This window comes from Agrobacterium cavarae (genome assembly GCF_004310285.1).
GTDB lineage: Bacteria > Pseudomonadota > Alphaproteobacteria > Rhizobiales > Rhizobiaceae > Agrobacterium > Agrobacterium cavarae.
On sequence record NZ_SISF01000023.1, the window covers coordinates 168,563 to 399,248 of the forward strand.

The following is a 230,686-nucleotide window of genomic DNA, read 5'->3' on the forward strand; positions in this document are numbered from 1 at the left end:
CGCAAGCCACGAAATGAAACTGCGCGCGACCTTCCACCTCTCCAAAGGAAAACCCGAAGGGAGCAGAGGCTTCGATGCGGCGATAATCGAGGCCCACAAGCCGCATGCCCATCAACAACTCGCTGATGAGATCGGGTAAGGGGTGATTTCCGGACGTATGATCAAGCATGGCGGATTTTGTGGCATGGATCGTCCGGAAAGTCGAGTCTATGCTTCTGCCATCCTCTCCTCCCAAAGGACATACAGATGAACCCGACACCTAACTCCCTTCCCGCTGCGGATGGCCCAGAGGCGCCCGCCTGGGGCGCCGTCATATCCATGGCGCTTGGCGTCTTCGGGCTGGTCACCGCAGAGTTTCTGCCAGCAAGCCTCCTCACACCCATTGCCGCAGACCTCGGCATCACCGAGGGTGCTGCCGGTCAGGCGGTGACTGTCACCGCCGTTGTCGGCATGGTGGCGAGCCTGTTGATCACTTCCCTTGCGCGCAATATCGATCGCCGCCACCTGATGATGATCTTCTCAGGCCTCCTCGTTATCTCCAACCTGATGGTTGCCACGGCTCCAGGCCTGACCGTACTCCTGATCGGACGCTTGCTGCTTGGCGTGGCGCTCGGTGGTTTCTGGGCCATGTCCACCGCAATCGTCATCCGGCTCGTCCCTGCGGCCAGCGTGCCACGCGCGCTTTCGATGATCTTCAGCGGCGTGTCCGGTGCAACCATCGTCGCGGCACCCGTTGGCAGCTATGTGGGGGAACTCGCGGGATGGCGCTTCGTCTTCGTACTGACGGCACTGCTCGGCGTGGCAGCTTTGTTCGCGCAGTTCTTCACCCTGCCGAAGCTTGCGCCGTCAGGTACCAGCAGCATCAAGACCCTTGGCACTGTGCTGAAGAGACCTGGTATTGCGCTCGGTCTTGTTGCGGCAACACTGGTTTTCGGCGGCCATTTTGCCTTCTTCACCTATCTGCGCCCCTATCTGGAAGCGGATATCGGTGCGGGCATCGGCATGGTTTCCGCCCTGCTGCTGGGCTTTGGATTGGCCAACTTCGTCGGCACCCTTGTTGCCGGATCGCTGATCAGCCGCAGCCTTAAAATGTCGCTGGCAGCACTTCCCCTTTTCATGGCGTTGATTGCAGTGCTCCTGGTAACGACGGCGCCGCCTCTTCCACTTGCCGCAGTGCTCGTCGCCTTCTGGGGCTTCCTCTTCGGCGCCGTACCGGTCGCCTGGTCCACTTGGCTGGCGCGCACCATCCCGGATGAAGCGGAAAGCGCTGGCGGCCTCCTCGTCGCCTCCATCCAGTTTGCGATTGCCATGGGTGCGGCAGTTGGCGGCATCATCTTCGATCTCAGCGGCGCAATCAGCGTCTTCGGCACCAGCGGACTCATTCTCGCTCTTGCCGCCATCGGCATCATGGTCGGCGTGAGGTCGCGGCCTGAAGCCAGCATGGCGTAAGGAAAGCCAAAACTGACATCGCAAGTCGGGGGGATCTTCCCCGGCTTGTGCCATTGGCCAGCGTGTTCACTATGGGCGATGCCCGGCTACGACCCGAATTCGATGGCGCGCGAACCTCGCCGGAGAACCGAGGTCATTACTGCGTGTCGGATGCCCCCAAAAATCTCGCAGTCGATTTTCGCGGGATTAGGGTTGGGGCGGATACCAAAATGCGGTTTTCGCGCGGGGCTGTGGTTTGAGTGAGCAATTCCAAAGCGTGCGACGCAATCTGGTCGAAGGGAACGCGCAATGTCGTTAGAGGCGTCGAAAGATGGCTAACGATGGGGATGTCATTGTAGCCGATGAGCGAAATGTCGTCGGGGACGGATAGACCCATCTTGTTCAACGCAGAGAGCGCGCCGATCGCCGTATTGTCATTGACGGCAAAAATCGCCGTGGGTCGACAGTCGAGCGCCATGAGTGTCTGCACCGCTTCGGCGCCTGACTGGATGCCGAATGTCGACGGGACAATGAGTGCGGGATCGACCGAAATGGATGCCTCGGCAAGCGCCTGTTTATATCCTTCGACACGTCCGGTGGCGCTGGAGGCGTGACCCGGTCCGGCAATCACGCCGATCCGTTGATGTCCGAGATCAAGCAAATGGCGTGTCGCCAGATATCCACCCAGGCGATCATCGCCAACGGCTGAGAGGCTATGATGATCCGTTCGCAAAGCCAGCACATAGGGGACGCCACGCTCGTTCAGTTCATCCGGGAAGGTGTCGTCGTCCCGTGCCGTTGAAAGAATGAGCCCGTCGACACCGCGGTTGAGCAGCGATTCCGCGGCCACGCGATCCGCCTCCGGATTATCTTCCGTCGTCGCCACGATGGCGAAACGACCGGTGCGGGCACAGGCTTTGACGATTGCCTCATAAAGCATCGCCATCACCGTATCGGTGAGCCGAGGTACGATGACGCCGATCGTCATCGTATTGCCGCGCCGCAGACTGGCAGCGGAGACATCCCTCACGTAGCCCAGTTCCGCGGCAATTTTCCGTACGCGCCGTGCCGTCTCGCTGTCGGACCGCGGAAGGCGTTCGTCCAGAATGCGCGATACGGTCGATTTCGATACGCCTGCAGCAGCCGCCACGCTGTGAACCGTGACTCGCGGCTGACGCGAACGCTCTCTTGATTCCATGTGTGTTTTTCCATTCCAGCTCTGGTGCTGAGCACTCAAACATCACATTGCACGAAAAACGCCGTTGACTCCAGAACAATAAAGATCGATAACGGGAACGTTCCCATTAACGATCCCAACTGCTGATCGATAGAGGACAGCAGCTGATAAGGAGGAGAAATCAGATGCAACCCATGGATCTTCGTGGCCTGAGCCCGGCACCCGTCACCGCTTTCACCCGTGATGGCGAAGTGGACTACGCAGCCAATGCAAAAATCGCCAAGTGGTTGGCCTCGATGGACGGCGTAAAGAGCCTCGTCATTCTCGGTCATGCCGGCGAGGGCACTTTCCTGACGGAAGACGAACGTCTCGAACTCATCCGTGTTTATGTCGACGCTGTTGATGGGGAAATCCCGATCATCGCGGGTATCACCGGTGAGGGCACACGTGTTGCCGCAGCAGAAGCCAAAAAGTGCAAGGCTGCCGGTGCTACCGGCGCACTCGTCTATCCTAATCACGGTTGGCTGCGGTTTGGTTTCCAGAAGGGTGCTCCGCAGGATCGCTACAAGGCGATCTGGGAGGAATCCGGTCTTCAGGAAATCCTCTTCCAATATCCAGATGTGACGAAAGCCTCTTACGATCTCGATACGCAGCTGGCCATTGCCACCCAGCCGGGCGTTGTCGCCACGAAGAACGGCGTGCGCAATATGAAGCGCTGGTATGTCGAAATTCCTGAACTCAAGAAGGCCAACCCGAACTTGCAGGTTTTGAGCTGCCATGACGAATGGCTGCTTCCGACCATGTTCGATGTCGACGGTCTTCTCGTCGGTTATGGCAACATAGCGCCGGAACTCCTGGTCGATCTGATCAAGGCTGGTAAAGCACAGGATTATCCGAAGGCCCGCCAGATTTTCGAGCGGCTGCTACCGGTAACGCGCGCTGTCTACCACCGCGGTTCTCATATGGAAGGTACGGTCGCCTTGAAGCTCGGTCTCGTGCATCGCGGCATTCTGGATCACGCGACGATCCGCGAGCCGCTGAAGAACCTTGGTGAGAAGGCCGAGCAGGAGATTTTCGCCGCTTTTGAAGCCGCTGGTATTGGTCGCGTCGAGCAGCTTCTTGCTGCCGAATGATCGTCACGCCGTCTCGGCATTGGTTGGGACGGCAAACACTTGGAGCCGGATCGGCAGTCCAGCCGATTTGGCTCCCCTAATTGATGTCTGACAGCAACGTCTTAGAAAGAAGCAGAAGACCAGAAACAAGGTCGCCGTCGGGAGAGAGCGGCGAGGGTGAGGAGGAACTCATGAACATCATGCAGCCCGTAAAGGGCAACACGAAGGCCCTTGCGGATCCGCAGGCCGATATCAGCGCCAGGTTGGAACGTCTTCCGATTACCAGAGAAGTCTTCTGGGCGCGCAACATCGTCGGAGCGGCAACGTTTTTCGACGGCTACACGGTTATCGCAATCGCCTATGCCATGCCCGTTCTCGTGCGCGAATGGGGGCTTACCCCTGCCCAGACGGGCATGATCCTGTCGATGGGATACCTCGGTCAGCTGATCGGCGCGATCTTGTTTGGCTGGCTTGCTGAAAAGGTCGGGCGCCTGAAAGTGCTGCTCTTCACCATCCTTCTCTTTGTCAGCATGGATGTGGCCTGCCTCTTTGCCGCTGGTGCCGGAATGATAATGGCCTTCCGCTTCGTGCAGGGGATTGGAACCGGCGGCGAAGTGCCGGTTGCCAGCGCCTACATCAACGAGTTGATTGGCTCGAAAGGACGTGGCCGTTTCTTCCTGCTCTACGAAGTGATGTTCCTGCTCGGCCTCGTCGGCGCCGGTTTGATCGGTTACTTCATGGTGCCGGTCTATGGTTGGAAAGCCATGTTTATCGTCGGTCTGGTCCCTGCTATCCTGATGATCCCGCTGCGTTGGTTCTTGAAGGAATCGCCTCGCTGGCTTGCCGCCAATGGCCGCTATGACGAGGCCGACGCCATCGTCTCTCGCATGGAGGAAAGTGTACGCGCATCCGGCAAAGAGCTTCCCGAGCCGCGCATCGTGGCAACGCCTGTGAGACGCAAGTCCGACTGGAAAGAACTGTTCCAGGGCATCTATCTGAAGCGGACGCTCTCGATCTGGGCGATGTGGTTCTGCGCCTATATGGTGGCAAATGGAACAATCACGTGGTTGCCGACGCTGTATCGCCAGACCTTCAACCTGCCTCTCGAAACCAGCATCCTCTATGGCTTTATGACCTCTGCTGCTGGCGTCGTTGCAGCTGTCATATGCGCCCTGCTGATCGACAAGGTCGGCCGCAAACGGTGGTATGCTGGCGCCTTGCTTCTTGCACCCGTTCCGCTCGTCATTCTCGCATGGCTTGGCGCGACCTCGCCATTGCAGGTGCTGATCCTGGCGGGTCTCGCCTACGCCATCGTCCAGACGGTCACTTTCTCGCTTTACCTCTATTCGGCGGAAATCTATCCGACCCGTATGCGTGCAATCGGTACCGGCACGGGTAGCGCTTGGCTGCGGCTAGGTTCCTCCGCTGGCCCGATGCTCGTCGGCTTCGTCATGTCGTCCTTTGGTATCCAATATGTCTTTGTCACATTCGCCGTCATTCTGGTCATCGGCGCCATCGTGACGATGCTGTTTGCGGTGGAAACCAAGGGCAAGGTTCTTGAGGAACTGTCGCCGTAAAACGGTTCCTCAGCCTGACGACGCAAAAAAAAGCCGGGATCGACGTCCCGGCTTTCTTAGCGCTCGATCACGCTCTTTAAGCGGAGGCCAGTCCGGCTAGCGCTTTGACCAACCCTTGGGTCGAGCTGTCGTGATCGGCCGCACTTTCCTTGCCTTCCACCACGGGCAGCAGGCCGGTTGCCAGTTCCTTGCCGAGCTCCACGCCCCACTGGTCGAAGGAATTGATGCGGAAGAGCACGCCTTCGACGAAGACGCGGTGCTCGTAGAGCGCAATCAGGCGTCCGAGTGCGAAGGGTGTCAGCTTGTCGTAAACGAAGGTGATCGATGGGCGGTTGCCCGTGAAGACGCGGTGCGGCGCGATGAAGTCGGCCTTCTTGTCTTCCATGCCCTTGGATGTCAGCTGTGCTTTGGCTTCCGCCAGCGTGCGGCCCTTCATCAGCGCTTCGGACTGGGCAAGGCAATTGGCGATCAGCAGCTGATGCTGATGGCGCAGTTCCTTCTCGAAGCCGTTGGCGGCGATCATGAACTCGGCGGGAATGATGCTCGTACCCTGATGGATCAGCTGGTAGAAGGCATGCTGGCCATTGGTGCCGGGTTCGCCCCAGACGACCGGGCCGGATTGGCCGTCTACCGGTGTGCCGTCAATGGTCACACCCTTGCCGTTCGATTCCATGTCGAGCTGCTGCAGATAGGCAGGGAAGCGCGACAGCCGCTGGTCATAAGGCAGGATTGCACGCGTCGGGTAGTTCAACACGTTGCGATGATAAAAGCCGATCAGGCCAAGCAGCATCGGCAGGTTCTGGCGGAACGGCGCCTCGCGGAAATGCTTGTCCATCGCATGCGCGCCGTCGAGGAACTCGCCGAACTTTTCCGGACCGATGGCGATCATCAGCGGCAGGCCGATGGCGGACCAGATGGAGTAACGTCCGCCAACCCAGTCCCAGAAACCAAAAATCCGGTCGCTGTCGATGCCGAAGGCGGCGACCTTGTCGAGTGCGGTGGACACTGCGCAGAAGTGATGCTTGACGGCCTCTTCACCCAGCGCATCGGCAATGAACTTGCGAGCAGTTGCCGCATTCGTCATCGTCTCGATGGTGGTGAAGGTCTTGGAGGCGACGATGAAGAGTGACGTTTCCGGGTTAATCAGCTTCAGCGTGTCGGCAATGTGAGCGCCATCGATGTTGGAGACGAAATGCGAGCGGGGACCGTCATGGAAAGGCGCAAGAGCAAGCGTCGCCATGACCGGGCCAAGATCCGAGCCACCAATGCCAATATTGATGACGTCGGTGATCTTCTTGCCGGTTGCGCCCTTGAGCGAGCCGGAACGGATCGCATCGGCAAACTTGCCCATGGCGGAAAGAACGTCGTTCACATCCGGCATCACGTCCTTGCCGTCGACGAGTACGGGCGTGTTCGAACGGTTGCGAAGAGCGGTATGGAGAACGGCGCGCCCTTCGGTAAAATTGATCTCCTTGCCGGAGAACATCTCTTCGCGCTTTTGCGCCACGCCGCCTTCGGCTGCGAGCTTTTCGAGCAGCGCCAGAATGTCGTCATTCACGGCGCATTTGGAGTAATCCATCAAAAGGTCGTCGAAGCGGGCGCTGAAGCGTTCGAAGCGCTCACCATCTGCGGCAAAGGCGCCTCGAATGTCCGTCGCGTTGGTGCTGGCGGCTGTGGATTTCAGGGTCTCGACGATGGCCTGCATGGAAAGCTCCTCATGCTCCGTGGAAGGATGAGGAAACTATTCTTTTTCATCGGGCCAAATCAAGGCGTGTTCGGCTGAATTATTCCAAACGAGGCCAATCAGTTAGCCAGCTTTCTCAGTTCACGGCGCAGGATCTTGCCGACATTGGTCTTCGGCATTTCTGCGATGAACTCGATATGCTTGGGCCGCTTGTAGTTGGTCAGGCCCTCGGCGCAGAAAGCTTTCAATTCCGCCGCGGTCAAAGACTGGTCTTTCTTGACCACATAGAGCTTCACCGCTTCGCCGGAATGCTCGTCCGGCACGCCGACAGCCGCACATTCCTGCACACCCGGATGGGCGGCCGCCACTTCTTCGATCTCATTCGGATAGACATTGAAGCCGGAGACGAGGATCATGTCCTTCTTGCGGTCGACGATCTTGGTGAAGCCGCGTTCATCCATAACACCCATGTCGCCGGAGCGGAAGAAACCATCCGGTGTCATGACCTTGGCGGTTTCGTCCGGACGCTGCCAGTAACCCGCCATCACTTGCGGACCGCGAATGCAGATTTCGCCGACTTCGCGAATCGGAAGGCTGTTGCCGTCATCGTCGCGAATATCGATATCGGTGGACGGAACGGGAAGACCAATCGTGCCGCTAAAACCGTTTTGATCGAGGCAGTTCACCGTGGCGACCGGCGAGGTCTCCGAAAGGCCGTAACCTTCGCTGATCGCTGTGCCAGTAATCGAGAACCAGCGTTCGGCCACCGGGCGCTGCACGGCCATACCGCCGCCCAGAACCAGCACCAGTGAGGAAAAGTCCAGCTTGCGGAAATCCTCATTGTTCATCAGCGCGTTGAACAGCGTATTGATGCCCGGAAAGACATGCGCCTTGTAGCCCGACAATTCCTTGACGAAGCCGGGAATATCGCGCGGATTGGCAATCAGCAGGTTGTGTCCGCCAAGCGCAATGCCCATCAGCGAATTCACCGTCAGCGCGAAGATATGATAGAGCGGCAGGGCGCAGACGAAGTTCAGCACCTCGGGCCGGTTCTTTCGGGCAAAGACCGGCTCCATCCACAGCGCGATCTGCGCCTTGTTGGCCAGAAGGTTGGCATGGGTGAGAATCGCGCCCTTGGAAATGCCCGTCGTGCCGCCGGTATATTGCAGAAAGGCGACATCGCTGCGGTCCAGCTTGACGGATTTCAGCGTCGTGTTGCGCGCCTGTTTCAGCACGCTCTTGTAGCTGATCGCCTGTGGAAGCGCATAAGGAGGAACGAGCTTCTTGACCTTGCGCACCACGAGATTGACGATGTGACCCTTGAAGCCCAGAAGATCGCCCATGGTCGCGACGACCACATGCTTCACATCGGTTTTCGGCAGCGCCTGTTGCACCACATGGGCGAAGTTTTCCAGAACGAACAGCGCTTTCGCACCGGAATCCTTCAGCTGGTGTTCGAGTTCACGTGGGGTATAGAGAGGATTGACATTCACGACGGTCAGGCCAGCGCGCAGGATCGCGTAGGTCGCAACCGGGTTCTGCAAAATATTCGGCATCATCACCGCGACGCGGTCACCCTTCTGCAGACCGATGCTTTGCAGCCAGCCGCCAATGGCGCGCGTCTGTTCTTCAAGTTCGCGATAGGTGATGGACTTTCCCATGCTGGAAAAAGCCTTGCGATCGGCAAACTGCTTGCAGCTTCGTTCCAGGAGTTCGGCAAGCGATGTGTAGCCGAGATCCGGCAATTCCACCGGTATGCCTTGCGGATAAGATGCAAGCCATGGCCGCTGCACGGCACGAGGCTCCTGACGAATCGCACTTGTATCGCTCATTGCTTTCCTCCCACGCTGCTCCTCGCAACCGTCCTCGGCATCCTTATCCATCTGAAGGGTCCTCATCCATCAGATTGTCTGCCGTCCTCGGCCACGAGGGTAGATGATGCTCCCGAAGTCATCCACTCACTTCAGCGTAATTAACTCTAACGTAAACGTCAACTCTTCCGCGTCACCAGCCGCATGCTCTTGGAAATTTGCGTTTTGACTTTAATCCTGAATTGCGCAATCAACAAACCGACGTCGATGATGGATGTTTTTGATGACAGAGGTTGCAGCGCTACAACTGAATGGAATCGGCAAGGTCTTTGCCGGCTTGCCCGTTTTGAAAGATATAGATCTTTCGGTATCGAAGGGTGAGATCATTTGCCTGGTCGGCCGCTCCGGCTGCGGCAAGTCCACGCTGCTGCGCATCATCGCCGGTGTCGAAACGCCGGACGCGGGCAGCGTGAGTATGAATGGCATCGAGATTGCTGGCCCTTCCCGGTTCGTCGAACCGGAAAAGCGCCGCATCGGCTTCGTCTTTCAGGATTATGCGCTGTTTCCCCATCTGACCGTCGAGCAGAATGTCGCCTTCGGGCTGAAAGGAATGCCACGAAAAGAGGCGCGCGCGCGCACCGCAGAGATGCTGGAGCATGTTCGCCTGTCGGATCTTGCCAAACGATATCCGCACACGCTTTCCGGCGGCGAGCAGCAGCGCGTGGCACTCGCCCGCGCCTTGGCCCCGAAGCCTGAAATTCTGCTGATGGATGAGCCATTCTCGAACCTTGACCGCGGCCTGCGCGACAGCGTGCGCGAAGAAACGATAGGCCTGCTGCGCGCGCTTCAGACGACCGCGATCATGGTGACGCACGATCCAGAAGAAGCGCTTTCAGCGGGCGACCGCGTCGTTCTCATGCAGTCCGGCCATATCGTCCAGTCGGGAACAGGCTATGACCTGCACGACCGACCCGTCAGCCGCTATGCAGCCGATTTCTTCTGTGCCTTCAACAAGGTGGAAGGAACGGTCAGAAATGGACATGTGGAAACGCCCATTGGCCGGTTCTCCCATGGCGGCGACTTGAAGGAAGGGGCGCCTGCTCTCGTCTATATCCGTCCCGCTGAGATCGAGGTGCAGGGCGACAGCACGTCTCACGCCAATCTTCTCTCAGGCCAGGTGTCGGGCCGGATGTTCATGGGCGAGATCGAGCAACTGTCGATCAGCGTTCCGGGTTTGCAGCGGGATCTGCGCGTGCGCAGCATGAAGCGCACACCGATCGATGTTACGGACGTTCGTCTTGCGGTCGATCCTCGGCAGGTGCTGATATTTACCCAGGATTGAAATCCGAAAAATCGCTTCGGAAAATCCGATAATTTTCAACTCAAAGTGAACATTTCGGCTGATCGCCCATCAGATTAAACTTGATTTGCATTATCATGTATGGTCAGTGCCTTCGACATCATTCAAGTCCGAAGGGGAGAGAGATGGGTTTTTTCAATACCAAAAATATTGCACTTCTAGCAGGCGTCACCGGAGCGGTTTTTGCAGGCGCGGCCAATGCTGCGGAAGTCAACATCTACACCACGCGTGAGCCGGCTCTCGTTCAGCCACTGCTGGATGCCTTCAGCAAGGAAAGCGGCGTCAAGGTCAACACCGTCTTCATGAAGGATGGTCTTGCAGAGCGCGTGCTGAGCGAAGGCGCAAGCTCCCCAGCTGATATTCTGATGACGGTGGATGCCGGCAATCTCGTCGACCTCGTCGAAAAGGGTGTAACCCAGCCAGTCGAGTCCAAGGTTCTGACCGAGTCCGTTCCCGCAGAACTGCGGGACGCAAAGGGCAACTGGTTCGCGCTCTCCATGCGTGCCCGCGTTCTTTATGCTGCCAAGGATCTCGACCTGACGACCTTCAACTATGAAGATCTGGCCGATCCGAAGTGGAAGGGCAAGGTTTGCATTCGCTCTGGCCAGCACCCCTACAACACCGCACTCTTTGCCGATTACATCGCCCATTACGGCGCTGAGAAGACCGAAGCCTGGCTGAAAGGCGTCAAGGACAACCTGGCCCGCAAGGCCGGCGGTGGCGACCGTGACGTTGCCAAGGACATCCTCGGCGGCATTTGCGATATCGGTCTGGCAAACTCCTACTATGTCGGCCTGATGCGCTCCGGCAAGGGCGGCGAAGAGCAGGTCAAGTGGGGCGAAGCGATCAAGGTCATTCTCCCGACCTTCAAGGACGGCGGCACCCAGGTGAACATCTCCGGTGCAGCAGTTGCCAAGAACGCGCCGAACAAGGCCGATGCAGTGAAGCTTCTCGAATACCTCGTCTCCGACGAAGCGCAGAAGATCTATGCTGAAGCCAATTTCGAATATCCGGTGAAGCCAGGCGCAGCACTGAACGACGTCGTTGCATCCTTCGGCACGCTGAAGATCGATCCGAAGCCGTTGACGGAGATCGTCTCCCACCGCAAGCAGGCGAGCCAACTGGCTGACAAGGTCGGCTTCGACAACTAAGGCTTTGGCCTCGGATCAGCGATCCGGCATATGCATGACAAGGCGCCCGTTTCCCGCGGGCGCCTTCACCTTTTTCAGTATATCGATATTTCATGCACGATAAGGCTTGATTACCCGCATGGTTTCAGACACCGCCAGTCCCACAACGATGAAGGCCAGACCGAGATTCCATGCGAATGTCTGGTGGCTGGTAGCATCGGCGGTGATTGCGGGGCTTGCCCTTCTGCCCGTGGCGGCATTGGTGACGGAAGCCATGCAGGGCTCGACGGGGCTGTGGGCACACCTTCGCGATACGGTGCTGGCAACTGCCCTGCCGGACACGCTGATTCTGCTTCTCGGCGTCGGGATTCTTGCAGGTATTCTGGGTACGGCGTCGGCCTGGCTCGTCGCAGCGCATGATTTTCCAGGGCGCGGCATTCTCGAATGGGCGCTGCTCCTGCCGCTCGCCATGCCCACCTACATCATGGCTTACGCCTATCTCGATATTCTCCACCCGCTCGGTCCCGTCCAGGGGGCAGTGCGCTGGCTGCTTGGCTATTCCAGCCCGCGCGAGTTTCGCCTTCCCGATATTCGCTCCATGACCGGATGCATCCTGCTGCTCGGCTTCGTGCTCTATCCGTATGTCTATATTCCCGTGCGAGCCATGTTCCTGACCCAGGCCGGCAATCTGCTCGAGGCTGCGCGGCTTTTGGGTACGTCTCGCAGATCGCTTTTCCTGCGGGTCGCCGTTCCCTTGGCGCGTCCAGCCATCGCCGTGGGCATCAGCCTGACCTTGATGGAAGCCCTGAACGATATCGGCGCATCGGAATTTCTTGGCGTCCGCACCCTGACGGTGTCGATCTACACCACCTGGGTGACGAAGTCGGACCTGCCGGGAGCAGCGCAGATTGCCCTTTGCATGCTGGTGCTGGTGGTGGGCCTTGTGGCGCTGGAGCGCTGGGCGCGGCGCAGGCAGCGCTACGCCCTCTCCGCCCAGAAAAGCAGGACGCTCGAACCGCTGCGGATCGAAGGCGCCTGGGGTTGGCTTGCTTTTGCGCTCGGCGGCCTGCCGATCCTGATCGGCTTTGCCGGACCCGCCCTCTATCTCATGACGCAGGCCTGGACGCGCTATCAGTTCAGCGGTGTTTCCGCGCGCTTCCAATCCGAGGCCGTGAACACAATCGTTTTTGCCGGACTTGCCACCCTCGTCACATTGTTTCTGGGACTCGTGGTTGCTTATGCCATGCGCATCGTGCCGGGCAGGGGGTCCCTATGGTGCTTCCGGCTGGCGACGGTCGGCTATGCTGCGCCCGGAACCGTGATCGCCATCGGCGTGCTGATCGCTCTTGGCGGATTCGACAGGTTTGTCGATCAAACCATGCAGAACTGGTTCGGCATCTCCACCGGGCTTCTGCTGATCGGCAGCGGGGCCGCCTTGATCTTTGCCTATACAGCGCGGTTCCTGACGATCGCCGCAGGCGGGATCGACGCTGGCTTGAGCCGCATTCCTCTCTCCTTCGATCACGCATCGCGCACCTTGGGGCGTGCGCCCGGCGCAACCTTCCGCCATGTGCATCTGCCGCTATCCAAGGCGGCCATGGCGGCCGCAGGACTGCTGGTCTTCGTCGATTGCGTCAAGGAGCTACCCGCAACACTGCTTCTGCGACCATTGAACTTCGAGACTTTCTCGACGCAGCTTTATGGCGAGGCGGCGAGGGGGACCTATGAGGAAGCTTCGATTGCCGCCCTCGCTATCGTGCTGATCGGTATTCTCCCCGTTATCCTGCTCGCGCGTGTCGGCAAGCCAAAGGCGGCGTCACACGCGATCTGACATCACCATCTCACGCAAATGCGAGCACGCATCCCCGCGCGATCTGGGAACGATTTTTCCGTGATTGGGTTAATTCTCCATCAACGCACTGAAAAGAGGAGATGCAACCATGCTTCACCATGAACCCCGTGCCGGCCAGGACCCATACGTTCAGGATACTCCAAGCTTCATCGCCAGCGATAAGGTCGAAGGTACGAACGTCTATGGCGCGGACGGCAAGAAGATCGGCTCGATCGAACGTATCATTCTCGAAAAGCGCGGCGGCCGCGTTGCCTACGCCGTCTTGAGCTTCGGTGGCTTCCTCGGCATCGGCGACGAATACTATCCGCTGCCCTGGGAAAAGCTCCACTATGATGAAGAGCTTGATGGCTACCGCGTCGATCTGACGAAGGAACAGATCGAAAATGCGCCGCGCTTCGCCGAGCGCGAAGACGACAGCTGGTATGGCCGCGAGGACCGCAAGGTCTACGATTACTACGGCGTTCCGCCATATTGGATGTAAAACATCACACGCCAAACGGCTCCGAAAGGGGCCGTTTTTCTGTGCGGGCTAAGCGTAAAGAGGCAGCTGCCGTCGAATGGCTTAGGTGTGGTCACCAAAGTCCCTATTTCCAGAAAGGGACGCCCTTGAGCCCTGAGTCTTAGCCGTAATACGCCTTGTCCTCGGGCTGAGCCCGGGGACGGCAGAAGGGGGATGACGGGATCTCCGACAGCATAAAGGCCGCTCAGTGCGGCCTTCGTGTGGTTGCTTCCGAGACTGCGTCTTCAAAGCAGCGACGTGCTTCTTCAGGCGTCTTGCGTCCGTCCAGTGCTGCGCGGCATGCGCTGCGTGCTCGGACAAAATTCAGCCCACGGGCGTGCGGCCAGTTTTCGGTAAGTAGCGTCAGCGCATCGAAGGGGCCGGAGATCACGTTCCGGCTATTCTTGTCAAAGATGACTTCGACAGGTTCTGTCCATATGGTCTGCTTCATTGAACACCTCCCTAACAACCCAAGCTAACGCGTCATGCATTGGCTCGGTTCCCGTTAGGGAGACTATTCCGATGCGCCCGATTTTACAACCGGGAGCTTAGCGTCAACGGAAGCCAAAGAAAGACAGGATCGCAAGAACGATAACGACCAGGCCGACGATATAGATGATCTGATTCATGGGTTGCCTCCGCTGGGAGCCGGCTGTGCCGGCGCTTCAAATCTGTCACCATAACGTGAAGAAAGGCCGCAAGTTCCCGAGGAAGGCGTATTTTCGGTTGTGGGCGAGAAAATCGCGTGCGTTGTTTTACGTCCCCAGGGTGAACTGAACAACGTCGATCCGGCCGCCTCTGAAGCCCGCCGCGCAATAATGAAGATAATATTGCCACATGCGGCGGAAGCGCTCGTCGAAGCCCATCGGCTGGATTCGTTCCCAGTTTGCAATGAAAGCACGATCCCAAAGCATCAGCGTCCGGTCGTAGTCCTGGCCGAAGCGCAGCTCGTCGGTGACTGAAACGCCCTCGCGTGCTGCCGCCTGGCGGAACGCGGTGATGGAGGGAAGCATTCCACCGGGGAAGATATAGGTCTGGATGAAATCGGCGTTGCGGCGGTACTGGTCGAAGAACGGCTCGTCGATGGTGATGACCTGTACGACGGCCTTGCCACCAGGCGCCAGCAGTTCCCGCACCCGCTTGAAGTACACCGGCCAGTTCTCCTCGCCGACGGCTTCGAACATCTCGATGGAGACGATCTTGGAGTAGGTGCCTTGGCAATCGCGGTAATCCTCCAGCCGGATGTCGCTGCGCTCTGACAAGCCTGCCTTGGCAAGCCGGTTGCGCGCATAGGCGGCCTGCTCCTGAGAGAGCGTCAGACCGGTGACACGGCAGCCTGTCTTTGCCATGGCATATTCGGCAAAGCCGCCCCAACCGCAGCCGATCTCCAGCACGTGGTCGTCGGGCCCGATCTGCAGTTCTTCAACGATGCGGTCGTATTTGGCGTTCTGCGCTTCAGCCAGCGTCTGGCCGGGTTGTGTAAAGAGCGCGGAAGAATAGGTCATGGTCTCATCGAGCCATGCGCCGTAGAAGCGATTGCCAAGATCGTAGTGGAACGCGATGTTTCGGCGGCTTCCAGACTTGGAGTTGCGGCGCAGACGATGGCGCAGATAGTCGATGGTTGCCGTCAAACGTGACGGCTGCGAAAGCGACAGCCAGCTTTTTTCGTTGGCAACAGCGAGTTCCAGCAGTGAGGAGATATCCGGGCTGTCCCAGTCACCGTCCATGTAGGCGCGTGCAAAACCCATATCGCCACCAGTTACCAGGCGACGAACCAACCGACCTCGGTTCAGGCAAATGACCCCATGCGGTCCGGACTCCTTGCCTTGCAACACATATTCCTGCCCGCCGGGGAAAACGAGCGTCAGACGTCCATGCGTCAATCCGCTCAGTCTCCGGCAGATCATCCTTTGCCAGAAAGGGGCTGCGTGAAGGAGAAGCGGGCGCGTTTCCTGTTCAGCGTGGCTCATTTTTCATGCCTCCCATGATTGCGGCGTTTTGGCGGGGACGGAGCTCGCAATGCGGCTCTCAGCGGCCTTGTGACGATAAAGTGGATTGCCCTTGGCCCAGAGGAGAAGGGCTTCCCAGTGGATGGCGCCCATGATCTTGAGCGTCATCAGCGGATGGGACAGAAAACATCTGGCGAGCGCGCCATCCGTCAAAGGACGGCGCTTGCCGGTGAAGGAGGCGAACAGCAACTCGCCCTCGGCATCGCGCTCGTTGATGGCAACGCGCACCATCGCTTCCGGCGGATCGATGCGGAAATCATAGGTGCACTCCATCGGCACGAAGGGCGACACATACATTTCCTTGTCGCAGGCATGCCGGACGGTGCCGCCAGCGCCTTGCGGAGTGGGAATGATATAGGTGTGGCGCTCGTGGAAGGTGTTGCAGACCTCATAGAGAATGGCGACCAGCCGGTCATTCTCACGACGGTCACGGCAGAAATAGACCGTCAGCGGATTGAAGACATAGCCGAAGATGCGCGGGTAGCAGAGCATCTCGACACGTAGCTCTTCAAGCGGCACATCGATATCGGCCTCGCCAAGCCTCGTCCGGCACCAGTCCTTCAGCGCGCCCTTTTCACCGATGCCGTGGTCCTTGTCGTGAAAGCTGAAAATCGAAAAGCGATTATGGGCAAAGAGCAGCATCGTCTGATCGACCAGCGGCAATTCATCCAGGTCGAGAAGCATCGAAAAAACGCGGTAACGCAGCTTGTGCGGGCGCGGACGATGGCGCGCATGCACAACGTTGCCGGCGTAGATCGCGGAGCGCAACGTCATCAGACGCGCTCCTCTACGGGCGACATGAAGATGCGACCGGATTCGTTTTCCACCGTCCAAGGTCGTTTGACGCCGCCCAACGCTTCTGCGACCGCAAGGCCGGACTGAATGCCATCCTCATGGAAGCCGCTGCCGAAATGCGCGCCGCAGAACCAGGTGTTGCGACGGCCCTGCAGCGACCACAGGCTCTTCTGTGCTGCCATCGCCTTGGTATCGAAAAGTGGGTGGGTGTAATCGAAGCTCTGGATCACCTTGGCCGGATCGACGGCGCGAGAGGGGTTGAGCGTGACGAAGAGCGGCGTTGCAGGATCGATAGGCTGGAGCTTGTTCATCCAGTAGGTGACGCAAAGCGCCTCCGTACCGCGCGATCCCGGCTCGCTGAGATAATTCCAGCTGGACCAGACGGCTTTGCGCTTCGGCATCAGGCGCTCATCGCTGTGAAGCACGGCCGTGTTGTTCGTATATTCGAATGCGCCGAGAAGGGCCTGCTCATGATCGTCAGCGTCGGCAAGAAGCGACAAGGCATCATCCGCGTGCGTGGCGATCACCACATCATCGAAAACCGAGACATCGCCCGCGCGGTCGACGACCGTCACGCCCTCGGGCGTACGACGGATGGCGGCCACCGGGCTTGAAAGGCGCACCGTTCCGCGAAACTCGGCAAGCACGCGCGACACATATTCCCGGCTTCCGCCTTTGACCGTCCGCCACTGAGGGCGGCCGGAAAGCTGGACGAGGCCATGATTGACAAAAAAGCGAATGAAGGCGTGCAGCGGATAATCGCGCATGTCGTTGGCGGTCATCGACCAGATCGCAGCACCCATCGGCAGCAGATGATCGTCGATGAAGCCCGCTGAATAGTTGTTTCGATCGAGATAGGCGCCGAGACTGACGCCGCGCAGGCTCTCGTCTTTCAGAAGATCCGGCGCGACCTTGTAGAAGCGCATGATGTCCCGCACCATTTTCCAGAAGCGCGGGCGAAAGAGATTGGACTTCTGGCCAATCAGCCCGGCAAAGTCGGAGCCTGAATATTCAAGCGCTCCACCGCCAAGCGATGCTGCAAAGGACATGTCGGAGGCAGCCGTCTGCACGCCGAGATGCGCAAACAGAGCCACAAGATTGGGGTAGTTCTTCTCGTTGTAGACGATAAATCCCGTATCGACGGCAATGGGAGCCTTGCCCGCAGGTTCGACATCGACCGTATTGGCATGGCCGCCAGGTCGATGGTTGCTCTCGTAGAGCGTGACGTCGCAGGACTTGTCCAGGAGCCACGCAGCCGAGAGGCCAGAGATACCGGAACCGATAACGGCAACCTTGCGCTGTGCCTGTCCGTCTCTTGACCGCGACGATATATTCATGACTTCCAGGTCCATCTTCTTCATGTCGAACGTTACGCATGGCGATGCCCAATGGATTTCCGAAACGTTAAATTTTGTCTTCAGCCCTACCTCGAGTGATCCACTGAAATAGACGTGCCGTAGTCGCCATCATGACGATAAATGTTTCCATAGCGTCGGCGCCGTGCCACTATATGAGCAACAATAGGAAGAGGCCTGTTGCTCAGAAAACGCGTGGGAGCGAGGTAAAGCCTATTCGCATGGGTGAAACGGTCCAGAACAATATCGAGGACGAGCTTCCCGGACTGCTGAGAGCGATTGCATCGGAACGCAGTGTGGAGGCCTTCGAAGCCGTATTCCGGTATTTCGGGCCACGCGTGCGGATCTATATGTTACGGCAGGTGCGTGACGCGCAGGCCGCCGAGGAACTAATGCAGGAAACAATGATGACGGTCTGGAACAAGGCCGCCCTCTTCGATCCGGCAAGAGGCAACGTCTCCGCCTGGATATTCAGAATTGCCCGAAATCTCAGAATCGATGCGCACCGCCGCGATCGCCGTCCCGAATTCGATTTGAACGATCCGGCCTTCGTCGCCGATGATGCGCCGGCCGCCGATACCCAGATGGAAGAGTTGCAGGATGCAGAGCGTCTGCATCGGGCGCTGGCCGACCTGCCGCAGGAACAGCGTGATCTTCTGAAGCGTTCCTTCTTCGAGGAAATGTCCCATAGCGTCATCGCCCAACAGCTTGGCCTGCCGATCGGAACCGTCAAGTCGCGCATCCGGCTCGCCTTTGCCAAACTGAGAACAGAACTGGAGTCGCGCACATGAGTGTTCGGCACCACATCAGCGACGAATTGCTTCTGGATTATGCGTCGGGCAGTCTGGCGGAAAGCTGGAGCCTTGCGGTCGCCACTCATCTTGCGCTGTGTCCCGAATGCCGCAAGCGGTTGCACGCCATGGAAATGACGGCGGGTGCCCTTCTGCGTGACGTTGAACCTGCCCAGGGAATTTCCGAGGGTCAATGGAGCGCCATGAAGGCCCGCCTGCGCGCCGAGGCGCCTGCAACGCGACCTTCTGCAACAGCCTCAGCCGCGACCAAGGCGTCGGTCTTGCCAGAACCTCTGCGCTCCTATGCCGGCGGAGATATCGACAGGCTGAAGTGGAAGCCGCTTGGCCCAGGTGCGTATCATTTCCCCATCCCCACGCGTGATGGTGAAGCCCAGGTCCGCTTGCTGAGGATCCCGGCTGGAAAGCCTGTTCCCGAACACACCCATGGCGGGCGCGAGTTGACGGTGGTTCTCGCCGGATGCTTTCGCGATGGCGACGACGTTTTCCATCGCGGCGATTTCGAAGAGGCGGATGAGGATCTTACCCACCAGCCGATAGCCGGCGAGGGGGAGGATTGTATTTGCCTTGCCGTCACCGATGCGCCGCTGAAGTTCAAAAGCTGGATCGTCAGGCTGGTTCAGCCGGTTTTGGGAATTTGACGCCAGCTCATAAAAGGAAGTTTGCCGTATGCAACTGATCATCGCCTATGTCGCAACGGCTATCGTCTTCTTCGGGCTGGATTTCGTCTGGCTCTCAAAGCTCGCCGTCGGCTTTTATAAGCGGGAAATCGGGCAACTGATGCTGCCCAAACCCAATTTCGTAGCAGCAGGCGTCTTCTATCTCTTCTACATCGCAGGCATCGTCTACTTCGCCGTCGCGCCGTCCTTCACAGGCGGCTCTATCGGTGAAGCGCTACTCTCCGGTGCCATCTTCGGCTTCCTGGCCTATGGCACCTACGACATGACGAACCTGTCCACCCTCAAGGGCTGGACATGGCGTCTGTGTGTGGTGGATATCATTTGGGGAACACTGCTCACCGGCCTCGCCGCCGCAGCGGGAGCTTGGGCAACGCAGGCTTTCGCGTGAGTTCGTCTATATGAACAGCGCCCGCGCCGCCTACCGCAAGTGGATATTGATCACTTACGCAGGATGACCCAGATCGCATGGATGATGCCGGGTAGATAGCCGCACAGTGTGAGCAGGATGTTCAGCCAGAACTGAAGGCCGAGACCCACCTGCAGGAAAACGCCGACGGGCGGCAGGATGATGGCGAGCAAAATGCGAATGACGTCCACGATCTAAAATCCCATGTCCATTGTTATCTGGCCAGTAACGTGATTTGACACCAATTGGTTCAACGCCAGTTTCCACCGAGCGCATACAGTCCGTCCATTCGTTACGGACGCGCTTGCCGCCACAAGGCACTTCTGCAGGGTCGCGCCCTAAAATAGTTTTGCAATAAAACGGCTATGGTATTGTCTCTTTACGGTTTGGTAACCAAATATGTCGGACGGTAAGAAAGGGTGTTCATCGCCTCACCATATCCACATTAGCGCCTATGGTAGGATCCATGAAAAAGCCGATAGACAAAGCCGGACTGATCTTCGTCGCTCTCCTTTGCGTCCTGATCGGTCTTGTCCTCAGCATCGCCCTTTTTCGCGGCAACGTCCACATTGCCCCGCAGGGTATCGCTCCACAGGGCCAGGATGGGTCTCTAATTCCCCGCACAGCACCACATCAACAGACCAATTGAACTCGGTCAGAAGCCAATCTGACCGCTTGGCTCGCGTTAAAGCATGACTGGACGCAAAGCCTCCTTGTGGCCATGGGTCTGCATCGACGAAGATCAAATTCCGCTGAGCGCAACGTCGCGAGAGGCGTGATCAATGCGCTCCTGCAGCGCCACGGTGACGGCCTGTAGAAATTCCTGACGCCGCGGCTCGTCGTCTGCTGCCGGTGAGGACTTCAATCGCACGAGAATTTTGTTCATGAACCCCACATGGTTGAAGCTATCGGCTGCGATATTGACCTCAACCTCCTCCATGTAATGGGCGAGGTGAGGATCCAACTCGAGGTTCTCATCCATCTGGTACCGATTGGCCATCTGCTCTCCAAGCGTCGCCATCTGCGCGTACGGGCCAAATTCGTCGATCATTCAATCTCCTCTTGTGTTGAGAGACTAAGATAGGCGAGGCGATGAAGAAGCACGAGAGGCAGAAAATCCACATCGCGAAAACGTGAGATTGTGTTGAAAGGGATGCGGTGGAGAGGTTCGAGCGCTCTTTCGTGCCTCGGTTATTGCAACAGCCTCAATCGACGGGAATATGCCGGCGTCAATTTAACGACCGACGCCTAAAACGTTCCAATATGCGTTTGCACTCACCATTGAAGCCCTTGTGAGCGTCGGCTGTCGCTGATGCTTGCCCTTAGAGTTCAAAGGGATCGTCGGATGTCTTCACAGACGGCGAAGCGGTGAATGGGTCTTCGTCTTTCGGCGCGGGCTGTTGGGCATTCGCCAGCTTGTCAGTTGCCTGCTGACACGCAAGCATCTCATCAATCGCCTTTGAGGAACCCCTAAGTCGCAGAGATACAATTTGCTTGTCTGCGTAGAACGCTCTGAGCCCCAACTTCTTGCTGAACTCGCTGACAAAATCTGCGTCGCGCGTGTTGACTTTGAGATGAATGAACGAGTCCACCTTAATTGCCGACGCCTTCGCATTCCAAGGCGTTTCGCTATCAAATTGAATCCGGACAGGATATTCTTTACCGTCCTCTAGAGATTTCCACCTGGTGTTACCCAACGAAAAATACAGCAGACGGTCGTTGTCTGAAAATTCAAACCCAAGCCAGAGTACCGTTCCGTCCTCATAAGACGTTGTAACGTAGCAGGCGTTGCCCATAGAAGGGTCGGCACCATCCAGCCCGCGACCTCCTTCCACGGAATCGTCTCCGAATGGGCGATGAGCGGACTTGAGACGGCGAACAATGCTGTGCACAGTATTGCTTTCATGGCTCTACCATAGAGAGGGGATGAAGGTGCCTTATTTGCTCATGAGTTGAGATCACTGTCGAGTCGAATGGCTCGTAGAGCGAATAACGAGTCTCTGCTTGCGGCTATAGATGGAGCGCGCATCTGGAGCGAGGTCGGTCTCGGCTTTACAGGAATGTACGGCACAAGGTCGACTTCGGGTTGGCTTTGAACGCTTCGTGGAAAGTGGTGCAAGCAACGCGCACGCGCGAAGGAACAAGCACACCGACGGTGCACAAACATTAAACTGTACGACATCCCCGAACACCTCGACCAAGTGTGTAGGAGCGCGATAGCAGCCAAAAGTAGATTTGTCGCGGTGCCAGGAGTGCCAAAGCGAAGAGTGCGATTGGAGCAGCGCTGAGCTTTCGGAAGTCCCAAAAAGATTAGCCCTATTCGGTGTCGGGCGGGTAAGTCTTCAGTCCCAACGATGAAAGCACATACCTCTTGATCTTCCGCCGAGCCTTTCGGAGTGGCGAGATATATGGCGGCATTGCCATTGGGAAAGGGTGTGGCCATTTAGGTTCGATAGACGTGTAGGCCGTTCCCATTGCAGAATTGAGCGCGGCAACAACAGGCTGCGATTTCCGGCTGTCAATGTGCATTAAGCCATCGGACATTTCGGGTTGTAGGCCGCCGCGATCCGAGCGGAAGCTGTCTCGAAAATCGATCAACGGGGCAATACCCGATAATCGATCATTCATGACGTCCCGAATTGCAATTGCATCTTCAAAGCATTCGTCAGCGCTTCGGTAGTATTCCGTCAGAAGCACCTCCTTCGACGGAGGGATGACACACGAGATTGCCAAGCGTGCAGGGTACTTTTTTGCGAATTGAACGAATGCCTTTTCGAAACGGTCGCAAAGAGCCAAAGTTTCGGCTCTAGTGCTGGTCTGCCTGCCGCTGGCAATCTTTGGAATGTGAGCCCTGCAATCAATCTCACCAAATGACAGCACTACAACGTCATCTCTCGAAGGTTTAAAATTTCCCGGCACGATCGAGCTTATGCCATCCCTGGCAACCCGGTGCATCGTGACAGGCCCACGCTAATAGATTCGAGCGTCCGCTACGCCAGCATAGCAAAAAAGAGCGTGGCTGTCTCCCAACGTGAGCAGTGGCATGGACAATACCCGTCAAAAGATCTGGAAAGGCTTCGGCCATTCCATTACTTGTTCGGAGTATATCAGGAAATACTAAAATTATAGCGCTAGAGCGGCGATTCCTAAGCCAGGTGATCACAACTTTAGAGCAACCTGCTATAGATGCGCAGAAAGTGTATAGAGAATTGTTCTAACAGGCTAACATCTTAACAATACGACGTTTTCATTGGAAAATGGTGCCGCTTACGTGACTCGAACACGTGACCCCGTCATTACGAATGACGTGCTCTACCGACTGAGCTAAAGCGGCCTGCGCAAGCGCCGAAGATCTCTCGGCGCGGCGTATGGCGGGCTGATACAGCCATTAGGGCAGGATTTCAAGCGCTGAATGTCAGCTTGTTGAAAATTTCCCGCTGGCGACGAGCTTGTTCGCCTATGACGCGCAGACGCGCTGCTTCGCTGCAGCGTACTCCTGCGCGAGCCGGTCGACGAGTGCGGAGACGGGTTCGATGGCCTTCACCGCACCCACACCTTGCCCTGCGCCCCAGATGTCCTTCCAGGCTTTGGCGCCGGTAGAGGCGGCGGCGAAATCCATTTTCGAGGGATCGGCAACGGGCAGATTGTCGGGATCGAGACCAGACGCGACGATCGAGGCTTTAAGATAGTTGCCATGCACGCCGGTGAAGTAGTTGGAATAGACGATGTCATTGGCGTGCGCCTCGACGATCGCCTGCTTGTAGGCTTCCGTTGCGCGCGCTTCGCGGGTGGCGATGAAGGGTGAGCCGATGTATGCCATGTCCGCCCCCATGGCCTGGGCCGCCAGAATGGAGCCGCCATTGGCGATGGCGCCGGCTAGAAGCAGAGGGCCATCGAACCATTCGCGGATTTCCTGAACCAGCGCGAAGGGGGACAGGGTACCCGCATGGCCACCGGCACCAGTGGCAACTGCAATCAGGCCATCCGCACCCTTTCGGATCGCCGAGTTGGCGTGGCGATTGTTGATCACGTCATGCAGCACGATCCCGCCATAGGAGTGGATCGCGGCGTTGACCTCCGGGACAGCGCCCAAGGACGAGATGACGATCGGGACCTTATATTTCACGCAAAGCCCAAGATCATGTTCCAGCCGTTTGTTGGACATATGCACGATCTGGTTGACGGCAAAAGGCGCGGCAGGGCGGTCCGGGTTGGCGGCGTTGTGCGCGGCAAGCTCTTCCGTCATCATCGCCAGCCATTCTTCCAACTGGCTCTCTGGGCGTGCGTTCAAAGCGGGGAATGCCCCCACCACGCCTGCCTTGCATTGTGCCAGCGTCAATTCCGGATGCGAAATGATGAAAAGCGGCGAGGCAATCACCGGCAGTCGGAGATTGTCCTTGAGAATGGACGGTAGCATGGTTCCTCCCACGGAATGATACTTGGCGATTTACGTTTACGCGCACGTAAGATTTAGCCGAGGTGAGCACCGTTGAAAAGCGAAAAGCGCAGACAGTCAGTAAGGCGGTCAGGACGTGCAGTGAGGATTGGTGTCGGCGATTGCCGGTAACCTTATGGCCCAACTGCCATAGTGGCGACGTTTTCCCCAAGCCAATCTCCGCTTTGCGGGTGAGGTGGCTTGCGGTTGGGGACGCGAGTCGTTACCGAATCGTAAACGTGGTGCCGAAGCGTTGATCTTTCGCGTATGGCGAGGAAGAAGGACCGAGAGTGAGCGGACTGGAAACGGCAATCAGAAATGCCCTGGAAAAATCGGATCGGTCGAATGCCGAAGTGCGCGCGCGCATCTACCAATCGTCGCGCCAGGCCTTGGAAGCCGGTCTGCGTAAGCAGGGCATAGATGACCAGACTGTCGTGGCGCAGCAGCGTCAGCGTCTGGAAAATCTCATTCACGCCATCGAGACGGAAGAGCGCAACCGCCTGCTGGATGTGGTCGAGGATCATGTGCGCCGGGAAACGCAACGTGCCGCGCCGCCTGTTGTCGAGCCTCCTGCCGTCGCGCAGTCTGCTCCCGCTGTCGCGGCACCGTCCGTTGCGCCCGCGTGGCGGCATGAAGACGAGGATGAGGGTGCCGCGATGCCTGTCGAGGCGCCTGTGCGCGCTGAACCGCGCAGCGAGCCCGCATCTGAGCCGCCGGAGATGGGCGATTTTCGCGCCGAGCGCTCCGACGAGGACTTGGGCCGCATGACCTCTGCGGCCGGTCCGTCCTTCGAGGCCTCTTCGCTTGCCTTCAAGCCGGAGCGTGCGGCCAAGGGCCGTCGCAAGAAGGGCATCATCACACGCCTTTTCATCTGGTTTACGTTTTTAACCTTCATCGGCCTTGGTGGCTGGTGGGTCTACAGTTCCGGCTTACTGCTGAGCCCGGCCCAGCGGGACACCAGCGTGCCAAACCCGCCGCCTTCGGTGGAATCGGAAGATTTCGACGGTCAGCAGAGCACCCAGGAACCGACGCTTGCCGCCGGCCGCGGTTTCTCTGACGCCTGGCAGGAGGTTTTCAACGCGGATCGCGGAAATGCGGGGCTCCAGCCCGGTTCGCTTTCGAAGGTGGAAAACGTGGCAACCGGCGGCGGAAAGGCCGTTCGCGTCACATCTCAGTCGGCGGATGCCGCAGGCAACATTGCAATCACCGTTCCGGCCGAGGTGCTGCGTGAGATGGCGGGCAAGTCCTCGACGATTTCCATCACGCTGCAATCTGGCAGCAATGGTCAGAGTCAGGTGTCGGTCTCCTGCGACTTTGGCACACTTGGAGATTGCTCGCGCCACCGCTTCACTGCCACGCAGGAGCGGGCGGATATGCTGATCAATGTGAGTTTCGATCGAACCATGGCGCCGAATGCGCCTGGCCGTATCTTCATCAACAGCGATATCGATGGCACCGCCCGCCCGATCAACCTCTATTCGGTTCGCATCCTGCCAGGTCAGTGAAACCAGAAATGAAAAGAGGCAGGCCTCTGTGGGTCTGCCTCTTCTCCTTGGGTGTGCTAATCACCTCGGCTTGAAAGCGGAGCGACGACGATCGTCGCTCAAGCTATTTTAAAAACTTCGGTCCGCTTCCCAAAATCTTCTCATCGATCTTGCCGATCGCCCTCTCATCCTTGCCGTCATAATTGAGCGACGTGAGAATATGGCGGATCAGGTTGAGCCTCAGCCTGCGCTTGTCATTGGCGCGGATCACCGTCCACGGCGCGTCGTCTATATGGGTCTTGTCCAGCATCTCGTCGCGCGCTGCGGTGTAGTCGTCCCACTTGGTCAGGGCGGCGATATCCATGTCGGAAAGCTTCCAGGATTTCAGCGGGCTGTGGCGCCGATCATGGAAGCGCTCTAGCTGGGTCTCGCGTCCGATATCCAGATAGAACTTGAAAAGGTTCACGCCCTCATGCACCAGCATTTTTTCCAAACGCGGTACTTCTTTCAGGAAGCGTTTGTGCTCTTCCGGCGTGCAGAAGCCCATGACCGGTTCGACACCGGCGCGGTTATACCATGAGCGGTCGAACAGCACGAACTCTCCCGCTGTCGGGAAATGGGCGATGTAGCGCTGGAAATACCATTGGCCGCGTTCGGTTTCTGTCGGCTTCGTCAGCGCCACCACGCGTGCATAGCGCGGGTTGAGATACTCGCGAACGGCGGCAATCGAGCCGCCCTTTCCGGCAGCGTCACGGCCCTCGAACAGCGCCATGATGCGTTGGCCCGTGGTTTGCTGCCAGAACTGCACCTTCACCAGTTCGATCTGGAGCGCTTCAATCTCCGCCTCGTATTCTTCCCGGCCGAGCTTCTTGTCATAGGGAAAATCCCCGGATGTCAGCTTCTTGTCCTCGACCCAGTCGGGCAGCACCGGAGCGTCGATATTGAAGACCCGCTCCTTGCCGTCAATTGTCAATGTCACGGATCTGTCCTTGACGGTTTCGCTCATGCTCACTCCCTTTTCAGCCTATGGCATTTTGTCTTCTTAAGGTCAGCCTGACACTCAACGAATTCAAGAGCAAAGAGATTCCGGCATCGAAGCCCATCCACATAAATTTTGCCGGCTAAGGCTTGTAAAAGGACAGGGCGAAGAATCTCTGTCATGAAAGGCGATTATGACGGTCGGATCGGGAGCGAGACGAATGGACAAGATTCGCGATGGCAATGGCAGCGATGGACGGGGAGGGTGCGTTGTTTAAACAGATGCGCCGCATGCGGAGAAACTGGCTTGCGCTTTTCGTCGTCACGATGCTGGCAGGCTTGGCGCTTGTCGAATGGCGTTCACCTTACGTCGTCGTCGCATTGTGGCTTGCCGCCGTCCTTGCCATCCTCTTCGTCGCGCCATCCAATGTCATCAAGAAGGACGAGAAGAAACCCAAGGTGGAAGCGCAGCCTCTGGGCGCGGTTGATCAAGGGTTGATCGCAGGCGTGCGAGCCGGCATTGCCGTTCTCGATACGCCCGTTTTCATCCTTGACCAGGACGCCGGTGTGCTCTTCGAAAACGCCGCCGCCGAACGCGCCTTCGGTACTCTCCCGGTTGGTTCCCATATCTCCGGGAGGCTGCGCTCGCCGGGCCTGCTCGACGTTATTCGCGAAACCATCGCCACCGGTCAGCCGAACCAGGTGGAGCATTCCGAGCGGTTGCCATCCGAACGCGTCTTCATTGTCCGTATTGCACCTGCCGACATGCCGCAGACGTCGGGCGCGCCCTTTTACATCTTGTCCTTCCGCGACATCTCCGATCTGCGTCGGATCGACCGCATGCGCAGCGATTTCGTCGCCAATGCCAGCCACGAGCTGAGAACGCCGCTCGCCTCCCTGCGCGGCTTCATCGAAACCATGCAGGGACCGGCACGCAACGACCCGAAGGCGCAAGAGCGCTTTCTCGGCATCATGCTCGATCAGGCAACCCGAATGAGCCGCCTGGTCGATGACCTGATGTCGCTGTCGAGGCTTGAGCTCCGTGCCAATATCGCGCCGGATCAGACAGTCGATCTCGTGCCGCTTCTTGGCCATGTGCGGGATTCACTGCTGCCGCTGGCTGGCGATCTGGATGTCGAGATCAAGCTGCACATGCCGGAAAGACCCGTAGAGGTGAATGGTGACCGGGACGAGTTGGTGCAGGTGTTCCAGAACCTTGTCGAAAACGCCTGCAAATATGGTCAGGATGGCAGGGCCGTCGATGTGTTTTTGCGTGCGGACGCAGGCAAGCCCGTCGAAGTCAGTGTCGTGGACAAGGGTCCGGGTATTCCTGCCGAGCACGTTCCACGCCTCACCGAGCGGTTCTACCGCGTCAGTGTCGCAGACAGCCGCTCAAAAAAAGGCACCGGTCTTGGCCTTGCCATCGTTAAGCATATTCTGACCCGCCACCGCGCCCGGCTCATTATCCGCTCCGAAATTGGAGTCGGAACGGACTTTACTGTGAGGTTTTGACACAGAAGCGAGGTCGTTTTCGCCTGCCTTTTAAAATGTCATATTAAATCAATAATTTAACGTGTCACAAATCTTTCACCGAAGTGACATAAAAGGGTGTGGCAAGACTGGTTATGAAGAGGCCGCCGGGACAGCCCAGACGGGCTTAAGGATCAAGCCTCTTGCCGGCACAGTTCACGAAAGCCCGAAAAAGGGCCCCACGACGGGAGAGTCATAATGAACTTCTTTAAATTGTCTGCAGCAGCTCTGGTGGCGTCCGTTGCCTTCGCGGGTGCCGCTTCTGCTCGCGACCAGATCCAGGTTGCTGGTTCCTCCACGGTTCTGCCTTACGCAAAGATCGTTGCTGAAAGCTTCGCCGAAGCTTTCCCGAACTTCAAGGCACCGGTTGTTGAGTCCGGCGGCACGGGCGGTGGTCTGAAGGCATTCTGCTCCGGCGTGGGCGAAGGCACGATCGACATTGCCAATGCATCGCGCAAGATCAAGGCTGACGAGCTGGCAGCCTGCAAGTCCGCTGGCGTTGCTGACGTTCAGGAAGTGAAGATCGGTTACGACGGTATCGTCTTCGCCATGGACAAGTCCAACAAGGACGTCAAGTTCGAGCCGAAGGATCTGTACCTCGCTCTCGCCGCTGAAGTCGTCAAGGATGGCAAGCTGGTTGCCAACCCCTACACCAAGTGGTCCGAAATCAACAAGGAACTGCCTGACGTAGAGATCGCTGCCTACATCCCTGGCTCCAAGCACGGCACGCGCGAAGTCTTCGAAGAGAAGATCATGGCTGACGGCTGCAAGGAAGCCGGCGCGACGGACGTGATCAAGGGTCTGGTTTCCGACGCCAAGCAGGCTGCTGCCAAGTGTGTTGCCATCCGTAAGGACGGCAAGGCTGTCGATATCGACGGCGACTACACCGAGACGCTCGCTCGTATCGATGCCAACAAGTCCGGCGTCGGCGTCTTCGGCCTCGCTTTCTACGACAACAACAAGGACAAGCTGAAGGTTGCGACCGTCGGTGGCGTTGTTCCGTCCACGGAAACCGTTGCTTCCGGCAAGTACCCTGTCTCGCGTCCGCTGTTCTTCTACGTCAAGAAGGCTCACCTCGGCGTGATCCCTGGCCTGAAGGAATATGTCGAGTTCTTCACCTCTGACGAGATGATCGGCCCTGACTCTCCGCTCGCCAACTACGGTCTGGTTGCTGCCCCAGAAGCAGAGCGCAAGGAAATCCGCGCTCAGTTCGAATCCGGCAAGACCATGTAATAAAGCTCGAGAAAGCGCAGCGCTGAAACGCTGCGCTTTCTCAACCCTTCCTGTTGGCAAAGTCGGTTTGTCGGGCCTTGCGACATCTCGAAGGGTTGACAGTTCCTATTTATCGTAAGACGACCCCGCCGATAAATATGATGTATCAACCCGGAATGCGTGAACTGAATACAGATCCGGTATCGTGCGGTGATCAGCCGTCGGTGCTGCGCTCTTGGTGAAATGATGCCGCATCGTGCCGCGTGGCGCGCCGAGGAAACTCTCCATGAACATATCCATCCTTCTGCTGATATTGGCGCTGATCGGCGTCTCCAGCTACGTGCTTGGCAAACGTCGGGCCATGGCGCTTGCGGGCGGACGCCCCTCCAGCATGCATTCCCGTTCGGGCTATCACGGTTCCTACGTCCTCATCTGGGCACTTATTCCTTCCGCGCTGATCCTGGCGGCGTGGCTGATCATCAGCCCGATCATCGTCAACTCCGCGGTGCATGAAAGCTTCCCGGATGACATCAAGGCACAGCCGGAAGCCCAGCAGAGCCTCACCTATGGCATGGTCGTTTCCATTGCCCGCGGCCTTACCCAGGTTTCGCCGCAGGAATATGACGCGCTGAAAGCCGATCCCGCGACGGCACGCGCGGTCCTCGCCTCTAAAGGTGTGGCCATCGCCGGCGATCCGCAGCCCTTCATGATCGAGTCCGCAGAAAAGCTCAATAACATGTCGGCAGTCAGCCGTATCGCCATGGTATTCGTAGTGCTTGCCACGGCCATCGCTGGGGCCTTCCGGGCGCTCCGCGGCCTGGCACCGCGCTTTCGTGCCCGTAATAAGGTGGAAAAGGTCATCCTCGGCGCGCTCGTTCTTGCATCGTCGATCGCGATCTTGACCACGATCGGCATCGTTATGTCGATGCTGACGGAAGCCACGCAATTTTTCCGGATGGTTCCGGCGCATCAGTTCTTCTTCGGCACGGTGTGGGATCCGCGTTTTGCTGCGGCTGGTTCGACAGACAGCTCCGGTCAGTTCGGCCTCATTCCGCTCTTGGCGGGTACGCTCTATATTGGCTTCGTCGCCATGCTGGTCGCGGTACCGGTCGGTCTGTTCTCGGCGATCTATATGGCCGAATATGCAAGCCCCCGTTTGCGCTCGATTGCCAAACCGCTGCTGGAAGTGCTCGCCGGTATCCCGACCATCGTCTACGGCTTCTTTGCGCTGACGACGGTGGGTCCGTTCCTGCGCGACATCTCTGCCCAGATCAATGGTCTGGCAACGGGCGACTATGCCAGCTTCATCCAGGCGCAGAGCGTCATCACCGCCGGCTTCGTCATGGGCATCATGCTGATCCCATACGTCTCCTCGCTGTCGGATGACATTATCACCGCGGTGCCGCGCTCGCTTCGCGACGGGTCGCTTGGTCTTGGCGCGACGCGCTCCGAAACGGTCAAGAAGGTCATCCTTCCGGCCGCGCTTCCGGGCATTGTTGGCGCGATCCTGATGACTGCTTCACGCGCCATCGGTGAAACCATGATCGTGGTTCTGGCCGCCGGTGTTGCAGCGCGCCTGCAGCTCAACCCCTTCGAGCCGATGACGACGGTGACCGTCAAGATCGTCAGCCAGCTGACCGGTGACCTTGAGTTTACCTCGCCGCAGACGCTTGTTGCCTTCGCGCTTGGCATCACGCTCTTTGCCATCACGCTTTGCCTCAATATCTACGCGCTCTACATCGTGCGCAAATACCGGGAGCAGTATGAATGACCGACGTCGTTACTCCGGGCATCTCCGCCCCTGCCGCAACGAAGAAGGTCCGTCGCGATATCGGCATCAAACGCCGTTACGCTGCAGAGCGCCGCTTCCGCGCCTATGGTGTCGCCGCGATCTCCTTCGGCCTGCTGTTTCTCTTCCTGCTTCTCTGGTCCGTCATCGGCAAGGGCTATACGGCCTTTCAGCAGACGATGATCACGATCCCGGTCGAGTTTTCGCAGCAGATCATCGATCCGGACAATGTGCGCGCACAGAACCCGTCTAAGCTGATGACGGCCAACTACCCGGTCGTCGCCCGCAACTCGCTTGCCAAGGTGCTCGGCGTTTCGCTGGAGGATCGCACGGCGCTGCGCGCCGTCAACGCGCTGATTTCTGACAGTGTCCGCACACAGCTTCGCGACATCGTCACCTCTGATCCAAACGTCATCGGCACGACGCGGACCGTGTCGCTCCTGGCATCCGGCGATGTCGATAGCGCCTTCAAGGGCCAGGTCGATATGTCGGGCGAGGAGCAGAACCGCCGCATCTCCGACCAGCAGGTTGGCTGGATGAATGAACTGGTTGGCAAGGGTGCGCTGGAAAAGAAGTTCAACACCGGCATCTTCTTCAATGGGGCATCCAGCCGTCCTGAGGCCTCCGGTGTCGGCGTTGCACTGATTGGCTCCTTTTACATGATGCTGATCGTGCTCGTGCTGTCGCTGCCGATCGGGGTTGCCGCCTCCATCTACCTGGAAGAGTTCGCACCGAAGAATCGCCTGACGGACCTCATCGAGGTGAACATCAACAACCTGGCAGCGGTGCCATCCATCGTCTACGGTTTGCTTGGTCTCTCGGTCTTCATCAACTTCATGGGCCTTCCGCGCTCGGCCTCGCTGGTCGGTGGTCTGGTGCTGACGCTGATGACGCTGCCGACCATCATCATCGCAACGCGCGCTGCCTTGAAAGCAGTGCCGCCTTCGATCCGCGCCGCAGCGCTCGGTCTCGGTGCCTCGAAGATGCAGACCATCTTCCATCACGTGCTGCCGCTTGCCATGCCCGGCATCCTGACCGGCACCATCATCGGCCTTGCACACGCGCTTGGCGAAACCGCGCCGCTCCTTCTCATCGGCATGGTGGCCTTCGTGGCGAATTACCCGACGACCCCACTTGATCCCGCAACGGCCCTGCCGGTTCAGATCTACATGTGGGCGAACGAAGCCGAACGCGCCTTTGTCGAAAGAACATCTGGCGCTATCATCATCCTGCTTATGTTCCTCCTGGTGATGAATGTGGGCGCAATCCTGCTGCGTCGCCGCTTCGAACGGCGCTGGTAAAGCATTTCGAGGAAATGTGGATACCGGTTTTCTGCTCGGAAATGCGATAGGAAGCAAGGGAGAACGGAACAATGAACATGTTGTCGGAAGCAGCAGTTGAAAAGGCGCTGGACAAGAAAATGAATGAAGTTTCCTATAAGATGATCGGCAAGGACGTCTCCGTATATTACGGCGAGAAGCGCGCCCTTTACGATGTGAAGCTCAACGTTCGCGAAAACACGGTGACGGCTCTCATCGGCCCCTCGGGCTGTGGCAAATCCACCTTTCTGCGCACGCTGAACCGCATGAACGACACGATCGATGGCTGCCGCGTGACCGGCGAGATTACGCTCGACGGTGAGGATATCTACGATTCCGCCATCGATGTCGTCGAGCTTCGCGCTCGCGTCGGCATGGTGTTTCAGAAGCCGAACCCATTCCCGAAGTCGATCTACGAGAACATCGCCTACGGCCCGCGCATCCACGGTCTTGCTCGCAACAAGGCGGATATGGACCAGATCGTCGAGTCCGCCCTGCAGAAGGCAGGACTCTGGAACGAAGCAAAGGACCGCCTGCAAGAATCCGGCACGGGTCTTTCCGGCGGCCAGCAGCAGCGCCTGTGCATCGCACGTGCCATCGCCGTTTCGCCGGAAGTCATTCTCATGGACGAGCCATGCTCGGCGCTTGACCCGATTGCGACCGCCAAGGTGGAAGAGTTGATCCACGAGCTTCGTGCCAACTACACCATCGTCATCGTGACGCACTCGATGCAGCAGGCCGCTCGCGTTTCGCAGCGTACCGCCATGTTCCACCTCGGCCACTTGGTTGAGGAGAACGATACGGACAAGATGTTCACCAACCCGGATGACCAGCGTACCCAGGACTATATCATGGGTCGTTTCGGCTGATCCTGCTCTTGCTTGCGCATCCCACCGCGCCTGTCGCTTGAGCCACTAAAAAGGCTTGCGACAGGGCGTTTCGAAACTGGAGACTACGAACATGTCGACACATTCCCACATCATGTCCGCCTATGATGAGGAGCTGAAGTTCCTCAGCCGCCGGATCGCCGAAATGGGCGGCCTGGCCGAGCAGATGTGCGCCGATGCCGTGCGCGCGCTCGTCAATTCTGATGCGGTCCTGGCACAAAAGGTCATCTCGGACGATACGATCCTCGATCACGCTGAGCGCGAGATCGGCGACAAGGCGATCGTCACCATTGCCAAGCGCCAGCCGATGGCAGCAGACCTTCGCGAAATCATCGGTTCGCTGCGCATTGCCGCAGACCTGGAGCGCGTCGGCGATCTGGGCAAGAACACCGCCAAGCGCGTCATCGCTGTTGCCGGCACCGGCGTTCCGCGCAAACTGGCGCGTGGCCTTGAGCATCTGTCGGAACTGGCCCTGGTGCAGTTGAAGGAAGTGCTGGACGTCTACTCCACGCGGTCAGCGGAAAAGGCCCAGGCCATCCGCGAGCGCGACGAGGAAATCGACGCCATGTACACCTCGCTCTTCCGCGAGCTTTTGACCTACATGATGGAAGATCCGCGCAACATCACCACCTGCACGCATCTTCTGTTCTGTGCCAAGAACATCGAGCGCGTTGGTGACCACGCCACCAACATCGCCGAGACCATCTACTACATGACCACTGGCAGCCAGCCGGAAGGTGAGCGTCCGAAGGACGATAGTTCCAACACGCTCGGCGCTGTGACCGAGTAAGCGACAGATAGGATCTGGAGCCATGGTGCCAAAAATCGCCGTTGTCGAAGATGAGGAGGCGCTGAGCGTCCTCCTCCGTTACAATCTCGAATCCGAAGGCTATGACGTGGACACCATTCCGCGTGGCGACGAGGCGGAGATTCGCCTACAGGAGCGCACGCCGGATCTTTTGATCCTCGACTGGATGTTGCCGGGCGTCTCCGGCATCGAGCTTTGCCGTCGCCTGCGCATGCGTCCGGAAACCGAACGTCTGCCGATCATCATGCTGACGGCGCGCGGCGAGGAAAGCGAACGGGTTCGCGGCCTGGCGACGGGTGCGGACGACTATGTCGTGAAGCCCTTCTCCACGCCGGAACTGATGGCGCGAGTCAAGGCGATGCTGCGCCGCGCCAAGCCGGAGGTTCTGTCCTCGGTGCTGAAATGCGGCGATATCGAGCTCGACCGTGAGACGCACCGCGTCCATCGCAAGAGCCGCGAAGTCCGTCTCGGGCCGACCGAATTCCGCCTGCTGGAATTCCTCATGACCTCGCCCGGTCGTGTGTTTTCCCGTTCCCAGCTTCTCGATGGTGTCTGGGGTCATGATATCTATGTGGATGAGCGCACGGTGGACGTCCATGTCGGTCGCCTGCGTAAGGCACTGAATTTCTCGAGCATGCAGGATGTCATTCGCACCGTTCGCGGCGCTGGCTATTCCATGGAAGCCTGATCGGCTTCGGGAGCGCTTTGCTTGAAGGTACAAGCGCTCCTATTCTCGTTGCGTCAGAGAGGGTGGCCCGTGGCTTCCCGGCGTCAGATCAATGTTGATGGAATGGGATATCGCGCAGCGTCTATCTCGTCCTTCGACAACGGGCTGCGCGTCAGCACGTCGGCATAATTGGCTCTGGTTCGAGCGCCATAGCTCTCCTTGATCGCGCTCATCAGTTCGATCTCCTGGTACATCCAGTTCCAGCGCGAATAGTCGCCCAGGCCGGTCGACTGGCGGCTCGCTTTTTCCCGAACCGCAAGCTCGCGATCGCGCACCACTTCTCCCGTCACGATCGACATCAACTGGAAGGCGGCATCGTCCATGTCCGTGGCTTCCCGACGCCAATATTCCTCTCCGCGCTCTTCGCAGATCAGCCAGTAGCTGCCGCGTCGCCATTCGACGTAAACGGTTCCGTCGCCACGGGTGCTGCGCGGGATTGGCGGGAAGGGCGTGTCGACGGCCCTAGCCGATAGCGCCGAGATATAGTCGTGCAGTGTGTCGATCGCGTCCATGATGATAGTCTGGGCGCGATTATTGCTGCAGGCAAGTTTGGATTATTTGGGAAAGAGGGAAGCCAGCCAATAAAAAAAGCGGACCGAAGCCCGCTTTCTGAATTGGTTCTGAGACAGACCCTTACGCCTTGCGGCGTTCGCTGACCGGCTGGTAGGCCATCTTCGCGTGGAACTTGCAGTAGGGCGAGGCTTCAGACGCTTCGCAGCCGCAGAAATGGAAGTCGTCCTTGAGCGGGTCGCCAACCGGCCACTTGCAGGTACGCTCGGTCAGTTCCGTCAGCGTCAGGCGACGCGAGATCGGGATAACAACATTGTTGGAAGAGCGGACATATTCCATGGGCTCGACCGTGTCGATGTCCATGTCTTCCTTGAAGGCGAGGGCACCAGAGCTACGGGCCGGTGCTGGACGGCTGGTCGCAGCGCGGGCTGGAGCCGCATAGCTTGCCGGACGCGGCGCTGCTGCGGGACGCTTGGGCGCAGGACGCGATGTGGCGACGGTACCGCCGGCCTTCGCGCGACCTGGCAGGTTGAGGCGGTGAACCTTGCCGATGACGGCATTGCGGCTCACACCGCCTAGTTGTGCTGCGATCTGGCTTGCGCTAAGCCCTTCGGACCATAATCTCTTGAGCTTTTCTACTCGTTCGTCCGTCCAGTTCATGCCGCTTCTCCGCTCGTCGCGTTGTTTTCGGGCAGAATCCACCTACTATGCCATGGAGTGAACCACGCGCAGGCCATTCGCCAGATTGTAGGTGACTAGTTCCGCCGCATTGCAGTCTAGTAATTGACGGTTAACCTAATCGTCGGTTGACTCCGTGACAAGAGTCGCGGGAATCATCTGGAATCGATTTTCCGGTTTTCCCCAACTTGCTTCCCCTGTGAGTCAGAAAGGCAACACCTCGGGCCTGCGCGGCAAGCACCTACCAAGGCTTGTAACTGCCCGGAAGTGCCGAGATTTGTTGACATTAGGCGGGGAAGTGACAATAGTGCTCTCGCAATGAAGACAGCATGCAGGCCGCCGCGAGGCGGCATTTTTGATTTTCAGGGCAGGGATAACCCGCGAGCCCTATTGACAGTCGTCTGTCCCGACTTGACGTAAGGAGTGATGTCGCCATGGCCGAAACTGCCCCCAAATCCGGGCCGTTGTTCGATACGTTTTCCAGAGCCCCCCTGCGCTTCGAACGAGGCGAGGGCGTTTGGCTGATCACGGAAAGCGGCGAGCGATATCTCGATTTCGGTGCGGGCGTCGCGGTGACCTCGGTCGGCCATAGCCATCCCCATATGGTTGAATCCCTCAAGGCACAGGTCGAGAAGGTCTGGCACCTGTCCAACCTCTATGAGGTCGCCGGTCAGGAAGTGCTGGCAAAGCGGCTGACGGATGCAACATTCGCCGACAAAGTGTTCTTCACCAACTCCGGTGCGGAGGCGCTGGAATGCGCCATCAAGACGGCACGCCGTTATCAGTACACGCACGGCCATCCGGAAAAATTCCGCATCATCACCTTCGAAGGTGCATTCCATGGCCGCACACTCGCCACCATCGCGGCTGGCGGCCAGGCCAAATATCTCGAGGGCTTCGGCCCCAAGGTGGAAGGCTTCGACCAAGTGCCATTCGGCGATCTCGAAGCGCTGAAGGCGGCGATCGTTCCGGAAACGGCTGCCCTTCTGATCGAGCCGATCCAGGGCGAAGGCGGTATCCGTGTCGTTCAGCCCGAGTTCCTGCGCACGCTTAGGGCGCTCTGCGAAGAGCACGGCCTGCTTTTGATCTTCGACGAAGTACAGACCGGCGTTGGCCGTACCGGCAAGTTCTTCGCCCATGAGCGCTCGGGCGTCACGCCCGACATCATGGCCGTTGCCAAGGGCATTGGCGGTGGCTTCCCCTTTGGGGCATGCCTTGCAACGGCAGAAGCCGCTTCCGGCATGACGGCAGGCTCGCACGGCACGACCTATGGCGGCAATCCGCTGGCCATGGCGGCTGGCAACGCCGTGCTGGATATCATTCTGGCCGATGGCTTTATCGAGCATGTACGCGATGTCGCGCTGATCTTCCGCCAGGGACTGGCGTCGCTGAAGGACCGTTATCCGGACGTGATCGAGGAAATCCGTGGCGAAGGTTTGCTGCTCGGCATCAAGGCGCGGGTTCCATCCGGCGATCTGCTCCAGGCCATGCGGGCGGAGCATCTTCTTGGCGTTCCGGCAGGCGATAACGTGATCCGCCTGCTGCCGCCGCTCGTGGTTACGGCAGAAGAAGCGCGTGATGGGCTTGCGCGCATCGAGAAGGCTGCCGAAGCACTCACCACCAAACTGGCAAAGAGCGCCTGACGAGGCGTATCAGGGCCGGCGTAAAGGGTGGCCCGCATTGATGGGACTGAATTAAAATGGCAAAGCATTTCCTCGATCTTTCGGCCGTCGGCTCGGAAGACCTGCGGCTCATTCTGGAAGACGCCAAGAGCCGAAAGATCGCAACGAAGAACGGAACGGCGGAAAAGCCGCTTGCTGGCAAGATGCTGGCGATGATCTTCGAAAAGCCGTCGACGCGCACACGCGTGTCCTTCGATGTCGGCATGCGCCAGCTTGGCGGTGAAACGCTGTTTCTCTCCGGCACCGAAATGCAGCTCGGCCGCGCTGAAACCATTGGCGATACCGCCAAGGTCCTGTCGCGCTACGTTGACGCCATCATGATCCGCACCACCGATCATTCTCGCCTGCTGGAACTTGCCGAGCACGCCACTGTTCCGGTCATCAACGGCCTGACGGACGAGACGCACCCGTGCCAGATCATGGCCGATATCATGACCTTCGAAGAGCATCGCGGCCCGGTGAAGGGCAAGACCATCGCCTGGACGGGTGACGGCAACAATGTGCTGCATTCGCTGGTCGAGGGCTCCGCCCGCTTCGGCTACAAGATGAACATGGCCGTGCCCATGGGTTCGGAGCCGCTCGACAAGTACCTCAACTGGGCCCGCAACAATGGCGGCGAGATCATGCTCTGCCATGATGCCGAACGTGCTGTCGCCGGTTCGGACTGCATCGTCACCGACACCTGGGTTTCCATGAACCAGGAGCACAAGGCGCGCGGCCACAATATCTTCCAGCCCTATCAGGTGAATGAAGCGCTGATGAAGAAGGCCAACAACGAGGCGCTCTTCATGCATTGCCTGCCCGCGCATCGCGGCGAGGAAGTCACCGATGCGGTGATCGACGGTCCGCAGTCGGTGGTCTTCGATGAGGCGGAAAACCGCCTGCACGCGCAAAAGGCCGTGATCGCCTGGTGCATGGGCGTTATCTGACAGCAGGGCCGAGCTGAGGATGGGGACTATGCCGGGAACTTGAATTTTAAGCGCGGCGCCCCATCTTTACGCCAACCAATGCTGCCGGTTCACGGCGGCGTTTCATCAATCGTTTATCGCGACATTTGGGCCGGGGATGGTTTCGTTTTGCCATTCTCCGCTCTATCTTTGCGAAAACCGGACAAGAGACCTGCTGGTCGCGGCCGAAAGAGTGGCGATCATTTCCAAATTCCGGAAGGCGGGTTCGAAGGAGCAGAATCATGGCGGACGTAACCGTAGAACTGGACGATATGAACTTTGCCGGCGACGACAAGGTCGTCCCCTTTCAGGTGGAAGGGCTCGACGTTCGCGGACGCGCCGTGCAGGTCGGTCCGTTGCTGAATGCCATTTTGCAGCGCCATGATTATCCGCCCGTTGTCGCCCGGCTTCTGGCGGAAGCTTTGGTGCTGACGGCACTGATCGGCACGTCGCTTAAATTCTCCGGCAAGCTCACGGTACAGACCAAGGGCGATGGTCCGGTTGATCTCCTGGTGGCGGATTTTACGGCACCTGAGAACATGCGCGCCTATGCCCGCTTCGACGATGAGCGTCTGGCGCAAGCAACGGCGGCTGGGCAGACCTCGCCCGAAGAGCTTCTCGGCACCGGCATCCTCGCCTTCACCATCGATCAGGGTGTGGGCATGCAGCCCTATCAGGGCATCGTGCCGTTGGATGGCTCTTCGCTGGAGGAGATCGCCAGCGTGTACTTCCGCCAGTCTGAGCAGTTGCCGACGCGGGTGCGCCTCGGTGTGGCAGAGTTTTTTGACCGCGACAGTGAAGGCAAGCCACGTCGTGGCTGGCGTGCGGGCGGCATTATTGCGCAGTTTCTGCCGCAGGCGCCGGAGCGTCTGCGCACCCGTGACCTTCATGGCGGCGATGGCGATGAAAGCTCGTTCGGTGAAGCCGAAGACGATGCCTGGACGGAAGCGGTGGCGTTGATCGACACGGTGGATACGGATGAACTGACCGATCCCCAGGTTCCGGTGGAGCGTTTGCTGTTCCGGCTTTTCCATGAGCAGGGCGTACGCGTTTACGAGCCTCAGTCGATCATCGACAAATGCAGCTGCTCGCGGGAGAAGATCAAGGGCGTGCTGTCCGGATTTTCGGCAGAGGAGATCGAGGACAGCCAGGAGGACGGCGTGGTGTCGGTGAGCTGCGAGTTCTGCTCGACGACCTACCGTTACCCGGTCGAAGAACTGTCGGCATAAAGATCAGGAGCGGGGCGAGAGCCCCGCTCAGTTCAGCACGCGGGCAAGCCCAGGGCTGTCCAGCGAGAAGGCGGGAATGTCTACCGTGAAGACCTCGCCCGTGTCCGTTTCCATTTCGTAATGGCCGAACATCATGCCTGACGGGGTGTCCAGCGGGCATCCGGAAGAGTATTCGTAGCTGTCGCCTGGTCGCAGATGCGGTTGCTCACCAACGACGCCCGGGCCCGAAACCTCGTCCACCACGCCATTCTGATCGGTGATGTGCCAGTAGCGATTGACCAGCGTAACGGCCTGCTTGGAGTTGTTCGTGATCACGACCGTATAGCCCCAGACATAACGGCTATCGTCCGGGTCCGATTGCTCATCGAGATAATATGGGTCGACGGTGACCTCTATCTCTTTTGTCGATGCACGATACATGTTCGCGACCTTGGCTGTCTCTGCCTCTAGCATTTTATTCTACTACACCGAATGAAGGACGGGAATGTCCGTTGATTGGAGTTGAGGTGTTTGAATGCGTTACGAGGCTAAAGCGTTGCGTATCAGGTTTGTTTCTCCATTCAATACGCACAAAATCGTGAAGAGACAGTGGATAAATCGCGGTTTGTCTAAAATAATGTAGAATGGGCGCTCTACGCGTGTCGCGAGCAGAAGATCTGGAAATCAAGAAAGAAATTGCCCGGTGATCGCTCACCGGGCATTCGATATCAGGCAGAAACTTTCGAAAGCGCTTCGGCGAAATCTTCCAGCAGATCGTCGGTGTCTTCAATGCCGCAGGACAGACGAAGCGTCCCGCCGGAGATGCCGAGTTCGGCACGCGCCTCATCGGTCAGGTTCTTGTGGGTCGTGGTAGCGGGGTGGGTGATCAGGCTTTTGGCATCACCGAGATTGTTGGAAATCTTGACGACGTCCAGCGCATTCTGCAGCTTGAACGCCGCTTCCTTGCCGCCCTTCAACTCGAAGCAGACGAGCGTCGAACCGCCCGACATCTGCCGCGCGATGATGTCGGCCTGCGGATGGTCGGCGCGACCCGGATAGATGACCTTCGCGACCTTGCTTTGGTTCGCCAGGAAATCGGCGATCTTGCCGGCATTCGCCGTCTGTTGCTTGACGCGGAGAGGCATCGTTTCAATGCCCTTCAGCAGTGTCCATGCGTTGAAGGGAGACAGTGCGGGGCCGGTGTGGCGGAAGTAATCCTGAAGCTCTTCCTCGATCCACTTCTTGTCCGACAGCACCACGCCGCCAAGGCAGCGCCCCTGACCATCGATATGCTTGGTGGCGGAGTAGACGACGATATGCGCACCAAGTTCCAGAGGCTTCTGGAAGAGCGGCGTCGCAAACACGTTGTCGACAACGACCTTCGCGCCAATCTGGTTGGCAAGCTTGGCAACGCCTGCAATATCAACCACTTCCAGTGTCGGATTGGTCGGGCTTTCCAAGAAGAACAGCTTGGTGTTCGGCTTGATCGCCTTTTCCCAATTGACAAGATCGCGGCCATCGACCAGCGTGCATTCGATGCCGTATTTCGGCGCCAGCGTCTCGACCACCCAGCGGCAGGAACCGAAAAGCGCGCGGGCCGCAACGATATGATCGCCGGCCTTCAGCTGGCAGAGAATGGCAGCGCTGACAGCGGCCATGCCGGATGCCGTGGCGCGCGCATCCTCGGCACCTTCCAGCAGGCACATGCGCTTTTCGAACATGTCATTGGTAGGGCTCGCATAGCGCGCATAGATGAAACCGTCGGTCTCTCCCTTGAAGCGCGCTTCTGCCGCTTCCGAGCTTTCATAGACAAAGCCCTGGGTCAGGTAGAGTGCTTCGGACGTTTCACCGTAAGGGGAGCGCAGTGTGCCGCCATGTACGAGTTGAGTTGCCGGGCGCCATTTCTTGCTCATTTGATCACCTTCAAACAAAAAAACCGGTCGCAAAAGCAGACCGGTTCCAAGCACCCGGTCTTTTTAGCCACTTGTTTAACGTGGCTGCAAGCCGACCGGCCAAATCACCACGGGATAAGATTGCCTTACTGCCGTTAACAACTTGCGTCAATGGCCTGCTTTTGATTTTGTCGGCGCGGAACAGGGGCACTGACGATGATGAGAACCACGGGTATTCTGGCCGATGGCGCGATACGGGCGCTGTTTTCTTCCGGCCACCTGAAGAGCGAACGTCCGCTGGATGGAGACCAGGTGCAGCCGGCAAGCCTCGACCTGCGTCTCGGGGCCAAGGCCTACCGCGTGCGCGCAAGCTTCATGCCTGGCCCGGGCACCAAGGTCATCGAAAAGCTGGACCGCCTCCGTCTGCATGAGATTGATCTCAGCGAAGGCGCCGTGCTGGAAACCGGCTGCGTCTATATAGTGCCGCTGATGGAAACGCTGGCGCTGCCCGCCGACATGTCCGCCTCGGCCAACCCGAAGAGCTCGACCGGCCGTCTCGATATCTTCACCCGCGTCATCACCGACCACGCGCAGGAGTTCGACAAGATCCCCGCAGGCTATCAGGGGCCGCTTTATCTGGAAGTCAGCCCGCGTACCTTCCCGATCGTCGTGCGCCAGGGCTCGCGCCTGTCGCAGATCCGCTTCCGTATCGGTCATTCACTGTTGAACGAAAGCGAGTTGCAGGCGCTTCACGAGAGCGAAATCCTCGTTGCAAGTGACACGCCCAACGTGTCCGGCGGCGGTATTGCGCTCTCCATCGACCTCAAAGGCTTCGGTGACAGCGGCCTTATCGGTTATCGCGGCAAGCACCACACGGCGGTTGTCGATGTGGACCAGAAGGCAGCCCACGACGTTCTCGATTTCTGGGAGCCGCTCTACGCGCGCGGCCGCGCCGAACTGATCCTCGATCCGGATGAATTCTACATCCTCGTCTCGCGAGAAGCCGTGCATGTGCCGCCGCTCTACGCTGCCGAGATGACACCGTTCGATCCTCTGGTCGGCGAGTTCCGCGTCCATTATGCCGGTTTCTTCGATCCCGGCTTCGGCCACGCCAGCGCCGGCGGCACCGGCAGCCGCGCCGTCCTGGAAGTCAGAAGCCACGAGGTACCCTTCATTCTGGAGCACGGCCAGATCGTCGGCCGCCTTGTCTATGAACATATGCTGGCCAAACCCGAAGGCCTCTACGGCACGGGCCTCGGCTCCAACTATCAGGCCCAGGGCCTGAAGCTCTCCAAGCATTTCCGCGCCGAGTGATCGGCCAGACGCCGCGGTGCGATAGCGGAATGCCTTGCGGCGCGGCTTGACAGCCGCATCGTTCTATCGGAAGTTTTTAAGCGCGCGGGTGTAGCTCAATGGTAGAGCAGCAGCTTCCCAAGCTGAATACGAGGGTTCGATTCCCTTCACCCGCTCCAGCTGCCTTGGAAATCGTTATTTTTACCGCGTTTTGTTATCGCGCATGACGTCGAGCATTCAGGTGAAAACACCGAATGAGCGCATCACTCAGGCACGATCGTACGTAAACGATGTCAGCAAAGACGTGACGAAGTTGCTGGCTTTTTCCTTGACGAGGACTTCCGTCCATTCGTCCGTTCCGCGAAACCTGAGATCCGTCTGGATACTGTCGACCGCTGCCATTTCGATGCGCTCGATATGTTGTTTGAAATGCGCTTCGCCCTTGGCCTGGTAAAGATCGCGGATGACCACCCGGAGGATTTCCTGCATCGCGATCTGCCAGGCAGTGTTGGTCGCATTGAGTTCGTTGGTTGTCGTTGACATGCATCCCACCTGTGTTGCTGGATTTCTTGGCTCTCACCGGCGATGTCGCGCAAAAGCGCAATGCGGCTTTGCGAAAGCAACATGCGATTAAACAAAGGCGTGAAGCGCAAGGAGCGAGTCTGAACGATCGCGACGCGATTTTAAAGCATGGTCCGCGCAAAATTGTGCAGCGGTTCTGCGATAACGACATGCGAGAACAAGGACTTAAAGCGTGTGAGCGAATCTAGAAGACCGCAACACGCTTTAAGACGTCGGACAAGCCGACGGCGTCTTCTTGGTGCGTTTGGTCACCAGAGCGGCCACTGCGGATTTGCGATCGGCCAGTTCTTTTGCAAGGCGGGCCGCCTTTAGTCTGGCTGTTTTCGCGTCCCGCGCATCGACGGCAGCTTGCAGTTCATCGACAGCGTGATTTTTTGCGAAGAATGGCGTCTGAAGCTTGCCGAAGGCAAGCTCCGCCTGCTGGCGGGATTTGCTGTGTGTTTGTGTCATGGGGTATTTGCCTCTCCGGCCATATGCCGAAACGAAAAAGGCCAGGCGCAATGCCTGGCCTCGAATGAAATTGCTCCCGGCAGTGCCAGTACATCCGTGGTCAAAGGGAAGCGGATCTCAATTATGCGGACTGCAGATTGGTCGCAGACATCTTGCCCGACTTGTTGTCGCGCTCGAGTTCGAAGCCAATCTTTTGGCCTTCGACGAGTTCGCGCATTCCTGCACGCTCGACAGCCGAAATGTGAACGAATGCGTCAGCGCCGCCATTGTCAGGCTGAATGAAGCCGAAGCCTTTTGTGGAATTAAACCATTTAACTGTGCCAGTGGTCATAATGAACCCTTTCAAAGCATAGAGTGAAGGACCGCGTAACGGATGCCACGCGGATAAAAACCGACTATTTTTGAAAGAGAAGTTCGCTTAGAGCGCGGTGCCAATCGCGCGGTAGACAAAGCTCGGCAAGCAAAAGATCGATGACCTATCTATAGGGCAGTTCATCACCGTAGTCAACGAAAAGTTTTCACTTTTATCGATGTTCGTCTTTTGGTTGTGCTTTCGGGGGATTGCGTCACTTTTCTTTCCCACGGATCGATCGGCCTTGGCGCGGGGTCCTTTTCCGATACGCAGCGCCGTTTCACGTTCATTGATGGGAGGGGAGTTGTCGCGTTCAAATGCTTGCAACTCTTCGCCAACCATGTGCCTCATGACGCGAAACCAGCAAACGTTTCGACTGGGAGATTGGCGATGAACGTTTACGGAGCACTAGAACCTGGCTCCCAGGTCTTTCGCGCTTGATATAATCGCAGCCGCCTGGGCCTCGCCTTCCAGCGATCCATATAAAAGCTCGACGCTGCCTTCTTTGACACTGCAATAATCAAGGGTCCCCACCTTCAGCTGTGTACGAAAGGAGATGTCATATCCGCGCTTGCGGTAGTCATCCTCCGTCGCACCGGCGATGCCGACCATCAACACCTTGGCATGCGGATAGGTTTTGCTTCCGAAGGCCCAGTTCTGAGCCCACACGCGGTCGATCCATCCTTTCAGGATCGCTGGCATGGACCACCACCACACGGGAAAGAAGAGCACAGTGGCATCGTTGCGTTCCACGCGCTCCATCTCTCTCCGAACATCTTCAGCGAAGTCGATATCTCGCCCGCTCCAATCCGGCTCGTCTTCGGCTTTGAGCACCGGGTCGAAATTCTCCGCCACCAGATCGGCGAACTCGACCTCGTGGCCGTTGGCTCGCGCTGCTTCGGCAAAAGCGCGCCCCGCTTGATGTGTCAGTGAGTTCTGACGTGGATGGGCGATGACCACCAAAATCTGCATAAGGCGATGTCCTTCATAGTGACCAGACGACCGCAGGCGGCGCGGCAGCGTTCAAGGACCGTGCCGGTTATGGCGCCGTCCAGGCGGTCTAGGTATGAAGGGAGGACCGGCACTTCAATCCTGTCACGACATCGTGCCTCAGCAGAGATCGTTGGAGCAGAGGGGCCAGCCGATGCGGCCTCTCTGCTGAATTGATTGGCCGTTACCGCTTGTTCACCGCATCAGCCAGCTTCAAGGCCCGCTCCAGGCAGGCGGGCTGCTGGTCGGCAAAGCGTTCTGCGCCGATTTCCATGATGAGGGTGGTGTCGGGCAGGAAGGTGAGTTCGGAGAAAATGTCCTCCCAGTCAATATCGCCCCAGCCGATCGGCAGGTGAAGGTCGCCGATGCCGAGTGCGGTGGCTTCTGCGGGGTGGTAGAACTTCTTCATCGTGTAGGGCAGGCCGAAGCTATCATGCACATGCAGATGGCCGGTAACAGGCGCCATGGCGCGCAGTTCTTCGCGGAAATCCAGACCCTTGAAGGTGGATTCGATATAGGCGTGGCTGAAATCGATCAGGGCGGCGAGATTGTCGTGGCCGACAGCCTTCACGGTTTCTGCCACTTGCGATGGCGTCTGGCGGTACTGGCCGTCTTCCGTGGTGAAGATGTTTTCCAGAACGATGCGCACGCCATAGGTCTTGGCAATCTCGGCCATTTCGAAAAGAGCCTCACGCTCCATCTGGTCGAGATCGCTGCCACTCATGCCATCGGAGAGGATCGCATTGCCGCTGTGGTGCACGAGCACGCCAGCGCCCAGCCGGTCACAGAGTTCGAGCATGGCACGCACGACCTTCTTCTGCAGATGCAGGTGCTCGCGATCCATGAAGTTGGAGACAATCTGGCCATGCAGGGAGAGTTTCTTGAACGCATACTGCTTGACGATATCGCGGACGCGCTGTGCGCGGTCCTCGATGATGCGACCGCCGGAGATGATCTCCTCGCCATAGATGCCGATTTCACAGGCGCTTGCGCCGGTATCGGCAATGATCTTCAGGGACGAGTCCAGGGTGGAAAGATCGCCGCGCCCGGTGGCATTGCAAAAGCCGACGGCGGAAATGATGGAGGTCATGTGCGTTTCCTTGATGCAGTCAATGAATGCGGGAGATCTTCAGGCACTATGGGCCAGAACATCCAGGTTGGTGAAGCCGGCTTGATCGGCTGACGCGAGGCTTGAGTCGATCCGCCGTTCCGTTATGGGATCGAAAAAGTGCAGATGCGCTGCGGGGAACTGCAGCATGACCCTGTCGCCGGGGCGGACGGTGAGATCCTCACCAATCGCGGCTGCAAAGATCTGGCCGCGAATGTCCGCATAGACGATGCGACCGGAGCCGAGTTCCTCGACAAAATCCACTACGGCGGAAATGCCGTCGCCCTGACGGGAGACGACACACTGCTCTGGCCGGATGCCGGCAATCACGTCTTCACCCGATAGGGCGCGCGCGATCTCTGCTGGCATTGGGCTGGACCAGTTGCCGAAGCTGACGGCAGCGCTCTCACGGTCCACCTTGGCATTGAAGAGGTTCATCGCGGGAGAGCCGATGAAGGATGCGACAAAAGTGCTGGCCGGTCGGTTATAGATGTCGAGCGGCTGCCCCACCTGTTCGACATTGCCCTTGTTCATGATCACCAGCCGATCCGCCAGCGTCATGGCCTCCACCTGATCATGGGTGACGAAGACCGATGTCGCGGACAGGCGTTGATGCAGCCTGCGGATTTCCGCACGCATGGTGACGCGGAGCTTGGCATCGAGGTTGGAGAGCGGCTCGTCGAAGAGAAAGACATCCGGCTCGCGAATGATGGCGCGCGCCATGGCAACGCGCTGGCGCTGGCCACCGGACAGCGCCGCAGGCTTGCGCTCTAGATAGTCCGAAAGGCCGACAATCTTCGCCGTTTCCTCGATCCTGCGGCGGCGCTCTGCCTTGGCCACGCCGGCGACCTTCAGCGCATAGCCGATATTGTCGGCAACCGTCATATGCGGATAGAGCGCATAGTTCTGGAACACCATGGCGCAACCGCGCTCACGCGGTTCCAGGCGGTTCACCACCTTGCCGGCAATGGCGATTTCGCCGGCGGTGATGTCTTCAAGCCCGGCAATCATGCGCAGTAGGGTGGATTTGCCGCAACCGGAAGGGCCGAGGATCACGACGAATTCTCCGGACGGAAAGATGAGGTCGACACCATGCAGCATCTTGGTCTTGCCGTAGGATTTATGCACCTGACGAATGTCGATCTGCGCCATGGTTTGGCACTCCTGTTCTATGAACTGTCATTTCTCGGTGGAGACGAGGCCACGCACGAACCAGCGCTGCAAAAGCCCGACGACGAGAAGCGGCGGCAACATGATGATGAGGGAACCGGCGAGCGTGACATTCCAGTCAGGCGTGCCGTTTTCGGATGGGAGGAGGCTGGAGAGCGACATCATCACCGTCTTGTAGGACGGGTCGGTCACCATCAGAAGCGGCCAGAGATACTGGTTCCAGCCATAGACGAACATGATCGTCGTCAGCGCCAGCATGTTGGTGCGTGACAGCGGCAGGATCATATCGACGAAGAAGCGCATGGGTCCGGAGCCATCCATGCGCGCCGCCTCGGCCAGCTCGTCGGGCAACGTCATGAAGAACTGACGGTAGAGAAATGTGCCGGTGGCCGTGGCAATCAGCGGCAAGGTCAGGCCCGCATAGGAGTTCAACAGGTTCCATTCGATCTTGATGTCGATGCCCGAGACGGCGTTGATCAGGAGCGCGAAGGGATGGAACATGTCGGCAGCCACCGCATAGGTCGGCACCACGCGTACTTCCAGCGGCAGCATCAGCGTAATGAACACCGTCCAGAAGAACAGGTGCCGCAGCGGCGAGCGGAAGAAGACGATGGCAAAGGCCGTGCAGGCCGACAGCGCCACCTTCCCGACGGTAACAAGCGAGGCCATGATGAAGCTGTTGAGCATGGCATTGCCAAGATTGGCGCGGTTCCAGGCTGCGTGCATGTTCTCGAACAGGCGATCGCTTGGCATGAAGCTGAAGGGCACGCTGTTGATCTGCTGCAGCGATTGGCTGGCACCGGAAATGATGACAATGAAGGGGCCGATCAGCAGCAGGAAGCCGATGATCATCAGGACGTAGGTAAAGGCGTCTGCGTAAGGGGTGCGCTGGATCATCGCCGTCTCACTTGTAATGCACGCGCCGCTCGATGAAGCGGAACTGGATGAAGGTGAAGACCATGATCAGGCCGATCAGAATGATGCTCTGCGCCGAGGCGCCGGAATAGTTGAGCCCCTGGAACGCTTCCTGCACGATGCGGAACACCATGACTTCGGTCGCATGGTTCGGGCCGCCGCCGGTCGTGTGGTGGACGATGCCGAAGGTATCGGAGCCGACAAAGCCTTCGGTCATCATGGTCACGGTCAGGAAGAACAGCGTGGGCGCAAGCAGCGGCACCTGAATATCGATTGCGCGGCGGATCGGACCGGATCCATCCATCGCAGCCGCTTCCGTCAGGCTGCGCGGTACCGATTGCAGTCCGGCCAGCAGGAAGATGAAGGTGTAGCCCGCCCATTTCCAGATGAAGATGATGATGACCAGCGCCAGCGCATGGCTGCCGAATTTGGCCGGATTCCAGATATCGGGATAAATCGCGTTCAGCGAGGCGGCGAGGCCGCGTTCGGGCGAGAGGATGAAGCGAAACGCCATGCCCGCTGCCGGACCGGCAATGGCAAAGGGCAGGATGTAGAGGACGCGGAAGAAACCGGAGCCCGGCAGTTGCCGATCGACCGCCAGCGCGAGCGTGAGGCCGATGAGAATGGCAAAGAACGGGCCGACGATTGCAAAGATCAGGCTGACGGTCACCGAGTTCCAGTAAAGCGGATCGGCGAAGGTCTCGTAGAAATTGGCAAGTCCGACAAATTCCGCGGCCCCGCCGAACGGCGGCTCCAGCGTGAATGCCCAGTTCACCACCGCCACGGCAGGCCAATAGAAGAACAGGGCAATGAGAGCGAGCTGCGGCAGGGCAAAAAGCAGGGGTAGCCAGGTGCTCTTGAAGACGGAGCGCTTTTCCATGGAAATTCCAATAGACAGTCTGGATGATCGTGCCACCCGTGTTCACGGGTGGCACTGTATGAGCGCTTAGTTGATGGAGACGCCCGAGAAGGTCTTTTCGAAGCGGCGCAGGCCGACATTGGAGCGCTCGACGGCCTTGTCGAGTTCCTGCTGAACGTCGCCGTTCTGCATGTAGATCGCCTCAAGCGCCGTGGAGAGTTCCTTGCGGATCTGCGTGAAATTGCCGAGGCGAATGCCGCGTGTGGTATCGGTCGGCTCGGTCAGCGTCAGGCTTTCGATGGCGACTTCACGGCCCTTGTAGGGTGCCTTGTCGTAGAAGCCGTTCTTCTTCATGCTCTCGAAGCCGGTCTTGGTGACGGGGATGTAGCCGGTTACGGTGGACCACCATTCGACCATGTCCGGCTGGGCGATGAAGTTGAGGAACGCCGCAGCGCCCTTGTATTCAGCGTCTGGACGGCCAGCCATGACCCACAGCGAAGCGCCGCCAACCAGCGACTTCTTGCGCTCGGTGCCCTTGAAGACTGGCAGCATGGCAACATCCCACTTCACGCCCTCAGGCAGCGTCTTGCCGACGGTGCCGTGGTCGGCAATCGAGCTCATTGCCATCTGGCAGGTCTGCGAGGTGAAGGAGGGAACCGTGTCCATGCCGAGCGTCTTGGTCTTGACGACGAAGAGCTTCTCGTCCTGCATCTTCTTGAAGAACTTCAATTCGTCGACGACCTTGGTCTTGTTGACGACGAGTTCCGCATTCAGGCCCTTATAGCCATTGCCTTCCGTGGCAATTGGCTGGTCGTGGATAGCGGAGAACTGTTCGATCAGCGGCCAGGTATCGAAGTTGAATGCCAGCGGGCATTCGTAACCGGCAGCCTTCAGCTTCTTGGCGGCCTCGGCCACATCTTCCCAGGTTTCCGGCTTGCTGGTCACGCCAGCCTTTTCGAAGGCGCTGACATTGTAATAGAAAACCGCGGTAGAGGAGTTGAACGGGAAGGAGTTCAGCTCACCAGCGGCCGTTGCGTAGTAGTTGGCAATGCCGGGGAAATAGTTGCTCCAGTCGATCTTGTAGCCATTGTCGGCCATCAGCTGCTTGGCCGGAACGAAGGCCTTGGACAACATCATGTCCAGCGTGCCTGCATCATAAATCTGCGCGATGGCGGGGTGCTTCTTGGCGCGGTAGGCGGCAATCGTGTTCTGCAGCGTTGCGTCATAGCTGTTTTGCGAGGTGCAGACGATTTCATAATCCGGCTGCGACGCGTTGAACTTCTTGCAGGCGTCCTGCACACGCTCGCCGAGATCGCCGGAGAGGCCGTACCAGAACTCGAATTTTGTCTTTTCAGCATGAGCGGCCGTGGTGCCGAGCGCGGCGACGACAGCAAGCGATGCCACGAAGGAAGAAAGGGTCGACGTTTTCATGAGGGGAGCCTCGTTGGAAAGAAACGATGGCCTGGTCGCGGAATTTTTCGGCCCGGCGAGCAAAACCGGCGCCGTCCTAACAATGCCGTATGACAGGTCGCGGACGTTTTCTTGAATATTGGATGACGGGTCTTTGTGGTCTGACCGTCATCGACCATCGAAGGGATCATCACCGAGCTGTTACGAGAGGCGCGTCGAAGCTCTGCAATTTCTTGCCCCAACGGCATGGCTTTGCGCGAATCTTATGTATAATCACACGGGTAAGCACTGACCTGCACCATCGTGCCAGCCCTTGAGCGATGGCGTTTTTCATTTCATACCGGGCCGGATCATCTGAATGCGCTCTTTGATGGCACGATTGAAAAATCTCGGTCTTCGAACTTCCATTGTGTGCATGACAGCACTTGCGTTAGGTGGCGTCGCGCGTGCCGAAAGCGGGAACCTGCCGGTGCTCTTCGACAAGCAGGAACGTCTGCCAGGGGCAGATCTCTCGTCCATTCCCCGCGTCCGGTTCCTGATGTCGGTCGATTTCCCGCCCTTCAATTTTACCGATCAGGACGGCAGGCTGGTGGGCTTCCATGTCGATCTCGCCCGCGAGATCTGCGCCCAGCTGAAGATCGAAAGCAAATGCCAGGTCCAAGCGCTCCCCTTCGATGAGTTGGAGGCCGCACTGGAGCTCGGCGAGGGAGAGGCCGTGGTGTCGGGCGTTGCCTCGACGTCTGATCTGCGCAAGAGCTTCAGCTTCACGCGGCCTTATTTGCTGCTGCCAGCGCGTTTCGCTGTGTCGAAAGCTGCCAAGCTGGAAGGACAATCGGCGGCCACTGCTCTGACCGGCAAGAAGGTCGGCGTCGTCAGCAATTCGCGCCATGAAGCAATGCTGAAATCCTTCTTCCCAAACGTCGTTCCTACCGGTTTTGCCGGCTACGAGCCGATGTATGAAGCGCTGAAAACCGGCAAGGTCGATGCGGTCTTTGCCGACAGTTTGCGTCTGCCCTTCTGGGTCGCCGGCACGGCGTCGGAAAATTGCTGCGCCATGTTCGATGGTCCCTACATGTCCGACAAGTTTCTGGGCGAGGGGCTCTCGATCATGACGGTCGATCCTGAAAACAAGCTCGTACCTGCCTTCGATCAGGCGCTCGCAGCCCTTTCGCGCAACGGGCGCCTCGAGGAAATCTACCGCCGTTATTTTCCCTACGGGCTTTTCTGACGTTAGGCAGTCAATTAGGCGGTGTCAGCCTGTTACGCTACGAGAGCAGGTTGGTTCAGCTTGGATAGTTGAATCACTGCCTGCGTCCGACTATCGACATTGAGCTTCAGCAGAATGGCTGAGACATGCGCCTTGATCGTCGCTTCGGAGACGTTGAGTTCGTAGGCGATCTGCTTGTTCAGCAAGCCTTCCCCAAGCATGCCGAGCACACGGCTTTGCTGCGGCGTCAGCGTTCTCAGTCTGTTGATCAGGTCCGCCATATCGGCATCCTGATCGCGGTTGGACTGACAGGAGGCGGGGATCCAGACGTCGCCTTCCAGCACGGTGCGGATGGCTGTGCGGATATCATCGATGCCGGACGACTTGGAAATGAAGCCGGACGCGCCAAGCTCGATCGCACGGCGCATGGTGGCAGGGTCGTCGGTGGCCGACACGATGATGATCGGCAGGCTAGAAAATTCCGCCCGCAGTGCCATCAGGCCGGAAAAGCCGCTGACACCCGGCATGGCAAGATCGAGCAGCATGAGATCGGCGTCCGGCTGCTCTTCCGCGCAGCGTCTCGCATCGTCGAAATCGCCCGCTTCGATGAAACTATTGTTGCCTTCGAGACCACCCACTGCCTGACGCAGAGCGCCGCGAAATAGCGGATGGTCATCCGCAATGATAATCGTGAGTTCTGCCATGCCGCGCCCCCTCCCAAGAGCATTTCATGCGACTCTTCCTCCTGCAGGCCGACAGGCGACTGCGCCGTTAAGATTGCGCCAAATCGTGAGCAACACAAGTCTTCAATTGCAGCCAAGCCTCACTACCTCTCGGTCGAGGATAAAAATCTGTGTGAATCGATGGACAACGGGGACCATTTGCGGCAAACCGCCCTGACGTGAAGGAGATGCCCGATGAGCAAGACACCCCCTGTCATCTACAAGATCGTGCCGGATGCCCTGTGGCAGAAAGCAAAGCACGAGGGTGTTTTCAAAGGGGCGGCAATCGATCTGACCGATGGCTACATCCATTTCTCCACGGCCGATCAGGTGAAGGAAACGGCAGCCCGCCACTTCGCCGATCAGCAGGATTTGCTTCTCATCGCGGTTGATGGTGGCGCTCTCGGCGACAAGCTGGTCTTCGAGCCCTCCCGTGGCGGCGATCTCTTTCCGCATCTCTATGGCGAGCTTCCGCTCAATGCCGTGCTATGGGAAACGCCTTTGACGCTGGGCGACGATGGCGCCCACCAGTTTCCGGAGGTTTGAGCATGAGCGGATTGTTTTCCTCCCTTGGACGCAAGGGCCTCTTCCTGCTCGATCCCGAAGTCGCGCATGGCATGTCGATTACAGCTTTGCGCAGCGGTTTCATCCCCACCTGCCACGTGCCGCATGATCCGCGCCTGCAGCAGACGGTGGCGGGACTGGTCTTCCCCAATCCGCTCGGCATGGCCGCGGGCTATGACAAGAATGCCGAAGTTCCAGGCCCACTCCTCAAGCTCGGCTTCGGATTTACCGAGATCGGCACGGTGACGCCGCGCGCGCAGGCGGGCAACCCAAAGCCGCGCATCTTCCGACTGGTGGAAAACGAGGCCGTCATCAACCGCCTTGGCTTCAACAATGAAGGGCATGCGGCGGCACTTTCGCGCCTGATTGCCGCCGGCCTGCGCGGCATCGTCGGTGTGAACATCGGCGCCAACAAGGATAGCGACGATCGTATTGCCGATTACGTGAAGGGCATCGAAACCTTCTCTTCCGTTGCCTCCTATTTCACGGCCAACATCTCTTCTCCCAACACGCCAGGCCTTCGCGATCTTCAGGCGCGTGAAAGCCTTTCGGCACTTCTTTCCGCGGTGCTGGCGCAGCGCGATCGCGAGGCGGAAAAGCTGTCGCGCCACGTCCCCGTCTTCCTCAAGATCGCCCCTGATCTGACCGAGGAAGGGCTCGACGACATCGCCGCCGAGGTCCTGTCGCACCGGCTGGACGGCCTGATTGTCTCCAACACCACGCTTTCCCGCGACGGACTGGTGCCGGGCAGCAACAACCAGGAAGCCGGCGGCCTCTCCGGCAAGCCGCTCTTCGAACGCTCCACCACGGTGCTGGCAAAGATGCGCAAACGTGTCGGACCGGACCTGCCGATCATCGGCGTTGGCGGTGTGTCGTCGGCAGAGACTGCACTGGAAAAAATCAGGGCAGGGGCCGACCTGGTCCAGCTCTATTCCTGCATGGTCTACGAAGGGCCGGGCCTGCCCGGCACGATTATACGCGGCCTGTCGGAGAGACTGCAGCGGGACGGGATCAGGAATATCCGGGATTTGCGCGACAGTTCAGTGGAGAGCTGGGCGGCGCGGTCGATTTAAACGGCCCGCTCCCTTTCACTGTCGTCATCCTCGCATCAAGGGCAAGGATCACGACAGAGACTGTGATGAATGTCAGCTCGCATAGGGCGCGAGCACGCCTTTATCAGGCGCAAAGCACCATCGCCCAATAGGGCCGGTTCTTCGCCGCGCTGTCATAGGCGACAGCGACGCCAAGCCCGCCATAATTGCCGAGCATGTTTTCCAGATGATGCGGTGAGCCGATCCAGGCTTTGACCACCCGCTCGACCGTGTCTTGACCTGCGGCGACATTTTCTGCAGCGGGGAGCGGCACGTTGCCGTTCTTCATGCGGATCAGAAAGCTGTCGGTGATGCCGATGAGATGCGCCATCTTCTGCGCCTTCACCATGCGGTTGGCCTGATAAATGGCCGCCTGCTGTGCCGCCGGGTTGGCAGAAAGCGTCGGGAGACCTTTCGAGCGGCGAAGCTCGTTGACCATGGGCAACGCCGCCGCCGTCTCGTCGCGGGTGCCGGACGGCAGGCCCTTGTTGGTGGGAACGGAAATGCACGCCGATAGAACGGAGCCAGCGGACAGCAGCACGAAGCCGCGCCGGGAAAAATTCGTCAGGGAATGGTCGGTCATATCAACGCAAGCTTAGGAGTCTGAGGACGATGAAGACGGGGATGACGATGACAGCGCCCGCCAGAAGATAGTCGCCGATGCTGCCAAGCGCGTGGAAGCCCGAATACCAGATGTTCAGAACGAAGTCGCGCACACCATAGATGATGCTCCACGGCGTCAGCCCGAAGACGGCCATCAAAAATCCGACGATCAGCGATATCACCAGCAGCTTGACGATCGTGCGCCCAACGCTGTCACCCAGCACCTTGTTGACCTCACCGGCCATCAGCAAATCTCCTAAAGCCTGTCACCGAACAACCCCGCATCCGCAGGATGACGACAAACACCTTCAAACCTTGATCAAGACATATGAAGCGCGGCGCTTCGATGCAAGCATCGCAGTGTTTACACCGTCGATCCGGGCTTTGCGATGAAATAGGACTTGAGTTTTTTTATGGCTTGATGAAAGAGAGCCCACCTCTTTCAGGAAAAATCCGTGAATGGCCCAGAACCAGCATTCCTCCGGCGACGTCATTGCTGATCGTCGTGCCGATTACGCCCGCATGCTGGCAGAAAGCGGCGACCACCAGGCTGCCGCGGAATTGATCGAACAGGCGCTGGAACTGGCCCCACTTTGGGCAGCAGGCTGGTTTCGCCTGGGCGAGTACAGCGAAAAGGCGGGCCAGCAGGACAATGCGGTGAAGGCCTACGAAAAGGTCGCCGAGCTTGACGAGGAGGGGATATTCGCAGCGCCCCTCAAGCTTGCCGTGCTGGGGGCAGCCGAAACGCCGGAGCAGCCACCAAGCCGCTATGTGGAGGGCCTTTTCGACGACTATGCTGATCGGTTCGAAACCTCGCTGGTGAAGAAGCTCGATTACAGCGTGCCGGAGAAGTTGGCAGCTCTCATCGAAACGGCGCGCCCAAGTGGCGAGCGCTTTCGCTGCATGGTCGATATCGGCTGTGGCACAGGATTGCTGGGTGTTGAAATCCGCGACTGGACCGAACGGCTGGAAGGATTCGACATTTCCACCAACATGTTGGCAAAGGCGGAAGAGAAGGGCATCTACCACCATCTCTCGCAGGCCGATCTTTCTCTTGATGAGGAGACATCCGGCCTCTTTGCCGATGGGCTTCAAAAAGGCCGGGCCGATCTCGTCGCCGCTGCCGACGTGATGATGTATCTCGGTAGTCTCGAAACGGTCATGCCACTGGTTCTGTCCCTGCTTGAGCGGGGAGGCTTCTTCGCCTTTTCGGTCGAAGATGCGGGCGAGGAGGAGGGTTTCGTCCTTCAGCCGTCGCTCCGCTACGCGCACTCGCAAACCTATGTGAGCAATCTTCTTGCCACCTCCGGCATGGAGATCCTGCAAATCCGAAAAACAACCATTCGCAAGGATGCCGGAAAACCACTTTCCGGCATTCTGTTTCTTGCCGCAAAACCCGCCTAAGCTTTTCGTTTCTTGCCATTTTGTCGATTGGTCAGGAAGGCTGACATATAGCGGTTGTCGAGCGCCATTTTGCAGTGCAAAATAACCGCATCTCCGCCGCCAATACCCTATGATGACGACACGGAGACCATCAACAAAATCAGGTCCTGTCGAGGGGATTTCGCATGGCATTCACCAGAAGCGTCTATGGCATGTGGAGTGTGGACCCGGCCAAGCATTCACCGATCGAGGACGTTCAGGGTATCGTCACCGGGAGCATTGTCTCGGCGCTCGGCTTTTACATCCTGAACAAGGTTGGTCTCCTGACCGGTGGCACAGCAGGTGTCGCGTTTCTTATCCATTACGCCTTTGGCATCAGCTTTGGCCTTTTGTTCTTCCTCGTCAATCTGCCGTTCTACTACCTCTCGTTCCGTCGCCTCGGCCTTGCCTTTTCGGTGAAAACGTTCATCTCGATCGGGCTGGTATCGGTCCTGACGGAACTGGAATCGCGCTGGATGGTGATCGACAGCGTCAATCCGCTTTGGGCTGCCATTCTCGGTGGGCTTCTCCTCGGTTACGGTCTGCTTGCGCTATACCGCCACCGCGCCAGCCTGGGGGGAATCGGCATTCTGGCCATCTATATGCAGGATCGTTTCGGCATCCGTGCCGGCCTGATCCAGCTTGCCTTCGACACCTGCGTGATGATCGCCGCCTTTGCCGTCATCGAGCCGAAGACGGTGCTCTACTCCATCGTCGGCGCCTTCTTCCTCAACATGTTCCTGGCCATCAATCACCGGTCCGACCGCTACATCGTGGTGCGCTGACGCTTGAAATCTGGCCCGGCGTGGCGCAAGGAAAGCTGTCGAAATCGTGGGGATGGCAATGCGCGATATGATCTGGAAAAACCGTGCAAGGCTTTGGGCCACGACACCCGACCGGCATTCTCTGCTGGAAGATGTTCAGGGCGTTCTTGCCGGAGCCATGTTGGCGTCTCTCGGCGTCACCCTGTTTTCCGCCGCCGGTCTGTTGACAGGCGGAACCGTCGGCCTCGCGTTCCTCGTCCACTATGCAACGGACATGCGTTTCGGTCTTGTCTTCTTCCTGGTCAACCTGCCCTTCTATTATCTTGCCTTTCGTCGCCTTGGGCCTGCATTCACGGTCAAGACCTTTAGCGCCATCGCCTTGACGGCGGTGCTGTCCGACATGATGCCGCGACTCTTCGCCTTCCAATCGATCAATCCCATCGCCGCTGCGCTATTCGGCGGATTGACGGTCGCAGCAGGAATGCTGGCGCTCTTCCGCCACCGCGCCAGCCTCGGCGGCTTCGGTATTCTGGCGCTCTATCTGCAGGATCGTTTCGGTTGGCGGGCAGGCTTCATCCAACTGGCCTTCGATGGTATGGTGCTGCTGGCCTCCTTCTTCATCGCCACGCCCTTCGTCATTCTTTGCTCGGTTCTTGGCGCGTTGGTGATGAACCTGGTCATCGCCATCAACCACAGAAACGACCGCTACATCGCCATGTAACGGTCGCTTCGTTCGAGAGCGTCAGGCGGCTTTGGCGGCGGCATCGACCGGATGCTGCATCCTGAAGCCGACGGCAATGCGGTTCCAGGTGTTGATCGTACCGATGGCAAGCGTGATCTTGACGATCTCCTCTTCGCTGAAATGCGCTTTCAACGCGTCGAAATCACCATCTGGCGCGCCGGTCTCGGCAATCTTCGTCACCGCATCCACCCAGCCGAGCAGGGCTCTTTCCTGCGCGGTGTAGACGGTCGATTCCCGCCATACGCTCATCAGGTTGATCCACTGCTCCGAAAGCCCGTCCCTGCGGCTTTCCTTCACATGCATGTCCACGCAATAGGCGCAGCCATTGATGATGGATGCGCGCAGTTTGATAAGGTGGATGAAGCGGCGCTCCAGCCCGGAATTTTGCACGAATGTTTCGAGCGCCAGAAGAGCCTTGTAGGATTCGGGCGATGCCTTGGTGTGGTTTAGTCTCATTTCCATAGTCGCTTCTCCTTAGTTGCTGTTGGTCATGCGTCATCGTTCGGACAGGCGGCGGCCTGTCCGTCATGGAATTGAAAGAAGTGCTTGTCTCAGCGCGTCGTCTTGCGCTCGTTCAGCTCCAGAAAGGCGCAGCCGCGTGCGGCAATGCCGCCATCGTCTGCGCGGGCGAGATCAGTACGAATATCCGCGACGGTGGTCTTGGCAAGCTCTGCCCGGTAGGCTCTCTCCGCTTTCAGCATGGCGGCATTGATGCCGCAGGGCTTGCTGAAGTAGCGGTCAGGCAACGGGTTCGGCCCTCGTTGCCGGATTTCGGCGCAGCGAAAAGCCGGTGCCGGGCCTTCGACCGCAAGCACGATATCAAGCAGCGTGATCCCCTCGGGCTCTTTTGCCAGCCTGTAGCCGCCTTTCGGCCCGGGCACTGTCGAAAGAATACCAGCGCCTGATAGCGACTGAAGGTGCTTCAGCAGATAGCTGGTCGAAACGCCATGAAACTCCGCCAATGCCGCCGCTGACAGCACGCCGTCGGGCGAAAGCGAGGCGAGCATTGCAACGCTGTGGATGGCCTGTTCCACGCCATCGCTCATCTTCATCGGGTCACCTCCATAATCATGGATATTATTTATCCGCGATTATGCGGCTCTGTCAAGCGGCGTCTAAAGCCTCTTCTTTTTTGGAAGAGTTTCACTACTTTAGAGGGGTGAAACACATCGATCCGCCAATCTTAGCGAAAAGCGCCGGAACACTGCCTTTGCCCTTCCAGAAATGGTTTGCGGAGAAGGGCTGGAGCCCGCGTGCGCATCAGCTGGAATTGTCCGCCCGGGCACGGGGCGGGGAAAACATGCTGTTGATTGCGCCGACCGGTGCCGGCAAGACGCTTGGCGGTTTCATGGCATCGCTGACCGATCTGGCCGAGCGTGGCAAGGTGGCCCCGGGGTCCGCCTTTGTCGGCGTTCACACGCTCTATATCTCGCCACTGAAAGCGCTCGCCGTCGATATCGAGCGCAACTTGATGAAGCCGGTCTCGGAAATGGGCCTGCCGATTACGGTAGAAACCCGCACCGGCGACACGCCGCAGGGCAAGCGACAGCGGCAGAAGCTCAAACCCCCGGATATTCTTCTAACCACGCCCGAACAGGTCTCGCTGCTGCTCGCCAACAAAGAGGCAGAGCGCTTCTTCAAGGATCTGAAATATGTGGTGCTGGACGAGTTGCACTCGCTCGTCACCTCCAAGCGCGGCCATCTCTTGTCGCTGGCGCTCGCCCGCATCCGCCGCCACGCGCCTGCCATGCGCACCATCGGTCTTTCGGCAACGGTAGCAGATCCGATGGATCTCCAGCGTTATCTCGCACCACAGGTGGAAGGCGAACCACCGGCAGGGCTAATCACCGTCGAGGGCGGCGCGAAGCCAAATATTGCGATCTTGCAGACGGAGGAGCGAATTCCATGGTCGGGCCATTCGGCCCGCTACGCCATGCAGGATTTGTATCCTGAGATCAAAGACCATCAGACGACGCTGATCTTCGTCAATACCCGCTCGCAGGCCGAGCGAATCTTCCAGGAACTCTGGACGATCAACGACGACAACCTGCCGATTGCGCTCCATCACGGCTCGCTGGATGCCGGGCAGCGGCGCAAGGTGGAACAGGCGATGGCCGAAAACAAGCTGCGCGCCGTCGTCGCAACCTCCACGCTCGATCTTGGCATCGACTGGGGCGATGTCGATCTCGTCGTGCATGTGGGCGCCCCGAAGGGAGCAAGCCGCCTTGCACAGCGTATCGGCCGCGCCAACCACCGCATGGATGAGCCCTCCAAGGCGATCCTCGTTCCCGCCAATCGCTTCGAAGTGATGGAATGTCGTGCGGCGCTCGATGCGAATTACATCGGCGCTCAGGATACGCCCCCGATTGCCGAAGGCGCGCTGGATGTGCTGGCACAGCACGTGCTCGGCATGGCCTGCGCCGAGCCTTTCGATGCGGATGAGCTTTATCGCGAGGTCACCAGCGCCTCGCCCTACGCCGATCTGTCACGCGAGATGTTCGACCGCGTGGTCGACTTTACCGCAACCGGCGGCTATGCGCTGCGCACCTATGAACGCTACGCCCGCATTCGCCAGATGAAGGACGGGCGCTGGCGCGTTTCCAATCCGCAGGTAGCGCAACAATATCGACTGAACCTCGGTACCATCGTCGAGGCGGCGGAGCTGAATGTGCGGATGGTCAAGCGCAATGCCAAGGGCACGGTTGGCCGTGGCGGCATGTCGCTGGGCAAGGTGGAAGAGCATTTCCTCGAGCAACTGGTCCAGGGCGACACGTTCCTGTTCGCCGGCAAGGTGCTGCGCTTTGAAGGCATCCGAGAGAATGAGTGCCTTGTCAGCCAGGCCTTCTCCATGGACCCGAAGATCCCCTCCTATGCCGGGGGCAAGTTTCCGCTCTCCACCTATCTGGCAGATCAGGTGCGCTCCATGCTCGCCGACCCCTCGCGTTGGCATACGCTGCCCGATCAGGTGCGCGACTGGCTGGCGATCCAGAAAGAGAAGTCGATCATCCCGAAGCGGGACGAGTTGCTGGTCGAGACATTTCCGTTTCGCAAGCGCTTCTTCATGGTCATGTATCCCTTCGAGGGGCGGCTTGCGCATCAAACGCTTGGCATGCTTCTGACCCGCCGGCTGGAGCGGGCCGGGGCGAAGCCCATGGGATTTGTGGCGACCGACTATTCACTCGCCGTCTGGGCGATGGAGGATATGGGCAAACGCCTGCAATCGCGCCGGCTGTCCCTTGCCGACCTTCTGGATGAGGACATGCTGGGCGACGACCTCGAAGCCTGGCTGGACGAATCCTACCTTTTGAAACGCACCTTTCGTAATTGTGCGGTCATCGCAGGGCTGATCGAACGCCGTCATCCCGGCCAGGAAAAGACTGGGCGGCAGGTCACGGTCTCGGCCGATCTTATTTATGACGTTCTTCGCAGCCATGAGCCGGATCATATCCTGCTCGAAGCCACGCGACGCGATGCGTCGGCGGGACTTTTGGACATTGCCCGACTTGGCGATATGCTAAGGCGAATCAAGGGCCATACGCATCACCGCGCGCTGGACCATGTCTCCCCGCTTGCCGTTCCCGTTATGCTGGAAATCGGCCGCGAAACGGTTGTGGGACAGGCGCAAGACGATGTGCTGGCCGAAGCCGCCGACGAGCTGATTGCCGAGGCGATGGCGTAGGCTTGTTTCGAAGGCCGCGCCGGAAGATACGTGGAAACAAAAGAGAGGGCAGCGAGATTGCTCTTAGGGAATTCGAGACGCCGTGCTGAGCCGCCTTGCCTTGAGTGAAAGATTGTCCACCGGCTTTGAATGCTTCGGAGCCGAAACCGCCATCAATGGCGTTGCGGCCCTCTGCGATCCGCTGGGCGGCCTTTACATGCCGGATCTGTCGCTGCTCGTCGTCTCCGACCTTCATCTGGAAAAGGGTGCGGCCTTCGCGCGGCGCGGCATGATGCTGCCGCCCTATGATACGATCGCGACATTGAAGATCCTCGCCTCGCTGATTGCCCGCTACGATCCGAAGATTGTCGTCAGCCTCGGCGACAATTTCCATGATCGCAAGGGATCGGAACATCTGCCGCTGCCGCTGCGCGAGATTATCAAGGAGATGGCAAGAGGCCGCGAATGGATCTGGATCAACGGCAACCATGATCCGGATGGAACGGTGGATCTGCCGGGCTCTTCGGTCGATGAGATGTTCTACGCCAACCTCGTCTTCCGCCATGAGCCCAAGCTGAAGGGTGTGGACACGAAAGGCGAAATCGCCGGCCACCTCCATCCATCTGCCACCGTGCGCCGCCGCGACAAGACGGTACGCCGCCCATGCTTCGCCACCGATGGCGCACGCTTGCTGATGCCCGCCTTCGGCGTCATGAGCGGTGGGCTTGACCTGCGCCACAAGGCCATGCGCGGCCTGTTCGACCATGCGGATCTCATCGCGCATCTGATGGGACGCGACCGGATTTATTCGGTTCGCTTCGGAAGCCTGCTGGGATAGGTGGCAATCAGTCCCTGCGGAACAACAGGCTCGCGCCCCAGCCAGTGATCACAGCCGTCAGCACACAGAGAATACCGTAAACGACCGGCGTCTGGTGCGCGGCATTCGTGATCGCTTGCTCCATGCCGGTTTTCACCACGCGCAACTTGAGTTCGCGCTGGGCGACAGGCATGCCGCTCTTGAAGAGGTAGGCTCTGGCGGTATGGACGCCATTCGGCACGTTGGCAGGCAGGCGGAGCGTTGCCCAGAAGAGGCCGGTTCGCTCCAGCCGCACCCCGGTCGTGTCGTTGCGATAGATGCCGCTGGCAAGTTTCAGGCGGCGATAGGCCTCCTGAAAATCATAGACATTGTCCGGCACGCCGGAAAATACCGCGCTGTTCAGTGGCAGATGCTCGACGCCGAGGCCCATCGCCTTCAACGTGCCAGGCGAGGCAATGTCGTTGATGTTGCGGGTGCTGGCCATGGAATAGGATTCCGGCAGCGGCGCGAAGGTGATGGCGCTGGTATTGATCCAGATTCCGGCCACCCGGCTCTTTTTACGCACGGTCGTATATTCGTTCGGGCCCTCCAGCGTGACGACGATGTCGTATTGCCCGATGGCAAGCAGCAACTGGTCGGCATTGTTGAGGGCGCCGAACATGGTGAAATCCGCACCGCGAAAATCTGACGCGATCGAGATTTCATTCGTCGATGCACCGATCTCGATGTTCTCTTGAAGCGTCCGCGGCTTGCCCTGAGCGTCTGGAGAGACCGCGAGCGGGGGCGTTTGCGCCAGAGCTGCACCGGCGCAGAAAACCACCAACGATGCCAGGAGGGCAGCGCGCATCAATAGCCAAGCCCTCCGACCGCAACGGAAAAGAGATCTTCCGGTCGCACCACAAGCCCGATGGCAAGGCGGATACCAACGGCCAGAACCAGAAGCGCCAAAAGCGCGCGCAGTTGCTCGCCGCGCAGCTTCTGCCCGACACGCACGCCATATTGGGCGCCGATGACACCCGCCAGCATAAGAATGAAGGCCAGTACGATATCGACGGAATAGTTCGTCGCCGCCTGCACGATGGTCGTATAGGCGGTGACGAAAATGATCTGGAACAGCGATGTCCCGACGACCACATTGGTCGGAATACGCAGGAGATAGATCATCGCCGGCACCATGATGAAGCCGCCGCCGACACCCATCACCGATGTTAGGATACCGATGGCAAAGCCGAGTGCGATGATCGGGATGACGCTGAGATAGAGCTTCGACTTCTTGAAGCGCATCTTCAAGGGAAGGCGATGCACCCAGTTATGGTGGCCGGGACGGCGCAGCGGAATGGTTTCATTGCGCGCCGTGCGGCGGATGGCAGAGATGCTTTCCTTCAGCATCAGCCCGCCGACGGTCGACAGCAGAATGACGTAGAGAAGCGAAATGATCAGATCGAGCTGGCCGATACTGCGCAACAGGGTGAACAGCCACACACCGACAGTCGCCCCGCAAAGGCCGCCGATCAGCAACATGGAGCCGAGCTTCACATCCAGCGTGCCGCGGCGAAAATGGGTAATGGAGCCGGAAACCGAAGAGGCGACGACCTGGTTTGCACCCGTGGCAACGGCCACGACCGGAGGAATATTATAGAAGATCAGAAGCGGGGTGATGAGGAACCCACCGCCCACCCCGAACATGCCGGAGAGAAACCCCACAGCCGCGCCCATGCCGAGGATGATGAAGACATTCACCGACAATTCCGCGATGGGCAGATAGACAGTCACAATCGGACCTCGGGCAATGGTTCCGGGCGTCCCGGTCGGCTCAAAGCCACCTGTCCGCCAATTCAAATCTCTGTCTGAAAGAAGGCTTTAAGGGCCTTCGTTGGTCATGCCCGGCAGGCCACGACCTGTCAATCATTCAACGGCAAATACGTTGATAATTTGAAAAGAAGAAGGGCCGGAGCGACATTGTTGTCCCGGCCCCTCCTACAGGTCAGTTTTTCGTCCGATTACTTGTTACGAGCGAGCAGCGCCGTCACCAGTTCGTCGGTAATGCGACCGTCCGGAGTCTGGCCGACGGATTTCTGGAATTCCCGAATGGCCGCGACCGTGGTCTTGCCAAGCTTTCCGTCCGGCACACCGGCCTTGAAGCCGTTATTGTTGAGGATGGCCTGAATGTTGCGGATCGCCTTCTGCATGTCGACCGAAGAGGTCTTCACGCCGCCGGCATTGGTCCACTCATCGGGAAGGTTCACCGAATTGGCATCTTCATTGAGCGGCGTCACTTTCCAGGCGTCGACCTTGGCCTTGGCGCTGGCAAGCTGTTCCGGCTTCATTGCCTTGGCCACATCGTCGCGCTTCTGGGCTGCATCGGCATCACCATCGCGGGCAGCAATGGCGAACCACTTGTAGGACTCTTCCAGGCTCTGCTGAACACCGCTGCCGCGCGCGTAAAGGATGGCAAGGTTGAACTGGCTGTCGCGAACGCCGAGATCGGACGCTTTGATGAACCAGTCTGCAGCGGCCTTGTAGTCGGGCTGGCCTGCCGCGTCGGATGTCAGCAGGACGGCGAGATTGTGCATGGCGCCGGCATTGCCCTGGCTGGCGGCCATCTCATAATAGCGCTTCGCTTCCGGCAGATTGCGTTCGACGCCATTTGCCTTCTCATACATGTTGCCGAGACGATATTGCGCCGGTGCGAAACCACGGTCCGCCGCAAGTTTATACCACTTGGCCGCCTCTGCGCGATCCGCCTGAACGCCGACGCCATCAGTGTAGCGTACTGCGATTTCGAAGAGCGCCAGCGCATCGCCTTTGCCCGCCGCCTCTGCCAGAGAGGCCGGCGTGATGGCGGACGGGACGGCAATCGCGGTTTCAACCTGTGGTGCTAAGGTACCGGGCTCGCTGGTGTTGGCACCGGCTGTATCGGTCTGCGGTGTGCCGCTCGGCTGGAGCTGCTCGGCCGCGGCCATCTCGGTGCGGGGTGCTGCGACATTGATGGCAGGCGCCTCTTGCGGCAGAGGTGCGCCGCCAATCGGCCGCGTGTCGATCAAATGACCCTGTCTGTCGGCATCGCTCTGCATCCGGTCGGCTGCCGCCTGAGCGGTTTCGTCAACCGGGGCGGTGGAGGGCTCTGTAACGGCCTGATTGGTAACGTCCGGAATTGCGGACGATACAACGCCGGGCTCAGCGTCGATCGTGCTCGTCGTCACCCGTTGAGCAGGCGGTGTGTCGGAACCGACAAGCGATTTGACCATGGGCATGGCCATCATCGCCAGAAGAATGGCGCCAATCCCAAGCAGAAGTGGGCGACGATAGCGCGCCAGCATGGACGCGCCCTTGGGGCTGCGGCTACTTTTTGCCGACCCGGAGTTAGTCGCCCTTTCTGGCATGGTTTCAAGTGCGGCGGCCTGGGCCGCACGACGTGCAGCTGCGATGAAATCAGCGCGGTTGTCGCCGTCCTTGTCGCCGGCACGCTGAGCATTCTGGCTGGCACGAACCCGCTCCAGAATCTTCTTCACATCCGGGGCACCGGTGCCAGGCTCCAGAAGCTCATTTTCATCGTCGGACGAGAGAAAATCGATCGGATCGAGAGCCGGCGCCGGGTTGACGTTGGTGCGCCCGTTTGCAGGGGCAGACGCGTCACCCTCGGATCTGGCTGCGCCCGATTTGAAACGGCGGGTCAGGCTGGCAAGGAGGCCCTGCTTTTCTTCGGCGACAGGTTTGGCCGCTGCGGGAGGCGCAAAGGCGGTAGCCGTATCCGTATCGAAGGAAGATGTGGCGGTCGCAGCTGCCAGCGAGGAAAGACTTTCCTCCGAGAAGCTGGCGAAGGGCATCGGAGAATTGGAGGCCGAATGCTCTTGCTCATAGGCAGGCGCAGGCGCGCGGCGATCATCCAGCGCATCCAGACGGCTTGCGATCTGCAACAGGGTTTCGTGTAGCGCCTCGAAGGTGCGGTGGGTGCGTTCATCGGTGTTGCGGCTCAGGCCCTCGAGTTTGCGAAGGTCGTTCGCCAGTTCCGAAAGCACCACCATGTCCGCGGGGCTCGCGGTCTGCGCCAGGTTGTTGCGCGTGTGCGCTTCCAGCACCGCTTCGGCTGCCTGTCGTGCCGCCTCGATGATATATTCGTCATTGGACGCCATATAGTCTTCGATTGCGCTCATCCGCGCATCAAGCTCAGGCGGCATGCCCGTGGGCTGGGCGTGGCTCTGCTCGTTCAGCATCGAGGACAGATTGGCGATGTGGCTCTCGAGGCTCGCAAGCGCGCCGGGATCGGTATTGCTGGAGCGGGTTGTTTCGTCGAGCTTGGCGGCGATCTTGCCGAGACGGTCTTCAAGGCGAAGGAAGGCAGAATCATAGGCCGCGTTTTTGCCGGACACTGGACGCGTATCGATATCGTCAATACGCCGAGCAATCTTGTCCAGCCGTTCGGCCAGCTTGTCATTCACCGCACCATTGCCGAGCAGGTCGATCTTCTTGGAAATATCGGTGAGGAACGACGTCAGTTCAGGCTGCGCCGGCGTGCGCTTGGATTGCTCCAGATAGGCGGAGAGTTGGTCGAGTTGCTCGGTGAGCTTCGAGATGTGGCGATCTGATGACAGCTCCTCGATGCGGTTTGCCAGCGCGTCGAGACGCCCCGTCAGTGCGTCGGACGGCTTGTCCTTCTCAGCACTCATGTCCTTCAGCTGGTCAAGCTGGCCCGAAAGACCGTTGAGGCGGTTCTCAAGCCGTTCCATCAACGCGGCATCTGGCGAATGGTGAGCACGATTGGAGGTCGCGGCGATCGCGCGGCTGATTTCGTCCAGACGCTGATCGACACCGGAAAAATGCTCGGTGAGAACATTCTCGTTCGGCTGAATGCGGCGGCCCAGCTGCTCGACGAAGCCCGCCATGGTGATGAGCTTGTCTTCCAGCGCGCGGATGGCCGGGCTGTTATTGGCATTGCCAAGGTCGCTCTTGATGTCGTCAAGACGATAGGCGAGCGCGACGATCTCTTCCTTCAGCGCGGTCTGGTCGAAACCGCGTAGCGTGTCTTCGACCTCGTCCCAACGACGCTCCATCTTGTGCATGCTGTCCTGGCGAGCCATCTGCTCGACCAGCGAGCGCAGTTCCTCGACCTCGGAGCGCAGCGCCTGGGAATCCGGTCCAGATGTCGTGCTGAGGCGGTCGATGCTCGCGGCAAGACGGGCAACGTCTTCGCGAATATCCTCGGCGAAATCCTGGTTTTCGGCAAAGGAGCGGATGTTGCGCAACTCGCTGCGCACACCCTGCATCTCGCGCGCAACGCCTTCGGAGAGTTCGTTCTTCAATTCCTGTCGCAGGTTGACGAGTGCTTCGGCCACTTCGCGCAACGCCGCATCGCCCTGCGAGGCCGGTGCTGGGGCGGCTGGTGCGCGTGAGGGGCGGCTGCGCTCGACATGCGGCGCTTCTACCGGGGCTGCCGGTCGCGCGCGATAGGCCGGAATGGCGGTGGAAGCACGGTAATCCTGATCGTCATAACGACGCTGTTCCTGCTGCATCGCGCTGCGGGCAGGCTGCGGCGCTTCATAGGCGTCGCGGCTCCAGTGGTCATCGAGCGCTTGCTGACGGCGGCGAATTTCATCGACGGGATCGAATCGGCGAGAGCTTGGTTCGCGCTGGGCACGAGACGGTGCGGGCGCGCGCTCCGGCGGGCGTTCGGCAGGTGGTTCGCGACGGCTTCTTTCCATCGGGCCGCCCAGCAGGTCTTCAAGCCGTGCTTCCAGACCTTCGATGGTGCGATTGAGCGCGTCCAGCGACGATCTGTCACTCTGTCCTCGGGAATTCGATCGCAATCCGCTCATCTTGCTGCTCGCTTCGTCTTTGCCGTTTGACCCTTCCACCGACTGGAAAGGGGTATGCCGTTCTTCTCCTCTGGAACTGCGTCGTTTCCGAAGCACTTCCTTAAAACAGGACAATTGCCTATCTATGGTTAATTAAGAGTTAATTAGAATTTACTGCTTTAATACTTTCTTCATGATTATCCTTGCGCGAAACTTAATGCGGGATACACGATATTGTTGCAAATGGTGATGAGGGGAAAATTCTCGCCAAAGACATTTGACGTTTACGCGCACGTCAAATATTGTGAGCTCATCTTGAGGCCGGATAAGGTCCGGCGAGCGATGCGGAGGAACATCGGTAATGCCTGTGTACAAGGCCCCTGTTAAGGACACTCTTTTCATTCTCAACGACGTTCTGGGTCTGGAGCGCTACAACAACCTGCCCGGTTTCGAAGACGCAACGCCCGATATGATCGAGGCGATTACCGGCGAGGCTGCAAAGCTTGCCGAAGAGCAACTCTTCCCGCTCAACCTTTCCGGCGACCAGCAAGGCTGCAAGCGCGCCGAAGATGGCACGGTCTCCGTGCCGGACGGTTTCAAGCAGGCCTATGACGCTTACTGTGAAGGCGGCTGGAGCGGTCTGGCCGTGCCTGCCGAGTATGGCGGGCAGGGGCTTCCCTACACGCTGCACGCCGCCGTCGGCGAATTCATGTCGTCTGCCAACCTGTCGCTGATGATGTATCCCGGCCTGACGCAGGGCGCGATCGCCGCGATCCTCGTTCACGGCACGGATGAACAGAAGCAGACCTATCTGCCCAACATGGTGGCTGGCACATGGTCCGGCACGATGAACCTGACCGAGCCGCATTGCGGCACCGATCTCGGCCTGCTGCGCACCAAGGCCGTGCCGCAGGGTGACGGCACCTACAAGATCTCCGGCCAGAAGATCTTCATCTCCGCCGGCGAACATTCGATGACGGACAATATCGTCCATCTGGTGCTCGCCCGTATCGAGGGCGCACCGGAAGGCACCAAGGGCATCTCGCTCTTCATCGTGCCGAAGTTCCTGGTCAATGCCGATGGCTCGCTTGGCGAGCGCAATGGCGCGGTCTGTGGTGCGATCGAGCACAAGATGGGCATCCACGGCAACGCCACCTGCGTCATGAACTATGACGACGCGACCGGCTACCTGATCGGCGCGGAGAACAAGGGCCTTTCGGCCATGTTCGTGATGATGAACGAGGCGCGCCTCGGCGTCGGTCTGCAGGGTCTTTCGATCGGCGAGATCGCCTACCAGAACGCTGCAAACTACGCCCGCGATCGTATTCAGGGCCGTTCGCTCTCCGGTGCCAAGCATCCGGACAAGAAGGCGGACCCGATCATCGTTCACCCCGATATCCGTCGTTCGCTGTTGACGATCCGCGCCTATAACGAAGCCGGCCGCGCCTTCCTGCTGTGGACGGCGCTGCAATCGGACATTGCACATCGTTCGACCGACGAGGCGGCACGCCAGGCGGCAGACGACCTGCTCGGCCTCGTTACCCCAATCGTCAAGGGTGTGTTGACCGACAAGGGCTTCGACCACGCAGTTGCCGCTCAACAGGTCTATGGCGGTCACGGCTATATCGAAGAATGGGGCATGAGCCAATATGTGCGCGACGCCCGCATCACCATGATTTACGAGGGTGCCAACGGCATCCAGGCGCTCGATCTTGTTGGTCGCAAGCTTGGTCTCAATGGTGGCCGTGCCGTCATGGCGCTCTTCAAGGAAATCGGCGATTTCTGCGAAGAAAACCGCGCGGACGAAAATCTGGTCGTCTACACAAAGGGCCTGAAGAAGGGCTTGAACGATCTGCAGGCTGCAACCATGTGGTTCATGCAGAACGCCATGGCAAAGCCGGACAATGCCGGCGCTGGCTCCACAGACTATATGCATCTCTTCGGTCTGGTGGTCCTCGGTTACATGCACGCCCGTATGGCGAAGGCGGCCCAGGCTTCGCTGGCCTCCGGTTCTTCCGACGAAGAATTCCTGAAGGCCAAGCTCGTCACGGCCCGCTTCTTCATGGAACGCCTGATGCCGGAAACGGCGCTGCGCAAGACCCGCATCGAAGCTGGCAGCGATACGATGATGGAGCTCGCTGCCGAAGCGTTCTGACACGGATGAGGAGGCCGCATGCGGCCTCCAACAATTTTCAGGCAGTCACCTGCCACAGGGAGATGAGACATGACCGACGTTTTTATTTATGACCACGTCCGCACCCCGCGCGGACGCGGCAAGAAAGATGGCAGCCTGCACGAGGTGCCGTCCGTTCGCCTTGCCGCCAAGACGCTTGAAGCGATCCGCGACCGCAACGGACTCGATACGGCGACCGTCGATGACATCATCATGGGCTGTGTCGATCCGGTCATGGATGCCGGTGCGGTGATCCCGAAGGCGGCAGCGTTTGAGGCGGGATACTCGACCAAGGCGCCGGGCATGCAGATCTCGCGCTTCTGTGCGTCGGGACTCGACGCCGTCAACTTCGCCGCCGGCAAGGTTGCCGCAGGATCGGACGAAATCGTCATTGCAGGCGGCGTGGAAAGCATGTCGCGCGTCGGCATGGGCATGTCGGGCGGTGCCTGGTACATGGACCCTTCGGTCAACTTCCCGGCCTATTTCATGCCGCAGGGTGTCTCGGCCGATCTGATTGCCACGAAGTACAGCTTCTCGCGTGACGACGTGGATGCCTATGCGGTGGAGAGCCAGAAGCGTGCCGCGCACGCCTGGGAGAACGGCTACTTCAAGAATTCCGTCATTCCCGTAAAGGATCAGAACGGCATCACTATTCTTGACCGTGACGAGCACATGCGCCCCGGCACAGATATGCAGGCGCTCGCCTCGCTCAACGCCTCCTTCCAGATGCCGGGTGAAATGGGCGGCTTCGAAGCCGTCGGCATTATGGCGCATCCGGAAGTAGAGCGGATCACCTACGTCCATCACGCCGGCAACTCGTCAGGCATCGTCGATGGTGCGGCCGCTGTTCTGGTCGGTTCGAAGGCCGGTGGCGAAAGCATGGGTCTGAAGCCCCGCGCGCGCATCCGGCACTTCGCCAATATCGGGTCCGATCCGGCCCTGATGCTGACCGGTCCCGTGGACGTGACGGAAAAGCTTTTGAAGAAGACGGGCATGTCGATTGCCGACATCGACCTCTTCGAACTCAACGAAGCCTTTGCCGCCGTCGTTCTGCGCTACATGCAGGCCTTCGACATCAGCCACGACAAGATGAACGTCAATGGCGGCGCCATTGCCATGGGTCATCCGCTCGGTGCCACGGGCGCCATGATCCTCGGCACGGTTCTCGACGAGCTGGAACGCCGCGATCTCAACACCGCGCTGGTCACGCTCTGCATCGGTGCAGGCATGGGCACCGCGACGGTGATCGAGCGGGTTTGAGTGACTGGCCATGCGGCGGGAGGTTTACGAACGACCCAAGAACGAGGTTGAGCAGCAACAGCTTTTGCACAATCTCGGCAAGGACATGGCGCAGGATTACGATCAATCCACCCGCGTCCTGACCAAGGAAGACATGAAGACCAGTCGTGCCGAAAGCAGAGGTCTGATCGTCTTTCTCGTTCTTGTGTTTGTCTGCTTGGGCCTCGCCGTCTGGCTGTACTGACCGAAAAGAGAATTCAGGGAAGAGGAATCCCACAATGAGCACTTACACCAATTTCAAAATCGAAACCGATGCAGACGGCATTGCCCTTGTGACCTGGGACATGCCTGAAAAATCCATGAATGTTTTCACCGCCGAGGTGATGGAAGAGCTGAACGCCATCGTCGATGCAACGGTTGCGGACGCAGCCGTCAAGGGCGTAGTCTTTACCTCCGGCAAGAGCACTTTCTCCGGCGGCGCCGATCTTTCGATGATCAAGTCGATGTTCTCCTTCTACCATGAAGAGAAGACGAAGAACCCGGATGAAGCAGCCCAGAAGCTCTTCAATCTCGTCGGCAAGATGAATGGTCTCTTCCGCAAGATCGAAACCAACGGCAAGCCCTGGGTCTCCGCCATCAACGGCACCTGCATGGGCGGCGCCTTCGAACTGTCGCTCGCCTGCCATGGCCGCGTGGCTTCGAGCGCGAAAAGCGTCAAGATCGCGCTTCCGGAAGTCAAGGTCGGCATCTTCCCCGGCGCCGGTGGCACGCAGCGCGTTTCGCGCCTGACCGATGCGCAGTCGGCGTTGCAGATGATGACGACCGGCCAGTCTCTGACTGCCCAGCGCGCCAAGGCGATGAACCTGGTGCATCAGGTCGTGGAGCCGGATCAGTTGATTGCCGCTGCCAAGCAGATGATCAAGGACGGTTTGAAACCCATCGCCCCATGGGACGAAAGAGGCTTCAAGGCACCCGGCGGCGGCATCTGGACGCCAGCGGCCGCACAGCTCTGGCCAGCCGCACCGGCGATCCTGCGCCGTGAAAGCGCCGGCAACTATCCGGCCGCGCTCGCCATCCTGAAATGCGTCTATGAGGGCCTGCAGCTGCCCTTCGACACCGCACTGAAGGTCGAGCAGCGCTACTTCACCGAGATCCTTCGCTCGAAGGAAGCCTTCGCGATGATCCGCTCGCTGTTCATTTCCATGCAGGAACTGGGCAAGGGCGCACGCCGCCCTGCCGGTCAGCCGAAGAGCGACTTGAAGCATGTCGGTGTTGTCGGCGCCGGCTTCATGGGCGCCTCCATTGCCTATGTCACGGCTGTCGCAGGCCTCTACGTCACGCTGATCGACCGCGATGAGGAAGCCGCAGCCAAGGGCAAGACCACCTGTGAAGGTCTGGTCAAGGGTTCCGTCGACAAGGGCCGGATGACGCCGGAGGAGGGTGCCGCCATTCTCGCGCGCATCACCCCAACGTCGGATTACAACGCGCTGAAGACGGCAAACCTGGTCATCGAGGCCGTCTTCGAAGACCGCGACGTGAAGAAGGCCGTCATCGAACAGGTGGAAGCGGTTCTGCCGGAAGGCGCGATCTTTGCCTCCAACACCTCGACGCTGCCGATCACCGGCCTTGCGAAGAACTCCAAGCGCCCGGTGGATTTCATCGGCATTCACTTCTTCTCGCCCGTCGAGAAGATGATGCTGACCGAAGTGATCCTCGGCAAGGAGACCGGCGACAAGGCGCTCGCCGTCGCGCTGGATTACGTCGCCAAAATCAAGAAGACCCCGATTGTCGTCAACGACACGCGCGGCTTCTTCGTCAATCGTTGCGTGCTGCGCTACATGGCAGAAAGCTATGAAATGCTGATCGAAGGCGTGCCGCCGACGATGATCGAAAACGCCGCAAAATTCGCCGGCATGCCGGTCGGCCCGCTGGCGCTGAACGATGAGGTGGCGATCGATCTGTCCTACAAGATCCTGAAAGCCACGGCTGCGGATCTCGGAGACAAGGCCGTCGATCCACGCCACATGGAGTTGGTCAAGAAGCTGGTGGAAGACGAAGGCCGTTTCGGCCGCAAGAACTCCAAGGGCTTCTACGACTACCCGCCGAAGCCCGCCAAGAAATCCCTCTGGCCCGGCCTGAAGGACCTCTACGCGCAGAAGAAGCCAGAGGACGTTGACATGGACGTGCTGAAGCAGCGCTTCCTCGTCACCGTAGCACTGGAAGCGGCCCGCACGGTGGAAGAGGGCATTGTGACCGATCCGCGTGAGGCCGATGTCGGCTCTATCCTCGGCTTCGGCTTCGCGCCCTATACCGGTGGCGCTCTGTCCTACATCGACGGTATGGGTGTTGCGAACTTCGTGGCACTGGCAGAAAAGCTCGAAGCTGAATACGGCCCGCGCTTTGCCCCGACGCCACTCTTGAAGGATCTGGCTGCCAAGGGCGAGACCTTCTACGGTCGCTTCGACCCCTATGCCAAAGCTGCCAAGGCCGCTTGAGCGAAACAGGTCACAACAACGAAAAGGCGGCCATCCGGTCGCCTTTTTCTTTTGTGCGAGCGCGGCGCGCTTCCTCCAGGCGGTACTGCATCCTTTTGCCCCCTCCGGCGTTTGGAGAAGGAGTTCTCCTGAGCATGATCGGGAGCCCAAGGATATTCCAAAAGGAGATGTGAATGAGAGCGCCCGCACGATCCCACGGTTTCGACAAGCCGGCCGACCTGGAAGACGAACTGGCTCAGTTGGACGAAGAGCGGGCAGACGAAAAGCCGAAAGCGCTCGATCGTCGTCCGGCCCCGCCAAAGCCCGGAAGAAAACCTGCGGAAGAAGCATCGCTGCAAGCACAGATCGCAGACCTGCGCCGTGATCTCGACGAGGTCCGTCGCGAGGTCGAGAAGCTGAGCGCATCGCGAAATGCGCCATCTCGCTCGAGTTCATATGACACCCCGAACTGGCTCCCCGTCGTCCGATCCGTCGCCATCACTTCGCTCGCGAGCCGGATCTTCGCCTCGTCGCCGATGATCGCACTTCTCGTGGCGGCCGTTCCGTTCGCACTTGGCCTCACCGCGGGATCGAAACAATAAGCCTCTGATCAGCGTCCAGAGCACGCCTTTTATGGAGCGGGGGCGAGGAACATCTGGTTCCTCGCTCCCCTCTTTTTGATAGCGTCAGAAGCTTCGAAACGGGCTGAAGAAAAACTGTCAAAAAAGTTCGTCCGGGCGCTTGCCATGTCCGAACAAGATGCTATAACCCCGCTCACTTCCGGGGCGGAACACTCCCCGGCGCTTCAAAAAAGCGAAGGTTCTTCAAGAGCCTGTAGTGCCCGGATAGCTCAGTTGGTAGAGCAGCGGATTGAAAATCCGCGTGTCGGTGGTTCAAATCCGCCTCCGGGCACCATTAGATCCTTAATATCATTGGTGCTTTAAAAAGCTCTTTGATCCTGCATATGCTAGAAATACAGCAGCACAAATCTTGCACACCCCAAAAAATTGCTCTTTTCCTTCAAGGCTCGTTTTGCAAGATGCGGCTTGAATTAGCGCGGCTTTAACTCACGTCAACCAAAGCGAGGCCAACACCAACTTTCAAGCTAGCAAGAAGCTTAGTATTGCGGATGGAATTTGCAGCAGGGTCAGCATTTTCCAACGAGAATCTGTATAGAGGCGCACGGCGTCGGCCCGACCTCGATCAACATCTCTCAGGCCCTGCAAGGCGTTTAGCATGATCGGAAAAAACGTAACGATGAACGCATCGCTGAGCTGCGCGGAGCGTGGGTTAGGCGCATACATCGAGATGAGAGGCGCGACGGCGACAATAGGTGTGATCTGTACGAAGACGGTAATCGGAGCAAGGAACAACTCGATGATACGAGATTGCGCTAAAATGACAGCCACCTTGACGCCTCCGACTGTGGTAAGGAGCAGTGCACAAAGTCCTGTGCCAGCGGTGTTCACAAATGCAGGCCCTAGTATCCTCCCAGTCGGGCAACAAAGTGCTACCTACAAGGGCGGGGCTAGGATTATATAAGTCGGCACCTGGCTGTAGCGAGCAATAAGCTCCCAAGCAAAATTACGAAAAGAGCACCCAGAGCGGCAACAGCTATGCGGTGAGCGTTGAGGAAAGATTCTGACTGCACTGCGCGGCACGAAAATCCATTTACGTTCAATACGTATAATCGGCAACAATGTTGCGAAGCTTGCGAGGATCATAAGTAATACGCAAATCGTTGATCAAGTTTTTTGCGTGGTTTATAACGTTTTCTTACCCATTCCGAAATGTTGACCGGCGTTCTCTACGTTGAATTGCGGACAAGCTGTCGACTAACGTCACCATCAGTGTATTCTCGGTCTACCAGCGGAGAACCACATTTTGACGTTTATTGATCCGAAGAGTATCCAAGCAATTATTGCCATATTTCAGCCAGTAGGTCGTTTCCTAACCCATCGCTTCACACGCGGCCTAAAGTTGGCAGATTACGAGATCGACAGTGGGCAATTCTTGAACCTTCACATGAAAAACACTTTCGGAAGCCCGATAAAGATCGAGAAAATAGTCGTCTATTCACCGAGAAGAGACCAATCGCTGCTATACAGGAGAACGCCTGCAATGAGAGCGGACGAGGAAGCTGTTTTTCAGGTAAGCATCGATGTTCTCCAGCCCGTGTATGTCGCTTTTGACTGGCGGCCTATTGATAAAATCACCGCGTCAGAATCTCGCCTCGATAAAATTCGTTCCGTCTGTAGGCGACATTTTCCTACCCGAGTCAAATTCACAGCGAACCAAATCGCCGCCATAGCGGAGCTACCTCCGCGCAGGGCGGCGGACTGATCGGCCAGCGAGCTGCCATAGTGCCAGCAGCGTGCTCCTTGGCCTCGCGCCATTTTCTACTTAAAGGGTTTACACAGCGACAGGTTTCGGCTCCTTCGAAACTACTATAGCTCCAATCTCACGGATAGAGTATTAACGGATAGGATGTGTCGGGGGGCCGCTACATCTGTAGTGATTCGCATCGTGCTTTACTCGGTTTTATATGCTTGACCTAAAAAAGGGCCGTGTCGCGCCTTTGACGTTCATTGACCTGTTCGCAGGCGCGGGAGGGCTGTCTGAGGGCTTTGTCCAAGCGGGCTTCGAGCCGATTGCCCATGTCGAGGCGGACCTAGCCGCATCATTTACGCTGCGCACTAGGGAGGCTTATTATCGATTGAAATCGGCGGGGCTTTCGTCACAATACGACGAATATTTGTCTGGAAGACTATCAAGAACCGAACTGTACAAAATCTCTCAAGTTCCGACACGTGTGATCAACGCAACAATTGGCCAAGAGACGTTAGACCAAATTTTTCGGCAGGTCGATTACCTTATTGGAGATTGCAAGCCAGATCTTATTGTTGGCGGGCCCCCTTGTCAGGCGTATTCGTTAGTTGGCAGAGCAAGGTCTGAACTCAAAATGGTCGGGGACAAAAGGAACTATCTATTTCTCTATTACGCAGAGTTCCTCAAGCGCTACAAGCCAAAATATTTTGTATTCGAAAATGTTGTCGGCCTCCTTTCTGCCAAGGAGAAGGAGGGTCGCCGCTATTTGGATATGATGCTGTCTCTGTTTAAGGACGCGGGTTACTCCGTAGAATGGAAAGTTCTATCCGCCGAAAAATTTGGTGTGCCCCAAAAACGCAAGCGCATAATCCTAGTGGGAAAATTCGGTGCCGAAAGTGGATTTTTTCCTGAGATTGCAGAGGTTGATGCGAACTTTTTTGTCCGAGACGCGATTGGCGACCTGCCGCCTATAAGAGCAGGTGAAGGCACCCCCTACGTTACGACAGTCTCCGCGCAACCAAGTCCGTGGCTTCGCCAATCTGGAATTTTAGCGTCCAATAATAAGGTTACGTGGCATGCCGCTCGTCCCCACAACGAAAGGGACCTGAGCATCTTTAAAGAAGTCGTAAACAGGTGGGTGAAGCTGAAGGAAAGACTGTCCTACGACGAACTTCCCGAAAAGCTCAAGAATCACAAGAACCGAACGTCGTTCACGGATAGGTTTAAAGTTGTGGCTCCTGATGTGAGTTTTTCTCATACCATTGTGGCTCATATCGCGAAGGACGGAAATTATTATATCCACCCGGACCTCACGCAAAACCGGTCGCTGACACCAAGAGAAGTCGCAAGACTTCAGACATTCCCTGATGATTATTTTTTTGAAAGTGCAAGCGGCCAACCCAGCCGCACAGCGGCATTTAAGCAGATAGGTAATGCAGTCCCTGTTGTGCTTGCGCGTCGAATAGCGGAATCAATTCGGAGGAATTGGAAATGACTGATGACGGCACATTTTCTATCCGGCCCGCGGGTAGACATATCCTTACTATCGGGCGCGATCTTATTCAGGATCCCTATGCAGCCGTTGTCGAGCTAGTCAAAAACGCTTTCGATGCGGACTCCGAATATGTTCTGCTTGAATTCAATGCAGATTCTGAGGCCGGTAAGTACACGATAGTGGTTTCCGATGGGGGCCACGGAATGTCGCGAAGCGATGTAGTGAATAGATGGCTCGTTCCCTCTACTAGTGACAAACTGCACCGTAAAACGAGCCCTAATGGCCGAATTCTGCAAGGCAGGAAGGGAGTTGGTCGATTCGCGGCATCAATACTTGGCGATGATCTGCTTTTAGAAACCACAAACAAGAGCGGTGAGAAGACGTCGGTATTCATTCAGTGGGACGTTTTTGAGCAGGCCGACTATTTGGATGAGGTCGACCTGTTGATCGACACGCGGACAGTGTCCCAGATGCCAGGGACTATTCTTACAATGCAGGGAGGCCGTGTAGGGCTTGAAGAGTGGAACGACGCACAGTTCAAAAGACTGAAGTACGAACTCAGAAAGCTTACACCCCCTACAACTGCTATATCCGGCATAGAGATTAAGCAGGAAAAATTTGATATACGACTGAAGGTGTCTGGCTTCGCGGGTGTACCCGATGCCGACGAAACTATTGATTCGTTTCCTATACTTGAGTTTTACGATTATATGATCTCGGGGCACGTTGATGAGCGGGGCCTCGGCAAGTTACGATACTCAACTCAAAAAATAGACAATGCCAGCAGCGAAGAATTCGATGTCGATTTTTCAGACCTGTATGAAAAAACATGCGGATCTCTTAAATTCGACATTAGAGTTTATGACCGCGATAAGGATGACATTGATCAGATTATCCGCAGAGGTCTTAAGGATCGCGAAGGAAATTACTTAGGGAACTTGGCCGCACGCCAACTGCTGAACCTCAACAACGGTATCGGCGTCTATAGAAATGGCTTCAGGATTCGTCCGCTCGGCGACGCGCAATACGATTGGTTGAAGCTGAATCAACAGCGTATCCAAAACCCATCGAGGAAAATCGGTAGCAACCAAGTTATCGGATTCGTGCATATTGAATCAGAAGAGAAGTCAGGCCTAGTTGAAAAAAGCGCGCGTGATGGCCTCAAAGAAAATACCGCCTACAACAGACTTATCGAAATCACGCAGAGCGTCATTGAGCAGCTCGAACGACGGAGATTTGCTCTTCGTAGGTCTCTTGAACTCGGCAAACCCAAATCCAGAGTTGAAAGGCAGATAAGTCAGCTTTTCACAAATGACCACGTGAAAGTTGATATTGTCACGAGACTGGAGAGATCCGGAATTGATGCAAAGGTCACTCGGGAAATCTCCGATATACTTTCCCGTGATATGGCTGAAAAAAACAAAGCCGCTGAGAGCATAAGGCAGACGGTAGCTGTCTATCAGGGACAGGCAACACTCGGAAAAATTGTTAATGTTGTTCTTCATGAAGGGCGCAGACCCCTCAATTTCTTCAAGAATCAAGTTCCTAACCTCGATTATTGGGCAAGCGTCTTCAACGATAATCCTACGTCAGACAACCTGTCCAAGATCCTTCCTATAGCTAATGAGTTAGGTCACAACGCGAAGGTGTTTGTTGAGCTCTTTAGCCGTCTTGACCCATTAGCCGCCGGGAAACGCGCTGAATCGCATCTTTTTAAGTTAGCGAGCACGCTCGATGGTGCACTTAAAGTTTTCGAGACGACCATGAGCGACCTCGGCATTAAAGCAGCTCTAGAAGGTCCGTCTGATTTCGAGTTCTTAGGATGGAAAGAAGATTTCTACGCGATCTTCACAAACCTTATCGATAACAGCACCTATTGGCTGCGGGAGAAGAGGGTCGCCTCACCAACAATTACAATCCGGTTTGAGATTGAAGAAGGCAAGCTGGCCCACATTGACTATCGGGACAACGGCCCGGGAATTGACAAGGCTCTTATCGAAACAGAGGTGATATTTGATCCCGAGTTCTCGACGAAGACGGACGGTACGGGTCTCGGTCTCGCGATCGCAGGTGAGGCAGCTGCGAGAAACGGACTTGAACTCAAAGTATTAGAATCGGCAGATGGGGCATACTTTAGACTTCAGCCAGTAAGTGGGGGCGTACTGTGAGCATCAAGCTTTTACTTGTCGAGGACAACGAAGAGGATCGTCAAGGCTTCCTTCAAAGTGTCGAGCGCTTCAACCACGAGAAGAAGACAGAGATATCTGTCGTCGAGTGTAAGACACTAGACGATGCGCTTGAGAAAATTGATCGCAGCTTCGATGGTGCGGTAATCGATATGAAATTGGGGAACCAAGGTGGCGAAGGAAATGAGATTCTAAAACTAGTTGATGAATGGAATCTCCGAATGCCAATAGTTGTACTTACTGGGACACCCAGCGAGGCCGACCACGCTTACGTTCACATTGACGTGCAGAAAAAAGGAGAAGCAGATAACCTGGTCATATTAGAGGACTTTAGGCAGATTCACGCCTCGGGGCTAACGAAAGTGATGGGTTCGCGTGGACTTCTCGAGAAATGCTTAAGTGACGTATATAAGAAAAACATTTTGAATCAGAAGGCCGCTTGGAAAGCGTATGGCATGGCTAATTCTGAAAAATCAGAAAAGGCATTGATGCGGCATGTTCTCAATCACCTGATTCAAATGGTCGATCTTGACGAGGAAAGCTGTGTCGCAGAGGAGTTTTACATTTATCCTCCGATAGGAGACGTCTTGAGAACCGGAAGTGTTGTCAGGCGCAGTGGGTCGAAGGACTATTATCTCGTTATAAATCCACTTTGTGATCTCACGTTCAGAGAGAGCGGCGAATTCAATGCGAGAATGATTATGCTTTGCCGTATATCGACACTTACCGAATGCGAGATGCACCTGCCTGAGAAAAAGCAAAATTCTGAGGGCAGAAAAACGTTGAAAAGAAACTTGGATGGGAACAACAAGTCGTCTTATCACGCGTTGCCGAAAACCGCCTTTTTTGATGGAGGCTACATAGATTTCGAAGATATAATCTCGATCTCTAAAAGGAAGTTTAAAGATGGCTTCGAAGAGCCACTTCTGCAGATAGCTCCAGCCTTCATAAAAGACGTCACCGCGCGCCTTTCAGCATATTACGGTCGTCAAGGCCAACCCTCCCTTAGCAACGTCGATTGAAGTTCCTATATCTCCTCGATACAGCTATTCTGCTCCGCAGCACTTTAGGTATTTGAATGTCTCGACGAGCGCCACTGCCCCTAAAGCCTGGTACGGCTGCGCACCGCGCTTGGAACATGTCACGTATCCGAGGTAAAGATACAAAGCCAGAGCTGGTTGTTCGTCGCCTGCTGTTTGCCGACGGCTTTAGATACCGGTTACACGCTGCTGACTTACCTGGTCGGCCAGACATCGTGTTTCGATCGAGAAGGAAAGTCATTTTTGTTCATGGATGTTTTTGGCACCAACACAGTGGATGTCGGAATGCCAATATCCCGAAAACAAGGACGGACTTCTGGATCACAAAACTCATGAGCAATGTTTTCCGAGATCAGTCGGTCTTACATCAGTTATCCGAGAAAGGATGGTCAGCATTGGTCATTTGGGAATGTGAGACCAAGGACATCGACAGATTGAGGGTAAAGCTTCACGAGTTTTTACGCTACTCAGCTGTTCTCGGTTCTGAGTAACATTCCACTTTTAGGTAGATTGTCCATCGCAAGTAAGACGAAAAGGACGCGAATGTCGTTACCAATTATCACGACTAATGATAGGAACCGCGGTTGTATCGCATTCCCTATTTTTGCAACTTAAAAGAGATTCATCAAAGACCAAATGGTCCCATTCCGACTGATGCTCCCTGAAACTGTCGGAAATCAAACTGAGCTGGCCGGAGTTGGTCCGCAGTGGTCGTGAATACAGCACAGTCTAGCCCACTGTTGAATCCACCTCAAAGAAAACGTATAATTATAACTGATAACTTCCAAGTCCGATCTAGTCGTCGTGGGTCGTTTTTCACCTTAACGGATTAAAGTTCGCGTCAAACAGCAAGATGGCGCCGGAGTTCGGAAACTAGCGAAAATGTAGCGTAAACTTAAGTTATATAAATAAATTCAGTTAGTTATAAAGAGAATTTTCAATTGAAAATCCGCGTGTCGGTGGTTCAAATCCGCTCCCGGCAACATATAATTTTCCTAACCGATAAAATCGTTTTTGAGACGCGTTTCCGTGGTCGACCCTCCTTGGCTGGTCTTCGTTTCTATCGAGTTTACCAGAAAGCAAGCTCGGTGACAGCACACCTTGGAGCGTCAGGCGGCAGATCTTACGCAAATCTTGCAGCACTGTCCTAAAGGCGCCTAATTGGCTGAGAGACTGACGAGCGCGCGAGAGACTGCATGCCAGATAAAAGCAACAAAAAAGGCCGGGGCGAATTCGCACCGACCTATTGTCGCTTGTCATCTGCCGCCAGTACATCCGTGGTCAACGTGCAAGCGGTGGCGCCGCCACGCCACTCGGTGAAGAGAATGCGGAGCGGCGCGTTTGGTTCCAAATTTTAATCGAGTAATTCTGCGGGTACCTTGCCGCCATTTTCTGACAGTTTTTTAAGCAAAGCCTTGTGAAGCCAGTTGTTCATCTCGGCCGAGCCATTGAGTTCGCCGGTATAGCCGAGTTCCTGCGCCAGTTCCTTGCGCTCTGCGAGGCTTGCATCCATGCCGAGCGCCTTCATGAGATCGACGATCGAATGTTTCCAGTCGAGGCGATGTCCGCTGCGCTTGACTGCGGCGTCGAGCTGCGACGCGACATCGACCTGCTGGGTGGATGCAGAGGTTGGCGCCGACGGGACGGGCGCCGAGCTGCCGGAGGTGGAGGGAACGGCTTGGCCCGTGCCGCCGACGGGCGGTGCGGTGGTTGCGGCGGGCTCGGGGATGGATGAAGGCGCTGGTGTCGGTTCAGTGGCGGACGGGGATGTCTGCTCGGCATGGGCCGAACCGAAGATCGCGTCTTTGATTTTGCCGAAGATGCTCATGATGTTTCCTCCTTGGACTGATTATCGATGTCGGTCCAACGGATCGAACGCGGGTCGCGTTCCGATTGGATGCGAAAAAGCCGGCCCTACCCAGGGTAGCCATCACTACCGGGGCGATTGTCTGCTTTGAAAATCGAGGTAGACACTGCGGCAACAGGAGCCGGCCATGCAGAAGATCTGAAGAAATGTGGGACATGTTGGCGCTTCTCCAAGTGTAGCGAACACGAATATTAATGGCTTTTCAATCGATGTCGGGCATCATCGCTTCCCACACATGGAGGTATTGATGCGGCGGTTGTCGTCGGGCGCGATTTTAAACTTTGCGTCATTACGCTGGATTGCATCTATTGATCCGACATTGCCCCATGAGGTGCAAAAGCGTCTTCGGGACATGTTCTTCAGCTCCACCAAGCCGTTTTTTCTTGGAGCGGCCAACTCCACCGCGGTTCTCAGTGTCGCCTTCTACAGGATCGGTGATCCTGTGTTTCTGGTCATCATAGCGTTGGAAGTGATGCTCCTCGTCGCCAGACTAGCGGCTATTCGAACGGCGGAGCGGAGCAAGGCTCCCTTCTTTGTGGTCGGGCTGACATGGGCTTTGACGCAGGCTTTCACGATCTCGCTCGTTGTGCTGTCGCGCGACATTCCAATGACAATCATCGTGCTGGCCTCAAGTCTCGCTGCCATCGGCAGCATCATCGGCCGCAACTTCGCCGCACCGCGCTACGCCATGACGCAGGTCCTGCTCCTCGACTTGAGCTTCAAGGCGAGTTTCAGCTTTCTTTATCCCGAGTTTCTGCCGCTCATCCTCTGTCAGACCGTGCTGTTCTTTCTGATGAACCTGACGATGATTGAGCAGCAGCGGAGCGTCACCGTGCGTGCGATCATCGCAGAAATCGAAAGCCGGGCGCAATCCTTTCGCGATCCTCTCACGGGGCTCCTCAATCGCCGCGGCATGGAACGCGCATTCGAAAGCCTGACCGTGGATGGTGCTCGACCATCGCTTCTTTTTCTCGATCTCGACAACTTCAAGCAGGTGAATGATGGGCACGGACATCGTGTGGGCGATCTGCTGTTGGAAGAGGTTGGACGACGCCTGACATCGGCGATCGGTCCTGATGCGGTGGCCTGTCGTCTGGGTGGAGACGAGTTTCTTATTCTCTGCAAGGAGAGGACCGTTCAGGGCATCGAGAATCTCGGTGCCAGGCTGATTGCGTCGCTTTCTGCTCCTTACGACATCGGCTCGATGGTAACGGCCCATGTGGGCGCCAGCATTGGCGCAGCGCTTGGCGGCAAAGACACAGATATGACCGGAATGATGGTGCTCGCCGATAAGGCACTCTATGGCGCAAAGGGGAATGGCAAGGGCCAGTGCGTGCTGGCGACGTGAGCTTCTATAGGCGCGGGCTAAGTACGACTGGGGAACTCTGGTGTGTGGAGCGGATCGAAACCTTCGCCGCGCGCCGTCGATGCGCTCTTAGTGCTAATGCAAAAAGGGCGGCCAATCGACCGCCCCTTCCAATCCTGTCGCAGCATGTGCCGTCTCAGGCAGGCCGCTCTTCACCGGCATTTGGACGCCAGGTAATCAGCTTCTTTTCGGCAACATCAAGGATGAGGTCGATGATGAGAACGAAGATGGCCAGGATGATGATGCCTGCGAAGACGCCGACAGCATCGAAGTTGCCTTCGGAGCGGGCAATCAGATAGCCAAGGCCAGCGGATGCGCCGAGATACTCACCAATGATGGCGCCGACGACCGCAAAGCCGACGGAGGTGCGCAGGGAAGACAGGATCCAGCTTGCTGCGGCCGGGAAGTAGACATGGCGCAGAAGATCGGAGCGCTTGGCGCCGAGGATGCGGGTGTTCGACAGAACGACCGGGTTGACTTCGCGAACGCCCTGCATGGCGTTGAAGAAGGTGACGAAGAACACCAGCGTTACGGCCAGCGCAACCTTGGACCATAGGCCGAGACCGAGCCAGAGAACGAAGATCGGTGCCAGGACGACGCGCGGGATGGCGTTGACGGCCTTGATGAACGGGTCGAGGACGCGCGCCACGAAGGGGCTGAGACCGAGCCAGACGCCAGCGCCGACGCCGAGACCCGTACCAATCAAATAGCCGAGAACCGTTTCACTGAGGGTGATGCCGACATGCTTGTAGAAGCCGGCGTCGCCCACCCAGTCGATCACCTGTTTGACGATGTCGAAGGGGGCGGGGAAGAAGAAGCGGTCGATGGCGCCGGTGGATACGCCGAGCTGCCATCCACCGAGAATGACGACCAGAAGTATGACCTGGATGAGGCGAATGTTAATGGCGTGCATAGCTTTTCTCCACTTCGCCGCGCAGGGATGCCCAGATATCGCGGTACAGAGTCATGAATTTCGGATCGAGTTTGATTTCAGCGACATTGCGCGGACGCTCGAGATCGACAGGGAAGCTTTCGATTACGCGGCTCTTCGGACCAGCGGCCAGAACGACGACGCGGTCGCCAAGCGCAATGGCTTCTTCCAGATCGTGGGTGATCATCACGACCGCGCGGCGATCTTCCTGCCACAGGCGCAGAAGCTCGTTCTGCATCAGATGGCGGGTGTGGATATCGAGCGCCGAAAAGGGCTCGTCCATCAAGATGACCTTCGGCTCGGTGATGAGAGCCTGGGCCATCTGCACGCGCTTGCGCTGGCCGCCGGACAGCATGTGCGGGAAGCGGCTTTCGAAGCCTTTGAGGCCGACTTTTTCAAGCCACGCCATGACCTTCACCCGGCGTTCCGCTTCCGGCACGCCACGGAACATCAAGCCCAGCTCGACATTCTGATAGGCCGTTTTCCAGGGAAGCAGGGCATCCTGCTGGAAGAGATAGCCGATATTGTTCTGCACGCCATTGACGGCCGCACCATCAATGCTGACGGAGCCCTTGGCGGGTTTCAACAGGCCGGCGATTGCATTGAGGATGGTGGATTTGCCGCAGCCCGTCGGGCCGACGATGGAGAGGAACTCTCCATCGCCAACCGCGAGGTTGACATCCTGAACGGCGGTGAAAGAACCAAATGCCATCGTCACATTATCGATGGCAACCATCGATTTTGGTTCTGACTGTGCCACCGGCGTGAGCTTTCTGACTGGTGAAGACATGGACGGACCCTCAGTTTGCGGGTTTCGAAGCGGCGGCTTCGACGAACTTGTTGGTGTAGGTGGTGTTGAGGTCGATCGTCGCCTTGGCCACAGCCTCGTTGAAGCTTTTCAGCACGGCGAGCGGCGTTTCGAGATCTTTCGGCTCGAACTTGCCGTCTTCGGAGAAGATTGCCTTGGCCGCTTCGACAGCCTTGATGTAGGTCGCCTTGTCGCCCGAGACGAAATCGTCCGGCAGCTTTTCGACGATCTCTTCAGCCGAATGCGCCTTCATCCAGTGCAGCGCCCGCACTGTGGCGTTGGTCACCTTCTGGATCACTTCCGGATTGGCATCGATATAATCCTGGGTCGCGTAAAGGACAGAGGTGGGATAGATGCCGCCATAGACATCCTTGGCACCTTGATCGCTGCGCGCATCGATCAGGATCTTGCCGAGGCCACGTTCGACCACGATGGTTGCAGCCGGGTCGTAATTGACGAGCAGGTCGATCTTTCCCTGCTGAAGAGCGGCGACGGCTGCAGCACCGGAACCGACGCCGATGATCGAGATATCGTTGTCGCTGAGATTATGTTCCTTCATGTAGTAACGGATGAAGAAGTCGGAGGACGAGCCCGGCGAGGTGATGCCGACCTTCTTGCCCTTGATCGTCTCAGGCTTGGACGGATCGAAGTCGGTGTCGTTCTTGCCGGCGAGAACCAGGCCGGAATTTCGGGCCAGCATCACGAAACCGACGACGTGCTTGTTCTGCGACTGCATCTGGATGGTGTGGTCGTAAAAGCCGACGGCGACATCCGTAGAGCCGGCAACAAGCGCCTGAAGCACCTTGGAACCGCCCTGGGCGAAGTTCTCGGTGGTCACATCCAGACCTTCATCCTTATAGTAGCCGAGGCTGGCTGCAACGGGGAAAGGCAGATTGTTGAGGTTATAGGAACCAACGCTCATTCTGACGGATTCGGCATTGGCGGTGGCTGCGAAGGCGCAGAGCGCTGCAGTGGCTAGCAGGAATTTACGCATGTGGGTCTCCTCCCGGTTTTCTCTATGCTGTTGCCATAATGGCGTTGTCTATGCTGCGTGTTCAATCGCGGCTGCTGGTTTTGCGAAGGCGAAACCTTCGAAGAGACGGCGCGCGGTTCTCACAAGACCGGCCGCAATGGCGCCGTTTCGCAGTTCAAGTTGGACGTCGAGACGTCCTGCCGGATGCTCGATCCGGATGAGTGTCGGAACGCTGGGCTGTCCAGCTTCCTCGAATGCCACCGTGCCGGGGGTGACGGCAGCGGTCGCAATGCCCACGGCACCGGTTGTCGCCAATGCCGGGTGGCATTCATTCGGCATGAAGTAGCGCACCGACATCGTTCCGTCTTTTCGCGCGGGCGAGATCAGCACAGGCTTGGGGATCACCATGTCGGACACATCGCCCATGCCCATCAACTTGCCCGCTTCGAGGCGGATCCGTGTCATGCGATCGATCAGCGCGCGATTGGCCGTCAGCGCCTGAGGATCCTCATATCCCGTGACGCCGAGATCGGCAGCGCGCATCAAAACCATCGGCATGGCGCAGTCGATTGCCGTCACATCGACGCCATCGATGACATCGACCGGCTTACCGGTCGGCAAAAGCTTGCCGGTTTTGGCACCAGCCGAGTCGACGAAGGTCAAGGCAATCGGTGCTGCAAGCCCGGGTACGCCGTCGATCGATGCGTCTCCCAGGTAGATCACTTCACTGCCGCGGGTGGGAACCTTGGCCTCGATCAACTTGCCGGTATTCACATTGTGAATGCGCACCAGCGTGTCATGTTCCTTGGCCGCCACGAGCCCCGCTTCGATGGCAAATGGGCCGACGGCTGCGAGCATGTTACCGCAATTGGGAGAGTAATCCACGAACTGCCGGTCGGTCCGAACCTGAGCGAAGAGATAGTCGATATCCGCGCCCTTCACTTTCGACGGTCCGATGATCGCGACCTTCGAGGTGACCGGATTGCCGCCGCCAATGCCGTCGATCTGAAGCGGATGGCCCGAGCCCATGATAGAGAGGAGAGCGGCATCTCGCTGGGCTGGATCGCGTGGCAAATCCGATGCCAGGAAAAACGGCCCACGAGAGGTTCCGCCGCGCATCAGCACACAAGGTATCCTAAGGAGATCGTTCATCTTCGCCTCAATCTTGCATTTCATGGATCAATCGGTCCAGTTGTTGCAATATGAGGAAGAAAGGCTTATTTGTTAAATGCAATTTTCGAGAGGTTTATTGCGATATGAGCATCAATTGCGAAATTCTTGATCTTCGCGCATTTCAGGCGGTGGTGGAACTGGAGAGTTTTCATCGGGCAGCCGAGGCACTGCACATTTCGCAACCGGCTCTGACCCGGCGCATCCAGAAGCTGGAGCAGGCGATCGGTGCCCCGTTGCTGGAGCGCACCACACGCCACGTCGCGCCAACGGCCATGGGACAAGAGGTGATGCCCTTGGTCAGACGCATGCTGGAAGAATTTGATGGTTCTCTTTTTGCCATGAGGGATGGCGCGCTTCGCCGTGGCCTGATCACCATGGCCTGTGTTCCGACGGCTGCCTTCTATTTCCTGCCTACCGTCATCAAGACCTTCAGCGAGCAGTATCCGCATATAAGACTGCGCATCCGAGATCTGACGGCCAATGAAGGCTTGCAGGCCGTGGCGCGCGGCGAGGTGGAGTTCGGTATCAACCTGATGGGAAATTCTGATCCCGATCTGTCATTCGAGCCGCTCATCGATGACCCTTTTGTTCTCGCCATGCGGAAGGATCACCCGCTGGCAAACTATGACACGATCCATTGGAATCAGTTGGAGCCCTATCCACTGGTGGTGGTCGATCGCTCCAGCGGCAACAGAACACTGTTGGATGGGGCGCTGGCACGCCATAATCTCAAGCTCAACTGGTTCTATGAGGTCACACACCTCAATACGTCGCTGGGGCTGGTCGAAGCGGGCCTCGGCATTTCCGTGCTGCCGCGTCTCGCCACCCCACAGGAAGACCATCCCTATCTGGTATCCCGCCCGATTGTCGATCCGATCGTTTCGCGCACCATCGGGATCGTGCAAAGAAGAAGCAGTGCGCTTTCGCCCGCTGCGGAGAAATTTGTGGCGATGCTCCTCAAGACCTGGAAAACACCGTGAGGCTCTTGGTCGATTGAACTGCCAGGGGTTGAGAGATCCGTTCTTTGTATAAAGAGGTCCTCCTGTCTGATTTTGGCCTCAGCCACAAGACTGCGCTCGTCAGGAGCGCGGTCTTGCGCAAAGTCTCCGTCGAGTGAGCGAGAAGACTTTGGCGTTCGCGAATCGTCGTTTCCAAAGATCGCGCCACGAGCTTTTCACGAATCGCTACTCGCGCCGTCGTGCTCTCACAAGCGAGGCCTTTGGTGAGGACGACCTGCCAAACCTTAACAGGGTCTTAAATTTCCACCGCCATATTCGTCCGACCTAACGTAAGTTGTGCCTAAAATACAACACGCTAAAATTCGGACAATCTGAAAACGTGCTAATTTAGTGATATACGATTGCGAGAGAGGGGGGCTTTCTGTCTATTGGTTCGTGAAGCGGGGGGCACCTCAAGGGCATGTTCCTGGTCGCCGCTTTTGTAACGAAACATGACTGGAGGTCATTATGAACATCAAGAGCCTTCTCATCGGCTCCGCTGCAGCTCTTGCAGCAGTATCTGGCGCAAAGGCTGCTGACGCTATCGTCGCTGCTGAGCCAGAGCCCCTGGAATATGTACGCGTCTGCGATGCATTCGGCACGGGCTTCTTCTACATTCCTGGCACTGAAACCTGCTTGAAGTTCGGCGGCTATGTTCGCTTCCAGACCGAATTCGGTCGTGACCGTTCCGGCACGTCTGACTGGGACTCCTTCACACGCGCTCAGTTCGAAGTTGACACCCGCACTGACACCGAGCTTGGCGCTCTGCGTGGCTTTATCGGCTTCCGCGGCAACGCAGACTCCGGCGTTGGCGGTGCAACTGCTGGCACGTCCGGCAACCAGGGTTCTGGCGTATTCGTTGACCAGGCCTTCATCGAACTCGGCGGCCTGAAGGTCGGTAAGTTCTACAGCTGGTGGGACGATGGCCTCTCTGGCGAAGCTGACGTTCTCTCCACGAACGCTCTGTTTAACTCCATCCGTTACACCTACGACGCTGGTTCCTTCTGGGCTGGTATCTCGGTTGACGAACTGGAAGGCACCAACGCTGGTTTCGTAACTGCGACCGGCGTTATTGATCCGGTAACTGGTCTCGAAATTGGCACGCAGGAAGCTGACAACAACGTCGGCATCACTGGCGGCATCGGCGGAAACTTCGGCGGTGCAGCGCTGCAGCTGATCGGTTCCTACGACGTTGACCAGGAAGAAGGCGCAGTTCGCCTGATCGCAACGGCTGAAATCGGTCCTGGTACGCTCGGCCTGGCTGGTGTTTGGGCTTCTGGCGCAAACGCTTACTATGCAGAGTCCGAATGGGCTGTTGCTGCTGAATACGCCATCAAGGCGACCGATCGTCTGACGATCACTCCTGGTGCCCAGTGGTTCGGCAACGTTGCCAATCGTGCAACGATCGTAACGGCCGGTGGCGACGAGTTCTCTGGCATCATCACGAACGACTTCTCGAACCGCGACGCCTGGCAGGCTGGTATCACGGTTGATTACAAGATCACCGAAGGTCTCTCCACCAAGGTTGCAGTTAACTACTACGACGAAGACGGTGCAGACACCGACCAGTGGAACGGTTTCGTTCGCCTTCAGCGTTCGTTCTAATATAGTCTAACCGACTGTATTGACTAAGAAAGCCCGGCACATCGCCGGGCTTTTTTTATTTTAGAAAAGCCTAAAAAATACTAGACAAGCCAGATTTTTCTATGCATCATGTCCTCAGTCAAAAGGCGTGATCCACAGCCAAAAGCTTCGTCTGTTGACTCCAGTCAAGGCCCATCAGCCCCCCTAGGCTGATGGGCAGGCACTGCCAAACTTCCTTCAAGAAGACCGCCTGGCACTCTCAAATCTTCCCGCTCATTCCGTCACGAAACGATAGCCGACCCCGGATTCCGTCTGGATGATCTTCGGCTGCGCAGCATCCCGTTCGACCTTCTGTCGCAATTGGCCAATGAAGACTCGAAGGTAGTGCAGATCCTCCCCATGTGCTGGCCCCCAAACCGAGGTCAGAAGCGTGCGATGCGTCACCACGCGACCAGCATGGTGCGCCAGGAGCGTCAGGAGATCATATTCCTTCGGCGTCAGCTTGATGCTGGCGCCATCACGGGCAACGATGCGGCGCTGGGTATCGATCGACAGGCCATCCGCCTCGATCGAGGAGGGCAGGCTCTCTGATTTGCCCACATGGCGCATGGCCGTGCGGATGCGGGCGGTCAATTCACCGATGCCAAAGGGCTTTTCGATATAGTCGTCGGCACCGAGATCCAGTGCCGCGATCTTCTCGGTCTCGCGGTCGCGGGCGGAGAGAATGATAATCGGCAGTGTCGACCAGCCGCGAAGATTGGCGATGACATCTTTACCATCCATATCCGGCAGGCCGAGATCGAGAATGATCACATCTGGAGCGGACGTGGCGGCAGCCTTGATGGCGTCAGCGCCGTTTTCGGCCTCGATCACGTCGTAACCGGCGGCAGCCAGTGCCGGGCGCAGGAAGCGCCGGATCTGCGGCTCGTCATCCACCACCAGAATGCGTCCCAAGGTCATTGATTCTGCCTGCTTCCTATATGTTCGAGAGAGTACTCTTCGCCACTACATATCGTGCTTTCCGAAAATCGATTCCGATTTTTGCGCCGATGCCGTCACCGGAAAGCGCATGACGATACGCGTGCCGCGCTTCTTCACCGCCGGGCTTTCCGCATGAATTCGCCCGCCCATGGCTTCGATAAAACCTCGAGCAATGGAAAGACCAAGTCCCGTTCCCGGAGATCGCCCATCCGAGCGGGAGCGACGATAGAATTTTTCGAAGATGCGGTCGAGATCCTCGCCGGGAATGCCTTTACCATTATCGGTGACGGAAACGACGATTTCCTCCCCATCGCGCCTCGCATAGACATTGACCGGGTCGCCGCCACCATATTTGGCGGCGTTGTCGAGAAGGTTGAACAGCACCTGGCCGAGCAGAACCGAATCGGCGCGAATGACCGGCAAATCCTTGGCGATGCCGGTCTCGAAGCTCTGCGAGGGGAAGTATTTGCGCGTCCGCTCGACCGCAGAGCGGATCACGTCGGCGACATCCACCCAGTCCCGCTTGGCCTGCAAGGTGCCGGCGGTGATGCGGGTCATGTCCAGAAGATTGGCAACGAAGCGGCTGAGCCTCGCACTTTCTTCTTCGATGGACTGCAGTAGATCGTCGCGGCTTTCCGGTGACATGCGATCACCCAATTCCCTAAGGCTGGTGACCGAGCCGGTGATCGTGGCGAGCGGTGTGCGCAGATCGTGCGAAATGGAGGATAACAGTGCTTCACGGTATCGCTCGCCTTCTAGCCTTGCCGCTTGCTCAGCACTTTCTGAGGAGAGCCGCGCGCGGTCGATGGCTGTTGCCGCCTGATCGAGTATCGCGGCAAGCTTCCGCTCGGCATTGGAATCAAGCCCGCTCGTTCCGGGTTCAAAACCGCAGACACCGACGACGCCATGCGGGCTGGTCAGCGGACGGAACTGGAAGCGTCCGTTGGGAAGCGTACCGGTACCAGATCCTGACGGTTCCGAGCGGCTGCCTGCCCAGCGCGCCGCTGTCAGTTCTGAAACGCCAAGTTCGGTGTCCGGGGGCCATGCCGCAACGACGTCCAGATCGTCGCCTTTTGGCAGAAGCATGACCACATGGCGGCCCAGGCTGCCCTGCAACTGTGTGACCGATGCCCACAAGACTTCCTCCGGCTTTGCCGTCCCGGCAAGCTTTCGGGAAAAATCATAAAGCGCCTGCATGTCGGCGGCGCGTTGACGGGCGGCCTGCGCTTGTTCGCGGATGCGTGATGCGAGGCTGCCGGCGATCAGTGCCGCCACGATGAAAACCGCAAGCGCAAAGACTTCATGCGGCGAGGCGATGGTGAAGGTCTCGACCGGAGCAATGAAGAAGAAGTTATAGGCAAGCGCGGATACAATCGCGGCCATCAGGGCCGCCATGAAACCAGCGGCGGATGCAGCCGCCAGAACGGCCAGCAGAAACAGCAGCGAGATATTCGGCAGATGCGTGAACTGGTCCAGTGCAAGTCCGGCGAGCGTCGCGCCTGCGACCGTGCCGATAGCGCAGAGAAGGGACCGGGAGAAGGCGGACAGTTGAAAGCCTCGCTTCTTTCGGGTGGATACACCCGGAACCTTGGCTGCATCCGCAGTGACGAGATGAAGCCCAATGCCGCTTGCCTCTTTCGCCAGAGCGTCGGCAAGGCTCGGCCGAAATGGGTTGGAAAACCACCTGCGGCGCTGAGAGCCGATAACGATCTGGGTGGCGTGCTCGCGCCGTGCGAGTTTCAAAATTTCCGTGACGAAGTCATTGCCCGTAACGTGACGCGTCTCAGCTCCCAGCTTTTCGGCGAAGCGAAAGGCCTCATCGATCCGCCGCAGGCTATCCTCATCCATAGTCTCCTGGTCGTCTCGCGCCATGCTGACGACGGTCCAGGGAGCGTTGAGACCGGAGGCAAGACGGCTCGCGACGCGCACCACCTTGTCCGACAGGGCGTCAGCACCGATACAAACCAGTAGCCTCTCGCCAGTCGCCCAAGGCCCTTCGATGGCGTTTTGCCGCAGATAGTCAACCATCTGATCGTCCACCCGGTCTGCGGTGCGGCGAAGGGCGAGCTCGCGCAAAGCTGTCAGATTACCGAGGCGGAAAAAGCGGTCGGTGGCGCGCCTGGCGCTGTCCGGCAGATAAACCTTGCCTTCCTTCAGCCGCTCGATCAGTTCGCCGGGCGGAAGGTCCACCAGCACCACATCGTCGGCACGCTTCAGCACCGTGTCCGGCACTCGTTCGCGAATGGTGACACCGGTAATCTGCGAAACGAGATCGGAGAGGCTCTCGAGATGCTGGATATTGAGCGCCGTCCAGACATCGATCCCGGCGGAGATCAGTTCTTCGATATCCTGGTAGCGCTTGGGGTGGCGAAATCCTTCCGGGTTTGAATGGGCAAGCTCATCGACGATGATGACGCGCGGCTTGCGGGCAAGCGCTGCATCGAGATCAAATTCCTTGAGCATCTTGCCGCGATAATCGACCTCAAGGCGCGGCAGCACGTCGAGGCCCTCAAGAAGCGCCGAAGTTTCCGCCCGTGCGTGGGTTTCGACGAGGCCGATCACGACTTCGACACCATCGGCCTTCAGTCGGCGTGCCCGCGCCAGCATGGCGTAGGTCTTGCCCACACCTGGCGCTGCGCCTAAAAATATAGTGAGCTTGCCCCGGCGGTCTTTCTCCGCCAGGGCAAGCAATGCATCGGGATCGGGCCTGTTCAAGCCCTCACGGTCATGTGACGCCATTCGTCTCAGCTCTTCAGCGCATCGAGCGCAAGGTTCAACTCTAGCACATTCACGCGCGGCTCGCCGATAATCCCAAGCAGCCGTCCCTCGGTTTTTTGGTCGACCAGCGCTTTTACGGCCTCTGGTGAAAGGCTGCGTGCCTTGGCAATCCGCTCGACCTGCGCGGCAGCGAAATCCGGTGTGATATGCGGGTCGAGACCCGAGCCAGAGGTGGTCACCGCGTCGGCTGGAACCGGCGAAGCGATACCCGCGCCGTTCAGCCGTACAACGTCGCCAGCAACCCGGTCCTTCAGCTTGGCAGATGTGGTGCCAAGATTGGAGCCCGAAGAAGCGGCGGCGTTGTAGGCATCTGGGCTGGTCGCGGAGGGGCGCGGCCAGAAGTAGCGATCGGAGGTGAAGTTCTGGCCAATCAGGCTGGAGCCGATGACCGCATCGCCTTTGCGGATCATTGATCCGTTAGCCTGCGCGGGCATCAGCGATTGCGCAATACCGGTGATCGCCAGTGGATAGCCGAGACCGGTCAGCGCGATGAAGAAGGCCAGGATGACGATGGCGGGACGAATTTGGTTCAGCATGATTACACCAGATGAAGTGCGGAGACCGCGATATCGATGACCTTGATCCCGGCAAAGGGCAGAAGCAGACCGCCGAGGCCGTAGACGAGCAGGTTTCGCCTGAGAAGCGACGCCGCCGCTGCAGGGCGATAGGCCACGCCCTTCAGCGCCAGCGGGATGAGAGCGATGATGATCAGCGCGTTGAAGATGACGGCGGATAGGATGGCCGATTGCGGTGATGACAACGCCATGATGTTGAGTGTGCCGAGAGCCGGATAGGTCGTGACGAAGAGTGCCGGGATGATGGCGAAGTACTTCGCCACATCGTTCGCAATCGAAAACGTCGTCAGCGAACCGCGTGTCATCAGCAGTTGTTTGCCGATTTCGACGATCTCGATGAGCTTGGTCGGGCTGGAGTCGAGATCCACCATATTGGCGGCTTCACGTGCTGCCTGCGTCCCGGTCTGCATGGCAACGCCAACATCGGCTTGCGCAAGCGCTGGCGCGTCATTGGTGCCATCGCCGCACATGGCGATCAACCGGCCGCCCTTCTGTTCGCGGCGAATATAGTCGAGCTTGTCCTCAGGCGTCGCTTCCGCCAGAAAATCGTCCACGCCCGCTTCGGAGGCAATCGCCGCTGCGGTGACGGGATTGTCGCCCGTGACCATCACGGTGCGAATGCCCATGGCACGAAGTGCTGCAAAGCGCTCCTTGATGCCGGGCTTGACCACGTCCTTCAGGTGGATGACGCCAAGCAGGCGGTTGCCTTCGGCTACGCCAAGCGGCGTTCCGCCGGTGCGGGCAATGCGATCCACGGCCTGGTGAAACTCCGCCGGCGCCTTGCCATCGGTGGCGTTGGCGAACTTCAGAATGGCGTCGATCGCGCCCTTGCGGAAGGATTTACCGTTCGTATCGACGCCGGACAGACGCGTCTGTGCGGAGAAGGGAACGACAGCATCGACGGTCACCTTGGGCGAGGCAATTCCGAATTCGCCTGTTGCAAGCGCTGCAATGGAACGGCCCTCCGGCGTCTCGTCGGAAAGGCTTGCGAGCAGGGCAGCTTCCGCCACCTGTTCAGCCGTCACGCCTGGCACCGTAGTGAAATCTGCTGCCATGCGGTTGCCGAAGGTAATGGTGCCGGTCTTGTCGAGGAGAAGCGTATCGACATCGCCTGCCGCTTCCACCGCGCGGCCGGACGTGGCGATGACGTTGAAGCGTACGAGACGATCCATGCCAGCAATGCCGATGGCGGAGAGAAGGCCACCGATGGTGGTGGGAATGAGGGTAACAAGAAGGGCTGCCAGCACCGTGATGGAGACCAGCGTGCCGGAGTAGCCCGCCAGACCCCAGACGGTGACGACGACGATCAGGAAGACGAGGGTGAGGCCGGACAGCAGGATCGAGAGCGCGATCTCATTCGGCGTCTTCTGGCGCTCCGCACCTTCGATCAGCGCAATCATCCGATCGACGAAGCTTGCGCCGGGCGGCGTGGTGATGCGGATCTTGAGTTGATCGGACAGAACCTGCGTGCCGCCGGTGACGGCCGAACGGTCGCCGCCGGATTCGCGGATGACGGGCGCAGATTCGCCGGTGATTGCGCTTTCATTGACCGAGGCCACGCCTTCGATGACTTCACCATCGCCGGGGATGAGTTCGCCCGCATCGACGATGACGATGTCACCGACCTTGAGCATGGTGGCCGCGATGCTCTCCTCTTTGCCGTCCGCCGTGAGCCGGCGCGCGGAGAGGTCCGAGCGGGTGCGCTTCAGGCTGTCGGCCTGGGCGCGACCGCGCCCTTCGGCCACCGCTTCGGCGAAGGTGGCGAATAGCACCGTGAACCAGAGCCAGGCCGCGATCTGGCCCGAAAAGACGGCCGTGCCGTTATGGGCGAGAAGATCGCGGATGAAGAAGATGGTCACGACAGCTGCGACGATCTCCGTAACGAAGATCACCGGGTTGCGCATCAACTGCCTGGGATCAAGCTTGATGAAAGCGTTCTTGATGGCTGGACCGATGATGGCGGGGTCGAAGAGGCTAGGTCTCGCTGGAGCCGATGAGTTTGGATGTGTGGACATCTTTTTGCTTTCTAGAAAGTCTGGCCGGCAAGCATGGCGAAATGCTCGACGATGGGGCCGAGTGCGAGCGCGGGGAAGAATTGCAGCCCGCCGAGAATGAGGATGATGCCGACGAGAAGGCCTACAAAGAGCGGGCCATCCGTTGGAAAGGTACCACTTGAGGCCGGGACGCGGACCTTCGCTGCAAGCGATCCGGCAATCGCCATCACCGGCACCACGTAGGCGAAACGACCAAGCAGCATCGAGATGCCAAGCGTTGTGTTGTACCAGTCGGTATTGCCGGAAAGGCCGCCGAAGGCCGAGCCGTTATTGCCGGCCGCGGAGGTGAAGGCATAAAGGATTTCCGAAAGGCCGTGTGGACCGGCCGTGCCGATGCTGGCAACCGCAAAGGGCAGCATGGCGGAGATGGCGGTAAAGCCGAGAATGACGGTGGGCAGGATCAAGACCGCCAGCATGGCGAATTTCATCTCGCGACCCTCGATCTTCTTGCCGAGAAACTCCGGCGTGCGACCAACCATCAGGCCGGCGACGAAGACGGAAAGGAGCGCGAAGACGATCATGCCGTAGAGACCGGAACCGACGCCGCCCGGCAGAACCTCGCCAAGCTGGATCAGGAACATGGGAGCAAGTCCACCAAGGCCGGTGAAGGAGCCGTGCATGCCGTTGACGCCGCCATCCGAAAGACCGGTGGTGACAGCTGCATAGAGCGCGGTCATGGCCTGGCCGAAGCGAACTTCCTTGCCTTCCATATTGCCCTGCGCAGCATCGACACCGATCGATGTGAGGATCGGGTTGCCGGCACTTTCGGCCCAGTAGACGGTGGCAACACCCGCAATCAGCAGAACGGCCATGGCGGAAAGCAGCACCCAGCCCTGGCGGCGGCTGCCGACCATCTGGCCGAAGGTGTAGATAAAGGCCGCCGAAATGGCGAGCATCGAGAAGATGTTGAGATAGTTGGAAAGTGCTGTCGGGTTCTCGAAGGGATGGGCGGCATTGGCGTTAAAGAAGCCGCCACCATTGGTGCCGAGCTGCTTGATCGCTTCCTGGCTGGCAACGGGCCCGAGCGAAATGACCTGCTGGCTTCCTTCAAGGGTGGTTGCGGTTACACTGGCATCCATCGTCTGCGGTAGGCCCATGGCGACGAAGGCGAGTGCCACGATGACCGCGATCGGCAGCAGCACATAGAGCGTGGCGCGGGTCATATCCGCCCAGAAATTGCCGAGCGTGCTTGCCTGCGAACGGACGAAGGCGCGGGTAAAGGCAATTGCGAGTGCCATGCCGACTGCGGCGGAAAGAAAGTTCTGCACCGTCAATCCAGCCATCTGGCTGAAATTGCTCATTGTCGCTTCGCCGGCATAGTTCTGCCAGTTGGTGTTGGTCACGAAGCTGACGGCGGTGTTGAAGGCGAGGCCCGGTTCCACGTTGCCGAAGCCCTGTGGATTGAAGGGCAGGAAAGCCTGAAGGCGCAGGATGGCGTAGAGTGCTGCAAAGCTGGCAATCGAGAAGGCGAGCATGGAGAGCGTGTAGCCAAGCCAGCTCTGCTCCTTCTTGATATCGACACCCGCCACGGCATAAAGACCGCGTTCGACGGGAGCGAGGACCGGCGTCAGCCAGGTCCGCTCACCGTTGAAGACGTGCGCCATGTAGAGGCCGAGCGGTTTGATAACCAGAAGCACGGCGATGAAAAGGAGGCTGATTTGCAGCCACCCGAGAATGGTCATGGGGATTCTCCAGGAAAATCAGAAGCGTTCCGGACGCAGCAGGGTGATGATGAGATAGACGCCGAGCGCAATGGCCACGACGAGGCCGAAGATGGGTTCCAGCATGGCAGCACCTCTCAAAACCGGTTGAGGGCGCGCGCGTAAAGCGCCAGCACGATTAGCGTGCCGAAGCCGAGCGCCAGAAAAAGGACATCGGGCATGGTGTTCTCCTGTTATGTCAGGAGAGCATGATGCTGCCGATCGCCGTCATATTTCGATTGGGAAGATGTCGGGTGCGCATAAGGAAAAGATAAAGATCAGCGGCGCAAGTGGTCAGGTCGAGAGCACGATTGATAAAGAAGCCTTCCCAAAAACATATTGACCTCAACCGTGGTTGAGATCGCAAGGTCACCCAAACCGATGGAGTGGCTATCATGACGACAATCTTGGACGACCAAAAACTGAGTGGTTACAGCTTAATGCAGACGGCGATTGAGGCTGTTGCAGCGTTTATGGTGGCGCGCGCTGATGGGAAGACGGTGTCTCCCCCTCGACATCATGTCCCATTCGATGGCCATGGAGATTTGGTCTTCACGATAGGCGGTGTGTCCGGTGACAGGCCGCTCGCTGGCTTCCGTGTCTACGACACCTTCACCGGGAACGAACAGACCCAGATCGTCGCGGTTTGGTCGGCCGACGATGCCCGGCTCAAGGGCGTCGTCCTGGGCGAGCGTCTCGGAGCAATCAGAACAGGGGCTATCGGTGGCGTGGCCATACGGCACCTCAGTCCGCCGGACGCCAAAGTCGTTGGTTTGATAGGAAGCGGACTTCAGGCCCGCATGCAGTTGGCCGCCGCAGCGTCCGTTCGGCCAATCAGAAAGGCCTATATTTATAGCCGCGATGCGAGGCATCGTGCAGCCTTTGCCGAGGACATGCAGGCGCAGCTTGGCCTCGAGGTGAAACCGGTTGCTTGCGCAAAAGATGCAGCAAAGGAGGCAGATATCGTGATCTGCGCTACATCGAGCACCCGGCCTATCTTGGATATGTCCGATCTCAAGCCCGGAGCGCACATTAACACACTGGGACCTAAAACAATCGACGCCCATGAGTTGGGATTGGATGTTGCCGCTGCCGCCAGCATCATCGCGACCGATTCCAAAGAACAAGCCCGCTCCTACGCTTCCCCCTTTTTTCTTCAGGGTTCCAGGCATGAGCAACGCATGGTGGAGCTCTCGGATATTGTCGCAGGGCGCACCACGCACCGGACGTCATCGGACCAGACCACTCTTTTTTGCTCGGTTGGTCTTGCGGGAACGGAGGTTGCGGTGGCTGCCGCGATCCTCGACAGCCTGTCGGGAAAAGACGCGTGAACCGAATAATCTTCGCAATGCCTGCTCAGGCCAAAGCTTTTCAGCGTGACGACATCATGTATCTTCGGAGCTGGCGAATCGTAAAATGAGAACGTCGGGACAATTCCCGTCGCCCACTGTACGAGCGCCGCAGCCGTGGCAAACACGGCACGAAACAAGAAAGGCTGAAGAGGCCAAAGATGGGAACGACGCACGGTATTGGTCGAGCAGGCTGAATGCTGGCAAAAGGAATGGAAGGAAGACGCTATGGCTGCGCCCGGTGAAAATATGCGCGTTGATGCCGACCGGCTTTGGGATGCGCTGATGGACATGGCGAAGATTGGCCCCGGCATCGCCGGCGGCAATAATCGCCAAACGCTGACCGACGCGGATGCTGGAGGCCGCGCCCTGTTCCAGTCCTGGTGCGAGGCGGCGGGCATGACGATGGGCGTGGACAAGATGGGCACGATGTTTGCCACCCGCGCCGGCGAAGACCCCGATGCTCTGCCGGTCTATGTCGGATCGCACCTCGACACCCAGCCGACAGGCGGCAAGTTCGATGGTGTGTTGGGCGTTCTCGCAGGCCTAGAGGTCATACGCACCATGAACGATCTCGGTATCCGCACCAAGCATCCCGTCGTCGTCACCAATTGGGCAAATGAGGAAGGCGCGCGCTTTGCGCCCGCCATGCTCGCCTCCGGCGTCTTTGCCGGCGTCCACACGCTTGAGCACGCCTATTCGCGCAAGGATACGGACGGCAAGACCTATGGTGAGGAGTTGCAGCGCATTGGCTGGCTGGGCGAGGAAGAGGTCGGTGCGCGCAGGATGCACGCCTATCTCGAATATCACATCGAACAGGGGCCGATCCTCGAAGCCGAAAACAAGACGATCGGTGTCGTGACCCACTGCCAGGGGCTGTGGTGGCTGGAATTCACTTTGACCGGCAAGGAGGCTCATACCGGCTCCACGCCGATGGCCATGCGCGTCAACGCGGGACTGGCGATGTCGCGGATTATCGAGATGGTGCAGACCGTGGCGATGGAGAGCCAGCCCGACGCGGTCGGCGGTGTCGGCCAGGTGATCTTCTCGCCCAATTCCCGCAACGTCCTCCCCGGCAAAGTCGTCTTCACCGTCGACATTCGTACCCCCGATCTCGCCAAGTTGAACCGCATGCGCGAGCGGATCGAGGCAGAGGCGGCTGAGATTTGCGCCGCCATCGGCGTCGGATATTCGGTTGAAGCGGTCGGCCATTTCGACCCTGTCACTTTCGATCCCGCTTTGGTGGATACAGTCCGCCGTTCGGCGGAGAAGCTTGGATATTCGCATCGCGACATCATCTCAGGTGCCGGGCATGATGCCTGCTGGGCGGCGAAAGTCGCGCCCGCCACCATGATCATGTGCCCCTGCGTCGGCGGTCTTTCCCATAATGAAGCGGAAGAGATTTCCAAGGAGTGGGCTGCGGCTGGCTGCGACGTACTGTTCCATGCGGTCGTCGAAACCGCAGGCGTGGTGCAGTAGCTCGGTCGCGCGCCCACGCCGTGCGGAAAGACACGGGTGGGTGTGGCGGCGAAACAGACGCAAGATGGAGCCGGAACCGATCGGGGAGGCGGTGCCGGTCATGAACACAATGATAAGGGAACAGCCATGAGCAGCACCATCATCAAGAACGGGACCATCGTCACCGCCGACCTGACCTATAGGGCCGATATCCGCATCGAGGGCGGCGTTATCGTCGAGATTGGACCAGACCTCAAGGGCGTTAGCGAACTGGATGCGACGGGATGCTACGTCATGCCGGGCGGCATCGATCCGCATACGCATCTGGAAATGCCCTTCATGGGCACCTATTCGGCCGATGATTTCGATAGCGGCACGCGCGCCGCACTCGCCGGCGGCACGACCATGGTGGTCGACTTCGCGCTGCCAAACCCCGGTCAGTCGATGCTGGAAGCACTGACCATGTGGGACAACAAGACCTCACGTGCGGCCTGCGACTATTCCTTTCATATGGCGATCACCTGGTGGGGCGAGCAGGTCTTCAACGAGATGGAGACGATCGTTCGCGACAAGGGCATCAACACCTTCAAGCATTTCATGGCCTATAAGGGCGCGTTGATGGTGGATGACGACGAGATGTTTTCGTCCTTCCAGCGCTGTGCCGAACTCGGAGCGCTTCCGCTCGTCCATGCCGAAAACGGCGATGTGGTGGCGCAGATGCAGGCGAAGTTGATGGCGGAAGGCAATGACGGTCCGGAGGCGCATGCCTATTCCCGCCCGCCGGAAGTGGAAGGCGAGGCCACCAATCGTGCGATCATGATCGCCGGTATGGCGGGCTGCCCCGTCTATATCGTCCACACCTCCTGCGAGGAGAGCCACGAAGCCATCCGCCGCGCACGGCAAAAGGGCATGCGCGTCTATGGCGAGCCGCTGATCCAGCATCTGACGCTCGATGAGAGCGAGTATTTCAACAAAGACTGGGATCATTCCGCACGCCGTGTCATGTCTCCGCCCTTCCGCAGCAAGGCGCATCAGGACAGCCTCTGGGCTGGCCTTGCCGCGGGCTCGCTGCAATGCGTGGCGACAGACCATTGCGCCTTTACCACGCAGCAGAAGCGCACAGGTCTTGGCGATTTTCGCAAGATTCCGAACGGTACTGGCGGACTGGAAGATAGGCTGCCGATGCTCTGGACTTACGGCGTCAGCACCGGGCGCCTGACCATGAACGAATTCGTTGCCGTTACCTCCACCAATATCGCGAAGATCCTCAACATCTATCCCAAGAAGGGCGCGATCCTGGTGGGTGCGGATGCCGACCTTGTCGTGTGGGATCCAAAGCGTAGAAAGACGATCACGGCTACGAACCAGCAATCGGCGATCGATTACAATGTCTTCGAGGGCAAGGAGGTCATGGGCCTGCCGCGCTACACGTTGACGCGCGGTCAGGTGGCTGTGGAGGAAGGCGCGATGAAGAGCCGGGAAGGCCACGGCCGCTTCGTTTCCCGTCCGCCGCTGACGGCACCGGCAAAAGCGCTCTCCACCTGGAAGGAACTGACCGCGCCGCGCAAGGTGCAGCGCTCCGGAATTCCGGCAAGCGGCGTCTGATCGAACGGTTCGGGCGCGGCCAAACTGCCGCGTCCGCCATCCTTCTAGCTGTTACAGCCTGTCCGGCTTGCTCGGGTTCTGTTCGGCGCGGTCGCGATAAAGGGCGGCGCGGCCGAGAAGCATCAGCGAGACCGGCGTCGTGATGGTCATGAAGATGCCGATAAAGATTTCGTGGAAGACGAAGCGGCCGCCGGACACCGAGAAATAGATGATGGACGCCATGGCGATGCCGCCCGTGCCCCAGCTTGTGCCGAGTGTCGGCGCGTGCAGCCTTTCATAAAAGCTCTGCAGCTTGGCAAAGCCGATCGTGCCGATCAGCGTCAGCGACGAGCCGAGCAGGACGAAGAAAGCAACGAGAATGGCCGCCCAGAGCGGAAATTCGCCAGCATTGATCATTCGATCACCTCACCACGCATCAGGAATTTGGAAAGGGCCACCGTCGAGACGAAGCCCAGGATCGACATCAGAAGTGCGGCCTCGAAATAGATATCGTTACCGGTGCGCAAGCCGAAGGTCATCAAAAGCAGCATGGAGCTGACATAAAGCGTATCGACGCCGAGCACGCGATCCTGCGCACGGGGGCCGATCGCGATACGATAGACGGATATCGACATGGCAATTGCCAGGAAGATTTGGGCCAGAGAGAATGACCAGAAAAGGATAATCGAACTCATTCGAATATCTCCATCAGCATTTTTTCATATCGGTTCTTGATGAGGTTGATCCAGGTGGTCTCGCTGACATTGTCCAACACGTGGATCAGCAATGTGCCCTGGGAGGAATTGTATTCCAGCCATGCGCTGCCCGGCGTGGCTGTCAGAATGATGGACAGAACTGCAAGTCCAAGCGGATCGCGAATGTCGAGCGGGATGGTGAGGAAGCCGGACTTGCTGCTTCTCTTGCGCCCGAACAGGATGAGCGTGGCGACTGCGATATTCGACCGGATGATGTCATAAAGCACGATGAAGGTCAGCTTCACCACCGCGCTCCAACTGCGGATTCTCGGCTTTGCTGGCCGAAGTGAGGCCATCGACCAGGAGGCGATGAGCGCAACCGCTGTTCCGAGCACAAGATGCCCAGGCGAAAAGCTGTTGATCGTCATCCAGAAGATGATCAGCGACAGCGTCAAGAGCGGGTAGGGGAGAATGCGACGGATCATTGCGCTGCCTCCCCAGGATTGCCGGCTCGCGGCGCTGTCATGACACCTTGAATGTAGCTTTCCGGCAGGTCGAGAATGCGTGCCGTCTCCTGCATGTAACGCATGATCGGCCCAGCCTGCACGGTCATCGCAAGTGTCAGACCGATCAGCAGCATGATGGGCGCGATTTCGATGACGAAGACGCGGGGAACCGTGCCCTCGAGAGAGCTCCAGAAAGTGCGAATGCCGGCACGCGTCATCGAGATCAGAGCCGCAAGGCCGGAGAAAACGATGAGGAACACAAGCCACCAAGAGAGGGTCGAGATTTCGGTGTCAGCGCCCATCCCTTGCGGATTGAGAATGGCGGAGAGCATTGAGAATTTGGCGATGAAGCCCGAAAGTGGCGGCAATCCGGCAAGCAGAATGCCGCAGGCGGCAAAGCAGGTACCAAGCACCGCCATCGTGCCGGGCATCGTCACCCCGACCTCCTCTTGCTCCTCTTCCTCCTCACCATCGCCATAGGCTTCCATGGTCACGGCAAGAACGTTCGCCCCGGCATCCTGGCCGCGTTCCACAAGTTCGATCAGCATGAAGAAAGCGCTGATGGTCAATGTGGAGCTGACGAGGTAGTAGAGCGCACCTGCCGCCACCATCGGATTACCCGTGCCCATGGCGGCAAGCAACGTTCCCGAAGAGACGAGCACCGAAAAGCCCGCAAGACGGCCGAGCGCCTGGGAGGCCAGCACGCCGATCGTGCCGAAGACGATGGTGGCAATACCGCCGATCAGCAGTGCATCATGGCCGAAACCGGCAGAATCCCCCGCCGTCTGGCCGAAGAGGAGGAAGGAAAGCCGTGCAATGACATAGATGCCGACCTTGCTCATGATCGCGAAAATGCCGCCGACAGGAGCAGAGGCTGCGCCATAGGCGGCAGGCAGCCAGAAATTCAACGGCCACATGCCGGCCTTCACGAGAAAGGCGATACCGAGCACGGCCGCACCCGTTTGCAACAGCATGCGTTGGTCCGGATTGAGGCCCGCAATGCGCTGTGCCAAGTCACCCATATTGAGCGTGCCGGTCACGCCATAGATCAGGCTGACGCCAATCAGGAAGAACAGCGCGGCAACGAGGTTGATCGCGACGTAATGCAGGCCGGCCTTCACCCTCAACTGACCGGAGCCATGCAGCAGCAGACCGTAGGATGCCGCAAGCATGACTTCGAAGAAAACAAAGAGGTTGAAGAGGTCGCCGGTCAGGAACGCGCCGTTCACGCCCATCAGCATCAGGTGGAAGAGCGAATGGAAATGGGCACCCGACTTGTGCCACTTCGCCAGCGAATAGACGAGTGACGGGATCGCCAGCAGCGACACCAGAAGCACCATCAACCCTGAGAGCCGATCCGCCACCAGCACGATGCCGAAAGGGGCAGGCCAGTTGCCGAGAAGATAGACGCCTGTGGAGATGATCGCGGCGATTTCGGTGTTCACCGTCGAATTGACTTCGATGAAGAGGCCAATGGAGACCGCGAGTAGCACCAGCGTGGAAATGAAGCTGATCGCCGCCTTCGTCTTGCGCTTGCGCTCGTCGATGAAGAGCAGGATCGCGCCGGTGATCAACGGCACCAGAATGGGTGCGATCACGATGTGGGATGGGAATGAGTTCACTTGCTCTCCCTCCCGTCCACATGGTCGGTACCCGTCAGACCGCGCGCGGCGAGGAGCACGACGAGGAAGAGGGCGGTGGTGGCAAAGCCGATGACAATGGCCGTCAAAACCAGCGCCTGAGGCACAGGGTCGGCCAGCTGCGACACGGAAACGCCGTCCAGCAAAACCGGCGGCGCGTTTGTCTTGATGCCACCCACCCCGAAGATGAAGAGGTTGACGGCGTAGGACAGCAGTGAGAGGCCGACAATGACCTGATAGGTTCGCGGACGCAGGATGAGCCAGACGCCCGACCCCGTCATCACACCGATGCCGATGGCTAGAATGAGTTCCATTACACATCCTCCGCTTTGGCGGCGTCGGGTGTGCGTACCTTGTAGTTACGCAGTGATTGGTGCGCCAGTGCTATCAAAATCAGAACCGTGGAGCCGACCACAAGCGAGAAGACCCCAAGATCGAAGAGTAGGGCAGACGCTGTCGGCATCTTCGCGATATAGGGGATCTCCGTATATTGGAAGTAGGAGGTCAGGAACGGATAGCCGAAATACCACGAGCCCATTCCGGTGGAGGCTGCCATCAACAGGCCGAAGCCCATCCAGCGCAACGGCAGGATGCGGATACGATCTTCCGCCCAGCGGGTGCCGCCTGCCAGATATTGCATCAGGAAGGCAATCGCCATGGTGATGCCTGCGGCAAATCCACCGCCTGGAAGGTCATGACCGCGCATGAAGAGGAAGATCGAGAAGGTGATGACGACCGGGAACATCCACTGCATGATGACCGAGGGCACCAACAGATAGTCGCGCACCGTATCGCCCTTGCTGCGCTCGGGGCTTTCGGCATCGAAGGCGTTCTGGATCAACTGCTGCTCAGGCAGGCCGACGCTGTCCTGCGCTGGACGGAAACGACGCAGCAGGGCAAAGACGGTCAGACCGACAATCGCCAGAACCGCGATCTCGCCCATCGTATCGAAGCCGCGGAAATCGACGAGGATCACGTTGACGACATTGGTGCCGCCGCCTTCGCTATAGGCCCGCTCAAGGAAGTAGTTGGCAATGGTGTTGGGCACAGGCAGCGTCATCACCGCATAGGCAATCACCGTCATACCAATGCCGCAGAAGACGGCCAGCAGGAAGTCACGGCCACGACGAAGCTGCGCGGGCAGTTCGTTGTTGTTATCGACCTTCACCACGCGCTTCGGAAGCCAACGCAGGCCAAGCAGGATCAGCACCAGCGTGACGATCTCGACGAGCAACTGCGTGATGGCGAGATCGGGCGCGGACAACCATACAAAGGTCAGGCAGGTGACGAGACCGGAAACACCGAGCATGACCAGCGCGGCCAGCCGATGATACTTTGCCTGCCAGGCAGCACCCATGGCCGCAATCATCCCGATGCCCCATAGAACCGCAAAGATCGGGTCGAAGGAGGTAACTCTCGGAAGGGTGAGCGAGAACTGCGATGATACCAGCGGCGAGAATCCGGCGACGAGCGCGACGAAGATAAGGATACGCAGCTGCGGCTGTAACCGCCTGGTGCCAAGCGTGCTTTCCAGCCAGCGTGCCCATTTCCACGAGACGGTGACGATGATGCGCTCGAAGATACGCTGGCCTTTCAGGTGCCTGAAGATCGGCGGACCATCATCGCATTTGGAGAAGTAATCTCCAAGAAGCGCATAGATCGCGACGCCGCCGATCAGCGCAACGATACTCATGGTGAGCGGCAGGTTGAAACCATGCCAGATCGCCAGGCTGTAATAGGGCGTTTCTGGACCAAGAACCGATACCACGGCGGTGTGCAGGAAGGGGCCGACCGAAAGGCTCGGGACGATACCGACAATCAGGCAGGCGAGCACGAGAAACTCGATCGGAAAGCGCATCCAGCGCGGCGGCTCGTGCGGTTTCGGGTTTGGAAGGTCATGCGGCGGAGGCCCGAAGAACACCGTATGGATGAAGCGCAGTGAATAGGCCACCGCAAAGGCACCGGAAAGGGTTGCCACATAGGGAAGCGCCTTGTCGAGGAACGAATCCGCATGGGTCTCGATCGCCTCGGCGAAGAACATTTCCTTGGAGAGAAAGCCGTTGAAGAGCGGCACGCCTGCCATGGCAGCACTTGCGGCCATGGCAAGGGTCGCAGTCGCCGGCAGATAGCGATAAAGCCCGCTCAATCGGCGCATATCGCGTGTGCCGGTCTCATGGTCGATGATCCCGGCCGCCATGAAAAGCGATGCCTTGAAGGTGGCGTGGTTTGCCATATGGAAGATCGCCGCCACGGCCGCCAGCGGACTTCCGAGGCTGAGCAGCGTGGTGATCAGACCGAGATGGCTGATGGTGGAATAGGCCAGAAGCCCCTTCAGGTCCTGCTGGAACATGGCGAAATAGGCGCCAAGCAGAAGTGTGGTCATGCCGGCAAAGCCGACGAGCAGGAACCACTCCTGCGTGCCCGCAAGCACCGGCCAGAACCTGGCCAGCAGGAAGACGCCTGCTTTCACCATGGTGGCGGAATGCAGATAGGCCGAAACCGGCGTTGGCGCCGCCATCGCATTGGGCAGCCAGAAATGGAAGGGGAACTGCGCGCTCTTGGTCAGTGCACCGATCAGGATCAGGACGAGGGCCGTGAGGTAAAGCGGGTGTGCTTTGACATTGGACGCCTCGGCAATGATGGCATCGAGATCGTAGCTTCCGGCGATGTGTCCCAAGACCAGAAGGCCAGCGAGAAGGCAAAAGCCCCCGATGCCCGTCACGGTCAAGGCCATGCGCGCACCATCGCGGGCCGCGGCATTGTTGTGCCAGTAGCCAATCAGCAGGAAGGAGAAAATGCTGGTCATCTCCCAGAAGATCGACAGCAGAATGACGTTGCCCGACAGCACGATGCCGAGCATCGACCCCATGAAGGCCAGAAGAAAAGCGAAGAAGCGCGGGATCGGATCGTCTGCCGACATGTAATAGCGGGCATAGAGCACCACGAGAAAACCGATGCCGGTAATCAGCACCATGAACATCCACGCAAAACCATCCAGTCGGAGCGTGAAGTTCAGGCCAAGCTGCGGCAGCCATTCCACGTGATATTTGAGCACCTGGCCATTGGTGACGCTGGTGTAGAGGAGAATCGTCGAGATGAGACCGAAAAGCGCAATGCCGCCCGCGACGGCTGCCGGCCCCCGGGCTGCGCCATTGCGCGGCATCATGGCAGTGCAAAGGCTGCCAATAAAGGGAAGAGCGATCAAAATGGGGAGGATAACGTCAAGTCTCATAAAGGATGGCAATTTTCTCTGGCGTTAAAATATTCCGTGGCTGTTTCCACCAGAGATGCCAATCCTTCCAACAAAGAAACGGCAGTCCGGCGGACTAGGAGAAGTCTTTTTGGGGAGGTCCACGCGGCGAAGCCACGCGGACGGGCTGAACCCGATGCAAAATCGATCGCGCCGGGTCGAACCCAATCTGGGCTCTGATGTATGCCGTTACCACCCCCGGAGCGGATAAAAATGCGTCAACAAAATCGTGAACGGGCAGTGTGTGGGCGTAGCGGCAAGGATTGAGGCCGGGCTGATCGAAAGAGCGTTCCAGAGTTGAGAAAGCCCGCTCTTCGCTGGAGAGGCAGGATCGTTCCAGTCGTTGCGGCTTGAGGGCGGGACTTGAATTTGCCAAGGCAGGCGTGCCGAAGAAAACCAGCATGCCGGCAACAAGAAGGTTGATCAACCTGACAGGATGGTGCGGAAGACCGCGATGTCGTCCCATCCATGGCAAAATCGTCACCTCCTACGTATGTGCGCCTCAGCTAAACCGTGTCGCGATCTTTCAGATATGCTCCCGCATTTTGTTTCAACGCGCGATGTCATCGCAAACCGCTCGACATTCGTGAGCGGCACGCTTTACAGCGCCATCGTGAAGCAAATATCATATTGATTATCTTAGGGTAATGGCGCAACGCTTGTCCAGCGCGCGAGGCCGAAAAAGATGAAAAACCGGCAACATATCCAAAACGCCGGAGGCAGGACCTGCTACAGGGCACGCTCTAATGCAAATCAATGACAAATTTTAATAATCATGCCCTGAAATGAAGATTCTTAACTTTCAGGCAAGGAATTAACCATAAAGATTAGTCGTATTTCACGGCGAAATGGAGAGCGACTCTCCTTCCAGGCATGATGCCGCGCTGCCGTACCGGGTCGATCCGGTATTCCGTTTGGTTGCAGAAGGCTCAGCTAACGCTTGTGAGGCGTCCGTTACGGATGCCCATGTCGTGACATCCCTCAAGGATACTGGCGTTCTCTTAACCGTCATCTGCCGGTCTGGCCGGTAAAACATTGGGGACGTCACTTGGGGCAGGACCTGCCAACAGATCACTCGCGAAGGGCAACGGGCGGCAGCCTGGCTGGCCGGTTGCGTTTTGCTGGTCTTGATCAGGACCAGTGTGATCTGCTGCGCCGTTACCGCACCATGCTCGAGCCTCATCTGAAGGCAGGACTTCGCGACCTGATGGTGCGCTTCCAGTCCATGCCGGACTGTTCGCCATCCTTCGAGAGCGATCATCAGATCGAACGTCTGCACGACATGCAGACGGCGCACTGGTCGGTGCTGACCGATGCGCGGTTCGATGCGCTCTACGCCGAACGCGTCAAGGTTCTGTCCGACACCGAAAGCCGCATGGGCCTTGATCCGCGCTGGAGTGTGGCTGGTCGTGCGGTCGTGCTGGAAAATCTCCTCGCAGGCCTGATTGCGCAGCATCCGCCTCGCTCACTGCTGCCGGGTGCGCGCAAGCGCCATCAGGAATTGGCCGAGGCGGTCAAATCCGTCGTTCGGCTGGTGATGGTCGATACCGAGATTGCCGTCTCCCTGCGCTTCAACGAACTGCGCATTCGCCACACACAAGAGCTTGCCCGTCAGCGCGAGAGCGATCAGGCAGAGGTCGTAACGCTCTTTGGCGACGCCCTCAACGCCTTCGCCGCCGGCGATCTGACAGCCCGCATCGCCGGCGAACTGCCGGAAGCCTACCGCGAGATCGCCGAAGCGTTCAACTCTGCCATGACGCGGATCGGTCATTCGATGGCCGCCACGCAAGAAAGCGTTCACAAGACGCAAACCGTCGCCGAGCGCATGTCGCGCGAAAATTCTGGCCTTGCCACGGGCTCGACGGAACAGGCCCGTCGCCTCGGCGATGCCTCACAGCGCCTCGGCGCGGTCATCCACGACGTCCGTGATAGCAGTGACCGGATTTCGGCGGCCGAATCCGCAGTGTCGCAGGCACGCAATGCCGCCACCGAAAGCGGCATGGCGGTCGGCGAAGCGATCAGCGCCATGTCTGATATCGAGCAATCGGCAGAGCAGATCGGCCGCATCATCGGCTCCATCGACGAAATCGCCTTCCAGACCAATCTCCTGGCGCTGAATGCCGGCATTGAAGCCGCACGTGCGGGGGAAAGCGGACGCGGCTTCGCCGTCGTCGCGCAGGAAGTCCGGGCGCTGGCACAACGCTCCGCCGAAGCCGCACGGGAGATCAAGAACCTCGTCAACGGCACCAAGACGCAAGTCGATGAAGGCGTGCGCATGGTCCATCGCACCCAGGAAGCCATCGAAGGTGTCGTGCGTCAGGTCTCTGGCATCAGCGACATGATCGGCGATGTCGCCCGCCGCACGGGTGAGCATTCCGGTCATCTCAACCACGTCTCCGTCGAACTGGAGGCCATCGGCACGGACGCGAATCGTGCCGCCGAGCGCCTGTCCTCATCGGCGAATGAGGCCGACGATCTTCACACCGTCATTCTCGAACTCGGCCGTACGGTGCGCGAGTTCCGCATCGCCCGCCAGGCTTATGCCGATGAGGTGATCGCGCCGGAGCCGAGAAGAGCCAATGCGACCGTCATGCGTCCCGAGCGCATGGATTACGGCCATGCGCAGCAACAATACAAACGCCAAGGAGTCATTTGATGGCAGGCAGGACAGCAGCGCATTCGACACTGAAATTGTCACCTGTGCTGGACCTCAATCAAGCATCCGTCTTGCACGGAAAATTGAAAGAACTCAGAGGCAAGCCGGTTACGGTCGATGCCTCCGAGGTCGAGCGTGTCGGCGCACAATGCGTCCAGATATTGATGGCTGGCATCAAGGCCTGGGAGGCCGATGGCAAGCAATTCACATTTTCAAAGGCTTCTGAAGCCTTTGATAAAACCCTTAAACTGATCGGCGTTGATATCGGTCATATGCTCCCGAAGGAGATATAGGAATGAAGAAAAAAGTTCTCACAGTCGACGACTCCCGCACGATCCGCAACATGTTGCTGGTCACGCTCAACAATGCCGGTTTCGAAACCATTCAGGCCGAAGACGGCGTCGAAGGTCTGGAAGTCCTGGAAGGTTGCAATCCCGACGTCATCGTCACGGATATCAACATGCCGCGCCTTGATGGTTTCGGTTTCATCGAGGGCGTTCGTCGCAACGAAAAGTACCGTGCCGTTCCAATCCTCGTTCTGACCACCGAAAGCGACGCCGAGAAGAAGAACCGTGCCCGCCAGGCTGGCGCGACCGGTTGGATCGTCAAGCCGTTCGACCCCGTAAAACTGATCGATGCCATTGAACGTGTAACTGCCTGATACGGGATCATTCACGATGGATATGAACGAAATCAAAGAAATCTTCTTCCAGGAGTGCGAGGAACAGCTCGCCGAACTGGAATCGGGACTTCTTAAACTGAATGACGGCGACCGCGACCCGGAAACCGTAAATGCCGTCTTTCGTGCCGTTCATTCCATCAAGGGTGGAGCCGGTGCGTTCGGTCTCGATGAACTGGTGGCTTTCGCGCACGTCTTCGAAACCACGCTCGATTGCGTTCGATCCAACAAGCTCGATCCTAATCAGGATGTCCTGAAAGTGATGCTGAAATCGGCGGATGTTCTCGCCGATTTGACGAATGCTTCCCGCGATGGCGGCAGCGTCGATGAAAGCCGCACCCGTGGTCTCGTCAAGGAACTGGAGGCTCTTGCCAACGGCGAGACGATCACGCCGTCCGCAGCAGAACCGGCAGCTCCCAAGCCGGCAGCCAAGGCAGCCGTCGTGCCCCCGCCGGCACCGGCGCCAGCGCCGACAGATGACAGCGGCTTCCAGCCGATCGCCTTCTCCTTTGGCGATTTCGAGGACGCGGCCATTCCGCTCATGGAAGCGCCCACCTTCAATATCACCTTCAAGCCGTCGGCAGCCCTTTATTCCAAGGGCAATGAATCGGCCCTGTTGCTGCGTGATCTCGCCCGCATCGGTGAGATGAGCGTCAATTGCGATATGAGCACGCTGCCATCGCTTGACGAGATGAACCCGGAAGGCGCCTACTTCTTCTGGAAGATCGCGATCAAGACCGACAAGGGCGAAGAGGGCATCCGCTCCGTCTTCGAATTTGCCGAGTGGGATTGCGAACTCGACATCGTGATGGCCGAAGACGAAACCTCGGCCGATGAAGAACTGCCGATGATTCCGGTGCCCTTCGATCTTTCCGCGCTGGAAGACGATGTGCATGAGCCAGCGGTTCAGCCGGCCTCCATGGACGAGCCGGTTGTTGCAAAGGCTGTCGCCACCGCATCGGCTGCAACGGAAGTCACCCAGGCGGTGGCTGCTGCCGTCGAAAAGCGCGAGGCAGCGTCGCCTGCCGCTGCGGCAAACGCTGCCAATGCCGCCAACAACGCCAGCGCCGGGCAGACGATCCGCGTCGATCTCGACCGCGTCGACCGCCTGATCAACCTGGTGGGCGAACTCGTTATCAACCAGGCGATGCTGTCGCAGAGCGTCATCGAAAACGATACGACGGGCACATCTGCCGTCAACATGGGTCTAGAAGAGCTTCAGCAACTGACGCGTGAGATCCAGGATAGCGTCATGGCCATCCGCGCGCAGCCAGTGAAGCCGGTCTTCCAGCGCATGTCGCGTATCGTCCGCGAAGTCGCCGACATGATCGGCAAGCAGATCCGCCTCATCACTGAAGGTGAAAACACCGAAGTGGATAAGACGGTCATCGATAAGCTGGCCGAGCCTCTGACCCACATGATCCGCAATGCCGTCGACCACGGCATCGAAACACCCGAAAAGCGCGAAGCCGCCGGCAAGAACCCGGAAGGTACCGTCAAGCTGACCGCCAAGCATCGTTCGGGCCGCATCCTGATCGAACTGCAGGACGATGGCGCCGGCATCAACCGCGAGCGCGTCCGCCAGAAGGCGATCGACAATGATCTGATCTCGGCAGATGCCAATCTCACGGATGAGGAGATTGACAACCTGATCTTCGCACCGGGCTTCTCCACCGCCGACAAGATTTCGGACATCTCCGGTCGCGGCGTCGGCATGGACGTGGTCAAGCGCTCGATCCAGGCACTCGGTGGCCGCATCAGCATTTCGTCCCGCCCTGGCCTCGGCTCGACCTTCACCATGAGCCTTCCGCTGACGCTGGCCGTTCTCGACGGCATGGTGGTCACGGTTGCGGGCCAGACGCTTGTGGTGCCGTTGACGGCAATCGTCGAGACGCTACAGCCGGAAGCGCAGAATATTCACTCCTTCGGCTCCAATCAGCGGCTGATCTCGATCCGCAACTCCTTCTGCCCGCTGGTGGATGTCGGTCGCATTCTCAACTTCCGTGCCACACAGGCCAACCCGGTCGATGGCGTGGCGCTTCTCGTGGAATCCGAAGGCGGCGGCCAGCGCGCCCTGATGGTCGATGCCATCCAGGGACAGCGTCAGGTGGTCATCAAATCCCTTGAAGCCAACTACACCCATGTTCCGGGCATCGCTGCCGCAACCATCCTTGGTGATGGCCGCGTAGCGCTGATCCTTGACGTGGATGCCGTGGTCGGCGCCTCGCGCGGCCAGTCCCTGAAACAAGAAATGTCGCTCGCGGCAACAGGCTGAAAAGTTGGTGATGAATGACAGCGCTTAAGTTCAACGAACAGCGTGGACCCCAGGATGAAGTGCTTGTCAGCGGCGAATACCCGCTGACGCGTCGCGACCTGGCGGATATCGCCGCAATGATCTACGCGGATGCCGGTATCTATCTCAACGATACCAAGGCGTCGCTCGTCTATTCGCGCCTGTCCAAGCACATCCGTAATCTCGGCCTTTCCGGCTTCAAGGAATATTGCGCCCTGGTCTCCTCGGAGCAAGGTTCCGCCGCTCGCCGGGAAATGCTGTCGCATCTCACCACCAACTTCACCCGCTTCTTCCGCGAGAACCACCATTTCGATCACCTGCGCGACGAGGTTCTGCCGGGCCTCATCGCACGGGCAAAGAGCGGCGGACGCGTTCGCATCTGGTCCGCAGCCTGCTCGGATGGCCAGGAGCCCTATTCGATCGCACTGACCGTGCTCGGTCTCTTCCCGAACGCTACCGATTACGACTTCAAGATCCTGGCAACCGATATCGACCCGAAGATTCTCGCTCAGGCGAGAGCGGGTCTTTACGACGACGGTGCTCTCGAAACCGTATCGCCCGCCATGCGCAAGCAATGGTTCCAGGAAGTGGATGCCGGCGGACGCCGCAAGCACCAGATCAGCGACAAGGTCAAGCGTCTGATCACCTTCAACGAGCTGAACCTGATGGCGCAGTGGCCGTTCAAGGGCGGCTTCGACGTGATCTTCTGCCGCAACGTGGTGATCTATTTCGACGAGCCGACGCAGGTAAAGATTTGGTCGCGCTTTGCCGGTCTGCTGCCTCAGGGCGGTCACCTCTATATCGGTCACTCCGAACGCGTTTCCGGCGAAGCCAAGGAGCAGTTCGACAATACCGGCATCACCACCTACAAATACATCGGCAAGTCCGCCGGGAGGAGAGCATGAGCATGCCCGCCCGCGTTCTCGTCGTCGATGATTCTCCCACCATGCGTGGCCTGATCTCCGCCGTCCTCCAATCCGACCCGGATGTCGAGGTCATCGGTCAGGCTGGCAACGCCATGGAAGCGCGCGCCGCGATCAAGGAACTCAATCCGGACGTCGTGACGCTGGATATCGAGATGCCCGAGATGAACGGGCTTGAGTTTCTCGACAAGATCATGCGCCTGCGCCCCATGCCAGTCATCATGGTTTCGACGCTGACCCATCGCGGCGCGGATGCCTCCCTCGCCGCGCTCGAAATCGGTGCCTTCGATTGCGTTGGCAAGCCGGTGCCGGGCGACGCGCAGCCCTTTCCCGATCTTGCGGAGAAGGTGAAGGCAGCGGCCCGCTCGCAGCACCGCACCTATCGCAGCGCCGTTACCGAACGACCAGCCGCGCCGCAGCCGGTTGCGGTCACCAATTACAGCGTCGGTCGCAAGATCGTTGCCATTGGGTCGTCTACCGGTGGCGTGGAAGCGCTGATCGCCGTCTTGCAGAAGTTTCCGATCAATTGCCCGCCGACGGTGATCACCCAGCATATGCCGCCAACCTTCACCAAGAGCTTTGCCGAGCGCCTGAACCGGCTCTGCGCGCCCGTTGTGGAAGAGGCGACGGATGGCGCGCGGCTTCAGACCGGCAAGGTCTATCTCGCACCTGGTGGTGACCGGCATTTGCAGGTTGTTAATCATGCCGCGCCATGCTGCAGACTGATCGAACGCGAGCCTGTTAATGGTCATCGGCCATCGGTAGACGTTCTGTTCGATTCAGTGGCCGAGCTTGCCGGTCGCAACGCCGTCGGCGCCATTCTGACCGGGATGGGACGTGACGGTGCAGCAGGTCTCTTGAAGATGCGCCATGCCGGTGCCCGCACTGTCGGACAGAACGAGAAAACCTGTGTGGTCTATGGAATGCCGCGTGTGGCTTACGAGCTTGGCGCGGTCGAACATCAACTTCCGCTGAACGCCATCGGCGAAGAAATTCTGAAACTAACTGCCGCCCGAAAAGAAGGTTCTGATTAAATGTCTCTCGCAGAAAAGATAAAAGTGTTGATCGTTGACGATCAGGTCACCAGCCGCCTGCTGCTAAGTGATGCGCTCACGCAGCTTGGCTTCAAGCAAATCACTGCCGCCGGCGACGGTGAGCAGGGCATGAAGATCATGGAGCAACAGCCCCACCATCTGGTGATCTCCGACTTCAACATGCCGAAGATGGATGGCCTCGGCTTCCTTCAGGCGGTTCGCACGAACCCGTCGACGAAGAAGGCCGCCTTCATCATTCTGACCGCGCAGGGAGACCGCGCTCTGGTGCAGAAAGCAGCCCAACTCGGCGCAAACAACGTGCTGGCCAAGCCGTTTTCGATCGACAAGATGAGGGCGGCTATTGAAGCCGTATTTGGATCGCTGAAATGATCGAAACCGCAGCCAAGCGCGTACACATAATTCAGGGCGAGTATAAGATCGCCAATGATCCCGACGTGGTCTTGTCGACCATTCTCGGCTCGTGCGTGGCTGCGTGTCTCAGAGACCCTGTTGCGGGCGTCGGCGGCATGAATCACTTTCTGCTGCCGGGTACAGGGGGTATGGGGGGCGGAGATGCGACCCGGTATGGGGTGCATCTCATGGAACTTCTGATCAACGGCTTGCTCAAGCAGGGAGCGCGCCGTGATCGTCTGGAGGCAAAGGTCTTTGGTGGCGCAAAGACCATTGCCAGCTTCTCCAATGTGGGGGAGCAGAACGCAATCTTCGCGATGCAGTTCTTGAAGGATGAAGGCATTCGGGTGGTCGGCAGCTCCACGGGCGGAGAGCATGGCCGAAAGGTGGAGTTCTGGCCGGTATCAGGCAGGGCGCGCCAGCACCCATTGAGCGGTGCCGAAACCCAGAAGACCGTCGCGCTGGAAACCCGTCCGGTTCCGGCTGCAAAGCCGGCGGCAAGCGATATCGAATTTTTTTGACAACGGAGTTGCCTATGCATATCGCTGAGCGTGCTGGACCTGAAATGTTTGAAGAGGCTTTGCCCACGATCCTCATGCGGGTCGTCTCAGAACTGCATGACGTCGCCTATCTGATCGAACGCATCGAGCCCCAGCTCCTGGAGGCCACCAATGGTGCAGTCACCGATGATGGGTTGAAACTCTTGCAGGGTATCGATCTTGCGGTCCAGAAGGCCCGCGGACTTGCCGAGTTCATCGACACCATCACCGGCTCCATCCCTGTGGAATGGGCCGTGGACGTGACGACGGCTCTCAGCCTCGTCAAGCTCGCCGAAATGCAGAAGGCACTTGGCGCTGGTTTGCGCCACGGGCACTCCCAGCCGATCGACAAGGCATCCGGCGACTTCGATCTGTTTTAGAGTGGCCTTGCGTCCTTCTGGACGCATTAACGACACTCCTCATTCTTTCAACCACGCATCGTGCTTTTCCGACAATCGATTCCGATTTCGGGGGGATGCTGTCGTGTAAGCGCAGAGTGTCTTCCTTCGCTCTTAACCCGTCACTGGTACAAGCCGCCGCGCATACTGCACGATGCATTCTAAGCCGCTCTGCCGGAGATAGCTTCCACGACCGTGAGCCCGTAAACCGGCCTCTTTAGCAGACATATGCGCTCCTTCGTCTAACAAGTCATTTTTAGGCACTGACGCCTGTTACCGCATGCGATTACAGCAGGTTTCGCGGGAAGGAGAGCATTCGCAATACTGCACGAAAGCGTAACCCTCTGAAAATGATATGAAACTGTGGTTTCATATCATTTGGCACGAAACCTGCATTGCGTATCCCGACTGAGACATACTCAGCCTATCGAACCAGAGGGAACGCATGACAAACGATTTCAGAAAAACACCGGCAGCTGCGGGCATCATCGAGAAATTGCGCCGCGCCCGGTTGATGGGCTCTGCTGCATTGGCGTTTCTGGCCATGACGGCAAGCGAAACCTTGGCCGAAGGTACGCTCCGCATTGGCATGACGGCCTCCGATATACCCCTGACCACCGGCCAGACCGATCAGGGCGGCGAGGGTCAGCGCTTCATGGGTTATACGCTCTACAACGCTATGATCGAGTGGGACCTTTCGAGCGCCGACAAACCCTCGACCCTCATTCCCTCCCTCGCGACATCCTGGTCCGTGGATGCCGTCGACAAGACCAAGTGGACGTTCAAACTGCGCGACGGCGTGAAGTTTCACGATGGAAGTGCTTTCGACGCGGCGTCCGTTGTCTGGAACCTCGACAAGATCCTCGTGCCGGATTCACCCCAGTTCGACAAGCGCCAGTCGGCACAGGGAAAATCGCGTATTCCAGCCGTGGCTTCCTACAAGGTCATCGATCCGCTGACGGTCGAAATCGTGACCAAAACGCCCGATGCGACGCTCCCCTATCAGTTGAGCTGGATCCTCATGTCCTCGCCCGCGAACTGGGAGGCACAGGGCAAAAGCTGGGATGCCGTGGCTCAGAAGCCGTCCGGTACGGGACCTTGGAAGCTGGAAAATGGATTCACGCCGCGTGAGCGCGCCGAACTGACACCGAACAAGGACTACTGGGACAAGGCGCGCGTGCCGAAGCTGGACAAGCTGGTTCTGGTGCCTCTTCCCGAACCCAACACCCGTGTGGCCGCGCTGCGCTCCGGTCAGGTCGACTGGATCGAGGCGCCTGCGCCCGATTCCGTCAAATCGCTCAAGGACGCAGGTTTCGACATCGTCACCAATTCCTACCCGCACAACTGGACCTGGCACCTGTCGCGCGTCGAAGGTTCACCCTGGAACGATGTGCGCGTTCGTAAGGCCGCCAATCTTGCCGTTGACCGTGAAGGGATCAACGAGCTGCTCGGCGGTCTTTCCGTCCCGGCCCAAGGATACCTGCCACCCGGCCACCAGTGGTTCGGCAATCCGACATTCAAGCTGGAATACAATATCGAGGAGGCCAAGAAGTTGATGGCCGAGGCCGGCTACGGTCCCGACAAGCCGATCAACACCAAGGTCGTCATCTCCTCATCGGGATCGGGCCAGATGCTGCCTCTGGCGATGAACGAATATATCCAGCAGACGCTGGCAGAAATCGGCATCAATGTCGAATACGAGGTCGCGGACTGGAATACGGTCATCAACATCTGGCGCGCCGGCGCCAAGGATCCAAGCGCGAAGGGCGCCACCGCCGTCAACTACAGCTACTTCATTCAGGATCCCTTCACCGCACTGATCCGTCAATCGCAGTGCAACCTTGCTCCGCCGAATGGCACCAACTGGGGCTATTACTGCGATCCCGAAATGGATGCGCTGTTTGCCGAAGTGCGCAACACCTTCGATGCGGCGGAACAGGATAAGGTTCTGAGAAAAATCCACGAAAAATACGTCAATGAAGCGCTGTTCCTGATGGTCACGCATGACGTTAACCCCCGCGCCATGTCGAAAAAGGTGAAGGGCTTCGTGCAGGCACAGAACTGGTTCCAGGACTTCTCGCCGGTCACCGTCGATCCCTGATCCCTGATCCCAAGCGATAGCGGGCCGGGTTCTCGCCCGGCCTGCCGTTTTAGATCCTTGCCACGAACATCAAGAGGGTTTCATGCTTCTCTACGCGCTCAAGCGACTGCTGCACGTCATCCCGGTGGCAATTGGCGTGAGCATGGTTTGTTTCATGCTCATCCATATTGCTCCGGGAGATCCGCTGGCCGCCATTCTTCCCTCGGATGCTTCGGCTGAGATGCAGACGCAAATGCGCGTTTTCTACGGTCTGGACCGTCCTCTGGCTGTCCAATACGCAATCTGGATGTGGCATGCGCTGCATGGCGATCTCGGTACCTCGATTGCTACCGGACGGCCTGTTCTCGGCGAGATCATCGATGCATCCATCAATTCGATCATTCTCGCCGTGTCTGCGGCGGTCATTGGATTTGTCGGCGGCGCGACACTCGGCTTTCTCGCCGGTGTGTTTCGCGGCGGATGGGTCGATCGCATCGCCTCCGGCATCTCGATGCTTGGAGTCAGCGTACCGCACTACTGGCTCGGCATGGTGCTGGTCATCACCTTTTCCGTGACACTCGGATGGCTTCCGGCAATGGGTGGAGGACCGGGTGGCTCTGCCGGCCGCAGTTTCAGCTGGGATTATATTCAATATCTCGTGCTGCCGGCCGTCACCATGTCCGTCATTCCCATGGGCATCATCGCCCGCACCATTCGCTCGCTGGTGGCAGATATATACGCGCAGGACTTCACGCTGGCGCTGGCTGCCAAGGGCTTGATGAGCGGGCGTATCCTGCGCCATGTGGTGCGCAATGCCGCCCCGACCGCTCTCTCCGTCATGGGTCTGCAACTCGGCTATCTTCTCGGCGGTTCGATCCTGATCGAAACCGTCTTTTCATGGCCGGGTACCGGTTTCCTGCTCAATGGCGCGATCTTCACCCGTGACCTGCCCATCCTGCAGGGCACCATCCTCGTGCTCGCCATGTTCTTCGTCGTTCTCAACCTCATTGTCGACGTGTTGCAAAGCGCCATCGATCCGCGCATCCAGAGGAGCTGACAATGGCCGCAATAGCTGAAGCATCCGCAATTCCCGTCGAGAAAATCGCCAAGTCTCCCGGCTTCTGGAGCGGCGTTCTGACGCGTCTGCGTCGTGATCCCGTTGCCATGGTGGCGCTTGGGATCCTCGCCCTTCTCATCCTCATGGCCGTTTTCGCACCTTATCTGGCGCCCTACGATCCGGCGAAGGGCAGCGTCATCCGCAGGCTCAAACCGATCGGAACACCCGGCTATATCCTCGGCACCGACGAGCTTGGACGCGACATGCTTTCACGCCTGATCTACGGCGCGCGTCTGTCGCTCCTCATGGGCGTCATCCCGGTCCCCATCGCCTTCGTCATCGGTTCGGCCATCGGTATCATCGCCGGTTACGCAGGCGGTTTGGCCAACACGCTGATCATGCGCACCGTTGACGTGTTCTACGCTTTCCCGTCGGTGCTGCTGGCCGTGGCGCTGTCCGGCGCGCTTGGCTCTGGCCTCACAAATGCGCTCTTTTCCCTCACGGTCGTCTTCATCCCCCAGATCGCCCGTGTCGCCGAAAGCGTCACCACCCAGGTCCGCAAGCTCGATTACGTGGATGCCGCCCGCGCCTCCGGGGCTCCCGCGTTTACCATCGTCAGGGTCCATATTCTAGGCAACGTGCTCGGACCGATCTTCGTCTTCGCCACAAGCTTGATTTCCGTATCGATGATCCTCGCCTCAGGTCTCTCCTTTCTCGGGCTCGGCGTGCGTCCGCCGGATGCCGAATGGGGTCTGATGCTGAACACGCTGCGCACCGCCATCTACACCAACCCCTTCGTTGCAGCCTTGCCCGGCGTGATGATCTTCATCACCTCGATCTGCTTCAACCTGTTCTCAGACGGGCTGCGCACAGCCATGGACGTGAAGTCATGATGAAAGTCGTTGGAGCACCAAGCCTTGAACTGCCTATCGGAGAAAGGGGTGGCCCGGTCCAGCCACTGATTTCCGCCCGTGGGCTTCTGAAGCACTTTCCCGTCAAGGGAAGCGGCTTCCTGAAACCTAAAAAAGTCGTGCGCGCCGTTGACGGCGTCGATTTCGATATCCTGAAAGGCGAGACACTCGGCGTTGTCGGTGAAAGCGGTTGCGGCAAATCGACGACGGCGCGGCTTCTCATGCAACTGATCGCACCCGACCAGGGCGAAATTCTCTTCGATGGAGAAACGGTTGGCGGCGTCTTGCCGCTTTCTGCCTATCGCCGTCAGGTGCAGATGGTATTTCAGGACAGTTACGCCTCGCTCAATCCGCGACTGACGATCGAGGAATCCATTGCCTTCGCACCGCAGGTCCACGGCACGCCAGCGGCAAAGGCGATTGCAACGGCACATGATTTGCTGCACCGCGTCGGCCTCGAGCCATCGCGTTTTGCCGGTCGCTATCCACATGAGCTTTCCGGCGGTCAGCGCCAGCGTGTCAACATCGCTCGGGCTCTGGCGCTCAAACCGCGTCTCGTCATTCTGGATGAAGCGGTCTCGGCTCTGGACAAATCGGTGGAGGCGCAGGTGCTGAACCTGTTGCTCGACCTCAAGCGCGATTTCGGCCTGACCTATCTGTTCATCTCTCACGATCTCAACGTCGTTCGCTTCATGTGCGACCGGGTCATGGTCATGTATCTCGGCAAGGTGGCGGAGATCGGAAGTCGCGACGCCATCTACGGCAATACCGGTCATCCCTATTCGGCAGCACTTCTGGCCTCCATGCCGAAAATCGACCCTGCAGAACGCACCGAAGCGCCGCCGCTAACAGGTGATCCGCCCAACCCCATCGATCCGCCCCCCGGCTGTCGCTTTCATACCCGCTGCAGCTTTGCCGAGGATGTCTGTCAACGGGTGCTGCCGCCGCTCACCGAGATGTCTCCCAGCCAGGCAGCCGCCTGCCTGATGGCAAAGCCCGGTTCCGGCCATAGCCGTGCGCCAGCACTGACGGAGGCATAACGATGCAGAACGACGGTATGATCAATATCCGCAACCTGTCGGTTACGTTTCGGCGCGGCGGCAAATCCGTCAAGGCCGTCAACGGCGTGAACTTGGTCGTCAAGCCGGGCGAGGTGGTGGCCCTGCTGGGGGAATCCGGCTCTGGCAAAAGCGTGACCATGCGCTCGCTCTTGCGGCTTCATCCCAAGGGAACACTTGTTGAAGGTGCCATGTCGGTCGACGGACGTGACATCATGGGGCTTTCCAGCCGCGCCTTGTCCGATCTGAGGGGAGGCGTGGTGTCCATGGTGTTCCAGGAACCGCGTCTGGCGCTGGACCCGGTCTATACGGTCGGTAGCCAGATCGAAGAGACCATCATGCGCCATGAAAACGTTTCCCGCACCGTCGCTGCTCAACGCGCCCTTGCACTGTTCCAGAAGGTTCGCATTCCTTCACCGGAGCGGCGCCTTGGCAATTATCCGCATGAAATGTCGGGCGGCATGCTGCAGCGTGCGATGATCGCCATGGCGCTTGCCTGCAATCCGAAGGTGCTGCTGGCAGACGAGCCCACCACGGCGCTCGATGCAACGGTACAAATCCAGATCTTGCTGCTGATCCGCGAATTGCAGAAGGAATATGGCCTGTCGGTCATCTTCGTGACGCATGATATTGGCGTTGCGGCGGAAGTCGCAGACCGGATCGCTGTGATGTATGCCGGACGCATCGTCGAGGAAGGACGTGTCGGCGATCTCATCCGCAACCCGCGCCATCCCTATACCAAGGGCTTGCTGGGCGCGCGTGTGGAACTGGCCGAAGGCCGGGACCGGCTGATTACCATTCCCGGCGCACCGCCGGATCTTGCAGCCATGCCGCCGGGCTGCGCCTTCGCGCCGCGTTGCGAGCTGGCGCGTGAGGAGTGTCGTTCGGATGTTCCTGCGCTCACGCGGCTGTCTGCCGATTCACAGGTCGCCTGTATTCTCGCGCACTGAAGGCCTCGGAACGCTCGGCGCTCGTCGAGAAAAATGACAGGAACATAGGGGGCGAGTGTGTCTTGGCGGCACCTTGAAAGTCATGAAACGCATAGGATTGATCAACCCCAACACATCGCAGGCAACGACTGCGATGATGGTGGATATTGCGCGCGTCTACCTGCCGCAGGGCTTTGCCATTGAAGGCCTGACGGCGAAGCAAGGCGTGCCGATGATCCTTGATGAAAAAGCCCTGGCCGCTGCCGAAGAGGGCGTCATATCCATGGGAATGGAGCTTGCCCGACGCAGCGACGGCCTCATCATCTGTGCATTCGGCGATCCCGGGCTGGAGCGGCTTGCAGAGACGTCTGACATCCCCTGTATTGGCATATGTCAGGCAAGCATGATGGAGGCGTCTGCGGGCGGACGGCGCTTCGGCATCGCCACCGTCACGCCAGACCTCGTGGGGAGTTTCGTTGCCAAGGCGAAAGCTCTTGGCGTCGCATCTCTTTTTACCGGAACGCGGCTGACGACAGGCGATCCGCAACAACTCGCCTTAGCACCCGAAGCACTGCTTGCAGCGCTGGCGATCGCGACGCGTCAATGTTTCGAAGAGGACGGGGCTGAGGCTGTGATTATTGGCGGAGGGCCTCTCGGGCAGGCAGCGGAACAGTTGCAGGGCATGTTTACCGCTCCGGTTATCGCGCCGATCAGGTCGGCCGTGGAGTGGATGGTCCGAGCGCTTTAAGAAGGCCAGGCCTCGACCGTCCATGGTTGAGGCTGCCTGTGCTTTCACCGACGCGCTGTTTTTTGTTGCAAGCGTCATTCGGGCGGCAGAAAGTCGCCCATCGACCGTTTGCCGGAGCGCGCTGTGGTAAAGGAAAAATCGTTTCTGTTTCGAGTGAGGCAGGCCCTTCCGGACCTTCATCCAGCGGAAAAACGCGTTGGCGAATTCGTCTGCGATTTTCCGGGCGAGCTCGCGAGCTATTCCGCCCAGGAACTTGCCGCCTTGGCCCATGTGTCGAAGGCGACCGTCACGCGCTTCATCCAGCGGCTTGGTTATGACAGCTACGAGGAGGCGCGGCGCCATGCGCGGGCGGAGAAACAGACCGGCTCGCGCCTCTTTCTGGAACGCTCCGACGAGAGCGAAACAATGCAGTCCGTCAAAGCCCATGCCGCGCAGGATATTGCAAATATCGAGGCGACATTCCTTGCCATCTCGGACAGGCAGATAGAAAGTGCCGCGGATTGTCTGCTTCAGGCACGGAAAGTCTGGGTGATCGGATTTCGCAGCAGCCAGCCATTCGCAGCCTATTTTCAATGGCAACTGACGCAGGTCATTGAAAACATCGTCGCCATTCCTGGCCCCGGCCAGACACTGGGGGAACATTTCGCCAGTCTGCAGGACGCCGATATCGTCGTTGTGTTTGCCATGCGCCGTCGCGTTGCCCAGATCGATGCCATCCTTGACCATGTCAAGGCGTCGGAGGCCAAGCTTATCTACGTGACAGATGAGGGGGCACCCGGTCATAGCGGCGCCACCTGGCATTTCCGATGTCAGACGCTCGCGCCGGGTCCGCTGTTCAACCACACGGCTGTCATGGCGCTTTGCCATTTGCTGATTACGCGTTGCCTTGAAAAAGCCGGCCCATCGGGTCGCAAACGCTTGCGCAAGATCGAGATGTTGAACGACGGCTTCGATGAGTTGTAAGCGCCATGGCCGGTTGATGGATTTGGCCGCATCCCCCTCTCGTTTCGTAAAGCGCCGCACAAGCTTCATTGTATAATCGGTTGTCAGTCTATCACGGCCATGATTCCGCCTCCGGCGGGGCGGCCGGCTTGAAGGTTCTGAATGCAATGAATGCATCGGTTGGCGGCACGGCCCAGAATTCGCTCCTCCCCACTTTGTTGGAGCTTGCAAAAACCCAGCGTCTTTCGCTGGTGGACCTGCTGAAATTCGCAGAAACTTTGACGGCGCAAGGCAATCGCCAGGAGGCGGCAGAGCTCTACAAGAGCTGGCTCGCATTCAACGATCCCCATCCCGGCCAGCACATGGTCTGCTTCAACTTCTCCGTTTTGTTGCGGCAGATGAACGATCTTGCCGGTGCCGTGACTGCCATGCAGGCGGCGTTGAAGCATGATCCGATGTTCGGCCCTGCCCACATCAATCTCGGCCTTGCCTATGAGGATGCCGGAATGGCGACGCTTGCCATTCAGCAGTGGCGGGGCTTTGCAGAGAAAACATCTGAAACGACGCCGGATCAGCTGCTCTATCGTCACCTGGCGCTGCAGCATATCGGTCGTGTCATGGAAAATGCCGGACTGATGGAGGAGGCGGAGGCAGCCCTTTGGCAGGCCATGGAGCTTCGTCCGCACAAGCTGGAATCTGGACAGCATTGGAGCGCTCTGCGCCAGCGCCAGTGCAAATGGCCGATCCTGGTGCCCTCCAATCACGTCACCCAGCGCCAGATGATCGACGCCATGCCGCCGCTCACGCTTGGCTGCTATGCCGACGATCCGATCTTTCAGCTGGCCAACGCCCATCAATACGGCAAGACGCTCATTGGGCGACCGGATATCCGAAACTTCCCCCGCGCCACCGTCCGGCAGAAAACGGGCACGGGACTGAGGCTGCGTGTCGGTTACGTATCGTCGGACCTGCGCGATCACGCCGTTGGCTTTGCGCTGAGGGAAGTGCTCGAACTGCATGACAAGGCACGTGTCGAAATCTACGCCTATTATTGCGGAGAGGCCGTTGCCAACGATCCGACACAGACGCGAATGAAGGCGGTCGTGGATTGCTGGCGCGATGTCGCCGCGCTCTCCGACGAAGCAGCCGCGCGGCAGATCGCAAGCGACGAGATCGATATTCTGATCGACGTCAACGGCTACACCAAGCACGCCCGCACCAAGATTTTCGCCTATCGCCCCGCGCCTGTCATCGTCAATTTCTGTGGCTACCCTGGCTCCATGGCCACACCTTTCCACCAGTATATGATTGCCGACGAGGTGATCGTGCCTGAGGAAAGCGAGATCTACTATTCGGAAAAGGTATTGCGGATTGCCTGCAATCAGCCGCTCGACCGCAAGCGCGTTATTGCCGAGCGCCCGTCTCGCCAGGAAGCGGGCTTGCCGGAAGACACGTTTGTCTTCGCCTGCTTCAACGGCATGCAGAAGATCACACCATCCACCTTCGCGCAGTGGATGCGCATTTTGAATGAAACGCCGGACAGCATCCTGTGGCTTTTGACCGGTGGCGATAAGACCGATCAGCGCCTGCGCGATCTGGCAGAGGCTGCCGGCATTGCGCCGGAGCGTCTGCTCTTCGCGCCGAAAGCCCCGAACGCCGTGCACCTCGCCCGCATCGCGGTGGCAGACCTCTTCCTCGATACGTTCCCCTATGGTGCTCACTCGACCGCAGCGGATGCGTTGACCGTCGGTCTTCCGGTTCTGACATTCCCCGGCAAGTCTTTCCCGGCGCGCTTCTGCAGCAGCGTCGTCGCTGCGACGGGATGTTCCGAGCTTATCTGCACTGACCCCGAGGACTACGTTGCAAAGGCCATCGCATTCGCCAAGAAGCCGGCGAGCCTCAAGGCCGTGAGAGAGAAGCTGGAAGCGGAACGGGAAAAGAGTGTTCTGCGCGATATTCCCGCTACCGCGCGAAGGCTCGAAGACCTTTACTGGCAGATGCAGGGCGAAGCCGAACGGGGCGAAACACCTGTGCCCGATCTTCGCAATCTCGATGTCTATTACGAGATCGGCAGCGAGCTTGTGTCGGAAAATCTCGACTTCGTCGATGAGGCTTCCTACCGCGATCGCTATCTTCAAAAGCTGCGCGAATGGGACGCTTTCTCGCCCATCCAGCATGACAACCGCTTGTGGACCACGCAAGCATCCGCCACCGCTTGAACAGAGGCAGAGCCGCCGTGTCCCGACAGAAGATTGCAATCGTAGGCGCCGGGCTCTCCGGTGCCGTCATCGGCCGTGAATTGGCGGAAGCAGGGCACGAGGTCGTAATTTTCGACCGGCGGGATCACATTGCAGGCAACTGCCATACCGAGCGCGATGCAGAGACCGGCGTGATGGTCCACGTCTACGGCCCGCATATTTTCCACACCGACGATGCCGAAGTCTGGGATTACGTCAATCGCTTCCAGGCCTTCAAGCCCTACAAGAACCGGGTGAAGACCACGAGCCGCGACCAGGTTTTTTCCCTGCCGGTCAACCTGCACACGATCAACCAGTTTTTCGGCAAGACCCTGCGCCCGGATGAGGCGAAGGCCTTCATCGAGGAGCAGGCCGATACGTCGATTACCGATCCGCAGACCTTCGAGGAGCAGGCGCTGCGCTTTGTGGGCCGCGACCTCTATGAGGCCTTCTTCGAAGGCTATACGCAAAAGCAGTGGGGTTGCTCGCCGAGGGATTTGCCGGCCTCAATTCTCAAGCGGCTGCCGGTTCGCTTCAACTACGACGACGACTATTTCTTCCACAAATTCCAAGGCATGCCGGAAAACGGCTACACCGAAATGGTGGACGGCATCCTCGATCATCCGGACATCACGATCAGGCTGAAGACCGGCTTCGACCGGAAAGACACGGGCAACTACGACCACACCTTCTATTCGGGTGCGCTGGACGGCTACTTCGATTATGCGAAAGGCCGTCTCGGCTATCGCACGCTGGACTTCGAACGTTTCACCTATGAGGGCGACTATCAGGGCTGCGCGGTGATGAATTACGGGGAAACCTCCGTCCCCTACACCCGCATCACCGAACACAAGCATTTCTCGCCATGGGAAAAGCATGACGGATCGGTGTGCTACCGTGAATATGCCCGCGAATGCGGACCGGACGACACACCATATTACCCCATCAGGCTGGTGAAGGAAAAAGAACAGCTGGCCGAATACGTCGCTCTCGCAAACGCCGAAGAGGGCATCAGCTTCGTCGGACGTCTGGGTACCTATCGATATCTCGATATGGACGTGACGATCCGTGAAGCGCTGGATACTGCAAGGCTTTTTCTCGATCTCCACGACAAGCAAGAGAGGATGCCGGCCTTCCTGAACCCACCGCTGTAATCGAGGTCGTGCTTCGGAAAGCTGACAGTTTCGCACAAGGAACTACACCTAGGATTGTTATAGCCGGACGTATTCCGTCGATGGGATGTATCCGAGGTAGAAAAGAGGGCATGCTGCCCGTTTTGAACTTTGGTCAGGTTTATCAATGACATCGATCGTATCTTCGCTGAGCGTCAACCAGATCAGAAGTCTCACGACAAAAGCAATCGAGGACTGGAACACCGAAGACATCTCCTTTCTTACCTCCCAGCAGATACGAGCGCTGTCATCCGAGCAGGTCGCAGCACTGGAGACGGGGGATCTAAAGGCCTTCAAGCCTGACCAGCTTGCCGCTGTCTCGACCAACGCCATTATCGGTCTGACGCTTACGCAACTGGCGGTCCTCGATAGCATCTCGATTGCGAGCCTCACCGGACGTCAGGTCGGCGCCTTGACGACCGAGCAAGTGGAAGGGTTGACGAGCGCGCAGGCCGAAGCTTTGACCGCATCTCAAGTCGCATCGATGACGTCCGATCAACTGGCGGCGATGAGCCCGGACGACATCAAGACATTCTCCATCGAGGATATTGCGGCAATCTCCAGTCGTGCGATTCCGGGGCTGACGCCTGAATTGCTGAAGGTCTTATCTCCAGAGAAGATCGCGGCAATCAGTCAGAAGGCTATTCCGCGTCTGGCGATCGAACAACTCGAAGCCCTGAGCGAGTCTCAGGTGAAGGCTCTTACATCGCTACAGCTAGGGGCACTGAGACCCACGCAGCTTGCGGCATTCGATACCGATGATATCGTCAATCTGACGTCCGGTGCCATCCAGGGTCTATCTACGACCGCCATAGCGTCCTTGTCGACGGAGCAGATCGGTGCCCTCTCAACCGCTCAGCTGGCGGCTCTAACCTCATCGCAACTCAAGGCTCTGACCTCTACTCAGGTGGCCGCTTTAAGCGCGAGCTCTGTCGCCGCCTTCACCACTGGACAGATTCCAGCTCTATCCTCCCGCGCGATGACTGGACTGACTGCCGAACAGCTTGAAAAACTTTCAACGGCGCAGGTCGAGGCCTTCGCGTCGCTGCAGGTCAAGGCATTAAATTCCGATCAGATTGCCGCGCTCACATCGGCGCAGATCAACACTTTCTCGGCTGCCGACATGGCCGCCATCAACGGTGCCGCAGTTGCCGGCCTCAGCCCGACCATTCTTGAAGATCTCACGAAAGAGAATATTGCCGCTTTGAGTAGCGCGGCATTTTCCAAGCTCAGCACCGATCAGATCGATGCACTGACGTCAACGCAACTGGGGGCCATCACCAGCAGCCAGCTTGGGGCGATGTCCTCCGCTCAGGTTGCCGTGCTCGGATCGGCCAAGATCCAGTCGCTCCAAGCGACTGCCATCGGTTCGCTTTCCGCCAAGGCCATGCCAGGACTGAGCATTGAAGTCATCAAGGCTTTGACGACGGCACAAATCGGAGGTTTGAGCACGACGATTATATCGCGCCTGTCCTCCGACCAGATTGGCGCGCTTTCGACCGACCAGGTCGAAGCCTTGACCGCGCTGCAGATCAAGGTCCTCAGCTCCAGCCAGATGACGGCGCTTCACGCCGATGATATTCAGACATTCACCCCCGATGAGATCGCTGCAATTTCCTCAAGAGGGATACTCGGCGTCAGCACCGCAGCCATTGGAGCTTTGACTCCAGAACAGGTCGCGAAGCTGTCAAGCTCAGCCTTTTCAGCCTTATCGACCGACCAGCTCAAGGCTTTGACATCGACGCAGCTCCAAGCACTCACAGCCGTCCAGCTCAATGCTTTGAAGGCGGCTCAGATCAAGTCGCTTGCGGCTGAAGACATTGCGGCTCTTACCACTGCGCAGGTTGCCGCGCTCAGCACAGAAGCCGTCGCAAATCTGACCACCGATCAGGTTGCCAACCTGGAGACGGCGCAGCTTGAGGCGCTTACGTCCGTTCAAGTCAGGGCTATGACCTCTGCCCAGCTTTCGGTTCTGGATGGAGTGAGTATCAATGCCTTCTCCACGGCAGATATCAACGCGATCAGTGCCCGGACTATTCTAGGGTTGCGCCCTGACGCCATCGCCCTGTTGACGCCGGACCGCGTGGCCGCTCTGGCAACGGCCGCAGTGGCGGCGCTAACGACGGAACAGGTCGAGGCCCTGTCCGCCACGCAACTCTTCAAACTCTCTTCATCTCAAGTCGCCGTCCTGAGCTCTGCACAAGTCGAGGCATTGAAACCGGACCAGGTCAAAGATGTCTGGTTGCCCGCCGAAGGGGCAGTAAAGCCGGTCCAGATCGCCGGCCTCTCTACCACAGCCCTTGCTGCCTTGAGCACCAAGGCGGTTCCGGGCCTGTCTACTGACTTGATTGCGGCGCTGACGACAAACCAGATAGCGGGCTTGAACCCGAGCGCGGTTGCAAAACTGACGCCCGAGCAAATGACTAGCCTGTTGAGCGCCCAAATCGCTGCCCTTTCGAAGGAGCAGATGAGCGCCTTGGGGTCGGGCCAACTCGGAGCTTTGACGCCTGCGTTCATCGCCAAGCTGACCACCGACCAGATCACATCATTGACCGGCACGGCGCTGAAGGGATTGAGCTCCGAACAGATCGTCGCGTGGTCGACGGTTCAGGTGGCTGCGCTGTCACCAGGGCAGATTGCGGCACTGACATCCACCCAACTGGCAGGTCTTGGTACGGAAGATATCGCCGCCATCTCGACCGCGGGCATACAGGCTTTCGGGGCAGGGGCAATCGCCGGTCTTTCGAAAGAGGTGATTGCCGCTCTGTCCACAGATAAGCTCGCATTGCTGAGCACCGGGGCTATCGCGACATTGACGGCAGAGCAGATCGCTACGCTCTCGACCGCGCAGTTAGACGCCTTGACGACGCGGCAAATCTCCGCACTTGGTTCAGAGCAGACTGCGGCTTTGGGACTTGATGACATTGCCACATTTTCCACCGGCGACATTGCCGCCTTGTCGGCGTCTGGCCTTTCCGGGCTGTCGAGCGCTCTGATCGGCTCGCTGACAAGCGACAAGATCGCCGCCCTCTCCACAGGCGCTATCGCGGCCCTGACCGCTGGCCAAGTCGAAGCACTTAAAACCAGCCAGCTGGCAGCGCTGACCATCAACCAGGTTTCCGCCTTAAGTTCCGTTCAAACCGCTGCTTTGAGTTCTGCAGGCCTCGCGGCACTTTCCACCGATCAGATTGCAGCGCTGAAAACGAGCGCCGTCACCAATCTCCCTGGTGATCATATATCTGCGCTGACAACTGCGCAGTTGGCGGTTCTCACGACATCCCAGATATCTGCCTTCACGTCGTCGCATATTGCGGCTTTAGGGACTGCCCAGGTCGCATCTCTCTCGGAAGCCCAAATCGCGGCGATCAATACGGCTGCAATCGCCGCGCTTTCCGCAAGACAGGTCGCCGCTCTCAAGCCGAATCAGGCAGAAGCGCTGACAACCCGTCAGGTCGCAGCCCTTTCTGCCGATCAGCTTGAAGCATTCGGCGCAGATGACATCGCCAAGTTTTCGACAGGCGATATTGCGGCCATCGGATCGAGCGCGATCAGCGGTCTCTCTACAGCTGTCGTCGCAGCGCTGACCACGGCCCAGGTGACGGCATTGAACGCCAGCGCTTTCGGCAATCTGACGACGAAACAGGTTTCGGTGCTGACGACAGCCCAGACCGGCGCGTTGACGACAAAGCAAATCGCATCGCTTTCGGCTGACCAGATTAAAGTTCTGAGCACCGACCACATCGCGTCGCTGTCGGCAGCGCAGGTGACGGCTTTGAGCACCAATGGTGTATCGGGGCTCACGGCCACGCAAATGGCTAAACTGACCACACTTCAGGCGGAAGCGCTGACCGCTGTTCAGGTCGGGGCGTTGACGTCGGCGCAACTGGCCGTTCTCGGCAAGGACGCCATGGCCAAGTTCTCGACGGCCGATATCGGTGCCATCGCACCCGGCACGATCGGTGGGCTTTCGACCGCCATTATCGCCGAACTGACGACTGGTCAGATCGCAGCGCTGGGAACCGCGGCGGTGTCGTCTCTCACCACTGGCCAGATCGGCGCGCTGAAGACCGGTCAGGTTGCCGCCTTGTCCACGAGGCAGGTCGCGGCATTGACGTCACAGCAGATCGCAGCACTCGGATCGGACGATATCAGTGCGCTGTCCGCCGCCGCCCTTGGGGCAATCAATGGGTCGGCAGTTGCTGGTCTCTCCACCGATGCGATGTCGGAACTGTCAACCGAAGACCTCGCGGCGATCAGTCCGGCCGGTATCTCCGGATTGACGACGGGCCAGATCGCAGCGTTGTCCTCCGACCAACTGAAGTCGCTGACCACCCGGCAGGTGGCGGCCTTGTCCTCCCGGCAGGTTGCGGCATTGGGTACAGCGGGTATTGCTCTCCTCGATGCTTACCAGGTCTCCTCCATCAACAAGGATGCTGTACCTGGCCTTTCCTCCGCTCAGGTCGAAAAGCTGACTGCCGTCCAGGCCGAAGCGCTGACGAGCCTGCAGGTGAGTGCGCTCAGTTCCTCGCAAGTTGCGGCGCTGTCTGTTGATAACATCAAAGCGTTTTCGTTGAGAGACATCGCGGCTTTCTCTGCAGCCGCCATTGTGGGCCTGCCACCGGCAACCCTTGCCGCGTTGCCAGCTGGAACCATCGCTGCTTTGTCCACTGCCAGCGTCTCAGGTTTGACCACAGCCCAGGTGGCGGCGCTCAGCGTGGCCCAGGTTGGCAGCCTGACAACGTCGCAGGTCGGCGCTCTCGGATCGCGCCAAATCGGCGTTCTTGGCACGGCCAGCATTGCAGCGCTCAGCACATTGCAGATCGCCGCATTGAACGACGCCAGCGTCTCGGGTTTGACAGCAGCGCAGATTTCAAGCTTCACCACAGAGCAAGTCGAAGCGCTCAAAACATCACAGGTGGCACAGTTTAGCTCGACGCAGGTCGCGGCTCTCGGAACGGATGACTTGGCAGTCCTCTCGACCGCAGAGCTTGCGGCACTGAGTTCGAGTGCAATGCTGGGCCTCTCGACCACGGCACTTGCCAGCCTGTCCGCCGACCGCATTGCCGTTTTAGGAACGACCGGGGGCATTCAGGGTCTCTCCACAGGTCAGATGGCTTCACTGACCTCCGCCCAGCTTGCCGGCTTGACGACCGCGCAGATCGCGTCGCTTGGCCCCAGACAGGTCGCGGCCATCTCCACGGCCAACACGGCAGCGCTGACGACCGCGCAAATCGCGGCTCTGAGCACGACCGGCATCACAGGCCTGTCTTCCGACCAGATTGCCGCCCTGAGCACAAGCCAGGTCGAGGCATTCAACACCGCGCAGGTCGGCGCCTTTACGTCCCTTCAAGTCGGCGCTCTCGGAACAGATGATCTCGGCGTCTTCTCGACCGCAGAATTGGCGGCGTTGACATCGTCGGCTGTTGCCGGCCTCTCCACCGGTACCCTTGCCAGCCTTTCCGCAGATCGCATTGCGACACTCGGAACGGCCAGCGTTGCCGGCCTCTCGACCGCTCAAATAGCAGTCTTGAAGAAAGAGCAACTCGAAGCTCTCGCCACGGCTCAGATCGGCGCTCTCGGCTCACGCCAAATCGCCGTTCTCGGCACCGCAGGCATCGGCTCCCTTTCTCGCGAGCAGATAGGCGCATTGAGTACCGCAGCCATCTCGGGTCTTTCTTCGGCAGCCATCGCGGCACTGTCGGCCGACCAGGTTGAGGCGCTCAACCCCACACAGGTCGGCGCATTGACCTCCACGCAGATCGCAGCCATGGGGACGGACGATATCGCGCGCTTCTCGATCGAAGACCTTGCGGCGCTGACATCCAGTGCCATAGCGGGCTTGTCGACGGATGCGATTGCTCTTCTCTCGCCAGACAGGGTCGGCGCTCTGAGTGCTGGCGGAGTTGCCGGACTGACGACGCTTCAGATCAAAGCCATGAGTGTCGATCAGGTCGAGGCTTTCACCCCAACCCAGGTGACCGCTCTCGGATCGCGACAGATTGGTGCTCTGAGCGCAGCCCAGTTGCGCGCCTTCTCGACGGCGGACGTCGGCGCAATCAGTGCCACGGGTATTGCCGGTCTGTCGACGGAAACGATAGCCGGGCTCTCGGCTGAGACCATTGCCGCGCTGAGCACGCTCGGCATCTCCGGCCTATCTACCACGCAGCTTTCGGCGTTCTCCCACGATCATTTCGTCGGTCTTTCCACCGGCCAGATCGGCGCTTTGTCGTCCAAGCAGATCGCCAGCCTGAAGACGGCGGATCTGTCAGCGCTTTCCACTGCCCAAATTCTGGCACTCAGCACCGGAAGCATCCCGGGGCTCACCAGCGAGCAGGTGGGGGCGCTCAGCCTCGAACAGGTGCACGCGCTATCGACAACACAGATTAGCGCCCTGACATCTGGCGCCATTGCCGGATTGACATCCCAGATGCTCGATACCTTTACCCCTGAAAGACTGTCGGCGATCAACGCGTCCGCCATTGCGGGCCTGTCGACCGGCTTTATCGCTGCGCTGTCGACCGGTGAAGTCGCTGGCCTCGCAACGGCGGCGATCGCCGGGCTGACCAGCAAGCAGATCGCTGCCATGGCTCCCGATCAGATCGGTGCCCTCTCGACGGGTCAGATCGCGGCATTGAGCGCCGATGGTCTCGCCGGTATTTCCTCCGCCGGGATGGCGACATTCTCCACGGCTGACATTGCGGCAATCAGCACAGGTGCGATCCGCGGTCTTTCCACGGCGCTTATCGCCTCCCTGACCAGCGCCGACATTGCGGTTCTCAGCCCAAGCCAGATCGGCAATCTCGGCTATAACCAGATCGTGGCGATGAGTACGGGCCAGATTGCCACTCTGACCACCGCGCAGATTGGCGGTCTGAATGCAGTTCAAGCTGCAGCGCTTGGCACCGACGACATCGCACTTCTCTCGACCGAGGAGATCGTCGCCTTGAGCAGCGGCGCGGTGTCTGGCCTGACGACAGGCGCAATCTCATCGCTGACCACCAGCCAGAGCGAGGCTTTGACGCCCGCGCAGGTTGGGGCTCTGACCGCCGCACAGGTTGCGTCGCTTTCCAAGGAGAATATTGCCAAGTTTTCGACCGAGGACATCGCCGCTTTCAGTTCCAGCGGCGTCGCTGGGCTTTCCACCCAGACACTGGTCAGCCTTTCCAGTGCCCAGGTCACGGCACTTCTCAACACCCACATGCGTGCGCTGACATCCGATCAGGTCGCAGCCGTCATCTCCACCTATTTGGCCGCCTAAACGGCACGTTCAGCGGCCTTATTCCCGCCCTCCACCCGGAGGGCGGCATCAGTTACAGCATCGGCCCGGAAATCGGACGCGATTTTCGGAAAGCACGATGCGCAGACTTAAGGAGATAGAGCGTCCTTTGCGCGTCCATCAGGACGCAGGGTGTTCTATGAGAAATCCTCGCGCAAGCTTCGTCCTCTAGGGTGGCATCGGGACCAGAAGGTCTCGAACCCATGAATGACGGTGCGGAACAGAATGAATCTGTTAAATCAACTCCCTCAGGTTTTTAAAAACTTCGCGGCCTTAGGCCAGACGCGGCTTTTGGTGCTGGGTGGTGTGGGCGTTCTGTCCATGGCAATCATTCTCGCTGCAGCTCTTTACGTGAATAAGCCGGCCTATGAGACGCTTTATGTCGGCCTGGAAACCATGGATCTGAACAAGATCAGCATTGCGCTTGCCGAGTCCAATGTCGATTTTCAGGTTGGCTCGGATGGAACGAGCATCCAGGTTCCAGTCGGCATGACGAGCAAGGCTCGTCTGCTTTTGGCCGAACGCGGCCTGCCCGACAGCGCCAATGCCGGTTACGAACTGTTCGACCATGTCGGCTCTCTGGGTCTCACATCCTTCATGCAGGAAGTCACGCGGGTGCGCGCTCTCGAAGGCGAGATCGGTCGCTCGATCCAGCAGATCGACGGGATTGCGGCCGCCCGAGTTCACATCGTCATGCCCGAGGTCGGCAACTTCCGGCGGGGGGAACAGAAGCCCACTGCCTCCGTCATGATCCGGGCGAGCGCGTCCGCGGGCCGAAAGGCCTCCGCTTCCATTCGGCACCTCGTTGCATCCGCAGTGCCCGGTCTTGAAGTCGATGACGTGACCCTTCTCGACTCCACTGGCCAGCTTCTGGCGTCGGGCGACGATGTCAGCAACGGCGCAATGAGCCGGTCGTTGACGCTGGCGCAGAACGTTCAGCAGGAACTTGAGACGAAGATCGACAAGGCGCTTGCGCCCTTCCTCGGCATGGACAATTTCCGCTCGAGCGTGACCGCGTCGCTTAACACCGACAGCCAGCAGATCCAGGAAACCGTCTACGATCCGAACTCGCGTGTCGAGCGTTCCGTTCGCTCCACAAAGGAAGATCAGAAGTCCCAGGAAACCCAGCAGGATTCCGCAGCCACGGTCGAGCAGAACGTACCGCAGGCGGCTCCCCAGAGCGGTGGCGCCGGTCCGAAGTCGTCCGATGAGACGGCCAAGAAGGAAGAGCAGACCAACTACGAAATCAACTCGAAGACCGTGGCGACCGTTCGCAACGGCTATTCGATCGACAAGATTTCCGTCGCGGTCGTGGTCAACAAGGGCCGCCTTGCGAAGATGATCGGCGATCCGGCCGACCAGGCCAAGATCGACGCCTATCTTGCGGAGATGCAGAAGATCGTTACCTCTGCTGCCGGTACCTCAACCGAGCGTGGTGACGTGGTGACGATCACTGCCATGGACTTCCTTGAGACGCAGCTTCTGGACGAGGCTGTTGCCGGCCCAGGCTTCACCGAAGTGTTGAGCCGCAACTCCGCTGGCATCATCAATTCGCTCGCCTTCGTCGCGGTCGCCTTCCTGGTCGTCTGGCTTGGTGTCCGTCCGGTCGTCCGCTCCATGTCGGCCGGTGGGGCTCCTGCCTCCGCGGAACTGGCGCAGGATTCGGCTGGGCTTGAACTGCCAGACTTCTCTCCTGCCATGGGCGGTGGCGCTGCCGGGGGCCTCATGGAAGGCTTCGGGGCGGACTTCGGCTTCGACAGCACAGACGATCTTCTTGGTGGGGACACGGGCGAGGGCGACTTCAACCGCAGGGTCCGCGAAGGGCCAGAACGCAGACTTTCGCGCATGGTGGAAATCAGCGAAGAACGCGCCGCCAAGATCCTCCGCAAATGGGCAGTGGAAAAAGCAGCATGATAAGAATAAAGGCTGGATCAACTCCGGCCTTTTTCGTTTATTCGAAAATTCTTGCTGTAGGCGTATGGCGGATGTGATTTAGTATTTGTTCATCAAATCGCCGATTTCAGGTGGGGTATGTTGAAAAGGCGGATGTGCGCAAATTCGAACAGGTATATGTTCAGGGTTGTAGTGCACGCGAAAAAGAGTGGATAGGTCGTTACAGACGGGTACATTTCTTCAAGCGTCTCCTAGACTACAACGATTCGGTCGCCAGGGGTGTTCGTCAAAAGCGGCGCTTCTGAATGGAAATGAGTTCCATCCCGTTTAGGCATCCCCGTCCGGGGAACGAGAGGGCGTAGGCTATTGAAAGTGGATGTCGATATTCGCAGGCTGTCTGCCGCGCCAGCTGAAACGATTGCGAGGCCCTTGCCACGCAACCAGCTCATTCGCAAGATTGCAGCCGCAGCGGCGGAAAGTGACATCATTGGTGCGATGGAGCATCTGACATCCTATGTCGGCGCTTCGCACTATCTGTTGTCGCGTGAAGACCTCCTGCAGGAGGCAAGCCTCAGCTTCATCGTCACCTCCGACTGGCCCTTCGATCTGGTGCGCAAGCTTGCCAATGAACTGACCGGGACACAGAGCCGATCCAGTGAAATGGAGAAATGCCTTTCCCTGCTCAAGCCACGCGTGCTGTCTCTTCCCGACGATGCGGTCGCGCCAGCAGGGATTGATCGCCAGTACTGGACAATTACCTTTTGCGTTGGACGCATCCGCTTCTCGCTGCTTTTGATGTTTGCCGAAGGCGTTCTGCCGGCAGAAGATCGTCTTCGTGAAGCTGGAATGCTGGCCGGTTACTTTGCAAGCTTCGGCATCGTCGAAGGCACCAAGACCGAGCGCGATATCGATCTGACCGAAAGAGAGCTTGAATGCCTCTTCTGGATTGCCGAAGGCAAGACCAGCGATGAAATGGCCATGATCCTTGGCATCTCGCGCAACACCATCAACAACTACATCACCAGCGTCATGCGCAAGACAGCAACCAAGACCCGTTCGGAGGCCATTGCCTACGCGGTCCGTAACAACCTTGTCTAAAGGGCGCATCATGGGTTTCGTCAAGGATTTGAGCAATGAGGGATCGGGTCAGCCGATAGCGTCGAAGACCATTCCCTCCGTGACGCGCTCCGACCTCTTCCCCAAGCTGGTTGCCATGCAGAGAAGTCTTGGCGCCAAAAACTTCATCGTTCTGCGTGCCGTTGCAGCCGGATTTCCCAACAAAAGGAAGCTCTCCTGCGAACTTGAAAATCTGGGTCTGGCTGCCGGCGAACAAAGCGCTCAGCTGGTTAAGGTTCTCGGTGAACGTCTGCTCGATCATCTTGAATCGTCCCTGCTCCCCGTCGCCTGGACGAGCGAGCAAGAATCGGGCTTCGCCGATCTGCCGGACGTTCCCGCCCTTCTCATTCGCCTCGACAACGAGAACCTCGGATATTCCGGTGTTGGCTTCCCCGTGCGGCTTGGCACGATGGGCAACGGCTTCGTCATTTTTTGCGGTGGCAACCTGTTGCTCGACAATGAACTCATGCTGGAGCAGCACGTCAAATCCACACAGATCATGATCGATCTCCTGGCCATGGACGAGCGTCGCGTCTCGCCGTCAGAGGCACTCAGCGAGCGCGAAGTCGCATGCCTGCAACTGGCAGGCGATGGCAGGATCAGCGAAGAAATAGCAACCAAGCTTGGTCTGTCCGTTCACACGGTCAATGCTTACCTCGGCTCCGCCACCATCAAGCTGGATTCCGTCAATCGCATCCAGGCGATCGCCAAGGCTATCCGGCTTGGTTTTATCCACTGACACGCGTCGCAGTGTTCAGTCGAGCCTGAGTCTCGTGCCGTTGGTACAGTCAACTGAGCGCCCGACACGTCTGCAGACATGGCTTGAAAAGTCCGTTGGTGCCCCGCTTTGTGTGGAACACGCGCACGGTTCAGAACCATAATTTTTTGACAATAGTCATTCTTTTTCGCATCATTCGTTGGTGCGTTCGAAGACATTTAGACGTAAAATCAGCGCCTTGGAGTTGATCTAAAATCGCGTTAGCTTAGTCTAGGCTGTTGTAGAATTCCCTGAAAATTAATCCTTTTGCTTCAAATTGCCTAAACTCGTTAAGATTGGGGTTTAGCAATGGGGCGTTTCGTTTCGAGATCCATCGTGGTGCAGATTGTATGTCTGGCCATCGGTCTCATCTTCCTTGGTATCGTTGCCGTCGGTGCTTCGACCTATGTGCGGTTGAAAGAAGACGTCATGCAGACGGCTTTGATGGATACGGAACGTGCCGTCCGCAGCATGGCCATTCTTTATGAGATGAAGGTCGGCGGAACCACGCTCGCGATCGAAAACGGTGAGTTGAAATCGGTCAGCCGTCCCAGCATCGGCACCTTGCTCGACTTTGACCTGGTGGATCGTGTCGGTATGGCAAATGGTGGCGTGGCAACCGTTTTCCAGGCGCAGGGCACGGATTTCCTTCGTGTCTCGACCAGCCTGAAGAATGAAAAGGGCGAGCGCGCCGTTGGCACCAAGCTTGCCGTCGACGGTGCTGCTTATGCGAAGATCACCAAGGGTGAGTCCTACTTCGGTCCCGCAACTCTGTTCGGCCGCGACTACATGTCGGGCTATATGCCGGTTTTGTCCAAAAAGGGAGCACCGGTCGGTATTCTTTTCGTCGGCGTGCCCTTGGAGTTCTACCAGGGCCATATTGACGGTTTGCGCAACATGATCCTCGTCGTCGGTGCGGCTGTCATGCTTGCTTTCAGCATTCTCGGCTACTTCGTGATCAAGCGCAGCATGCGCCCTCTCGGGAACCTGACGGATGCGATCAGATCCCTGTCTCAGGGCAAGCTCGATACCGACATTCCTTACATGGAGCGGAAGAACGAGTTCGGCGATATTGCTCGGGCCTTGGAAGTCTTCCGCGACAATGCACGCGAGAAGCTTCGAATCGAAGGCCAGAGCGTGGAAGAGCGTGCTCAGGCGGAAGCCGAACGGTCTCGCAACGATGCCGAGAAGCTAGACACCGATCGCCAGATCGAATTTGCTGTCGGCCAGCTGGCAGCCGGTCTCGCGCGCCTGTCCGATGGCGATCTCACCCAGACGCTCGACGTACCTTTCTCCGGTCGTCTCGAACAGCTTCGGGTGGACTTCAACACTTCGCTCGCCAACCTGAAGGATGTGCTTCAGCAGGTGCGTGAGCGCACCTTCATCATTCAGAACAATGGCGCCGAGATGCGCAAATCATCGGATGATCTGTCGCGCCGCACCGAATCGCAAGCCGCGTCGCTGGAACAGACCGCCGCCGCCGTCGAGGAAATCACGGTCACCGTGAAATCCTCCGCTGAACGTGCCCGGGAAGCCAACAAGGCCGTTCGCATCACGCAGGAAAGCGCCGACAACTCCGGCTCGGTCGTCAAGAACGCTGTCGATGCCATGGGTCGCATCGAGGAAGCGTCGCAGAAGATCGAACAGATCATCGAAGTCATCGACGACATTGCCTTCCAGACCAACCTTCTCGCGCTGAATGCCGGCATCGAAGCCGCGCGTGCCGGCGAAGCGGGCAAGGGCTTCGCCGTCGTCGCGCAGGAAGTGCGTGAACTCGCCCAGCGTTCGGCAGACGCCGCTCACGAAATCAAGGCGCTGATCAACCAGTCGACGCAGGAGGTCAACTCCGGTTCGCTGCTGGTGCAGGAAGCAGGTCAGGTTCTCTCCTCGATCAGCCTGCAGATCGTGACCGTCAGCAAGCATGTCGAAACCATTGCCACGGCCACCAATGACCAGGCGTCTGCACTGCAGGAGGTCAACAGCTCCGTTAACCAGATGGATCAGATGACCCAGCAAAACGCTGCCATGGCGGAAGAGTCGAGCGCGGCAAGCCAGATGCTCGCCGATGAAGTCGAGGCCCTGCTTGGTCTCCTCCATCGGTTCCGCATGGAGCAGTCTCACGCCGGCGCTGCGCGACATAGCCAGTATGGCCGGGCAGCCTGAACAAACGTGAGACCTTAACAATAGGAGCCGCCCTTCGTCTGTAGGGCGGTTTTTTTGTGAGCGCGTGCCAGTGCAGTGATCATTTGCGCGCCGGGATAGTCTACTCCGCTGCGGCTCGGCGGGTGTTGAAGACCTGGGTGACGTAAGCACGTAGTGCCGCGGGGCGCACTGGCTTGTGCTGAACGCCGATACCGTGCTTCTCAGCCTCCGCGCGGACCTCCGGGGTACGGTCGGCCGTTATCAGCAGGGCAGGGATCTGCGCCTTCAGCCTGTCGCGCAGATGCAGGATGAGATCGATACCGGTGCCTTCAGCCAGGTGATAGTCTGCGACGACCAGATCGGGTATGCCCACCTTGCCGAGAACGGCATCGAGATCTCCCTCTGAGGCCGCTTGCGAGACTGCGCAGCCCCAGCCGCTCAGCAGCACCGACATGCCTTCGAGGATTCTTGGCTCATTATCGATGCAGAGAATATGAAAGCCGGAGAGTTGTGTCTGTTGAGGGGACGCGGTCGCAACGCCCGCCTCCTTGCCCTGTTTGGTGCTCTGCGCTTCGCGTGGCAAATGCACCTGGAACGAGGTGCCTCTGCCGACGACTGAGGACAGCTGGACGGGGTGGTGCAGCACCCGCGAAAGTCGATCGACGATCGAAAGGCCGAGACCGAGACCCGCCGCCGCCTTCATGCCTCCATCAAGCCGGGTGAACTCCTTGAAGATCGTCCGGAACTTCGAGGCCGGAATGCCCATGCCCGAATCCATCACCTGGATCACCACATCGCCGCCGCGACGGCGCGCGCCGACCAGCACCTTGCCCGACATCGTATATTTGATGGCATTGGAAACCAGGTTCTGGATGAGGCGGCGCAGCAGATTGATGTCGGAGCGCACCGTCAAGGATGTGGGCATCACCACGAATTCGAGATTCTTCTCCCGCGCCATGGGCGCAAAATCGGTTTCGATCCGCTTTAAGAGGTCGTTCAGCGGCACGCTTGCCATGCGCGGTTTCATCGAGCCGGTATCGAGGCGAGAAATATCCAGTACTGCGCCGAGGATCGTCTCGACCGATTCCAGCGCGGAGTCGATGTTTTGTACCAGATTGGTATTTTCCGAATGGCCAATACGCTCCACGAGCGCCGAGGAATAAAGCCGCGCGGCGTTGAGAGGTTGCAGAATATCGTGACCGGCTGCGGCGAAGAAGCGGGTTTTGCCGATATTGGCCTCATCGGCAGCCGCGCGCGCCTCCGCCAGCTCGCGATTGACCCGCGTGAGTTCGCCGGTGCGCTCCGCCACGCGTTGCTCCAGCGTCTCGTTGGCCTGTTTGAGCGCCTGGTCGCTTGCAACCCGTTGCGTGATGTCTGTGAAGGTTGCGACCACGCCCTTGTCCGGCATGGCATTCGAGCGCACTTCAATAATGCGCGCGCCGCCACTCAGCACCAGGGAGAAGGGGCGATCCATTGTCAGGAACTGATTGATTCGCTCGCCATGATCGCCAGGCTCGATATCCCCACGCTCCTCCAAAAGCGCGACGATCTCCCCAAGCGGTAGACCGACGCGGCCGAAATTCTCCGGCAGGTCGAGAAGGGTGCGAAAGCGTCTGTTCCAGATCGTCAACTGCTGCGAGGCGTCGAAGACTGCGATCCCCTGATCCATCTGCGCGAGTGCGGTCTGCAGCATATCCTGATTATATTGCAGGGCCTCGCTCGCCTGGTCCAGCAGCCACGCGGTATCGGCGCTGGTGTCCTCTGCCTTTTGCAGGATGAGGGACAGCACCAGCCGCGCTGAGGAGGAGCCGATGGCGCTTCCCAGCAGTTGCTCGGAAAAATGGATCAGCGCCATATCGGCCGGCTGCTCATCCTCCAGCTTTCGACCGGCAGTCTTTTCGTAGGCGGAGAGCGAACGGAGCATCCGCTCTTCACCAAGATAACGCGCAACCGCGCTTTTCAAGTCCCCGACGCTGACGCGCGTCTTCCACCCGCGCGTGGCAAATTGCGATTTAGAGTGGCGCTTGACGAAGATGCCCGATTGGATGCGCTCGACGGGACGAGGGTTTCGCGAAAGCGAGCCGAGCACGAAGGCGAGCGTATTGATAAGCAGGCTGAGCGTCACGGCATTGACGAGCGGATCGGCGCCCGGCCCGCTGAACATCTCGGTTCCGGGAAAAATGAAGCTCAAAACGCCTGCCGCGACATAGGAGTAATCAGGGCCACCAAGGCTCGGCAGAAAGAGAAGATAGGCCCAGACGAGGAAGCCGGAGCTGAGGCCGGCGATCGCGCCGCGCGCATTGGCCCGCCGCCAGAGCAATCCGCCGAAAAGCGATGGCGCCATCTGCGCGATAGCCGCAAAGGCCAGCAATCCGATGGAGGCGAGACCCGATGTGCTGTCTGCTGCCCGGTAGTAGAAATAGCCAAGCAGCAGGACGATGAAGATCGCCGTGCGGCGGATATTGAGGAGCGTCTTGGCGAAGTCGTCGCTGTGGGGCGAACGGGTCAACAACTTCTGTCGCAGGAAGATAGGCATCAGAATATCGTTGGACACCATGATCGACAGCGCGACTGAAGCGACGATCACCATTGCCGTGGCCGCGGAGAAACCGCCGATGAAGGTGATCAGCGAAACGACCGGCATGCCATTAAACAGCGGCAGCTGTAGGACATAGAGGTCGGCATTGCCATTATTTCCGATCGTCAGGAGGCCGGCGACCGCAATCGGCAGGACGAAAATGTTGATGGCAATCAGATAGAGCGGCAGCAGAAGACTTGCGGTGCGCAGTTCCTTCGGCGTGCGGTTTTCCACCACCGTGACATGGAATTGCCGCGGCAAAAGAATGATGGCAAAGCCAGAAAGAAGCGTCAGGACAATCCATCGGCTGATCGGCGTCTGGTAGGAGACCGCCTCCATCACTTGAGTATTTTCGGAAGCAAGCCGCCAGAGTTCCGCTGGCCCGTCGAAAAGGAAGAAGACGACGTAGACGCCCGCGGTGCAGATTGCCAACAGCTTGACGACCGACTCCATGGAGATCGCCAGGATCAACCCGTCCTGATGCTCCGTCGCATCGGTGTGGCGCGTGCCGAACATGATGGCGAAGCCTGCCATCACCACCGTCACGATGAGGGGAAGGTCGAGGAAATGGAGATTGCCGCTGCCGATGCCGTAATCGCGCGGGTCCACCATGGTCGCGACCGAACTCGAGACCGCTTTCAGCTGGAGCGCGATATAGGGAACGGCACCGACCAGCGCGATGATCGACACGATCATGGCAACGGTCGGGTTCTTGCCATAGCGCGCCGCGATGAAGTCCGCGACCGAGGTCAGTTTCTCGGCCTTCGCCAGTTCCACGATACGCCGGATGATGGGCATTCCCAGCGTGAAGGCGAGGATCGGGCCGGTATAGATGCCGAGAAATTCGAGCCCGCGTTCGGAGGCAAGACCCACGCCACCAAAATAGGTCCAGGATGTGCAATAGATCGCAAGGCTGAGCGCATAGACGATAGGCCGCCCCTTGTTGGGAGCGGTCTTGAGTCGTCCCTTGCGGTCGCCGTAACTCGCTACTGCAAAGAGCAGCAGAATATAGGCGAAGGCCGAGACGAATATGATCCACCCAGGCAGCAATGCAGTGTCCCCTCCACACAATCCCAAGAAGCTTATGACACTTCCAGTGAAATGAGAATTGGCACCGCATTGGCATAAAGTTCAACAGACAGGCACAGGGCAGGAAATCAACCGGCAGATGCATGGAACGAAATACACGGATCGCGCGTCATAATACCTGCACAATGGCAACCGGACTGCTATTGTCGGAGCGTCGGTGGCGTCTCGTCCCGACAAGCAAGAGGGTTTCAAGAGGGACATCTTTATGCTCAACGAATTCAAGACATTCATCGCGCGCGGCAACGTCATGGACCTGGCCGTCGGCGTCATCATCGGTGCGGCGTTCAGCAAGATCGTCGATTCCGTCGTCAACGACCTGATCATGCCGATTGTCGGCGCGATCTTCGGCGGTTTCGATTTCTCGAACTACTTCATTCCGCTGAGTTCTTCCGTAACCGCCACATCGCTGGCCGCTGCGCGTGAGCAGGGCGCGGTTATCGCTTATGGCAATTTCATCACCATCGTCATCAACTTCCTTATCCTGGCCTGGATCATCTTTCTCATGGTCAAGGGCGTGAACAAGATCCGCGCCTCCGTCGAGCGTGACAAGCTGGAAGAGAAGAAGGCGCCGGCCCCTCCGCCGGAGGATATCAAGCTGCTGAGCGAGATCCGCGATCTGTTGAAGACGCAGCAAGGCTCTGCCAGCTAGCCTCCACCCATCAGCAAAATCCGTGGTTTCTTCACGGAATATCATGCAAAGGGTGCAAGCGATGCGTTAAGAAGGCACTCGAACGGAGTGCCTTCTATGTCGGTTTTGAACAGTCTCAGTGTCCGCTCTCTGGCAGCGCCGGAAAGTGGTATCGTCGAGGTCAAGAAATACGCCCACGCCCGCGAAAATCTTCTGCCCCTGTGGGTAGGTGAGGGCGATCTTCCGACGCCGGACTTCATCTCGAAGGCCGCTGTTGACGCGCTGAATGCCGGTGAGACATTTTACACCTGGCAGCGCGGCATTCCGGAGCTTCGCGACGCGCTTGGCCGCTATTATCAGCGGCATTTCGGCGCCTCCATGTCGCCTGAGCACTTCTATGTCACGGGATCTGGGATGCAGGCCATTGTGCTGGCTGTTCAGGCTTTGACTTCGCCCGGCGATGAAATGATCTACCTGACGCCGACATGGCCGAACATCGTGTCCGCCATCGGGATTGCCGGTGCCAGGGCCGTGCCGGTCGGGATCGACTTCACCCAGGGCAAATGGGATATCGATCTCGGCAAACTCGAAAGCGCCATCACCCCGAAGACCAAGGCGTTGTTCATCAATACGCCATCCAATCCGACCGGCTGGACGGCGACCGAGAACAATCTGCGCGATATTCTGACGTTGGCGAGAAAGCATGGTCTATGGATCGTGGCCGACGAGATCTATGCGCTCTATCACTATGCAGGTGGCCGCGCGCCATCCTTCCTCGACATCATGGAAGAGGGCGATCGGATCATCTTCGCCAATTCCTTTTCCAAGAACTGGTCGATGACCGGCTGGCGCGTCGGGTGGCTGGTGGCCCCGCCGGAAATCGGTCAGGTGATCGAAAACCTGATCCAGTATTCCACCTCGGGTGTTGCGCAGTTCATGCAGCGCGGCGCAATTGCGGCACTCGACCATGGCGATGATTTCCTGGCGAAGAATTTTGCCCGCGCGGCACAGTCTCGCGACATTCTCTGCGACGCGCTGATTGCCACCAATCGGGTTGAAACCCTCAAGCCGGATGGTGCGCTTTACGCGTTCCTGAAGATCGATGGCGTGACGGATACGCGCGCGGCGGCCTTTGACATCGTCGACAAGGTCGGCGTTGGACTGGCGCCGGGCAACGCATTTGGCGCGGGCGGAGAACTCTTCCTGCGCGCCTGCTTCCTGCGCGATCCGGCGCAGATTGCCGATGCCGCAGAGAGACTGTCGGACTACATCTTGAAGAAGTCAGCGTGAGGTTTTCACACCTGAGTTAACGACCCGCAACCACGATTACAGCATCGTCCCGGAAATCGAAGTCGATTTTCGGGACGATGCTTAGTATCAAAAAGCAAGATCCATCCTCTGTGCAGTCGAAGGACGCACAACGCTCTATTGCACAGGACCAAAGAGGCGCATCGTCCCATGCAACCTCTTTTGTGATCTGTGGATGAAAATACTATACGGGTGTAACGGTCAGGATTTTAGTGCGCTGCATTCATCGCAGCGGAGTCCGCATTCTTGTAGAAGGTGGCGTAGCGCAGGCTATCGGCCAGGAAGGCGGTATTCTCGTTCGGATCGGTGGAGGGATTCTGGAAGTTGATGTAGTTGATATTGACGCCGGCATGGTCCTTGCCGAGCATCAACTGCGCATAGATTGTGACACCTTTCGGCTTGATCTCGAGATCGAGCGTGATCTCAGGATAGGTGTCCCAGTCAAGCGTGTAGTCGCCCCCGATTCCGAAGTGAACAGTACCCGGGTGGAAGTAGAGTTCGGCTGCCGAATCCACGAGATCCGACAAGCTGTTGTAATATTCAAACTTTAAAAGAGATATCAGATCAGCAGCGTCAATCAGACGAAGCTCGGCCGCTACGGGACCGATTGCGCGTGCAACTATCTCTTCTCGTTGAGCCGAATATGGGCATTTTTTCATATCGATCAGTTTACCCGTCTTTTGTTCTGACGTGCGGCGTAAACCTTGTGAATGAGTTCCGCCACAGCCTTATAAAATACTGACGGAATGACGCTATCGACCGAGACTTGCGCAAACATGGAGCGAGCGAGCGGCGGGTCCTCAAAAATTGGTATATTGTGTTCCGTGGCGATCTCTCTGATGCGCAGAGCAATCAGATCCTGACCCTTTGCGACGACGATCGGCGCATCGCTCTCTTCCTTTACATAGCGCAACGCGACGGCATAGTGGGTCGGGTTGGTGATGATGAGGGTGGCTCTTGGAACGCTGTCGATCATGCGGCGGCGGGCGCGATCGCGCGCAATCGAGCGCTGGCGGGCCTTGACGACCGGATCGCCCTGCGACTGCTTGTGCTCGTCCTTGACTTCCTGCTTGGTCATTCTGAGGTTGCTGTACCAGCGATGATTGGTCCAGAAATAGTCGGCGACCGCGAGGATGCCCGTTGAAAAGAGAATGACGATCATCATCTTCTTCAACGCTTCGTAGCCTGTCGGCACGATCATTTGAGGGTCGGTGTTGAGCGCGTTGAGAAGCCTGAAGTAATCCCCCTTCAACACCATTGTCATGATGATGGCGACGATGGCGACCTTGAACAGCGATTTGCCGAACATCACCAGACCGTCGACGCTGTAGATTCGCTTGAAGCCTTTTACCGGCGAGATCCGCTCGGCCTTCGGTGTGATTCGATCGAGAACGAATTGCGGAAGGTTCTGAGCGAAAGACTGGCCGAGGCCGAAAATGATGAACATGATCGCCGCCGGCAGAAGCAGCGAGCCTGCTTCCTTTGCGAGATGGAGGCCGAGGGACACGAGATCGCCTGCCGTATTCAGGCGCCACTGTTCCGGCCGCTCGATCACGTCCTTCAGGGATTCGCCGAGGCGCCTTGCGCCATCCGGCGCAAAGAAAACGAGATAGACGTAGAAAGCGAGCGAAGACGCAAACAGAGACGCTTCCGTTGACGCGGGGACGTTACCCTTTTCGACCGCGTCGCGAAGTTTTTTCTCTGATGGTTCTTCTGTTTTGCTGTCTTTGTCGTCGTCTGCCAAGGCAAGACCTCCCTAAGGCATATCGCGCAAAATCTTCAGCGGTTTTGCGATAACGGAATGCGTTAAGACAAAGACTTGAACGTCAGACGCGAACATAAAGATCGCGGGACGCCCAGACTGAAAAAACCCGCCTTGTCCTGGCAGGTCTACGAAAGAAGGTACAGTTTTGGGGGGCGACCTGCAAGACGGCAGCGTCCTGCAGCAAGTGTTATCAACTGGGAAGCTTATGCTGCTGCTGGCTCACCTTCGGCTGGAGCGGCTTCCTTGAGGACGATCTGACCGGAATTGGCCATGCGAATGGCTTCCTGCGCCACGGTGCGGCGTGCCACTGCAACTTCGCGGGTGTTGATGTTCGGACCGCCGGCAGAAAGGTCGGACTCGATCATGCGGCGCTGGCGTGGGCTGATGCTCGACAGCACACATTCCTTGATTTCCGTCGTGGCGCCGCGCAGCGCCATGGTGAGGACATCGCTGGTAATATCGCTGAGGAGCGTAACACGGCTGCGCTGCGGCATGTACATGAGGTCCTCGAAGAGGAAGATCTTCGGCTTGACCTTGTTCGCCGATTCCCGGCTGAGGGTTTCGAGCGAGCTGAGAAGGGTATCGACCTGGGGTTTTTCCAGTTCGTTCATCAGGTCTGCGACCTTGATGGAGCCGGTTGCGTTGCGTTCTGCCTCGACTTCGGCGATCAGCGCCAAGACGCGCTTTTCGATGATCTGCGCGGCAGTCGGGCTGACTTCCTTCATGTTCACCGTACGGTTCATGATGTCCGCACGCTGTTCGTCGGGAATGGTCAGCAGAACCTTGGCACCGAAGGAGGAGGGCAGCATCGAAAGGATATAGGCGATCGTCTGCGGATGCTCGCGCATCACATACTTGCCGATGAACTGCGGATCGGAATCCTGTAGCTGATCCCAGATGGATGTCTCGAATGCCTGGAACGCCGCACGACGGCCAAGAAGGCCGTCCACTTCGTCTGGCGTGAGTCCTTCTTCGAGGATGGCTTCGATCGCCTTGGCATTGTCCATGAGACCGGTTCCCTCGGTGAAGAGGTCCTCGAACTCGGCAACGATCTGGGCAAGTTCGTCCGGAGGGATGACACGAAGAGTCTGAGCGGAATTGATGATGGTCTGAAGCTCGGCCTGGGTGAAAAACTTCAACAGTTTTCCAGCCACGCCCTTGCCCATTGCCAGGAGCACGGCGGCAGCCTTTTCAGCCTGAGACAACGGTTTCCCTAAGACCGGGTTACCGAAATCCTCAAAGTCCATCATGGTCTTTCCTCTCCGTCCCCACAGGGATCAGGTCTTCTTAGTACTCAGCACTTCGATCAGCTTCACACCGAAACGTGTATCGTCGTCTTCCAGAACGGTAATCTCGCCGCGTGCAATGCAACGACCGTTCACCATGATCTCAACAGGTTCGCCGATTCGTCGATCGAGCGCAATTGTTGCTCCCTCTTCCAGGCCCATCAGACCTGATACCAGCATGCGGCTGGTTCCCAAAACGATCTGGACATCGATCGGGATGTCCATGATCAGGTCCAGATTATCCGCCAGTCCGCTGCCAAGCGGCGCTGCGGAAGCGGTTGCGCCCGCGTCAAAGCCAAACGCGTCGAGGTCATCGCCCAGCGGGCTTGCAGCGGCGCCATCAAAGTCGCCGAAATCGCCGAAGCTGGAGAGCGAACCATCCGCGTCGCTTTTCAAGACGTCGCGCAGCCCACCGATAGCTTGATCCAGCTCGCCCGTGTCATCGAGCGAAGGCATCAGGTCGTCGTCGGTTACAGGGGTCTTTTTCGTAGCCATGCGATAATTATTCCTTTTGAAACTTGCGTCAGCCTGCCTAAAACCTAAGGTAGTATTGAGCGATCTCAACCCATCAGGTGTCTTAGGATTTCGTCATCCGTAGAGACGTTGTTCTTGACCCGAACCGTGTAGCGGTCCCCGGCTCGCCCAAACTCGCAATTGTACATTTTTGCTCCGTTTGCGCTTACTTCGACGCAGATATCATCCTGCTTCGCGTCCCGGAAAGGAATGACGTCTCCTTCCACGAGTCGTGATATCGTCTTCAGTGTCAGTGTCTGCAGTCTGATCTTCGCCTCAAGCGTCACCTGGGACCGCTTGACCTGCTCGGAAATCATCTCCATCCACTCTTCTTGCTTCTTCAAGGCTCCAGCCGAAGGCTTCGGCGTGACGATCCTCGTCTTGAGAAGGGTGCGCTGAGGAATAATCAGCGCAAATTCAGAGGTCACCTTGCCGATTGTGATCGTCGACCGGATCAGCATGCCGAATTGGCCGAACATGGCCTCCTCATAGGTGCTCTTTCCGGTTGCATTGAAGGGTGGCTCGATCGTCACTTCGAAGCCACCGGGAGCGTTGACCGCAGAGCGCAGCACGCCAGCGATTCGGTCGAGGATCAGAGCTGCAAGATCGAGCTCGATCGCCGAGAGAGCGCGGACTTCCGGTTCCATGATCGTATCGGGAGCAGCCCCCAGCATGCGCTCCATCAAAGCCATGACGAAAGCGTTGCCGACACCCAGCATGAAGTTGTTGCACCAGTTGCGAAGCGAACAATCCGCGACAGCATAATCCTTGCCGAGCTTCGCAATGAGATCGGTCATGAGGCCGGATTCGCAAGCCTCATAATCCACCTCGATGGTGATGCCGGTCTGGCTGTGAAAAACATCGGGGAGGAATGTGCCATAGACCTGGCCAATCTCGTTGCCGATCTTGGTGACCGTCTTGCTGTCACCAAGCCCACCGGTAAGCTTGGCAAGCAAGGAGGGTTCCATTCCCAAGGAAGAGCTGTGGTCCGCAGCAATCGCCATATCAAGCCGCCTTCTGGTCGCCGCCAGGGTTCATCATTTCCTGCTCGACCGCGTCGATGGACGGACGCTCGTAACCGGAAATCGTCTTTCGTCCATATTCCAGCGCGACCTGCGGAACCGAGCCGTTCATATAGGCGATCAGGGTCTGCTTCACGATGACATACAGTCTGTGCTGCTTCGAGCGGACGATTTTCACCTGAGAGGCAAGAGGGTTACAGATCGAATAGGAAAGCAGAATCCCGAGCATGGTGCCCACGAGCGCGGCACCGATCAGGCCACCGAGAACCGCAGGGGGCTCGTTGATCTTACCCATCGCCTTGATAACACCGAGAACGGCCGCGACGATACCGATGGCCGGAAAGGAGTCGCCCATCGCGGTAATCGCGTTGTACGGCTTCAGCTTGTCGTAGAGGATCGTTTCGATTTCCTCGTCCATCAGCGCTTCGATCTCATGGCTGCGGGCGTTGCCGATGATGATCAGGCGCACATAGTCGCAGATGAAAGCTGTCAGTTCCTTGTTTTTGAGAACCGACGGAGCCGTCTGGAAAATGGAGGATTCTTCCGGATTGTCGATATGGGCTTCGATCTCGTTGCGCGACTTCGTGCGCAGATCGCGCATCAGCCCGTAGAGAACGCCCAGCACGTCGAGATAGTGACGTTCCTTCGGCACCGCGAATTTAAAGGCTTCGCCAAGCGCCTTGCCCGAATCCTTCACCACCTTCATCGGGTTGGACATGATGAAGCCGCCGAGACCCGCACCGCCGATGATCACGAGCTCGAACGGCTGAACGAGGACGTCCAGATGGCCGCCCATGGCCATGAAGCCGCCGAGAATACAGCCGAAAGTAATAACCAGTCCAATAACGATATTCATCTGACGCTCACACCTGCAGCCAATTTTCCTCCTGAATGGTTAGGCATCATGCCTTGCGCGAGGCTGGCTTTGAGGTGTTTCGCCACATGGACCACATTGTCTGAAACGTCATCGCGTCATGTTGTGGCGCTCTGGCATCGTTAGCGCTGCTCATTCTTTACAGGCCGGTCGCAGAGCCGAACCCAAAAGTTTCGCGCAAGCAAACCCCTCTAGGTCTTGAAGCCATGATGCGCCGAGTTTGGCCGCACGTCCTTGGCTGGAAGTCCGAACAGGAGAACGACATGCAATCTGGTATCTATGTTGGTATTTCGTCCCAGATCGCCTTGGAACGCCGCCTGACGACCATCGCGGATAACATCGCCAATATGAATACGGTCGGCTTTCGTGGCACCGAGGTGAAGTTCAACCAGGTCATGGCGGAGACGAAGAACGATTTACGTGCCAATATCGCCTTCGTGACGCAGGGCAACGACTATCTATCGACGAAGAACGGCGAAGTCGAGCGGACAGGAAACCCCTTCGATTTTGCCGTCAAGGGCGATGCATGGTTCGCCATCAATACACCGTCCGGTCAGGTCCTCACACGCGATGGCCGCTTCTCCATGTCGACGACGGGCGAACTGATTTCGACCAAGGGATATCCGGTTCTCGATCCGGGCGGTGCGCCGATCCAGCTCAATCTCGCTGCAGGCGAGCCAACGGTCGGCTCGGACGGTCGTATTACCCAGAATGGCAGGACGATGGGCCAGATCGGCTTGTTCACCGCCGACGCGAAAAAGGGTTTCGTTCGCTATGAAAACAGCGGCGTGATCTTCTCTCAGGCGCCACAGCCAGTCGTGGATGCAGATCGCGCCGGCGTCGTGCAGGGCTTCCTGGAATCCTCCAACATCAACGGCGTCTCGCAGATGACGCAGCTTATTCAGGTCAACCGGGCCTTCGAAGGCATTTCGTCGATGATGAAATCGACCGAGGAGAACCTGTCCCAGGCGCTGCGCACGCTGGGCGGCGGTCAGTAATCGGCATGAACCCCAATGGATAGCCAACCGCAGCCTTCGCCGTTTCACAAACTGGATGCCCTCGCGCAGATCGCGGCCGCTCAACTGGCCTCTGGCGCGCCCGTTTCGCACGGTGGGCGTGTGCGCACCATCGCTGCCGGGCACTACACGGTCAATGGGCTTTCGGAACATGTGCGGCTTGGTGAGTTTGTCGTACACAAAAGCGCGACGGGCCTGCATCTGGGTGAAGTGGTCCGAGTCGAGCCGGACCTCATCTATGTCTGCCCCATCGAACCTGGCGAGCCGATCGGCGTCAACGACGTCGTGCTGCGAGAGGGCGAATTTCGTGTTCAGCCCGACGATAGCTGGTGCGGTCGCACCATCAATTCGCTGTGCAAACCGATCGATGGCAATGGCCCCCTGATGAAAGGTGCCCGCAAGCGCTCCGTCATGGCCTTGCCGCCACCATCCATGAGCCGAAGCCGCGTAATTTCCGGCTTCCGGACCGGGGTGAAGGCCATCGATATTTTCACTCCGCTGTGTCTGGGCCAGCGTCTCGGCGTCTTTGCCGGATCGGGCGTGGGTAAATCCACCTTGCTCTCCATGCTCGCCAAGGCGGATGCCTTCGACAAGGTGGTCATCGCACTGGTCGGCGAACGCGGTCGTGAAGTTCGGGAATTCATTGAAGACACGCTCGGCGACAATATGAGGAAGTCGATTGCCGTTGTCGCCACCAGCGATGAAAGCCCGATGCTGCGAAAGATGGCACCGCTCGTCGCAATGACCATTGCCGAGCATTTTCGCGACAAGGGCGAGAATGTCCTCTTCATTGCCGACAGCATCACCCGTTTTGCCCATGCCATCCGCGAGGTGGCGATCGCTGCTGGCGAGCCGCCGATCGCGCGTGGATATCCGGCTTCTGTCTTCACCGAACTTCCAAAGCTTCTGGAACGGGCAGGGCCGGGCGAGGAGGGGACGGGAACGGTCACCGCCATCATCTCGATCCTGGTCGATGGCGACAATCACAACGATCCGATTGCGGACTCCACCCGCGGCATTCTCGACGGTCACATCGTGCTTGATCGCTCGCTCGCCGATGAGGGGCGTTATCCGCCGATCAATCCGCTGGCATCCATCTCGCGTCTTTCCCACAAGGCCTGGACGCCCGATCAGCAGAAGCTTGTCTCGCGGTTGAAATCGCTCATTCACAATTTCGAGGAAACAAAGGATCTGCGCCTTATCGGCGGATATCGGCCGGGCGTCGATGCCGAACTCGATATGGCGGTCAAGCAGGTGCCCTTTGTTTATGAAGTTCTCAAGCAGTCTCCGGGCGATCCGACGGTGATCGACGCCTACGCAGAACTGGCAAACGCGCTGAGAAACGCGCCCGTTAACAACCAGGCGGCTGCACAGCGGCGAGGACCCTGATCATGAAGTTCAAAAAGCGCGACAAGACCACCACCGCGGCCGATGCCGCCAGACAATTCGATCGGGTGCTGACGGGCGGGCTTATTGCCGTTGCGGCAGCGGCAGCGGCTCTCCCTTGGTACGTTTTCCTCAACCCGGAGAAATTCGGCATGAGCGGCCGGGGTTGGGAAGCGTTGATGAACGTCCCACAACGCGGCGGCGGTGGTGGGGAGGCGGCCATTCCCCATGCCGACAACTCCGCCGCCATCGAGCCGAAGGATGCGGTCGTTGATAACGTCATAACCGCGACGGTTCCCGCTATCGACAAGGATATCATTTCAGACAGTTCAGCGGTGCAGCAGCCCTTCCCGGGTGGCGTGAACTTCAAGCTCTTGCATGTCTCGAACGGACGGGCGCTGATCGAGGACAAGTCAGGCATGTTCCTGGTGCAGATTGGCTCGGTCCTGCCAGATAAGAGCAAGCTTCTCTCAATGACCAAAGTGGACGGACGATGGAAGATCGTGACGTCTGCCGGCGAGCTTTACTCCGAATAACGTCGGAGGCGACGGACGACAAAGATCGTCCGACCACATCGGAGCGCAAATAGCCCGATCGCCGAAAAGTAGTTCGTAAATCTACAGAAGATGGAGCGCCGTTAACACCGGCAGCCTATTCGCATGAGAGAAGACGGGTTTTTAAGATCACATAAAAGAAGGCCGCTTCTCTCGAGGCGGCCTTTGTCGTGTTCGGCATTATCGTTCGAGGAAGGGGCCGTCGCGCTTTGGAAGTGCGGGAACATCGAAATGATCCGGTTCAGCCCCTTGCTTGGCGCGCTCGACCATCATCTCATACGCACTCTCGAGGTGACGGCAGAAGCGCTCCGCATCGAAGAGCGGCGTGACGAAGCGATTTGTCGCGACCCGCTCGCGCACCTCTTTGAGGCGATCGGGATTCTGGGCATAGAAGACCGCCTGGTTCACATAGTCCTCTTCGTCCTCAGCCACGAGTTCCGGAGTGCCGATGGCATTCAACAGGCTTTCGCTGACGCGCGAAGCGAAGTTCGTGCCCTTGACGGTGAGGACAGGGAGGCCCGACCAGAGCTGTTCCGAAGTCGTAGTATGGCCATTCACGGGGAAGGTATCGAGACCGAGATCGGCGGCTGTGATACGATTGAGGTGAAGCTCGAAGTCCAACTTGCCCATCAGGAAGACGCGCTTGGCGGGGATACCATTCTCGTTGAACTTCTTCACGATGTTCACGGCGCTGACCTGGCTGTTATGCAGCACCCAGATGACGCTGTCTGGCACCTTTTTCAGGATATCGCTCCACAAATCCATCACGCGCGGCGTGATCTTGCGGTTGGCGTTGAAAGAGGCAAAGACAAAGGCGTCTTCAGGCAGCCCGACTTCTGCTCGCGTCACCTGTTTAGCCAGGGGGCGATTGACCGGATCGTTCGGCTGATAGGTCTCGGGTAAGCGCACGAACTTCTCGTGATAGAAGGGTTTCGAGCTCTCCGGCAGCACATAGTGGTCGCCGACGGCATAATCCAGATCGATATTGACGACCGAGCCCGGGAAGCCGATCCATGCCACCTGAAGGGGGGCGGCGCCCATGTTCAGGATTGCCGTGCGGTTGCCGGCAGTGTGACCCTTCAGGTCCACCATGATGTCGATGTTGCGTGACCGCATCTCCGCATGTGCCTGCTCATCCGTCATGTCGCGGATGGTGACGACATCGCCCCAGAGGCTTCGATCGGCCTCGTTCGTGCCAAGAAGCTTAGGATCGGAGTGGCAGAAGAGCGTGACTTCGAAACGATCGCGGTCATGCAATTCCAGGACCCGGCGGATCAGCTTCATCGTCGCGTGCTTGTCGAAGAAATCCGAAGAAAGATAACCGATGCGGATCTTCTTGCCCCATTCATGCGGCATCGCGCGACGGCGCTCCTTTATGTCGGGCGTGAAGACCGGCGTGTTTGAGCGCGCCAGCTGATTGATGTACTCGTCGCCGCTCCAGTGAAGATTGAAGAAGGTGCCGTCGAGTGAAACGAAGGACGTATCGCCTGCAGCAACAGCGGCATCGATGATTGGCTGATGTTTCTCGATATTGTCGAACTTGCTGTGTTCACGGCTGAACACCAGATACATGAGACGAACCGGGTTGTTGCGCGGCAGTTTTGACAACAGAACGCGCGCCGTCTCGATGTCGCTTGGATCGAAAAGATCCCATGTCGTGATGGCGATACGCGCACCGAGTTTGATGTGCTCGATATCCTCGCTTTTCATTAGGATGCTTTTCAGCGTGCGGGCGATACGATTTTCGCCACGTTCGATCAGCAGCGAACCGACGATATAGGCAATATCCGGATGTTTGTGAAAACGGTGAATGAGCCTGTTGGAAAGGGCGAGTGCCCTGTCCTTCTGGTCGCACTCGTAGAAGAGCTTGATGCTTTCAACCAGGTAGGTCTCTGCATCCAGCCCGTTTTGCTGATAGGCAAGTTCGTAGGACGTGGCGGCCTGTTCTTTCAGTCCGAGTTGCAGCAGCGTTTTGGCAAGCAAAGCGTATGTGCGCGCATCACGGTTGATATCGATCAGCCGGTTCAACGTCCTCAGCGCGTCTGTGTAGCGCCCTGTCTTGAAGTGCTTGGAGGCGGCTGAATAGCTGATTTCATTTAACATGGATACGTTGCGTCCTCTTGCTCGGCAGGTCTTTTTGGGGCGCGGCCGATCTGCGGCGATAGAAAAATTCACCAAACGCTACAGGATGAACCTTGCTCGAAACGGGACACCTTCACGTGGCTTTCCCAGTTTGAGGAAAGGCTTTCACACGGGGTTAACCATAGGTCGGGGAAGGGGGGATTCGATCGTTCAAATTAAGAAGTTGGCAATCGTTGAGGGTCATTTTCATCCTCACGTGACGGGTTTGGTGTCCTTCAGAAAATGGACCCGAGTGGCATGAGGCCGAACCGTTTACGCCGGTGGAATCCGGCATGTCCCTCTCATGTATCTCGTTAAAAGGGGCAATCATGTCTAGCATTAACTTCAACTCCAGCGCGACGAACGCTCTCCAGACTCTGCGCGACGTCAACAGCAAGCTGCAGAACACACAGAACACCGTTTCTACCGGTCTGAAAGTTTCGTCCGCTAAGGATAACGTTGCCTACTGGTCGATCTCCACCACCATGAAGTCCGACAACAAGGCGCTCGGCGCTGCGACGGACGCTCTCGGCGTCGGCGCTGCAAAGGTCGACACGGCTTACGCCGCAATGGATAGCGCGATCGACGTCGTCAACGAGATCAAGTCCAAGCTGGTCACAGCGAGCGAAAGCTCGGTCGATAAGGATCAGGTCAACCTCGAAATCGAAAAGCTGCAGGAACAGCTGACAGCGATTGGCCAGGCTGCATCCTTCAACGGCGAAAACTGGATGGTCACCTCCACCAAGACGACCGTTGTCGATGGCTTTACCCGCAAGGAAGACGGCACCGTCAAGATCAACACCGCCGAGTTCCAGGCTGGCAGCTATGCCATGTTCTCGACCATCGCGAGCGGCGTTGGTAGCGGCGGTATTCTCAGCGCCGTCATGACCATCGAACTGACCAGTGCTGCGACACAGGGCAAGATCGACACCTACCTTTCTACCGTCGAAACCGCTCTGAAGGAACTGACGAAGGGTGCGGCGGCCCTTGGCGCGATGTCCACGCGTATCGATCTTCAGGACAAGTTCGCCAGCAAGATCAGCGATGCCATGAAGGCTGGCGTCAGCAAGCTGGTAGACGCCGACATGGAAGAAGAGTCCGCTCGTTTGGCGTCCTTGCAGACACAGCAGCAGCTCGCAGTGCAGTCGCTCTCGATTGCCAACAACAGCTCGCAGAGCATTCTGTCGCTCTTCCGTTAAGCCAATCGGTAAAGAAAATGTTAAAGAGGCCAGGTCGAAAGACCTGGCCTTTTCTTTTTATTAACCTGAGTTAATAAGTATTAACCAATTAATTTCAAATTTTACTATCTGTTAATTCAATATTATATCGGTGTTAACCTTAATAGCTTTAGATGAATCCATCAAAACGACGGCTGGAGCGTTAATGGATTGGCTCAGCGAGCATGAAGCTATACGTCGTTTAACCGGTGAAACCGGAATGTCCCTTCCCTATACTTGCCAAAGGGGCAGTTTATGACCAGCATTCTGACCAATATCTCCGCGATGTCCGCATTGCAGACTCTGCGTTCGATCAACTCGGATATGAAGGATACCCAAAGCAGCGTTTCCTCTGGCCTTCGCGTAGGACAGGCATCTGACAACGTCGCCTACTGGTCCATTTCCACGACCATGAAGTCCGACAACAAGGCGCTCGGCGCTGCGACGGACGCTCTCGGCGTCGGCGCTGCAAAGGTCGATACCGCCTATGCTGCAATGGATAGCGCGATCGACGTCGTCAACGAAATCAAGGCAAAGCTCACGACAGCAAGCGAAAGCTCCGTCGACAAGAAGCAGGTCCAGCTTGAAATCGACAAGCTTCAGGAACAGCTGACGGCGATCGGCCAGGCTGCATCCTTCAACGGCGAAAACTGGATGGTCAACGACACCAAGGCGACCGTTGTCGATGGCTTCATCCGTAAAGAGGACGGCACGGTCAAGGTCAACACGGCCGAGTTCCAGGCTGGAAGCTACGCCATGTTCTCGACAATCGCGAGCGGCGTCGGCAGCGGCGGTATTCTGAACGCAGTCATGACCATCGAACTGACCAGCGTAACCACGCAGGGCCAGATCGACACCTTCCTGAACACGGTTCAGACCGCCCTCGATAACCTCACGGACGGCGCTGCAGCACTTGGTGCACTGAAAACCCGCATCGACATGCAGGACGATTTCTCTAGCAAGCTCTCGGACGCCATCAAGTCGGGCGTCAGCCGCCTGGTCGATGCAGACATGGAAGAAGAATCTGCTCGTCTCTCGGCACTTCAGACCCAGCAGCAGCTGGCCGTCCAGTCGCTGTCGATCGCGAACTCCGGTTCTCAGCAGCTGCTTTCGCTCTTCAGAGGCTAATCGCTTCCGCTTCAACGATAAAAGCCGCGCTCCAGCGCGGCTTTTTTTGTTTGTTTCGACAACAAATTTCGCCGGGACAAAAACCAAAAATATCATTTATTATCAAATCGTTAGTCAATGTTAACGGGCGGTATCTCCGTTAACGCGGCGTTCACTCAAGTAAAAACTTCCCTAAATTTAAGGCTTTATTAACCATAAAGCGGTTTTCTGCGGCCATCGAAACAGCGCACCGGACCAACCATTCGGTAAGCATGAAGCTACCTGCCGCGTTTCCCGGTACGACCGGAATGTCCCTTCTTCCAGAGATTGCCAAAGGGGCCAATTCAAATGACCAGTATTTTGACCAATACATCCGCTATGTCCGCATTGCAGACATTGCGTTCGATCAATACCAGCCTGTCTAATACCCAGGACCGGGTTTCCTCCGGCTATAAGGTTGCTCAGGCGAGCGACAACGTTGCATATTGGTCAATTTCCACCACGATGAATTCCGACAAAAAGGCCTTGAATGCCGCTGCCGACGCACTTGGCGTCGGTGCAGCCAAGGTTGACACCGCTTACGCGGCGATGGAAAGCGCGATCGGTGCTGTCAACGAGATCAAAGCAAAGCTTGTAACAGCAAGCGAACAATCCACTGATAAGGGACAGATTCAGCTCGAAATCAGCAAGTTGCAGGAACAGCTTTCGGCGATCGCTCAAGGTGCCTCCTTCTCGGGCGAAAACTGGCTGGTCACTCAAAACACGCAAGCCAATGTCGTGGACGGATTTGTTCGCGAAGCGGACGGTACGGTCAAGGTCACCGTTGCAACCTTCAATGTCGGGACCTACGCCTTGTTCTCGACGATCGGCGCCAACGGCCTCGGAAGCGGCGGTGTTCTGGGCTCGATCATGTCGGTCGCGCTGACCAGCGTCTCGACCCAGGGCGATATCGATGGCTTCATGAATATTGTCGAAGCGGCATTGAGCAAGATGACTGATTCCGCGGCAGCGATCGGTGCTCTTCAGATCCGCGTCGAACTTCAGGACAAGTATTCCAGCAAGCTATCAGATGCGATCGAGGCCGGTGTCAGCCGTCTGATCGACGCGGACATGGAAGAAGAATCCGCCAGACTTTCCGCTGTACAGACGCAACAGCAGCTTGCCATCCAGTCGCTGTCGATCGCGAATTCCAGCTCGCAGAACCTTCTCTCGCTCTTCCGTCAGTAAGGTTTCGCTTCAATCTATGGCAAAGGCCGCGTTTTCTGGAAGCGCGGCCTTCGTCATTAAGGGCATGTCACGATCAAAGAGGTTTTTCTCCAGTTTCGCGCAAGCTTGCCCATGGTTTGATCGCCTGTCTGGCTGCTTTGATTCCCATGACCTTCGCCTCTTCATGACGATGAGGCCGCAACCGCCAAAAATGGCATGTTCTTCCCTCGCCTTGAGATTGCTGACATGACAAAAATCATGACCTCTAGCTACGTGCAGAGCGCCCTTCAAACGCTGCTGTTCAGCAATGAAAACCTGGATAAGACCCAGCAGATCACAAGTAGCGGCTTGAAGATTGGCAAGGCTGCGGACAATGCCGGATACTGGTCCACCGCCAAGAACCTGAAATCTGAAGGCAATGTTCTGAGCAGCGTTGGCGATGCGCTGAGCCTTGGTGCCTCCAAGGTCGATACGACCTACGAAGGCGTTTCCTCCGCGATCGACATTCTGGACAAGATCACCACTGAGCTGATCACCGGTTACGAGGAAAGCACGGACCGCGACACCATCAATGGGTCGATCGCAGCACTGAAGAAAAATCTGGCGTCGGTCGCCCAGGCGGCATCCTTTTCCGGCGATAACTGGCTCCTGAACACCACCCCGCAACTGCCTGACAGCAAGTCCATCCCCTTCTCTTACAAAAAGGGAGCAGACGGTGCGGTCAGCCTGCAATATCTGAGCATCAAGACCTCCGACACCGTCCTCATCGATTCCAGCGACCCGAGCCGTGGTCTGTTCACCAAGGCGACTGATGCTGACACTCTAAACCCCAATGGTTCCGGCACGCCCCGCGAGTACTACTTGATGAGCCCCGACGGGGCGACGCCTCCGGGCGGTCAGGAAATCGCCATTTCGTCGAGCACGACGAAGGAAGAACTTGACGACATGGTGGCCGTCGTTGGCGAGCTTTCCGCCAAGTTAAAGGGGCTCGGCAGCACTCTCGGGACCATGTCGAACCGCATCGATCAGCAGCAATCCTTCGTGGGTGCGCTTGGCGACTCCTTGAACAAAAGCGTCAGCCGTCTTGTTGACGCGGATATGGAGGAAGAATCGACCAAGCTTGCCGCCTATAAATCGCAGCGTGATTTGGCGGTCGAGGTCGTTTCGATGGCCAATAGCTTCCGAAAGAGCCTTGCAAGTCTGTTCCAAGGCTAAGGTTTGGACCACAAGAAGGCACTCGGGGGAGCGATCCCACGAGTGGCATGATGGCAGTCCGAAGACCGCAAACCTCGCCGGCGTGCTTGCCTTAACGGTATTGATCTCGCAGGCGAATGTCCGCTCGAATTCTGCGCCCGACGCATGTCGTTGTCACAAGAAGAGCTACGTCGTTCTGCCTGAAATGCCGCAGCATATCATGGCCATTACCCCATTTGTCTGCCGCAGTAGACCTATCCTCTTCCGCAATATCGTCGGTCGGTCGCGCTAATGGTGGAGAGGTTCACCCTCGCACAAGTTTGGCTCTTTACCCTGCCGGATGAAAAGCTGTCATGGCAGGACTCTTCTCCTTCGCTGAGGCAGTTGCGAATACCTTGCGGTTTTCCCGCAAGGCTTCCCGGATTGAAAACGACAGATGTGATGTCTGTCATCAGGTGCGTCGATGAGTGCAGCGCTGACAAAATACTTGAAGGATTTCAGCCAGTTCGTACCGGTTGAAGAACCCGTGGCACTCGATATCGAGTTGCCGGCAGTGACCTTTGAGAATGACTGGGCGGCTGCTCCCGAGCCTTTGGTCGATCTTGAGGAAGAGAAGCGCAAGGCTTTCGAGGATGGCGAGCAATCCGCAAAACAGACTCTCGAAGAAAGCCATCAGGCCGAACTCGACGCGTTGAAGCTGCGCCATGAGGAAGAGCTCGAGGCCCAACGTGTCCGGTTCGAGGAAGAGATTGCCGGTCACCTTGCGACCTCGGTCATCACCATGAAGCAGGTCATGAACGAGCACGTCGAGGCCGCCTGTCTCAAGGTTCTCAGCCAGTTTGTCGAGCAGGAGCTTGCACAGAAGACGGCAGCCGAAATGGCAGCGCAAGTTCTTCGCGAAATCCGCGACGGCTATGCTGGCACGGTCAAGATCAGCGGGCCGGAGCAACTGCTTTCCAAGATGCGCAAAGGCCTGGAAGAAATTGACCATCCTGTCGATTACGAGATGTCGGACGACATCGATATTCAGGTTCAAATGGATAATTCAGTTCTAATGACGAGACTGTCGGAATTTTTCCAAGGTTTGAGGGGCTTGTCGGATGAGTGAGAGCGAAAATCACCATCACGGCAAGAATGAAATCATCATCGTCAAGCGTCACAAGGGTGGGCATGACGGTGCGCATGGTGGTGCCTGGAAGATCGCCTTTGCTGACTTCATGACCGCGATGATGGCCTTCTTTCTCGTTATGTGGCTCGTCAACGCCTCCAATGAGAAGACGACCGCATCGGTCGCCAGCTATTTCAATCCCATCAAGCTGACGGACGAACAGCCGGCCGAACGTGGGTTGAAGCAGCCGGCCAAGAAGGAGCAAGGCGAGGAGAACAGCGCAAAGTCCGACACCAAGTCGACCAAATCGACGGAAGGCAGTGCGGCTGCAAGCGGCGAGGACTCGACCACGACCTCCGGCCAGAACGTCAATTTCTCCGAAGCGGCGTTCTTCGAAAACCCCTATGCGGTTCTTGCGGAGATTGCCCAGGAGGTCGGCCAGCAAGCCAATGTCAGCGCCAAGGGTGAGGGCGGTGCAAGCGAATCCGGCCCTTCCACCGGCGCCTCCGGCGGTGAAGCCTACCGCGATCCCTTCGATCCGGATTTCTGGAGCAAGCAGATCGACACCGCTCAGCAGAACCCTTCTGTGGTGGTCCAGGACACCAAGCTCCCGGAAAAGGAGCAGACGTCTGAAAGCGTGAAGCAAACGCCCCCGAAGGAAGATGTCGCAGGCATTATCGGTGACCCGAACGAGCTTGGAGCACCGCCTGATGCTAAGACGGCTAAGGCCGAACAGGTTGCGGCAGACGATCTGGATCCGGAGGCTCAAAAGCCCACGGAGGTGGCCATGGCCATTCCCGTGCCCAGCCCCAAGCCCGATCAGGCATCCGGTAAGCAACCGGCCAAACAGGATGCTGAGGTAAAGCAAGACCCTGAAAGCGAGCCTGCCACGCCCGTCAAGGTATCGCAAAAGAGCGAGAAGGCCGCCGACGCGTTGCGCGCGGAAATCTCGCAACAGGTTTCCGGCGTGGCCGGCAAGCTTGCCGAGGGCATTGTCGTGACCCCTGCCGAAGGCGGCACGCTGATCACCATTTCGGAAAAGGCAAGCACTGCGATGTTCAGTGTCGGTTCTGCCATACCCCAGCGCGATCTCGTCCTGGCAATGGGCAAGATCGGCGAGGTTCTCAGCAAGCAGAAGGGCGCCGTCGTCATTCGCGGCCATACCGACGGCAGAGCCTATAGTAGCGGCGGCAAGGACAACTGGACGCTGTCGATGGATCGCGCCCATGCGGCCTATTACATGCTGGTGCGCGGCGGACTGGATGAAGGACGGATCAAGCAGCTGTCCGGTTTTGCCGACCGTCGCTTGCAAAGCACCGACGACCCGATGAACGGCGCGAACCGTCGCATCGAGATATTGCTCGAGGACGGTTGAGGCCAGCGGATGATGAGAGCCACTCATATTGCTGGATTGTTGATGGGGGTGTCCTGGCTTCTGGCGGCTGGCCATGCCGAGGCCCAGAGCGACTTGCCGCCCGCCAAGATCTTGCGGTCTCTGCAGTTCGTGCAGGATTCGGTCGTCATGGGCGATCATTCCGCGCGCGACATGCAGAAATTTCTGCTGAGCGCTTTCGACACCACGTTGCGCACCTCGGACATGTCGGTCTTTTCCGACACGAAGAACGCCGACGCGGCGCTGATCTACATCATGAGCGGCGGAAATCCCGCGACGCTGAACTATCTCGTCGCCAAGGACGTGCAGGGATACTTCGATTCACGCGTGGTCAACGTCCTGCAAAAATATCTGAGCGGTCGTGGCGGCCTGGTGGACAAGGTCGTCTCCGACCTTATTCCGGAATATCGCAACAATCGCCTGGGGCCTTATCTCATGCTGATTGCGGGCAATATCGCCTATACCAAAGACCCGGCTGCAGCCCTGCCATTCTTCGACGATGCCCGGTTGAGCGCGCCAGGCACGATTATCGAGGAAGCCGCGCTGCGCCGCTCCATCATGGCGACGATGCAGTTGAAGCAGCCCGAGAAGGGGATGGTTTACGCGCGCAAATACGCCGTCCGATTTCTGCATTCACCCTATGCGTCGCAGTTTGCCGATCTCTTTGTCAGCCTCGCCATCGATAGCTTTGGCCCGGTGACGACGAAGGACATTGGTGAGATCGCCGAATTGATGGATGCGGAGAGAGCGCAGGAAATCTATCTGCGCATCGCGCGGCAAGCATCCCTGCAAGGCAAGATGGAGCTTGCCCAGTTCGCGGCAGAGAAAGCCAATGGAATTGCTGAGGACACGGGCGACACCACCCGTGAGCCTCTCTCCAAGCTCTATTCGGGGCTGTCCGACATATCAGGACAGGATGTTCTGGCCGCCCAGGAAAAGCTGGCGAGCATCCCGGAATCGGAACTTTCGCCGCGTGACCTCGCGCTACGCAACGCGGCAAAAACCATTGCGGAACAGATTATGCAGCCGCCGTCTCTTACCGCCGCGACGACTGTTTCGAGCAGTAGCGGCCCTGCGACCGAGGGTAGCAGGGCTCCTGTGCCGGCCGGAAAGACCGAGGAGGCTGCGTCTCAGGCAGCCGATGCGGCGCCGCTAAAGACATTTTTCGACAAGAACCGCGCTCGATTGAACGAGATCGACTCCATGCTGAAGCAGGAAGGGGGATAACATGAACGTCCTGAGCAACTTGGTGCCAAGCCACGCCGAGGCCGTAAAGGTCACAAATGGTCGGGACCGTGGCGGATCGTCCAAACAAGGCGGATCAGGCTTCTCGGATGCGCTTGGCGCTGCGGGTGACCGCACTGCGCGGCAACCTGCACCGGCGAACAACGCCAACGCCGATTCCAAGGCGCAAGATAGCGATAAGGCCCAGAGCACTCCGTCCAGCGCCGCGCCGACCGATACGAAGCAAACGGTCAGCGATCGCCCTGCCGATAAATCTCAGGATGCTGTGCCAGCCCGTTCCACAAGCGCCGACGACAAGCAACCACCCGCTGAAGGCGAGGTTGTCGATGAGGCGGCGCAGAGCAAACCTGCTCTCCTGTTGAAGCTCGTCGACTCGAGCCTGAGCGTTCAAACTGCGCCTGTTGCGCCTGTCGTCGCGGAAGCCCCGGCAGAGACTGAGGAGCCTGCTACGTCACTTGCAGATCTTGTCAAATTCATCGAGACGCTGACGAAGGCCACGAACACGAGCGAAGTGCCGGTCGAAGGTGATAAGGACGATACGGACAGCGACAAACCTGCAGACGATGCAGATCTGACCAACGTTGCCAGCACGAGTGCCGACCTGATGTCGCTTCTCGCAGCCACAGCCGCGCCAAAGGAACAGCCTGCGGTGCCGGTGCATGCCGAGGCAAAGGCCAAGCCTGCTGATGGCGCAGCCTTGCTTCCCGTGGCTCCACCATCCGAAGACGATCTGGCCATGCCCACCACCGTGGTAAGGCTTTCAAAGGGGGATGCCCCGGCGATCGATCTTCACATCGCATCGCATGAGGATGGATCGCTGAAGGTGGATGCATCCCTATCCTCTGCTCCGAACGTCGACGTGGTGCAGGTCCTTGATAGCAGGCGCTATCTCGCCCTCTCGCCCACCTTGAATGCCGCCAACGTGACGGCGTCGATGGCAACCGACCCGGATTGGGCAACCGCAATGGCGGCCAAGACGAGCGGAGCGCCTCTGGTGACGTCCACCGGGCAGGTCGTTCACACGCTCAAGATTCAGATGAGCCCGGTCGAACTCGGTCATGTGACGGCCGCCATGAAGCTGGTTGGCGATGAGTTGAGCGTTCACCTGACGGCCCATACGCTGAAGGGCTATGCCGAGCTGCAGAAAGACAGCTCTGCCATTCTGGATGCCCTGAAGTCCCAGGGCTTCAGCGTTGACCAGGTGACCGTGGCACTTTCGTCTACATCCGAGCGTCAGGATAACACCAACAGCAACACCAATCGCCAGCCGAACGATCTGAACCAGCAAGGCGCACAGCAGGGCCAGCGTGGCAACGACGATCGATCGCAGGAGCAATTCTATCGGCAGACGCGCCAGAGCGCGCCCGAAGAGGTCAATGGCAATGATATTTCGGTTCAGCCTGAAACACTTCCTCGCGATACCAGCGCTCGTCCTGACCACGTTTACCTGTGAGGCTTCCCAGCCTGCCGCAGCGGTCGAATGTGAGCGACAGATCCATGATGCCGCAGGCCAGTATAGTATTCCAGAAGGAATATTATATTCGGTGGGGCTGACGGAAACGGGACGCAAAGGCTCGCTCAGCCCCTACGCGATCAACATCGAAGGCAAGGCTTTTTTTCCGGAAAGCAGGGCGGAAGCCTATCGTCTGGTGGAGGAAGCGCGGGCACGTGGCGCCAAGTTGATCGATGTCGGATGCATGCAGATCAACGTCTATTTTCATGGGGCGGAGTTCAGGTCGATTGGCGAAATGTTCGAGCCTGCGAAGAACGTCGCCTATGCTGCGCGCTTCCTAAAGCAGCTCCACGATCGGCATGAGACCTGGACGATGGCGGTCGCAAGGTACCATGCCGGCCCCAATAATGACCCCGCGCAACAGCGCTATGTCTGCCGGGTCATCAGCAATCTGGTCGCAACGGGCTACGGTCAATGGACCGCCAACGCTCGCAAATTTTGCCAGGCTTAACCAATCCTAAGTTGTATCACCGAGTTTCATTTTTGCCTGTTTTTGAATTGCGGCAAGAATGGGCCAAATTAGGTGAGTCAATCCCCCTATTATCTTCCACAGGTTTATCCCATGAAAAAATATCCCATTTTTGGTTAACGCATACTAGATATAGTCCAAATCGGCACAGTATGGTTAATCAACTATTAATAATTACCTGTGTTTTCCTGTAATTGTGAGAGATTCGCCCGATTCGTACACCCTAGGACGTAGGTGAGCTACACTGATTCGGAGGCGGACGAATGATCGTGGTAGTTGATGAGCGCAAGCTCGTTAAGGAAGGGTATACAGCCCTGTTTGGACGAGAGGGGATACCCTCGACTGGATTTGATCCAGCAGAATTTGGAGAATGGGTGAACACCGCAGCGGATTCGGACATCGCTGCGATTGAAGCATTTTTGATTGGTCAGGCGGATACAACGTATGAACTGCCAAGAACGATCCGTGATCGTTCCCAGGCACCTGTCATTGCGGTCAGCGATCAGCATTCTCTCGATGCAACACTGGCCTTGTTCGATTGCGGCGTCGACGATGTCGTCCGCAAGCCAGTACATCCACGTGAGATCCTGGCACGGGCGGCAGCAATTCGCCGCAGGCTCAACGTCATCACGCAATTTACCGATGTCGGTCCCATCCGGGTTTTTTCCGATGGTCGCGATCCGGAAGTGACGGGCGAAGTCTTCCCACTGCCGCGTCGTGAACGACGCATCCTGGAATATTTAATCGCGAACCGCGGTCGTCGCGTTTCCAAGGCGCAGATCTTCAACGCGATCTACGGCATCTTCGATGAGGAAGTCGAAGAAAACGTGGTGGAGAGCCACATCAGCAAGCTTCGCAAGAAGCTGCGCAAGAAGCTCGGCTTCGATCCAATCGACTCCAAGCGGTTCCTCGGATACTGCATCGACTGGTCCTGAACGTCATCGCGGGTTCAAAACGCCCGCGATTTTTGTTTATTCATTTCAGCAACATCATTCTCGAAGACCGGCCCGCGCCGGTCTTTTTCGTTTCTGGCCTTCGCTACGCCTCCATGTCCCCAACCGCGCCGAAATTTTCCGTGGTGGAGAAAACAGACAGCCTCACGCAAGGCCCGCATCCTAACGTCATCAGGAACAGGAATAGAGGATTCGACATGAGCCTTTTTGGAACGATGAAAACTGCTGTATCCGGCATGGGCGCTCAGGCCAACAAGCTCGGGACCGTCGGTGATAACATCGCCAACGCCAGCACCACTGGCTACAAGAGCGCATCGACCTCGTTTTCGACGCTCGTTCTGGGCGCGAATGGCGGCACCTATAATTCCGGCGGCGTGATGACGAAGGTCAATTACTCCATCACGCAGAACGGACCGTTGCAGTCGACACAATCGCCGACCGATATCGCCATTCAGGGCGATGGCTTCTTCGTGGTCGAGGACCCGAGCGGAAACGTCTTCCTGACCCGCGCAGGCCAGTTCGTTCCCGACGAAGACGGCTTCCTCGTCAATGCCTCCGGCTTCAAGCTCTTGGGCTACAAATATGATGGCACCACGCCAACCACCGTCGTCAACAGCTATGACGGTCTTGTGCCTGTCAATGCGTCTGCCGACGGCATGCAGGCAACGGCATCGACGCTTGGTTCGCTGACAGGCAATCTAGCCTCTTCGGCGCCGATTGTGGCTGCCGCCAATCGCCCGTCAGCGCCCGGTGCAACCGCATCCTCCGTGAATGTCGACCAGGTTAGCACGCTGAAAACGTCCGTCACCGGTTATGATCCGCTGGGTAACTCAGTCAAATATGATTTCTATTTCACGAAGACCGCAGACAACCAGTGGGAAGTCTCCGTTTTCGACTCCAAGTTCGCGACAGATCCAGGTGGTTTCCCGTACACTCAACCAGCCCTGCTGACCGAGACATTGACGTATGATGCCGGGAAGCTGGAAAACGATCCTCCGACGATCACCCTCGACGATACCACCAACGACATGGAAGTGACGTTCGATCTTTCGGGAATGTCTCAGCTGGGCGCCGACAAGTCGACCATCTCTAAGGGTGGCGTCAACGGTAACGCGGCCGAAGCGGTTCAGTCGATCTCCATCACGGCTGACGGCACGGTCTACGCGACCTACGCCAAGTCCTCGCCGCGTCCGCTTTATCGCGTGCCACTGGCCGATGTGGCAAGCCCGGACAATCTGAAGGTTCTCTCCGGTAACGCGTTCCAGACGACAGCCGAATCGGGCGTCGTCACCTTGGGCTTCGCCGGTCAGACCGGCTATGGCTCCATTGCGTCCAAGCAGCTGGAGCAATCGAACGTCGATATCGCCAACGAACTGACGGAAATGATCCAGGCGCAGCGCAGCTACACTGCCAACTCGAAGGTCTTCCAAACAGGCTCCGATATGATGGACGTCCTCATCAATCTGGCACGATAACGGTTTCTGGAGACGGGTGAATGGCGCTCAGTACGACACTTAATACGGCCAAGGCCACTCTGGGTAACACGTCACTCTCAAGTGCCGTCGTTTCGAATAACATTTCGAACGCAAGCTCAAGCGACTATAACCGCCGCGCCGCTGTCACCACGGTCAATACGCTGACGGGAGCAATTACCGTCAAGATCGAGCGTGCCGAAGATAGCGCTCTTTTGAAGCAGTATCTTTCCGCAGCTTCTGATGATGCGGGCAAGCAGAAATTCCTGGCGGGTATGAAGTCGCTGAGCGTGGTGATGGGCGGTGAGGAATACACCGCTGCCCCGTCCACCTATCTCGCATCCCTGCAGAATGCCCTGAACACCTACGCCGCATCGCCAACGGACATCACGCTGGCCTCTGCTGTCGTCAGTGCCGCTACCGATACGACCAATGCGTTGAATTCCTCCACAAAGGCCGTTCAACAGTTGCGGGTGGATGCCGACAGCGAAATCAACACGGCAATCACACGGCTGAACCAGTTGCTGAAGGACTTCGGCGACGCCAACGATCAGGTCAAATATGCGACCCAGGTCGGACGCGACCCGAACAATGCGCTCGATAAGCGTGAAGGCCTGCTCAAGGAAATATCCGGGATCATCGGCGTTTCTACAGCGACCCGTCCCGGCAATGATGTCGCCATCTATACGACGGACGGCACGACTCTCTTCGAAACGACGCCAAGAAAGATCTCCTTCGAGTCCCGCGCCGCCTATGATGCGGACACGACGGGTTCCGGGATTTTCATCGATGGCGTGATGGTCAAGACGGGCTCTGGCAGCAACACCACGGCGAAGGGTAGCCTTCCCGCACTTCTGCAGCTGCGTGACGAAGTCTATCCAACCTATCAGGCACAGCTTGACGAAATCGCCCGCGGCCTTATGGGCACGTTTGCCGAACAGGATGGGAGTGGAAATCCGGTTGCCGGCCTGTTCACCACCCGTGATGGCTCGACCGTCGATTTTGAAACACCGCAGAAGATTCCGGGTCTTGCCGGCCTGATCTCTGTTTCGGCAGATGCGGTCGCGACCCCGACGAAGCTGCGCGATGGCGACATTGCGGGCGTCAGTCCGAATGTGGACGGATCGAGCGGCTATTCCAACGTCCTGTACAAATATGCGACCGCGATGAACACGCCGATCGAATTCGATCCGGCGGCAGGCATTTCGAGAAATACGACGTTGCTGAGCTTTGCGACGGATTCGGTCGGCTTTGCCGAAGAGTATCGCAGCAACGCCACGTCGGCGGCGGATAGTACCTCTGCGATGCTGACGAAATCGAAAGAGGCCTACTCGAACGCGACCGGCGTCAATCTCGATGAGGAACTGATCCAGCTTCTCGACATCGAGCAGTCCTACAAGGCTGCGGCGAAGCTGATGACGACGGTCGATGAACTTCTGAAGACACTGTTGGCGGCGGCGAACTGATATGAAAACCACCTCGATCTCATCCCAAAGCGTTAGCACGGCCATGCATTTGACGGTGTCCAATGCGCAGGCTGAAATCAGTAAGCTGCAAAAGGAAGCCGTCACCGGTACCTATTCCGACGTCGGTGTGGAACTTGGAACGCGGACCTCCACGAGCCTCGACTATACGCGTGAAAGCAAACGCCTTCAGGCGATCGTCGACTCCAACTCCGTGGCCGAGCAGCGCATGGATGCTTCGCAGCTGGCCATGAAGAACATGTCGGATTCCGCGCAGACCTTGCTGAACTCGGTCATCGCGCTCAGCGGCAATACCGACGCAAGCAGCCTTGGTGTGGCGAAGACGACAGCGATGTCGGTGCTGGAAAACTTCACGAGCTACGCGAACACCGCAGTCAACGGCGAGTTCCTGTTTTCGGGCATCAACACCGACGCGCAGACGCTGGATGATGGGTTCATCGGCAACATCACGAGCAACTTCAAGTCAGCTTTCGACACTGCTTTTCCGGACCCATCGACGGCCTCTGCCAGCGACGTTGCAGCCTTTCTGCAGGACTACCAGGATAATTTCGACTGGCCGTCCTGGACGAACGCTTCCGATACGGCCATGAGCAGCCGGATCAGCACCTCGGAGACGGTCTCGACATCCGCCAGCGCCAATGAATCCGGGTTCAAGAACCTTGTCCTGGCGACGGTCATCTCCTCGCAGCTGGTCGATGCCGGTCTCGGCCCCGACGCGCTTTCGGTGGTGAACGACGCCACGACGAAGCTCGCGGGTTCCGCCATCTCCAACATTGATACCCAGCGCGCAAAAATCGGCTTGTCCCAGGAGCGAGTGGAGAAGGCGAATACCTATATGAGCGCGCAGAAAACGATCATCGATACCCAGCTGACCGATCTTGTTGGCATCGACACCTACGAGGCGTCGACCCGCCTTACGACCCTTCTGAACCAGGTCGAGACGTCATACACAATTACATCGAAGATCCAGGGGCTTAGCCTCGTCAATTTCATCTAGCAGGAATAATTCCGCCGATGACGGGCGGCACATCGGGCCATGAAGGAAAGATAAATGTTCCAGTTTTCATATGCGGAGATCATGGAGGATGACCCCCATATTGCCCGCAACAGGGAGAGACAGGTCCTTGAGCGATCTATCGAACTCCTGGAGGTCGCCAAGCGACAGGAAAAATATGGCAAGGACGGGATCGAGGCGATTTTCTACACCAGGCGGGTCTGGACGCGCTTCGTAGATGATCTCCAGCAGCCAGAAAATGAACTGCCGGTTGAACTCAAAGCCAACCTGATTTCCATCGCCATCTGGATTCTCAAAGAATGCGAGCAGATACGCAAGCGTAATTCGACGAACTACCAAGGCATTATTGACGTGACAACCATCATCAAGGATGGACTTAAATGAAAAGTACACTGCGGATTTCCTTGAAGTCTGGGGAAAAGATCTTCATCAACGGCGCTGTTCTTCGCGTCGACAGGAAGGTTTCCCTGGAATTCCTCAATGATGTGACATTTCTCCTTGAGAACCATGTGTTGCAGCTTGAGGATACGACGACACCTCTGCGGCAGCTGTACTTCATCGTACAGATGATGTTGATCAATCCGGAAGGCAAGGAGCAGTCTCTGACACTCTTCCGCAAGTCGATCACCATGCTGCTTGCGACCTTCAAGAACGAAGAAATCCGTTCTGAGCTGAAGCGCATCGACGCCACCGTCTCGTCGGGCCGTCCCTTCGATGCGCTGAAGACCATCCGTGGTCTTTACGCCAAGGAAGAAACCATTCTCAACAGCCATGAAATCACGCCGGCCGTTGTCAACGAATTGCGAAGGGAAATCGCACCATGGTAGACGCTGTAGCGAGTGCCACATCGACACAGACGACCTCTGCATCGAAAACCGACTCCAAAAAGGCGTCGCTGGATTACGACAACTTCCTCAAGCTCTTGATCACGCAGATGAAGAACCAGGATCCGACGAATCCAATGGATCCGAGTGCGCAGGTCGCCCAGTTGGCAACCTTCTCGCAGGTCGAGCAGTCAATCAAGATGAATACCAATCTGGAAAGCCTGATCTCGGCATCGTCGCTGTCGAACGCGTCTTCCTATATCGGCAAGACGATCACCAGCGCCGACGGCCAGACCAGCGGTGTCGTGAAGTCGGTGGAAGTCACCGCCGAGGGCCTCTCCGCCACCACGGTTGCCGGCTCGACGATTGCAATCGGCCAGGGCATCAAAATCTCGCAGACGGCGTCTTAACGCCTTCTGTCGAATCATATAGCATCTCTGATGGTCGCATCATGCGGCCATGCCCACCGTTTCAGGTTCGGCATCCTTTAGCCGAATGAGACGAGCGGACCGAGATGAACGAGGCAGACGCTCTCGATATCATGCAAAATGCGATATGGACCGTGCTCATCGCATCGGGTCCTGCGGTTCTTGCCGCAATGACAGTCGGTATTATCATCGCATTCGTGCAGGCCCTGACCCAGATTCAGGAAATGACGCTGACTTTCGTACCGAAGATCATCGCCGTCATGGTGGCCATCGCCTTTTCAGCGCCGTTTGTCGGTGCGCAGATCTCCCTCTTCACCAATCTGGTGTTCTCCCGCATCCAGTCGGGATTCTAATCTGGACCAAGCGACTGCGTTCGTTGACGCCCGCTTGGCGTTTCTATCGTCTGCTGTTCAATCATTGAGGGGCATGCAGCGAAAGTTACACGAGTCCTAAACGCCGTGCGTCCTAACGGACGCATAAAGGACGGGCTGATGCTGTAGAACGCGCAGGCGAAGCAGCGAGAAGGGCGATCAGCCGTTGCGGTCTAGCATCGAAAAAGGAGCCCTAGGGGCGATACTAACACCCGCTGCAAGGACATTCTCCAATCAGTTGGAGCAGCAAACGCTCTTCACATAAGTGTTGCCGACGGTCATGAACGCGTCGTCCGGCACAGAGCCTTTTTCCTTCAAATCTTTGAGAAGTCCGGCGGCCTCATCCGGGGGAAGCGAACGCATCAGCGCAACCGCAAACCACTTGTTGGTCGCAAGATACGCTGTCACCGGCAGCGAGGAACCCCGAACATAAGCGGCCGCTTCTGCGAAATTATCGAAGCTTTTGATCTGGATGAACCTGTTGTCGAAGGGCTGACTGAGAAATTGGTCTACTTTTACCCAATTATGGTGCACGTAGCCCTCTTTCCCCTTTGTTCGTACTAAGTACCATCTATCTCCAATAGCCAGTATGTCTACCTTGTCGCCGTTACGTAACGAGATCAGCTTCTCCGACTTTTGATCTTCGCCAGCTCGTAAAAATTCCTTACCTTTGGGGACACGAATTTTTCCAGTTTTCGCGAGCGGTATTTGGAAGCGAGGATCGTCGTCAGCGATACGGTATGCCGGCAGCGCTGCAGTTTCGGACGCTGAAGGCTGCGTGTTCGCTGAGACTTCCGTTTCAGGAGGAGGCGGTACGTTTCCAAGAGTTGTGACGCGGTACTGCTGCATCTCGCTTTTAGACAGGTAACGCATATCGTCCTTCTCGTACCGCAGCGATAACTGCAGCAGAGATGGGTCGATCCCCATTTCTGTCATGTAACTGATCGTCTCTGCAGTCTGATGCTGGATATAGGATACCGCGTCATCCACAGAGATTGCTGAGGTGTCGGCGAAAGAAGTCTTATGAACGCCTATGGAACCCGTCTCGGCAAAACGGACAGTTCCACCCATGAAAGCTAGAGCGCAGGCGGAAGAACATTCCATTCCTCGCATCTGAAACGTCGGAAGGCTAAGAGCACGGATAAGCCTGCCAAGCTCTATAGCTTTGGAGGGGTTGCCTCCTATGGAGTTGAAGACGACGATTCCAGAACGTGTGCCGAGCCCTTTCGCAAACGATACGAACGACGACAGACTTTCGCTTGGCTCAAACACGCCCGAAACGAGGATTACAGACTTCGTTGCATCAATGGGCTCGGTAGAAAACGTCAGCGCCGTGGCCCCGGCGGGAAACAACAAAGCGGCAATGGCTGCACCCACCAAGAAACGCTTAACAAACATTGATGCGATCCCCAACGCAATTTTGCGCCAATTTTATATCCCAGAACGCTCACATTACCAGAGGTCCTATATTCGTGAACTAACTGAAACCTAAACTGCACTATAGGAGCCGCGCTGTCTGTCTCGTCGACACTTGTACTCTTCAGCCGCCGCCCTGAGAGATAAAGCGCTTGCCTTCGTCAGTCAGAACAAGGCGAGGCGCGCCATTCGAAGCGATTTCTCGCACGAAGGCTTCTCTTTCAAGGCTAGCGACGGTTGAGGTCGAGATGCGCTTGTCGCCAACCAGCCACACCCGACCCGAACGCCGTTGATAACGATACTGGTGGATCGCCGACAACGAGCGGATTGCACTTCGTGAAAGCTGTTTTTCACCAGATGTCATTATGACGGCTCCTATGAATGTTCTCTCTACGTTCATGTGATGATGGCTGTATGAGCTTTCAAGTGCGCGTCCTGTCATGTCCAGATTTTGGAAGGAAGGCTTTCGGGGATTCCTTGGCTGCGCTCGTCTGCGCGTGGATGGGCGAGTGAGACTTGGATCGAGCCGCCAAAGCACGCGGCGACGAGACTTCGGCCATTAAGGATCCGCCGCCGGGCGTTTATTGAGCCCTCGTCACAGCTTAGCCTAGCCTCAGCATTCCCCATCCACCATATAGATCCATCACCCGAAGCCGTGGCTCACATTGAAAGGGAGGACGCTGAATGGCTTACAATGCAAAGCCCGGAGATGTTTGTTTGTTTGAAAACGAAAAAGCTGGGCACGAAACCGCTCCTGACCATCGCGGCTACTTCATCGCAGACCGCGATATCAAGGCAGGAGAGAAAGTCGAACTCGCGCTCTGGGCAGGACGCCCGAACAGCCTGCGGTCGTTTAGCGGTCGCCTCTCGGCCCACAAGAGTGGCGTTTCTCCAGAGCCTGAACCCGTCGATCTTTTCGGAAATCCAATTAAGCCCAAAGCATAACGACGGTCGGGCGTCACCAGCAATTGATGGTGCGGCCCCTAAAGTTCGGCCCTGATGAATATGAGAGCCCAGGTTTCTTGGGGTTTCGGAGGAAGATCGTTCATCTGCCCATTGCAGAAAGTGCGATTATCGGTGGCCGGAATAGCCTCATAGGCAAAGAAAAACCCGCTTTCGCGGGTTTTAAAAACTGTATCCGGATGCTGCATTAGGCCAATCCAAGCCGTTGAACGTCAGACCTACGATAAAATCTGGCAATCTTGCCGGTCGGTTCAAAGATCGGTTTGATCCCTTCCTTGTCCAACGTCTGCTTCAAACCGGCAATCTGTTTGCCATTCTCACGGGCCATTGTGCTCAACGAAATGTGCTTATCCAGAAATTGCTCGACGGCTACCGGATGGACGAAACGTTGGTGGACGCGAGTGCGAGGATGACGCCGCATCTCTACCGGGAGGACCTCGCGCTTAAGGAGTTCGTCGATGGTGACGGTCGTCGTGCGCAGTGCTTTCTCCAGCGCAGCTACATCAAGATAGTTCTCGGCCTCATCAAGGGCCACGTGCGGAAGGACCTCCTGCGGATCAACGAGCAGGTTCTTAAGGAGCAGCTCATCGCCTGACCACGACACCTTTGTCAGCTTGCCGCCGAAAACGAGATCAACGATCTCGGGAACCTTGCAATGGCAGATAGCTGTGGCGATGTGGATCGAGACGAGGCCATCGTGCGACACACAGTTCCGTTGCGCCTTGAGCCGTGCCAGGAGGCTTACCACGCTTTCACGAGAGATGCGCCGGAATACCCTTGCATAGTCCTCCGAGTTCGCATGATACGGCACGTGTCCCTGCTGCAGAAGGATATCAAGGAATTGCCATGTGCAGCCCAGGAGGCTGGCTGCCTCAGGTGTCGTGAGGAGCTGTGTTTCCACAACCAGCTGTTCATGCAGAGCTGCACGAGGAAACACGCGTGCGGCCTTTACACCACCATTCGGGGTGGTCGTAGTGAATCCGTATTTCTCGATTACGTTCTTCACCCGGTCAGGCGTAAGCTGGTACTCGACTGTCGCAGAGCGAACGGTGTGGACTTGACGTTCCTCGACTTCGGTGAGGAAGACATCGCCTGCCTCCATGGGAATGTGCTGCTCGGCGTGGCGCTGAAACAGCTCAAGGACCGGCCGATAGTCAGGGTCATTCACGAACTTCCGCAGCCAACGACGTGCTACGCCATAGATATCCATGAATTCGGTGGCAGTTTCGATAGCCGCATGAACATGGCGGGAGAGAAAAGACAGGACCGCTTCTTTGCCCTGCTTGGCAATCAGGAAGCCCTCCCGGCGGCACGAGCCATTCATGAATCCTTCGGGAATGCGGTTTCGCGCACGCCCGTCCTCAGGAAGGTTTTTAAAATGCCCGATGACGGTGCAGAACTCTGCCGCCACATAGGCCGGAAGTTCGTCCAGAAACTCGGACGCCTTTCCTGCGCCGTTCACGCGATTAGAGAAGTAGACATCAGCCAGGTCCGGCTCGCGAATTTCAGGAAGGTTCAGACCCAGTGCGTCAGTGCGCCGTGCGATCCATGCGGTGATATCGCCTGCAGAAATCACTTCAAGTTCGCACCCGTGGATCGGGCATGTGCCAATCACCGTCCACCGCCATGCAGCACGAAGATAAGGACGTGTTACCGCGCGACCGTGCCCTGCAAGCATGTCATGGCAAAGGCAATGGCGGCAAACTCGGAGCGATGCCATTTCCAATTGGGACCGCCGGACGAATGTCGCTCCGAAACTTGTCACGTTGTTACCTGTCAATGCGAACTTCCTGAGGCGTGCTGCCGGGACGCCAGACCAAGCCGACAACAAGCCTGCGGTCTCATCATTCATGGTCTGCAGGCCGGACAGGGACAGGCTGGTCATCCAGCAAAACTCTTCCAGGTCACGGTAGCCGTTGGCCTTCGCCAACCTCGAAGCGAACATTACCTGGCACTCGTCGTCGTGAAGAACGATCTCGCGGGAAAGCTTTGAACCGAACATGATCACTTCTTTCGTTTGGCGACTGGTTTACGCAGGTCGGCGAGCGCGTTTTTGGGTACGATGTCCCGCCACTTGCTTCCACGGAAAGGGTTATCCTCGCGAAGACATGCCTTGCGGACCTGATATACCATTTCAAAATCAGACAGCGTGACCTTGCGGCGGTCGGCGTCAATTGCGGCGAAGCAGGCTTTTTTGATGTCGTCACAAATCGTGCCGAAGCGTCCTTGCCCTGCCAGTATGAGCCGCGCCGGAAGCTCGTCCTTGTCAGTCCAGCCGGGTTGAAGGCCTGCGTGCTTTACGACGATATTGGACAAAATCTGGTCCGCCGCCCTCAGGTCCCTTGGGTCTTTCAAGAGTTCGAGGCGAACGGTGTTAGAGCGATTGCTCAGCTGATCATCACCGCCGCTGATGAAGTTTGCCAAGTCATCGACGCCAGAGAAGATGGCGTGGAGCGGCCAGTTCTTGATCTGGAGAAGGCTCTTCACGTCGCTTTGCACGGACTTGATGGCGTGTTCCGTATTGTGGAGCACCGTGTCCTGCATTTCGTCGATATGAAGGTACTCGACCTTGTGATCACGCAACTGATCTTTCAGGAAGTCGTAAAGTTCCGGATTGCTAATTCGTTTGTTCCGGACGACCGTGCCAAGTTCCTTCAGTATTTTCAGGGCGAGTTCCCTGGAACTGCAGGGCGACGGCGCTTCAATGCTGATCATGGGTCGTACCCACTCGCCCTCCTCATCCTGGTAAGGCTGAAAGCTCGGCTTCTCTCGGAAAAGCTCCTCCAGCATGCGCGACTTTCCTGTATTGGATTCACCGATCAAGAAGAGCGCGCGTTCCTTGAAGCCGCCGCCCTCACGGCAGGCTCTCGCGTTGGCGATGAGGTCGTCAATGTGCTTGCTGACCTCATGATATTTTGCGTAGCGCAAGTACAGTTTATGGAGATGCAGCTTGCGGTCCGACGGAGTCATGGTGGGGACGTTCATGGCGATGCTGGCGTCTGTCATTCGATCTCTCCAAAATGCGAAGGTTCATCATCGTTGTTGTCGGAAGAGGCGTCAGTTTCCGAAGTGCTTTCCTGCGTCTCCTCGCTGGTCGGAGGACCGACGAACTCGCCGCCCTGGGGCCCGACGTAGCCGTCGTGTAGCGGATCGTAGGCGATCTCGTCGTCGTGCAGTTCCACCTCGTTCACCGTGTCCTCCTCAGTGAACGGGCGGCCTTCGAACAACTGGTCGGTAGCGTGCGAAATCTCTTCCGGGCGCAGCGTATGAAGGGAGATTCCCGCGCGCATTGCAGCGCTGGTACCTGCACGACGCATGACGTTGATCGCCTCGTACATGATCGGCAGGTTGGCTTCGGACTTCACCCCGTTGCGGCGATTGAGGTCCTGCTTGGCAAGGTACCATTCGGCCAGTGAGATGTTCGTCGGCATCCCGATGCGATTTTCGACCGTCAGCCAACCTTCGCCGGTATAGACAGACACAGCCGAGAGATCGTTGCGATGCGTGCGCACCGGGTACTCCTTCGAACCATCCTTGCGGCGGAGGGTTTGCAAAACGTCTGAGTTGTAAGGAATCCCGTGAACCGTCACGCCCGCGCTGTCGATGATGCGTTTCTTGGTGACACCGAAGATGTGGCGTTTCTCATGACGTCCCGGCATGGCACGCACGGTAGGTTTTGGTTTTCTGAACCCAGGCTTCGTGCGGGGTCAGATTGTTGAGGCGTGCAGACGGGCGATTGTGGTGGATGTCGCAGATTGCGCGGATCACCAGATTGATGAACTCATCGACTGCCAGAGCCGCGTTTTTCTCAGCGTCATAGTCGTTCTTCTCCACCACGTTGGAGAAGGTGCGCCCGTCGAAGAACATCATGATGTCGCGCGCAAGCGTTTTGAACAGGCTCTCGATGAAGGGGCGCTTCCAAGCTTGACCAGCGGGCGGACGCGTCAACGCAATCTTGCACATGAGGAATGCATCACGCGTCGCGTCTGCGATGTAGGGCGCACCATTGTCTGTGTAGACCACCTCAGGACGAACACCGAACCACGGGGTCTTCGCACCCACCAGCTTGGCAATATCCGTCTTGTCGGTCATCACCATTTCAAGGGTATCGACGACAAGGGCCGAGGACGGATTGCGTCCTCCTTTGAGTGCCAGCACATAGTTGGTGGCCGTGTCTACAGCACCGCAGAACCAGATGCGCTGCGGGTTCTCAATCAGGTATTCTTGAATTGCCTTCGGAAGCATTTGCCAAAAGCCGCATCCCTGCATGGACGTCATGGCATCGGCATTCCAATCGTCCATCTCGACGTGTTCGCCAGGACGTTCGGTATCATAGGAATCCATTTTGGGTTTGAACTGGGCGCGAGCGAAGGGAAGCCCTTCGCGGCCCGCAACGACCTCGAACTCGTCCATGGCATCAATCAGAGCTTCGAAACGTTTGCGCCCGGGAGCAATGAGCGGTGCCTTCCCCACACGCTTTGCGTTTTCCTCTGCGATACGGGCATGGACATCACGGAGCAGCTTTGCCTTCGACGGCTTACGGCGGCTGGCATAGTTGCGTGCTTCCTCTAGCCAGATCGCATAGCTTTCGGCGCATTCGACCTTCGGATTGCGGAACCCGGGTCCATTGCGGCGGTAAATAAGCGCGCGAACATCACGACCGCAGCTCATGTACTCGCGAAAATGACGGTTAAAGCTGCGGACGGACGGTGTGTTGAAAAAGCTCGTGCTGGCATCGCAGCGCGTTTTGCGCTTAGTGCCATCCTGTTCCGTCAGTTCCTGCGCCTCGATCTGGATTTCGAGGCTCCATTTCTTGAGCAGACCTGCAAGTTTCTCGCTACGGGGGAGCTTGCGACCGGTTTCCGCGCAATGCTGCTCATAGCGAAGGATCAACGCTTCGTGGAAACGAGCGATGGCCACGTCACGCGGCTTGAAGTCGTCGACGCGCTTGTCGCCGACGAGATGACGCAGCTTCGTCTCCGTCTTGGTGTGGAAATTGTAGTGGACCGATGCCTTGTCGTTCATCAGCGCCTGGCGGATTTCAGCATGGGAAATACGCGTCTCGAAACGGTGGTCCGTTTCCCGTTGGAAACGATATTCGTTGTTGTCGTAGTCAACAGGGACCCAGTTGGTGCCACGGTAGGTGAAACGGTCGAGTGGGCCCATTTCGGTGATCGGAGTGTATTCGGTCATCTTAATTTCCTTTGGACATAGCTTCGCCGTGCTCAGGCACGACGTGTCTGAGTGAGGGCAGGATTGGGGTTGGCTAGAGGTTGATGGTGAACCAGGTCAGTTCATTGACCCGGCCGCGTTGAACTGGTTTGAGGACTTGCAGATCGATCAGCCGCCAGATCGCGATGGTGCGATCCGTCCGTTCGACATGCGGCACATACAGCTGGAAGAACTGTATCTGGCTACCGCTCTGCCCATGCAGCTCGCTCAACAGCGTGCGTACATGGCCCTCATCATGAAATTCGCGAGACCAGAGGATGGTCTTTGCATTGCGAAAATCGTCCTTGGTCGCGTGCCGCTCAGTCATGATTCTCATGTCATCGAACAGCGCGCGATGTATTCTCTGGACACCAGCGAAGACCGGGTGGAGTTCGGGTTTTTCGCGCTCGTATTTGACTGCAATAGCCAAACGAAAGCCGCTTTTGAACCGGGCCCAGTAATCGAAGGTGTGTTCCCGCACTTGTCCCTCCGGATCGACAAACGTCACCTTCGGGAACTGGGAACGGACTTCCACGATGCCGTGGCGGGCCTGGATGACAGCAGACACCTGCTGCTCAAGCTCGCTTTCATGCTGTACCTGGCGGTTGTCGAAGACCGACGCGCCGTTGGTTTTCAGCATGTGTTTCACCGGAACGTTGCGTGCGCCACCGTGAAGGCGAGGCGGCACCCAAAGTTCTGGTTCATCGTGGAGGTTGGGGGAAAAGCTGGTCGCGCTTACCATTTGGACGTACGCATCCCGACCATTGCGTTCTTATCGGCATCAATCCCGCCATCCTGGAAAACCTGGAAGCGGGAATGAACGCCCTCTCCGTTGCCGGAGCGCAATTCGGTCAGAATGGCACGACGCACCAACACGTGGTGCAGCACATTTTTTGATGGGCGCATAGATACCTCCTGGGCGCACATGGGTGGCAGCCCATCCGGAGGTAGAGGACACAGTGTCCTTACTTCAGATGGAGCTGAGGAAGGTCTTTCCTAGATTGACGATGCGTATCATCGTGGGGCTCCGTGTTTGAAACTGGGACCGAAGATAGTCAGAGGTGGTACCGGGAGTCTAGCGGGATAAATTTGCGTGGTCGAAATATGGTTAACCAAAACGATATGGTCAGTCCCAGTTCGCGGCTCCCTACAGTTTGTGTGGCTAACCCGACCTCCGCCTTATGTTAACCCCTACGTCGAGCTTAACGCGCTAGTAGCATATGGCCCACTAAGATGTCCGGAGATGCACATGCAGGCCTATGGTGATGGGTGTCGAAATCAAGTTCAGCCATGTGGGATGGAGCTACCAATCCGGTACCTGAGGTTTCCACCGTGACGTCTGCTCGCTGAAGGTAAGTTTGCAAGCTCGTAGACTCGTCAGCAACAACACCATTTACCATGCCAACCATAATACCCAGGTCAACGTTCGGAGAGTATTGACCAGTGCCGAAGCGCTTAACGCCGTTAAGGACGTAGGCCTTTTTCAGCCTCGCCTTATTGTCTAAGCGTTTGAATTCCAGGATGAGTTCAGGACCGAAATCTATAGCGTAGAAAAACCGAATATCAGTTCTGCCGATCTGTTTAGGCATTCCTTTTCTGTCGAGCTGAATCAGCTGGGCTTCGATGGCGAAATGGCCGAAGCCGATACCCGCGTTCATACGACGTTCGTCATTATTTAACTCCGCGAAAAACCCGGCGACCAGAGTCGTTTCGTGTTTGTGGTCCCACCAGGCAGGGGGCGAATTTCGCAACTCGTCCCAGACGGTGCGCAAGTAATTCAGAAGTTTTGAGATATTTTGTTCCGGAAAAAGGATGGGGGCTGCATCGGGAACGTCGAGCATACGAATCAATTGGGTCGCGCTCCTTTGGAAAAGGACCAGCCAGAGGAGAGTCTAGCGTACAGCTCGTCGGCGTCCCGAAGAGCCGCCGCTTTCGTCCAAAATCGCATCCTCCGAGGCTTTACTATGTAAATGTCGTTTCCCCAAACGAAGATGGTATTTGGCATTGCGAAAAAATCGACTTGGCTGCCAAAAGCGAGGCGTTTGGAGATCGCCTCCAATATCGCTCTGGCGCTCTTGACTTGGATGTCCGCATCGGCCGTAGCGCCGGGTGCCTGAAGCCGTACATGAACGACATCCAACGGTGTTCTATCTCCACGTGTGAGAACGCTGGCATCGATTGTTCCAGCTCCCTCAGCCTTGGTCACCCACAAACGCAGTGATTCAAGAAACGTGTCTAGGTAAGCGGAGATGTCTTTGCGCTCCGGATGGCTTTGAATTGGCGTAAAAAGTTCGCTATAGCTCGTAGGTTGAAGGCTTTCGGCGTTCAATCTAGCCATATCCGAAACAATTATGCGTTCGTTTGGACTAAGTTTGAAAACATCAAATATAGCTTCATCCAGACGCGCTCGAACATTCTTTTCGACTTCATGCTGCGCTTGATTGACCGCGACTGAAAGCTGGTCGAGCAAATCGGAGAAGATACCGATCCCCACCGGTATGGCGGATTTCGACAGCATCCAGGAAGGTACCGGCAGCGATTTGATTTCGGAAAGCGTCACGCGTGCGCGTTCGGTCTGAGCGGTATAACTGGTGAGCATGAGCCAATACTTGACAAGGCTGGACCTCAGATAGCACGCGACGAATTTTGCAATGGGTGCGTTGTCTCTGCCAAATCCCAGCGCCCCCACGCCGGATGAAAAGCAAAACGGCTGATCCGCGTAAGCCGCACGGACTTCCATCTGCACCGACGTCCCATCGGTAAACAGAATTCTTGGCCCACTATAGAGGTCAATATTTCCGATTGAGGCAACGCCATCATCAACAGGAAACGGTTTTAGCTTAGAAAGATCGGCGACCGGCGAAGCTGTGTTCAGGGCGTCTGTAGGCATATAATCAAAATCGGCGAGAAGCCTAGCATCTGCAATCTTGTTGCCGTCAACCTTGTGGTAGCCTTTTGCTATCGCCCACTTGCGTGTGGATATCGCCTCTTTCAAGGACGGAAAATTGAGAAGGCGGTGGTACAGACTGTGGTCACGGCTGCTGCCCCAGAAACTTCTTCGAAGCTCATTGTTTCCGGCGACGACGGATGCTCTTGAAAGCACTACTCGATCATAGGTGTGCAGAGTCAAGCGGTTCAACGCAAAGCTGATATCCGCCTTGGGAGACCAATATTCAAAACTGCCGTCAATTCTGCCGTCCGCAAGACCAGCCTCGTTACGAGCGCACACGATTGTGCATGCGTGCTCTGCTTTCGCAAACAATATCCTGCGGAAGTCTGACAAATTGATCAGCCGGTCCAGCTTCACCCGAACAGTCAACTGCTGAAGAAACGGTTCGTTTGATGGGGCGGTGATAAGGGATGTAGGGAGGATCAGTACCATTCTGCCGCCGGTTTTCAGAGCACGCGTACACTTCAGCGCGTAGGCTGCAGCAATCTGCCGGTGCGGAAGCTGGACCTTGGCCTTGCCCGCCCAATCAAGAGCATTTGGCGCTTCATCCTTCGCAAGCTCCCTCCAAGGCGGGTTAGAAATCACAATGTCGAATGTTGAGGAATCGGCAAATGCATTCTTCGTCGAGAAAAAGTCACCCTTCTCCGCCCCCTGAGCAATGTTTTCGCCAATCAACTGTGGAAGCTTGCAATTTGAATCTTCCTGTAACTTGGCGAGGTCGGCAGGCGCGAGGTTTTCAAGTAGGCATAAATAAAGGCTGAATGCTGTTACTCGGCAGGCAATAGGATTTATATCACCGCCAAAAACGGTTGCTTGCAGTAACTCAATTCGCTCCTGAATGGCGAGATTACGGCCCAAAGTCGCTTCTTCATAGCTGACGAGTCTACGAAACGCGGTGGTCAGCAAAATTCCGGAGCCGCAAGCACCATCGTATACTTTGATGCCTTTTAGACTTTCCAGGCCGTCGAATGCTTGTTGAATCGCCAGCTCGGCGAGGACACGCGGCGTGTAGTATGCGCCATCGATCTTACGGTCGCTTTCAAGGAAAATCTCGTAGATGCCCGAGAGCAGTTCCACCGGAATCTGCGAAAAGTCGTAATTCCAAAAATCCCGCTGACCTGTTCGGAGGTCAACCCTCGACAGAAAGTCATCGACCGTGCCGAGGACCCCTGGGCTTAAGTCCGCCCACCTAATTTCTGATGGTTCGAGGAAATCACCGTTAAAATCATGCTTGAGCTGCTTGATTAGGGCGTCGACGCCAGCACCGTTTTTTGACCGGACGAGTTCGTGCAGTTTTCCGAGGCGGTGAAGCTCCCGATATTCATCGCCAGCGATGCCGCGATGTTCCAGATATGAGATGAACATAATCTGGGCGAGAAGCATTTTCGCTTGCGCATCGGACGCGATCAGCGGCTTTTTTCCTCGGGTTAAGCTGGTGACTGCACTCCCGAGCTGACGAATAAGCTGACGGTCGACGCGTCGAATTGGGTCGAACCAATCGCTAAGGCGCTGCTGGACCTCAGAGGACTGTATCTCCGCCGCTGACCAGGGGCCACCGCTCCTGATCTCGGTTTTTTTTACCGTTTCGGCTGCTGGAGACTCATCGATTTTTGGTATAGCGAAAGCGTTCAGGGTCAGATCGTCGCAAACAAGCAGCGCGGAGATCAGATTCTGATTCCAGAGCCGCTGACGAACAGCGTCTATCGCCTCTTTATTTGTGCTGGTACCACCATCCTTGAAGCAGATCGTAGGTGTATTCTCTACGAGGAACACAGCTGCGCATTGATATGAACCCTTGGGGTCCAAAAGGTCACGCAGCTCCGTTGCGTATGGCCGTTGACCAATCTGATCAACAGAGGTCACGAGGGCATCACCGGTCATCTTGTAACCGAGTGCGTCCAACCATGGACCAACGGGCGATTTGTCAGCACTAGCGATCATTTGGCTCAGGTATCATTCAGATTCGCCTCCATATTGGACCAGCCAAATTCGCACAAGACAACCGTTAGCATCAAAAACAAACTTTAATAGTAAACTCCCGACTACACCCAAAAAAAATGACCCCAACAAAAGCAGCGGCTCGCTGCCCTCAGCCTCCTTCCCGGGACTGCCAGTGCACGCACGTTAACCCATCTGGCAGCAATTGAGCGGCAGCCTCAAGGGAAGCGTCATCACCACTGGACAGCCCAAGATAGTTGCCGCGCCCTGACGCGCCGCGTTCGGTGCACGACCATTGTATTTCGTCCCTTGAAAAACTGCCGCGCCTCTGTCCTCATCAACATGTTCAACGATTACGAACAACACATACGATGGGCCGAGTATTGTAAGATGATGCAGTGACGCGCATCGACATTCTGTAGGCTGCTGTTCAAGCTAAGATCGACAGCGTGACTCATTCAAGGAATCGGCCACTGTGTGACAGCAACAGCCGCGAGTTCCTTCGAACGCGCCTCCACCTGTGCAAACCGGAAGTGTGCCTGTTTCCCGAGCGCTTTGGTCAGCAAAATTGACGATTTCTGATAACTGCTTTTCTGCGCTTCAAAAGGGTTGTTGGACGCCATGATGTTCAGCGTTCCCGCAAAGAGCGTCAGATTGCCGATCCTTCCGACATTTCGGGTGTGTCGATGGACAGCCTTGTCACCCAGATATGCCAGCCACCCTTCCTGCTCTGGGCGGTTCCGACGGGCCTGAATCTTTTGAGGAATGATGTGTTCAACATGAACTTCGTCACTACCCAAGACGGCCAACTCCTGGTGCGTACCGTGCTTTGCGATTTCGAACTGCTCAAGGCAGTATCTGGCGCGTTCAATGATATTGGCCGGATATTGGGCCGAAGCAAAATCCTCCTGGAACTTATCGTCGCTCGGAGTGTAATCGCGATAGCTTTCAATAAGGTCCTGCAGCGGATTTTGAGGATCGATCTCGCAAAGGTGTGCGAACAGCGTTTCTGTTTCGTTTGCTCGTTCGCGGCATACATGCCTGCGAACTAAGAAGTTTTCCGTCAGCTTGAGGACTTTGATAAAAGTTGCGTCATCAATTCTTCCTACCCGGAGATGCATCAGGAACCCGTAGGCCTGTGTCGCCTTAATCATCCGGAGGTTTCTCAGGTGCCGATCAATCTTCTTGTGACCGGTTTCGCCAGAGATCAGCTCTCCAAAAGCCTTGCCCGCAATGACAAGATTTTCGAGAAACTCTTTGAATGTAATCTGGGTCGTTGCATTGGCATGCGCCTCCAGCTTTACCTCAGCCTCATCTGCGTCCCCGCTCTCATCCTCTTCGTTTTCTTCTTCCCAGTAGTAAAAGCCTCGATCAGGCAATATGTCCGCTTCGACAACTTCGCTCATGAAAAACCAACGGAAATCTTCGATGACCTTGGACTTGGTGACCCTGGCCTGGAGCTTTGAAATAAGGAAGTAGCGGAAGAAGGAATCGGTGTCCGTACCATCAAGATGGGACATAAGGGTGGACCAGCTCTTTTTCGCTGCTTCGAGCTGATCGTTACCAAATCGAGCCGCATTCCCGAGCATGAAATTCTTTATTATATCAGTAAGGCTGAGTTTCAGGCCTCGATTATTGATGGTCTCGAACAGCTTGAAAGCATCTTTAGCGTTCGAGACGTCAAGGCGAACGATGATCGCGTCGCTGATCAGCTTATAGGTAAATTTGGAGATGTCCTCAGGAGCCTGACCGCTGACCCACTCTCGCGCGCTCTCAAAAACCTTCCTTAGATTGTCATTCAAAAACGACTGGCCTTGACCCGAAGGCTTTTCCAGGTGCGCCTTGAACTCCCCCGCATCCATGGTGTCGAGCTTGATTTTCGGCATCGCAGGACCGTCATAGGTTTTGCACATCAACAGGCGTGAGATTTCCTGCACACGGTCTATGTTCCCCTCTGCCTCAAAGCGTTCGCGGAGGCATTCGAGAAGTATGCTAATTGTCGTCAGTCTCTGCTGACCATCCACCAATTCGAGTGTATTCAATCCGCCACTGTGCGCTCCGGTCAAGCAGACGATGCTTCCCAGCAGATGGCCCTCATTGGTCTCAATCATTCCGAGGTCATCGATGAGCTGGTAGAGCTGCTCGGGCCTCCAGGAATATCGACGCTGATATGAAGGTATTAAAAATTGCTCGTTCTGAGTGCCCAAAAGGTTGGAAATGCTCAGCGCGTGGGGTTGAATTTTCATTAGATCGTGGCCCGGTTATAAGTGACGTCCTATCCTATGGTTGTAGCGATGAAGATCACGTTATCGAGACGCAACCATTCGTGACAGGAGCCGTGTCGCCTCATCCAAAAAAGACCATTGACACGCTGTATATTGTTCCCTATTCGTTCTTCCTATGAAAAACGCGACCCTACACATCATACGAATATCCCGCTGATCCGCCGCCTCGTGAGAGGCTGTCGTCAATTGCGTGCATATTCGAGTTGTGTAGATGAGTATTCAGTCGTTGCCTTCTGGCAAGACGTCCCGCACGTCGCAAGCCATTTTTTCCCAGCCTAAATTCAACCGTTGCGTAGGCCGTTTCGTCGCCAGGGACCAACTGGCGCGTGATGTGGCGTGTCTGTTGGAATTCGAAGACGAGATTTCGAGCTGGAACTGCCGGTCACTACAGCTGCGCCAGGGGTTTGATACCTATTCGCCCGATTTCGTCGCCGAACGTCCATCTGATATCCTGGTGATTGATGTCGTTGGCCAGCAACACCCGCCCCCATGGGTTGCCGAGGCGGTTGCTCGGGAAGGGTTCACCTATCGGACAATGTCGCGCGGAGATATTGACCCCATTCGTCTGAAGAATTGCAAGGACCTGCTTCAATGCTCGGGTTGTGAAGTGAGTTTGGGCGACCGGGTGCGATTGCTGTCCGTTCTCGATGAACAATCGTCCCTGACCCTAGCTGAGAGCCTCACCGTATTCCAGGAAACCCAGCCGATACACGGCCTGGCAAATATGGTCGTAACGCGTCTTATCGAGATCGATCTAGACACCGCGCTGATTGGGCCAGAGACCGTTGTTCGCCGCTATCGCGGCTAGACCCACCACCAAGACATTCGATGTTCGAAGTTCGTGGCTCAAGACCGCGAGGAGGATAACTGTGCGTAAAACAAAGTATTCACTGAAGATGCCACAAGATGCCGCGCTGTACTGCACACTCAGGCGTGCGCTCAGGAAGGCTCCGGACTTTATCAGAGGCGCTGACAGCGTAGTCCTGCTGAATGTTCCGTCAGACCGATCTGGCGAGGATTACGATCCATGCGCCGAAAATCTCTTGCTTCGATTCTCTGCGGATCGGGATGACATCGCCTACATGATGATCGCGGCTACCGATAAGCCAAGGACCATTCTCACGAGGATGGATGGGGACTTCAGCCGAAAGCGCCGACTTCTCATTTTCAGGGAACAGGGTGCTGAGGTTCCCTTTCAAGTCTCCTTGAAAGTTGACGTTGAAGTCGACCTCCCACCGATCTCGACAATGGACTTTCGGATCGGATGCCGGATTGCCTATCAGATCGACGTCAGTCCCTCTGAGGCAGAAACGGCAATGTCTTATCCGCTGCCCCATGTTTGGGCAGCACTGCGACGAGGTCGTCCAATCGGGAACGCGTTGGCGCGTCTCGCCGAGGCTACTGCCCTTAATGCCAAACCGTCGAAAACCAAGAGCGAAAGCCTGCCGCCTTTACAGGACATGTTTGGCTATGGCCAAGCAAAGGACTGGGGCCTTGAGCTGGCCCAAGACTTGATCGACTGGCAGCGCGGCAAGATCGATTGGTCCGAAGTTGATACCGGGATCGTTCTGTCAGGACCGCCTGGGGTTGGGAAGACGCAGTTTGCCGCCGCCCTGGCCCGGGAGTGCAATGTACCTATCATTGCGACGTCTTTGGCGAGATGGCAAGCAAGGGGACATCTTGGTGACCTCCTGAAAGCGATGAGAGGTGACTTCGAAAAAGCGAAGGAAACTGCGCCTTGTATTCTATTCTGCGACGAGTTGGACAGCTTCGGCGACCGTAACTCCTTCTCGGCAGATAACAGAGACTACAGCACGCAGGTGGTGAACGGGTTTCTCGAACACCTGGACGGGCTCGACGGGCGTGAAGGCGTGGTCGTGATCGGCGCAACCAACGCTCTCGGTCGTGTCGATCCTGCCATTTTGCGGCCCGGGCGATTGAACAGACATGTTGCTATTCCCCTCCCGACTGCGTCAGACAGGATCGCCATCCTTCAGCAACAACTCGGACAGCCTCTGCCGAGAAAGCATCATCCAAAGTTGATGGCAGCCACCAACGGGTTTTCCGGAGCTGATCTCGCCAAGGTGGCCCGAGATGCAAAGCGTATTGCCCGACGGGCCAAACGGGATGTCACCATGGCTGACATTTCGAAATCGTTGCCAGAAATGGTGCCAATTACAGGCAAGTTGCGGCGGGCGCTCGCGGTTCATGAGGCGGGCCATACCGTCGCGGTCCTCGCGCTTGATCATGGCACGTTCTACGGGGCCATGATCATCGATCATACACGCAACGACAGTGAGACGGTTCCGGGTGGTGGTGCATACTTCGAGGTACCCAACGTCGAATACCGCACCGTCCAAACCTACAGGGATCGAATTGCCGTGCTGCTCGCGGGAATTGCCGCCGAGGAGGTGCTGCTTGGGGCGGTCAGTGATGGAGCGGGCGGAGGCCCGAACTCTGATCTGGCCCAAGCCACCCGGATCGCCACGATGTTACAGAGCGGTATGGGCATGGGTAATCGCCTCCGGCATAGCCTGGCGAAGAACGACCGGGACCTTGAGACCCTTAGACTTCACGACCCTGGTGTCGCCGTCTGGGTGGATGATGTGCTCCGGGCCGAATTCGAGCGGGCGACGCAGATTATCCGTAGTCACTTGAAACTTGTTGAAGCTATTGCCGATGAGCTGGAGTCGAAGGGGAAAGTTTCCGCTGATCAGGTCGCAAAGATGGCCGCTGAGCTCGACGCACTGCCACGCATAGCGACCTCGGCCTGAGGTCTCGCACTTCTTGCTTGCGGCCATTGATGCGTCTGCATCCCGCTCGCCCATTTCCCTCACATCCTTGAAGGTTACAGCCATGAAAGCATGGATCATCAGTGACATGCACGTTACGCACGCCGATATGACTGCCGAAATTGACATCCCTCAAGCCGATATCTGCGTCTGCGCAGGCGACATTTCTGGTTTCCTCGCATTCGGCATCGAATTTCTGAAACGGCGGATCGCTCCAACGATTCCGGTCGTCGTTGTTCTTGGGAACCACGACTATTATGGGAACACCATCGACGGTGCTCTGTCGGCAGCGCGCGAATCCACGAGCGAATGCAACATCCATGTACTGGAAAACGAAACGCTCGAAATCGGTCATGTCAGGATCATCGGCGCGACGCTCTGGACTGACTATCAGGTCCCGTGGGGCCTCAACGATGAGTTGCCGCTTCCTGATCGTGCCGAGGCCGCCGTGTACTTCTGCCGAAGAAGCATGCTCGATTTCCGCGAAATCTATGGCTCGCCTCCGTTTCGTGAAGGAATGCCTCGGCTCATCACAAGCCGCGAGATCATCGCCAGGCATTTAGAGAGCAGGACATTTATCTCTGGTGAAATGACAAAGTCCTGGACCGAAAAGACCGTGGTTCTAACGCATCATGCGCCGTCTCCACGATCATTGCTGAAACAATACCAGGGTGACGCCACCAACGCTGCTTTCGCCAGCGATCTCGCTGATGTAATCCAGAACGGGCGACCTGATATCTGGATTCATGGCCACATTCATCAGTTCCAAGACTACGTCGAAGGGCACACGCGGGTGATCTGCAACCCGCTCGGCTATCGGCATGAACGTGGCAAAAACGGGTATCGTCATGGTTTCGTGATCGAGCTTTGAACCCGAACGGATGTGATTGTGCCCAAAGGATTGACTCGAAATGTCCAGTAAGCTGGTTCTAAAGCCACTTTGGAGCAACGGCTCCCGCACATACGCCATTAGCTTCGAAAACACGTCTGCGGAAGACAGGCGGAAGGTTGAGCGGCTTGCCGATGAAGCTGGCTACTTACGTGACAATGAAACATGGACCCCTCCCAAGGCGGCACGAAACGTCTACGAGTTTTTCCGTATTATGGGCGAAGCCGGTTTCGGTATGACGTATGATAATGCCGACTGCGGTTCGTTCGATCTTCAACGGTTGCACCTTTCAGACGATGCTCGAAGGGCTTTGGGATTGGTTGAGGACTTCGAATTGTACCACCTTTCAGGTTGGGCACCGGTGCAAGCGGAGGGGACGTTAGACGGCCATTATTTCTATTTTCGCGCGGTGAATCCATCGTTCAATAAATAATGATACTGAAGCGTCGACCTGCGAATTTTATGCGCTTCTCAGGTCCTGATAGCCTGATCTTCGCTGTCTCAAATGGTGTCGGGTCGATAGCCAAAGTGTCCAGTATGTCGGCCCGCAGAAAGTAAGAGTTCGCGACCGACATTTCCTCGTTCGGCGTAAACGGGCCCCATCCCAAATTGGTAAATTCTGCTCTGCAAGCAAGGGGGCAACATCGCAGCGAATCTTGTTCCTTAACGATGGGTGCGTTCGCTGGTACTCGCTTATAGGGCAGGGGGTCGCCACCTTGGCTCAATACGGGCTGGAAGACCGTCGTTTCCAGGAGAGTATAGATCAGCAGAAGCTTCTGAGACGTCGGACTTGGATCGTAATAGCAGTGGAAATGCTCCAAGCGGTAGCAACATACTTCGCGCCAACATGAGGGAACGGCTGCCAGGGATCGGAGGCAACGCCTGAACTCGCTAAGACCCAACCGTACCGGGTTTGGAGAAATCCAACGTTAGCTCTGCAAATCTTTCCTCAAGGACGCGCACCAAATCTTTCCCGGAGTTAACCTTCTTGACGTCGTCCAACGAGACGACCAAAAGAGCTGATCCACTCCTGACAAACTTTGTATGTATTTCCCGCTCGGCTTCCCGGTATTTTGCCCGACCTGTGATGCCGGTCTTACTGAACAAAATCCCCGTTCTACAATTCGTGTTTTCCATCTTGCCGAAGACATCTCTCACTACACTGGACGTGACCGGCTTGTGCCAATTCTTGCATTCCACAAGGATGTATCGATCAGTGCCAAAAATCGGGATCGAGCTTTCCGAAGGATCGTATTTCGCTACGATGTCGATCTCGCTGCTGCGGGTTCTCAAATTGGTGTACTCAACAGTGACTGCGGGAATGTCATCGATGACGAACTGTGCGAGTTCCTCCATCGCGTCTCCTTTTTCCTTCGTCGTCTTCGCAGATTCAACTGCTTTGATTAGCGTTTGCAGACACTCCCTCTTGAATATCAGTGGCGGAGGCTGCTCCGCGCGGCTCACGATTTGAAAAATCTCCTGGGACTGCTCAAGCGTGAGTTCAGCCAGTCCGTAAAACGTAAATCGTTGGCCTTTCGATATTGCAATGACGTCATGCCCAAGGGCGATGATCTTCTGGCCATTCGTTTCAAGGGAAGTCTCAAACTCCCAATGGTACGACCGCCGGTTGCCAAGCGTGAGGAACTGTAAAGCGATCCAAGGGTCGGCGTCTTCGTTTAATGAAAACCAGTAGTCGATGATGAAACCATCAGTGTCTTCAAGAACCTCTGAGCTGTCGTATCCCAAGACATTCGCAAATTCCTTTGCGATGGTCGGTTTATCCCCAATCGCATCGTTCACATAAGAAGGACGAAAACTGCGAAGAAATTGATACAGAGCGTTTGCATCAGACATAATTATAGCTCGCCTCGAACGGGATGCGCCCTAAGTGGTGCGTGGTCACTTCCGTCGTACAGGTCGGCAATTGTTTTCACGTTAAAATTGCCTCACTTCATGATGCAGTCTGCTTGGCACCGGCACGCCCGCGACTCCTATGGAGGTATGAACCTATATTGGGAGGCATTCTGACGTCACAGCTAGGCAACCAACGAGCCTGCTTGCAGCGTGCACCATTCCGTTAACGGTCTTTGGTTGGCGCATCCGCGAGCACTACAACGAGATCGACCTTGATGAAAATTACGCGACCTTCGCGGTTGTCTATCAAGAACGATAATGGCTAAGTGGACTAATTTGGGGCCATCGATTTCTCAGGATATTGGTGGAAAGGCCGATGTCGTGCTTTCACCGTTCATCATCGCAAAAGTTGTAGAAACAAATTCTTGGAGGATTGGCGACTGCTTCCAACTCCAGTAGCATGTGATAGTTAACTCGGACGCTCCCAACATGAATAGCCAGGAATATCTCGACCAGATAAAGCGATATTTTACCCATCTGGTTGTGGACATCAAATGTAATAATGCCTGCGATCATTTTGACATCAATAAGATCGCCGAAAATTTCTTCATCCCGATCCTTTCGATCATTTTCGATTGTCCTGACTTGAAGAATCAAAACCTGATCAAAGCGAACTTTCCTTCGGTCGACTTGGGAAGCATCGTCAGAAAGCTGTCGTTCCAGATAACGTCGGATGGAAGCAGCTCGAAAATAATCCATACGCTTGAGAAATTTCGTGAGCATAAGCTTGAGGCGTTATTCGACGAGCTGTACATCCTGGTCATCACCGAAAAGCAGGGGTCATATTCTTCCAAAGCTCTATTGGAAGAAATTGAAAAGCACCGGATTACGTTTGATGTAAATGCTCACGTCATCGACTACACTGACCTGATGGCGAAGATCGCGAGCGCTTCCGTCGGGACGTTGAGATCATTGCATGAGGCGCTGACTGCAGAATTCGAGCGGTACAGTGATTACAATCGCTTCCAGAACGACCTTGAAGGCTTCCTTCATTTCAGCAACTCGAAGATCGAGATTGAGAAAAAAACAAAAAAATATATTCCATCGATATATGTTGAACCAACAAAATCCAAGGAAACGACCCGGATTTTTGGTCACCCTACTTTCTTTGGACGGAAAATAGAAGATGAGCTTCGCAAGGTCGATTATTCGTATCTGAACAAGCAGCTGGTGAAAATTGATCTCCCGCCGCTGACTTCCGCCATCGTCCCCCTGGCCGACAATGACTTTCCTCGTTCGATTGAAGACGTTGGTAAGCATCTAGAGGACCGGAAGGCGCTTATCGACTTGGAAATCGAGCGCGTCAATCCTTTCGGGCACTCACCGAAGAATCGCAAATCCAGACCGGTTGTTGCGCCCGAAAAGAAAGCGATGCAGTACCTTTTGAAGCTCAAGACCGAGGGGATGGCGAGCCATGCAGAGTGGACCTACATCGAGGCACTTCGCCTGATAAAGCAGGCTGAATCCAAGATTCTCCTAATCACGAGCGTAGCTGGACAGGGTAAGACCAATTTCATCTGCGATCTTGTCGAAAACCAGTTCGCGAAGTTCGAAATCCCGACGGTTTTCATTCCAGCGCGAGAATTGAACAAGTATCCCCATCCCAATCGAATTTTCTCTTTCATTTCGCAGAACAGATACTTGCCAAAGTGCGACAACGTCTACGACGTCCTGGACCTGTTCAACCGGGTCTCGAAGGGTATCAATAAGCCGTTTATCATCGCGATTGACGGAATCAATGAGGTAAAGGAACTCGATAGTTTCCTGTCAGAGCTTTCCGATTTCCTCAACGCTACCTGTCAGTTCGAATTCATCAAAACGATCATCACCTGTCGAACAGAGTTTTTTGACAGCAAGTTTTCATCTCTTTTGAGCGAGCCATTTTCTGATTCCATTCTGCGGATTGAAGACCTGAAGGCGGAGATGTCGGACGATAGCCTTCGCAGGATGCTTCGCTCCTACTTAAAGCACTTTCAGATAAAGGTTGAGCTTTCCAGTCATGCAGAAAGCTTTCTGAAAAGCGACCTACTCATGATGAGGATTTTCTGCGATCTGAATGAAGGGAAAGACAAAGGCCATATCTCGGATATCTACAAAATTCAGCTGTACCAGGATTACCTTCTTCGCAAGGCAGAGAGCTTTCCGAAGCATTTGAAGAAGGAACTTCTACCGTCGCTGTATCGGATCGCACAGCAAATGCTTTCCGATAATTGCTTCTACAATATAAACATTGGCGGTTACACGGCCGAGCAACAAGAGATCGTAGAGCGCCTTGTCTCGGAGGATATCATCCTGAGGCGAGAGCCGTCAGAAAAGACCTTGGAAACGATGCTCGATGAGACGATTTCCTTCACCTATGACGAACTTCGAGACTTTATAATTGCCACGTATCTCGCGAAAGATTTGGCGAAAACCGACTTCTCAGCATTTTGCAGTGTCTTTGCTAACTTAGAGCCGCTTCCAATCTACGAAGGCGTTTTTAAGTACGTCTATCTGATTGCGCGACAGTCGGACGACGCTCTAATTCTGAGACAATGCGAGGATGCCAAAAAGTTTGATTCCCATTATTCTTACGCAATAGCGACTTTGCCTCACGAATTTCAGACTGAAGACGATGTCAAACGTGTAATCGAGTATCTTGATGTCAGCGGTGACAAGGAGGTTGTCGCGAGCCTTGCGGTCTTCCTTTTTAACAGTGGCAGGTCCGACCGCCTGCTAAATAGACGTCTGCTTGTCGAGCACATCAATTCACTTGACGATCCAGATGCAGAGAACTTGCTGCTCACTATGTTCAGAACTCGGGCGTCTGTTAGAAGTTGGGAAGGTGACCCGATCAAAGACTTTCTAAACGCCTGGTTGGAATACCCGACACCTACAGACGGCGAGGACCCTTATTTGATCTTTGTTATACAGCTCGCGTTCTTAGCCGATCACGGTCTGCGGTTTGAAATTAAATCCGAACTGGAACAGATCAAGGGGCGGGGTAAAAACGCGGGTTGCTTCGCGTTTGTCGAGAACGCTCGTTCGTCGAATATTTCAACTTTTGCAAAATCAATCGATGCGTTTGTGGGAGTGTCCAAGTGAAGGAAGCGAAATTATTTCTGCCATTTCCCACGCCGCCATCGCTATCGGAGTTTCTTGATATTCTTTCAGTGAAGCCGGGCGGCCTTGCCGCGCAGCTTACCAAGAATGTTTATGATGCGTTTTTTGTGGGATCGCTCGATCTCAAAGAAGGATATCGTCGATACTACTGCGTAGAGTACCCCACTCTTCGTTGCTACCTTGCTATGGTCCACGGTGAGCGCTTTGAGGAAGCCGACTTGGACCAAACTCACATATTTCGTATCACCGACCTTCCGCAAATGGTCGATGATTTTCAAGGCGGAACCTATCTCGACACGGTACTGGAAGTCTTGGAAAAGTGGAGAGCCGGACGTGAAAATTAAAATGGACTTCGTGTCAAACAGTTCATCGACTTCATTCATCTACATTTCCGACCAGGAATTTACCAAGGAAAATTTCCTTGAAGCTATCGGCGCTTCAAATGAGGGGCCGTTGAGCGAACTTTTCGTGTCCATGTTTGAGGAGCTGAACAGTTCGATTGAGCGCGGTGAGCGAATTGAAGACATTGCTCAGGCTTCTTCAAGCCGTGATTTCGATCTAACCCCAGAGGTCCTGGAACGTGTCGCAATTGCTCTTAAGGACGGCAAACCCGTTATTCGTGGCGGCTTAAGCAGTGACGGCGCATTGGCTGAGTCGATCCTTTGCATGGAGATGTTCGAGATCGACACGGACAAGATGTTCATCAACGCTTACCCCAGCTACTGGTGATTTCCATGCTTCGGATGAACCGTTACCAGAACGAAGGTTACTCAACGTTTTTCAACGCGAAGACCGGTTTCTTTGCTCGCGTCGAAGACAAGGGCAAGCCTGAGCCCTTCTGGTCGCCGCATGGTCCAGAACTCATGGACATATCGATCACAAATTGGTGCGATAAAGGCTGCGCTTTCTGTTACAAGAGTTCCACAAAGTCTGGGCATCACATGAAGCTCAATGATTATAAGAGCGTGATCGATGCCGCTGCTCAAATGGGGACTTTTCAAGTCGCGCTTGGCGGTGGCAATCCCAACCAGCATCCTGATTTTATAGAAATACTCCGGTACACCCGCGAGCGCGGAATCGTGCCAAATTATACTACCAATGGCAGAGGGCTGACCGACGATATTTTGGAAGCGACCAAATCGTTCTGTGGCGCGGTCGCCGTCTCAGCGTATCCGCCTTACGACGAGACGACGTTCACGATCCGGCTTCTGGCCGCCTTCGGAATAAAGACAAACATTCACTACATCCTGGATGCAAGTAGTGTCGATACCGCTATCCAGTGGATGACAGAGCCGCCCGACTTCCTGAAAGGCATCAACGCTCTCGTGTTTCTGAACTACAAGCCATCCGGCCGGAAGGTGTTCGAGGCTAAGTTGCTTCGAAACAGCGAACGCCTCGATGAGTTTTTCCAACTGGCGACCTCGAAGGAATGCAAGCTCAAGATTGGATTCGACGCTTGCTGCGTGAGTGGGGTATTTGCCCGCACTAAAACAAGCTCGACAGTTGTCGATGCATGCGATGCCGGAAGGTTCTCGCTCTATGTGTCGGAGGACATGCAAGTTCACCCATGCTCGTTCCAAAGCGGACTTGCAGCTGGCGATAAAATAACGGCTGAAAACACCTTAGCGGACATCTGGAAAAATTCGCCGAATATGAAATCCTTTCGGGACTATTTCAGCTCGAACCGTTGTGCTGGTTGTGGGCATCAATCCTCCTGCATGAACGGCTGTCCGATTTTTGAAGACTTGGTGGTCTGCGGAAATCGGTGACGAGGTGCGAATGGTTGTCGACTGCATAGGCAGCATCACCAAGGGCGTCTCTAAGTACGCGATACAGCCGTTGGTTTGGAGTTAATGAATGCCCGTGTCCAAGCTTCAGAAAGAAATTGTACTGAAGGCACTAGCTCCGGTCTATCAGACCGTCGGTGACGACGGCATGTGACCTTGCCCCGTTGAACTAATCCATTTTGAAGTAGGCTCTGGCCCATTGAAAGGACCAGGGAATGAAGCGCAACCGTTTTACAGACGAACAGATCATCGGCATTCTGAAGGAGCATGAGGCGGGCGGGCATCGGCTTTTGCCGGATGACGATCCGTTACGAAACCAGGCGCAGCGATGACCATGACCTTCGCGAGCGGATGAAGGCGCTGGCGCATGAACGCCGCCGCTTTGGATATCGACGCCTTCATGTGCTGCTCAGGCGTGAGGGTCACCTTGTGAACCACAAGCGGCTCTTCCGGCTCTATCGGGAAGAGAAGCTGACGGTGCGCAAGCGCGGCGGTCGGAAACGAGCGATAGGCACACGAGCACCGATGCTGATCCCGCTTGCCGCCAATGATCGCTGGTCACTGGACTTCGTGTCGGATCAGCTCACCGATGGTCGCAGGTTCCGGGTGCTTACGGTAGTCGACGATTGCACCAGGGAGTGTCTGGGCCTTGTCGCCGATACATCCCTTTCCGGCCTGCGGGTTGCCCGTGAGCTGGACCGGATCATCGAGCGACGAGGCAAACCGAAGATGATCGTCAGCGACAATGGTAGCGAGTTCACCAGTAACACAATCCTGCAATGGACGGATCGGACCAAGGTGGAATGGCACTACATCGCACCGGGCAAACCGATCCAGAACGCCTTCATCGAAAGCTTTAATGGGCGGCTGCGAGACGAGTTCCTGAATGAGACTCTCTTCTCGTCGCTGGCTCATGCTCGATCAGCGCTTTCAAACTGGCGCTACGATTACAACGATCACCGCCCACACTCTGGCCTCGGCTGGCTGACACCCGCCGAGTTCGCTTAGACAATAAACCCGCGACGCGATGCGGTGCTGCGCAGCCGAAATGGCTCCGCACCGCACCCCGCCGCTACCGCCCCAAATACAGCAACCCAAAACCGCTGGAGCGAACTCAAAACTGGATAAAACTTGGGGGCAAGGTCACAACTAATTGGCCAGCTTGCAATAATTCGCTGTCTACAATTTCGCAATGGGTGCATTGGCATCTGGTTTAGCTTGCACCTCTCCTAAGTAGAACGGCTTGACCGCGTGGTGGTTACGCAGCCCCTCCGGCCGGTAAGGCTTTGTCTCATCATAATGGATGACGCTCGGCAACTTAAACCTCTCTACCACGCTCGGATGGATCGGTGCATTCGGCGGAATTGGCCGAACGCATGACTTCCATGGAAGCCACCCGGACTTGATCTCGTCATGCTGGATGCCCGCACTAGATGGGTGGAGGTGGAGCCATGTTTGATCGAACGTTATCGGATTTGGCACATTCGTGGCCCTATCCACCATCCAGGCCAAGGCAATGTCCGAAAGCCGGGACTCCGTTTCGAGATAGCTTCCGCCGATATCGGAGTGTACGCCAGCGAACCAGACCTGCTCAAACCATGCATCCGCCTTTCCAGCCACATCAGTAGACTGGGGTGTCCAAGCTACACGCTCAAACTTTGCCCGGTTCTCATCTATTGAAAGGGCATGTTTAGCGAAGGCGACTCTGGGATTGAGGAAGGTATCATAAAATTTCATCCGCCAGCCGGTCAGATGGATGGTTCTCCACCAAGGATCACTGAGCCCGGTTGCCCATTTCAAGTGCGTTGCTGCATACCAGGCAACACCAGCAGCCGCACTGAATGCAAGCACAGAGAACAACCACGTGAAAGGGTTAATTGGCCAAGGCATCAACGCCCAAACTAACGCTCCGAGCCCAAGTACGACTATCGCCGCCACAATGATGATTATTGCTTGCTGGATCGCGTTGACACCCAATGCGCCGACGGTGTCCCAAACGCCTATGAAATACGGTACGACATTAGCCTGACCCGTCGCATCTGTGGAGTTATATTTGCTGCGGAATTTTCCCGCTAGCTCTCTACGCTGGGCGTCTAACCGGTTGTCGCGGCGTCCGGCTCCGTGTTGGTACACGTTTTTGATTGCTTCTTTAGCAACTTGGCGGGCCGTCTTCGGGTCGCGGTAGAACGGTGTTTCCCCATCTTCCATCGTCGCTGGGACACCACATAGGCCTAGCACGCCTCCTACGCATCGAGCAGTGTAAGCACCACGGCTAAATCCGAATAGGAATACCCTGTCGCCCGGCTCCCACGACTGAAGAATGAATGTATAGCAATCGACAATGTTCTTCGTAATTCCGAGGCCAGTCGCTTGAGAGAGAACGTTGTAGATTCTTCGCAGAGGGCCGATTTTGATGTCATCGGCATCTGACGCCGATCCAAGGCCCGCGTCGTAAAATGCGACTTGTTGATCTGGGTTGATCGCAGAGTCTGGCCCACATCTTGTCGCTCGAAACAATTTGTAAACGTTGCTGCGTCGCTCATCGGGCAACAGGCCACCTGCTTGTCCGGTACCGTCAGAGAATATGAGGATATTCTTGGGCATCGTCAGTGACCTTCTCCTGATTGAAGTCAGCCACAAGTATTACCAGAAAAGTTTTTCTAAACGAAATCTCAACCTGAAGTTATCCAGAAGAACTTCGGATATGCCAAAGTCTGCAAAGCACGCCGGTGAACGCGTTCACCGGGTCAACCTCGCGTTCATGTCGTTTAGATTTGATTAAGCTCGTTCCCTTAGCAAGCCGCCCCCGGGCTGGGCTATCATCTGGAACGGTAACCTGAATGAGCATAGATCAATCAGCTGTCGTCTTTCGGCGAAAGATCGCAAGCTTCTGCGAGATGAAGCTAGCACCCCTCACAAACTCAGAGCAACTTCAGGCTTTGTCAGAATATATGATTGGCCTGGTTGACGACAAAGTGCCTCCTCCAATGTTCGGCAGGCATGTCGACTGGAGCGAAGTATCAGTAATCTGCGGACTCGGCCGTACCTCAGAAAAGCTGCGGCGCGTTGCACAGTACGGGTTTGATGCAATCGTCCGTTGGCTCGATCAATCCAGGCCTCAAATCGCCAAACGCACGATCATCAGCAATAAACGGAAGCCACAAAACGGTGCGGTGAGGGCCGGAGTACGAAAGGTTGATCGAAAAGCAGTTGATCCAAATAGGAAATCGCGCCCTGGGCCGAAACCTAAACCCATCGAGGAGTTTCCCGAACCGCTTTTCGAGAGTTACGAAGAGCCCGTTTCCTTCCAAGCCGCGCTCCAGTTTCACATCGACCGTTTTGGTGAGACCTACTACCATCTCCATCGAGCGATATTCCGAGAGGGCGATGCCCTTGAGGCAGGCACCTTGTTGAGCTGGCTGAAAGGGACGAAAGTGCCGCGCAGCGTGTCCAGCCTGGAAATTCTCAATCGGATCGAACGTCGATACCGCCTGCCGCAAAATTATTTCAAAGAAAAGCTTCCCCACCAGTCTCGTGCCGGGGTCGGATATGATGTCGGTAACGATATTTCTCCTGCGGAGCGTCGGCGTTTGGCTTGGCATCTGCCGGATGACTTCAACTCATTGCCAGAAGAAAAGCGTGCGGAAATACTAGAATGGGTAAGGCGAGTTATTCTAACCGGTGCGACTGACTATCGTCGTTATCAGGCACTCGCGACGCGACAACGATATGCGATCCGATTTCCTGGCGTGACCTATGGCGGCTCTCACAAACCGATGACATCAGCCGGTAAGGTAGTCAAAGAATCCAAGGACGAACTGGAAGACCCTGATATGCTTTCCGGGGTGATCGACGCGCCGACGCATCTAGCGTATGAAATGGCTAATCTGATGTCCTTCAAAACCGCGACCCTGACTGCTGTCGGATTCAAACGAAACGGTGTGTGGGGTGAAGAAACGGCATCCCAGAAACTTGAGCACTTGGGTCTCATGTTTGGCGCACTCGCTGCTTCACCCGAGGGCGAAGTCGCTGAACGGGGGGTACCGTTAAATGCTTTGACGTTTGGTCTACTTGTTTTCCCTGGCATTTGGGATTGGTATTTACAATGGCGCGAGAGACGACGGGGGTTTTACACTGCTTGGGAGGCTGACATGCTCAGCATTGCCCTGTCGCTTACCCGCGAAGAAACTGGATGGATCAGGCAGCATCCTGAACTTATCGAGCGTGTGGTGCCGGTGACTGGCCTGGTTACGAAAGAGGAGATTGCCTTCGCACGACGTGATTGGCATGCCTGCTGCGACGCTTTTCATTCTCATGCAAGGAACCGCATCAGGGAAATTCAGCGAGTGATGCGAGTCCACAGGGACCCGTTCGAGCCAATCATGTGTGTGCTGGAGGCACCAAGCCCTCTTGCTGAGTATCGGAAGATTACGGATGAGATACTTCTTCGAATGCCGGATAAGGATCGTTACCCGAGAGCGGCCGCAGAATCCGTTCGATCATTTCTGATGTTGCGCCTCGGGCTGCATCTGGGTCTCCGACAGAAGAACCTTCGGCAACTGATGTTCTGCCCACGGGGACACTTCCCGACTTCGGAACGTCGACTGGAAGAAATGCGGCGCGGAGAAATTCGCTGGAACGACCGAGAGAACGGGTGGGAGGTCTTGATCCCGTCTGTAGCGTTTAAGAATGCAAATTCCTCTTTCTTCGGATCGAAGCCGTTCAGGCTGATCCTGCCAGACTTGCTCGATCTTTATCACTACATCAACGCATACATCGAACGTCATCGGAAGGTTTTGCTCGGGCAGGCCACTGATCCTGGCACTTTCTTCATAAAAACGGTCAAACTTTCGAGTGCTGATGCCGCCTACAATCAAACGACGTTCTATGAAGCCTGGCGTCTCATCATACAACGTTACGGCATCTATAACCCATACACCGGACGTGGGGCGATTAAGGGCCTCTTGCCTCACGGCCCCCACAATGTTCGGGACGTATTGGCGACGCACATTTTAAAACTCACCGGGTCTTACGAGCAGGCAAGCTATGCTATCCAGGATACACCGGAGATGGTTCAGCAGCACTATGGACGCTTCCTTCCGCAGGACAAGGCAGCTCTTGCAGCGAAGATATTGAACCAAGTCTGGGAAGCGGCGTAAACCGGATGGAGGACCAGCGATTGTCGAGCGTTGCTGGTCCTTGGCTTTTCGGGTTTTATCGGCAGTAGTCATCGAATGTGTCTTCACCTTCCCAAGGGAGACCATGTGCGATTGTGAACTCTTTTTCTGCACCCGCGCGGGAAAAGAAACATCTGTGGTTCTCGTGTACGAAGCACCTACACGTAGAGCGACCGTGGCTTGAAACCTCGCACTAGCGTAATTTCTCCACCGGCTCAGAGCAGCTTGGTATGGATAAACTTCCTAGCTGCTCTATCTTATGGGAAAACTTTGGATCGCTCTACTAGAGCATAAGTTGAAGTTGACCGAGCATGCCACGTGTCGTCTTGGGGATTGTAAATGCCTGGAAGGGGGTAGTAGCTATTAATCAGCAGGAAGTCTTTGACATTAAAGGTTGCAATCGGCAATTGACTCACCAGCGCCGCTGCCGCAATATGGAGGTCCTGTCCCAAGCGAATTCTTTTGGCTCCTGGATGCGATACGAGGAGATTGCGAAGCCTGGGATCAGCAGCCAAATTCCCCCACACCTCGGCAACATCCTTTCCTGTCTCCAGGATCGGCATGCCGGTAGCGATAAGCCCTTGGTACCAAGTGGTCAGTCTAACGGCTTTGACGGGGTCACGAGAACAAAGCTGCATGATCCCCTGTTGAAACTCGACGATAGCAGCTGCTGGGATAACGAGGTTCGGCGCATCTTTTATAAACCGGAGGACGTGCGGGTTCGGTTTAACCCTGCTGGTTTCGCTCAAAACGCACGTATCGAGTAAGTATCCGGTCGTCATAGAAATGCCCGCTCAACTCAAATGCGAGCAACGTCCGAAATAATGGTTAACAGGCGATTAACGGGCGGTATTCCGTCGGGATTACGCTTCGGGCTTCCTCTTATGGGAGAGAACTATGAATAAAGAAGATAGAAATTCCAGAGAAGAAGACGGAATGTCGGCCATCATTATTGCCATTCCGGAAGAGGGAGAGCTGCGGCATTTCTTTGAGCGCCTGCGAGCTGCCGGAACGCTTAAGGTCAAAGATGGTGGCGATGAGTATGTCATTAAGATTTCAAGATCGCAGATGACAAATGAAGCGAGGGATTTTTTGGCCCGTGGGGGACCAATACCTGAATAGTCGCCAAAATGCCGACACCATCCATCGCGTGGCTTTTCAACGTAATCGTCGCACACGGACAGTCTCATCCATTCCTTCGACATGCAGTTCGAGGCCATTCATACCATCGATCACGATGGCGTTCGGACGGTAGGCATAGTGATAACTGTATTTGTATTCCGCTTGCCCCCAAACGTGGCCATTTTCGAACTGAAATAAGCTCTGGCCTTCATATCCTTTGAAGTCAGAAACAATCACGCCCTCTTCGACGCAGCTTACCTCACGGACTGGAACTGCCTCCGGCACCCCCTCCACCTCTATGACAAGATTCGACCCTTGTTGGAAAACTTTCACACGGGGCCGGTATGCGTAGTGGTAATGATAGTGATGGACACTCTGCTGAAAAACGTGGCCACTATCTAGCCTGAAGACTTGGCCTTCGTCGAAGCCGTTAAATTCATCCGAAATACAGCTGTGCAAATTGTAGGACATTTTCGATTTACCTATCGATCATCAACTACATTTTTCGGGGAAAATTCTGCCTAGCGCAATATTGGATTGTACGAACTCAACCTCATATGCATACACAATAGCGAAAAAGACAGCCTGATTGCGCTTTTGGCATTCGCCACGAGGGTGCCGTATCCAAATGCCTAGATGAAAATTCTTCTGGAGGTTGGACAGTTCCTCGAACTGGCGCTCTAGCCGCTATACCAGAGCTGAACATAAACGCTTTCGCGAGGGAAAGAGCGCCTCCTAGTACATTGCCGAGATATCAGTCGATGTCATGACTATGTGGTCAAGCAGCATTTGACCAACGGAACCCGCGTGTTCAATGTATCAATAAAATAAAGTACCTGATTCCCCTGTCGATTTTGCGAGCAAGTATGGCCGATAATCCGGGTTTTGAGCATCTTAACGATCTTCCGAAGCGCGACACAAACAACGAGATCGAACGGCAAGCACAGCGGGCGTTCCGAAACTTTGTTGATGGTTCCGAATCCTGCTTTATCCAAACACCAGACACCAAGGACTTCGGTACGGACTATCAGCTGGAGGTGTTAGAAAACGGTTCGGCAACCAACGTCAGGATTCACGTTCAGTTAAAGGGCACAACAAGAAATGCAAATTGCGATGGATCGGTAACGATAGGGGTTGAACGCAGCAATCTGAACTACCTGATGGTGCAGAGGTATTCCCTTTATGTTTGCTACCATCTTCCGTCCGCCCGACTCCTTTATGCGCCGGTTGATGCAGTCATAGCCGGGTATAGCCACAGCGGTAGAAGCTGGACTGAACAAGACACGATCAGTGTCCGGTTTACAAAGGTCTTGGATCACGAGGCTCTAGATTCCCTCGCAAACCTCGCCAGATTGCAGGCCATCGCATCACGTGATTATCGGTTTAGCTTGACGGTCGGTCGCGCTGAGGACCTTGGGATTTTCGTTGGCTCTGCTCTGCCTGAAATTCACGTGCCGGAGGATCAAAATCGAGCTGCCGAGCTTTTGGAGAGCCTTTATTATAACAACAAGGAAGAGATAATTTCCGCTGCGTTTGATCGGTTCGCAGCGGTTCTTGGCTCGAACCATGAGGCCATGCGTTTCTGCTACATGGCCGAGATTAATCTCGGCATGTCAGGCCATGGAGACGCAAAGCGTATTTCTCGTGCAATCGACTTCTTTGTTCGACTGATCGAAACTGACCGTTTCGAAATAGGAGGACTGCATTTTACAATCGGCAATGGCCAAACGGCGCTTAGAGACGAGCAGGCTGCCATTTCGTCTTACGTCAAAGCGCTTGGGCAATTGGACACCGTTGATGATCGGGAGTTGGTAGCTCAATGTCTCAAGAATATGGGCAGTAGCTACTTTAAGCTCGGCGAGCGAGATAAGGCCGCACAGCATTTTGCGGATGCACTGAAGCTTGCTCCGACACTTGCAGAGGCTCATCATGCTCTTGGTGTACATTTCGTGCAGCAAGGAAATTACGAAAAGGCGCTCAACCACTTCGATAACGTTGTTTTCGACGATGGTCGGATTTCCAAAAGCTCATCAACTCTAGGCTGGAGGATCAACTGCTACTTCAATCTTCATCGGACCAAAGCGGCATTTCGAGAGATTAATTCCTTATTGGCGCACGCTGCTACACAAGAATGGATATGGCCGTGGACAGCACGGCAGGTGGCTAGTTTCGGCCTGACATCAATCGAGAGCGCTCAAGCAAGCCTTGATTTTTGGCACCGGTTTAGAAAGGCCAATCCGGCCAATGATTTTGCTTACTCACAAATCCTCCTCGCTAAAGTCTACCTCAAGATGAACGGCGTCGATATCGGAGTTGAATACAGCAGTTTCCGCAGAGACTTCGAGCCTCTTATCGCCTCAGCTGATGCAAGCCAAGCTCCTTTCCTTTGGGATCGTCTTGGTCACTTTGCACAGATAGATGGTGATTGGGACGAGGCCGCGAGGTGTTTTCATCATGCATACGACCTTGGTGGAGAGGAATACGGATATTGTTTGGGAACAGCCCTAAACTTCCTGAATCGCGGCCAAGAGGCTATCTCGATTTTGAAGGAGCAGGCCGAACGCGTGCAGCCGGACTCCATGAGCTGGTTCCAGCTCGCTGTTGCTTACGAACAGGCAGGTGAAGATGGAGCGGCAACTTCATCCTACCAAAAAGCCATTGCTCTCGACCCCGATTACGATCTGGCCTGGTTCAATCTCGGAGGAGTATTTTGGAATGCTGGGGCGACCGAAGCCGCGCGGAAAACTTGGCGAGCAGCCGTCGAAAAATTTCCTGACCATGAACTGGCGATTAAGTTGCAGAGCGAACCGGGGTTTTTGAGAGACTGAATCGCAGCTCTCTTGATATTCTGAAACTATTCCTCCTCAAATCAATGTCGGCCCAGGAGGACCCCGTTTTCAGGTTGGTATCGCAGTCTGGTTGAAGCCGAGCAATAGTTTAACGACCGAGTTCCGACCTGGATGGGGCCAAACACTTGGCTGAACGCGCATGTCAAATGTAAAGTACCAGCACTTCCTCGCCCGGCATCATATGTCCTGGTTCGCGAACGCCGACGGAACGAGTAGTTTCTGGTCGCTGACTGATGGCGTTCTCCAAGAAGATGTGAACCTGACCGAGATCGGAGGGCAGAACAATCTGTATGAATCTCCCGAGCTAGACAGGAACTTCGTCGAGAAGCAGGTTCTGAATAAGATTGAAACCGATTTTTTTGACGCCAGGTCCCGCGCCATGGTCGACAGGGCCGTTCGGAAATCTGATGACCGCCAGGCCGTCCGGCGGTACGTCGCGGCTCAGTTCATCCGTGAAGGGTATCTCCACAAGCGGCTCGTTAATCTGGAACACGACCTTCTATCTCTAGCGAAAGAGATGGGGCTCGAAAGGCATTGGGGAGCCGAAGGAGTTTCGGCCGAGGGGCGGCGCAAGCGGGCTAGCGCGACGATGGCGAAAAGTCTTGTTGAACTCGACGACTTGGTCAGGATGTTGAAGCACCATGTTGTCATCTTCGTCCAGCGCCCATAAAGCGACCTCGTGCTACCAGACCGTGGCTTCGTCCAAGTCTACGCAGAAAATGGAAATCTCCGCACGGACGGCTTGAAGTCATCAACCCTGAAAATCCTGATGCCGATTGCTCCCGACGCTGCGCTCAAACTCGTTCGGCCGCGCAGAGGCGCTAGGTTTGCAGACCGCATTACTATTGGCGACAAGCAGCATGCGGAGTTCATTCACAACCTCGGCCTGAACGGTAAGTCATTCGTTGCGGGTACCAAGCAAGCTCTCGCCGCTGTGGACTTCAATGAGCTGCCGTATTTTGATCCCAACACGGAGCGGCTCTCGATGGTAATGCAAATCTACAGGGCAGGTGAGCTGGATCGCATCGTTGACAACTTTTGGGCAAAGCAGGTCCCGCATTTGCCGAGAGCTAAGGTGCGAGCATGGTTCTATCGCGAGAAGTTCATTCCGGCGGTCAACAAGCTTTTCAATCCGCATAATGATTCAAATGCTGAAGTCATAGGGTCATCCCTTGACACCGCAAAGGTGGGGCAAGCCCGATTTCCGGGTTCGCTCGTTGCAGACCGGCGGAAACAAACGCTCCAATTCTGCGGGGACGCTAATAACGGCACTTTTGGCCAGAGAGGCGTGCCGTAGGGACAAACCTTAAGGCCCACACCAATTGAGCGAAAAAACTCTGTACAGTGTGGGAGAATTGAATGGTGCTGCGAAAGAGGATTGAACTCTCGACCTCTCCCTTACCAAGGGAGTGCTCTACCACTGAGCTACCGCAGCATCTGTCGTCGAAGCGCTGCCTCGACATCAAGTGGGCGCCTATTGCCATAGGTTTTTGATGAGCGCAAGCGTCAAAGTGCGACTTCACCATACCTTTCTGAAAAAAGCGACGGACACTGTTGGACCGCGCGAAATTCGTTTATGACACCGCTTATGGACGATGATCACGATGAAACCCTGCAAAAGCCGCTGGCATCCGGGCAAACTGGACCCGGCGAAAAGGCAAAGCAGCGAGAGGCGGAACGCAAGGCGCGGGCTGCAAAGAAGCTGCGTGAAAACCTTGCTCGCCGCAAACAGCAGTTGCGCGCCCGCCGTGCAGGTGACGAAGACGATACAATCGGACTTCCTGCCGCAAAAACGAACGAATCGTGCTGACAACAACAGACCGGGGAAATTGAAACGGACAGGGGTTTCATCTTTCGCGTCGACTCTTGTCTGAGTGGGCGGCATCAACTCTTTTTCAGCTGTGCTGCCGTTTGTCGGCAGGCCGGCACCAACACATGCCTCGACGGCATCAAGGAAAGGCGAGCGCGAAGCTCGTAAGGGACGAATGGATCGCATCAGAATCACAGGTGGGAACGAGCTGAACGGCATCATCCCTATTTCCGGCGCCAAGAATGCAGCACTGCCGCTGATGATCGCATCGCTGATGACCAGCGATACGCTGACGCTGGAAAACGTGCCGCATCTGGCAGACGTGGAACAGTTGATCCGTATTCTCGGCAACCACGGCGTCGACATCTCGGTCAATGGCCGTCGTGAAAGCCAGGGCGAAAGCTATTCCCGCACCGTGCATTTCACCTGCCGGACGATCGTCGATACGACCGCTCCTTACGAGCTGGTCTCCAAGATGCGTGCAAGCTTCTGGGTCATCGGCCCGCTTCTTGCCCGTGAGGGCAGGGCGCGCGTTTCGCTGCCCGGTGGCTGCGCCATCGGCACACGTCCCGTCGACCTCTTTATCGAAGGACTGGAGGCGCTAGGCGCAACCATGGAAATCGATGGCGGATACATCAACGCGACAGCGCCTGCCGGCGGTCTGATCGGCGCCACCTACACCTTCCCGAAAGTCTCCGTTGGCGCAACGCATGTGATGCTGATGGCGGCAACGCTCGCCCGCGGCACGACGATCATTCACAACGCGGCTCGTGAGCCCGAAGTTGTTGACCTTGCCCAGTGCCTGAGTGCCATGGGTGCGAAGATCGAAGGTGCCGGCACCTCGACCATTACCATTGAAGGTGTGACGTCACTCTCCGGCGCCCGTCACCGGGTCCTTCCCGATCGTATCGAAACGGGCACCTATGCCATGGCGGTTGCGATGACGGGTGGCGACGTTCTTCTGGAAGGCACGCGCGCATCGCTGCTGGACAACGCCATCGATACGTTGCGGCTTGCCGGCGCAACCATCACCGAAACGGAGAGTGGCCTGCGCGTCGTGCGCAACGGCAACGGCATCCGCCCGGTCGATGTCGTTACCGAACCCTTCCCCGGTTTCCCGACGGACTTGCAGGCGCAGTTCATGGCACTGATGACGCGTGCCGATGGCGTTTCGCACATCACCGAAACCATCTTTGAAAACCGCTTCATGCACGTTCAGGAACTTGCCCGCCTCGGCGCCAAGATTTCTCTGTCAGGCCAGATGGCGCGTATCGAAGGCGTCTCCCGCTTGCGCGGTGCGCCTGTGATGGCGACCGACCTTCGCGCCTCCGTCTCGCTGGTCATTGCTGGACTGGTGGCTGAGGGCGAAACCATGGTGTCGCGCGTCTATCACCTGGATCGCGGCTTTGAGCGTCTCGAAGAAAAGCTGAACCGCTGCGGCGCGAAAGTCGAGCGCGTTAGCGATTGATCCTTGATCGCCGATTCTCGATGAGGGGGCCGTGTCCGTTGAAGAACCGGCCCCGACTGCCTATCTCCAGATCAACCACTTGAACGACGACGCAAATGCCGCGTGCGGCACGCGTCGTGTTTCACACATGTTGAACGCGAGATAGCGGACCTGTCCGCGAGATGAGGACCAAGAGACGATGAGCGGCCTTAAACTCATGGCGCTGGATGGCGAAGACCTTGCCATCATTTCTACCCACATGCAGGACAGTGTCTTCAAGTTGAAAGACGTGTCCTTCGAACCTCGGCCCGGCCAATTCGTTCTCTCTGCCAACCGGTTTGTCTGGGAACACGGCGCCAAGAAGAACCATCCGCCAGAACGCTGCCGCTCTGCTTTGGTTCTCAAACGCGTGTCGGCCGTCCGCTCCAGCGGCATAAACCGCACCGACAAGGAGCAGGTTCACTCCCTTCTCGCCATCCGCTTCATCCAGAAGGGAGAGGGTCCCGATGGAACGATCGAGCTGACGCTGTCAGGCGGCGGCGCGATCGCGCTCGACGTGGAATGCATCGAGGCGCAATTGACGGATCTCAGCGGTGCGTGGGAAACCGAATCCCGCCCCTTCCATCCGGCAGACTAAATCTTGAGCTGACGAAGCGGGCAGGGAATTGCCTTGCCCGCATGTTTCGATTTATGCCACATACCCATGTGCCGTCTCATCGTTGAGGCTGCAGAGAATTTCGCCTCGCATGCATCGCGAGGCTCTCGAAAAGGGTGACGTGAAGTGGCAATCTGGCTGGAGCAATCCTCTTCTGATTTCGAACAGGCTTTCGCCGCGTTCCTGACGACGAAGCGCGAGGTTTCGGAAGATGTGAACGCTGTCGTTCGTGATATCATCGAAGATGTTCGAAAGCGTGGCGATGAGGCGCTGGCCCATTACTCGCTGAAGTTCGACGGGCTGGATTTCTCGAAAATCTCGATGCGTGTCACGGAAGCGGAAATCCACGCCGCCCTTGCCGAAGTCGATCCTGCCGTCCTCGATGCTTTGAAGTTTGCAGCCCAGCGCATCGAAAAGCACCATGCGCGGCAGATGCCGAAAGATGATATCTACGAAGACGATATCGGGGTCGGCCTCGGCTCCAGATGGACGGCGATCGAGGCTGTCGGTCTTTACGTTCCAGGTGGCACGGCAAGCTATCCAAGCTCGGTGCTGATGAATGCCGTCCCGGCCAAGGTCGCAGGCGTCGAACGCATCGTCATGGTCGTTCCGGCCAATGCCGGCAAGATCAATCCTGCGGTGCTGGCGGCAGCGCGCGTCGCAGGCGTTGAGGAAATCTACCGCATCGGTGGCGCACAGGCCATCGCAGCGCTTGCCTACGGCACTCAGACCATTGCACCCGTCGCCAAGATCGTCGGACCGGGCAACGCCTATGTGGCTGCGGCCAAGCGCCATGTGTTCGGCACGGTTGGCATCGACATGATTGCCGGACCGTCCGAAGTCTTGGTGATTGCCGACAAACATAACGATCCGGATTGGCTCGCGGCCGATCTTCTGGCGCAGGCCGAACATGATCCGGGCGCGCAATCCATTCTCATCACCGATGATGCGGAGCTGGGCCGCGCTGTCGAAAAGGCTGTCGAGCGCCAACTGAAGCAGCTTTCCCGTTCGCAGACCGCCACTGCCAGCTGGCGCGATTTCGGCGCGATTATCCTGGTGGATGATCTTGCCGCCTCGATCCCGCTTGCCAACCGCATCGCCGCTGAACATCTGGAGCTTGCGGTCGATGACCCCGATGCGCTGATGGCGGGCATTCGCAATGCGGGCGCCATCTTCGTCGGCCGCCATACGCCTGAAGTGATCGGCGACTATGTCGGAGGATCGAACCACGTCTTGCCCACCGCCCGCTCCGCACGTTTCTCGTCCGGTCTTTCGGTCCTGGATTTCGTCAAGCGCACGTCGATCCTGAGACTCGGCCCGGATCAGCTGCGTCAGCTCGCACCCGCTGCCATCACGCTTGCCAATTCCGAAGGGCTCGATGCGCATGCGCGATCCGTCGGCATTCGCCTCAATCCGGAAGGGTAGCAGATGGCGGCAGGCGACTTCAGACTCTGCGACGTGGTGCTGGATGAGAGTATCGGCCGGTCCACGCCTGATGTGGAGCATGAGCGCGCCGTCGCGATCTTCGATCTGATCGAGGAAAACAGCTTTGAGCCCATTGGGCATGTGGGCGGACCGTACCGGCTGAACATCTCGCTGGTGGATGCAAAGCTCGTCTTCTCCATCACCACGGAGGAGGGGACAGATGTGGCCACGCACATTCTGTCGCTCACGCCCTTCCGCCGCATCATCAAGGATTACTTCCTGATCTGCGAGAGCTACTACGAAGCGATCCGGTCTTCGACGCCCAGCCAGATCGAGGCGATCGATATGGGCAGGCGCGGTATCCACAATGATGGATCGCAAACGCTGATGGATCGTCTTTCGGGCAAGATCAAGATGGACTTTGATACCGCACGCCGCCTCTTTACCCTCGTCTGTGTCCTTTATTGGCGAGGCTAGGCATGGAAGGTCCGGCCGCTCCAGACTTGAAAGACAAGGCCCCGCGCGCCATATTATTCATGTGCGGCATGAACTCCATCCGTTCTCCCATGGCAGAGGTCATCGCCAAGCAGATCGTCGCTCCCGGCATCTATATCCAGTCCGCAGGCGTCAGGGCAGGCGATCGCGATCCCTTCGTCGATGCGGTTCTGGACGAAGCCGGCCTGACGCTTGGCAAGCACAAACCGCGCACCATGGATGAGATCGAGGACGATTTCTTCGATCTGATCATTACATTGACGCCAGAGGCCCATCACGCCGCACTCGAGTTGACGCGGTATAACGCGCTTGACGTCGTCTACTGGCCAACCATGGATCCGACGGTGGAAACCGGCTCCAGAGAACAGAGGCTGGAAGCCTATCGCGAGGTTCGCGATCACCTGAAAAAGCTCATTTCCGAGCGCCTGCCGCAACGCGCGCAGCCATTTTCGGAAACGCTTTAAAGCGGACGACAATTTAGGTTCACAAATGTGCGGCGATTGTGTAGTTTCCGCGCAATTTTCCCGGGCACTTTACGCCTGGCATCATCAACAGGAAGAAACAAACCTATATGACAAAAGAAGAAGTCCTTGAATTCCCGGGCGTCGTGACCGAACTCCTGCCCAATGCGACGTTCCGTGTGAAGCTGGAAAACGAGCATGAGATCATTGCTCACACGGCAGGACGCATGCGCAAGAACCGTATCCGCGTTCTCGCTGGCGACAAGGTCCTGGTCGAAATGACCCCTTACGACCTCACCAAAGGCCGCATCACCTACCGTTTCAAGTAATCGCCCGATAGATCGGACGGCTGGCAGAGCATGACAGACCCAAAACAAAAGCTGATTCTGGCTTCCGGATCGCCACGCCGTCTAGAGCTCCTGCATCAGGTGGGTATCGAACCCACGCGCCTGATGCCGATGGACATCGACGAAACACCCGCACGCCTTGAACATCCCCGCACACTCTGCCGCCGCCTGTCTTTGCAGAAGGCACAGGCCGCTCACAAAGCGGTCAAGGGCGAACTGGCCTGGCGGGATGCCTATATTCTCGGTTCCGATACGGTGGTCGCCGTCGGTCGCAGGATCGTTGGCAAGGCCGAATATATCGAGGACGCTTCGGCGGCGCTCCATCTCCTCTCCGGCAGAAGCCATTGGGTCTATACGGGCATCTGCCTGATCACGCCGAACGGCAAGGTGCGTCAGAAGGTGGCCGAAACCAAGGTCCGCTTCAAGCGTTTGTCGCAGTTCGAAATTGAAAACTACATCGCGTCCGGCCAATGGCGCGGCAAGGCGGGCGCCTACGCCATCCAGGGTATCGCCGGCTGCTTCGTCCAGAAGCTGACGGGCTCCTACACCAATGTGGTGGGATTGCCGCTTTACGAAACGGCCGCACTCCTGGCGGGCGAAGGCTTCGAAGTCACGTCGGGCTGGCAGGAAGGCTGAGAAGCATGACGTCCGATCCCAAAGTTACGCCTCTTCGCAAGGCACAGCCATGCCCCGAATGCGGCAGGCCCTCGACCCGCGAAGATTATCCATTCTGTTCCGATCGCTGCCGGTCGCTTGATCTATCCCGTTGGCTGAACGGCTCCTATGCCATTCCCGTTGCCGATGACGAAGAGCTTGCGGACAACCAGCGCCGCACGGATAACGACAGCGATTATTGAGCGTGGCTTCGGCTGCTATCGCAGCCGCTTTCGCTTTGCGAGGGGCGCTGACGCAACGCGAGTTCAGCCGGACCCTATCAACCCGCTCTGAGCTGAGCGACCGCCAGAAGCGTATCCGCACTGATGGAGGCCGACCGTCCCAGGAGGCTGAGCGACGTTGAGGTCGGACCGTTCTTCTGCGTATCGTAAAGCGCGGTGAATCGTTTGACGATCTTGTCGACATAGTCCGGATCGCCGAGCTTCCCAACATCGATGTATTTCTTCACCAGATCGGCTTGCTTGGCCACGTCGATATTGCCAATGGCAGTCGGCAGATTGTAGGCGGTCTTGAAAAAGGTGAAGAGCGCCTTGTCGCTGATGATGGAGTAGGGGCTCGTAATTTCCGGTGCCTTGCGCTTGAAGTACAGCGCCAGGCGGACGCCGTCATTCTGCTCGCCCTGCTGCACTTCCAGTGTCTGCTGCAGATACTGGTTGGTCGTCTCCAAAATCGCGCCGCGCTGCTGAACGCCTTCGGCCGCCGTTGCATCCAGCTGTCCCTTGGCGCTGAAATTGAAGGACGCGACGATTTCTGCAAACTTGCCGTTGCTCTGTGTGTTGACGAAGCTTTTCGGATCGGAAAGGTCCGACTTGAACATCCTGCGCAGATCGGTGGTTGTGACCTCTTTCGGGTCGAGACCATTGGCTTCCAGCACGAATTTGGTCAGTCGGCTATCCGCCAGGAATTGATCGGCGGTTTTGATCCCTGCGATCGTCGAGGCGTAGTAGGCGATTTCCTTGTCCGCGGCCTTGGATGCATTCTCCTTGGCGGTGCCGGTCAAAGCGCGGAGCTTTACGGCCTTATAATCGGCAGTCACCTGGGCCACCATGCGCTGCGACTGCGCGGTCAATGGTGCTTCAGTTCCCCCATCGGCGGTGAAATTGAAGGCCTTGACGAGGTTGACATAGCGGTCGTCGTCCAGCCTGTTGACGTAGCTTTTCTTATCGGTCACGTCGCTTGAGAGGATTTTCTTGAGTTCGGACTTGGAGACCTCATCCGGATTGATGCCGAAGGCGCGTAAAGCCACGTCCCAGACTTCGCTGACCTCGTCATTCTTCTTGTCGTCGTCTTTCTTGTTGGAGACGAAGAAGTCGTCCAGCTTCGTCATCTTGGCGATGCGGGTCTCGTAATTGGTGACCGCATCCGCGATCTTCTTGTCCGCGTCCTTCCTGAATTCCGCCGTATACTGCTTTGCTACCGCCGACATCTGTGCGGGCGTCTGCGCGCTCGTGCCGGCAGGAAGAGTCCCGTCGCTGGAAAACTCGAAGGCGTCGAGCAGCTTGGTGTTGCCGTATGTCTGAGCGAAGTTTTGGCTATACATCAGGCTCGCCACGCTGCTTGCAAGCATGGTGGGGTTAAGGCCGAAAGCCGTTTTGACATAAGCGACGAGACGGCTGTCCTTGACGAGATCCTGCGCGCTCTGGACCTGGGGAACATGCTTGTCCCAGTAGCGCTGATTGGCATCCAGCAATGTGGCTGACGGATAGGTCGACATGCTGGCAACGTAATCGAGCTTCAGATCTTCCGTCTGGTCGGCGGTCTGTGCCTGGCCGTTGACCGTGCCGTCCGCATTAAAATTGAAGAACCCCGTGAGCTTTTTCCAGGCAGGATTTTTCGCCTGGTTGGCAACGCTGTCGGGATCGGCAAGATCGCTTGTCAGCACCTGTTTCAGATAGGCCTTGGAGGTGAAGGTCGTATCGAGCCCGGCCGAATCCAGAACATAGGTGCGAAGCCGCGTGTTGTTGACCAGATCGTCGACATTGGTGATCGCGCCGATCTTCGAGGCGAAATACGCAGCCTCGGTCTTGATATTGGTCTCTTCGGTCTGGAAGGAGGCCTTGTAGGCATCGGTCGTGCTATCGGCCTGCGCCGTGCTCTGCGCCACCTTGGCGTCGCCCTTGAAGTTGAAGGCCTGGGCCATTTGAAGGTAGCGCTTGTCGGTCAGCGTATTGGCAAAGCTCTTGCTGTCGCTGAGATCGCTGTCCAGCACCTTGCGCATGAAGGCCTTGCCATAGGTCATTTCCCCAAGACCGTAGGCCTGCATCGCATAGGAATAGAGACGGTAGTCGCCGAGCAAGTCGTCGACGGTCTTCACCTTGCCGATATTGGCTTCGTAATATTCGGTATCGCGCTTCACCGGAGCCTGGCTCTCGACCTTGGAGAGAGAGGCCTTCATATCCCGATTGACGGTGAGATAACTGCTGTATGTCGACAGAACCATGACGAGCCCTAGTTCGTTGAAGACCCTTCATGGTCGACGGATACGCGGTCATGGCGCAAATGTTGAACTCGATCATATTACAAGATGACGGTTGACCAAAGCTAAAAATCCATTTCAGCCCATTGAAATGCGGAAATTGCGGGCTTTTTGCACCTTGCCGGGTCTCGCGCCCATTGCTCGCCCTGTCTCCATTCTCGCGCAAGCTTGACCCATTAAGCCTCGGTCGTTGATCTGCGTCCAACGGGTCGGCAAGGCCTTTTCATGATGGAAAGGGTCCGGACGTCCTGCCGGTTCTCATGATGAGATGGAGTTAGAATGGCTACCCCGCCCAGCGTAATGCCACTTCCGAAAGTCGCCCCCAGAGGGCGCGACATTGGGTTTGCAGCGGGCATCGTTGCCATTTTGTGCATCCTGTTCCTGCCGATCCCGCCTTTTATCATCGATATGGGACTGGCCTTCTCGATCGCCTTCTCCGTGCTGATCCTGATGGTGTCGCTGTGGATTCATCGTCCGCTCGACTTCTCCTCCTTCCCGACGATCCTGCTGATCTCCACCATGATCCGTCTCGCGCTCAACATTGCAACGACGCGCGTGATTCTATCCCATGGTCACCAGGGCCACGATGCCGCCGGCGGTGTGATTGCCGGCTTCTCGAGCCTCGTCATGTCCGGCGACTTCGTCATCGGTCTGATCGTCTTCCTTATCCTCATCGTGGTGAACTTCATCGTCATCACCAAGGGTGCCACGCGTATCGCCGAAGTCGGCGCGCGCTTCACCCTGGACGCCATCCCCGGCAAGCAGATGTCGATCGATGCGGATTTGTCCGCCGGCATCATCAATGAGAAGGAAGCACAGCTTCGCCGTCGCGAACTGGAAGAAGAAAGCTCCTTCTACGGTGCGATGGACGGTGCGTCGAAGTTCGTGCGTGGCGACGCCGTCGCCGGCCTGCTCATCACCATGATCAACATTTGCGGCGGCATCATCATCGGTGTCTTCCGTCACGGCATGCCGGTCAGCGAAGCGGCGGACGTTTTCGTCAAGCTTTCCGTCGGTGATGGTATCGTCTCGCAGGTTCCAGCGCTGATCGTTTCGCTCGCAGCTGGCCTTATCGTCACGCGCGGCGGCACGCTCGGCTCCACCGATACTGCTGTCATCAACCAGTTGAGCGGCTATCCCAAGGCGCTTTCCGTCGCTGCCGGCTTGATGTTCATTCTTGCCCTCGTTCCGGGTCTGCCCTTCATTCCCTTCATGTTCCTCAGCGGCCTCCTGGCACTGGGTGCTTGGTTCATCCCTCGCCAGCTGCAGCGCGAACAGGATGTTGCTCGTGCGGAAGAAGACCAGAAGGCAGCTGACGCAACGCAGGCCGAAAGCGAGACGGTGAAGAGTGTTCTGCGCACCACCGAAATCGAGTTGGCACTTGGCAAACAGGTCTCGCCACGCCTTCTTGGTGCACACCAGGAACTGGGCTTCCGGGTGGGCAAGATGCGCAAGAAGTTTGCCGCGCAATACGGCTTCGTCGTGCCGGAAATCAAGGTCACCGACGATATCGCCATTCCCGACAAATCCTACCAGATCCGCATCCACGGCACGACGGTCGCGGCCAATACGCTGCGCGTCGGGGAAGTGCTGGTCATCACCGGCAAGGGCAGACGTCCATCGGTTCCAGGTGACGATGTGAGAGAACCCGCTTTCGGCATGCCGGCGGTTTCGGTGCTGGAGCATTTCGTCGAAGATCTGCGGCGCGAAGGCTTCCACCCGATCGACAACATTTCGGCACTTCTCACACATGTCAGCGAAGTCATCCGCAACAACCTGCCGATGCTTCTCTCCTACAAGGACGTCAAGGTCCTGATCGACCGGCTCGATCCGGAATACAAGAAGCTCGCCGACGAGATCTGCTCGTCGCACATGTCCTATTCCGGGCTCCAGGCAATCTTGAAGCTTCTCCTGGCGGAACGCGTTTCCATCCGCAACCTGCACTTGATCCTCGAAGCCGTGGCGGAACTCGCGCCGCATCTGCGCAAAACCGAACAGATCGTCGAGCACGTCCGCATTCGTATGGCGCAGCAGATTTGTGGCGACCTCTCCGACAACGGCGTTTTGCGCGTCCTGCGCCTCGGCACCAAGTGGGACGTCATCTTCCAGCAGGCACTGAAACGCGATCCGAAGGGCGATGTCATCGAATTCGATATCGATCCGCGCCAGGTGGAAGAGTTCTCCAACGAGGCGACCCAAGTAATCCGTGAATACATGGATGTCGGTCTGCCATTCGTGCTTGTCACGCTGCCGGAAACGCGCGCATATGTAAGAATGATTACGGAACGACTCTTCAGCACCTTGCCGGTGCTGTCGCATGTCGAACTGGCAAAGGGTACGGAAATCAAGATCCTCGGCTCCATTTCATGATCTCTGACCCGCAAGGAACCATCATGGCGCTGTTCCTGGCTTTTTGCCGGATCGGTTCCTGCCTTATGGCGATGCCTGGCTTTTCCTCTGCCAGGCTTCCCGTCCAGATCAGGCTCTTCCTTGCGTTGACGCTTTCCATTGCCCTACTGCCGCTGCTCTGGGATGTCATCTATCCCGTCACGCAGGGCAACACGGTGACGTTCTTCCGTGCAATGCTCTATGAGACTTTCATCGGCACGATGTTCGGCCTGATCGCCCATCTCTATCTCTTGGGAATGCAGTTTGCCGCAACCGTTATGGGTACGGCCATTTCCTTCACCGGCCCGCCCGCGCAGGACGTGCTGGAAGATACCTCCGAAAGCCAGCTTGCGGCCATGCTGACATTCGGCGTGTTGCTTGTGCTCTTCATTCTGGATTTTCACCACGTCATCTTCAAAGCGCTGGTGGAATCCTACTCGTCGATCCCGCTCGGCGGACCGATCTCGGCCCAGCGCATGCTGATCACGCTGACCGATACGCTCGTGGCCTCGATGAATGTGGCGATCCGGGTGGCAAGCCCCTTCATCCTCTTCGGCTTTCTGTTCAACGTGGCGATCGGTCTGATCAACAAGCTCGCGCCACAGATTCCGGTTTACTTCATCTCTACCCCCTATGCTCTGGCCGGCGGTCTGCTGCTGCTCTATTTCGGCATTGCCGCGGTGGTAAACCAGTTCGTCAATGGCTTCTTCCTCGTTTTCTCGAACATGTGAGTGAGATGGCGGATCTTTCCAAATCCAAGAAACTCGACAGGCTGGTGAAGGTGCAGGGGCATCTGACGAAGATGGTCGAGAACGAGCTTGCCATCACCACGCGTGAGCGCGCCGAGCTTGCCGAGAAGATCGAGACACTGTCCGGTTATCTGACCTCCTATGATCCGCTGCACCAGGACATGCTGAAACATTACGTCATGCGACATAGCCGTCTGATGGCCCGCGATGTCCGTCTTGAATCCATCCAGGAAGCGCAGGAAACGCAGCTTCTGAAGGAGACCAAGAAAGGCGAGAAGCTGGAGGACAAGCGCGACAGCGCCCGCGAGGACGAGGCGAGGGTGCGTGACGACAACAGCATCTACGAACTGATCGATCTGCAGATCAGCATGAAGGCCTCCAGCCTCCAGCAAGGTTAGGCGCCTATCGTCATCCGGTCAAAACGGAAAGGATGACGACGTGGCGATTTCTCCTCCAAGCGATCTTGTGCTTGATGTGGTCAATGCGGCCGACCCGATGCAGGTCTCCGCGGCCCGTGAAAAGCTGCGCGCGGTGAGCGCGACGCGGGAAGCTTCGGTCCTGACTGCCAGCAATGCCGGCTTTGAGTCCGCGATCAACAGTATCGAGACACCAGCGAGCAAGGCGGGCCTCGGAAACATCCACAGGCCGGAGCATCACGAAAAGATCCCTGAAACCTACCGCAAGTTCGAGGCGAGCGTTCTCAACACGTTTATCCAGAACATGATGCCATCCGATACCGAAGAGGTTTACGGCAAGGGCTCCGCAGGCGAGTTCTGGAAAGGCATGATGTCCGAGCAGATGGCCGACGAGATGTCCAAGAAGGGCGGCATCGGCATCGCCGAGCAGGTCTATTCGCAGGCGCTGCAGCGCCAGCGCAATGCCGCACCCGTCTCTGCCGTTAATGAAGACGACAAGAAGATTGCCATGAGCATGGTTACTGACTTCCAGCGACGCATCTTCTCCGACACCGAAACCAAAAAAACCAATAGCTGAGTCAGGCGGAGCGCTGAAGTACCATGGAAATTGTCAACAACGACTACAGAATTCAGGCTGTGCTCGGTCGTCTCGAAGCGGTCATCGACAACGAGAACGCTAGGATCGGCAAGGAACCTGACTTCGATTTCAAACTGTCGAACGCCCATAAGAGCCGTTGCCTCTACGAACTCACCATGCTGATCCGCGACGTCGAAAGCCCGAAGATCGCCGAAGTGCATCGCCAGCAGATCCTCGACATCAAGGAAAAGCTCGCCATCAATACCCGCCGCGTCGAAGCGAGCATGAAGGCCGTCAAGGCGGTCGTTGAACTGCTGAAGGACGCGCAGAAGAATGCCGAGGACGATGGCACCTATTCGCTGCAACAGTTCGCTCGTGAGGCGCAATGATAAAGCTGATTGCCACAGGGGTCCTGGTGCTTGTCATGACCCTTGGCGGCGTCTTCGCCGCCGTCAAGTTTGGCCAGCCCCCCGCGGATGATCACAAGGTCGATGCGCCGCCGCCGCCGCAATATGTGCAGGGCGATCTCATGACACTGCCTGTCCTTTCCAATGGCGCGGTGGCCGGCTACTTCCTGATACGCTCTACGCTTCTGGTCGACTCCGTCATCATGAAGGACGTCAAGGCACCGATGACGGCTTATATGACGGACGAGCTTTTCGGCCTGCTCGTCGGCGACAAGATCCTCGACGTCAAGGAGGTCGGCAAATTCGATGTCGCAGGCTTCAAGACCAAGATCAAGGATGGCATCAACGCCCGTATGGAAAAGCCGCTTGTCCGCGACGTGATGATCCAGCAGATGGATTACATCACCAAGGAAATCCTGGACGCCAGGGACTCCACCCGCAAGCCGCAGAAGATCGTGATCAACACCGATCCCGAGCCGCCAAAGGCGGCAGCAGCCACCCCATCCCATTGACGGCCGTGGAGCGGTCGGGCGTGTCGCGGTTCCCTCCGCAAACCCTTCTCGTCTTCTCAATTTCGCCCGGTAACGGAAGCTCCGTTCACGGGCGAAGCTTGTTAAGACCGCTTGTCCCAAAGAGCGGAATCCATCTTCCCAGGGCGCATTGGCAGAGGCCGCAATCGCGCATCAATGGTAAGGGGGGTGGCTGACTCTAGCGCCCGGTCAGCCGGGGCAGATGAAAAAGTGGAAGTGGCGGGCATCGGCCAAGCTGCGGCGGCTCGACCTCGCGCGATGTGGGTCAATAAAAGGACCGCACCAGCGAGCCGACCAGCAGGTTCCAGCCATCGATCAGCACGAAGAACAATATCTTGAACGGCAGTGAGATCGAGGTCGGGGGCAGCATCATCATGCCCATGGCCATCGTGATCGTTGCCACCACCATGTCGATGACAAGGAAGGGCAGGATGACGAGAAAGCCGATTTCGAAGCCGCGGCGGATTTCAGACAGCATGAAGGCCGGCACGAGGATGCGGTATTGCGGCTGCGTGCCATTCATCGTTTCCTGGCCGCGCTCACTCGCCAGATCGACGAAAAGGGCAAGATCTTTTGGCCGCGTATTGGCAAGCATGAAGGTACGGAAGGGTTCGGCTGCCCTCTCGATTGCCTGCGCCTCGGTAATCTGGTTCTGCATCATCGGCTGGATGCCATCGTTCCACGAGCGCTCGAAGGTTGGCGCCATCACGTAGAACGTCATGAACATCGCCATGCTCGTCAGGATCATGTTGGATGGCGTTGTGCCAAGCCCCATACCGGACCGAAGAATGGAAAAGGCGATGATGAAGCGGGGAAAGCTCGTGACCATGATCAGGATGCCGGGCGCGATCGAAAGGATCGTCAGCAATCCGAAGGTACGAATGATCCATGCCGCGGCGGAGCCGTCGACAGGCAGATTTAACAAATCTGCCGGTGACTGCTGCGCAAAAGCAATCCCTGGGATCAGGGCGAAAGCAATCAGGCAGATAAGGGTGCGAATCATTCTATCACGAAGGTTTTGAATAAAACCTTGGATACGCGTCCTTTCGTCCTGAGGTCAACGATCTCTCTCAGGTCATCCCTAAGATATTGAAAGCCACGCGGGCCCTGAATTTGCTGGAGAGGAACGGTTCTGATGTAGGCCATGAGCTCCTGGTGGAGTTCCTGAACCACGGCTGGGTCCGAAGGACCGTTAAATTGCAGTGCAAGTTCAAGCCTTACCCAATTTTCGGCAGGATAACCGAGATTGGTAATGATTGGATCGAGCGATACTAGGCTCGGACCTACGGGCGCGCCATGGCCATCCTTGGCGGGCTCGCCATGAGCCTCTGCTTTTGGTGCTTCGCCATGCTCTCCGGTCGCTGCAACTTCCGCCGGAGCCTCATGGGCCGGTGCGGCCGCAGCCGGTGGGGCGGGCACAAAGAGCATCTTGCCGACGAACCAGCCGCCGCCAAGACCCAGAAGACACAGCACTGCGATCGCGCCGATGGCCGGGATAGGCGAGCTCTTCTTCGGTGCCGGTCCTTCAAGTGCCAACTGGTCGGTCATAGGTCTGTTGCCTGTTTCTCAATTTGTACCCGGCTGGACGAGACAACCTCATCCGCCATGTCGAACGCCTCGCAAGATCGTGCCGCGATTTATTAGCATCGCATCTCGCGCGTCTTAGATCGGCGAGAAGAGGTCGACGACCTGCTGACCCACCGGTGGCTGCTGCACTTCCATGATGCGTCCGCGACCGCCGTAGGAAATGCGGGCCTCCGCGATCTTCTCGTAGGACACGGTATTCTCGGAATTGACGTCCTGCGGCCGGACGATACCCGCGACATTGAGAATGCGGATCTCGTGGTTGACGCGCACTTCCTGCGAACCGCTGATCAGCAGGTTGCCGTTTTCCAGAATGCCGGTCACAACCGCTGCGACGAGGAGCGTGAGCTTTTCTGCGCGGTTGATGGAGCCCTTGCCATTGGCTTCGCTGTCATTGTCGAAGCTTAAAGACGAGTCCGCCTTCGGCTTCCAGCCAAGGATTTCCGCATCTGCCTTCCAGCCGGTCTTTCGGTTGTTCTTGCGGCTGCGGTCGGTCTCGTTGTCGAACGACGCCTTGTCGTTGATCTGGATGTTCACCGTCAGAATGTCGCCGATATTGAGCGCGCGTGAATCCTTGAAGAGCGCCGCCTTGCTGTCGCTCCAGAGCGAATAGCCGCTTGCCGCGTGAAGCGGCTGCTTCGGATACGATGCCAGCTGCGGTGCCTGGTTGAACTGCAAGCCGCTGCCGATCGGGCTCATTGCCGGCGCGTTGCCGATTTCCTTGAGGGTCTGGTTTTCCGTGACGCTCTGGCACCCCGTGAGGATGCTCGCGGCTGAAAGGGCGAGAATGAGCGCTTTGTTCATGACGGATCTCTTGATGTGGTTTTATCGGTCGCGCTGGCCATGATCGAAGCGACGGTCGCCGCCTTCTTCGCGTTCATTTCGCTGAGGATCAGCCCGGATTGGCGCGGTGGCAGTTTCATGATGATGGCCGCAGCCATTCCCGGATCGAGTTCCTGAAGCTGGGGAGCAGCCGCATCCGCCTTCATCGTCTTGTAGACTTCGACGAGGTTGGTTTCTGCCTGCTTGAGGAAGTCGTTACGCCGTTGCAGCCAGTCTTCATACTCTGCCTTGCGGGCTTCCAGAATGGCAACACGCTCGTTGATGTCTTCCTGAAGCTTTTCGAGATCCTGTTTCTGCATCAGATAGCGCTGGTCGCGCGCCTGATCGACGATGTTGGTGCAGTACTGCTGGATTTCCTGTCCGCTGGTCTCGCCGGTGGTGACGCGCACCTGCTCCTGCGCACGCGCCGAAGGAAGCGAACCAGCGACCACGAAGAGTGCGAGAAGCACGCGTTGAGGCGTAAAGATCTTGGAAATGGCGATCGTCATTGTAGTACCAATTCTGCCTGGAGCGCACCTGCGGACTTGATGCCTTGGAGGATGGCGATGATGCCGTCCGGTTTGACGCCGATATTGTTGAGACCCGCCACCAGCGACCGGAGGCTTGGACCTTCGAGGATAGCAACCGGGCCACCGCTCTTCATAGCCTGGATGTCGGTCTGCTCCTGCACCGCGGTTTGTCCGCGTGAGAAGGGCGCTGGCTGCACGACCTGCGGCATTTCGGTGACCTGTACCGTCAGCGTACCGTAGCTGACGGCAACCCTCGAGACACGCACGTCTGCACCGATGATGATCGTGCCGGTCCGTTCGTTGATGACGACCTTCGCCGGCGTATCGGTTTCCACCGCAAGGTTCTCGATGCTTGCCATCAGGCGGGTAAGATCGGCTGTGCGGGGCTTCTGGATGTAGACGACCTGAGAATCGCGCGCCTCGGCGATCGGCTCGTTGTAGGAGGTGCGGGCGTAGTTGTTGATCGTATCGGCAATGCGAATGGCGGTGGAGAAGTCCGGGTTTCTCAGTTGCAGGACGAGATTAACGGAATCCTTGAACTGCGAGGGCAGCTCGCGCTCGATGATCGCGCCGCCTGGGACGCGACCGGCCGTCGTCACACCTTCCGTCACCTGTGCCGCCTGACCGCCGGCGTTGAAGCCGGAGACGATGACGGAGCCTTGAGCAACAGCGTAGATCTGGCCGTCGGCACCGGACATCGAGGTCATGATCAGCGTGCCGCCGCGAAGCGAAGAGGCATCGCCTAGCGAACTGATATTGACGTCCAGCCTGCTGCCGGGGCTTGCGAAAGGCGGCAGGTTGGCAGTCACCATGACGGCCGCGACATTCTTGGAGGAGGTCTGGTTGCCCTGCATGGAGATGCCGAGATTTTGCAGCATCGCCCGCATCGACTGCTCGGTAAAGGGCGAGGCACGCATATTGTCGCCTGACCCCTGCAGGCCGACGACAAGACCATAGCCGATCAACTGGTTTTCACGCCCTGACTGCAGTGACGCAATATCTTTCACGCGCGCCATCGTCTGGGCGAAGCCTTCCGGGGCGGCTGCGAGAAAAGCCATTGCCGCAACTGCCGCGGCGAAAAAACGCTGACGAAAACTCATTTTTGGAAAACCTCCACGGTCCCGTCGAGCTTCGCCGTTCCGCTCACCGTCACGCCGGTGTCCTTGTTGCGCACGCGAACGATATCGCCGGCCATGCCGTCTTCGATGGCAACGCCGGAGGCCGAAAGGTTCATGCCGTTATTGTTGTAGGTGATGCGCACGGCAGCGCCGCGTTCCACCGCATAAGGGTCGCGCAGGTCGCCGATCGGGATGGTGCGCCCGGCAACCAGTGTCCTTTTGGAGACCTTGCCCACCACTTCCTCGATCGACTGGGAATAGCCGGGAGCGATGTTGGGGTTGGTGACGGGAACTTCCGTCACCCGGCCTTGGGTGATGATCTCGCCCGAAAGAATCGTGACCGTGGGGACGACAGCGAACTTCTGCTGCGACATGGCACCGTGCGGAGCGCACATCGCAAAAGCGAGTGCCAACGCAAACGTCACCTTGTAACCTTGAACAGGCATGATTTTCGGGCGGAACTTCATGTTACCCTACCTTCCACTTATTTTAGGTTCTGACTGACGATCTGAGCCATCTGGTCGGCGGTGGTGATGACCTTGGAGTTCATCTCATACGCACGCTGGGCGGAAATCATGTCGGTGATTTCCTTGACAGAATCGACGTTGGACCCTTCCAGATAGCTCTGCTTCAGATAGCCGAAGCCAACCGACTGAGGCGTTCCGTCGACAGCCGCGCCCGAGGCATCCGTCTGGGCGAAGAGGTTGTCACCGAGCGGACGCAGACCCGCTTCGTTGGCGAAGTTGCTCATCGTCAGCTGACCGACTTCGGTCATCTGGTTCGACTGGCCGATACGCACCGAAACGATGCCGTCGTCGGTGATCTTGGTTTCGGTCGAGTCGGTCGGGATGGTGATGGCCGGCAGAACCGGGTAGCCATCCGTCGTCACCAGACGGCCGGTCGAATCCATGTTGAACGCGCCTGCGCGGGTGTAAAGCGGCGCGCCGTCCGGACCTTGCACGCGGAACCAGCCCTTGCCGACGATGGCAAGATCGAGCGTGTTGCCCGTCTGGGACACAGGTCCCTGGATGTGCAGCTTGCGCACGGCAGACGTCTGCACGCCGAGACCGATATTGGCGCCTTCCGGCACCATGGCCTGGTTGGCGCGGTTCATCACGCCCTGTGCACGCTCGGTCTGGTAGAGCAAGTCGGTAAATTCGGCGCGGCCACGCTTGAAGCCGGTGGTGTTGATGTTCGCGATGTTGTTCGCGATGACCTCAAGGTTTGTCTGCTGGGCATCCATGCCCGTTGCTGCGATTGCTAGAGCTCTCATTTCTTAGGTCCTCACGGGTCAAATCTGCATTTTAACGACATCGAGATAGGCCGAAACGAGCCTGTCTCTGAGCGCAACAGCGGTCCTCAGGGTCTGGTCGGCCTGCATGACGGCATCGACCACTTCGCGGGTATTGGCCTTGCCCTGCATGCCAGCGAAGGACATGGCTTCGCTGTTCTTGAGCGAGTCGACGGCATCCTGCGCAACGCCGCCAAGAACGCTGGCGAATG

The 230,686-nt window shown here is 57.4% G+C and carries 205 protein-coding genes, 4 tRNA genes, 1 pseudogene and 1 riboswitch (2 of these 211 cut by a window edge); of the genes and pseudogenes, 123 read left to right on the top strand and 87 right to left on the bottom strand.

Translation table 11 applies throughout. The features are described 5' to 3' along the window. On the bottom strand, positions 1–169 hold the 5' end (the start) of the coding sequence (locus EYC79_RS03905) for an AraC family transcriptional regulator (RefSeq protein ID WP_130977203.1). The gene continues 806 nt to the left of window position 1, outside the view; 169 of the gene's 975 nt are visible here — the first part of the coding sequence; its start codon is at positions 167–169; its stop codon lies beyond the left edge, outside the window. 77 nt (positions 170–246) lie between these two features. Between EYC79_RS03905 and EYC79_RS03910 the strand changes: the two genes are divergently transcribed. Beyond that, positions 247–1,449: an MFS transporter gene (locus EYC79_RS03910; protein WP_130977204.1), complete on the top strand. Its 1,203-nt coding sequence runs from the start codon at positions 247–249 to the stop codon at positions 1,447–1,449. A 136-nt stretch (positions 1,450–1,585) separates the two neighbouring features. On the opposite strand, the gene EYC79_RS03915 is transcribed toward EYC79_RS03910, so the two are convergent. After that, entirely contained in the window at positions 1,586–2,626 is a 1,041-nt protein-coding gene (locus EYC79_RS03915) for a LacI family DNA-binding transcriptional regulator (protein ID WP_130977205.1), read from the bottom strand. Between the two features lie 164 nt (positions 2,627–2,790). Here EYC79_RS03915 and EYC79_RS03920 point away from each other — a divergent pair, with 164 nt between their 5' ends. Beyond that, positions 2,791–3,738 carry a dihydrodipicolinate synthase family protein gene (locus EYC79_RS03920; RefSeq protein ID WP_165456953.1) on the top strand — a complete coding sequence of 316 codons (948 nt, stop codon included), beginning with the start codon at positions 2,791–2,793 and terminating at the stop codon, positions 3,736–3,738. Positions 3,739–3,908: 170 nt separating this feature from the next. Then, positions 3,909–5,294: an MFS transporter gene (locus tag EYC79_RS03925; protein ID WP_130977206.1), complete on the top strand. Its 1,386-nt coding sequence runs from the start codon at positions 3,909–3,911 to the stop codon at positions 5,292–5,294. 76 nt (positions 5,295–5,370) lie between these two features. On the opposite strand, the gene pgi is transcribed toward EYC79_RS03925, so the two are convergent. Then, positions 5,371–6,999, bottom strand: coding sequence for a glucose-6-phosphate isomerase (gene pgi / locus EYC79_RS03930; protein WP_130977207.1), 1,629 nt, complete (start codon positions 6,997–6,999; stop codon positions 5,371–5,373). A gap of 98 nt (positions 7,000–7,097) precedes the next feature. Further along, the gene (locus EYC79_RS03935) at positions 7,098–8,810 is read right to left on the bottom strand and encodes a long-chain fatty acid--CoA ligase (protein ID WP_130977208.1); all 1,713 of its coding nucleotides are present in this window, start codon (positions 8,808–8,810) and stop codon (positions 7,098–7,100) included. Between the two features lie 262 nt (positions 8,811–9,072). Between EYC79_RS03935 and EYC79_RS03940 the strand changes: the two genes are divergently transcribed. The 4 genes from EYC79_RS03940 to EYC79_RS03955 all read left to right on the top strand — a co-directional run bounded on the left by EYC79_RS03940 (position 9,073) and on the right by EYC79_RS03955 (position 13,612). Then, a complete protein-coding gene (locus EYC79_RS03940) occupies positions 9,073–10,131 on the top strand; it encodes an ABC transporter ATP-binding protein (protein ID WP_130977209.1) in 1,059 nt (352 codons plus the stop codon). A 143-nt stretch (positions 10,132–10,274) separates the two neighbouring features. After that, a complete protein-coding gene (locus tag EYC79_RS03945; protein WP_130977210.1) occupies positions 10,275–11,300 on the top strand; it encodes a Fe(3+) ABC transporter substrate-binding protein in 1,026 nt (341 codons plus the stop codon). Between the two features lie 118 nt (positions 11,301–11,418). After that, the gene (locus EYC79_RS03950) at positions 11,419–13,110 is read left to right on the top strand and encodes an ABC transporter permease (RefSeq protein ID WP_130977211.1); all 1,692 of its coding nucleotides are present in this window, start codon (positions 11,419–11,421) and stop codon (positions 13,108–13,110) included. Positions 13,111–13,219: 109 nt separating this feature from the next. Continuing rightward, positions 13,220–13,612, top strand: a complete 393-nt coding sequence (locus EYC79_RS03955; RefSeq protein WP_062427058.1) for a PRC-barrel domain-containing protein — start codon at positions 13,220–13,222, stop codon at positions 13,610–13,612. A gap of 223 nt (positions 13,613–13,835) precedes the next feature. Here EYC79_RS03955 and EYC79_RS03960 read toward each other — a convergent pair whose 3' ends face one another. From EYC79_RS03960 to EYC79_RS03975, 4 genes are all read right to left on the bottom strand, one after another. Further along, entirely contained in the window at positions 13,836–14,081 is a 246-nt protein-coding gene (locus tag EYC79_RS03960; protein WP_062427057.1) for a DUF982 domain-containing protein, read from the bottom strand. A 304-nt stretch (positions 14,082–14,385) separates the two neighbouring features. Continuing rightward, positions 14,386–15,600, bottom strand: a complete 1,215-nt coding sequence (locus tag EYC79_RS03965) for an SAM-dependent methyltransferase (protein ID WP_062427056.1) — start codon at positions 15,598–15,600, stop codon at positions 14,386–14,388. Positions 15,601–15,603: 3 nt separating this feature from the next. Beyond that, positions 15,604–16,413, bottom strand: a complete 810-nt coding sequence (locus tag EYC79_RS03970; RefSeq protein WP_130977212.1) for a DUF1365 domain-containing protein — start codon at positions 16,411–16,413, stop codon at positions 15,604–15,606. Then, positions 16,413–17,786: an NAD(P)/FAD-dependent oxidoreductase gene (locus EYC79_RS03975; protein WP_245495193.1), complete on the bottom strand. Its 1,374-nt coding sequence runs from the start codon at positions 17,784–17,786 to the stop codon at positions 16,413–16,415. Before EYC79_RS03975 ends, EYC79_RS03970 begins: the two co-directional genes overlap by 1 nt. Before the next feature lie 224 nt (positions 17,787–18,010). Between EYC79_RS03975 and EYC79_RS03980 the strand changes: the two genes are divergently transcribed. From EYC79_RS03980 to EYC79_RS03990, 3 genes are read left to right on the top strand one after another with little or no spacing between them, the layout of a single operon-like run. Then, positions 18,011–18,580 (top strand): sigma-70 family RNA polymerase sigma factor, encoded by a 570-nt coding sequence (locus tag EYC79_RS03980; protein WP_130977213.1) that lies wholly within the window; start codon positions 18,011–18,013, stop codon positions 18,578–18,580. Next, positions 18,577–19,239, top strand: coding sequence for a ChrR family anti-sigma-E factor (locus EYC79_RS03985; protein ID WP_062427053.1), 663 nt, complete (start codon positions 18,577–18,579; stop codon positions 19,237–19,239). The genes EYC79_RS03980 and EYC79_RS03985 overlap by 4 nt, the downstream gene beginning before the upstream one ends. A gap of 28 nt (positions 19,240–19,267) precedes the next feature. Beyond that, complete coding sequence (locus EYC79_RS03990; protein WP_062427052.1) at positions 19,268–19,666, top strand: DUF2177 family protein; 399 nt, start codon at positions 19,268–19,270, stop codon at positions 19,664–19,666. Between the two features lie 50 nt (positions 19,667–19,716). On the opposite strand, the gene EYC79_RS03995 is transcribed toward EYC79_RS03990, so the two are convergent. Next, positions 19,717–19,875 (bottom strand): YqaE/Pmp3 family membrane protein, encoded by a 159-nt coding sequence (locus EYC79_RS03995; protein WP_082447281.1) that lies wholly within the window; start codon positions 19,873–19,875, stop codon positions 19,717–19,719. 275 nt (positions 19,876–20,150) lie between these two features. On the opposite strand from EYC79_RS03995, the gene EYC79_RS04000 reads away from it, so the two are divergent. Further along, complete coding sequence (locus EYC79_RS04000; RefSeq protein ID WP_062427051.1) at positions 20,151–20,333, top strand: hypothetical protein; 183 nt, start codon at positions 20,151–20,153, stop codon at positions 20,331–20,333. 93 nt (positions 20,334–20,426) lie between these two features. Here the strand turns inward: EYC79_RS04000 and EYC79_RS04005 are convergent, their stop codons facing one another. From EYC79_RS04005 to EYC79_RS04020, 4 genes are all read right to left on the bottom strand, one after another. Beyond that, positions 20,427–20,735: a hypothetical protein gene (locus tag EYC79_RS04005; RefSeq protein ID WP_130977214.1), complete on the bottom strand. Its 309-nt coding sequence runs from the start codon at positions 20,733–20,735 to the stop codon at positions 20,427–20,429. A 271-nt stretch (positions 20,736–21,006) separates the two neighbouring features. Beyond that, positions 21,007–21,519, bottom strand: coding sequence for a hypothetical protein (locus EYC79_RS04010; protein WP_245495183.1), 513 nt, complete (start codon positions 21,517–21,519; stop codon positions 21,007–21,009). A 1,423-nt stretch (positions 21,520–22,942) separates the two neighbouring features. Then, positions 22,943–23,018 (bottom strand) — tRNA-Thr (locus tag EYC79_RS04015). Positions 23,019–23,141: 123 nt separating this feature from the next. After that, on the bottom strand, positions 23,142–24,101 hold the full coding sequence (locus EYC79_RS04020; RefSeq protein WP_130977215.1) for an NAD(P)H-dependent flavin oxidoreductase: 960 nt from the start codon (positions 24,099–24,101) through the stop codon (positions 23,142–23,144). A gap of 308 nt (positions 24,102–24,409) precedes the next feature. Between EYC79_RS04020 and EYC79_RS04025 the strand changes: the two genes are divergently transcribed. Next, complete coding sequence (locus EYC79_RS04025; RefSeq protein ID WP_130977216.1) at positions 24,410–25,624, top strand: hypothetical protein; 1,215 nt, start codon at positions 24,410–24,412, stop codon at positions 25,622–25,624. Between the two features lie 103 nt (positions 25,625–25,727). On the opposite strand, the gene ppk2 is transcribed toward EYC79_RS04025, so the two are convergent. Continuing rightward, positions 25,728–26,609, bottom strand: coding sequence for a polyphosphate kinase 2 (ppk2, locus tag EYC79_RS04030; protein ID WP_130977217.1), 882 nt, complete (start codon positions 26,607–26,609; stop codon positions 25,728–25,730). 215 nt (positions 26,610–26,824) lie between these two features. Between ppk2 and phoR the strand changes: the two genes are divergently transcribed. From phoR to phoB, 7 genes are all read left to right on the top strand, one after another. Then, positions 26,825–28,093, top strand: a complete 1,269-nt coding sequence (gene phoR / locus EYC79_RS04035) for a phosphate regulon sensor histidine kinase PhoR (protein ID WP_130977359.1) — start codon at positions 26,825–26,827, stop codon at positions 28,091–28,093. A 216-nt stretch (positions 28,094–28,309) separates the two neighbouring features. Continuing rightward, on the top strand, positions 28,310–29,344 hold the full coding sequence (locus tag EYC79_RS04040; RefSeq protein ID WP_062445559.1) for a substrate-binding domain-containing protein: 1,035 nt from the start codon (positions 28,310–28,312) through the stop codon (positions 29,342–29,344). A gap of 265 nt (positions 29,345–29,609) precedes the next feature. After that, positions 29,610–31,094, top strand: a complete 1,485-nt coding sequence (gene pstC, locus EYC79_RS04045) for a phosphate ABC transporter permease subunit PstC (protein WP_113225626.1) — start codon at positions 29,610–29,612, stop codon at positions 31,092–31,094. Beyond that, a complete protein-coding gene (pstA, locus tag EYC79_RS04050; RefSeq protein ID WP_062445555.1) occupies positions 31,091–32,413 on the top strand; it encodes a phosphate ABC transporter permease PstA in 1,323 nt (440 codons plus the stop codon). Before pstC ends, pstA begins: the two co-directional genes overlap by 4 nt. Before the next feature lie 71 nt (positions 32,414–32,484). Next, on the top strand, positions 32,485–33,300 hold the full coding sequence (pstB, locus tag EYC79_RS04055; RefSeq protein WP_062427043.1) for a phosphate ABC transporter ATP-binding protein PstB: 816 nt from the start codon (positions 32,485–32,487) through the stop codon (positions 33,298–33,300). A 91-nt stretch (positions 33,301–33,391) separates the two neighbouring features. Further along, positions 33,392–34,108, top strand: a complete 717-nt coding sequence (gene phoU, locus EYC79_RS04060) for a phosphate signaling complex protein PhoU (protein WP_130977218.1) — start codon at positions 33,392–33,394, stop codon at positions 34,106–34,108. 22 nt (positions 34,109–34,130) lie between these two features. Further along, entirely contained in the window at positions 34,131–34,814 is a 684-nt protein-coding gene (gene phoB, locus EYC79_RS04065) for a phosphate regulon transcriptional regulator PhoB (RefSeq protein ID WP_027676016.1), read from the top strand. Positions 34,815–34,897: 83 nt separating this feature from the next. On the opposite strand, the gene EYC79_RS04070 is transcribed toward phoB, so the two are convergent. Together EYC79_RS04070 and EYC79_RS04075 are read right to left on the bottom strand one after the other, a co-directional pair. Next, entirely contained in the window at positions 34,898–35,365 is a 468-nt protein-coding gene (locus tag EYC79_RS04070) for a hypothetical protein (RefSeq protein WP_130977219.1), read from the bottom strand. Positions 35,366–35,486: 121 nt separating this feature from the next. Further along, positions 35,487–36,023 carry a GcrA family cell cycle regulator gene (locus EYC79_RS04075; RefSeq protein WP_062427040.1) on the bottom strand — a complete coding sequence of 179 codons (537 nt, stop codon included), beginning with the start codon at positions 36,021–36,023 and terminating at the stop codon, positions 35,487–35,489. A 452-nt stretch (positions 36,024–36,475) separates the two neighbouring features. Here EYC79_RS04075 and EYC79_RS04085 point away from each other — a divergent pair, with 452 nt between their 5' ends. From EYC79_RS04085 to EYC79_RS04095, 3 genes are all read left to right on the top strand, one after another. After that, positions 36,476–37,684, top strand: a complete 1,209-nt coding sequence (locus EYC79_RS04085) for an aspartate aminotransferase family protein (RefSeq protein WP_130977220.1) — start codon at positions 36,476–36,478, stop codon at positions 37,682–37,684. A 56-nt stretch (positions 37,685–37,740) separates the two neighbouring features. Next, the gene (gene argF, locus EYC79_RS04090) at positions 37,741–38,652 is read left to right on the top strand and encodes an ornithine carbamoyltransferase (RefSeq protein ID WP_062427038.1); all 912 of its coding nucleotides are present in this window, start codon (positions 37,741–37,743) and stop codon (positions 38,650–38,652) included. Between the two features lie 260 nt (positions 38,653–38,912). Then, the gene (locus tag EYC79_RS04095; RefSeq protein WP_062427037.1) at positions 38,913–39,899 is read left to right on the top strand and encodes an Hsp33 family molecular chaperone; all 987 of its coding nucleotides are present in this window, start codon (positions 38,913–38,915) and stop codon (positions 39,897–39,899) included. A 27-nt stretch (positions 39,900–39,926) separates the two neighbouring features. On the opposite strand, the gene apaG is transcribed toward EYC79_RS04095, so the two are convergent. Beyond that, positions 39,927–40,319, bottom strand: coding sequence for a Co2+/Mg2+ efflux protein ApaG (apaG, locus tag EYC79_RS04100; RefSeq protein ID WP_062427036.1), 393 nt, complete (start codon positions 40,317–40,319; stop codon positions 39,927–39,929). Positions 40,320–40,606: 287 nt separating this feature from the next. Beyond that, complete coding sequence (locus tag EYC79_RS04105) at positions 40,607–41,791, bottom strand: O-succinylhomoserine sulfhydrylase (RefSeq protein ID WP_130977221.1); 1,185 nt, start codon at positions 41,789–41,791, stop codon at positions 40,607–40,609. Between the two features lie 42 nt (positions 41,792–41,833). Continuing rightward, positions 41,834–41,912: riboswitch (SAM riboswitch) on the bottom strand. Positions 41,913–41,986: 74 nt separating this feature from the next. On the opposite strand from EYC79_RS04105, the gene EYC79_RS04110 reads away from it, so the two are divergent. Together EYC79_RS04110 and EYC79_RS04115 are read left to right on the top strand one after the other, a co-directional pair. Next, positions 41,987–43,084: a 2'-deoxycytidine 5'-triphosphate deaminase gene (locus tag EYC79_RS04110; RefSeq protein WP_130977222.1), complete on the top strand. Its 1,098-nt coding sequence runs from the start codon at positions 41,987–41,989 to the stop codon at positions 43,082–43,084. Between the two features lie 84 nt (positions 43,085–43,168). Beyond that, positions 43,169–43,242: transfer RNA gene (locus EYC79_RS04115), tRNA-Gly, on the top strand. A gap of 88 nt (positions 43,243–43,330) precedes the next feature. Here EYC79_RS04115 and EYC79_RS04120 read toward each other — a convergent pair. From EYC79_RS04120 to EYC79_RS04165, 10 genes are all read right to left on the bottom strand, one after another. Continuing rightward, positions 43,331–43,606: a hypothetical protein gene (locus EYC79_RS04120; protein WP_062427033.1), complete on the bottom strand. Its 276-nt coding sequence runs from the start codon at positions 43,604–43,606 to the stop codon at positions 43,331–43,333. 243 nt (positions 43,607–43,849) lie between these two features. Then, positions 43,850–44,095: a hypothetical protein gene (locus EYC79_RS04125; protein ID WP_062445542.1), complete on the bottom strand. Its 246-nt coding sequence runs from the start codon at positions 44,093–44,095 to the stop codon at positions 43,850–43,852. Between the two features lie 121 nt (positions 44,096–44,216). Continuing rightward, complete coding sequence (locus EYC79_RS04130; RefSeq protein ID WP_034806062.1) at positions 44,217–44,426, bottom strand: cold-shock protein; 210 nt, start codon at positions 44,424–44,426, stop codon at positions 44,217–44,219. 87 nt (positions 44,427–44,513) lie between these two features. Then, on the bottom strand, positions 44,514–44,789 hold the full coding sequence (locus EYC79_RS04135) for a hypothetical protein (protein WP_130977223.1): 276 nt from the start codon (positions 44,787–44,789) through the stop codon (positions 44,514–44,516). 66 nt (positions 44,790–44,855) lie between these two features. Further along, positions 44,856–45,419, bottom strand: coding sequence for an NAD(P)H oxidoreductase (locus EYC79_RS04140; protein WP_130977224.1), 564 nt, complete (start codon positions 45,417–45,419; stop codon positions 44,856–44,858). 202 nt (positions 45,420–45,621) lie between these two features. Then, complete coding sequence (locus EYC79_RS04145; protein WP_130977225.1) at positions 45,622–46,527, bottom strand: sugar phosphate isomerase/epimerase family protein; 906 nt, start codon at positions 46,525–46,527, stop codon at positions 45,622–45,624. A 39-nt stretch (positions 46,528–46,566) separates the two neighbouring features. Then, positions 46,567–47,697 (bottom strand): sn-glycerol-3-phosphate ABC transporter ATP-binding protein UgpC, encoded by a 1,131-nt coding sequence (gene ugpC, locus EYC79_RS04150; RefSeq protein ID WP_130977226.1) that lies wholly within the window; start codon positions 47,695–47,697, stop codon positions 46,567–46,569. A 27-nt stretch (positions 47,698–47,724) separates the two neighbouring features. After that, the gene (locus EYC79_RS04155) at positions 47,725–48,612 is read right to left on the bottom strand and encodes an ABC transporter permease subunit (RefSeq protein ID WP_130977227.1); all 888 of its coding nucleotides are present in this window, start codon (positions 48,610–48,612) and stop codon (positions 47,725–47,727) included. Between the two features lie 7 nt (positions 48,613–48,619). Further along, on the bottom strand, positions 48,620–49,510 hold the full coding sequence (locus EYC79_RS04160) for a carbohydrate ABC transporter permease (RefSeq protein WP_062599265.1): 891 nt from the start codon (positions 49,508–49,510) through the stop codon (positions 48,620–48,622). A gap of 66 nt (positions 49,511–49,576) precedes the next feature. Continuing rightward, entirely contained in the window at positions 49,577–50,920 is a 1,344-nt protein-coding gene (locus EYC79_RS04165) for an extracellular solute-binding protein (protein WP_130977228.1), read from the bottom strand. Positions 50,921–51,362: 442 nt separating this feature from the next. Here EYC79_RS04165 and EYC79_RS04170 point away from each other — a divergent pair, with 442 nt between their 5' ends. Beyond that, positions 51,363–52,127: a transporter substrate-binding domain-containing protein gene (locus tag EYC79_RS04170; RefSeq protein WP_130977360.1), complete on the top strand. Its 765-nt coding sequence runs from the start codon at positions 51,363–51,365 to the stop codon at positions 52,125–52,127. A 32-nt stretch (positions 52,128–52,159) separates the two neighbouring features. On the opposite strand, the gene EYC79_RS04175 is transcribed toward EYC79_RS04170, so the two are convergent. After that, on the bottom strand, positions 52,160–52,810 hold the full coding sequence (locus EYC79_RS04175) for a response regulator transcription factor (protein ID WP_130977229.1): 651 nt from the start codon (positions 52,808–52,810) through the stop codon (positions 52,160–52,162). Between the two features lie 213 nt (positions 52,811–53,023). On the opposite strand from EYC79_RS04175, the gene EYC79_RS04180 reads away from it, so the two are divergent. Both EYC79_RS04180 and EYC79_RS04185 read left to right on the top strand, forming a co-directional pair. Then, a complete protein-coding gene (locus EYC79_RS04180; RefSeq protein ID WP_130977230.1) occupies positions 53,024–53,374 on the top strand; it encodes a DUF952 domain-containing protein in 351 nt (116 codons plus the stop codon). A gap of 2 nt (positions 53,375–53,376) precedes the next feature. Then, entirely contained in the window at positions 53,377–54,465 is a 1,089-nt protein-coding gene (locus tag EYC79_RS04185; RefSeq protein ID WP_130977231.1) for a quinone-dependent dihydroorotate dehydrogenase, read from the top strand. Positions 54,466–54,568: 103 nt separating this feature from the next. Here EYC79_RS04185 and EYC79_RS04190 read toward each other — a convergent pair whose 3' ends face one another. Then, positions 54,569–55,066 carry a CAP domain-containing protein gene (locus EYC79_RS04190; protein WP_130977232.1) on the bottom strand — a complete coding sequence of 166 codons (498 nt, stop codon included), beginning with the start codon at positions 55,064–55,066 and terminating at the stop codon, positions 54,569–54,571. A gap of 1 nt (position 55,067) precedes the next feature. Next, the gene (locus tag EYC79_RS04195; protein ID WP_062427020.1) at positions 55,068–55,331 is read right to left on the bottom strand and encodes a DUF6460 domain-containing protein; all 264 of its coding nucleotides are present in this window, start codon (positions 55,329–55,331) and stop codon (positions 55,068–55,070) included. Between the two features lie 214 nt (positions 55,332–55,545). On the opposite strand from EYC79_RS04195, the gene EYC79_RS04200 reads away from it, so the two are divergent. From EYC79_RS04200 to EYC79_RS04210, 3 genes are all read left to right on the top strand, one after another. Continuing rightward, the gene (locus tag EYC79_RS04200; RefSeq protein ID WP_130977233.1) at positions 55,546–56,490 is read left to right on the top strand and encodes a class I SAM-dependent DNA methyltransferase; all 945 of its coding nucleotides are present in this window, start codon (positions 55,546–55,548) and stop codon (positions 56,488–56,490) included. 191 nt (positions 56,491–56,681) lie between these two features. Then, positions 56,682–57,293, top strand: coding sequence for a YitT family protein (locus EYC79_RS04205; RefSeq protein WP_116493287.1), 612 nt, complete (start codon positions 56,682–56,684; stop codon positions 57,291–57,293). A gap of 67 nt (positions 57,294–57,360) precedes the next feature. Then, on the top strand, positions 57,361–57,993 hold the full coding sequence (locus EYC79_RS04210) for a YitT family protein (protein WP_062445513.1): 633 nt from the start codon (positions 57,361–57,363) through the stop codon (positions 57,991–57,993). A 21-nt stretch (positions 57,994–58,014) separates the two neighbouring features. On the opposite strand, the gene EYC79_RS04215 is transcribed toward EYC79_RS04210, so the two are convergent. Continuing rightward, positions 58,015–58,476, bottom strand: coding sequence for a carboxymuconolactone decarboxylase family protein (locus EYC79_RS04215; protein ID WP_062427018.1), 462 nt, complete (start codon positions 58,474–58,476; stop codon positions 58,015–58,017). Positions 58,477–58,565: 89 nt separating this feature from the next. Then, positions 58,566–59,066, bottom strand: coding sequence for an RrF2 family transcriptional regulator (locus EYC79_RS04220; RefSeq protein ID WP_062599274.1), 501 nt, complete (start codon positions 59,064–59,066; stop codon positions 58,566–58,568). Positions 59,067–59,107: 41 nt separating this feature from the next. Here EYC79_RS04220 and EYC79_RS04225 point away from each other — a divergent pair, with 41 nt between their 5' ends. Continuing rightward, on the top strand, positions 59,108–61,693 hold the full coding sequence (locus EYC79_RS04225) for a ligase-associated DNA damage response DEXH box helicase (RefSeq protein ID WP_245495184.1): 2,586 nt from the start codon (positions 59,108–59,110) through the stop codon (positions 61,691–61,693). An 82-nt stretch (positions 61,694–61,775) separates the two neighbouring features. Beyond that, positions 61,776–62,510 (top strand): ligase-associated DNA damage response endonuclease PdeM, encoded by a 735-nt coding sequence (gene pdeM, locus EYC79_RS04230; protein WP_113327531.1) that lies wholly within the window; start codon positions 61,776–61,778, stop codon positions 62,508–62,510. A gap of 7 nt (positions 62,511–62,517) precedes the next feature. On the opposite strand, the gene EYC79_RS04235 is transcribed toward pdeM, so the two are convergent. The 3 genes from EYC79_RS04235 to EYC79_RS04245 form a co-directional block, all read right to left on the bottom strand. Beyond that, entirely contained in the window at positions 62,518–63,336 is an 819-nt protein-coding gene (locus EYC79_RS04235) for a TIGR02186 family protein (protein ID WP_062427014.1), read from the bottom strand. Next, positions 63,336–64,262: a sulfite exporter TauE/SafE family protein gene (locus EYC79_RS04240; RefSeq protein ID WP_062427292.1), complete on the bottom strand. Its 927-nt coding sequence runs from the start codon at positions 64,260–64,262 to the stop codon at positions 63,336–63,338. Before EYC79_RS04240 ends, EYC79_RS04235 begins: the two co-directional genes overlap by 1 nt. Before the next feature lie 227 nt (positions 64,263–64,489). Then, positions 64,490–68,302, bottom strand: coding sequence for an SEL1-like repeat protein (locus EYC79_RS04245; protein ID WP_130977234.1), 3,813 nt, complete (start codon positions 68,300–68,302; stop codon positions 64,490–64,492). 340 nt (positions 68,303–68,642) lie between these two features. Here EYC79_RS04245 and EYC79_RS04250 point away from each other — a divergent pair, with 340 nt between their 5' ends. The 6 genes from EYC79_RS04250 (at position 68,643) to EYC79_RS04275 (ending at position 75,082) form a co-directional block, all read left to right on the top strand. Next, a complete protein-coding gene (locus EYC79_RS04250; RefSeq protein WP_062427013.1) occupies positions 68,643–70,436 on the top strand; it encodes an acyl-CoA dehydrogenase C-terminal domain-containing protein in 1,794 nt (597 codons plus the stop codon). A gap of 69 nt (positions 70,437–70,505) precedes the next feature. Then, complete coding sequence (locus EYC79_RS04255) at positions 70,506–71,714, top strand: acetyl-CoA C-acetyltransferase (RefSeq protein ID WP_130977235.1); 1,209 nt, start codon at positions 70,506–70,508, stop codon at positions 71,712–71,714. 10 nt (positions 71,715–71,724) lie between these two features. Beyond that, entirely contained in the window at positions 71,725–71,937 is a 213-nt protein-coding gene (locus EYC79_RS04260) for a hypothetical protein (protein ID WP_130977236.1), read from the top strand. 34 nt (positions 71,938–71,971) lie between these two features. Then, positions 71,972–74,188 carry a 3-hydroxyacyl-CoA dehydrogenase NAD-binding domain-containing protein gene (locus EYC79_RS04265; protein WP_130977237.1) on the top strand — a complete coding sequence of 739 codons (2,217 nt, stop codon included), beginning with the start codon at positions 71,972–71,974 and terminating at the stop codon, positions 74,186–74,188. 173 nt (positions 74,189–74,361) lie between these two features. Next, positions 74,362–74,769, top strand: a complete 408-nt coding sequence (locus EYC79_RS04270) for a hypothetical protein (protein ID WP_130977238.1) — start codon at positions 74,362–74,364, stop codon at positions 74,767–74,769. Between the two features lie 237 nt (positions 74,770–75,006). Then, positions 75,007–75,082, top strand: a tRNA-Phe gene (locus EYC79_RS04275). A gap of 185 nt (positions 75,083–75,267) precedes the next feature. On the opposite strand, the gene EYC79_RS04280 is transcribed toward EYC79_RS04275, so the two are convergent. After that, the gene (locus tag EYC79_RS04280) at positions 75,268–75,576 is read right to left on the bottom strand and encodes a hypothetical protein (protein WP_130977239.1); all 309 of its coding nucleotides are present in this window, start codon (positions 75,574–75,576) and stop codon (positions 75,268–75,270) included. Positions 75,577–76,712: 1,136 nt separating this feature from the next. Between EYC79_RS04280 and EYC79_RS04285 the strand changes: the two genes are divergently transcribed. From EYC79_RS04285 to EYC79_RS04300, 4 genes are read left to right on the top strand one after another with little or no spacing between them, the layout of a single operon-like run. Then, a complete protein-coding gene (locus EYC79_RS04285) occupies positions 76,713–77,990 on the top strand; it encodes a DNA cytosine methyltransferase (protein WP_130977240.1) in 1,278 nt (425 codons plus the stop codon). Continuing rightward, positions 77,987–80,158 (top strand): sensor histidine kinase, encoded by a 2,172-nt coding sequence (locus EYC79_RS04290; protein WP_130977241.1) that lies wholly within the window; start codon positions 77,987–77,989, stop codon positions 80,156–80,158. The genes EYC79_RS04285 and EYC79_RS04290 overlap by 4 nt, the downstream gene beginning before the upstream one ends. Beyond that, on the top strand, positions 80,155–81,198 hold the full coding sequence (locus EYC79_RS04295) for a DNA-binding transcriptional response regulator (RefSeq protein WP_130977242.1): 1,044 nt from the start codon (positions 80,155–80,157) through the stop codon (positions 81,196–81,198). Before EYC79_RS04290 ends, EYC79_RS04295 begins: the two co-directional genes overlap by 4 nt. Positions 81,199–81,254: 56 nt before the next feature. Further along, positions 81,255–81,707: a very short patch repair endonuclease gene (locus EYC79_RS04300; RefSeq protein WP_130977243.1), complete on the top strand. Its 453-nt coding sequence runs from the start codon at positions 81,255–81,257 to the stop codon at positions 81,705–81,707. An 863-nt stretch (positions 81,708–82,570) separates the two neighbouring features. On the opposite strand, the gene EYC79_RS04305 is transcribed toward EYC79_RS04300, so the two are convergent. Further along, positions 82,571–83,044: a DUF3597 domain-containing protein gene (locus tag EYC79_RS04305; protein WP_062426994.1), complete on the bottom strand. Its 474-nt coding sequence runs from the start codon at positions 83,042–83,044 to the stop codon at positions 82,571–82,573. Positions 83,045–83,435: 391 nt separating this feature from the next. Here EYC79_RS04305 and EYC79_RS04310 point away from each other — a divergent pair, with 391 nt between their 5' ends. Next, positions 83,436–84,431, top strand: coding sequence for a GGDEF domain-containing protein (locus EYC79_RS04310; protein ID WP_165456955.1), 996 nt, complete (start codon positions 83,436–83,438; stop codon positions 84,429–84,431). A 154-nt stretch (positions 84,432–84,585) separates the two neighbouring features. Here EYC79_RS04310 and EYC79_RS04315 read toward each other — a convergent pair whose 3' ends face one another. Genes EYC79_RS04315 through EYC79_RS04330 form a run of 4 tightly spaced genes read right to left on the bottom strand, consistent with a single transcriptional unit; the run spans position 84,586 to position 88,313 of the window. Further along, complete coding sequence (locus tag EYC79_RS04315) at positions 84,586–85,362, bottom strand: ABC transporter permease (protein ID WP_130977245.1); 777 nt, start codon at positions 85,360–85,362, stop codon at positions 84,586–84,588. After that, positions 85,349–86,170: an ABC transporter ATP-binding protein gene (locus EYC79_RS04320; protein WP_130977246.1), complete on the bottom strand. Its 822-nt coding sequence runs from the start codon at positions 86,168–86,170 to the stop codon at positions 85,349–85,351. The genes EYC79_RS04315 and EYC79_RS04320 overlap by 14 nt, the downstream gene beginning before the upstream one ends. Positions 86,171–86,180: 10 nt before the next feature. After that, entirely contained in the window at positions 86,181–87,182 is a 1,002-nt protein-coding gene (locus EYC79_RS04325; RefSeq protein WP_165456956.1) for an ABC transporter substrate-binding protein, read from the bottom strand. 48 nt (positions 87,183–87,230) lie between these two features. Then, a complete protein-coding gene (locus EYC79_RS04330) occupies positions 87,231–88,313 on the bottom strand; it encodes a 4-oxalomesaconate tautomerase (protein ID WP_062425115.1) in 1,083 nt (360 codons plus the stop codon). A gap of 104 nt (positions 88,314–88,417) precedes the next feature. Here EYC79_RS04330 and EYC79_RS04335 point away from each other — a divergent pair, with 104 nt between their 5' ends. Both EYC79_RS04335 and EYC79_RS04340 read left to right on the top strand, forming a co-directional pair. Then, positions 88,418–89,314: a LysR family transcriptional regulator gene (locus EYC79_RS04335; protein ID WP_130977247.1), complete on the top strand. Its 897-nt coding sequence runs from the start codon at positions 88,418–88,420 to the stop codon at positions 89,312–89,314. A gap of 486 nt (positions 89,315–89,800) precedes the next feature. Next, positions 89,801–90,937 (top strand): porin, encoded by a 1,137-nt coding sequence (locus EYC79_RS04340; protein WP_113226553.1) that lies wholly within the window; start codon positions 89,801–89,803, stop codon positions 90,935–90,937. Positions 90,938–91,189: 252 nt separating this feature from the next. Here EYC79_RS04340 and EYC79_RS04345 read toward each other — a convergent pair whose 3' ends face one another. From EYC79_RS04345 to kdpF, 6 genes are read right to left on the bottom strand one after another with little or no spacing between them, the layout of a single operon-like run. After that, positions 91,190–91,876 carry a response regulator gene (locus tag EYC79_RS04345; protein ID WP_062425072.1) on the bottom strand — a complete coding sequence of 229 codons (687 nt, stop codon included), beginning with the start codon at positions 91,874–91,876 and terminating at the stop codon, positions 91,190–91,192. 45 nt (positions 91,877–91,921) lie between these two features. Beyond that, complete coding sequence (locus EYC79_RS04350) at positions 91,922–94,636, bottom strand: sensor histidine kinase (protein ID WP_130977248.1); 2,715 nt, start codon at positions 94,634–94,636, stop codon at positions 91,922–91,924. 5 nt (positions 94,637–94,641) lie between these two features. Further along, on the bottom strand, positions 94,642–95,211 hold the full coding sequence (gene kdpC, locus EYC79_RS04355; RefSeq protein WP_130977249.1) for a potassium-transporting ATPase subunit KdpC: 570 nt from the start codon (positions 95,209–95,211) through the stop codon (positions 94,642–94,644). 2 nt (positions 95,212–95,213) lie between these two features. Next, positions 95,214–97,265, bottom strand: a complete 2,052-nt coding sequence (gene kdpB / locus EYC79_RS04360; RefSeq protein WP_130977250.1) for a potassium-transporting ATPase subunit KdpB — start codon at positions 97,263–97,265, stop codon at positions 95,214–95,216. Positions 97,266–97,276: 11 nt separating this feature from the next. Continuing rightward, positions 97,277–98,986, bottom strand: a complete 1,710-nt coding sequence (gene kdpA, locus EYC79_RS04365) for a potassium-transporting ATPase subunit KdpA (protein WP_130977251.1) — start codon at positions 98,984–98,986, stop codon at positions 97,277–97,279. A gap of 18 nt (positions 98,987–99,004) precedes the next feature. Next, complete coding sequence (gene kdpF / locus EYC79_RS04370; RefSeq protein WP_194286758.1) at positions 99,005–99,106, bottom strand: K(+)-transporting ATPase subunit F; 102 nt, start codon at positions 99,104–99,106, stop codon at positions 99,005–99,007. Positions 99,107–99,399: 293 nt separating this feature from the next. Here kdpF and EYC79_RS04375 point away from each other — a divergent pair, with 293 nt between their 5' ends. The 3 genes from EYC79_RS04375 to hydA all read left to right on the top strand — a co-directional run bounded on the left by EYC79_RS04375 (position 99,400) and on the right by hydA (position 103,416). Beyond that, the gene (locus tag EYC79_RS04375) at positions 99,400–100,335 is read left to right on the top strand and encodes an ornithine cyclodeaminase family protein (RefSeq protein WP_130977252.1); all 936 of its coding nucleotides are present in this window, start codon (positions 99,400–99,402) and stop codon (positions 100,333–100,335) included. Positions 100,336–100,581: 246 nt separating this feature from the next. After that, positions 100,582–101,832, top strand: a complete 1,251-nt coding sequence (locus EYC79_RS04380; RefSeq protein ID WP_130977253.1) for a Zn-dependent hydrolase — start codon at positions 100,582–100,584, stop codon at positions 101,830–101,832. Positions 101,833–101,958: 126 nt separating this feature from the next. Next, positions 101,959–103,416: a dihydropyrimidinase gene (gene hydA, locus EYC79_RS04385; RefSeq protein ID WP_130977254.1), complete on the top strand. Its 1,458-nt coding sequence runs from the start codon at positions 101,959–101,961 to the stop codon at positions 103,414–103,416. Between the two features lie 51 nt (positions 103,417–103,467). On the opposite strand, the gene mnhG is transcribed toward hydA, so the two are convergent. The 6 genes from mnhG to EYC79_RS04415 are packed head-to-tail and all read right to left on the bottom strand — an operon-like array spanning position 103,468 to position 109,468. Further along, positions 103,468–103,812, bottom strand: coding sequence for a monovalent cation/H(+) antiporter subunit G (gene mnhG / locus EYC79_RS04390; RefSeq protein ID WP_062425079.1), 345 nt, complete (start codon positions 103,810–103,812; stop codon positions 103,468–103,470). Further along, the gene (locus EYC79_RS04395) at positions 103,809–104,090 is read right to left on the bottom strand and encodes a K+/H+ antiporter subunit F (RefSeq protein ID WP_062425080.1); all 282 of its coding nucleotides are present in this window, start codon (positions 104,088–104,090) and stop codon (positions 103,809–103,811) included. Before EYC79_RS04395 ends, mnhG begins: the two co-directional genes overlap by 4 nt. Continuing rightward, entirely contained in the window at positions 104,087–104,575 is a 489-nt protein-coding gene (locus tag EYC79_RS04400; RefSeq protein ID WP_062445473.1) for a Na+/H+ antiporter subunit E, read from the bottom strand. The genes EYC79_RS04395 and EYC79_RS04400 overlap by 4 nt, the downstream gene beginning before the upstream one ends. Beyond that, positions 104,572–106,218, bottom strand: coding sequence for a monovalent cation/H+ antiporter subunit D (locus EYC79_RS04405; RefSeq protein WP_062425082.1), 1,647 nt, complete (start codon positions 106,216–106,218; stop codon positions 104,572–104,574). The genes EYC79_RS04400 and EYC79_RS04405 overlap by 4 nt, the downstream gene beginning before the upstream one ends. Further along, positions 106,215–106,550, bottom strand: a complete 336-nt coding sequence (locus EYC79_RS04410) for a Na+/H+ antiporter subunit C (protein WP_062425083.1) — start codon at positions 106,548–106,550, stop codon at positions 106,215–106,217. Before EYC79_RS04410 ends, EYC79_RS04405 begins: the two co-directional genes overlap by 4 nt. Next, the gene (locus tag EYC79_RS04415; protein ID WP_130977255.1) at positions 106,550–109,468 is read right to left on the bottom strand and encodes a monovalent cation/H+ antiporter subunit A; all 2,919 of its coding nucleotides are present in this window, start codon (positions 109,466–109,468) and stop codon (positions 106,550–106,552) included. The genes EYC79_RS04410 and EYC79_RS04415 overlap by 1 nt, the downstream gene beginning before the upstream one ends. A 1,066-nt stretch (positions 109,469–110,534) precedes the next feature. Between EYC79_RS04415 and EYC79_RS04420 the strand changes: the two genes are divergently transcribed. The 23 genes from EYC79_RS04420 (at position 110,535) to EYC79_RS04530 (ending at position 142,758) form a co-directional block, all read left to right on the top strand. Beyond that, positions 110,535–112,142 (top strand): globin-coupled sensor protein, encoded by a 1,608-nt coding sequence (locus EYC79_RS04420; protein WP_245495185.1) that lies wholly within the window; start codon positions 110,535–110,537, stop codon positions 112,140–112,142. After that, a complete protein-coding gene (locus EYC79_RS04425) occupies positions 112,142–112,435 on the top strand; it encodes an STAS domain-containing protein (protein WP_062425086.1) in 294 nt (97 codons plus the stop codon). The genes EYC79_RS04420 and EYC79_RS04425 overlap by 1 nt, the downstream gene beginning before the upstream one ends. Before the next feature lie 2 nt (positions 112,436–112,437). Further along, the gene (gene cheY1, locus EYC79_RS04430) at positions 112,438–112,803 is read left to right on the top strand and encodes a chemotaxis response regulator CheY1 (protein ID WP_062425087.1); all 366 of its coding nucleotides are present in this window, start codon (positions 112,438–112,440) and stop codon (positions 112,801–112,803) included. Between the two features lie 16 nt (positions 112,804–112,819). After that, entirely contained in the window at positions 112,820–115,096 is a 2,277-nt protein-coding gene (locus EYC79_RS04435; protein ID WP_112358778.1) for a chemotaxis protein CheA, read from the top strand. 14 nt (positions 115,097–115,110) lie between these two features. Continuing rightward, positions 115,111–116,019, top strand: coding sequence for a protein-glutamate O-methyltransferase CheR (gene cheR, locus EYC79_RS04440; RefSeq protein WP_062445463.1), 909 nt, complete (start codon positions 115,111–115,113; stop codon positions 116,017–116,019). Next, positions 116,016–117,071, top strand: a complete 1,056-nt coding sequence (gene cheB / locus EYC79_RS04445; RefSeq protein ID WP_062425090.1) for a protein-glutamate O-methylesterase CheB — start codon at positions 116,016–116,018, stop codon at positions 117,069–117,071. The genes cheR and cheB overlap by 4 nt, the downstream gene beginning before the upstream one ends. Beyond that, complete coding sequence (cheY2, locus tag EYC79_RS04450) at positions 117,072–117,461, top strand: chemotaxis response regulator CheY2 (protein ID WP_062425091.1); 390 nt, start codon at positions 117,072–117,074, stop codon at positions 117,459–117,461. It begins immediately after the preceding gene. Further along, the gene (gene cheD, locus EYC79_RS04455; RefSeq protein WP_062425092.1) at positions 117,458–118,003 is read left to right on the top strand and encodes a chemoreceptor glutamine deamidase CheD; all 546 of its coding nucleotides are present in this window, start codon (positions 117,458–117,460) and stop codon (positions 118,001–118,003) included. Before cheY2 ends, cheD begins: the two co-directional genes overlap by 4 nt. Positions 118,004–118,017: 14 nt before the next feature. Then, positions 118,018–118,401, top strand: coding sequence for a chemotaxis protein CheT (cheT, locus tag EYC79_RS04460; protein WP_062425093.1), 384 nt, complete (start codon positions 118,018–118,020; stop codon positions 118,399–118,401). Between the two features lie 532 nt (positions 118,402–118,933). Beyond that, positions 118,934–120,520 (top strand): ABC transporter substrate-binding protein, encoded by a 1,587-nt coding sequence (locus tag EYC79_RS04465; RefSeq protein WP_245495195.1) that lies wholly within the window; start codon positions 118,934–118,936, stop codon positions 120,518–120,520. Positions 120,521–120,602: 82 nt separating this feature from the next. Then, positions 120,603–121,556 (top strand): ABC transporter permease, encoded by a 954-nt coding sequence (locus EYC79_RS04470; RefSeq protein WP_130977257.1) that lies wholly within the window; start codon positions 120,603–120,605, stop codon positions 121,554–121,556. A 2-nt stretch (positions 121,557–121,558) separates the two neighbouring features. Beyond that, entirely contained in the window at positions 121,559–122,449 is an 891-nt protein-coding gene (locus EYC79_RS04475) for an ABC transporter permease (protein ID WP_130977258.1), read from the top strand. Next, positions 122,446–123,507, top strand: coding sequence for an ABC transporter ATP-binding protein (locus EYC79_RS04480; RefSeq protein ID WP_130977259.1), 1,062 nt, complete (start codon positions 122,446–122,448; stop codon positions 123,505–123,507). The genes EYC79_RS04475 and EYC79_RS04480 overlap by 4 nt, the downstream gene beginning before the upstream one ends. A gap of 2 nt (positions 123,508–123,509) precedes the next feature. Further along, on the top strand, positions 123,510–124,475 hold the full coding sequence (locus tag EYC79_RS04485; RefSeq protein ID WP_130977260.1) for an ABC transporter ATP-binding protein: 966 nt from the start codon (positions 123,510–123,512) through the stop codon (positions 124,473–124,475). A gap of 82 nt (positions 124,476–124,557) precedes the next feature. After that, on the top strand, positions 124,558–125,202 hold the full coding sequence (locus EYC79_RS04490) for an aspartate/glutamate racemase family protein (RefSeq protein ID WP_130977261.1): 645 nt from the start codon (positions 124,558–124,560) through the stop codon (positions 125,200–125,202). 123 nt (positions 125,203–125,325) lie between these two features. Continuing rightward, positions 125,326–126,165 (top strand): MurR/RpiR family transcriptional regulator, encoded by an 840-nt coding sequence (locus EYC79_RS04495; protein WP_130977262.1) that lies wholly within the window; start codon positions 125,326–125,328, stop codon positions 126,163–126,165. Positions 126,166–126,311: 146 nt separating this feature from the next. After that, positions 126,312–128,363: an O-linked N-acetylglucosamine transferase, SPINDLY family protein gene (locus EYC79_RS04500; protein ID WP_130977364.1), complete on the top strand. Its 2,052-nt coding sequence runs from the start codon at positions 126,312–126,314 to the stop codon at positions 128,361–128,363. Between the two features lie 17 nt (positions 128,364–128,380). Continuing rightward, a complete protein-coding gene (gene glf, locus EYC79_RS04505) occupies positions 128,381–129,535 on the top strand; it encodes a UDP-galactopyranose mutase (protein WP_130977263.1) in 1,155 nt (384 codons plus the stop codon). Between the two features lie 145 nt (positions 129,536–129,680). Further along, a complete protein-coding gene (locus tag EYC79_RS04510; protein WP_130977264.1) occupies positions 129,681–136,811 on the top strand; it encodes a beta strand repeat-containing protein in 7,131 nt (2,376 codons plus the stop codon). Between the two features lie 243 nt (positions 136,812–137,054). Next, positions 137,055–138,743, top strand: coding sequence for a flagellar basal-body MS-ring/collar protein FliF (gene fliF / locus EYC79_RS04515; protein WP_062425102.1), 1,689 nt, complete (start codon positions 137,055–137,057; stop codon positions 138,741–138,743). A 345-nt stretch (positions 138,744–139,088) separates the two neighbouring features. Continuing rightward, the gene (gene visN / locus EYC79_RS04520) at positions 139,089–139,820 is read left to right on the top strand and encodes a transcriptional regulator VisN (RefSeq protein WP_062425103.1); all 732 of its coding nucleotides are present in this window, start codon (positions 139,089–139,091) and stop codon (positions 139,818–139,820) included. Positions 139,821–139,830: 10 nt separating this feature from the next. Then, entirely contained in the window at positions 139,831–140,577 is a 747-nt protein-coding gene (gene visR / locus EYC79_RS04525; RefSeq protein ID WP_082479154.1) for a transcriptional regulator VisR, read from the top strand. A 327-nt stretch (positions 140,578–140,904) separates the two neighbouring features. After that, positions 140,905–142,758 (top strand): methyl-accepting chemotaxis protein, encoded by a 1,854-nt coding sequence (locus EYC79_RS04530; protein WP_130977265.1) that lies wholly within the window; start codon positions 140,905–140,907, stop codon positions 142,756–142,758. 100 nt (positions 142,759–142,858) lie between these two features. Here the strand turns inward: EYC79_RS04530 and EYC79_RS04535 are convergent, their stop codons facing one another. Beyond that, positions 142,859–146,365 (bottom strand): PAS domain-containing hybrid sensor histidine kinase/response regulator, encoded by a 3,507-nt coding sequence (locus tag EYC79_RS04535; protein WP_130977266.1) that lies wholly within the window; start codon positions 146,363–146,365, stop codon positions 142,859–142,861. A 244-nt stretch (positions 146,366–146,609) separates the two neighbouring features. Here EYC79_RS04535 and mscL point away from each other — a divergent pair, with 244 nt between their 5' ends. Both mscL and EYC79_RS04545 read left to right on the top strand, forming a co-directional pair. Then, positions 146,610–147,053, top strand: a complete 444-nt coding sequence (gene mscL, locus EYC79_RS04540; protein WP_130977267.1) for a large conductance mechanosensitive channel protein MscL — start codon at positions 146,610–146,612, stop codon at positions 147,051–147,053. A gap of 96 nt (positions 147,054–147,149) precedes the next feature. Next, on the top strand, positions 147,150–148,322 hold the full coding sequence (locus EYC79_RS04545; RefSeq protein WP_130977268.1) for a pyridoxal phosphate-dependent aminotransferase: 1,173 nt from the start codon (positions 147,150–147,152) through the stop codon (positions 148,320–148,322). Between the two features lie 227 nt (positions 148,323–148,549). Here the strand turns inward: EYC79_RS04545 and EYC79_RS04550 are convergent, their stop codons facing one another. The 6 genes from EYC79_RS04550 to motA form a co-directional block, all read right to left on the bottom strand. Continuing rightward, on the bottom strand, positions 148,550–148,999 hold the full coding sequence (locus tag EYC79_RS04550) for a hypothetical protein (RefSeq protein ID WP_062425108.1): 450 nt from the start codon (positions 148,997–148,999) through the stop codon (positions 148,550–148,552). Between the two features lie 5 nt (positions 149,000–149,004). After that, positions 149,005–150,084, bottom strand: a complete 1,080-nt coding sequence (flhB, locus tag EYC79_RS04555; RefSeq protein WP_062425109.1) for a flagellar biosynthesis protein FlhB — start codon at positions 150,082–150,084, stop codon at positions 149,005–149,007. Positions 150,085–150,308: 224 nt separating this feature from the next. Then, the gene (gene fliG, locus EYC79_RS04560) at positions 150,309–151,355 is read right to left on the bottom strand and encodes a flagellar motor switch protein FliG (protein WP_062425110.1); all 1,047 of its coding nucleotides are present in this window, start codon (positions 151,353–151,355) and stop codon (positions 150,309–150,311) included. Between the two features lie 27 nt (positions 151,356–151,382). After that, complete coding sequence (fliN, locus tag EYC79_RS04565; protein WP_062438808.1) at positions 151,383–151,886, bottom strand: flagellar motor switch protein FliN; 504 nt, start codon at positions 151,884–151,886, stop codon at positions 151,383–151,385. A 65-nt stretch (positions 151,887–151,951) separates the two neighbouring features. Beyond that, positions 151,952–152,908: a FliM/FliN family flagellar motor switch protein gene (locus EYC79_RS04570; RefSeq protein ID WP_130977269.1), complete on the bottom strand. Its 957-nt coding sequence runs from the start codon at positions 152,906–152,908 to the stop codon at positions 151,952–151,954. A 1-nt stretch (position 152,909) separates the two neighbouring features. Continuing rightward, entirely contained in the window at positions 152,910–153,782 is an 873-nt protein-coding gene (gene motA / locus EYC79_RS04575; protein ID WP_062425113.1) for a flagellar motor stator protein MotA, read from the bottom strand. 281 nt (positions 153,783–154,063) lie between these two features. Between motA and flgF the strand changes: the two genes are divergently transcribed. From flgF to EYC79_RS04590, 3 genes are read left to right on the top strand one after another with little or no spacing between them, the layout of a single operon-like run. Beyond that, a complete protein-coding gene (gene flgF, locus EYC79_RS04580; RefSeq protein ID WP_130977270.1) occupies positions 154,064–154,798 on the top strand; it encodes a flagellar basal-body rod protein FlgF in 735 nt (244 codons plus the stop codon). Between the two features lie 15 nt (positions 154,799–154,813). Further along, a complete protein-coding gene (gene fliI / locus EYC79_RS04585; protein ID WP_130977271.1) occupies positions 154,814–156,205 on the top strand; it encodes a flagellar protein export ATPase FliI in 1,392 nt (463 codons plus the stop codon). Positions 156,206–156,207: 2 nt separating this feature from the next. Further along, a complete protein-coding gene (locus tag EYC79_RS04590; RefSeq protein WP_130977272.1) occupies positions 156,208–156,738 on the top strand; it encodes a flagellar protein in 531 nt (176 codons plus the stop codon). A 198-nt stretch (positions 156,739–156,936) separates the two neighbouring features. Here the strand turns inward: EYC79_RS04590 and EYC79_RS04595 are convergent, their stop codons facing one another. Next, positions 156,937–158,859 carry an O-linked N-acetylglucosamine transferase, SPINDLY family protein gene (locus EYC79_RS04595; RefSeq protein ID WP_130977273.1) on the bottom strand — a complete coding sequence of 641 codons (1,923 nt, stop codon included), beginning with the start codon at positions 158,857–158,859 and terminating at the stop codon, positions 156,937–156,939. A 347-nt stretch (positions 158,860–159,206) separates the two neighbouring features. Between EYC79_RS04595 and EYC79_RS04600 the strand changes: the two genes are divergently transcribed. The 17 genes from EYC79_RS04600 (at position 159,207) to fliQ (ending at position 175,858) form a co-directional block, all read left to right on the top strand. Then, complete coding sequence (locus EYC79_RS04600) at positions 159,207–160,076, top strand: flagellin N-terminal helical domain-containing protein (protein ID WP_062438792.1); 870 nt, start codon at positions 159,207–159,209, stop codon at positions 160,074–160,076. A 273-nt stretch (positions 160,077–160,349) separates the two neighbouring features. Next, complete coding sequence (locus EYC79_RS04605; RefSeq protein WP_112519932.1) at positions 160,350–161,222, top strand: flagellin N-terminal helical domain-containing protein; 873 nt, start codon at positions 160,350–160,352, stop codon at positions 161,220–161,222. Between the two features lie 327 nt (positions 161,223–161,549). Next, positions 161,550–162,428, top strand: a complete 879-nt coding sequence (locus tag EYC79_RS04610; RefSeq protein WP_130977274.1) for a flagellin N-terminal helical domain-containing protein — start codon at positions 161,550–161,552, stop codon at positions 162,426–162,428. 237 nt (positions 162,429–162,665) lie between these two features. Continuing rightward, a complete protein-coding gene (locus EYC79_RS04615; protein WP_165456957.1) occupies positions 162,666–163,622 on the top strand; it encodes a flagellin N-terminal helical domain-containing protein in 957 nt (318 codons plus the stop codon). A 442-nt stretch (positions 163,623–164,064) separates the two neighbouring features. Further along, on the top strand, positions 164,065–164,709 hold the full coding sequence (locus tag EYC79_RS04620; RefSeq protein ID WP_130977276.1) for a hypothetical protein: 645 nt from the start codon (positions 164,065–164,067) through the stop codon (positions 164,707–164,709). Next, the gene (locus tag EYC79_RS04625; protein ID WP_130977277.1) at positions 164,702–166,084 is read left to right on the top strand and encodes a MotB family protein; all 1,383 of its coding nucleotides are present in this window, start codon (positions 164,702–164,704) and stop codon (positions 166,082–166,084) included. The genes EYC79_RS04620 and EYC79_RS04625 overlap by 8 nt, the downstream gene beginning before the upstream one ends. A gap of 12 nt (positions 166,085–166,096) precedes the next feature. Next, entirely contained in the window at positions 166,097–167,329 is a 1,233-nt protein-coding gene (locus EYC79_RS04630; protein ID WP_245495186.1) for a chemotaxis protein, read from the top strand. 1 nt (position 167,330) lies between these two features. After that, positions 167,331–168,800, top strand: coding sequence for a flagellar hook-length control protein FliK (locus tag EYC79_RS04635; protein ID WP_130977279.1), 1,470 nt, complete (start codon positions 167,331–167,333; stop codon positions 168,798–168,800). Beyond that, positions 168,748–169,311: a transglycosylase SLT domain-containing protein gene (locus EYC79_RS04640; RefSeq protein WP_376782288.1), complete on the top strand. Its 564-nt coding sequence runs from the start codon at positions 168,748–168,750 to the stop codon at positions 169,309–169,311. The genes EYC79_RS04635 and EYC79_RS04640 overlap by 53 nt, the downstream gene beginning before the upstream one ends. Positions 169,312–169,592: 281 nt before the next feature. Further along, positions 169,593–170,264: a response regulator transcription factor gene (locus tag EYC79_RS04645; RefSeq protein ID WP_062426080.1), complete on the top strand. Its 672-nt coding sequence runs from the start codon at positions 169,593–169,595 to the stop codon at positions 170,262–170,264. A 215-nt stretch (positions 170,265–170,479) separates the two neighbouring features. Next, positions 170,480–171,757, top strand: a complete 1,278-nt coding sequence (locus EYC79_RS04650) for a flagellar hook protein FlgE (RefSeq protein WP_116493163.1) — start codon at positions 170,480–170,482, stop codon at positions 171,755–171,757. Between the two features lie 20 nt (positions 171,758–171,777). Beyond that, positions 171,778–173,220 carry a flagellar hook-associated protein FlgK gene (gene flgK / locus EYC79_RS04655; protein WP_130977280.1) on the top strand — a complete coding sequence of 481 codons (1,443 nt, stop codon included), beginning with the start codon at positions 171,778–171,780 and terminating at the stop codon, positions 173,218–173,220. Between the two features lies 1 nt (position 173,221). Continuing rightward, positions 173,222–174,235: a flagellar hook-associated family protein gene (locus EYC79_RS04660; protein ID WP_111848296.1), complete on the top strand. Its 1,014-nt coding sequence runs from the start codon at positions 173,222–173,224 to the stop codon at positions 174,233–174,235. Between the two features lie 54 nt (positions 174,236–174,289). After that, positions 174,290–174,637: a flagellar biosynthesis regulator FlaF gene (gene flaF, locus EYC79_RS04665; RefSeq protein WP_062426076.1), complete on the top strand. Its 348-nt coding sequence runs from the start codon at positions 174,290–174,292 to the stop codon at positions 174,635–174,637. Then, positions 174,634–175,080: a flagellar biosynthesis repressor FlbT gene (gene flbT / locus EYC79_RS04670; RefSeq protein ID WP_062426075.1), complete on the top strand. Its 447-nt coding sequence runs from the start codon at positions 174,634–174,636 to the stop codon at positions 175,078–175,080. The genes flaF and flbT overlap by 4 nt, the downstream gene beginning before the upstream one ends. Further along, positions 175,074–175,487 (top strand): flagellar hook assembly protein FlgD, encoded by a 414-nt coding sequence (gene flgD / locus EYC79_RS04675; protein WP_062426074.1) that lies wholly within the window; start codon positions 175,074–175,076, stop codon positions 175,485–175,487. Before flbT ends, flgD begins: the two co-directional genes overlap by 7 nt. A gap of 104 nt (positions 175,488–175,591) precedes the next feature. Next, complete coding sequence (gene fliQ, locus EYC79_RS04680) at positions 175,592–175,858, top strand: flagellar biosynthesis protein FliQ (RefSeq protein ID WP_062426073.1); 267 nt, start codon at positions 175,592–175,594, stop codon at positions 175,856–175,858. A gap of 252 nt (positions 175,859–176,110) precedes the next feature. Here fliQ and EYC79_RS04685 read toward each other — a convergent pair whose 3' ends face one another. Both EYC79_RS04685 and EYC79_RS04690 read right to left on the bottom strand, forming a co-directional pair. Continuing rightward, positions 176,111–177,274 carry an SH3 domain-containing protein gene (locus EYC79_RS04685; protein WP_130977281.1) on the bottom strand — a complete coding sequence of 388 codons (1,164 nt, stop codon included), beginning with the start codon at positions 177,272–177,274 and terminating at the stop codon, positions 176,111–176,113. A 142-nt stretch (positions 177,275–177,416) separates the two neighbouring features. Beyond that, positions 177,417–177,656, bottom strand: a complete 240-nt coding sequence (locus tag EYC79_RS04690) for a hypothetical protein (protein WP_130977282.1) — start codon at positions 177,654–177,656, stop codon at positions 177,417–177,419. Positions 177,657–177,976: 320 nt separating this feature from the next. Here EYC79_RS04690 and EYC79_RS04695 point away from each other — a divergent pair, with 320 nt between their 5' ends. Beyond that, positions 177,977–178,237, top strand: a complete 261-nt coding sequence (locus tag EYC79_RS04695; RefSeq protein ID WP_062599323.1) for a hypothetical protein — start codon at positions 177,977–177,979, stop codon at positions 178,235–178,237. A 205-nt stretch (positions 178,238–178,442) separates the two neighbouring features. Here the strand turns inward: EYC79_RS04695 and EYC79_RS04700 are convergent, their stop codons facing one another. From EYC79_RS04700 to EYC79_RS04735, 9 genes are all read right to left on the bottom strand, one after another. Beyond that, positions 178,443–180,257, bottom strand: coding sequence for a TniQ family protein (locus tag EYC79_RS04700; protein ID WP_130977283.1), 1,815 nt, complete (start codon positions 180,255–180,257; stop codon positions 178,443–178,445). Positions 180,258–180,259: 2 nt separating this feature from the next. Further along, positions 180,260–181,261 carry a TniB family NTP-binding protein gene (locus EYC79_RS04705; protein WP_130977284.1) on the bottom strand — a complete coding sequence of 334 codons (1,002 nt, stop codon included), beginning with the start codon at positions 181,259–181,261 and terminating at the stop codon, positions 180,260–180,262. Further along, positions 181,258–181,914, bottom strand: coding sequence for a hypothetical protein (locus EYC79_RS04710; protein ID WP_130977285.1), 657 nt, complete (start codon positions 181,912–181,914; stop codon positions 181,258–181,260). Before EYC79_RS04710 ends, EYC79_RS04705 begins: the two co-directional genes overlap by 4 nt. Next, positions 181,898–183,448 carry a DDE-type integrase/transposase/recombinase gene (locus EYC79_RS04715; RefSeq protein ID WP_130977286.1) on the bottom strand — a complete coding sequence of 517 codons (1,551 nt, stop codon included), beginning with the start codon at positions 183,446–183,448 and terminating at the stop codon, positions 181,898–181,900. Before EYC79_RS04715 ends, EYC79_RS04710 begins: the two co-directional genes overlap by 17 nt. Before the next feature lie 73 nt (positions 183,449–183,521). Continuing rightward, on the bottom strand, positions 183,522–184,106 hold the full coding sequence (locus EYC79_RS04720) for a hypothetical protein (protein ID WP_130977287.1): 585 nt from the start codon (positions 184,104–184,106) through the stop codon (positions 183,522–183,524). Positions 184,107–184,201: 95 nt separating this feature from the next. Next, positions 184,202–184,372, bottom strand: a complete 171-nt coding sequence (locus EYC79_RS23385) for a hypothetical protein (RefSeq protein ID WP_157835782.1) — start codon at positions 184,370–184,372, stop codon at positions 184,202–184,204. A 296-nt stretch (positions 184,373–184,668) separates the two neighbouring features. Further along, positions 184,669–185,316 (bottom strand): hypothetical protein, encoded by a 648-nt coding sequence (locus EYC79_RS04725; RefSeq protein ID WP_130977288.1) that lies wholly within the window; start codon positions 185,314–185,316, stop codon positions 184,669–184,671. Continuing rightward, entirely contained in the window at positions 185,313–188,297 is a 2,985-nt protein-coding gene (locus EYC79_RS04730) for an HsdM family class I SAM-dependent methyltransferase (RefSeq protein ID WP_165456958.1), read from the bottom strand. The genes EYC79_RS04725 and EYC79_RS04730 overlap by 4 nt, the downstream gene beginning before the upstream one ends. Before the next feature lie 515 nt (positions 188,298–188,812). Continuing rightward, a complete protein-coding gene (locus EYC79_RS04735) occupies positions 188,813–190,600 on the bottom strand; it encodes a DUF262 domain-containing protein (RefSeq protein ID WP_130977290.1) in 1,788 nt (595 codons plus the stop codon). A gap of 250 nt (positions 190,601–190,850) precedes the next feature. Between EYC79_RS04735 and EYC79_RS04740 the strand changes: the two genes are divergently transcribed. From EYC79_RS04740 to EYC79_RS04755, 4 genes are all read left to right on the top strand, one after another. Continuing rightward, positions 190,851–191,447: a hypothetical protein gene (locus tag EYC79_RS04740; protein ID WP_245495187.1), complete on the top strand. Its 597-nt coding sequence runs from the start codon at positions 190,851–190,853 to the stop codon at positions 191,445–191,447. A 61-nt stretch (positions 191,448–191,508) separates the two neighbouring features. Beyond that, on the top strand, positions 191,509–193,413 hold the full coding sequence (locus tag EYC79_RS04745; RefSeq protein ID WP_130977291.1) for an AAA family ATPase: 1,905 nt from the start codon (positions 191,509–191,511) through the stop codon (positions 193,411–193,413). Positions 193,414–193,495: 82 nt separating this feature from the next. Beyond that, entirely contained in the window at positions 193,496–194,302 is an 807-nt protein-coding gene (locus EYC79_RS04750; RefSeq protein WP_130977292.1) for a metallophosphoesterase, read from the top strand. A gap of 40 nt (positions 194,303–194,342) precedes the next feature. Further along, complete coding sequence (locus tag EYC79_RS04755; protein WP_130977293.1) at positions 194,343–194,753, top strand: hypothetical protein; 411 nt, start codon at positions 194,343–194,345, stop codon at positions 194,751–194,753. A gap of 458 nt (positions 194,754–195,211) precedes the next feature. Here EYC79_RS04755 and EYC79_RS04760 read toward each other — a convergent pair whose 3' ends face one another. Beyond that, positions 195,212–196,174, bottom strand: coding sequence for a restriction endonuclease (locus tag EYC79_RS04760; RefSeq protein ID WP_130977294.1), 963 nt, complete (start codon positions 196,172–196,174; stop codon positions 195,212–195,214). Positions 196,175–196,663: 489 nt separating this feature from the next. Between EYC79_RS04760 and EYC79_RS04765 the strand changes: the two genes are divergently transcribed. The 5 genes and pseudogenes from EYC79_RS04765 to EYC79_RS04785 all read left to right on the top strand — a co-directional run. Next, complete coding sequence (locus EYC79_RS04765; protein WP_130977295.1) at positions 196,664–199,318, top strand: SMEK domain-containing protein; 2,655 nt, start codon at positions 196,664–196,666, stop codon at positions 199,316–199,318. Next, positions 199,315–199,680 carry a hypothetical protein gene (locus tag EYC79_RS04770; protein ID WP_130977296.1) on the top strand — a complete coding sequence of 122 codons (366 nt, stop codon included), beginning with the start codon at positions 199,315–199,317 and terminating at the stop codon, positions 199,678–199,680. Before EYC79_RS04765 ends, EYC79_RS04770 begins: the two co-directional genes overlap by 4 nt. Beyond that, positions 199,670–200,065: a hypothetical protein gene (locus tag EYC79_RS04775; RefSeq protein ID WP_130977297.1), complete on the top strand. Its 396-nt coding sequence runs from the start codon at positions 199,670–199,672 to the stop codon at positions 200,063–200,065. Before EYC79_RS04770 ends, EYC79_RS04775 begins: the two co-directional genes overlap by 11 nt. A 5-nt stretch (positions 200,066–200,070) precedes the next feature. Continuing rightward, positions 200,071–201,105, top strand: a complete 1,035-nt coding sequence (locus EYC79_RS04780; protein ID WP_130977298.1) for a radical SAM/SPASM domain-containing protein — start codon at positions 200,071–200,073, stop codon at positions 201,103–201,105. A gap of 282 nt (positions 201,106–201,387) precedes the next feature. Then, positions 201,388–202,251 (top strand): annotated as a pseudogene (locus tag EYC79_RS04785) (IS3 family transposase); the annotation flags it as partial. Positions 202,252–202,302: 51 nt separating this feature from the next. Here EYC79_RS04785 and EYC79_RS04790 read toward each other — a convergent pair. After that, positions 202,303–203,727, bottom strand: coding sequence for a DUF2235 domain-containing protein (locus tag EYC79_RS04790; RefSeq protein ID WP_205654307.1), 1,425 nt, complete (start codon positions 203,725–203,727; stop codon positions 202,303–202,305). A gap of 236 nt (positions 203,728–203,963) precedes the next feature. On the opposite strand from EYC79_RS04790, the gene EYC79_RS04795 reads away from it, so the two are divergent. Continuing rightward, a complete protein-coding gene (locus EYC79_RS04795) occupies positions 203,964–206,282 on the top strand; it encodes a hypothetical protein (protein ID WP_130977299.1) in 2,319 nt (772 codons plus the stop codon). Positions 206,283–206,557: 275 nt separating this feature from the next. Here EYC79_RS04795 and EYC79_RS04800 read toward each other — a convergent pair whose 3' ends face one another. After that, positions 206,558–207,082, bottom strand: a complete 525-nt coding sequence (locus tag EYC79_RS04800; RefSeq protein ID WP_130977300.1) for a type II toxin-antitoxin system VapC family toxin — start codon at positions 207,080–207,082, stop codon at positions 206,558–206,560. Between the two features lie 115 nt (positions 207,083–207,197). Here EYC79_RS04800 and EYC79_RS04805 point away from each other — a divergent pair, with 115 nt between their 5' ends. Next, on the top strand, positions 207,198–207,422 hold the full coding sequence (locus EYC79_RS04805) for a hypothetical protein (protein ID WP_130977301.1): 225 nt from the start codon (positions 207,198–207,200) through the stop codon (positions 207,420–207,422). A 36-nt stretch (positions 207,423–207,458) separates the two neighbouring features. Here EYC79_RS04805 and EYC79_RS04810 read toward each other — a convergent pair whose 3' ends face one another. Further along, positions 207,459–207,893: a hypothetical protein gene (locus tag EYC79_RS04810; RefSeq protein ID WP_130977302.1), complete on the bottom strand. Its 435-nt coding sequence runs from the start codon at positions 207,891–207,893 to the stop codon at positions 207,459–207,461. 395 nt (positions 207,894–208,288) lie between these two features. Between EYC79_RS04810 and EYC79_RS04815 the strand changes: the two genes are divergently transcribed. The 3 genes from EYC79_RS04815 to EYC79_RS04825 all read left to right on the top strand — a co-directional run bounded on the left by EYC79_RS04815 (position 208,289) and on the right by EYC79_RS04825 (position 211,568). Then, a complete protein-coding gene (locus EYC79_RS04815) occupies positions 208,289–210,250 on the top strand; it encodes a tetratricopeptide repeat protein (RefSeq protein WP_130977303.1) in 1,962 nt (653 codons plus the stop codon). Between the two features lie 160 nt (positions 210,251–210,410). Next, the gene (locus tag EYC79_RS04820) at positions 210,411–210,941 is read left to right on the top strand and encodes a DUF4238 domain-containing protein (RefSeq protein ID WP_130977304.1); all 531 of its coding nucleotides are present in this window, start codon (positions 210,411–210,413) and stop codon (positions 210,939–210,941) included. A 99-nt stretch (positions 210,942–211,040) separates the two neighbouring features. After that, positions 211,041–211,568 carry a hypothetical protein gene (locus tag EYC79_RS04825; protein ID WP_205654309.1) on the top strand — a complete coding sequence of 176 codons (528 nt, stop codon included), beginning with the start codon at positions 211,041–211,043 and terminating at the stop codon, positions 211,566–211,568. A gap of 63 nt (positions 211,569–211,631) precedes the next feature. Here the strand turns inward: EYC79_RS04825 and EYC79_RS04830 are convergent. Continuing rightward, positions 211,632–211,706: transfer RNA gene (locus EYC79_RS04830), tRNA-Thr, on the bottom strand. 141 nt (positions 211,707–211,847) lie between these two features. On the opposite strand from EYC79_RS04830, the gene EYC79_RS23695 reads away from it, so the two are divergent. The 9 genes from EYC79_RS23695 to yacG all read left to right on the top strand — a co-directional run bounded on the left by EYC79_RS23695 (position 211,848) and on the right by yacG (position 217,768). Further along, positions 211,848–212,081 carry a hypothetical protein gene (locus tag EYC79_RS23695; RefSeq protein WP_376781990.1) on the top strand — a complete coding sequence of 78 codons (234 nt, stop codon included), beginning with the start codon at positions 211,848–211,850 and terminating at the stop codon, positions 212,079–212,081. Between the two features lie 175 nt (positions 212,082–212,256). After that, positions 212,257–213,549: a UDP-N-acetylglucosamine 1-carboxyvinyltransferase gene (murA, locus tag EYC79_RS04840; protein ID WP_062426069.1), complete on the top strand. Its 1,293-nt coding sequence runs from the start codon at positions 212,257–212,259 to the stop codon at positions 213,547–213,549. 178 nt (positions 213,550–213,727) lie between these two features. After that, positions 213,728–214,165: a DUF2948 family protein gene (locus EYC79_RS04845; RefSeq protein ID WP_062426068.1), complete on the top strand. Its 438-nt coding sequence runs from the start codon at positions 213,728–213,730 to the stop codon at positions 214,163–214,165. Between the two features lie 144 nt (positions 214,166–214,309). Beyond that, positions 214,310–215,608: a histidinol dehydrogenase gene (hisD, locus tag EYC79_RS04850; protein ID WP_130977306.1), complete on the top strand. Its 1,299-nt coding sequence runs from the start codon at positions 214,310–214,312 to the stop codon at positions 215,606–215,608. Between the two features lie 3 nt (positions 215,609–215,611). After that, positions 215,612–216,085: a UPF0262 family protein gene (locus tag EYC79_RS04855; RefSeq protein WP_062426066.1), complete on the top strand. Its 474-nt coding sequence runs from the start codon at positions 215,612–215,614 to the stop codon at positions 216,083–216,085. 2 nt (positions 216,086–216,087) lie between these two features. Further along, positions 216,088–216,567, top strand: a complete 480-nt coding sequence (locus EYC79_RS04860) for an arsenate-mycothiol transferase ArsC (RefSeq protein ID WP_062426065.1) — start codon at positions 216,088–216,090, stop codon at positions 216,565–216,567. 107 nt (positions 216,568–216,674) lie between these two features. Further along, a complete protein-coding gene (infA, locus tag EYC79_RS04865) occupies positions 216,675–216,893 on the top strand; it encodes a translation initiation factor IF-1 (protein ID WP_027673809.1) in 219 nt (72 codons plus the stop codon). A 30-nt stretch (positions 216,894–216,923) separates the two neighbouring features. Then, a complete protein-coding gene (locus EYC79_RS04870) occupies positions 216,924–217,547 on the top strand; it encodes a Maf-like protein (protein WP_062426064.1) in 624 nt (207 codons plus the stop codon). A gap of 5 nt (positions 217,548–217,552) precedes the next feature. Then, entirely contained in the window at positions 217,553–217,768 is a 216-nt protein-coding gene (gene yacG, locus EYC79_RS04875) for a DNA gyrase inhibitor YacG (protein WP_062426063.1), read from the top strand. A gap of 77 nt (positions 217,769–217,845) precedes the next feature. On the opposite strand, the gene EYC79_RS04880 is transcribed toward yacG, so the two are convergent. Continuing rightward, positions 217,846–220,026, bottom strand: coding sequence for a DUF1217 domain-containing protein (locus tag EYC79_RS04880; protein ID WP_130977307.1), 2,181 nt, complete (start codon positions 220,024–220,026; stop codon positions 217,846–217,848). 315 nt (positions 220,027–220,341) lie between these two features. Between EYC79_RS04880 and flhA the strand changes: the two genes are divergently transcribed. From flhA to EYC79_RS04910, 6 genes are read left to right on the top strand one after another with little or no spacing between them, the layout of a single operon-like run. Next, a complete protein-coding gene (flhA, locus tag EYC79_RS04885) occupies positions 220,342–222,432 on the top strand; it encodes a flagellar biosynthesis protein FlhA (RefSeq protein WP_062426061.1) in 2,091 nt (696 codons plus the stop codon). Next, complete coding sequence (gene fliR, locus EYC79_RS04890) at positions 222,429–223,181, top strand: flagellar biosynthetic protein FliR (protein WP_113227152.1); 753 nt, start codon at positions 222,429–222,431, stop codon at positions 223,179–223,181. Before flhA ends, fliR begins: the two co-directional genes overlap by 4 nt. Positions 223,182–223,186: 5 nt before the next feature. Beyond that, positions 223,187–223,597 carry a hypothetical protein gene (locus tag EYC79_RS04895; protein ID WP_082447257.1) on the top strand — a complete coding sequence of 137 codons (411 nt, stop codon included), beginning with the start codon at positions 223,187–223,189 and terminating at the stop codon, positions 223,595–223,597. A gap of 40 nt (positions 223,598–223,637) precedes the next feature. After that, positions 223,638–224,192, top strand: coding sequence for a rod-binding protein (locus EYC79_RS04900; RefSeq protein WP_062438752.1), 555 nt, complete (start codon positions 223,638–223,640; stop codon positions 224,190–224,192). A gap of 23 nt (positions 224,193–224,215) precedes the next feature. After that, positions 224,216–224,581 (top strand): hypothetical protein, encoded by a 366-nt coding sequence (locus EYC79_RS04905; RefSeq protein WP_062426057.1) that lies wholly within the window; start codon positions 224,216–224,218, stop codon positions 224,579–224,581. Beyond that, a complete protein-coding gene (locus EYC79_RS04910; protein WP_062438749.1) occupies positions 224,578–225,111 on the top strand; it encodes a hypothetical protein in 534 nt (177 codons plus the stop codon). The genes EYC79_RS04905 and EYC79_RS04910 overlap by 4 nt, the downstream gene beginning before the upstream one ends. A 283-nt stretch (positions 225,112–225,394) precedes the next feature. Here the strand turns inward: EYC79_RS04910 and fliP are convergent, their stop codons facing one another. From fliP to fliE, 8 genes are all read right to left on the bottom strand, one after another. Next, positions 225,395–226,132, bottom strand: a complete 738-nt coding sequence (fliP, locus tag EYC79_RS04915; protein ID WP_062426055.1) for a flagellar type III secretion system pore protein FliP — start codon at positions 226,130–226,132, stop codon at positions 225,395–225,397. Next, positions 226,129–226,677 carry a flagellar basal body-associated FliL family protein gene (locus tag EYC79_RS04920; RefSeq protein ID WP_113266224.1) on the bottom strand — a complete coding sequence of 183 codons (549 nt, stop codon included), beginning with the start codon at positions 226,675–226,677 and terminating at the stop codon, positions 226,129–226,131. Before EYC79_RS04920 ends, fliP begins: the two co-directional genes overlap by 4 nt. 114 nt (positions 226,678–226,791) lie before the next feature. Continuing rightward, positions 226,792–227,517, bottom strand: a complete 726-nt coding sequence (flgH, locus tag EYC79_RS04925) for a flagellar basal body L-ring protein FlgH (RefSeq protein WP_062438741.1) — start codon at positions 227,515–227,517, stop codon at positions 226,792–226,794. Further along, complete coding sequence (locus tag EYC79_RS04930) at positions 227,514–228,044, bottom strand: MotE family protein (RefSeq protein WP_062426052.1); 531 nt, start codon at positions 228,042–228,044, stop codon at positions 227,514–227,516. The genes flgH and EYC79_RS04930 overlap by 4 nt, the downstream gene beginning before the upstream one ends. Then, positions 228,041–229,165: a flagellar basal body P-ring protein FlgI gene (locus EYC79_RS04935; RefSeq protein WP_113178530.1), complete on the bottom strand. Its 1,125-nt coding sequence runs from the start codon at positions 229,163–229,165 to the stop codon at positions 228,041–228,043. The genes EYC79_RS04930 and EYC79_RS04935 overlap by 4 nt, the downstream gene beginning before the upstream one ends. Next, complete coding sequence (gene flgA, locus EYC79_RS04940) at positions 229,162–229,650, bottom strand: flagellar basal body P-ring formation chaperone FlgA (RefSeq protein WP_082479160.1); 489 nt, start codon at positions 229,648–229,650, stop codon at positions 229,162–229,164. The genes EYC79_RS04935 and flgA overlap by 4 nt, the downstream gene beginning before the upstream one ends. Positions 229,651–229,667: 17 nt before the next feature. Next, positions 229,668–230,456 (bottom strand): flagellar basal-body rod protein FlgG, encoded by a 789-nt coding sequence (gene flgG / locus EYC79_RS04945; RefSeq protein ID WP_062426049.1) that lies wholly within the window; start codon positions 230,454–230,456, stop codon positions 229,668–229,670. An 18-nt stretch (positions 230,457–230,474) separates the two neighbouring features. After that, positions 230,475–230,686 carry the 3' portion of a flagellar hook-basal body complex protein FliE gene (fliE, locus tag EYC79_RS04950; RefSeq protein WP_062426048.1) on the bottom strand. Its footprint extends 136 nt past the window's final position, so only the last 212 of its 348 coding nucleotides appear in the window; its start codon lies beyond the right edge, outside the window — the gene reads right to left on this strand; its stop codon occupies positions 230,475–230,477.

Bases quoted from the DNA above. Each gene is read 5' to 3' on its own strand.
- EYC79_RS03910 (WP_130977204.1), top strand. From the start codon at position 247: ATGAACCCGACACCTAACTCCCTTCCCGCTGCGGATGGCCCAGAGGCG.
- EYC79_RS03915 (WP_130977205.1), bottom strand. From the start codon at position 2,626: ATGGAATCAAGAGAGCGTTCGCGTCAGCCGCGAGTCACGGTTCACAGC.
- EYC79_RS03920 (WP_165456953.1), top strand. From the start codon at position 2,791: ATGCAACCCATGGATCTTCGTGGCCTGAGCCCGGCACCCGTCACCGCT.
- EYC79_RS03925 (WP_130977206.1), top strand. From the start codon at position 3,909: ATGAACATCATGCAGCCCGTAAAGGGCAACACGAAGGCCCTTGCGGAT.
- pgi (WP_130977207.1), bottom strand. From the start codon at position 6,999: ATGCAGGCCATCGTCGAGACCCTGAAATCCACAGCCGCCAGCACCAAC.
- EYC79_RS03935 (WP_130977208.1), bottom strand. From the start codon at position 8,810: ATGAGCGATACAAGTGCGATTCGTCAGGAGCCTCGTGCCGTGCAGCGG.
- EYC79_RS03940 (WP_130977209.1), top strand. From the start codon at position 9,073: ATGACAGAGGTTGCAGCGCTACAACTGAATGGAATCGGCAAGGTCTTT.
- EYC79_RS03945 (WP_130977210.1), top strand. From the start codon at position 10,275: ATGGGTTTTTTCAATACCAAAAATATTGCACTTCTAGCAGGCGTCACC.
- EYC79_RS03950 (WP_130977211.1), top strand. From the start codon at position 11,419: ATGGTTTCAGACACCGCCAGTCCCACAACGATGAAGGCCAGACCGAGA.
- EYC79_RS03955 (WP_062427058.1), top strand. From the start codon at position 13,220: ATGCTTCACCATGAACCCCGTGCCGGCCAGGACCCATACGTTCAGGAT.
- EYC79_RS03960 (WP_062427057.1), bottom strand. From the start codon at position 14,081: ATGAAGCAGACCATATGGACAGAACCTGTCGAAGTCATCTTTGACAAG.
- EYC79_RS03965 (WP_062427056.1), bottom strand. From the start codon at position 15,600: ATGAGCCACGCTGAACAGGAAACGCGCCCGCTTCTCCTTCACGCAGCC.
- EYC79_RS03970 (WP_130977212.1), bottom strand. From the start codon at position 16,413: ATGACGTTGCGCTCCGCGATCTACGCCGGCAACGTTGTGCATGCGCGC.
- EYC79_RS03975 (WP_245495193.1), bottom strand. From the start codon at position 17,786: ATGGACCTGGAAGTCATGAATATATCGTCGCGGTCAAGAGACGGACAG.
- EYC79_RS03980 (WP_130977213.1), top strand. From the start codon at position 18,011: ATGGGTGAAACGGTCCAGAACAATATCGAGGACGAGCTTCCCGGACTG.
- EYC79_RS03985 (WP_062427053.1), top strand. From the start codon at position 18,577: ATGAGTGTTCGGCACCACATCAGCGACGAATTGCTTCTGGATTATGCG.
- EYC79_RS03990 (WP_062427052.1), top strand. From the start codon at position 19,268: ATGCAACTGATCATCGCCTATGTCGCAACGGCTATCGTCTTCTTCGGG.
- EYC79_RS04000 (WP_062427051.1), top strand. From the start codon at position 20,151: ATGAAAAAGCCGATAGACAAAGCCGGACTGATCTTCGTCGCTCTCCTT.
- EYC79_RS04005 (WP_130977214.1), bottom strand. From the start codon at position 20,735: ATGATCGACGAATTTGGCCCGTACGCGCAGATGGCGACGCTTGGAGAG.
- EYC79_RS04020 (WP_130977215.1), bottom strand. From the start codon at position 24,101: ATGCTACCGTCCATTCTCAAGGACAATCTCCGACTGCCGGTGATTGCC.
- ppk2 (WP_130977217.1), bottom strand. From the start codon at position 26,609: ATGAGCGAAACCGTCAAGGACAGATCCGTGACATTGACAATTGACGGC.
- phoR (WP_130977359.1), top strand. From the start codon at position 26,825: ATGGCAGCGATGGACGGGGAGGGTGCGTTGTTTAAACAGATGCGCCGC.
- EYC79_RS04040 (WP_062445559.1), top strand. From the start codon at position 28,310: ATGAACTTCTTTAAATTGTCTGCAGCAGCTCTGGTGGCGTCCGTTGCC.
- pstC (WP_113225626.1), top strand. From the start codon at position 29,610: ATGAACATATCCATCCTTCTGCTGATATTGGCGCTGATCGGCGTCTCC.
- pstA (WP_062445555.1), top strand. From the start codon at position 31,091: ATGACCGACGTCGTTACTCCGGGCATCTCCGCCCCTGCCGCAACGAAG.
- pstB (WP_062427043.1), top strand. From the start codon at position 32,485: ATGAACATGTTGTCGGAAGCAGCAGTTGAAAAGGCGCTGGACAAGAAA.
- phoU (WP_130977218.1), top strand. From the start codon at position 33,392: ATGTCGACACATTCCCACATCATGTCCGCCTATGATGAGGAGCTGAAG.
- phoB (WP_027676016.1), top strand. From the start codon at position 34,131: ATGGTGCCAAAAATCGCCGTTGTCGAAGATGAGGAGGCGCTGAGCGTC.
- EYC79_RS04070 (WP_130977219.1), bottom strand. From the start codon at position 35,365: ATGGACGCGATCGACACACTGCACGACTATATCTCGGCGCTATCGGCT.
- EYC79_RS04075 (WP_062427040.1), bottom strand. From the start codon at position 36,023: ATGAACTGGACGGACGAACGAGTAGAAAAGCTCAAGAGATTATGGTCC.
- EYC79_RS04085 (WP_130977220.1), top strand. From the start codon at position 36,476: ATGGCCGAAACTGCCCCCAAATCCGGGCCGTTGTTCGATACGTTTTCC.
- argF (WP_062427038.1), top strand. From the start codon at position 37,741: ATGGCAAAGCATTTCCTCGATCTTTCGGCCGTCGGCTCGGAAGACCTG.
- EYC79_RS04095 (WP_062427037.1), top strand. From the start codon at position 38,913: ATGGCGGACGTAACCGTAGAACTGGACGATATGAACTTTGCCGGCGAC.
- apaG (WP_062427036.1), bottom strand. From the start codon at position 40,319: ATGTATCGTGCATCGACAAAAGAGATAGAGGTCACCGTCGACCCATAT.
- EYC79_RS04105 (WP_130977221.1), bottom strand. From the start codon at position 41,791: ATGAGCAAGAAATGGCGCCCGGCAACTCAACTCGTACATGGCGGCACA.
- EYC79_RS04110 (WP_130977222.1), top strand. From the start codon at position 41,987: ATGATGAGAACCACGGGTATTCTGGCCGATGGCGCGATACGGGCGCTG.
- EYC79_RS04120 (WP_062427033.1), bottom strand. From the start codon at position 43,606: ATGTCAACGACAACCAACGAACTCAATGCGACCAACACTGCCTGGCAG.
- EYC79_RS04125 (WP_062445542.1), bottom strand. From the start codon at position 44,095: ATGACACAAACACACAGCAAATCCCGCCAGCAGGCGGAGCTTGCCTTC.
- EYC79_RS04130 (WP_034806062.1), bottom strand. From the start codon at position 44,426: ATGACCACTGGCACAGTTAAATGGTTTAATTCCACAAAAGGCTTCGGC.
- EYC79_RS04135 (WP_130977223.1), bottom strand. From the start codon at position 44,789: ATGGTTGGCGAAGAGTTGCAAGCATTTGAACGCGACAACTCCCCTCCC.
- EYC79_RS04140 (WP_130977224.1), bottom strand. From the start codon at position 45,419: ATGCAGATTTTGGTGGTCATCGCCCATCCACGTCAGAACTCACTGACA.
- EYC79_RS04145 (WP_130977225.1), bottom strand. From the start codon at position 46,527: ATGACCTCCATCATTTCCGCCGTCGGCTTTTGCAATGCCACCGGGCGC.
- ugpC (WP_130977226.1), bottom strand. From the start codon at position 47,697: ATGGCGCAGATCGACATTCGTCAGGTGCATAAATCCTACGGCAAGACC.
- EYC79_RS04155 (WP_130977227.1), bottom strand. From the start codon at position 48,612: ATGATCCAGCGCACCCCTTACGCAGACGCCTTTACCTACGTCCTGATG.
- EYC79_RS04160 (WP_062599265.1), bottom strand. From the start codon at position 49,510: ATGGAAAAGCGCTCCGTCTTCAAGAGCACCTGGCTACCCCTGCTTTTT.
- EYC79_RS04165 (WP_130977228.1), bottom strand. From the start codon at position 50,920: ATGAAAACGTCGACCCTTTCTTCCTTCGTGGCATCGCTTGCTGTCGTC.
- EYC79_RS04175 (WP_130977229.1), bottom strand. From the start codon at position 52,810: ATGGCAGAACTCACGATTATCATTGCGGATGACCATCCGCTATTTCGC.
- EYC79_RS04180 (WP_130977230.1), top strand. From the start codon at position 53,024: ATGAGCAAGACACCCCCTGTCATCTACAAGATCGTGCCGGATGCCCTG.
- EYC79_RS04185 (WP_130977231.1), top strand. From the start codon at position 53,377: ATGAGCGGATTGTTTTCCTCCCTTGGACGCAAGGGCCTCTTCCTGCTC.
- EYC79_RS04190 (WP_130977232.1), bottom strand. From the start codon at position 55,066: ATGACCGACCATTCCCTGACGAATTTTTCCCGGCGCGGCTTCGTGCTG.
- EYC79_RS04195 (WP_062427020.1), bottom strand. From the start codon at position 55,331: ATGGCCGGTGAGGTCAACAAGGTGCTGGGTGACAGCGTTGGGCGCACG.
- EYC79_RS04200 (WP_130977233.1), top strand. From the start codon at position 55,546: ATGGCCCAGAACCAGCATTCCTCCGGCGACGTCATTGCTGATCGTCGT.
- EYC79_RS04205 (WP_116493287.1), top strand. From the start codon at position 56,682: ATGTGGAGTGTGGACCCGGCCAAGCATTCACCGATCGAGGACGTTCAG.
- EYC79_RS04210 (WP_062445513.1), top strand. From the start codon at position 57,361: ATGATCTGGAAAAACCGTGCAAGGCTTTGGGCCACGACACCCGACCGG.
- EYC79_RS04215 (WP_062427018.1), bottom strand. From the start codon at position 58,476: ATGGAAATGAGACTAAACCACACCAAGGCATCGCCCGAATCCTACAAG.
- EYC79_RS04220 (WP_062599274.1), bottom strand. From the start codon at position 59,066: ATGAAGATGAGCGATGGCGTGGAACAGGCCATCCACAGCGTTGCAATG.
- EYC79_RS04225 (WP_245495184.1), top strand. From the start codon at position 59,108: ATGCGGCTCTGTCAAGCGGCGTCTAAAGCCTCTTCTTTTTTGGAAGAG.
- EYC79_RS04235 (WP_062427014.1), bottom strand. From the start codon at position 63,336: ATGCGCGCTGCCCTCCTGGCATCGTTGGTGGTTTTCTGCGCCGGTGCA.
- EYC79_RS04245 (WP_130977234.1), bottom strand. From the start codon at position 68,302: ATGAGCGGATTGCGATCGAATTCCCGAGGACAGAGTGACAGATCGTCG.
- EYC79_RS04250 (WP_062427013.1), top strand. From the start codon at position 68,643: ATGCCTGTGTACAAGGCCCCTGTTAAGGACACTCTTTTCATTCTCAAC.
- EYC79_RS04255 (WP_130977235.1), top strand. From the start codon at position 70,506: ATGACCGACGTTTTTATTTATGACCACGTCCGCACCCCGCGCGGACGC.
- EYC79_RS04260 (WP_130977236.1), top strand. From the start codon at position 71,725: ATGCGGCGGGAGGTTTACGAACGACCCAAGAACGAGGTTGAGCAGCAA.
- EYC79_RS04265 (WP_130977237.1), top strand. From the start codon at position 71,972: ATGAGCACTTACACCAATTTCAAAATCGAAACCGATGCAGACGGCATT.
- EYC79_RS04270 (WP_130977238.1), top strand. From the start codon at position 74,362: ATGAGAGCGCCCGCACGATCCCACGGTTTCGACAAGCCGGCCGACCTG.
- EYC79_RS04285 (WP_130977240.1), top strand. From the start codon at position 76,713: ATGCTTGACCTAAAAAAGGGCCGTGTCGCGCCTTTGACGTTCATTGAC.
- EYC79_RS04290 (WP_130977241.1), top strand. From the start codon at position 77,987: ATGACTGATGACGGCACATTTTCTATCCGGCCCGCGGGTAGACATATC.
- EYC79_RS04300 (WP_130977243.1), top strand. From the start codon at position 81,255: ATGTCTCGACGAGCGCCACTGCCCCTAAAGCCTGGTACGGCTGCGCAC.
- EYC79_RS04305 (WP_062426994.1), bottom strand. From the start codon at position 83,044: ATGAGCATCTTCGGCAAAATCAAAGACGCGATCTTCGGTTCGGCCCAT.
- EYC79_RS04310 (WP_165456955.1), top strand. From the start codon at position 83,436: ATGTTCTTCAGCTCCACCAAGCCGTTTTTTCTTGGAGCGGCCAACTCC.
- EYC79_RS04315 (WP_130977245.1), bottom strand. From the start codon at position 85,362: ATGCACGCCATTAACATTCGCCTCATCCAGGTCATACTTCTGGTCGTC.
- EYC79_RS04320 (WP_130977246.1), bottom strand. From the start codon at position 86,170: ATGTCTTCACCAGTCAGAAAGCTCACGCCGGTGGCACAGTCAGAACCA.
- EYC79_RS04325 (WP_165456956.1), bottom strand. From the start codon at position 87,182: ATGCGTAAATTCCTGCTAGCCACTGCAGCGCTCTGCGCCTTCGCAGCC.
- EYC79_RS04330 (WP_062425115.1), bottom strand. From the start codon at position 88,313: ATGAACGATCTCCTTAGGATACCTTGTGTGCTGATGCGCGGCGGAACC.
- EYC79_RS04335 (WP_130977247.1), top strand. From the start codon at position 88,418: ATGAGCATCAATTGCGAAATTCTTGATCTTCGCGCATTTCAGGCGGTG.
- EYC79_RS04340 (WP_113226553.1), top strand. From the start codon at position 89,801: ATGAACATCAAGAGCCTTCTCATCGGCTCCGCTGCAGCTCTTGCAGCA.
- EYC79_RS04345 (WP_062425072.1), bottom strand. From the start codon at position 91,876: ATGACCTTGGGACGCATTCTGGTGGTGGATGACGAGCCGCAGATCCGG.
- EYC79_RS04350 (WP_130977248.1), bottom strand. From the start codon at position 94,636: ATGGCGTCACATGACCGTGAGGGCTTGAACAGGCCCGATCCCGATGCA.
- kdpC (WP_130977249.1), bottom strand. From the start codon at position 95,211: ATGCTGAACCAAATTCGTCCCGCCATCGTCATCCTGGCCTTCTTCATC.
- kdpB (WP_130977250.1), bottom strand. From the start codon at position 97,265: ATGTCCACACATCCAAACTCATCGGCTCCAGCGAGACCTAGCCTCTTC.
- kdpA (WP_130977251.1), bottom strand. From the start codon at position 98,986: ATGACCATTCTCGGGTGGCTGCAAATCAGCCTCCTTTTCATCGCCGTG.
- EYC79_RS04375 (WP_130977252.1), top strand. From the start codon at position 99,400: ATGACGACAATCTTGGACGACCAAAAACTGAGTGGTTACAGCTTAATG.
- EYC79_RS04380 (WP_130977253.1), top strand. From the start codon at position 100,582: ATGGCTGCGCCCGGTGAAAATATGCGCGTTGATGCCGACCGGCTTTGG.
- hydA (WP_130977254.1), top strand. From the start codon at position 101,959: ATGAGCAGCACCATCATCAAGAACGGGACCATCGTCACCGCCGACCTG.
- mnhG (WP_062425079.1), bottom strand. From the start codon at position 103,812: ATGATCAATGCTGGCGAATTTCCGCTCTGGGCGGCCATTCTCGTTGCT.
- EYC79_RS04395 (WP_062425080.1), bottom strand. From the start codon at position 104,090: ATGAGTTCGATTATCCTTTTCTGGTCATTCTCTCTGGCCCAAATCTTC.
- EYC79_RS04400 (WP_062445473.1), bottom strand. From the start codon at position 104,575: ATGATCCGTCGCATTCTCCCCTACCCGCTCTTGACGCTGTCGCTGATC.
- EYC79_RS04410 (WP_062425083.1), bottom strand. From the start codon at position 106,550: ATGGAACTCATTCTAGCCATCGGCATCGGTGTGATGACGGGGTCGGGC.
- EYC79_RS04415 (WP_130977255.1), bottom strand. From the start codon at position 109,468: ATGAGACTTGACGTTATCCTCCCCATTTTGATCGCTCTTCCCTTTATT.
- EYC79_RS04425 (WP_062425086.1), top strand. From the start codon at position 112,142: ATGGCAGGCAGGACAGCAGCGCATTCGACACTGAAATTGTCACCTGTG.
- cheY1 (WP_062425087.1), top strand. From the start codon at position 112,438: ATGAAGAAAAAAGTTCTCACAGTCGACGACTCCCGCACGATCCGCAAC.
- EYC79_RS04435 (WP_112358778.1), top strand. From the start codon at position 112,820: ATGGATATGAACGAAATCAAAGAAATCTTCTTCCAGGAGTGCGAGGAA.
- cheR (WP_062445463.1), top strand. From the start codon at position 115,111: ATGACAGCGCTTAAGTTCAACGAACAGCGTGGACCCCAGGATGAAGTG.
- cheB (WP_062425090.1), top strand. From the start codon at position 116,016: ATGAGCATGCCCGCCCGCGTTCTCGTCGTCGATGATTCTCCCACCATG.
- cheY2 (WP_062425091.1), top strand. From the start codon at position 117,072: ATGTCTCTCGCAGAAAAGATAAAAGTGTTGATCGTTGACGATCAGGTC.
- cheD (WP_062425092.1), top strand. From the start codon at position 117,458: ATGATCGAAACCGCAGCCAAGCGCGTACACATAATTCAGGGCGAGTAT.
- cheT (WP_062425093.1), top strand. From the start codon at position 118,018: ATGCATATCGCTGAGCGTGCTGGACCTGAAATGTTTGAAGAGGCTTTG.
- EYC79_RS04465 (WP_245495195.1), top strand. From the start codon at position 118,934: ATGGGCTCTGCTGCATTGGCGTTTCTGGCCATGACGGCAAGCGAAACC.
- EYC79_RS04470 (WP_130977257.1), top strand. From the start codon at position 120,603: ATGCTTCTCTACGCGCTCAAGCGACTGCTGCACGTCATCCCGGTGGCA.
- EYC79_RS04475 (WP_130977258.1), top strand. From the start codon at position 121,559: ATGGCCGCAATAGCTGAAGCATCCGCAATTCCCGTCGAGAAAATCGCC.
- EYC79_RS04480 (WP_130977259.1), top strand. From the start codon at position 122,446: ATGATGAAAGTCGTTGGAGCACCAAGCCTTGAACTGCCTATCGGAGAA.
- EYC79_RS04485 (WP_130977260.1), top strand. From the start codon at position 123,510: ATGCAGAACGACGGTATGATCAATATCCGCAACCTGTCGGTTACGTTT.
- EYC79_RS04490 (WP_130977261.1), top strand. From the start codon at position 124,558: ATGAAACGCATAGGATTGATCAACCCCAACACATCGCAGGCAACGACT.
- EYC79_RS04500 (WP_130977364.1), top strand. From the start codon at position 126,312: ATGAATGCATCGGTTGGCGGCACGGCCCAGAATTCGCTCCTCCCCACT.
- EYC79_RS04510 (WP_130977264.1), top strand. From the start codon at position 129,681: ATGACATCGATCGTATCTTCGCTGAGCGTCAACCAGATCAGAAGTCTC.
- fliF (WP_062425102.1), top strand. From the start codon at position 137,055: ATGAATCTGTTAAATCAACTCCCTCAGGTTTTTAAAAACTTCGCGGCC.
- visR (WP_082479154.1), top strand. From the start codon at position 139,831: ATGGGTTTCGTCAAGGATTTGAGCAATGAGGGATCGGGTCAGCCGATA.
- EYC79_RS04530 (WP_130977265.1), top strand. From the start codon at position 140,905: ATGGGGCGTTTCGTTTCGAGATCCATCGTGGTGCAGATTGTATGTCTG.
- mscL (WP_130977267.1), top strand. From the start codon at position 146,610: ATGCTCAACGAATTCAAGACATTCATCGCGCGCGGCAACGTCATGGAC.
- EYC79_RS04545 (WP_130977268.1), top strand. From the start codon at position 147,150: ATGTCGGTTTTGAACAGTCTCAGTGTCCGCTCTCTGGCAGCGCCGGAA.
- EYC79_RS04550 (WP_062425108.1), bottom strand. From the start codon at position 148,999: ATGAAAAAATGCCCATATTCGGCTCAACGAGAAGAGATAGTTGCACGC.
- fliG (WP_062425110.1), bottom strand. From the start codon at position 151,355: ATGATGGACTTTGAGGATTTCGGTAACCCGGTCTTAGGGAAACCGTTG.
- fliN (WP_062438808.1), bottom strand. From the start codon at position 151,886: ATGGCTACGAAAAAGACCCCTGTAACCGACGACGACCTGATGCCTTCG.
- EYC79_RS04570 (WP_130977269.1), bottom strand. From the start codon at position 152,908: ATGGCGATTGCTGCGGACCACAGCTCTTCCTTGGGAATGGAACCCTCC.
- motA (WP_062425113.1), bottom strand. From the start codon at position 153,782: ATGAATATCGTTATTGGACTGGTTATTACTTTCGGCTGTATTCTCGGC.
- flgF (WP_130977270.1), top strand. From the start codon at position 154,064: ATGCAATCTGGTATCTATGTTGGTATTTCGTCCCAGATCGCCTTGGAA.
- fliI (WP_130977271.1), top strand. From the start codon at position 154,814: ATGGATAGCCAACCGCAGCCTTCGCCGTTTCACAAACTGGATGCCCTC.
- EYC79_RS04590 (WP_130977272.1), top strand. From the start codon at position 156,208: ATGAAGTTCAAAAAGCGCGACAAGACCACCACCGCGGCCGATGCCGCC.
- EYC79_RS04595 (WP_130977273.1), bottom strand. From the start codon at position 158,859: ATGTTAAATGAAATCAGCTATTCAGCCGCCTCCAAGCACTTCAAGACA.
- EYC79_RS04600 (WP_062438792.1), top strand. From the start codon at position 159,207: ATGTCTAGCATTAACTTCAACTCCAGCGCGACGAACGCTCTCCAGACT.
- EYC79_RS04605 (WP_112519932.1), top strand. From the start codon at position 160,350: ATGACCAGCATTCTGACCAATATCTCCGCGATGTCCGCATTGCAGACT.
- EYC79_RS04610 (WP_130977274.1), top strand. From the start codon at position 161,550: ATGACCAGTATTTTGACCAATACATCCGCTATGTCCGCATTGCAGACA.
- EYC79_RS04615 (WP_165456957.1), top strand. From the start codon at position 162,666: ATGACCTCTAGCTACGTGCAGAGCGCCCTTCAAACGCTGCTGTTCAGC.
- EYC79_RS04620 (WP_130977276.1), top strand. From the start codon at position 164,065: ATGAGTGCAGCGCTGACAAAATACTTGAAGGATTTCAGCCAGTTCGTA.
- EYC79_RS04625 (WP_130977277.1), top strand. From the start codon at position 164,702: ATGAGTGAGAGCGAAAATCACCATCACGGCAAGAATGAAATCATCATC.
- EYC79_RS04630 (WP_245495186.1), top strand. From the start codon at position 166,097: ATGAGAGCCACTCATATTGCTGGATTGTTGATGGGGGTGTCCTGGCTT.
- EYC79_RS04635 (WP_130977279.1), top strand. From the start codon at position 167,331: ATGAACGTCCTGAGCAACTTGGTGCCAAGCCACGCCGAGGCCGTAAAG.
- EYC79_RS04645 (WP_062426080.1), top strand. From the start codon at position 169,593: ATGATCGTGGTAGTTGATGAGCGCAAGCTCGTTAAGGAAGGGTATACA.
- EYC79_RS04650 (WP_116493163.1), top strand. From the start codon at position 170,480: ATGAGCCTTTTTGGAACGATGAAAACTGCTGTATCCGGCATGGGCGCT.
- flgK (WP_130977280.1), top strand. From the start codon at position 171,778: ATGGCGCTCAGTACGACACTTAATACGGCCAAGGCCACTCTGGGTAAC.
- EYC79_RS04660 (WP_111848296.1), top strand. From the start codon at position 173,222: ATGAAAACCACCTCGATCTCATCCCAAAGCGTTAGCACGGCCATGCAT.
- flaF (WP_062426076.1), top strand. From the start codon at position 174,290: ATGTTCCAGTTTTCATATGCGGAGATCATGGAGGATGACCCCCATATT.
- flbT (WP_062426075.1), top strand. From the start codon at position 174,634: ATGAAAAGTACACTGCGGATTTCCTTGAAGTCTGGGGAAAAGATCTTC.
- flgD (WP_062426074.1), top strand. From the start codon at position 175,074: ATGGTAGACGCTGTAGCGAGTGCCACATCGACACAGACGACCTCTGCA.
- fliQ (WP_062426073.1), top strand. From the start codon at position 175,592: ATGAACGAGGCAGACGCTCTCGATATCATGCAAAATGCGATATGGACC.
- EYC79_RS04685 (WP_130977281.1), bottom strand. From the start codon at position 177,274: ATGTTTGTTAAGCGTTTCTTGGTGGGTGCAGCCATTGCCGCTTTGTTG.
- EYC79_RS04690 (WP_130977282.1), bottom strand. From the start codon at position 177,656: ATGACATCTGGTGAAAAACAGCTTTCACGAAGTGCAATCCGCTCGTTG.
- EYC79_RS04695 (WP_062599323.1), top strand. From the start codon at position 177,977: ATGGCTTACAATGCAAAGCCCGGAGATGTTTGTTTGTTTGAAAACGAA.
- EYC79_RS04700 (WP_130977283.1), bottom strand. From the start codon at position 180,257: ATGTTCGGTTCAAAGCTTTCCCGCGAGATCGTTCTTCACGACGACGAG.
- EYC79_RS04705 (WP_130977284.1), bottom strand. From the start codon at position 181,261: ATGACAGACGCCAGCATCGCCATGAACGTCCCCACCATGACTCCGTCG.
- EYC79_RS04710 (WP_130977285.1), bottom strand. From the start codon at position 181,914: ATGCCGGGACGTCATGAGAAACGCCACATCTTCGGTGTCACCAAGAAA.
- EYC79_RS04715 (WP_130977286.1), bottom strand. From the start codon at position 183,448: ATGACCGAATACACTCCGATCACCGAAATGGGCCCACTCGACCGTTTC.
- EYC79_RS04720 (WP_130977287.1), bottom strand. From the start codon at position 184,106: ATGCTGAAAACCAACGGCGCGTCGGTCTTCGACAACCGCCAGGTACAG.
- EYC79_RS23385 (WP_157835782.1), bottom strand. From the start codon at position 184,372: ATGCGCCCATCAAAAAATGTGCTGCACCACGTGTTGGTGCGTCGTGCC.
- EYC79_RS04730 (WP_165456958.1), bottom strand. From the start codon at position 188,297: ATGACCGGTGATGCCCTCGTGACCTCTGTTGATCAGATTGGTCAACGG.
- EYC79_RS04735 (WP_130977290.1), bottom strand. From the start codon at position 190,600: ATGAAAATTCAACCCCACGCGCTGAGCATTTCCAACCTTTTGGGCACT.
- EYC79_RS04740 (WP_245495187.1), top strand. From the start codon at position 190,851: ATGAGTATTCAGTCGTTGCCTTCTGGCAAGACGTCCCGCACGTCGCAA.
- EYC79_RS04750 (WP_130977292.1), top strand. From the start codon at position 193,496: ATGAAAGCATGGATCATCAGTGACATGCACGTTACGCACGCCGATATG.
- EYC79_RS04755 (WP_130977293.1), top strand. From the start codon at position 194,343: ATGTCCAGTAAGCTGGTTCTAAAGCCACTTTGGAGCAACGGCTCCCGC.
- EYC79_RS04760 (WP_130977294.1), bottom strand. From the start codon at position 196,174: ATGTCTGATGCAAACGCTCTGTATCAATTTCTTCGCAGTTTTCGTCCT.
- EYC79_RS04765 (WP_130977295.1), top strand. From the start codon at position 196,664: ATGAATAGCCAGGAATATCTCGACCAGATAAAGCGATATTTTACCCAT.
- EYC79_RS04780 (WP_130977298.1), top strand. From the start codon at position 200,071: ATGCTTCGGATGAACCGTTACCAGAACGAAGGTTACTCAACGTTTTTC.
- EYC79_RS04790 (WP_205654307.1), bottom strand. From the start codon at position 203,727: ATGCCCAAGAATATCCTCATATTCTCTGACGGTACCGGACAAGCAGGT.
- EYC79_RS04795 (WP_130977299.1), top strand. From the start codon at position 203,964: ATGAGCATAGATCAATCAGCTGTCGTCTTTCGGCGAAAGATCGCAAGC.
- EYC79_RS04800 (WP_130977300.1), bottom strand. From the start codon at position 207,082: ATGACGACCGGATACTTACTCGATACGTGCGTTTTGAGCGAAACCAGC.
- EYC79_RS04805 (WP_130977301.1), top strand. From the start codon at position 207,198: ATGAATAAAGAAGATAGAAATTCCAGAGAAGAAGACGGAATGTCGGCC.
- EYC79_RS04810 (WP_130977302.1), bottom strand. From the start codon at position 207,893: ATGTCCTACAATTTGCACAGCTGTATTTCGGATGAATTTAACGGCTTC.
- EYC79_RS04815 (WP_130977303.1), top strand. From the start codon at position 208,289: ATGGCCGATAATCCGGGTTTTGAGCATCTTAACGATCTTCCGAAGCGC.
- EYC79_RS04820 (WP_130977304.1), top strand. From the start codon at position 210,411: ATGTCAAATGTAAAGTACCAGCACTTCCTCGCCCGGCATCATATGTCC.
- EYC79_RS04825 (WP_205654309.1), top strand. From the start codon at position 211,041: ATGCCGATTGCTCCCGACGCTGCGCTCAAACTCGTTCGGCCGCGCAGA.
- EYC79_RS23695 (WP_376781990.1), top strand. From the start codon at position 211,848: ATGACACCGCTTATGGACGATGATCACGATGAAACCCTGCAAAAGCCG.
- murA (WP_062426069.1), top strand. From the start codon at position 212,257: ATGGATCGCATCAGAATCACAGGTGGGAACGAGCTGAACGGCATCATC.
- EYC79_RS04845 (WP_062426068.1), top strand. From the start codon at position 213,728: ATGAGCGGCCTTAAACTCATGGCGCTGGATGGCGAAGACCTTGCCATC.
- EYC79_RS04855 (WP_062426066.1), top strand. From the start codon at position 215,612: ATGGCGGCAGGCGACTTCAGACTCTGCGACGTGGTGCTGGATGAGAGT.
- EYC79_RS04860 (WP_062426065.1), top strand. From the start codon at position 216,088: ATGGAAGGTCCGGCCGCTCCAGACTTGAAAGACAAGGCCCCGCGCGCC.
- infA (WP_027673809.1), top strand. From the start codon at position 216,675: ATGACAAAAGAAGAAGTCCTTGAATTCCCGGGCGTCGTGACCGAACTC.
- EYC79_RS04870 (WP_062426064.1), top strand. From the start codon at position 216,924: ATGACAGACCCAAAACAAAAGCTGATTCTGGCTTCCGGATCGCCACGC.
- yacG (WP_062426063.1), top strand. From the start codon at position 217,553: ATGACGTCCGATCCCAAAGTTACGCCTCTTCGCAAGGCACAGCCATGC.
- EYC79_RS04880 (WP_130977307.1), bottom strand. From the start codon at position 220,026: ATGGTTCTGTCGACATACAGCAGTTATCTCACCGTCAATCGGGATATG.
- flhA (WP_062426061.1), top strand. From the start codon at position 220,342: ATGGCTACCCCGCCCAGCGTAATGCCACTTCCGAAAGTCGCCCCCAGA.
- fliR (WP_113227152.1), top strand. From the start codon at position 222,429: ATGATCTCTGACCCGCAAGGAACCATCATGGCGCTGTTCCTGGCTTTT.
- EYC79_RS04895 (WP_082447257.1), top strand. From the start codon at position 223,187: ATGGCGGATCTTTCCAAATCCAAGAAACTCGACAGGCTGGTGAAGGTG.
- EYC79_RS04905 (WP_062426057.1), top strand. From the start codon at position 224,216: ATGGAAATTGTCAACAACGACTACAGAATTCAGGCTGTGCTCGGTCGT.
- EYC79_RS04910 (WP_062438749.1), top strand. From the start codon at position 224,578: ATGATAAAGCTGATTGCCACAGGGGTCCTGGTGCTTGTCATGACCCTT.
- fliP (WP_062426055.1), bottom strand. From the start codon at position 226,132: ATGATTCGCACCCTTATCTGCCTGATTGCTTTCGCCCTGATCCCAGGG.
- EYC79_RS04920 (WP_113266224.1), bottom strand. From the start codon at position 226,677: ATGACCGACCAGTTGGCACTTGAAGGACCGGCACCGAAGAAGAGCTCG.
- flgH (WP_062438741.1), bottom strand. From the start codon at position 227,517: ATGAACAAAGCGCTCATTCTCGCCCTTTCAGCCGCGAGCATCCTCACG.
- EYC79_RS04930 (WP_062426052.1), bottom strand. From the start codon at position 228,044: ATGACGATCGCCATTTCCAAGATCTTTACGCCTCAACGCGTGCTTCTC.
- EYC79_RS04935 (WP_113178530.1), bottom strand. From the start codon at position 229,165: ATGAGTTTTCGTCAGCGTTTTTTCGCCGCGGCAGTTGCGGCAATGGCT.
- flgA (WP_082479160.1), bottom strand. From the start codon at position 229,650: ATGAAGTTCCGCCCGAAAATCATGCCTGTTCAAGGTTACAAGGTGACG.
- flgG (WP_062426049.1), bottom strand. From the start codon at position 230,456: ATGAGAGCTCTAGCAATCGCAGCAACGGGCATGGATGCCCAGCAGACA.